This is a genomic window from Streptococcus timonensis (assembly GCF_047460355.1).
In the GTDB taxonomy this organism is placed as follows: Bacteria; Bacillota; Bacilli; order Lactobacillales; family Streptococcaceae; genus Streptococcus; species Streptococcus timonensis_A.
Genome location: NZ_JASHGL010000002.1, coordinates 1 through 230,686, shown reverse-complemented (window position 1 = coordinate 230,686; position 230,686 = coordinate 1). Strand labels below are relative to the sequence as shown.

Here is a 230,686-nt window from a genome sequence, read left to right as displayed (position 1 = left end):
CAAGTTGTTTTTGAGCTTCTTTTCGGATGCGAGGAGTGTCTTTTTCCATAAGTACTGAAACTCTAGCCCATTTTTCGGTGTAAGGATTTTTATACCTCTCAATAAAATTTACTTTTCCACTTTTATGTTGTTCTACCCACATTGCGTTTACCTCACTTTTTTGATAAAATGGGTATAGTAAAGAGGGCTTTTTAATGCCTTTTACTATCCAGAATATCCTCACACTCAAAGTTTGGCGATGGCGAGTGTGGGGATTTTTTGAGTTGTTTCCATTTTAGAAACAGTTGTCAGCTCGTCAGATAATAAAATAAGGTGTACCTCTTAGAAGTACACCAGACGATTTTATCCTTGACGAACAAGGCTTTTTTACATTCTTAGTGTATTTCTTTTTTTAATTTCTGTCAAGCAACTGTTTCTAACTTGGAGACAATTTCAATTTCAATGTTTTAAATAGTTTCAAAAAAAGCCTCCTCCAAGTAAATGGAGAAGACTTCTTCCGCATCAGACCCCGTAGAGTTACTGACACTTTTTCTTTAATTATCTCCATTTTACTGTATTATTTAATTTCTGTCAAACGTCAACTTATTCTAAAGACTTATGTTTACTAGAATATAAAAAGAAAAGTAGCCGTATCAAATACGGCTACCATCACGTTATGGATCTAAAATCCAAATGTAAACTTTATGGAGCTAAACTCCTGATAGCTGTATTGTAATATAATTATAAAAAAAAGTCAAGAGATTAGAAAAGGTATAATTCTTTTAACTTCTCGTTAATTTTGTCCAATGTGTTATCAGATACTTTCATTTTTCCGATTGGATCTAATCTATTTTTCTTTAAAATTCTATCTTTGCTGATTGTTTGAAGGTTATTACACTTAGCATAAGAACGCTTAATGTATTTTTTATAGTATTGAGTTAATTCAATAACGTCAGCCATTTCTGATTGTGTTCGTTTAAGGTTGTCGTCATCTATTATCTTAGGTTGAATTATTTCGTTTGAAAATTGCTCTGTGTAAGCTTGGTAGACATCCGATAAGGCAGCTTCGGTAATTGCATTATTGGAATCTAAATATTTTAGGTAGGCAAATAATTCTTTGTGTAATTTTTCAATATATTCATCAAGTAAAATAGTAGGATATTCCGCAATAATTTCGTCTATGAGTACAGTATCTATTTGATTTTTAGATGTTAGAGGAATTACTGTGAGTGTTTTTTTATAAGGACTATCTACTTTGTCTAAGACAATCGCCCAATGATTATTCGATAATTCTCCGCCTATATTCACACCAAACTCTACGAACACTAGAGAGCCACGGCTGAATTTCCAATATTTTCTTTTTTGAGTTTTGGCTTCAAATAAGAATTGTTCGGATTGTCTTTTAACTGCTGGTGCCAGAAATCTGTATTTAGAAGATGTATGTTTTGCTTTACCAAGTTTATAGAGTTTTTCAACTTCTATGTAGTTTTGTTTGGTTTGTTCAAAATATGGATTTTCTTTATTCATTTTATTTCTCTCTATACACACTCAGAGTCGCCAAAGTTTGAGAGCGTGGGGATTTTTTTATTTGAACTTTTTCCATTTTGGAAACAGCTGTTTTTGCTTGTTTATGTTATAATTATTTAAAAAGAGAGAGGAGAAAAATATGTTAAAAACAAAATTAAAAGATTTTATAGTATCAATATTTCTATTTCTCTTAATTTTCAAGATTTTTTTCTCTATAACTACGATTTACATCACAAATAGCTATCTTTCAATAGCAATAACTGTACTTGTCACATTTTTATTAAAAAAATTTATTTCTTTCGAGTCTAACTGATGTTAGACTTTTTTTATTCTCCAGACTCCCCTGGTGGATTACTAGAAGCCTGTTTTACAATTTGTTGGTTTTCAATAGCAGTTGTTAGTTTTCTTGGGATGCGAATTCCTAGTTCAGATATTGGTACACCAAGTTCGTCAGCTAGTTCTTTTGCTTGCTTAATCCGTTCGAGTTTATTTTTTTGATACCCTTGATATGTATTTATTAATCCCGGAACTTCTAGTTCTAATCCCATAAACTTTAATTTTCCCCCACTTGTCAGAACAATTGCTCCACTAAGTATCGCTGAAATTATAAGTCCGTAATTTACAGTGTGTGTAATAAGTTCTATTATACCATCGGATTGTACGTTTATTTTTGAATCTACTCGTGTTTCAGGGAAAAGTAACCTTGTTAATAGAGAATATTGATAAACAAATTGACCTAAATATACCCCTTGAATATCTTTTTCTTCTGTTACATGGTAGCTAATATATAGTTTTTCGTCTTCAATATAACAAGGGAAAAGTGCGCGGTTAATGAACGGTTTATAATCATTTATATTTGATAGTGTTGCATGAGAATAGATCATTTTATACAATGCGCTGTCTGCATCAGAACGATTAAACCATCCTAACCAATGGACTTTCCACCTTTTTGCAAAGTCAGATCGACTATGCGTCAACTCTTCGCTTTTATATTGTTCGAGTTGGAATTGATCAAGTTCATAGAGTGGTCCAGTAACTTTACCGACTAAAAATCGTTCAGATCCTTCAGATGGGACAACAACGATATCATTCCTTTTGATGTTATTTACAAAACGAAGTAGTTGTCCTGCAGTGATACCATACTTGTTTTCGGACGGTTCTAAGTCATCTTGAAATGTTAGTTTTTCTTTTAAAATTTCTTTTAATACATTTGAGTTATTATCTGCTCGTCTAATATCTGTAAGGGTAATCTCATTCCATCCAATACCTATATAACCATTTAGATTAAAATCCGTATAATATTCTCCAGAGTTAGCACGCACTAGCCAATAATCAGTAGAAGAATCTAAAACAGGGATTTCTTTTTTTATATTTTCTATAATTTCTTTTAATTCTATTGTATTTTCCATCAGTGTACCTCGTTTAATTCCTATACAAATCCACGACTTCGCCGATAATTCGGAAGTCGGTCTCTGGTGTAATTGGCATATCCTTGTAGGCTGGATTTAGGCTATGTAGGTATGCTTGGTCTTTATCGATAACAAGCTGTTTGATATAAGCATCACCGTTGTAGTTGAATACGCCGATAACACCGTTATTCAATTCTACGCTGGTCTGAATGAATACCAAGTCACCATCGTGATAGTCTGGCTCCATGGAGTCACCTTTGATGGGGATGACAAAGTCAGCATCAATATCTACTGGTAACTCAATCCGTTCCACTCGTACATCGTTCAAATACTGGCCTGTGCCTGCGAAAGCTGGGTGGTCGTAGTAGTCGTAACTATAGAGTTGAATAGCCTCCGACACTTCGTTTACCTTCGTTTTTTCTTCGTTTCTCTGCTCATCCCGTAGCCTCTCTGCATAGGTTAAGACTTTGACTTGTCTTGGAGGTTTTAGTTCATCGTAGATGGTTTGGATGGAGGAAGTGTTAGAAGAGGAGTCATCGACCATAGAATTATTAGTTACAAATCTAGGATCTAATACAGATTTAGGTACTCCAAAAAAATCTGCAATTTTTTGAACATTACCAGGGATTGGCAAAGAAGTTCCTTTTACATACCCTGTCAATGTGCTAGGTGGTATTCCTGTCGCTCTAGATAGCTCAGCTTGTTTACAATTTCTATCAGATAAAATTGAGTTAAGATTTGCGGAAAAGACTTTCATATCCTCTTTATCTTGAGGAGTTAATTTCCCTCGTCCTCTTGCCATGTTTTTTCCTCCTATCTTCTTTACTATATAATACCGTTTATTTTCGATTTTGTAAATAAAAAATTCGAAAAAATTACGAAAAAATCGAAAAAACCATTGACATACGATTTAAATCGTAGTATAATATAATCAAGCTTAAGGAAATAACAAAAACAAGCAGGAGAAAAACAATGACTAAAGGACTTACAACACAGGAACAAATTGCACTAGCGAAAGAAATCTTACAAGTTAAGAATCGCAGAGAACGCTCTCTTAAACTTGGAGAAATCCTAGATTGTGAAAAACTATCATCAGATGATATGCACGCATTGTACAATACACTACTAACAGCCATGAGAGTTTACGGCGACGTCATCGGATTTGACGACAAAGACTTTCAAGAAATGGCTCTTACAATCTTAGTTCTTGAAAAGGTTACAGAGACTAAACAAGCTAGGGTAGCGTAGAGAGGTGCGATTCCTCTCCTGGCTATTGCTCATAGAGCGAGTAAAAGGAGAAAGGAGAAGAAAGATGAATGAACTAGAAAGAACAGCCCTCAACGAAATATTGAGGACCGTGACGTATACTGCTGAGAAGTTGGATGAATTGGAATCTAAACTTACTAAATCTGATCTACAAGATTTTGAGCGTCCAGAATAGTTAGTTGATATTCAATAAAGCGGATGGTAGCATTTAAAAATTTTTTCAAATCTTGTAAATCTTTGTCTGTATGTTTTCGTACGTAGTGAGTTTCATCATTTCCTATCCACGAAGTGGCCTGAGCGAGTTTTTGTAAAATCTGATCATCGATATAATCTTTAATGACAGCTCCCAACAGTTTTGCCTTAATCTCATCAGCTTTTTCGGGGAATTTGTATATTAAAAAATCTTTGATGATGAACTCTAGAGACTTTCTGAGACCAATCCCTACTAAAGTGTCGTAACCGTCTGCCTCTGCTTGTAAAGACTGAACATATGTCTTAACACCTTGAGGAGAAAGTTTAGAAATTTCTTTAGGAAACTTAGATGGGACCTCTTTGTAATAGTGTAAATTTCTTGGAAAAACATCCCCATAATCGTAAATATAATCATAAGAATCTACCCAAGCATATTTACAAGAATTGCAAAATAAAGTTAGAAACAAGATGTGACTATTTTCATCTTTGTAAAATGATGAATCTTTTAATACAGGCTCTATTCCTCTACCACAATTAGGACAAATATCTGTTACAGTAACATTTACTTCAGCATTGCTCCAGTTACCATATTTCGCTTTCATCAACATAATAGCTTCTCCAATCGTTTTTATTTTATTATACCAAATTTAGAAAGGAATACTATGAACGAAGAAGAAGCAACAAATTATAAAGGCAATAAGCAGCAGAAGGTTATTTTAGAAGACTTGTTGATTTATTCTAAAGCTCTTAAAAATAGTGATTTTCATTCAAAGATTATTATCTCAGCGGATGGAGTTTATTTAGAGCAGACAAAAGAGTTTCACCCACTTGATGAAACTCTACTGGATTAGCTTACTCGTGTGTAAGGATGGCGTTTAGACAGTCTATGAATATTAGAGCCTACAGATCCAATCAAGACAGAGCTGTACTCTGATTCACTAACATTATGGTAGTGATAAATACTACCGTTATTAAATTCAACTTCTAAGATTCCGCCCTGCCAGCCAACACTACGAACATTAGTAGATGCAACATATTTTCTCTGCATATTCCTCTCCTTTCTGTTGAAATTTTGACTAAAACGGTGAGAGGTCCTAGTCAATAATGATTATAGCATAGATAGCAGAAAGGTACAACATATTGTGATTAAATATATTTGTTTAACAACATATAGTGTTTTTGGAGGTATAACATGTGGGAACAATTAAACCGAATAATGCAGGAAAGAAATTTGAATGTTAATCAATTATCTAAGATGTCTGGAGTAAACCGTAGTTTCTTTTCTGATTTGAAAAGCGGAAAGGTAAAGTACCTTTCTTGGCCGAATATATCCAAAATTGCTGATGCGTTAGAAATCAGCATAGATGAATTAAGATAAGGAGGTAAATCATGAAAGAAGCAGTTAAATAATAATGTTTCAAAAGCCTATTGTATCAAGCTTTATAGCTTGGTCGATAGGCTTTTTTTGTTTCAGTTTATGATATATATTTTCTAAAAGTGTGAAAAAGAGAAGATTTGTAGTCTTTTCTTTTTATATGAGTAGTGATAGCGTTCGGCTATAAAAATACTTAATAAAAATATAGGAAGCCTTACTATCAAGCTAAACTGAAGGCTAAAGGAGAGCCATAATATGATTATTTCAACTACGGAATTGAAGGAAAGATAATCCTAGGATACAAAGGAATTGTCTTGGGCAAAGTGCTTGCAGGGGTTAATATGAAAAATACATGGCGATTCAATTTATAACGTTTATGGAGAACCTTCAAATTATTATCAGAGAGAGTTTATACAAGTTCCAGTGGAAGTCTTAGTAGAAATGCTGGATAGAGCCAGAGTTCTTGTTGATGGAGTAAAGATAATCTATAAATCTCTGATAGTAGAGAATTGTATGCTGATAGTCACCTGTAGTGGAACAGCAGTGGTAGTTGATTCCTCATTTGAAGTAACAAAAAAGAACAGTCGAAGCTGTTCTTTTTATGATTATTTGAGACCGTATTTTTTGTTGAAACGATCCACGCGTCCATCTGCTTGAGTGAACTTTTGACGTCCAGTGTAGAATGGGTGTGAGTCTGATGAAATTTCCACACGGATCAATGGGTAAGTTTCACCTTCGAACTCAACAGTTTCGTTAGTGCGCTTAGTTGAACCGCTAAGGAATTGGTAACCAGTAGTTGTGTCCATGAAGACAACTGGGCGATATTCTGGATGGATATCTTTTTTCATTTTGCAATATTTCCTTTCTGCCATGGTCTCTTTGCGAGCCATAGATTGTTACCTTAATAGTCTATCAGATTCTGATAAGTTTGGCAAGTCTTTTATTTGTTTTTCAATAAGTTTTTTAACTTCTGATAGATGACTTCATTTTCTTCTAAGCTGTAGGAATTAGCACCGCTAGCTAGTGGATGCCCCCCGCCGTCATGTTCTTTGGCTACTTCATTGATAGGGACTGATTTACTGCGTAGACGAACACGATAATGTCCATCAGCTTGTTCTACAAAGATTCCCCATAGGCTGACGTCTTCTATGCGGCCTGGTGCACCAACAATAGCAGCTGTTTCAGCATCCGTTATCTGATAATGTTGGAGAATATCATGAGTTAGTAGGATACGGGCAGCTCCATTTTCATCCACTTCCAGATGATCATAGATATAACCTTGAAGTCTGGCGATTTTATAGCTGATTGTATCCATATGACGTGTAAGTTTAGCATAATCAAAATCATACTCCCTCAGTTGACTCGCTATACGAAGCGTACGAGCAGAAGTTGAAGGATAGAGGAAGCGACCAGTATCACCAATGATTCCAGCAGACAAGAGGTAAGCGGCCTGGTCAGATAATTTAAGGTTGGTTTCCTCTGCAAAGATAGCTACCATCTCACTGGCACTACTAGAAGTCGTATCTACCCAAACCAGATCTCCATATTCTTCATCGTTTGGATGGTGGTCAATCTTGATAATTGTCTCAGCATTAAGATAACGTTTATCATCGATTCGAGCAGTATTTGCTGTATCACAAATGATAGCAAGTGCTCCTTCAAATTCATGATCCTCTACCTCATCCATCTTGGCTAACCATGTTAGGGTAGGTAAATCATAGCCAACAACTTTAATCTTTTTATCAGGAAAATTATACTGGAGCAGTTCTTTGAGACCAACTTGACTTCCCAAGGCATCGGGATCTGCTCTCATGTGACGGTGAATAATAATTGTATCGTATTTTTTAATTTGTTCTAAAATCTGATGGCAAATTTCCATGAATAACCTCAATTCTTTCTCATATCATTGTAGCACAAGAGTTTTTATTTTTAAAATGAAAAATCTGTGATATAATGGAGGAAGATAAATTGAGGAGGACCTTATGGCATTAGCAAAAATTGTATTTGCCAGTATGACAGGAAATACTGAAGAAATCGCTGATATTGTAGCAGATAAATTACGAGAATTAGGTTTAGATGTCGATGTTGATGAGTGTACAACTGTTGATGCTTCTGACTTTTTAGAAGCAGATCTTGCAATCGTTGCAACCTACACATACGGTGATGGTGAGCTTCCAGATGAGATGATGGACTTCTACGAAGATCTAGCAGACCTCAACTTGAGCGGTAAAATCTATGGTGTAGTCGGATCAGGTGATACTTTCTACGATGAATTCTGTAAAGCTGTTGATGACTTCGACCGAGTATTTATCGCTACTGGAGCTGAAAAGGGTTCAGAGTGCGTTAAAGTTGACCTTTCTGCCGAGGAAGAAGATATTGAACGCTTGGAGCAATTCGCAGAAGAATTAGCTGCTAAAGTAGGATAAGCATGAAGTGCACTGATGAAAATTGTCAGTGCAGTTTTTATTAAACAGGATTAGGACTTTACTAGCCTATTTAGGTCTTTTTTGGTACAATAGTTCAATTAAAAAGGAGACTCTATGGATTTAGATAATATTCGACAAGAAATCGATAAAATCGATGACCAGATCGTTCAACTTTTAGAAGAGAGGATGCATTTAGTTGAAGGAGTAGTTGCCTATAAAAAAGCTTCAGGAAAACCTATTCTAGATACTAAAAGAGAAGAAGTTATCTTTGAGAAAGTCAAAAGTCGTGTCAGCAATAAAAAATACCAAGATACAATTGTTGCGACTTTTTCAGATATTCTCAAACGTTCACGTGATTATCAGGATAAAACGATCAAATGAAAAACGAAAAATTTTACCCTCTAGGAATCTTTCTAGCTGGTATGCTGGGAGGAATTGTGCGTTTTCAGATTTCGAGATGGTTGCCATCTAGTCCAGACTTCCCTTGGGGAACACTAGTAGTCAACTATTTAGGAATCTTTTGCCTTGTCTACCTTGTAAAAGGTTATCTGGTTTATAAGGGAAGTAGTAAAGGCACTATTCTAGCGCTTGGAACAGGATTCTGTGGTGGCTTAACGACATTTTCTAGTCTCCTATTAGATGCAGTGAAATTGCTGGACACAGGGCGGTACCTTAGTTTGGTGACCTATTTGCTTTTGAGCATCGGCGGTGGGATTCTATTTGCTTATTGCTTAGGGAGGAAGAAATGGTAGTATTTTATCTAGCACTTGCTTGTGGACTGGGTGCTCTTGTTCGTTATTTCTTTTCCCGTTATAATCAGGGTTCAGTACTGCCTCTAGGAACTCTCATAGCCAATCTTCTAGGTTGTTTTTTGATTGGATTATGCTATAACTATGTAGAGTCAAAAGAAGTCTATCTTATTCTTGCAACTGGTTTTTGTGGTGGTTTGACTACTTTCTCAACCTTGAATGATGAACTCCAAAGACTGATCAATGACAAGAAGGCATTTTATAGTTATTTATTATTAACCTACTTGCTTGGTTTTCTTGCAATTTTTTTGGGAATTTTGCTTTAAATTTCTTTACTTTTTCTAGGAATTTTGATAAACTGTATCTTGTGTGTAATGGACGCACAAAAATACAGTTTATCCGCTGAGGAAGTTTCCTCAAGATTGACAAAGATAGGAGAATAAAATGAATCCATTAATCCAAAGCTTGACTGAAGGTCAACTTCGTACAGATATCCCTTCATTCCGTCCTGGTGACACTGTTCGTGTACACGCGAAAGTTGTCGAAGGAAACCGTGAACGTGTTCAGATCTTTGAAGGTGTTGTTATTGCACGTAAAGGTGCTGGCATCTCAGAAAACTACACAGTTCGTAAAATCTCTAACGGTGTAGGTGTTGAACGTATCTTCCCAATCCACACTCCACGTGTTGAAAAAATCGAAGTTGTTCGTTACGGTAAAGTACGTCGTGCGAAATTGTACTACTTGCGTGCTCTTCAAGGTAAGGCAGCTCGTATCAAAGAAATCCGTCGTTAATTCGATGAAAAAACTCTGCTGCAAGGCAGGGTTTTTCTCTAGCTCCCTTAGTTCAATGGATATAACAACTCCCTCCTAAGGAGTAGTTGCAGGTTCGATTCCTGCAGGGGGCATTTTGAGAAGCGTAAAGAAACATAAAGAATATTCAAAGTGTTTATTTATAGGCAATCATCACAATTTAGTTTTTTAAAATAGGATAGTATATTTTGTTTTTTTGACCAAACGTTGACCAAAATTTGACCAAAAATTTGTTTTGATTTTTATGAATATAGAATAAAGTAGATCAGGAAGCTGGTCTATTTTATTTTGTATTTAATATGTATAAAAATTTGAATTGTCTGTCTAAAATAACTTAGTATTTTTGGAATTTTTGACCAAAGTGTGACCAAAATTTGACTAAATATTTGTTTTGATTTTGATGATTATGAGGTTAAGTAGATCATAGGAGTAAGTCTTTATAGGTATAAGTTATTTATGCTCGCTATGTTAGTTAAATAATTAATTTTTGACTGATTTATCTCTGTTTAATGTAAATTAGTTATGAGGAATATTGTCTTATTTATATACGAATATATAAAATAATGATACAATAATATTATATAGAAAATTGTAGATATTAGACTGACTATAAAAAATGGAGGTAATTTATGAATAGCAAGGAATGGATTATGGAATTTGAATCTTTAAATGTATGATTACTATAACCGTTATAAAATCAATAAGAAACGTTGTGGTCGGAATTTTTGATATCTTCTAAGAGTAGTCAGAGGATTATTGATTTAATAACAGAAGTACACGAAGACATATATTTAACATCTATTATTTTACCCATCCCGAAGATTTTAGCTCAATCTTTAGCATTTTGGTAAAGTATGGAAAAAGTACAAGTAAATATATTTTATCGAAAGGAGAGATATATGAGTGAAATAGTTATTAATGCTCAGAATTTATCTAAAAATTTTTATAATTTTGATTCAAGACTCCCATTTATCAAGAGATTTTTGAAACGTAATCAAATAACGATTCGAGCTGTTCAAGATATTAGTTTTACGATTAAGAGAGGGAGTATAGTTGGCTTTATTGGGAGTAATGGAGCTGGTAAATCCACAACGATTAAAATGTTGACTGGGACTCTTTATCCTAGTTCCGGAAAATTAGAAGTGAATGGAGAAATTCCATTTAAAAGAAGTATAAATTTTAGAAAAAAAATTTCAATAGTAGTAGGAAATAAATTACAGTTATTTCAAGATGTTTCGGCTATGGATTATTTTCAATTGATTGGTACTTTATATGAGGTAGAACCGGCGATTTTACAAGAACGAATTCAGGAATTAAGCAATTTGTTGAATGTAAAAGATCAGCTTTACCAGCAGGTCCGGACCCTCTCTCTTGGACAAAAAATGAAAATGGAGTTTATCGCGGCATCTTTAACAAGTCCGGAAATATTATTTTTAGACGAGCCTACTATAGGGTTGGATATACAGTCTAAAAAAGATATCAGAACATTTTTAAAGAAAATGAATGAAGAATGTCATACTACTATTATTTTAACGAGTCATGATATGGATGATATTTCGTCTGTTTGTGACGAATTAATCGTCATTGACAAAGGAAAAATTATTTTGCAGGAGTCAATGGATGTTATTTTATCTAAATTTTCTGATTTTAAATATTTAAAGATAAAAATGACATTAGATTTGGTACCAGAGTTATGCTCTGTTAAAGGAGTAGTAGTCATTTCTCAAACAAAATCGGAATGTATACTAAAAATACCTAGAGATTTTGTCTTTGAGACATTAGAATCAATCAATAAGCTTGTAGATATAGAAGATTTTGAAATATCAAATCTTTCTTTAGAAGAAATTATTTTACAAAACTATTTTACAAAAAAGGAGCACAATTGAAAAAAGAAATGTCTATTATTCTGATATCATTTCGATCTATTTTGAACTATAAATCAAGTGTACTATTGTTAATGTTACAGGCAAGTATACAAATTATGATATCAGTATTTTTATGGACGTATATATATCAGAGTAACCAGATAAATATAGCAGGATATGATTTTACCTCAATGGTTCAATACTATTTGGGGACTATAATTTTTTCATATTTTGTTTTTTATCCAGTTGATTGGGAAATCAATGACGATGTTCATTCAGGAAATTTTTTTAGCATATTAATAAAACCTGTTACTTTTTATAAGTATTATTTTTGTAAAATGCTTGGAGATAGGCTTGCTCATTTATTATTTATCATCATTCCTGTCATTTTATTCTCCAGTGTTTATTACAAGAATGAGTTATTAACCATTGAAATTCTTATTTTAGGAAGTATTGCAATTATTCTATCTATGGTTCTATGGTTTTTAATATCATGTTGTGTAGGTATGCTTTCTTTTTGGTTAGAAAATATATTTTTTGTCCTTACTGTTAAAGAAATAGTAATTCAGTTTTTATCAGGAATATTATTGCCTTTAAGTTTTTTTTCAAATAATTTTCGTCTGTTTTTAGATGTATTACCTTTTAAATACTTAGTATATGAACCGCTTCAGATGTTTAGTAATGATACATATAAATTAATAGACTATTTGAGAATTATTTGTATTCAATTGATTTGGTGCATCATTTTTTATATTATATCAAGATTCATATTGAGAAAAGGAGTGGAGCACTTCTCAAATGTGGGAGGATAAAATGTTTAGAATAAAAGTAATTTTTAGGCTACTTCATTTTGGTTTTAAATCTGATATGAATTTTCATTTTGACTTCTTTTGTGGTCTATTTTCGTCGATACTGTGGATTGGTTTACCTATTGTATTTTTTAGATTGATTTTCTTAAACATAGACTCTTTTAATGGTTGGGACTATTATCAAATTTTATTTTTGGTAGGTTCCTACACTATTGTAGATGGAGTTATGATGGGATTGTTAATTAGAAGTATGGGAATTTTAGAATCAGATATTTTGAGTGGTAACTTGGATCAAATTTTATTGAGGCCGTTTGATACTCAGTTGTTCTATATTTTTAGATCATTTAATTTAGTTCAATTCGTGAATACTTTTTTTGGTCTTGCGATCATTTTTATAAGTTATGGAAATTTAAATGTACATTTAAATTCATTAAAAATATTATTTTATATCCTTTCTTTAATGTGTGGTTGTATTATATATTATTCAATTTGGTTTCTAATAACGATTAGTTCATTTTGGTTCCCAACTAAATTTTCAAAAGTAGATGTATTTTTGAATTATATTGGAATTTCTAAGTATCCATATAATATTTTTACAGGTATTAACAGATTGATCACTATGTTATTTGTTCCCAATTTATTAATTGCCAATCCTGCAGTATTAATATTTTTAGGGAAAGATACATTGAACCTATTTTTCTATCAAATAGTTTTTACAGTTTTTTTGATTATTATCAGTCGTACAATTTTTAGAAAAGGATTGAAAAAATATGAAAGTGCAGGAAGATAAACAATGTTGTTCAGTTATATGTTTGACTAAAGGAAGTGATTCGCTGTACTTTCGGATATGAGCTTGAAGGTGGAATTGCCGGAGTGAGTTTGAAAAAAAGTAAGCGAAATTTTTGACCAAAAATTGACCAAGTAAGTTAGAAAAGCCTTTAAATCAAGGGTTTGAGTCCTGTTTTTCGATTCCTGCAGGGGAGCGAAACTAGCCACAAAAACACTGGATAACCAGTGTTTTTTCTTTGACCAAATTTTGAACCATTCATAAGATATCCATGGTGTGGTATAATGGGCATAGAATGTTTAGGAGAGAGTGATGAAAAAAGGCTTATTAATCGGCTGCTTATCCATGGTTATACTATTCGCAATATTCATAATCCTTAGTCCTATTTTTGCAATGATGGACATGTGGGGGGTATTTGCGTATGTAAGTAAGACAGAAATCAAACAAGCTGTACATCGTTCTTATAAGAACTACGGTCTTACAGGTCAGTTTGAGTTAGAAAAATACGAAAAAAACTATACAAGTGTAGGAGGATTTGTAATCCATGGTACTTACACTGAAAATATAGATGGTAAAACCTATCAGGCTAATTCTCGTTTTGAATACTATACTCGACCTTCAGAAAACAAAAATTATAAAAAGACGGATGCAGAAGTAGATTATGAACAAAACAAAAAAATTTATCAGGCTTTTCCAGAATTAGCTTATTTAGGAATTGAGATTAGTCCAGGTAACAGCGAATTTTTAAAAAATTTGGATAGTTCAATAACAGATCCTAAAATGACTGCTTTGAAGTACGAAGGGATTGATTTTCAATTTAATAGTAAATCTGGCAACATGTATCTTTATGATGAAATATTAGAGGAAAATCAAAGAAAAGGACAAGCATTACAAGGGATGTATCCTATGGATGCTCAATATCTTTTCCAAAAAGATATCTTTATACCAGAATTTCAATTTCGATACTACACTCCAGAAGACAAGAAGGATCAGTTATATGATGCCTATCTTGAAGACCTTGAATCGCAAACGAAGGAATTCTTTTACAATCAACCCCTTCCAAGCGGTCTTTATGCTGTAAAGATTGATAAATATGAAGGGGATAAACTTGTCAATAATAGCGGTGGCTATTATGTGAAGATTGAGAATCGTCAAGTTTTGGAGTTTATCAAAGATTTATACTAAAGGTTGCGTTCAACTATTCAAAATATCAGATAAAGATGAAATTGATTAAATGACCCAAGAAGAATATTTGCAACTAAAAAAAGAATATAAAATTCACTTAGTCTTAGTAATAGTTCTATTCGTATTATTCTCTATCATAAGTATCTTGCTCATCATAAATCTCAATAGACTTATTCCATTAGGCGCGACAGCCATGGCTACAGTTGTGCCATTTAACCAATTTTCACACGTTCCACTTTGGGAAGAGAAAAAAGTGACTGAAGCTGAAAGAGAAGAATTAGCTGCACTTATGTTTGATGAGAAAGAGTAATCTGTATTCTAAAAAATACCCCAGGAGTTAGACTTTTATCTCTAACTTCTGGGGTGCTTTTATTATATTCTATTCAGTTTACAATACCCAAGTACGAATAGCGTGGGCGACACCTGATTCATCATTTGTTTTGGTAATGTATTTAGCAATTTTCTTGAGTTCAGGATTCCCGTTTTCCATAACAACCGGATTACCAACGACTTCGAGCATGGCACGGTCATTTTCCTCATCCCCGATTGCCATGGTTTTATCTTTGGTTAATCCGAGTTTTTCAGCTAAGTGAGTTATGGCTGAACCCTTGTCTACATTCTTTTTAAGGAGTTCAAGGTAGAAAGGAGCTGATTTGTTGATAGAGTAGCGTTCGTAAAATTCTGCTGGGATTTTTTCAATCGCAGCATCAAGAATCTCAGGTTCGTCAATAAACATACATTTAACGATTTCTTTGTCAGCCATTTCTTCAGGAGTACGGTAGAAGATGGGCATGCTGACGAGAGTTGACTCGTGTACGGTGTATTTTCCGATATTGCGATTGGCAGTGTAGATGCCGTCCTTGGTAATAGCATGCATATGGACTCCCAGTTTACGGCTGAGAAATTCCATATCCAGATAGTCCTCGTAAGTCAAAGATTCGCTGATAATCTCATGACCATTAGCGGTTTCTTGGACAAGGGCACCGTTGAAGGTCACAACATAGTCACCTTCATCTCTCAACTGCAAGTCGTCAAGGAGTTTGGCAACACCAGCGATGGGGCGTCCTGTTGCAATGACAACCTTGACTCCAGCTGCTTTAGCATCTTGGATAGCAGCAAAGACTTCAGGTGTGATTTCCTTTTGGCTAGTGAGCAGGGTACCGTCGATATCGACAGCTATTAGTTTAATAGACATATTAATCCTCTTTTAGTGCTTATTTGGTGTAAAATGATCATTTTCAATCAAATTTGAAAATTGTTGAATAATTGCCGTAAAGATACTATCTTTGTTTAGCATTTCTTTAGGGAAGTAGAAGCGGTTGTCACCATGACGGCTCCCTGAAAGAGATTGAACGATAGGAGATAGGCTAGAAAGTTCTGCCAGCTCGCCATTCTTTTGGACAATCTCAATTTGTGTTCTAGGATTTTCAGACTCTGGTCGATAAATATCGTAAGGAAGGTCGAAATTCTTATGAATGGCAGTATAATAGTCAGGATCAAAACCAATTTCTTCTACGAAATTTCGCATGATTTCAAGTTGGTCTTGATCAACCTGTGAAAAAGTAATAGACTTGAAGACCTTACGATTGATAAAACGTTGGGACAAATCAGCCAAAATCTTATCAGAACTAGACATCCAAAGTTGGAAATAAGTATTCATGACACCATCGTCCAGGGCTAAATAATCAGCTAAGGTAACAGTTTTTTCAAAAAATGGAACCAGGTGAGGAGAAGTACGTGCGAAAAATTCTTTATTGTCTGGATAGAGTTCTTTGGCACGTTTCAAAAGATTTTGCAGAAGAACCTCCATGGCGCGTGTGGCTGGGTGGAAATAAACCTGCATATACATCTGGTAACGACTGAGTACATAATCCTCGATGGCATGCATCCCATTACGCTGAAAGGCAATGCCATTTTCAACAGGACGAATGACACGAAGAATACGTGTCAGATCAAACTGGCCATAAAAAGCACCGGTGAAGTAGGAGTCGCGAAGGAGATAGTCCATACGGTCCGCATCAATCTGACTAGAAATGAGCTGAACCACTTGTTTGTTTGGATAAGTGTGATCGATAACGCTGGCTACTTTTTTGGGAAAGTCCGGTGCTACCTGCAAAAGGACCTGATGAATCTCTGTTTCAGGGTTTTGGATAATTTCTTGGGTAATTGCCTCATGGTCGGTGTCAAAGAGATTTTCAAAAGTATGTGAGTAGGCACCGTGTCCGAGATCATGTAGAAGAGCAGCAGTCATGGTTAGTAGAGACTCGTTAGAATCCCATTCCTCAGGATATTTCTCCTCAAAAATCTCAGTGATTTGACGGGCAATTTCGTAGACACCCAAACAGTGAGAAAAACGACTATGCTCTCCACCGTGGAAAGTATAGCTAGATGTCCCAAGCTGTTTGATACGACGGAGCCGCTGAAATTCTTTAGTATTGATCAGGTCATAAATGACTTGATTATTAACGTGGATATAGTTGTGAACTGGGTCACGAAATACTTTTTCATTCATAAGACCATTATAGCAAATTCCTTGCCTTTTTGGTAAAATAGTAGGGGTAAGTGAGAAGAAAGAGGAATAGTTGTGAAGATTAGAATGAGAAATAAAATTCAATTTGACGATCAGTTGGAAGTAATTGATCAAGTCTATGATGTTGAATTACGTGAAAAGGGAGATTTTTCCTATCTCCTTTTTTACAATGAAGACCAAGAAAAAGTGGTTTTGAAATTTAATGGGGAGGAACTGGTCATGTCACGTTTCTCAAATCCCAAGACCATTATGCGTTTTCTGAAGGATTCTGATAGTTTAGCCTATATTCCAACACCTATAGGCATGCAGGAGTTTATCATCCAAACAAGCCACTATGAAGTTGGTGAAGAGAAGATTGAACTAGCCTATCAACTACAAAACAAAGAAGGAGTTCCATTTGCCAACTACAGTTTAGAAATTACTTGGGGATAAGAAAAGAGGCTGGGACAAAAGTCCTAGTCTCTCAATTGTCTTTGGATTGTCGAGCAAGACGCAGTGGTTGAGTGGGTTCTACTACGCTGATTTCATCAGCTTTTACAGCCCTACTCAACTGTGCGGAGGTGGGACGACGAAATCGAATTCTAACGAATTACCGATTTCTGTCCCACTCTCATTTGATATACAGTTCCTGATTTTTCAAGACAATTTCACGTACACTTGCAAATTTCTTAAGTTTTTTTAGCTCTTCTGGATGTGTCACAAGAGTGATGACATAGCCTTCTTTACCCATGCGTCCTGTACGACCCGCACGGTGAGTGTAAGTTTCTGTGTCTCTAGGGACGTCAAAGTTAATCACGCATTCCAAGCTATCAATGTCGATACCACGAGCGAGAAGGTCTGTCGCAAGAAGTAGTGTCAGTTGATTATCTTTGAATTTTTCTAGAATAACTTTTCTAAATTTAACGTTGACATCGCTAGCTAGCGAAACTGCTAAAACATCACGATATTGTAATTTTTCCTCTGCACTTCCAAGGTCTGACAAGCTATTAAAGAATACAAGACCACGGAAATCTTCAACCTGTGCCAGTTTACGAAGCATATCTACTCTGTGACGTTGGTCTACTTGCATATAGAAGTGTTGAATATTGTCTAACTTTTGGTCTGAGAGGTCAATGATGCGCGTGTTAGGTGCAATCTTATCTTGGTCAAATTTGGTAGTGGCACTCATGTAAATAAGTTGATGGTCACGAGGTGCATAGTGGGTAATCTTTTCAACAAAATGAATTTGAGAATCATCAAGGAGTTGGTCGAATTCATCAAGAATGATTGTTTCCACATTCATCATCTTGATTTTTTTCAATTTAATGAGTTCAAAGATACGACCAGGTGTTCCAATCAGAATTTCTGGTCCTTTTTTAAGTCGTTCAATTTGGCGTTTCTGGCTCGAACCGGATAGAAATAGCTGAGCTGTTAATCCGATGGCCTCAGCCCAGGTTTTAGTGACTTCAAAAATTTGTCCAGCAAGCTCGGTATTAGGTGCTAAAATCAATAATTGTTGGGCTTTTTTCTTTTGCAGTTTGAGAAGACTAGGTAGGAGATAGGCTAAAGTCTTCCCTGTACCAGTTGGACTGACTCCAAGAAGATTTTCACCTTCTGTTATAGGTTGAAAAAGTTGAATTTGAATGGGAGTAAATTCTTGGAATCCCAGTTGATCAATCAATTCTTGCCATTCGGTAGGTAGTTTGGTTTTCATTTTTCTGCCTCAAATCTAATGCCAGCATTCTGGCGCATGGTGTAAAGTAGGTTGTGGACGTGTGTCGCATCATCAATCCAAGATTGGTAGAGAGTCAGATCTGCTTGCTTGATCATGTTTGCAAAAGCAGCAACTTCCTCAGTCATGGTGTGAGGAGCCCGCTGGATAGGAAGTTGAACTTCATTTCCTTGATGGTCTGTGAAAATAGCTGAACTAACATGTTCGATCGTATTAAGTGTCAGTGTCCCATCTGTCGTATAAATTTCGCAAGGAAGATTAGAAGTGATATTCTTTCCTGCTTTGATGTGTACTTGATAGTTAGGATATGAGAGAATACCATCCCCATTTAAATCAATGCTATTATCTAGTTTCTGAGCTTGATAAGTTGCATGAGTCGGTATTCCAAATAAGCAAACAGCAGCGTAGATAGGATAAATACCAAGATCCATAAGTGCACCACCTGCAAAACGGTCTGAGAAAACATTAGGAGTATCGCCAGCAAGTAGGTCAGGCATCTTAGAAGAATATTTAGCGTAGTTAAAGTCTGCACCAAGAATTTGTTTGTTCGCAAGAAAGTCTTTAATTGTAGCAAAAGCATCTTCGTGATAGTTACGTGCTGCTTCAAAGATAAAACATTTATTATCTTTAGTCGTTTGAACTAATTCCTGCCATTCTTGTGGTTGAGTGACAGCTGGTTTTTCAAGGATGACGTGTTTATCAGATGATAAAGCAGCCTTAGCTTGAGAGTAGTGCAAAGAATTTGGACTTGCGATATAAACGACATCAAAGGAGCTCATTAAAAAAGCATCCATCTGATCAAATAACTGAACATTGCTAAACCGACTAGCGAATTGTTCTGCAGTTTCTATATTTCTAGAATAGACGGCAACTAACTGATATTGTCCACTAGCATGAGCGGCCTCTATAAAATGATGACTAATAGCTCCTGTTCCTATAATCCCAAGTTTTAGCATAGACTCTCCTTATTCCTAGAATTGATTGATTTCATTATATCATAGAAAAGAAGAAGTAGCCAAAGCAAGATAATTCTAAATTGTGATGCTTCGACATTTTATAAAAAAATGGTACAATAGTTTTCAGTATAAAATAGGAGTGTTTTATGAGATTATTACCTATGAGAAAAATTTCTCGTCATTCAAAAAGATTGGCGCTTTTTTTGACTTTTTGTGCAGGATATGTAGACGCCTATACCTTTATCGAAAGAGGGAATACCCTAGTCGCGGGACAGACAGGTAACGTTGTCTTTTTATCTGTAGGGTTAGTGCAACAGAATGTAGCAGATGCTGAAGCTAAGATTTTGACTTTGTTATCCTTTATGCTAGGTGTCTTTTTACTGACAATCTACAAAGAAAAGTTTAAAATCGTTAAAAAACCAATCTTATCCCTTTTTCCTCTGGGAATCCTCTCTATAATAATTGGTTTTGTTCCTCTGTCGGTGGACAATATTTTCATTGTTCCCCCTCTAGCCTTTTGTATGGGGCTTGTAACGACTGCTTTTGGAGAAGTTTCAGGAATTGCTTATAACAATGCCTTTATGACAGGAAATATTAAACGGACCATGCTGGCTTTCGGAGATTATATCCGAACCAAGCATAGACCATTTTTAAGAGAAGGAATCATTTTTGTCAGTTTACTGTCAAGTTTTGTACTTGGAGTAGTAGTATCAGCCTATCTCACAATTTTCTATCAAGAAAAAACGATTTTAGGAATCCCTATTATGATGAGTGTTTTTTACCTCAGTATGTTTTTTACAAAGTTACAAGAAAAAAGTAAAGAAAAACCTTAATTTCGATGATAAATACTTGTCAAATAGCAGGAATCATGCTATACTTGTAGAGTTGACTATGCACAATCCTGTGCAACCGCACGAACATCGTTGCTTGTCGTATAACAAATTTAAACTTCGTCATTATCGCCTTACCTAACATAAGTTATGTCTTCGGCTTAATTCCTAGTTTATTCTTTGTTATACTAAGAGCTCTTCTTTTAAGTGGTTCGTCCCACGATGCTAGGCGAGTCTTCACAAAAATTCGGGGAAACCCAAAAATTCATAGGAGGTGCATAATGAGCACATACGCAATTATCAAAACTGGCGGAAAACAAGTTAAAGTTGAAGTTGGTCAAGCAGTTTACGTTGAAAAATTGAACGTTGAAGCTGGTCAAGAAGTTACTTTTAACGAAGTTGTTCTTGTTGGTGGTGAAAACACTGTTGTCGGAACTCCACTTGTTGCTGGAGCTACTGTAGTTGGAACTGTTGAAAAACAAGGAAAACAAAAGAAGGTTGTTACATACAAGTACAAACCTAAAAAAGGTAGCCACCGCAAACAAGGTCATCGTCAACCATATACTAAAGTTGTCATCAACGCAATCAACGCTTAATTTTAAGGAGAACGCATGATACAAGCAGTCTTTGAGAGAGCCGAAGATGGCGAGCTGAGGAGTGCGGAGATTACTGGACACGCCGAGAGTGGCGAATACGGCTTAGATGTCGTGTGTGCATCGGTTTCTACGCTTGCCATTAACTTTATCAATTCCATTGAAAAATTTGCAGGCTATGAACCTATCTTAGAATTAAACGAAGATGAAGGTGGCTATCTGATGGTTGAAATTCCAAAAGATCTTCCTTCTCACCAGAGAGAAATGACACAATTATTCTTTGAATCATTTTTCTTAGGTATGGCAAACTTATCGGAGAACTCTTCTGAGTTCGTCCAAACCAGAGTTATCACAGAAAACTAACACGGAGGAAAACATTATGTTAAAAATGACTCTTAACAACTTGCAACTTTTCGCCCACAAAAAAGGTGGAGGTTCTACATCAAACGGACGTGATTCACAAGCTAAACGTCTTGGAGCTAAAGCAGCTGACGGACAAACTGTCTCAGGTGGATCAATCCTTTACCGTCAACGTGGTACACACATCTATCCAGGTGTAAACGTTGGACGTGGTGGAGACGATACTTTGTACGCTAAAGTTGAAGGCGTAGTACGTTTTGAACGTAAAGGTCGCGATAGAAAACAAGTTTCTGTTTACCCAATCGCTAAATAAGAAGGTTTTTAAACTTTTCCCGAGCCTGATAAAAAAAAGGCGAGGATGCTACAATCAGCATTACATAAAGCTTTTCGATTTTTCGAAGAGCTTTTTTCTATGATAAAATTAGTCAGCATAAAACGGTTAGAAGTAGCCTTGTTCTTTTAAGTTTGCGAGGAAATTTCTCCTCTTGCCATGGCTAATATAGAAGAATTATGGTATAATATAGGGTGAGACCTTGTTAATAATTTGTGAAAGAGTATATTGAAAGAGTATATAATGAAAAAAATTATCATTAATGGAGGACGTCCACTAAAAGGAGAAATTAACATTAGCGGAGCTAAGAATAGTGTGGTTGCTTTAATACCAGCAATCATCTTAGCCGATGATGTTGTTATCTTGGATTGTGTCCCAGACATTTCAGATGTAGCTAGCCTTGTTGAAATCATGGAAATCATGGGAGCTAGTGTCAAACGTTATGACGATGTATTAGAGATTGATCCACGTGGCGTTGAAAACAAACCAATGCCTTATGGTAAAATTAACAGTTTACGTGCTTCTTACTACTTTTATGGTAGCCTTTTGGGACGTTTTGGTCAAGCAACAGTGGGCTTGCCTGGTGGTTGTGATCTTGGACCTCGTCCTATTGATTTACACCTTAAAGCTTTTGAAGCTATGGGTTCTGAGACTACTTATGAAGGCGATAATATGAAATTGTCCACTCAGGGACAAACTTTGCATGGAGCTCATATTTACATGGATACTGTTAGTGTTGGTGCAACTATCAACACAATGTTAGCAGCTGTTAAGGCTAAGGGACGTACAGTGATTGAAAATGCTGCTCGTGAGCCTGAAATTATTGATGTAGCAACCTTGTTGAATAACATGGGAGCCCATATTCGAGGTGCGGGTACTGATATGATTACTATCGATGGTGTTGAGAGTCTTCATGGAACTCGCCATCAAGTAATTCCTGACCGAATTGAAGCTGGAACTTATATTTCCATGGCAGCTGCCGTCGGGCAAGGAATCCGAATTAATAATGTTCTTTATGAACACTTAGAAGGATTTATTGCTAAGCTAGAAGAAATGGGCGTTCATATGACTGTTTCAGAAGATAGTATTTTTGTTGAAGAACAAAAAGACCTAAAGGCGGTAAATATAAAAACAGCTCCTTATCCTGGTTTTGCAACGGATCTCCAACAGCCAATTACACCTTTGTTATTAAAAGCAGAAGGTCGTGGGACATTGATTGATACCATTTATGAAAAACGTGTCAACCATGTCTTTGAGTTGGCGAAAATGAATGCTGATATTTCAACAACAAATGATCATATCCTTTATAAAGGTGGCAAACAATTACACGGAGCAAGTGTAAAAGCAACTGATTTACGTGCAGGAGCATGCTTGGTCATTGCTGCTTTGATGGCTAAGGGTAGAACTGAAATTACAAATGTTGAGTTTATTCTCCGTGGCTATTCAAATATTATCGAAAAATTACGCAATCTTGGAGCGGATATTGAACTTATTGAAGACTAGTTCTAGAGGATAGATATGAATATCTGGACGAAATTAGCAATGTATTCTTTTTGTGAGACGGAACGACTAGCTCTCCGTCCCTTCTTTTTTACTGATGTTTATGACTTCCATCAAATAGCTTCAGATGCAGAGAATCTTCGGTTTATTTTTCCTGCTCAAGCAAGCATAGAAGAAAGTCAATATGCCTTGGCCAACTACTTCATGAAATCTCCGCTTGGAATTTGGGCTATCTGTCATAAAAAAGATGGTAACATGATTGGGTCCATTAAGTTCGAGAAAATTGATGAGATAAAAAGAGAAGCGGAACTTGGTTATTTTTTGAAAAAAGACTACTGGGGTCAGGGTTATATGACTGAGGTTGTTAAGAGCTTGTGTGATTTATCTATGGCTGAACTAGGTTTAAAGCAATTATCTATCATAACGCATTTAGAAAATCTTGCTAGCCAAAAAGTTGCTGAAAATTCAGGTTTCAATCTCTACCGCCGTTTTAAAGGGAGTGACAGATATAGTCGTAAGATGAGAGATTATCTCGAATTTCGTTATACAAAAGGAGAACTAAGTGAGTAAACATCAGGAAATATTATCTTATTTAGAAGAATTACCGGTCGGAAAACGTGTCAGTGTTCGGAGTATTTCCAATCACTTAGGTGTTAGTGACGGTACTGCCTATCGCGCTATTAAAGAGGCCGAAAATAGAGGTTTGGTAGAGACACGTCCTAGAAGTGGAACTGTTCGGATAAAAAGTCAAAAAGTTTCTATTGAAAAACTGACTTTTGCTGAAATCGCTGAAGTTACTGGATCGGAAGTTCTTGCTGGTCAAGATGGCTTGGATCGTGAATTTAGTAAATTTTCGATTGGAGCTATGACAGAAAATAACATTCTTTCTTACCTTCATGATGGTGGCCTTTTAATCGTAGGGGATAGAACAGAGATTCAAGTACTAGCACTTGAAAATGAAAATGCTGTTCTGGTCACTGGTGGCTTCGAAATTGCTGAAGACGTCCTTAAACTGGCTAACAAAAAGAATATTCCGGTGTTACGTACCAAGCACGACACCTTTACCATTGCAACTATGATTAACCGTGCCCTGTCAAATGTTCAGATCAAGACAGATATTTTAACGGTAGAAAAAATATTCCGTACCAGTCATGAATATGGTTACCTACGTGATACTGATACCATAAAAGACTACTTGGATTTGGTTCGAAAGAATAGAAGCAGTCGCTTTCCTGTTATTAACAAGGATCAAGTTGTAGTTGGAGTTATGACTATGCGTGATGCAGCTGATAAGTCACCTGGGACTACTTTGGATAAGGCAATGACACGGACAGTATATATGACAGGTCTGTCTACCAATATCGCCAATATCAGTCAGAGAATGATCGCCGAAGACTTTGAAATGGTTCCAGTTGTTCGAAGCAATCATACCTTGCTTGGAGTTGTGACCCGAAGAGATGTTATGGAAAAGATGAGTCGTTCCCAAATCTCTGCTTTACCAACTTTCTCTGAACAAATTGCACAAAAATTGTCATATCATCACGATGAAGTTGTGATTACCGTAGAACCATTCATGCTTGATAAAAATGGGGTTCTGGCCAATGGTGTGTTATCAGAGATTTTAACCTTGATGACTCAAAATTTGGTGGTTAATAGTGGGAGAAACCTCATTATCGAACAGATGTTGATTTATTTCTTACAGGCTGTTCAGATTGATGATGTTTTACAAATTCAAGCTCGTATTATCCATCATACCAGACGCTCAGCCATTATTGATTACGATATTTATTTGAATCAACAGATTGTATCAAAGGCAAGTGTAACTGTAAAAATTAACTAGAATTTAGGAGAAAACATGATTACTTTAAAATCAGCAAGAGAAATTGAAGCAATGGATAAGGCTGGTGATTTTCTTGCTAGTATCCATATCGGCTTACGTGATATTATTAAGCCAGGTGTAGATATGTGGGAAGTAGAAGAATATGTTCGTCGTCGTTGTAAAGAAGAAAACTATCTTCCTTTGCAGATTGGAGTAGATGGTGCTATTATGGATTATCCGTATGCTACTTGTTGCTCCCTTAACGACGAAGTGGCTCACGCTTTTCCACGTCATTACATCTTGAAAGATGGTGACTTGCTCAAGGTAGATATGGTTTTGGGAGGTCCAATTGCCAAATCTGACCTTAATGTCTCTAAGTTAAACTTTAATAATGTTGAGCACATGAAAAAATACACCCAAAGTTATACTGGCGGTTTAGCTGACTCATGTTGGGCTTATGCGGTCGGTACACCGTCTGAAAAAGTGAAAAACTTGATGGACGTGACCAAGGAAGCTATGTATAAAGGGATTGAGCAAGCAGTAGTAGGCAATCGTATAGGAGATATCGGTGCTGCTATTCAAGACTATGCTGAAAGTCGTGGTTACGGAGTAGTTAGGGACCTCGTTGGGCATGGTGTTGGACCAACCATGCACGAAGAACCAATGGTACCTAACTATGGTATTGCAGGACGTGGACTTCGTCTTCGTGAAGGAATGGTCTTGACTATTGAACCCATGATCAATACAGGCGATTGGGAAATCGATACTGATATGAAAACTGGTTGGGCCCATAAAACCATTGATGGTGGTCTTTCTTGTCAGTATGAACACCAATTTGTCATTACCAAAGATGGCCCGCTTATCTTGACTAGCCAGGGCGAAGAAGGTACTTATTAATAAAGCAGACAAGGAGTTTAGCTCCTTGTCTTTTTCTTCACCATAAAGTAGCGTAGCAAATTTACGACTTATTATGTTATTTGTAGTAAAATATAAAGTGATTTAGAAAGAAGGTAGTTTAATGGAAAGTCTTTTATTTTTCGTATCAGTTTTTTTAGCGGGTGTTTTATCATTCTTTTCACCCTGTATTTTTCCTTTGTTGCCGGTCTATACTGGTATTTTGTTGGATAGTGATCCAAAAGCGAAAAGCTTTCGATTGTTTGGAAGAGATGTGCCTTGGTCAGGCTTAATTTCAACTCTTTGTTTTATTGCAGGCATCTCTCTCATCTTTTTTATACTTGGATTTGGGGCTGGATTCCTCGGTAACTTACTCTACACTAACTGGTTTCGATATGCTATGGGAGCTATCATTATCATTTTAGGCTTACATCAGATGGAGATTTTTCACTTTAAAAAGCTTGAAGTGCAAAAAAGTTTTAATCTAAAAAGTAAGCAATCCAATCGTTATTTGTCAGCTTTCTTACTTGGTATCACTTTTAGCTTTGGTTGGACTCCATGTATCGGTCCTGTTCTAAGCTCTGTACTAGCTCTGGCTGCATCAGGTGGCAATGGTGCTTTGCAAGGTGCGCTCTTGACCCTTGTCTATACGTTAGGAATGGCTCTCCCATTTTTATTGTTAGCCTTAGCTTCTGGCTTTATTATGCCTTATTTTAGCAAGATCAAGCCACGAATTATTTTATTAAAGAAAATCGGAGGATTCTTAATTATTCTTATGGGACTTTTACTCATGTTTGGTCAGTTAAATATCTTATCAGGAATTTTTGGATAAAGGAGAAAATATGAAAAAAATAATCTATCTAGGACTTAGTTTCTTATCAGTTTTTCTTTTAACAGCTTGTGCTAATGAAGAAACCAAGGAAAGTCAAAGTCAATCACAAACTCAGCATGAAACAAGTGTTCAGCAAATCGCAGTAGGAAAAGAAGCCCCTGATTTTACCTTACAATCAATGGATGGTAAAGAGGTCAAATTGTCCGACTACAAGGGGAAAAAAGTTTATCTGAAATTCTGGGCTTCTTGGTGCGGTCCGTGCCGTAAAAGTATGCCTGAATTGATGGAATTAGCTGCAAAGCAAGATCGTGATTTTGAAATTTTAACTGTAATTGCCCCAGGTCTTCAAGGAGAGAAATCCACTGAGCAATTTCCAAAGTGGTATCAAGAACAAGGCTATAAAGACATCCCTGTTCTTTATGATGTGACCGGAGCTACATTTCAAGCCTATCAGATCCGTAGTATTCCAACAGAAATTCTAATTGATTCAGAAGGAAAAGTTGGAAATATTCATCTTGGTGTTATCAGTAATGATGATGCTGAAGCTGCTTTCGCAAAGATGAAATAAAAATCTTTATGTAGAAAAAGAAAAAGGTCTAGACTTAAGTCTAGACCTTTCTTTATTTAATTAGTTTTTAGAAGCTGCTTGGAATTCTGGGTTTTTCCATGCTTCGTCAATAATCTCTTGCAATTCACGAGCAGAAAGTTGCATTTTTTGAGTTTCAGCGTCGTTCAATGGGATGTTAACTGGGCGAACGATACCGTGCGCACCAACGATAGCTGGTTGACCGATAAAGACGTTTTCAACTCCGTATTGTCCTTCTTGGAAGACTGAAAGTGGAAGAACCGCATTTTCATCATCAAGGATAGCTTTTGTGATACGAGCAAGAGCAACTGCTATACCGTAGTATGTAGCACCTTTTTTGTTGATGATTGAGTAAGCAGCGTCACGAACTGAGATGAAGAGTTCAACAAGGTCAGCTTCATTCAAGTCACGGTTAGCTTGTAACCATTGTTCCAATTTAACACCGGCAACGTTAGCGTGTGACCAAACTGCAAATTCAGAGTCACCGTGCTCACCCATGATGTAGGCGTGAACTGAACGAGCATCAACACCGATAGTTTCAGCAAGTGCTTGACGGAAACGAGCTGAGTCAAGGGAAGTACCTGAACCGATAACACGTTCTTTAGGGAATCCTGAGAATTTCCAAGTTGAGTAAGTTAAAATGTCAACTGGGTTAGCAGCAACAAGGAAGATACCGTCAAAACCAGACGCAACAACTTGTTCAACGATTGATTTGTTGATAGCAAGGTTTTTACCAACAAGATCAAGACGAGTTTCACCTGGTTTTTGTGGAGCACCAGCAGTGATAACTACAAGGTCTGCATCCGCACAGTCTTCGTACTTAGCTGCATAGATTTTTTTAGGTGAAGTAAAAGCAAGCGCGTGGCTAAGGTCTTCTGCATCACCAACTGCTTTTTCAAACAATTGAGGAATTTCAATGATACCAAGTTCTTGTGCAATTCCTTGTGTAACGAGGGCAAAAGCGTAAGATGAACCTACGGCACCGTCACCAACGAGGATAACTTTTTTGTGTTGTTTAGTTGCTGTCATTAGTCTAAACATCTCCTTTGTTTTTTTAAGGGTAATACCCTGTCTGATTTCATTCTATCACTTTTAAATTGCTTTGTCACGGATAGACCCTTCAGTTATTCATGTAAACGTTTTAGAGGTGTCAGAAGCCTGAAATCTAGGCTAAACTATGGTATAATATTACTAATTACTAATAGTGAAATGAGGCATTTGTTAATGCAAGATAAAAATTTAGTGAATGTCAATCTGACAAAGGAAATGAAGACCAGTTTTATCGACTACGCCATGAGTGTTATCGTGTCACGGGCTCTTCCTGATGTCCGAGATGGGTTGAAGCCAGTTCATCGCCGTATCCTCTACGGGATGAATGAATTGGGTGTAACACCAGATAAACCTCATAAAAAATCTGCTCGTATTACCGGGGATGTTATGGGTAAATATCACCCACATGGAGACTCTTCTATCTACGAGGCTATGGTACGTATGGCGCAATGGTGGAGCTACCGTAACATGCTTGTGGATGGTCATGGAAATTTTGGTTCTATGGACGGTGATGGAGCCGCTGCTCAGCGTTATACAGAAGCACGTATGAGTAAAATTGCTCTTGAGATGCTACGTGATATTAACAAAAATACAGTTGATTTTGTAGATAACTATGATGCAAACGAACGTGAACCTGTGGTCTTGCCGGCACGTTTCCCAAATCTTTTAGTTAATGGAGCTACTGGTATCGCTGTTGGTATGGCAACTAATATTCCACCTCACAATTTAGGTGAGACTATTGATGCTGTTAAACTAGTTATGGACAATCCAGAAGTTACCACCAAAGATTTGATGGAAGTTTTACCTGGTCCCGATTTTCCAACAGGTGCCCTTGTTATGGGGAAATCAGGTATCCATAAAGCTTATGAAACCGGTAAAGGTTCGATTGTCCTTCGCTCACGTACTGAAATCGAGGAAACTAAAACTGGTCGCGAACGTATTGTTGTTACTGAATTCCCATATATGGTTAATAAGACTAAAGTGCATGAACATATTGTGCGCTTAGTTCAAGAAAAACGCATCGATGGAATTACAGCTGTTCGTGATGAGTCTAACCGTGAAGGGGTTCGCTTTGTTATTGAAGTTAGACGCGATGCCTCTGCCAATGTTATCTTGAACAATCTCTTTAAGATGACACAAATGCAGACCAGCTTTGGCTTTAACATGCTGGCTATCCAAAATGGTGTTCCTAAGATTTTATCTCTTCGCCAGATTTTAGATGCCTATATCGAGCATCAAAAAGAAGTAGTAACACGTCGTACTCAATTTGATAAAGAAAAAGCTGAAGCGCGTGCACATATTTTAGAAGGTCTCTTGATTGCACTAGATCATATTGATGAAGTCATTCGTATTATCCGTGCCAGTGAGACTGATGAAGAAGCTCAAGCAGAATTGATGAGCAAGTTCAAGTTATCTGAACGCCAAAGTCAAGCAATTCTCGATATGCGTCTTCGTCGTTTGACAGGTTTGGAACGTGACAAGATTCAGTCAGAATATGATGAACTTATTGCTTTGATTGCTGATTTAACTGATATTCTTGCAAAACCAGAACGTGTTGCGCAAATTATTAAAGAAGAACTTGATGAAGTCAAGCGCAAATTTAGTGATAAACGTCGTACTGAATTGATGGTCGGAGAAGTTTTAACACTCGAAGATGAAGACTTGATTGAAGAATCTGATGTTCTCATCACTCTATCAAACAAAGGCTACATCAAACGTTTGGACCAAGACGAGTTCACAGCCCAAAAGCGTGGTGGACGTGGTGTCCAAGGAACTGGTGTTAAGGATGATGACTTTGTCCGTGAGTTAGTTTCAACAAGTACCCATGATCACTTACTCTTCTTTACCAATAAGGGACGTGTCTATCGTCTAAAAGGTTATGAAATCCCTGAATACGGTCGTACAGCTAAAGGATTGCCAGTCGTCAATCTTTTGAAACTAGACGAAGGTGAAAGTATTCAAACCATCATTAATGTCGAATCAGATCGTAGTGATGATGCCTATCTCTTCTTTACGACACGAGGTGGTATTGTTAAGAGAACCAGTGTTAAAGAATTTGCCAATATCCGACAAAATGGTCTGAAAGCCTTGAATCTGAAGGATGAGGACGAATTGATTAATGTCTTACTAACTGAGAAAGACACAGACATCATCATTGGTACTAAATTAGGATATGCAGTTCGTTTCAACCAGTCCTCAGTCCGTGGCATGAGTCGTAGCGCTACAGGTGTTAAAGGGGTAAATCTTCGTGAAGGAGATGCTGTAGTTGGCGCTAGAGTGATTACTGACCACGATGAAGTTCTCATCATCACAGAAAAAGGATATGGGAAACGTACAATTGCGACAGAGTATCCTACCAAGGGTCGTGCTGGTAAAGGAATGAAAACAGCAAATGTAACTGAGAAAAATGGTCCATTAGCAGGTCTTTTAACGGTTAAAGGTGATGAAGATTTGATGGTCATCACAGATACTGGCGTTATGATTCGAACAAATGTTGCCAATATATCGCAAACTGGTCGTTCAACCATGGGAGTAAAGGTTATGCGGCTAGATGAAAATGCTAAAATTGTGACATTTACAAGTGTTGCAGCTGCAGAAAAAGAAGAAGTTGGGACTGAAACTGAAACAGAAGGTGTAGAATAATGTCTCAAAAGAATACTAAAAGAAAAAAAAATAAGCGCAGGAATCTGCTATTAAATATTCTAGCTGGATTTCTGATCCTCTTATCTATTGCTCTGATTTTTAATTCAAAAATCCGTGATATGTTTATAGTTTGGAATACTAATAAGTATCAAGTGAGTCAAGTAACCAAGGAAAAGATTGAAGAAAATGAAGAAACTGTAGGAAATTTTGATTTTGAATCTGTCAAATCGTTATCTTCGGAGGCAGTATTGTCAGCTCAATGGAACTCACAACAACTTCCTGTTATCGGGGGAATTGCAATTCCAGAACTTGAAATGAATTTACCAATTTTTAAGGGACTTGACAACATTAACCTTTTCTATGGTGCAGGTACAATGAAACCTAACCAGGAAATGGGAAAAGGAAACTATTCTTTAGCTAGTCACCGGATATTTTTGGGTGAAAAAGCCGATCAGAAATTATTTTCTCCTCTAGCTAATGCTGAAAAAGGAATGAAAATTTATCTTACTGATAAAGAAAAAGTTTATACTTACGAAATTGTTGAAGTTAAAATAGTGACTCCAGATCGTGTAGACGTAATTGAGGACAGGGAAGGTATTGATGAACTTACTCTAGTTACATGTGAAGATTCTAATGCTACTGAACGGATTATCGTCAAAGGAAATTTGAAGGAGATAAAATCTTATACAGAAACTCCTTCAGATGTTTTGGAGGCATTTAATAAACCGTACAAACAATTTTATGAATAGTAGAAGAGGTTGGGACAAAAGAGCCCGACCTCATTTTTTATTAGTAATCAAACTTTGATGCGGTAGCTGATTGAACTTTTTGTTCGTCTTTTAGACTCCAAAAAGCTCCTAATCATCCTCGCGGGGCTGGGACTACGAAATCGAGATTTTGTCTATCGATTTCTGTCCCACCTCCTTTTCTTGTCAATTTCAGAAAATAGAAAGGAAAAAGACTTTTCATTTTTCTTAAAAAGTAGTATAATAATCATATTATAGAAATTTTTAGAAAATTCCGAAAGAGGTTCATTATGGGATATGCAGTTGCTGTAGTTGGTGCAACAGGTGCCGTTGGTGCTCAAATGATTAAGATGTTGGAAGAATCTTCACTTCCAATTGATAAGATTCGTTTCCTTGCTTCTGCTCGTTCTGCGGGTAAGGTTTTGAAATTTAAAGACCAAGATATTACGATTGAGGAAACAACAGAAACTGCTTTTGAAGGAGTTGATATTGCTCTCTTCTCAGCTGGTGGGTCAACTTCTGCAAAATACGCACCCTATGCTGTTAAAGCAGGGGCAGTAGTAGTAGATAACACTTCTTATTTCCGTCAAAATCCAGATGTGCCATTGGTTGTTCCTGAAGTAAACGCCCATGCTCTTGATGCTCATAACGGGATCATTGCATGTCCTAACTGTTCAACTATCCAAATGATGGTTGCTCTTGAACCAATTCGTCAAAAATGGGGCTTAGATCGTATCATCGTTTCAACTTATCAAGCTGTTTCAGGTGCAGGTATGGGAGCCATTCTTGAGACACAACGTGAATTGCGTGAAGTATTGAATGATGGTGTAAATCCACGTGATTTGCATGCGGAAATCTTGCCTTCAGGTGGCGATAAGAAACATTATCCAATCGCTTTTAATGCTCTTCCTCAAATTGACGTCTTCACAGAAAATGATTACACATACGAAGAGATGAAGATGACCAAGGAAACTAAGAAGATCATGGAAGACGATAGCATTGCTGTTTCAGCAACTTGCGTGCGTATTCCTGTTTTGTCAGCTCACTCTGAGTCTGTTTACATTGAAACAAAAGAAGTGGCTCCTATCGATGAAGTAAAAGCTGCTATCGCAAGCTTCCCAGGTGCCGTTTTAGAGGATGATGTTGCAAATCAAATTTATCCTCAAGCTATTAATGCTGTTGGTTCAAAAGATACCTTTGTCGGACGTATCCGTAAAGACTTGGATGCTGAAAAAGGTATCCACATGTGGGTGGTATCTGATAACCTTCTCAAGGGTGCTGCTTGGAACTCAGTTCAAATTGCAGAAACCCTTCATGAACGTGGCTTAGTTCGTCCAACAGCCGAATTAAAATTTGAATTGAAATAATATTTAGGAGTTCGTAAGAACTCCTTCTTTAAAATAGTGAGGTGTCTCTTATGTCTTATCAAGATTTAAAAGATTGTAAAATTATCACAGCTTTCATTACTCCCTTTCACGAGGATGGTTCCATAAACTTTGATGCTATTCCTGACCTAATCGAGCATTTATTGGCACATCATACGGATGGAATTCTATTGGCAGGTACGACTGCAGAAAGTCCGACTTTAACACACGATGAAGAGCTAGAGCTTTTTGCTGCTGTTCAAAAAGTTGTCAATGGTCGTGTTCCTCTGATTGCTGGTATCGGTACCAATGACACGCGCGACTCTATTGAGTTCGTTAAAGAAGTCGCTGAGTTTGGTGGATTTGCCGCAGGACTTGCGATTGTACCATACTACAATAAACCTTCTCAGGAGGGAATGTACCAACACTTTAAAGCTATAGCTGATGCATCTGATTTACCAATTATCCTCTATAATATACCAGGGCGTGTGGTAGTTGAGTTGACGCCAGAAACAATGCTCCGTCTAGCTGACCATCCAAATATCATTGGGGTTAAAGAATGTACCAGTCTTGCCAATATGGCTTACTTGATCGAACATAAGCCGCAAGAGTTTTTAATCTATACAGGAGAAGACGGGGATGCCTTTCACGCTATGAACCTAGGTGCCGATGGAGTTATCTCGGTCGCCTCTCATACAAATGGAGATGAGATGTATGAGATGTTTAAAGCAATTTCTGAGAGTGATATTAAGAAGGCTGCAGCCATTCAACGTCAGTTCATCCCTAAAGTCAACGCATTATTCTCTTACCCAAGTCCTGCACCTGTTAAAGCAGTTCTTAATTATATGGGATTTGCCGCAGGACCAACACGTCTACCTCTGGTTCCTGCACCAGAAGAAGATGCCAAACGTATCATCAAGGTTGTGATTGATGGTGACTACGAAGCGACCAAGGCGACAGTCACTGGTGTTCTCCGTCCTGATTACTAATTATTATAACTACGAACTTCCTCACAAGTTTTACTTTAGAGGAAGTTTTTTTCTTTTTTACGAATAAGTATATATAGAGAATAATCAAGGAGTAATTGATGAAGATAAAAATTGATAATTTTGAGATTTTTAAATTGAAACAGGCAGGCTTAAGCAATCAGCAGGTACTTAAGGTTCTTCAATATGGGGAAATCTATGATCAGGAACTGAGTTTAGAAACTATTGCAGAGGCGTCTGAATGTCGAAATCCTATTCTGTTTATGGAGCGTTACCATAAGTTGACATTTGAGAGTATGAAACGTTTAAAAGAAGATTTTGAGAAATTTCCATCCTTTTCAATCTTAGATGATGACTATCCTTTTGCCCTTAGTGAAATCTATGATGCGCCAGTTTTACTATTTTATAAGGGAGATCTGAATCTCTTAAAGTTACCAAAGATAGCAGTAGTGGGAAGTCGTTCCTGTAGTCAACTAGGAACTAAGTCAGTAAAAAAGATCATCCAAGGATTGGAAAATGAACTAGTTATTGTAAGCGGACTAGCGAGAGGAATTGATACGGCAGCTCACATGTCTATTCTCCAGGCTGGAGGAAGAACCATTGCAGTAATCGGGACAGGCTTAGATGTATACTATCCTAAGTCAAATAAGAGCCTTCAAGATTATATCGGGGAGCATCATTTGCTTCTAAGTGAGTACGGTTCAGGTGAAGAACCTTTGAAATTCCATTTTCCTGCAAGGAATAGAATTATTGCAGGATTATGTAGAGGAGTCATCGTGGCAGAAGCAAAAATGAGATCTGGTAGCTTAATCACTTGTGAGCGAGCAATGGAAGAAGGAAGGGATGTTTTTGCTATACCGGGTAGTATCTTAGATGGAAGGTCGGACGGTTGCCATCATCTAATCCAAGAGGGAGCAAAATTGGCAACATGTGGTCAGGATATATTAGCAGAATTTGAATTTTAATGAACGAAATGATTTCATTTAGCAAACTTTTCTTCTATTATATGGGTGTTATGTCTTGACAGGTTTTTAAAAATGGTTTACACTTTATAAAGTTTATTACTTTGAAAAGGTGTGATACTGTGGCTACGGCAACAAAAAAGAAAAAATCAACAACTAAAAAGAATCTAGTAATCGTGGAGTCTCCTGCTAAGGCAAAAACAATTGAAAAATATCTTGGCAGAAACTATAAGGTTTTAGCCAGCGTTGGACATATTCGTGATTTGAAAAAGTCAAGTATGTCAGTCGACGTGGAGAATAATTATGAACCGCAATATATCAATATTCGTGGTAAAGGTCCTCTCATCAATGACTTGAAAAAAGAAGCTAAAAAAGCCAATAAAGTCTTTCTAGCGAGTGACCCGGACCGGGAAGGGGAGGCTATTTCATGGCACTTAGCGCATATTTTAGATCTAGACGAGAATGATACCAACCGTGTTGTTTTCAACGAGATTACCAAAGATGCAGTAAAAAACGCCTTTAAAGAACCTCGTAAAATCAATATGGATTTGGTCGATGCCCAACAAGCCCGTCGTGTTTTGGACCGTTTAGTGGGATATTCAATTTCACCAATTCTTTGGAAAAAGGTTAAAAAAGGCTTATCAGCAGGACGTGTTCAGTCTGTTGCTCTTAAGCTAATCATTGATCGTGAAAATGAAATCAATGCCTTCCAACCAGAAGAATATTGGACGATTGATGCTGTCTTTAAAAAAGGTACCAAGCAATTCCAAGCTTCTTTTTATGGAATGAATGGCAAGAAGATGAAGTTGACTACCAATGATGAAGTCAAAAAAGTTTTATCTCATTTGAACAGCAAGGATTTTACTGTTGATCAAGTAGATAAAAAGGAAAGAAAGCGCAATGCTCCTCTTCCATATACAACGTCTTCTATGCAGATGGATGCTGCTAACAAGATTAACTTCCGTACTCGAAAGACTATGATGGTTGCTCAGCAACTCTATGAAGGAATCAATATTGGTACAGGTGTCCAAGGTTTGATAACCTATATGCGTACGGATTCTACTCGTATCAGTCCAGTTGCTCAGAATGAAGCCGCTAGCTACATCAATGAACGTTTTGGTAGTAAGTATTCTAGACATAGTAGCAAGGTGAAAAATGCCTCTGGCGCTCAAGACGCCCACGAAGCTATTCGTCCTTCAAGTGTCTTTAATACACCTGAGAAAATTGCTAAGTATTTGGATAGAGACCAGCTAAAACTTTATACACTTATTTGGAACCGCTTTGTAGCGAGTCAAATGACTGGTGCAATTTTTGATACCATGGCTGTTAAACTTTCGCAAAATGGTGTTCAATTCGCGGCGAATGGTAGTCAGGTTAAGTTTGATGGTTATTTAGCCATTTACAACGATTCTGATAAAAATAAGATGCTGCCTGATATGGAAGTAGGAGATGTGGTCAAACAGGTTAATAGCAAACCTGAACAACATTTCACACAACCACCGGCACGATATTCTGAGGCTACTTTGATTAAGACCTTGGAAGAAAACGGAGTTGGACGTCCATCTACTTATGCTCCAACCATTGAAACAATCCAAAAACGCTACTATGTAAGACTTGCGTCTAAACGCTTTGAACCAACTGATCTAGGTCAAGTCGTAAACAAGCTGATTGTCGAATACTTTCCAGATATTGTTAACGTGAAGTTTACCGCTGAAATGGAAGGTAAACTGGATGATGTCGAGGTCGGAAAAGAAGAGTGGCAACGGGTTATTGATGAATTTTACAAACCATTCTCTAAAGAGGTCGAAAAAGCTGAAGCAGAGATGGAAAAAATTCAAATCAAGGATGAGCCAGCTGGATTTGATTGTGAAGTTTGTGGTAGTCCTATGGTGATTAAGTTAGGTCGTTTTGGTAAATTCTACGCATGTAGTAATTTCCCAGATTGCCGCCATACACAAGCAATTGTAAAAGAAATTGGGGTAACTTGTCCTAACTGTCATCAAGGACAAGTCATCGAACGTAAAACCAAACGTAATCGTCTCTTCTATGGATGCAATCGATATCCAGAATGTGAATTTACTTCTTGGGACAAGCCTGTAGGGCGTGATTGTCCAAAATGTGGTAATTTCCTCATGGAGAAAAAAATCCGTGGTGGTGGTAAACAAGTAGTATGTAGTAACGGGGATTACGAAGAAGAAAAAATTAAATAATAATAAGGACTGAAATGATGATTTCAGTCCTTTTGAGTTAAAACTTGACAGATCACAACTCTTTATGGGAAACTAGAATAATAAAATTTTTAAAAAGGAAAAGATATGCGTATTATTTATCTCTGTATAGGATTTATCTCTTTAGCCTTGGCTATAGTTGGTGTAGCCTTGCCCTTATTACCGACAACTCCTTTTCTCTTATTGTCGATTGCTTGTTTTTCAAAATCTTCTAAACGTTTTGAAGACTGGCTCTATCATACCAAGCTCTATCAAACTTATGTTGCGGATTTTAGAGAAACCAAGTCCATTGCTCGTGAACGAAAGAAGAAAATTATCATTTCGATTTATATCTTGATGGGAATCTCCATCTATTTTGCTCCGCTTTTGCTTGTAAAAGTCGCTTTAGGTTGCTTAACAGTATTTATAACCTATTACCTCTTTAAGGTAATTCCAGATAAAGAATAATATAAAAAGTAATCATTTCCCTTGATAAAAAGCAGGGGTTACTCAGATTAATATGATATAATAAATTCAAAGAAATCTTCAAGGAGAAACAAATGATTTACGAATTTTGTGCTGAAAATTTTACTTTAATTGAAAAAGCTATGGAAGCCGGAGCTCGTCGTATTGAACTCTGTGACAATTTAGCGGTAGGTGGAACAACCCCAAGTTATGGAGTGACCAAGGCTGCAGTAGAACTTGCAGCTAACTATGAAACTACCATTATGACCATGATTCGTCCACGAGGTGGTGACTTTATCTACACTAACCAAGAAATAGCTATCATGCTTGATGATATTCGTTTGACAGCTCAAGCAGGAAGTCAGGGGGTTGTATTTGGGGCATTAACAGCTGACAACAAGTTAGATAAATTTAATCTTGAAAAGCTAATTGCTGCATCTAAAGGTATGGAGATTGTCTTCCATATGGCTTTTGACGACTTAAGTGACCAAGATCAACTAGAAGCTATTGATTGGCTCAGCCAGGCTGGTGTAACACGCATCCTCACTCGAGCTGGTGTATCTGGCGATTCGTTAGAGAAACGTTTTGCTCACTATCGCAGAATTTTAGAACACGCAGCAGGAAAAATTGAAATTTTACCTGGTGGGGGGATTGACATGGACAACCGTCAAACCTTTATTGACGAACTGGGCGTGACACAATTACATGGAACTAAGGTTGTCTTTTAAAAAATAGAAAGGAACTGCTAGCTTTTGGTAGCAGTTTTCGCTTATGTTTGAAATTTTTAAGGCCTATCAGTTTAATAGTAAAAAGGCTAAAGAGTATGGATTTTTAGAAAAACAAGGTGTATGGACCTATAGTTCGACTATCTTGCAGGGTGATTTTCTTATGAAGATTACAGTTGAGGATAGTGATTTAACTTTTCAGGTTTTTGATCAGGAAACTGGCGAACTCTATCCTCAAGTTCATATGGAAAGTATGAGAGGTACTTTTGTTGGAACTGTTCGAGAGGCTTGTTTAGAAGTTCTTTATGGCATTCGAAAGGCTTGTTTTGAGGTACAGGAATTTCTCTGTCCACAGACCAAGAGAATCATGGCGCTTGTTCAAGAAAAGTATGGCAATCAGCTGGAATATCTATGGGAGAAATCACCTGATACGGCGGTTTTGCGCCATGAAGATAATCAGAAGTGGTATGCTATTTTAATGAGAATTCCTTGGGATAGGCTAGATAAGGGTAGAGAAGGGCTAGTGGAAGCAGTCAACCTCAAACACGACCAAGTAGCTGACTTGCTTTCACAAAAGGGAATTTATCCAGCCTTTCATATGAACAAAAGCTACTGGATTAGTGTCCCTTTGGATGACAAATTATCAGATCAGCAAATCCTTGACTTGATAGAGACAAGCTGGGGCTTAACTAGAAAAAAATAGACAAAAAATAGAGTAAAGGAGATTTTTTATATATGACGGCTTTAAAGGAAGTAGCAACGATTGCCCTTTTGGTGTGGAATATCTTTATCTTTGTCCTTTACGGGATTGACAAATATAAGGCTAAACGAGGTTACTGGAGAATTCCAGAAAAATTTTTACTTTTAGTTGCCTTAATCTTCGGAGGTTTCGGTGCATGGTTATCGGGTATAGTTTTTCATCATAAAACTCGAAAATGGTACTTTAAAACAGTCTGGATTTTGGGGATGGTAGTGACAGTATTGCTAATATATTTTCTTTTCAAATCTTAAAAAAGCAGATATAAAATCACTAAAACCGAACTATATTTTATAAAATACTTAATTATTGACAAAAACAGGAATATATTGTAAACTATTCAGAGTGATTGTCTGGAAAAGACAAGGCTATTCCTAACGATAGGGAAGCCGAAACTAGAAATGAGAGAAATATGTTGAACGAATTTCCAATCTTTGACTACGAAGATATTCAGCTTATCCCTAACAAATGTGTCCTTCAAAGTCGAGCAGAAGCTGATACGCATGTAACTTTGGGGAATCATACCTTCAAGTTACCAGTTGTTCCTTCTAATATGCAAACTATCTTGGATGAAGATGTTGCAGAACAACTTGCAAAAGGTGGTTATTTCTATATCATGCATCGCTTTGATGAAGATGGGCGCATTCCTTTCGTGAAACGCATGCATGAAAAAGGGTTGATTGCTTCTATCTCTGTTGGTGTTAAAGATTACGAATATGATTTTGTTAGTCAATTAAAGGAAGATGCTCCAGAGTACATCACTATTGATATCGCTCATGGACATGCCGACAGTGTCATTTCAATGATTCAGCACATTAAGAAAGAATTGCCAGATACCTTTGTCATCGCCGGTAACGTTGGTACTCCAGAAGCTGTACGCGAATTAGAGAATGCTGGAGCAGACGCTACTAAGGTCGGAATCGGTCCAGGTAAAGTATGTATTACTAAGGTTAAAACTGGTTTTGGTACTGGTGGTTGGCAGTTAGCAGCTCTTCGCTGGTGTGCTAAAGCTGCGCGTAAACCGATTATTGCCGATGGTGGTATCCGTACACACGGAGATATTGCCAAGTCAATCCGCTTTGGTGCAAGTATGGTTATGATTGGTTCTTTATTTGCAGGCCATATCGAAAGCCCTGGTAAAACTGTCGAAGTCGATGGTAAACAATTTAAAGAATACTATGGTTCTGCTTCAGAATACCAAAAAGGTGCCTATAAGAATGTCGAAGGTAAGAAAATTCTTCTTCCTGCCAAAGGACATTTACAAGATACCCTAACTGAAATGGAACAAGATTTACAAAGTTCGATTTCTTATGCTGGAGGTCGAAAGGTAGCTGATCTTAGACATGTAGATTATGTGATTGTGAAGAACTCTATCTGGAATGGAGATGCTCACTAAAAATATGATTACTTATTTATGCCGCGAATTGGCGTGGCGTTTCTACAAGGTACCGTAAATACCTAACAATGAGTAAGTCGAAGAGAGATAAAAGAAGCAGTACTATTTGTTTCTATGTTTCCGAGGGACTTGCTTTGTGAGTCCCTTTTTATTTCGGAGGTTATTGTGAAATTACTAGAGGAACGTATTTTAAAAGATGGGAATATTCTAGGTGAGAATATTCTTAAGGTGGATTCTTTCTTGACTCACCAAGTTGATTATAAATTAATGCGCGAGATTGGTCGTACCTTTGCAGAACATTTTAAAAATGCTGGCATTACCAAAGTCGTAACCATTGAAGCATCTGGAATTGCTCCAGCTCTATATGTTGCAGAACAGTTAGATCTACCTATGATTTTTGCTAAAAAGGCAAAAAATATCACTATGAATGAAGGAATTTTAACCGCTGAAGTTTATTCTTTCACTAAACAAGTTACTAGTACCGTATCCATTGCAGGGAAGTTCTTATCTCCAGGAGATAAATTATTAATTATTGATGATTTCTTGGCTAATGGTCAAGCAGCTAAAGGTTTGATTCAGATTATCGAGCAAGCTGGTGCTACAGTTGAGGCCGTCGGAATTGTGATTGAAAAATCCTTCCAAGATGGTCGTGAGCTGTTAGAAAAATCAGGTCATCAGGTAGTATCACTTGCTCGTTTAGAGCGTTTTGAAAATGGAAAAGTTATCTTCAAGGAGGCAGACATCTAATGAAGCAACAGGAAAACCACTCAAAAGCGGCCGTATTGGGCTTGCAACACTTACTTGCTATGTACTCAGGTTCAATCCTAGTACCAATCATGATTGCTGGAGCCTTAGGTTACTCGCCTCAACAACTGACATACCTTATCTCTACAGATATCTTTATGTGCGGGGTTGCAACTCTATTGCAGTTACAGTTAAATAAATATTTCGGTGTCGGTTTACCGGTTGTTCTGGGTGTGGCCTTTCAGTCTGTTGCTCCACTTATTATGATTGGACAAAGTCACGGTAGTGGTGCTATGTTTGGTGCCTTGATTGCTTCTGGTATTTATGTCGTTCTTGTAGCAGGTGTATTTTCTAAGATTGCTAATCTGTTCCCTTCAATCGTAACGGGTTCTGTCATTACAACAATCGGATTGACCTTGATTCCAGTAGCTATTGGGAATATGGGAAATAACGTCGAAAAACCAACGGGACAAAGTTTGGCATTAGCAACAATCACCATTCTTATCATTCTCTTAGTTAATATCTTTACAAAAGGATTTATTAAGTCAATTTCTATTTTGATTGGTCTAATTGCAGGTACCATCATCGCTGCGACTATGGGCTTGGTTGATTTCTCTCCAGTAGCAGAAGCTCCACTTGTTCATATCCCAACTCCATTCTACTTTGGTGCTCCACAATTTGAGATTTCTTCTATTGTCATGATGTGTATTATCGCTACTGTATCAATGGTAGAATCAACTGGGGTTTACCTTGCCCTTTCTGATATTACTAAAGATCCAATCGATAGCACTCGTCTCCGTAATGGTTATCGTGCTGAAGGTCTTGCTGTTTTACTTGGTGGACTTTTCAATACTTTCCCTTATACAGGGTTTTCACAAAACGTAGGTTTGGTTAAATTATCAGGTATTCGTACACGTTTACCGATCTACTACGCTGGTGGTTTCCTCATCTTACTTGGTCTCTTGCCTAAGTTTGGTGCCTTAGCACAGATTATCCCTAGCCCTGTTCTAGGTGGAGCCATGCTTGTCATGTTCGGTTTTGTTTCTCTACAAGGGATGCAAATCTTGGCACGTGTTGATTTTGAACACAATGAGCATAACTTCCTCATTGCAGCAGTTTCTATAGCTGCAGGGGTTGGATTAAACGGAAGCAACCTCTTCAATACTTTACCAACAGAATTACAGATGTTCTTCTCAAATGGTATCGTCATTGCAAGTACAGTGGCCATCATTTTGAACGCTATTTTGAATCGTAAAAAATAAAAATAAATGAGAAGTGATAGAAATATCCTTCTCATTTTCTTTTTTAGAACTTGAGTATTGTTTCTATAGTCCTTTTTATGGTAAAATGGTTTTATGAATGAAAGAATGAAAGAGCTCGTTGAGTTGCTCAATCGCTATGCGACAGAGTATTATACAAGTGATAACCCATCTGTATCTGATAGTGAGTATGATTGTCTCTATCGTGAACTGGTAGAGTTAGAAAAAGCTCACCCGGAGCAAGTCTTGCCAGATAGTCCAACCCACCGTGTTGGCGGTAAGATTCTAGATGGTTTTGAAAAATATAGTCATCAGTATCCTCTCTATAGTTTGCAGGATGCTTTTTCTCGTGAAGAGCTCGATGCCTTTGATGCACGTGTTCGTAAAGAATTGGATGATGTTACTTATATCTGTGAGTTAAAAATTGATGGTTTATCGATTTCCTTGACTTATGAGCAAGGAATTTTTGTTGCTGGAGCAACTCGAGGTGATGGTTCAGTCGGTGAGAATATCACAGAAAATCTCAAACGTGTCAAGGACATTCCTTTATCCTTACCAGAGAAATTAGATATCACTGTTCGTGGTGAATGCTATATGCCAAGAGCTTCTTTCAATCAAGTCAATCTTGCTCGTCAAGAAAACGGGGAGCCGGAGTTTGCTAATCCACGAAATGCTGCTGCAGGAACCCTTCGCCAGTTAGACACAGGAGTAGTAGCTAAGCGTAATCTTGCAACTTTCCTTTATCAAGAAGCAAGTCCTTCAACTAGAGACAGCCAAGAGAAGGTTTTAAATCATCTAGAACAGTTGGGCTTTGTTGTCAATCCAAGACGACTATTAGCGCACAGCATGGATGAGGTTTGGGACTTTATCCAAGAAGTAGGTCAAGAAAGAGACCAATTGCCTTATGATATCGACGGTGTCGTGATTAAGGTCAACGACCTAGCTGGTCAAGAGCAACTTGGTTTTACAGTTAAAGCACCTAAGTGGGCAGTCGCTTATAAGTTCCCTGCAGAAGAAAAAGAAGCAAAACTGCTTTCTGTTGATTGGACAGTTGGTCGTACAGGAGTTGTAACTCCGACTGCTAATCTTACTCCGGTGCAATTGGCAGGTACAACAGTTAGTCGTGCAACCCTTCACAATGTAGACTATATCGCTGAAAAGGATATTCGCAAGGATGATACAGTCATTGTCTACAAGGCAGGCGATATTATTCCTGCTGTCTTACGAGTGGTTGAGTCTAAGCGTGTGTCTGAGGAGAAACTAGATATTCCAACAAACTGTCCAAGTTGTGAGAGCAAACTGTTACACTTTGAAGATGAGGTGGCTCTTCGTTGTATAAACCCACGTTGTCCAGCTCAAATCAAGGAAGGTCTAATTCACTTCGCATCCCGTGACGCCATGAATATTTCTGGCCTTGGTCCATCAATCGTAGAAAAATTATTTGCCGTCAATTTAGTTAAAGATGTAGCAGATATATATCGTTTGACAGTTGAAGATTTTCTCTTGTTAGACGGCATCAAGGAAAAGTCAGCTCAAAAACTTTACCAAGCTATTCAGGCTTCTAAAGAAAATTCTGCTGAAAAACTTTTGTTTGGTTTAGGTATTCGTCATGTTGGAAGCAAGGCAAGTCAGTTACTCTTACAACATTTCCATTCAATCGAGTCACTTGCTCAAGCAAATCCTGAAGAAGTAGCAAGCATCGAAAGTCTCGGAAGTGTTATTGCTCAAAGTCTACAGACTTATTTTGCTACAGAAGGTTCTAAAATTCTTTTAAGAGAATTAAAAGAATCAGGTGTTAATTTAGACTATAAAGGACAGGTCGTTGCAGCAGATGCTGTCTTATCAGGTCTAACTGTCGTTTTGACAGGTAAGCTGGAGCGTTTAAACCGCTCAGAAGCTAAAAATAAACTAGAAAGTCTCGGAGCCAAGGTTACTGGTAGTGTCTCGAAAAAAACAGACCTTGTTGTGGCAGGAGTAGATGCAGGCAGCAAACTCCAAAAAGCACAAGAGTTGGGAATTGAGATTCGTGATGAAGCTTGGCTTGAGAGCTTGTAAGGAATACACAGTTTAGAATAATCACCTATCATTTCTTGGTTCTATTCGTATAAGTTAATCAAGAAATATTACTATATAAATTTAATAATTAGAAATTAGAAATTAGGGAGAAACATGTACAACTATCCTGTACTTATTCATTATCATCGTAAGGATGAGGCTTATAAAGATTGTAGTTTTAGTAAAAAGCCGCTCGATACAGTTGAATTAGTAAAAGAAGAAGAGTATTTTGGAGAAAAATTCTCTTTCACTCAATCTAGTGAAAAAGCTATTGAAACAATGACTTTTGTGGTTACAAAAGACGGAGTTTCAAAAGAGTATCCAATTCGTTTCAACTATTATCCACTCTTAACAGAAGTTTGGATTTTAGATGGAGATGACACCGTTTATTATTCTGAAAATCCAGCCATTGCAAGTCCACACTATAAAGATCAAAATCCATTTGCTTTTGACAAAGCTATTAACAGTGCTAGTTTTGATCACCACTGGGGTTACCAAGGAGTGTTGGGTTGCCAGGTTTCCGAAGATGAAACAAGCTTTAAACTTTGGTCGCCAACAGCAACAACTGTACAAGTTATAGTTTATGAATCAGCAAGTAATGATGCGGCTATCCTAAAGACTTATGAAATGAAACGTGGTAACAGTTATTCATATAGTCACAAGGATAATACAATTGGCGTTTGGAATTTAACAGTTCCTGAAAGTCTTGCTGGTCGTGCCTATCAATATCAGATTAATTTTCCGCATCATCAATCATTGACACGAGATCCATATACCATTGCGACAAGTCCAGATGGCAAACGTTCAGCGATTCTTTCAGAAAAAGAACGTCAGGTTGAAGGTTTTGAAGTCAAGCATGGTAGGGAAGCAACTTGGCGTTTAGAAAACCCTTGTCAAGCTGTAGTATATGAAATGCATATTCGTGATTTGACCCAGTCGGAAACCTCAGGTGTTGACCCAGAACTGAGAGGAACTTTTTTGGGAGCTGCTCAAACGGGAACGGTCAATCAGTATGGTCAGTCTACAGCATTTGACTATATTAAAGAACTTGGTGTTAACTACGTCCAACTACAGCCGATTGCAGACAGACATAAAGAGTATGATGCAGATGGGAATGTCACCTACAACTGGGGTTATGATCCACAAAACTATAATGCTCCAGAAACTAGTATGTCAACGAATCCTAATGATCCAGGCCAGGTTATTCGTGATTTAAAAACAATGGTTCAGGCTTATCATGATGCTGGTATCGGTGTCATCATGGATGTTGTTTATAATCACACTTTCTCAGTAGTCGATGCACCATTTCAAACAACCGTACCAGACTATTATTATCGAATGAATCGTGATGGAACCTATCAAAATGGTACCGGTGTGGGCAATGAAACTGCTAGTGAACATGAAATGTTCCGTAAGTATATGATTGATTCGCTCCTTTATTGGGTCAAAGAATTTAATATTGATGGTTTCCGATTTGATTTGATGGGAATCCATGATGTTAAAACGATGCAGATGATCCGTTGGGCTATGGATGAAGTCGATCCTAAAATTATCCTTTATGGAGAAGGATGGGATATGGGAACTGGTCTCGCTCCTTATGATAAGGCTAAGAAAGACAATGCTTATCAGTTACCTAATATTGGATTTTTCAATGATGATCAACGTAATGCGGTTAAGGGTGCTGAAGTTTATGGAGATATTAAATCAGGATTTGTAAGTGGAGCTGGTACTGAGCCAATCGTAGCTAAGTCAATTCTAGGAAGTCGAGAACTAGGATCATACCTTAGTCCTAACCAAGTCTTGAACTATGTGGAAGCTCACGATAACTATAATTTACATGACTTGCTAGCAACTCTTCATCCAATGGAGAGTAAAGACCGAATCATGAAAAAAGTGGAAACTGCAACAGCTATGAACCTTCTCATGCAAGGAATGGCTTTCATGGAACTTGGACAGGAGTTTGGGCGTACCAAACTTGTAGCAACTGGTGAGAATGGTGAATTGACTCATGACGATCGTGAGAGAGCTATGAACAGTTACAATGCTCCTGATAGTGTTAACCAAGTTAACTGGGACCTAATCAATGAACGTCAAGAAAGTATTGAGTTTATTCGTCAGATTATTAAACTTAAAACACAAACCAGTGCTTTTTCATATCCTACTTACGAGGAAGTTTATCGTCATGTATTTGTGCACACAGCTGTAGAAAATAGTGGCTGGATTGTTTACGAAATTCATGGTGGAAGAGAACATCTCTTGGTTGTATTCAATGCCAAAGGTGCATCTTTCTATTATGAAAACGCAGGAAACCTTGAAATGCTTGTAACCAATAGTCGTTCAAACCAAGAAAATGCTATTGATGATGTCAGTGTAGCTGTCATGAAAGTTTTATCATAAACATTAAACTCAAGATTAATCTTGAGTTTTTTTGTAAGTGAAATTTTTGGAAATATATCCTATATTTAAAATTGTAAAAATAACACTAAATTTTATTGAAAATTTCAGAAAATTTGATAAAATAAACTATAAAAGATATAAAATTAACGAAAGTCATTGAATTTTTAAAAATGTTCAGATTTTAGCCTGAATAGTCTTGAATTCTTTCACTCGTAATCAATAAATATAGAAAAATATCGATTTTTCTTTATTTTTAGAGAAGTTTTTCTTAGTGTTTTTGAAAATTTTAGAAATAGTAAGATAATACTTTGAAGATTTTCAAAGAAATTTTTATAAGAATTCGGAAATTGCTTGAAAGTTATCTTAAAAGGTAGTATAATAGAAATATAGAAAACGCTTACAATATAAAGGGGGATTTATGGATACATTAGAAGCTTTAAGAACTTTTACAACAGGCGAAAATTTCCATCTTCAACACTATTTGGGCGCACATCGTGAGGAGAAAGACGGGGAATGGGGTTACACATTTCGAGTTTGGGCTCCAAATGCGCAGGCTGTTCATCTAGTCGGTGATTTCACTAATTGGGTTGAAAATCAAATCCCTATGGTTCGAAATGAATCTGGAGTTTGGGAAGTTTTTACAACTTTGCCCCAAGAGGGTCAGATTTATAAATATCATATCACACGGGCTAACGGTCATCAGCTTATGAAGATTGATCCTTTAGCTGTTCGGTATGAAGCACGTCCAGGAACAGGGGCTGTTCTAACAGAAATTCCAGAAAAGAAATGGAGGGATGGACTTTGGTTAGCTCGTAGAAAACGTTTGGGATTCTTCGAAAGGCCAGTTAATATTTACGAAGCACACGCTGGTTCGTGGAAACGAAATCCAGATGGAACTCCATATAGTTTTGCTCAATTAAAAAAAGAGTTGATTCCTTACTTAGTTGAAATGAACTACACTCATATTGAGTTTATGCCTTTGATGGCTCACCCGCTAGGTTTGAGTTGGGGCTATCAACTGATGGGTTATTTTGGATTAGAGCATGCCTACGGACGACCAGAAGAATTCCAAGACTTTGTTGAAGAGTGTCACTTAAACAATATTGGGGTTATTGTAGACTGGGTACCAGGTCACTTCACGATTAACGATGATGCTTTAGCCTATTATGATGGTACTCCGACTTTTGAATATCAAGATCATAACAAAGCTCATAACTATGGTTGGGGTGCGCTTAACTTTGACTTGGGTAAAAATGAAGTTCAATCCTTTTTGATTTCAAGCATTAAATTCTGGATTGATTTTTATCATTTAGATGGGATTCGGGTTGATGCCGTAAGTAATATTCTCTATCTAGATTATGATAATGCTCCATGGACCCCAAATAAAGACGGTGGCAATCTCAACTATGAAGGATATTATTTCCTTCAACGTTTGAACGATGTTATTAAGCTAGCTCATCCGGATGTTATGATGATTGCAGAGGAGTCTTCTTCAGGTACCAAGATTACTGGCATGAAGGAAATGGGTGGTCTTGGATTTGACTACAAGTGGAACATGGGCTGGATGAATGATATCTTACGTTTCTACGAAGAAGATCCAATTTACCGTAAGTATGATTTTAACCTTGTAACCTTCAGTTTTATGTATGTCTTTAATGAAAATTACCTCCTACCTTTCTCACATGATGAAGTAGTGCATGGTAAGAAGAGCATGATGCATAAGATGTGGGGTGATCGCTACAATCAGTTTGCTGGTTTGAGAAACCTCTACACTTATCAAATTTGTCACCCTGGTAAGAAATTGCTCTTCATGGGTAGTGAGTTTGGGCAATTCTTAGAATGGAAATCTGAAGAGCAACTAGAGTGGTCTAACCTAGAAGATCCGATGAATGCCAAGATGAAATACTTTACATCACAGTTGAATCAGCTTTATAAAGACCACCGTTGTCTTTGGGAAATTGATACAAGCTATGACGGTATTGAAATTATTGATGCGGATAATAGAGATCAGAGTGTTCTTTCCTTCATTCGTAAGGGTAAAAAGGATGATATGTTAGTCTGTGTCTTTAATATGGCACCAGTTGAACGTCCTGATTTCACAATTGGTCTTCCTGTTGCAGGTATTTATGAAGAAATTTGGAATACAGAGTTAGAACAATGGGGTGGTGTGTGGAAAGAGCATAACCAAACTGTTCAAACTCAAGAAGGATTGTGGAAGGATTATGAACAGACCTTGACCTTTACTCTACCAGCAATGGGAGCAAGTATTTGGAAAATCAAACGTCGTATAAAACCAACTAAAAAAGTCACTAATAACACTCAAAAAGGAGTAGAAAATGAAGAATGAAATGCTAGCTTTAATCCTTGCTGGTGGGCAAGGAACTCGTCTCGGTAAACTCACTCAAAGTATTGCAAAACCAGCGGTACAATTTGGTGGGCGCTACCGTATCATTGACTTTGCGCTTTCAAACTGTGCTAACTCTGGTATTCACAATGTGGGTGTGATTACACAATACCAACCTTTAGCACTTAATAACCATATTGGAAATGGTTCAAGTTGGGGTCTGGATGGTATTGATTCAGGTGTTTCTATTCTTCAACCATACTCAGCAAGTGAAGGGAACCGTTGGTTCGAAGGGACAAGCCACGCTATCTACCAAAATATTGACTACATCGATAGTGTCAATCCAGAATATGTATTAATCCTTTCAGGTGACCACATTTATAAAATGGACTATGATAACATGCTCCAGTCTCACAAGGACAATAATGCTAGCTTGACAGTTGCTGTTTTGGACGTACCACTAAAAGAAGCTAGCCGTTTTGGTATCATGAACACAGATGCTAACAACCGTATTGTCGAATTCGAAGAAAAACCAGCTGTTCCAAAGTCTACAAAGGCTTCAATGGGGATCTATATCTTTGACTGGAAACGTCTCCGCAATATGCTTGTTGCTGCTGAAAAGAGCAATGTTGACATGTCTGACTTTGGTAAAAATGTTATTCCTAACTACTTAGAATCTGGAGAAAGTGTTTATGCCTATGAGTTCAGTGGATACTGGAAAGACGTAGGTACGATCGAGTCTCTTTGGGAAGCAAACATGGAATACATATCTCCAGAAAATGCTCTGGATAGCCGTAACCGTCAGTGGAAGATTTACTCACGCAACCTTATTTCACCACCAAACTTCTTTGGAGAGCATGCACACGTAGAAGACTCTCTTGTAGTGGACGGCTGTTTCGTTAATGGAACTGTAAAACATTCTATCCTTTCAACAGCTGCTCAGGTACGTGAGGGAGCAGAGGTTGTTGATTCAGTGATTATGAGTGGTGCTGTAGTCGGAAAAGGTGCTAAGATTACACGTGCCATCATTGGAGAAGGTGCTGTCATTGCGGATGGTGTTGAAATTGATGGAACTGAAGAAGTACAAGTAGTCGGATATAACGAAGTAGTGGGGGTAGCAACAGATGAAGATTGATAAATATTCAGCGATTTTAGGAAACACAGTTGGTTTTCACGATATGTCAACCTTGACAAATAACCGTCCGGTGGCTAGTTTACCATTTGGAGGGAAATATCGTTTGATTGACTTCCCGCTCTCAAGTCTCGCTAATGCTGGTGTTCGTAGTATCTTTGGTATCTTCCAACAAGACAATATCAGTTCAGTATTTGACCACATCCGTTCTGGGCGTGAGTGGGGCTTGTCAACACTTCTTAGTCACTACTATCTAGGTATCTACAACACTCGTGTTGAAAGTAGTACGGTAGGTAAAGAATACTACCAACAATTACTCACTTACTTAAAACGTTCAGGCTCCAACCAAACAGTATCACTTAACTGTGATGTCTTGACAAATATTGATCTTAATCAAGTATTCCATTTACACAACACTACAAAATCTCCGATTACAGTTGTTTATAAGAAACTTCCTCAAAAAGATATTTCTGATGTAAATGCGATTTTAGATATTGATGAGACTGACCACGTTCTATCTCATAAATTATTTGATAAAAATTCTAATCAAGACTTATACAATATGTCTACAGATATTTTTGTAGTTGACACTCCATGGTTAATTGAACGTCTTGAGGAAGAAGCTAAAAAAGAAAATCCTGAAAAATTACGTTATGTTCTCCGTGATTTAGCAGCAGAAGCTGGTGCCTTTGCTTATGAATATACTGGTTACTTAGCAAATATTCACTCAGTAAATTCTTACTATGAAGCTAACAAAGATATGTTAGATTTACATAAGTTCTATTCACTATTTACTCCAAATCAAAAGATTTATACAAAAGTTAAAAATGAAGAGCCAACTTACTATGCATCAAGATCTAAAGTAGCTAAGTCTCAGTTTGCGTCTGGTTCTATTATCGAAGGTGAAGTAGTCAACTCTGTATTATCTCGTAATGTCCGCGTACATGAAGAAAGCTCAGTGAAAGACAGTCTCCTATTTACCCGTGTTGTAGTTGGTAAGGGAGCGACAGTAGAATATGCTATCTTGGATAAGGGTGTTGAAGTTGCTGAAGGTGTCGTTATTCGAGGAACAGCAGAACATCCAGTAGTTGTCAAGAAGGGCGAAAAAGTAACAGAGGATATTCTTTCATGAAAATTTTATTTGTAGCAGCAGAGGGAGCTCCTTTTTCCAAAACTGGTGGATTGGGAGACGTGATAGGAGCTCTTCCAAAATCATTAGTAAAAGCAGGTCATGAAGTTGCTGTTTTCCTTCCATACTACGATATGGTGGAAGCTAAGTTTGGTGATCAAATTGAAGATGTTCTTCAATTTGAGGTATATGTTGGTTGGCGTAGACAATTTTGTGGAATTAAGAAAACAATTTTAAATGGTGTTACTTTCTACTTTATTGACAATCAGTATTACTTCTTCAGAGGTCATGTATACGGTGACTTTGATGATGGGGAACGCTTTGCTTTCTTCCAGCTTGCAACCCTTGAAGCACTGGAGAGAGTTGGCTTTATTCCTGATGTTCTTCATGCACATGATTATCATACAGCCATGATTCCTTTCTTGTTGAAAGAAAAATACAGATGGATTCAAGCCTACCAAGGGATTAAGACAGTTTTAACCATTCACAATCTAGAGTTTCAGGGTCAATTCTCAGAAGGGATGCTTTGGGACTTGTTCCGAGTAGGTTTTGAGCGTTATGCGGATGGAACTGTTCGTTGGAACGACTGTCTCAACTGGATGAAGGCAGGTATTCTTTATGCGGATCGTGTCTCGACAGTGTCACCAAGCTATGCTTATGAAATCATGACGACAGAGTTCGGTTGTGGTATTGACCAGATTCTCCGTATGGAATCAGGTAAGCTTTCAGGAATTGTGAACGGAATCGATACAGACCTCTACAATCCTGAAACAGATCCCCTCTTGGATTATCATTTCTCGATGTCTGATTTGACAGGTAAAGATCGAAATAAGGCAAAATTACAGGAAAAAGTTGGTTTACCTGTAAGAGATGATGTACCTTTGATTGGTATCGTATCACGTTTGACTCGTCAAAAAGGTTTTGATTTAGTAGTGGAAAGCTTGCATCGTATGTTGCAAGAAGATATTCAAATCGTTCTTTTAGGAACTGGTGATCCAGGGTTTGAACAAGCCTTCTCTTGGTTTGGTCAGGTCTTCCCAGACAAGCTCTCGGCTAACATCACTTTTGACGTGAAACTAGCGCAAGAAATCTACGCTGCATGTGATTTGTTCTTGATGCCAAGTCGATTTGAACCATGTGGATTGTCACAGATGATGGCAATGCGTTATGGAACTCTTCCTTTGGTTCATGAAGTTGGCGGACTTAGAGACACCGTTCAAGCTTATAATCCAGTTGATGGAAGTGGTACAGGATTTAGTTTTGATAACTTGACTCCTTACTGGCTTAATTGGGCTCTTCAAACTGCTTTGGACGTTTATCAAAATCATCCTGCTGTTTGGAAGAAACTTCAAGTCCAAGCTATGGAAAGTGATTGCTCTTGGGATACTGCTTGTCAGTCATATTTGCAGTTGTATCAAAGTCTTACAAACTAACTATAAAATCGTATGAAATTTTCATACGATTTTTGAGATTAAAAGATGTAAAGGATTTGTATGTCAAGAGTAAGAGGACTATGTGTATTAGACGTCGATGGTACCCTGATAGAAGAAGAAGTTATTGATTTGTTAGGTCGACAAGCAGCTTGTGAGCAGGAGGTAGCGAAGCTTACAGCTCAAGCCATGCAAGGGAAACTAGACTTCGAATCAAGTTTGAGAAAACGTGTTTCACTGTTACAAGGATTATCTGTTTCAGTATTTAATCAGGTATACTCTCAAATTCATTTTAGTAAGAATGTCCAAGATTTTATCAAAATCCTGCAAGAACATGGGATTGTTTGTGGTCTAGTTTCAGGTGGCTTTACTCAAATCGTAGGGAAATTGGCCCATGATCTAGGGATTAACTATTTTGTAGCTAACCAGTTGGAAGTCAAGGACGGAATCTTAACTGGAAATCTAGTTGGGGATGTCGTAACAGCTCAAGTAAAAGAGGAAACTCTGAAAAGTTGGGCTCGTCAATTAGAGGTTCCACTGGACAAGACAATCGTTGTTGGAGATGGAGCAAATGATCTATACATGCTTAAAAGTGCTGGGATCGGGATAGCCTTTTGTGCTAAGGATATTCTAAAGAAGGAAATTCCTCTACAAATAGAGGAAAGAGATTTTACAAAAGTTTTGGAATTAATTGACTTCTTTTAACAAGAAAGAGGAGAAACTATGAAAATCGTTATTGCACCGGATTCATTTAAAGAAAGTTTAACTGCCCGACAAGTAGCAGAGGCTATTAGAGATGGATTTCAAAGGGCCTTACCTCATGCAGATTGTCTCATACTGCCCGTTGGTGACGGAGGCGAAGGTACGGTAGAAACCATCAGGCATTCCTCAAGATATGTAAAAAAGACAGCTCTCATAAATGGTCCTTTTGGAGATGAAGTAGAGATGCCCTATATCCAAAAAGACAGTCTTGCCTTGTTTGAGGTTGCTGATTTGGTGGGGCTTGCTAAAATTCCTCCTGAAAAAAGAAATCCACTAAAGATTCAAACTAAGGGTATCGGGCAGCTAATCTTGTATCTTGTGGATCAAGGTATAAAAGACATCTATGTAGGGGTTGGTGGAACAGCAAGCAATGATGGAGGACTTGGAATTGCAATGGGGCTGGGTTATCAATTTTATGATACCAAGGGCACTGAGCTTCTAGCCTGTGGCCAGTCCTTATTTGAGATTGCTAGTATGTCAAAAGATAAAGTGGAGCCCCTGCCTGCTAATCTTAAGATAAAAATCTTATCTGATGTCATAAATCCTTTGTGTGGCCCACAAGGTGCTACTTACATCTTTGGACAACAGAAAGGACTGCAACCAGACCAATTTCAAGAAGTTGATCAGGCGATAGAAACATTCTATGGTAATTATTCTCCTTCGATTTTAGAGTTAGACGGGGCTGGAGCAGGTGGAGGTATTGCTGCAGGTTTGTGTGCTTTTGCGGGTGCAGAAGTCGTTTCAGGAATCGAAACTTGTTTAGACTTGATTGGCTTTGATCAAAAAGTAGTTGATGCTGATCTAGTCATTGTAGGAGAAGGTCGATTTGATAGGCAAAGTTTGGCAGGTAAAGCCCCAATCGGTGTAGCAAAAAGAACACCTTCAGGTGTTCCAGTTATTGCTATTTGTGGTAGTTTATCAGAAGATCTTCCTCAACTACCCTTTGGAAATATAGTTGCTGCATTTTCCATTTTAGAAAAAAGTGAGTCCTTGTCAGATAGCCTAAAAAATGCTTCCCTTTATCTCGAGCATACAGCTGCTAATATCGGACAAATACTGGCCTTGTCAAACCATTATCCAAACCATTTTTTCCAAAGTGAAGGTTTTTTATGATTTTCCTTTACTTGCCATAAGTCAGGAAAGGCCTTTTTAAGGTCTTTTTCCTTTCTGTCAACAGGAGCATCACTATGGATAACCATTCCAAATGGAGAGGAGTTGTGATCTTCTGAAACAATGGTCGCTTGGCAATTGGCATCTTTAGCTTGTTTAAGATAGAAAACTTGTTTTTCGAACTTAATCTGAGGTGAAATTTTTACAAAAAGAGGTTCTGCTTCCTTCTTTAAATCCTCTAAAATAGTTAGGAATCCTTTTTGGAATTTATCGTCGTTTGCTGTTGCAAGGTCAGCATAACCGAGGACGCGTTCTTCAAAGGTATCGAGAAAGCGTCTTTGTTCATCGGGATTTAATTTAAGCCCACCATGAGCTTTTTCTAAGATTTGTTTTGATAGTTCTGTCATATAAATAGTATATCATAAAATAGAGTAAGAATGAAGAAAGGGGAAAGCGATTACTTGAGAAAGTTAAGGAAAAATTGCACAAAGATAACGTTTTTCCTTGAAAAAGGAGTTTAATTAAGGTATCATAGAGGTGTAAAATAAATAAACTCAAAGGAGAGTAAAAAATGTCAATTATTACTGATGTTTACGCTCGCGAAGTCCTAGACTCACGCGGTAACCCAACACTTGAAGTAGAAGTTTATACTGAATCAGGTGCTTTCGGACGTGGTATGGTTCCATCAGGAGCTTCTACTGGTGAACACGAAGCAGTTGAACTTCGCGACGGTGACAAATCTCGTTACCTTGGTCTTGGTACACAAAAAGCTGTTGACAATGTAAACAACATCATTGCTGAAGCTATCATCGGCTACGATGTACGTGATCAACAAGCTATCGACCGTGCTATGATCGCACTTGACGGTACTCCTAACAAAGGTAAATTGGGTGCGAACGCAATCCTTGGTGTGTCTATCGCTGTAGCTCGTGCTGCTGCTGACTACCTTGAAATCCCACTTTACAGCTACCTTGGTGGATTCAACACTAAAGTTCTTCCAACTCCAATGATGAACATCATCAACGGTGGTTCTCACTCTGACGCTCCAATCGCTTTCCAAGAATTCATGATCGTACCTGCTGGTGCACCAACATTTAAAGAAGCTCTTCGTTGGGGTGCTGAAATCTTCCACGCTCTTAAGAAAATCCTTAAAGGTCGCGGACTTGAAACAGCTGTAGGTGATGAAGGTGGATTTGCTCCTCGTTTCGAAGGAACTGAAGACGGAGTTGAAACTATCCTTGCTGCTATCGAAGCTGCTGGTTATGTTCCAGGTAAAGACGTATTCATCGGATTTGACTGTGCATCATCAGAATTCTACGATAAAGAACGTAAAGTATACGACTACACTAAATTCGAAGGCGAAGGAGCTGCTGTTCGTACTTCTGCAGAACAGATCGACTACCTTGAAGAATTGGTAAACAAATACCCAATCATTACTATCGAAGATGGTATGGACGAAAACGACTGGGATGGTTGGAAAGCTCTTACTGAACGTCTTGGTGGTAAAGTTCAATTGGTTGGTGACGACTTCTTCGTAACAAACACAGCTTACCTTGAAAGAGGTATCGCTGAAGGCGCTGCTAACTCAATCCTTATCAAAGTTAACCAAATCGGTACTCTTACTGAAACATTCGATGCTATCGAAATGGCTAAAGAAGCTGGTTACACTGCAGTTGTATCACACCGTTCAGGTGAAACTGAAGATTCAACAATTGCTGACATCGCAGTTGCAACTAACGCTGGACAAATCAAGACTGGTTCTCTTTCACGTACAGACCGTATCGCTAAATACAACCAATTGCTTCGTATCGAAGACCAACTTGGTGAAGTAGCTGAATACCGTGGATTGAAATCATTCTACAACCTTAAAAAATAAAATAGTTCACTGAACTATTTTATCCCGAACCTTGAAACTCAAAAGTTCGGCCGTTGATTTAACAACGTTTAAAGCCCCTCGGATTTTATCCGAAGGGCTTTTTTTCTGTTCAGGGGCAAAAAATGAGCAAGCTTATTTCCTCTATCAAAAAAGAATATTACTTTAGAATTCTCCAAGATATGTTTTTAGTTTTGAAAGTCAAAAAAAGAGAATTTTAAAAATTCTCTTTCTTGTAGATAGTGAGGTTTCCATTTTAGAATAAAATTGGATAAATTCAAATAATTTATTATTTTTCTTCTGTGCCAAAATAAAGATAAGTATATTTCTTATCTAACTCGTTATTTTTTTTATCTGATAAGATAAAATCTAAACGATAATCTCCAGATTGAACTAAAGAAAGTACAAAGTCAAAATTTATACTTGTTTTACCATATCCATCGTTTGTTTCAATCAAAGTTGAATCCTCAATTGTGATTGTTGAAGATAAAATTTTATCACTGTATTGATTTGGTCGAACCAGATAAAGTTCCAGGTGATACGGGTAGTTTTCTTTAACATTAAACAAATCAAGATTACAATGAAGTGTAATCTTACCTGGGAATTTTGTAATGTAGTTTACAGTACCAATTTGTCTCCCATATAAAGTGCTCAGTGATTGAATATTGATTTTTTCTTGAAAATCAGCCTGTTTAAATGTCATAAATGCTCCCTTTCCTTTTTTGACACCTATGGTTTTTTTAAGTGTAAATCTTAATTTTTAATATTATCGAAGATTAATAGTAATTGCAACAAAAAACTTAATTATAAAGTGAAACAGCGATTAAATATTTCTACATCCAAAAATTTAATCCTTGTAAAGTTATTATATCAGTATTTTCATAAAAAGTAAAAAATAGTATGCAAAAACTTGTATTATTACGTCTAAATTTAAATTTTAGAATAGTTGAAATGAAAATTATATTTTTTTCAGTTAAAATCTGTTTAAAAAGGCAAATAAATACTGATGATATTGTAGTATTAAATTAATGGTTGCAAACAAAAAGACTTTATATAATTCATTATAAGTGATATGATTTAAGATTTTTAAGCATATTTTTGGTATAATAATACCCAGGATAAGCAAGAAATAGAGTAGAAGGTAGAGATGGAAAAGTATTTATCGGTATCAACTTTGACCAAATATTTGAAAATGAAATTCGATAAAGACCCTTATCTGGAACGGGTCTATTTAACTGGTCAAGTTTCTAACTTCCGTAAGCGTCCAAGCCATCAATATTTCTCTCTCAAAGATGACCGTTCAGTCATACAAGCAACTATTTGGTCAGGTATCTATCAACGTTTAGGTTTTGATTTGGAAGAAGGTATGAAGATAAATGTTATTGGTCGTGTCCAAATCTATGAACCAAGTGGAAGCTATTCGATTATCATTGAAAAGGCAGAACCAGATGGTGTCGGAGCTCTAGCTATAAAATTTGAACAGTTGAAGAAGAAACTAGCTGAGGAAGGTTTATTTCAAGACCGTTTCAAACAGTCCCTTCCCCAATTTGCTAAGCGTATTGGTGTTGTGACTAGTCCTAGTGGCGCAGTTATTCAGGATATTATCACTACAGTAAGTAGACGTTTCCCTGGTGTAGAAATTGTTTTATACCCTACTAAGGTTCAGGGGGAAGGCGCGGCAGAAGAAGTCGCTAAAAATATTGCGAGAGCCAATCAAAGGGATGACTTAGATGTGCTCATTATAGGTCGTGGTGGTGGCTCGATTGAAGATTTGTGGGCCTTTAACGAGGAGATAGTTGTTCGTGCCATTTTTGAATCTCGTTTACCAATCATTTCAAGTGTTGGTCACGAAACGGATATCACCTTGGCAGACTTTGTCGCTGATAAAAGAGCAGCGACACCAACAGCAGCTGCAGAACTGGCTACACCAGTTACAAAATTGGATCTATTGACCCATCTTCAAAACCAAGAGAAAAGAATGGTCACAGCTGTTCAGCATGTATTAAACAAGAAAAAAGAAGCCTTAAAAGTTTTTAGCCAATCTGTTATCTTTAGACAACCAGAACGACTCTATGATGGTTACTTGCAACGACTAGATCAACTCCAAGTTCGTCTTAAACAAGGATTGAAGTCTGAGATTGTTAAAAATTATCAAAATGTTCAAGGTCAACGTCACCGTTTAGAACAGTTGTCGCCACTGGTTAAAGTTCAGCGCTATATAGATCGACTAGAACAGTTACAAAAGCTCTTACGCAGTCAAATGGCAGTGACTTATGATGCAAAGGTAGCAGAAGCCAAACGGCTCTCAGAAGCCCTTGTGATGCTAGATACCAGTCGTATCGTAGCAAGAGGCTACGCTATTGTCAAAAAAGAGGATAGGGTAGTGGCTTCGATTAGTGAATTAAAAGAAAAGGACCATGTAACGCTTGAGATGCGTGACGGTCAAGTAGAATTAGAGGTTAAAGATGTCAAAACAAAAGAAATTTGAGGAAAATTTAGCAGAGCTTGAAACCATTGTCCAAAGTTTGGAAAATGGTGAAATTGCTTTAGAAGATGCTATTGCCGCCTTCCAAGAAGGTATGCTCCTTTCAAAGGAATTACAAGCAACTCTTGATAAGGCTGAGAAGACCTTGGTTAAAGTCATGCAAGAAGATGGAACAGAAAGTGAATTAGCATGAATAAGCAAGAAAAACTAGCTCTTGTCGAATCAGCATTAGAAGATTTCTACGGAGATCAACAGTTTGCTACTAGTTTAAGGGAATCTGTTCTTTACTCCATTCATGCTGGTGGTAAACGTATCCGTCCATTTCTCCTCTTAGAAGTTTTAGAGGCTTTGCAGATTACTATTTGTCCAGCTCATGCCCAGGTTGCTGCAGCGCTTGAAATGATTCATACAGGAAGCTTGATACATGATGACCTTCCTGCTATGGATGATGATGACTTTCGTCGTGGGCGTTTAACCAACCATAAAAAGTTTGGTGAAGCCTTAGCTATTTTAGCTGGCGATGCTCTCTTTTTAGATCCCTATGCCTTGATAGCCCAGGTAGATTTACCAAGTCAGGTCAAGGTTGATTTGATTGCTAATTTGTCGCTAGCTTCAGGTAGTTTGGGTATGGTTGCAGGCCAGGTTTTGGACATGGAAGGTGAGCGCCAAGAGCTTTCTTTAGAAGAGTTACAGACCATTCATGCAAATAAAACAGGTAAACTTCTTGCCTTTCCATTTCAAGCTGCAGCCATCCTTGCTAGTTTGGATGAAAAAATGCAACTGCAATTGAAAACCGTTGGAGAGTTAATAGGACTTGCCTTTCAAGTGAGAGATGATGTATTGGATGTGACAGCAAGTTTCGAAGAAATTGGTAAAACCCCTCAAAAGGATTTACAGGCCGAAAAGTCAACCTATCCTGCTTTGTTAGGCTTGCCAAAGGCGATTGAATTTTGCAACCAGACCTTGGACCAAGCCAATGAGAAACTAGAGGAGATTAGTCAACTAGTGGCTTTTGATAAAGATCCAATTGTAAAAATAGTAGAAAGTTTGAGAATTAATGGCTAAGGAAAGAGTAGATGTACTTGCCTATAAACAAGGGTTATTTGAAACCAGAGAGCAAGCCAAACGCGGGGTTATGGCAGGACTAGTTGTTGCTATCCTCAATGGAGAACGCTATGACAAGCCTGGAGAAAAAATTCCCGATGATACTGAGTTAAAACTCAAGGGTGAAAAACTTAAGTACGTTAGTCGTGGTGGTTTGAAACTCGAGAAAGCACTAGAAATCTTTGGCTTGTCAGTTGATGGCAAAACTACGATTGATATTGGAGCTTCTACGGGAGGCTTCACAGATGTCATGTTGCAAAATGGTGCTAAGCTTGTTTTTGCAGTTGATGTAGGTACCAACCAGCTAGCTTGGAAATTGCGCCAAGATGATCGTGTTGTTAGTATGGAGCAGTTTAATTTCCGTTATGCAGAAAAAGCTGATTTTGTAGAGGAGCCAAGTTTTGCCAGTATTGATGTAAGCTTCATTTCCTTAGGCTTAATTTTACCAGCTCTTCATCGCATTTTAGCAAATCAAGGACAGGTTGTTGCTTTAATTAAACCCCAGTTCGAAGCTGGACGTGAACAAATTGGTAAGAATGGTATCATTCGAGACGCTAAGGTTCACCAACATGTACTAGAAACAGTGATCGATATGGCTGTCAGAGAAGGGTTTTCGGTATTAGGATTAGATTTTTCTCCAATCCAAGGTGGCCATGGAAATATCGAATTTTTAGCTTATTTACGTAAAGAAGAGGAGGCAACTAATCAAGTTCTTTCTCAAATAAATCAAGTAGTAGAAGAAGCACATAGAGAATTTAAAAATGAATAAAAAAATTAGACTTGAAAAAATAAGAAAATTTGTGACCGATTACCAGATCGGAACTCAAGAAGAAATCGTTGAACACTTAAAAGAAGCAGGAATCTCTGCTACACAAGCAACTGTATCACGGGACATTAAAGAACTGGGGATTGTAAAAATTCCGTTGAAGAACAATACTTATATCTACGAACTACCCAAATCAGTAGTTAAAAGTTTACAATTAGCGGAAAACAACATTATCCATTCTGAATGCTTGGGTCAAATGATTAATCTTCAAATTATCCCAGGAAATACGCTTTTTGTTAAAAGTCAGTTGTTAGAAATGTATGCAGATAAGCTCTTTAGTTGCATCTCTGATGACAATTCTATTTTGATGGTTTTGAGAAGTGAAGAAGAAGCCAAGGACGTTTTTGAACAAGTTAAAAATTGGTAGGTTTATATGTTACTGGAAATTTCGATTAAAAATTTTGCCATTATTGAATCTATCTCTTTGAATTTTGAAAAAGGGATGACAGTTCTAACAGGTGAAACAGGGGCAGGAAAATCAATTATTATTGATGCCATGAATATGATGTTGGGAGCTAGAGCTACCACTGACGTCATTCGTCATGGAGCTCCAAAGGCAGAAATCGAAGGACTTTTTTCTTTTGAGAATAGTCGAGCATTGACAGAAATTTTTGCTGAACAAGGCTTAGAGCTTGGGGATGAAATCATCATTCGCCGTGAAATTTTACGAAATGGTCGTAGTATCAGCCGTGTTAATGGTCAACTAGTCAATCTTTCAGTTTTAAAGCTTATTGGACAGCACTTAGTGGATATTCATGGTCAGCATGACCAAGAAGAATTAATGCGTCCCCAGCTTCATATCCAGATGTTGGATGAGTTTGGAGATGCTAATTTCTTAAACCTTAAAGAAGCTTATCAGAATAGCTTTGACACCTATCGTCGTATGCGTAAGCAAGTCCTTGACCTTAAAAAGAATCAGCAGGAACATAAAGCTCGTATCGAGATGTTGGAATTTCAAATCGCTGAGATTGAGGCGGTTAATCTAAAAGCTGGTGAAGACATCAGTCTTAACCAAGAAAGGGACAAACTGCTTAATCATAAAAATATAGCTGACACTCTAACCAACGCCTATAGTATGCTAGATAATGAAGAATTTTCAAGTCTTGCAAATGTTAGATCAGCTATGAATGATATGGAAAGCATCGAGGAGTTTGACACGGACTATCGTGAGATTTCTTCTACTTTATCTGAAAGCTACTTCGCTTTAGAAGATGTCACCAAACGATTAGAAAGTATTATTGATGACCTGGATTTTGATGGGAATCGTTTATTACAAGTTGAAAGTCGCCTAGATTTGATTTACACAATCACACGTAAGTACGGTGGTAATGTAGATGATGTCTTACTTTATTTTGCAAAAATAACAGATGAATATAATCTTTTAACAGGTAACAATTTATCTTCTGAAGATATGGAGATAGAGCTTAAGAAACTTGAAAAACAACTTGTCGAATTAGCTAATGAAGTCGCTAAAGCTCGACATGAGATTGCAATTGGCCTAGAAGCAGAAATTAAGCGAGAGTTACAAGACCTTTATATGGAAAAGGCTCAGTTCCAAGTTCGCTTTACAAAGGGAAAATTTAGCCGTGAAGGAAACGAATTGGTAGAATTTTTCATTTCAACCAACCCTGGAGAAGACTTTAAACCTCTAGTAAAAGTTGCCTCTGGTGGAGAATTATCCCGCTTGATGTTGGCTATTAAATCAGCCTTTTCTCGTAAGGAAGGAAAGACGAGCATTGTCTTTGATGAGGTAGATACAGGAGTTTCAGGCCGTGTCGCTCAAGCTATCGCTCAGAAGATTCATAAGATTGGACAACATGGTCAGGTTTTAGCTATCTCTCACCTTCCTCAAGTGATCGCCATTGCAGACTACCAGTTCTTTATTGAAAAGATTAGTGATGAGCATACGACAGTTTCTACTGTCCGTCTCTTAACGAGGGAAGAGCGTGTGCAAGAAGTTGCCAAAATGTTAGCAGGAGATGATGTTACAGAAGCAGCTCTTACCCAGGCAAGAGAATTGTTGAAAGCTAAGGAGAAATAGATGACAGACTATTATGTAATTGGAGATGTTCATGGAAAAGCAGGTATGCTGGAAGAACTTCTCAAAACATGGGATGGTCACACCCAGTTGCTTTTTCTTGGAGACCTTATTGACCGAGGTGAAGATAGTCGCCGTGTTCTAGAGATGGTCAAGGACTTGGTTGACAATCAGGGGGCTGTCTGTATCTCTGGTAATCACGAGTATATGTTTTTGACTTGGTTGGATAATCCTCAGGAAAGTTATGACCATTATCGAAGAAATGGTGGAGATACCACGATTAATTCTATACTAGGACGTCCTTTGGATGCTCCGGTAGATCCGATAGAAGATGCTAAACGTGTAGAAACCGAAGCAGCAGACTTGGTAGCTTTTATACGACAAATGCCATTCGTGATTGAAACAGACCACTATATCTTTGTTCATGCGGGAATTGATTTAACCCTAGATGATTGGCACGAGACTACAGACTATAAGAAAGTCTGGCTCAGAAAGCCGTTCCATGAAGCGGAAAATCATACTGGAAAAACAATTGTCTTTGGACATACTCCTGTTTACGGTTTGTTGGATCAAAAACCTGGTACATCTGAACTATGGATAACAGAGGATGGCAAAATCGGTATGGATGGAGGAGCTGTATACGGCGGTGTCCTTCATGGTATAGTCTTTACTGACCATGGAATGACCAACCGATATTTTATCGAAAACGACGGCTTTATTGCGGAAGATTAATACTCCAAACAGGGTATGGTCTTGTCAAAAACATAAAAACAATTTATAATTAATAGATACCCTGAAAGGAAGAGAATCTTGAACTTAGAAGAATTAAAAAAACGTCAGGAGAAGATTCGTAATTTCTCCATCATAGCCCATATTGACCATGGAAAGTCTACTTTAGCCGATCGTATTTTGGAAAAGACAGAGACAGTTTCTAGTCGTGAAATGCAGGCTCAATTGTTAGACAGTATGGATCTTGAGAGAGAGCGTGGGATTACCATCAAACTGAACGCGATTGAGCTTAACTATACAGCAAAAGATGGGGAAACTTATATTTTCCACTTGATTGATACGCCAGGGCACGTAGACTTCACCTATGAAGTTTCGCGTTCACTTGCTGCCTGTGAGGGAGCCATTTTGGTTGTCGATGCTGCACAAGGGATTGAAGCGCAAACACTTGCTAATGTTTATTTAGCCTTGGATAATGATTTGGAAATCATGCCGGTCATTAACAAGATTGACCTTCCTGCTGCGGATCCAGAGCGTGTCCGTACGGAAATCGAAGATGTTATCGGTTTAGATGCTAGTGAAGCAGTATTAGCTTCTGCCAAGGCTGGTATCGGTATCGAGGAAATTCTCGAGCAAATCGTTGAAAAAGTTCCAGCACCAACTGGTGATGTGACTGCTCCTCTTAAAGCTCTGATTTTTGACTCAGTTTATGATTCTTATCGTGGTGTTATTCTGCAAGTCCGTGTCATGGATGGGGTAGTTAAACCAGGCGATAAGATTCAGCTTATGAGTAATGGCAAGACTTTTGATGTGACAGAAGTAGGTATTTTTACGCCAAAAGCTGTTGGACGTGATTTCCTAGCAACAGGTGACGTTGGTTACATTGCAGCTTCTATTAAGACTGTTCAGGATACACGCGTTGGTGATACGGTAACTTTGGCAAACAATCCTGCTACTGAGCCACTTGATGGCTACAAGCAGATGAATCCAATGGTCTTTGCAGGTCTTTACCCAATCGAATCAAATAAATACAATGACTTACGTGAAGCTCTTGAAAAACTACAACTCAATGATGCCAGTCTTCAATTTGAACCAGAAACTTCGCAAGCACTTGGTTTTGGTTTCCGATGTGGTTTCCTTGGATTGCTTCATATGGATGTTATCCAAGAACGTCTTGAACGCGAATTTAATATTGATCTAATTATGACGGCGCCGTCTGTAATTTACAAAGTTAATTTAACAGACGGTGAAGCAATTGATGTATCGAATCCTTCAGAGTTTCCAGACCCGACTAAGATTGCTTCTATTGAAGAACCTTATGTTAAAGCTCAAATCATGGTGCCACAAGAATTTGTCGGTGCCGTTATGGAGCTTGCCCAACGTAAACGTGGTGATTTTGTAACCATGGACTACATTGATGAAAATCGTGTCAATGTCATTTATCAAATTCCTTTGGCTGAGATTGTTTTTGATTTCTTTGATAAACTCAAGTCATCAACTCGTGGTTACGCAAGTTTTGATTATGAATTGTCTGAATACAGATCATCTAAGCTGGTTAAAATGGACATTCTCTTGAATGGAGATAAGGTTGATGCTCTCAGCTTTATTGTTCACAAGGAATTTGCCTATGAACGTGGAAAATTGATTGTTGATAAACTCAAAAAAATCATTCCTCGTCAACAGTTTGAGGTTCCAATTCAAGCAGCTATCGGACATAAAATTGTGGCTCGTACAGATATCAAGGCTCTACGTAAGAACGTGCTTGCTAAGTGTTATGGTGGTGACGTATCACGTAAACGTAAGCTTCTTGAAAAACAAAAAGCTGGTAAGAAACGGATGAAGTCTATTGGTTCGGTTGAAGTTCCACAGGAAGCCTTCTTGTCTGTTCTTTCTATGGATGAGGAGTAAAACTCTCCCAAGATTATCAATTATTAAAACGCTCTATTTAGGGCGTTTTTTACAACTTAAATAAGAAGAATAAGTAATAGTAGATTGAAACTTTTATTCGAAATACTCACATTTTACAGTTTATCTTTGACACTTTGATGTTCTTACTTTAGAATAGAAGTGAAAGGAGAATAACTATGAAAAAAGTAATTACTTTATCTTCAATTCTTTTATGCTCTCTATGTCTTGCTGCATGTAATACAACAAAAAATACTAGTGCGGAAAAAACTGAAACTACTAGTGTTCAAGAAACAACAGTTGCAACAACCACAGCTCCTATAAAAGACACGCAATGGATTGGATCGGATGATTATGGATACGTGAAAGTACCACAATCATGGATTCAATTTAAAGATGTTAATGGTGGAGATGATATTCAATATTCTGACGGTACAGATATCAATATCGTTACCTTAAATACATTTAAAGCAGAGCAGTTTGGTATTTCTGAAAGCGAACTTGAAAAGGTAGATCCTATTCAAATTTCAAATAGTATTTATCAATCTAAATCAGAAAGTCCTGATTTCTCTAAGGTTTGGGGCTCTAAGTCAACAATCGGAGGCTATGATGCTTATCAAGTTAACTGTATTGCCAAAACTGGTAAATATTTAGTTATTTGGATTTTCAAGTCGGATGATGGTAAGTTCAGATATGTCTCACTTGAAGGTGATTTAGATACTATTAAAGAACTAGCACCGACTATCGAAGAAAGTTGGACAAATAAAAAACCATAAATATATAAGTAGGATTTAATCCTGCTTTTTAATTTGCTATTCTAACTCTAGAAATGAATACTAGATATTTGTTTAAAATCAGTAAATTTAAAGATGTCAAACAAAAAAGATATTTTTCAAACAAAATAAAACATCGCTAATTGACAACGGTTTCACATCCTGTTATACTTATATTAAAATAGTTAAGTTGAGATGGGAGAATCTTATGGGGTTAGATCATTTCTTTGAAAAGGATTTGGTATTTTGTCTAGAATCTGATAATCAAGAACAACTCTTTGAAGAGGTAGCAGCTATTCTGAGAAAACGTAACGTTGTTACAGATACTTATCAATCGGCTCTGATTGAACGTGAAAAATTATTTCCAACTGGTTTAGATATGAATTTTTGGGGGAATAATTTGCCAAATGTTGCAATTCCTCATACCGATGTTGACCATAGTTTAGACAAAAAGATAGTGGTGGTTAGACTTGTCAAGCCAGTTACTTTTTATAATATGATATCTCCTAATAAAGAAGTAATAGTATCCTGGGTTTTCTTTATTATCAATAATTCAAATTCAAGTCAAATCGACATACTATCTCAGCTAATGGATTTTTTTACTGGAAATGGTCATCTGGAAGATTTATCTAAACTTACAACACCAGAAGGTATTTATAAATATATTACTGAAGCTACTAGTTAAAACAAAATTTATAAATTCTAACTATAGGAAATCTAAATTGTAAAAACTAGGTTGTCAGTTACCTGATGTGGACTTGGCAATCTAGTTTTTTATAAGAAACTTAAATGGAGGTAATTCTAATGATTGAATTAAAAACAGAACAGTTAAGTGTACAGTTTCAAACTTTTGGTGGTGCACTTTCTTCAATAAAAGACAAAGATGGAATTGAGTATTTGTGGCAGGGGGATCCAACTTACTGGAGCGGCCAAGCACCTGTTCTATTTCCAATTTGTGGATCAGTTAGAAATGATACTGTCCTATATGATCAAGAAGATGGTAGTCAAGTAAAAGGTAAAATTCCACGCCATGGTCTTGTGCGGAAAAAAGATTTTGAATTAGTGGATCAAACGGATAACTCGGTTACTTTTGCTATTGAAGATGACCAAGAAATGTATGAAAGTTATCCTTATCATTTTCGCTTAGAAATAACTTATACAGTTACTGGAAAGACAATCCGTACTCAGTATCAAGTTACCAATAAAGAAACAGATAAGAAAATGCCATATTTTATTGGTGGACATCCAGGCTTTAACTGTCCTTTATTTGATGATGAAGGTTATGAAGACTACTATCTTGAATTTGAAAAGCCAGAAACTTGTACAGTTCCTAAACCATTTCCAGAAATAGGGATGTTAGATTTTCAAGATAGAAGCAGCTGGTTAAAAGACCAAAAAGAATTAGATCTAAACTTTGATTTCTTTAGCTATGATGCTGTGACTTTAGATGAGTTAGCCTCTCGCTCTGTTTCCTTACGGTCACGTAAGTATGATAAGGGATTAAAACTAGACTTTGAAGAGTTTCCAAATTTAATCGTTTGGTCAACCCTTAATAAAAGTCCCTTCCTTGCCTTGGAACCTTGGTCAGGTTTGTCAACTTCACTCGAAGAGGGCGATCATCTAGAAGATAAGAAAAATGTTCGTATCTTAAATCCAGGTCAAAGTGATCAAATTGGTTTTGATATAGAAATTTTCTAAAAAATAAACAAAAACAAACATAAACTGTTGACTTTTCTAAACAATAGTAGTATATTATGTTTAGAAAGAACAGTTTATGTTTGTTTAAACAAGTTGTTCTTCCAATTTCTCTAAGGAGAAGTTACTAAGAGTGAATAGATGATTCATTCTTAATCTAAAATAGTCAACAAAACTACTAGTAACTATTTGGTGATGGTCATTTTCTTTCCAGAACCAAAATAATTTTACTGGTCTATTATAAAAAAGGAGTATACAATATGTCTATTGTTATTGGTGCAGATGCTGCAGGTTTGAGATTGAAAGAAGTCGTTAAAGATTTCTTGGAAAAAGAAAACTTCCACGTTGTGGATGTTACAGCTGAAGGTCAAGACTTCGTTGATGTAACTCTTGCGGTTGCGGAAGAAGTTAAGAAAGAAGAACAAAACCTTGGTATCGTCATTGATGCTTATGGTGCAGGTCCATTTATGGTTGCTACTAAAATCAAAGGAATGGTTGCTGCAGAAGTATCTGATGAACGTTCAGCTTATATGACTCGCGGTCACAACAACTCACGTATGATTACTATGGGTGCTCAACTTGTTGGTGATGAATTGGCTAAAAACATTGCTAAAGGCTTTGTAAATGGTAAATACGACGGTGGTCGTCACCAAATCAGGGTCGACATGTTGAACAAAATGTGCTAATACTCTTCAAAAATCAAGATAATCTGTCGTCAGCTCACTTTAGCTAACCTCAGTTATGCTCGCAGCTCGCTTCCTAAGCTAATCTTGATTTTTCTTGAGTAAGGATAAATGATATTAGATTTATATAATTAATCGGAGGGAATAACTAATGAGAATTGCAATTGGATGTGACCACATCGTAACAAATGAAAAAATGGCGGTTTCAGAATTTTTGAAATCAAAAGGACATGAAGTCATCGACTTTGGTACTTACGACCACGCTCGTACACACTACCCAATTTTTGGTAAAAAAGTTGGTGAAGCAGTCGTTAGTGGCCAAGCTGATCTTGGTGTATGTATCTGTGGTACTGGTGTAGGTATCAATAACGCTGTTAACAAAGTTCCTGGTGTTCGTTCTGCTTTGGTTCGCGATATGACAACAGCTCTGTATGCAAAAGAACAATTGAATGCTAATGTTATCGGATTTGGTGGTAAAATCACTGGCGAATTGCTCATGTGTGATATCATTGAAGCTTTCATCAACGCTGAATACAAACCATCAGAAGAAAACAAAAAATTGATCGCTAAAATCCAACACGTTGAAACTCATAACGATCATCAAACTGATGCCAACTTCTTTACAGAGTTCCTTGAAAAATGGGATCGTGGTGAATACCACGACTAAGAGGTGACTTATGATTTTAACAGTTACAATGAACCCATCCATTGATATTTCCTATCCTTTGGATGAATTAAAAATTGACACTGTCAACCGTGTTGTAGATGTTACGAAAACGGCTGGTGGTAAAGGTCTTAACGTTACTCGTGTCCTATCAGAATTTGGTGACTCCGTAGTCGCAACAGGACTTGTCGGTGGTAAACTTGGTGATTTTTTAGTAGAAAATATTGATGATAAAGTAAGCAAACATTTCTTTTCTATTCAAGGTGAAACCCGTAACTGTATCGCAATTCTACATGGAGAAAACCAAACAGAAATCCTAGAAAAAGGTCCTGAAGTTCAAGAAAAAGAAGGTCAAGATTTCTTGGCTCATTTCAAAGAACTTTTAGAGACTGTAGAGGTAGTGGCCATTTCAGGTAGTCTACCAGCAGGACTTCCAGTGGATTATTATGCTAGTCTGGTTGAACTTGCTAACCAAGCTGGTAAACCTGTTGTCTTGGATTGTTCAGGAGCTTCACTTCAGGCGGTTCTTGAATCTCCACATAAGCCAACAGTTATCAAACCAAATGACGAAGAATTGTCCCAACTTTTAGGAAGAGAAATTTCTAAAGACTTGGATGAATTAAAAGAAGTCCTTCAAGAACCACTATTTGATGGAATCGAGTGGATTATCGTTTCCTTAGGTGCTAACGGAGCATTCGCTAAACACGGTAACACTTTCTATAAAGTAGATATTCCAAGAATTCAAGTAGTAAATCCAGTCGGTTCTGGCGATTCTACAGTGGCAGGTATTGCTTCAGGATTGTTCCATAAAGAATCTGATCAAGAACTGTTGACCAAGGCAAATGTCCTTGGTATGCTAAATGCTCAAGAAAAAATGACCGGTCATGTCAATATGGCCAACTATCAAGGTCTATATGACCAATTAATTGTAAAAGAGGTATAAAATGGTTTTAACAGAAAATAAACGTACATGTTTGGAAAAACTTTCAGATGAAAATGGTATCATCTCAGCTCTTGCCTTTGACCAACGTGGTGCTTTGAAACGCCTTATGGCTCAATACCAAACAGAAGAGCCAACAGTAGCTCAAATGGAAGAATTAAAAGTCTTGGTAGCAGATGAATTGACGAAATACGCTTCATCTATGCTTCTTGACCCTGAGTATGGACTTCCTGCTACTAAAGCTCTTGATCCAAATGCTGGTCTTCTCCTTGCTTATGAGAAAACTGGATACGATACAACAAGTACAAAACGCTTGCCAGACTGCTTGAATGTTTGGTCTGCAAAACGTATCAAAGAACAAGGTGCAGATGCCGTTAAATTCTTGCTTTACTATGACGTTGATAGCTCTGACGAACTCAACCAAAAAAAACAAGCCTACATTGAACGTATTGGTTCTGAGTGTGTAGCAGAGGATATTCCATTCTTCCTTGAAATCCTTGCTTACGATGAAAAGATTGCGGACGCAGGTTCTGCTGAATACGCGAAAGTAAAACCACACAAGGTTATCGGCGCTATGAAAGTCTTCTCAGATCCACGCTTTAACATTGATGTCTTGAAGGTGGAAGTTCCAGTTAACGTTAAATACGTTGAAGGATTTGGCGATGGCGAAATCGTTCATACACGCGAAGAAGCAGCTACTTTCTTCAAAGCTCAAGACGAAGCAACTAACCTTCCATACATCTACTTGAGTGCAGGTGTATCAGCTAAACTTTTCCAAGAAACTCTTGTCTTTGCCCACGAATCAGGCGCAAACTTCAATGGAGTTCTTTGTGGACGTGCAACATGGGCTGGATCAGTTGAAGCTTATATCAAAGACGGTGAAGCAGCTGCTCGCGAATGGCTTCGTACAACTGGATTTGAAAACATTGATGAACTCAACAAGGTTCTTAAAACAACAGCAACTTCATGGACCGAACGTGTCTAAATTTTCCCCCCTTTTATGTCCTAAAACCTAGCTAAAAAACTTTTAAAAAAAGTTGTATGTAAAGGTTTACAAAATAAAAATCTTGTGCTATACTTAAGTTACAAGTTAATACAAAGTGAGTGTTACTAAGTAATATTAGGCATGATCACAGATGACTCAGAGGTATATTTTCTGAACTCATTTGTGGTCATTTTTTATGCTCACAAAACTTAAATAATAGGGCAAGGAGGTTGCCATGTATCGGATATTAAATCCAATGAATAACAATGTTTCTCTCGTGCGGAATAGCAAAGGAGAGGAGTTGATCGTAATTGGTAAGGGTATTTCGTTTGGTAAGAAGAAGGGAGATTTGATTTCTGAGGATCAGGTTGAAAAAGTTTTTCGGATGAAAACAGAAGAGTCGCGAGAAAATTTTATGGCTCTTCTCAAAGATGTACCGCTTGATTTTATTACGGTCACTTATGAGATTATTGATAATCTTTCTAAAAAATATCAATATCCTGTCCAAGAGTATCTATACGTCACTCTAACAGACCATATCTATTGTTCTTATCAGGCTATTAGCCAAGGACGTTATAAGGATAGTAACTTGCCTGACATTTCTGCCAAATATCCTATCGCTTTTCAAATTGCACAAGAAGCTTTTGAAATTTATCGTCAAAAACTGACAGAAAATTTTCCTGAAGACGAAATCATTCGTATCGCTTATCATTTCATCAACGCCGAAGGTGAGAATGAAGTCGAAGTTGTTGAATCAATTGATAAGAGAAAGGAAATTTTAAAGAGTGTTGAAAGCGTTTTGAAGAGTTATAAAATCCAGCGAACACCTGAAAATAATAATTTCTACGACCGCTTTATGATTCATCTAAATTATTTTTTGGATTATCTGGATCGTAGTCGCGATGATAATCAATCCTTGCTTGATATGGAAGAACATATAAAGAATACCTATCCAGAAGCATTCGAGATTGGTAGTAAAATTTATGAAGTTATTGCACAGGAAACGGGTGTTGACCTTTATAAGAGTGAACGAGTTTACCTTGTTCTACATATTCAACGTTTATTGTCATAATATTTACTAAAAATTATATAAGGAGAAATCTATCATGAATAGAGAAGAAGTAACATTGTTAGGTTTTGAGATTGTTGCCTATGCTGGCGATGCTCGTTCAAAACTATTGGAAGCCTTGAAGGCTGCTGAAGCTGGTGATTTTGCAAAAGCGGACGCTCTGGTAGAGGAAGCTGGTAGCTGTATTGCTGAGGCTCACCACGCCCAAACAAGCTTGTTAACCAAGGAAGCTGCAGGTGAAGATTTAGCCTATAGCGTGACCATGATGCATGGCCAAGATCACCTGATGACAACAATCTTGCTAAAAGATTTGATGCATCATTTAATTGAACTTTATAAAAGAGGAGCTAAATAATGAATAAGTTAATTGCCTATATCGAGAAAGGAAAGCCTTTCTTTGAAAAACTATCTCGAAATATCTATCTTCGTGCTATTCGTGATGGATTTATCGCTGGAATGCCTGTCATTCTATTCTCAAGTATTTTTATCTTAATTGCCTTTGTACCTAATTCATGGGGCTTCCAATGGTCTGATGAAGTTGTGGCTTTTTTGATGAAACCTTATAGCTATTCAATGGGTATTCTCGCCCTCTTGGTCGCGGGTACAACAGCTAAATCATTAACAGACTCTGTTAACCGTAGCATGGAAAAAACCAACCAAATCAACTATATGTCAACTCTATTAGCTGCTATTGTTGGTTTATTGATGTTGGCAGCTGACCCAATTGAAGGGGGCTTTGCAACAGGTTTCCTCGGAACAAAAGGTTTGCTTTCAGCTTTTCTAGCAGCCTTTGTGACTGTAGCAATCTATAAGGTTTGTGTGAAGAATAATGTTACTATTCGAATGCCTGATGAAGTTCCACCAAATATCTCACAGGTCTTTAAAGATGTTATTCCATTTACGCTTTCTGTCGTTTCCCTTTACGGTCTTGACTTACTTGCTCGTCATTTTGTTGGTGCAAGCGTAGCAGAATCAATCGGTAAATTCTTTGCGCCTCTATTCTCAGCAGCAGACGGTTATGTTGGTATTACGATTATTTTCGGTGCTTTTGCTTTCTTCTGGTTTATTGGTATTCATGGACCTTCTATCGTTGAGCCTGCAATTGCTGCTATTACATATGCCAATGCTGAAGTAAATATGAACCTTCTCCAACAAGGTATGCACGCTGATAAGATCCTTACATCTGGTACACAAATGTTCATCGTCACTATGGGTGGTACAGGAGCAACTCTTGTAGTTCCATTCATGTTTATGTGGTTGTGTAAATCGAAACGAAATCGTGCTATTGGACGTGCTTCAGTAGTTCCTACATTCTTCGGTGTAAACGAACCAATCTTGTTTGGTGCACCACTTGTTTTGAATCCAATCTTCTTTATTCCATTTATCTTTGCACCTATTGCAAACGTATGGATCTTTAAGTTCTTTATTGAAACACTTGGCATGAACTCATTTACTGCCAACCTTCCATGGACTACACCAGGACCTCTTGGTATTGTTCTTGGTACAAACTTCCAGTTCTTATCATTCGCTCTTGCAGCATTGTTAATTATAGTAGATATTGCAATCTACTATCCATTCCTCAAGGTTTATGATGAACAAATTCTCGAAGAAGAACGTTCAGGTAAAGCTAATGATGAATTAAAAGAAAAAGTTGCTGCAAACTTTAACACTGCAAAAGCAGATGCTATTCTTGAAAAAGCTGGAGTAGAATCAGCACAAAATACAATTACTGAAGAAACAAACGTCCTCGTTCTTTGTGCGGGTGGAGGAACAAGTGGTCTCCTTGCCAATGCTTTGAATAAAGCCGCAGAAGAGTATAAAGTTCCAGTTAAAGCTGCAGCAGGTGGCTATGGAGCCCACCGTGAAATGTTACCAGAATTTGATTTGGTTATCTTAGCACCACAAGTTGCTTCAAACTTTGAGGATATGAAAGCTGAAACAGATAAACTAGGCATCAAATTGGCGAAGACAGAAGGTGCTCAGTACATTAAATTGACACGCGATGGACAAGGTGCTCTAGCCTTCGTTCAGGCGCAATTCGATTAACGATAGGGACTGTGAAACAGTCTCCTATCGTAACGGAAATCGCTATGGCGATTTTCCTAATCGACTTGTTAATTCGTCGGTAAAAATATATCGTTTTTACCTCCTCATGTCACAATTCGGTGGCTTGGAACAAGAAGTGAGATGGAGATGGATGGCTCACTGACTCCTCTCCCCTCATTTTTCATTTTATACAATCAAGAAATAGGTGAAAAAATGACAAAAACACTTCCTAAAGATTTTATTTTCGGTGGCGCAACGGCTGCCTATCAAGCAGAAGGAGCTACCCATACAGATGGTAAAGGTCCTGTTGCCTGGGACAAATACTTAGCTGATAACTATTGGTATACAGCAGAACCAGCAAGCGATTTCTACCATAAATATCCAGTAGACTTACAGTTGGCTGAAGAATATGGCGTAAACGGAATTCGTATTTCTATTGCTTGGTCACGTATTTTCCCAACTGGCTATGGTGAAGTAAATCCAAAAGGGGTAGAATTCTATCACAATCTATTTGCGGAATGCCACAAACGCCATGTGGAGCCTTTTGTAACCCTTCACCACTTTGATACACCAGAAGCTCTTCATTCAAATGGAGACTTCTTAAATCGTGAAAATATCGAACACTTTGTGGACTATGCCGCATTCTGTTTTGAAGAGTTTCCTGAAGTGAACTACTGGACAACTTTCAATGAAATTGGACCAATTGGTGACGGTCAATACTTAGTTGGTAAATTCCCACCAGGAATTCAATACGATTTAGCAAAAGTATTCCAATCTCACCACAATATGATGGTTGCTCATGCCCGCGCTGTGAAATTATATAAAGATAAAGGATATAAAGGAGAAATTGGTGTCGTTCACGCGTTACCAACTAAATATCCGTTAGATCCTAAGAACCCTGCCGATGTTCGAGCATCTGAGTTAGAAGATATCATCCATAACAAATTTATTTTGGATGCCACTTACCTTGGACACTATTCAAAAGAAACGATGGATGGCGTTAACCACATCTTATCTGTTAACGGAGGAAGCTTAGACCTTCGTGATGAAGATTTTGCAGTACTAGAAGCAGCAAAAGACTTGAACGACTTCCTTGGAATTAACTACTACATGAGTGACTGGATGGAAGCCTTTGATGGAGAAACTGAGATTATCCATAACGGTAAAGGTGAAAAAGGAAGCTCTAAGTACCAAATTAAAGGTGTTGGTCGAAGAGTCGCTCCTGATTATGTCCCTCGTACTGACTGGGACTGGATTATCTATCCTCAAGGATTGTATGACCAAATCATGCGTGTGAAGAAAGATTATCCAAACTATAAGAAAATCTATATCACAGAAAACGGTCTTGGATATAAAGACGAGTTTGTGGATAACACTGTTTACGATGATGGTCGTATTGATTACGTGAAGCAACATTTGGAAGTTATTTCAGATGCGATTGCAGATGGTGCAGTTGTGAAAGGATACTTCATCTGGTCATTAATGGACGTTTTCTCATGGTCTAATGGTTATGAAAAACGTTACGGACTCTTCTACGTTGATTTCGATACACAAGAACGCTATCCTAAGAAATCAGCTCATTGGTACAAGAAATTAGCTGAAACTCAAGTGATTGAATAGTACTAATAGTCATTAGGTATAGAATTAAAGTGAGGAAAGTTCATGCTGAAAGATTTTATCAAATCAGTCTATGAAAAAGTTTATATTATTAACTTTGAACAGTGTTCGCATATACCATCCTTGACCAAGGACCAACTTGCAAGTCTTGGAAAATGGTATGTCTCAACAGGCAAGGAGTGGCTTTGTCATTCAGACTATGAACTTGAAGAGTTTCAAAAATTATTTTTAAGTTTTGTCAATGCTGATGATAATGATAACATTTCCTTTGATTCGGATTTTATGCCATTTCAACACTAATATAATAAGCTCATCAAGATGATGGGCTTATTTTTTTGTGAGAGTGTTAAATTATTTTGGATTAAAAATAAAGCATTCGTTAGTCGAATGCTTTATTGAGGTTTGATGATATTAGTTTGTTTTGATAAATCTTGCAGGGTTTCTTGGCTAAGTTTTGAATCTGAAATAATCGTATCAATATCAGAGATATTATAGAAAGTATAAAAATCAAACTTATTAAATTTACTGTGGTCAGCAAGAAGAATCTTTTTATTAGCATTATTTAATGCTAGCTTTTGGACCTCACCTTCATCTTCGCTAAAAGTAGCGATAGCATGATCTTTTATACCATTGCAACTAACAAAAGCTTTAGAGAATTGAAGACTTTCAATATCTTGGAGCGTTAAGGTTCCAACAAAGGCACCAGTAATTTCTCGATAATTTCCACCAATCAAAATTAAATCAGTCAGTTTTCGTTCATTCAAGATAATGAAAACAGGAAGGCTATTTGTTACCACACGAATATTATCTATCGGAAGTTCACGCGCAAAGAACTCAAGAGTAGTACCTGGACCGATAAAAATCGTTTCTCTTTCTTCAACTAAATGACCAGCAAATTTTGCAATTTCTTGTTTCTCAGCAATTTGAAGAGCTTGTTTTTCGATATTCGAGCGTTCATTTGCAAATAGAGAACCAGAACGAAGTTTTTCAGCACCTCCGTGCACTCGAACAAGTAGATCCTTGTCAGCTAACTCTTGCAGATAACGTCGAGCAGTCATATCAGAAATATCTAAACGATTCATTATTTCTTTGACTGTGATGGTTCCTCTTGTATTGATAATCTCTAAAATCACATCTAGTTTTTCTTGTTTTAGCATTGGATCACCTCCATCTCATCTACTATCATACCACAAACTATACAATCAATCAATTTAAAGAACAGAAATAAACAAAAACAAAAAACATCTGTGTTTGTTTTTAACTCAGATGTTTTTATATATTTTATTTAGTCTAAACCGTAGTTATAATCATCGTCCTGCATAGCTTCAACTTCACCAAGGAGATAACCATTACCAACTTGAGAGAAGAAGTCGTGGTTTGATGTACCAGTTGAAATTCCGTTCATAACGATTGGGTTAACATCATCTGCTGAATCTGGGAAGAGTGGATCTTGTCCCAAGTTCATGAGAGCCTTGTTAGCATTGTAACGAAGGAATGTCTTAACTTCCTCGGTCCAACCAACGCTATCGTAGAGACTTTCAGTGTAACCTTCTTCGTTTTCATAGAGGGTGTAGAGAAGGTCGTACATCCAATCTTTGAGTTTATCTTGCTCTTCTTCTGGAAGTTCATTGAAACCAAGTTGAAACTTGTATCCGATGTAGGTACCGTGAACTGACTCATCACGAATGATGAGTTTAATGATTTCTGCTACGTTAGCTAGCTTGTTATTACCAAGGTAGTAGAGAGGTGTGAAGAAACCGGAGTAGAAGAGGAAAGTTTCAAGGAACACACTGGCTACCTTCTTTTCAAGTGGCGTACCATTTAGGTAAATTTCGTTGATGATTTCTGCTTTTCTTTGAAGATAAGGATTTGTATTTGTCCATTCAAAAATATCTTCAATTTCAGACTTAGTATTCAAGGTTGAGAAGATAGAAGAGTAAGATTTGGCATGGACAGATTCCATAAATTGGATATTGTTAAAAACAGCTTCCTCATGAGGTGTACGGATATCTGCACGTAGAGCTTGAACCCCAGTTTCAGATTGCATAGTATCAAGAAGGGTTAGTCCACCAAAGACTTTACCTACCAAGTCTTTTTCCTTGTTTGATAATTTTCTCCAGTCATCAAGGTCATTTGACAAGGGAATACGTGTATCGAGCCAGAACTGCTCAGTCAGCTTTTCCCAGGTTGATTTATCAATGACATCCTCGATGGCATTCCAGTTAATGGCTTTGTAGTAAGTTTCCATTACATTTCTCTTTCTGTTGGTATTAGTTAAATTAAATAATGCTTGTCTATCACAATACTATAGAAATACTGCACAAAAAGTCGGGAAACCGTCTTTTTAGTTGCAAAATCATTGTATAAACAAATCTAAAAGTCTTGAAAGATTGATTAGATTGTTATTTCAAATAAGAGTTAAATTACACAGCTTTCACATTGGTTAGCGCCGACTTCTCCACCATCATCTGTAAAGGTACGGACGTAGTAGATAGACTTGATGCCCTTGTTGAAGGCATAGTTACGTAGGATAGATAGGTCACGTGTCGTTTGCTTGTTTTCTTTCTTCCATTCGTAAAGACCTTTTGGAATGTCACTACGCATGAAGAGAGTGAGTGAAAGCCCTTGATCTACGTGCTCAGTAGCCGCAGCGTATACATCGATAACCTTACGCATATCCATATCGTAGGCAGAAGTGTAGTAAGGAATAGTATCTGTTGACAATCCTGCAGCAGGATAGTAAATCTTACCAATTTTTTTCTCTTGACGTTCTTCGATACGTTGTGTGATTGGGTGGATAGAAGCAGAAACATCATTAATGTAACTGATTGACCCATTTGGTGCTACAGCTAAACGGTTTTGGTGATAAAGACCATCTGCCTGAACCTTTTCACGAAGCTCAGCCCAGTCTGCACCAGTTGGGATAAAGACATCTTTAAAGAGTTCTTTTACGCGTTCTGATTTTGGAACAAATTGACCAGATGTATACTTATCGAAATAAGTTCCGTTTGCGTAGTCTGATTTCTCAAAGTTGTGGAAGGTAATGCCACGTTCACGCGCGATGTTATTTGATTCAACCAGAGTCCAATAGTTCATGAGCATGAAATAAATACTTGTAAATTCGATAGACTCTTCTGATCCATATTCAATCAATTGTTGAGCAAGGTAACTATGTAGTCCCATTGCACCAAGACCGAATGTATGGGCCAAGCTATTTCCATGGTCAATTGTTGGGACAGCTTTAATATGAGAATTATCAGTAACAAAGGTAAGAGCACGAACCATGGCACGAATAGAGCGTCCAAAGTCTGGCGATGTCATCATGTTGACAACGTTGGTTGAACCAAGGTTACATGAAATGTCGGTTCCCATCTCAAGAAATTCTTGTGCATCATTAATCAAGCTTGGTTCTTGGACTTGAAGAATCTCAGAACACAAGTTACTCATGATAATCTTGCCATCGATTGGGTTGGCACGGTTTGCTGTATCGATATTAACGACATAAGGATAGCCAGACTCTTGTTGCAATTTAGAGATTTCAGTTTCTAAATCACGAGCCTTGATTTTTGTCTTGCGAATGTTAGGATTTGCTACTAGTTCCTCATACTTCTCAGTAATGTCGATATAGTTAAATGCTACACCGTACTCTTTCTCAACAGAGTATGGGCTAAAGAGGTACATATCCTCATTTTTGCGAGCCAGTTCGTAGAATTTATCTGGTACTACAACACCAAGTGACAAAGTCTTTACACGAACTTTTTCATCGGCATTTTCTTTTTTAGTCGAAAGAAATGCGATGATATCAGGGTGAAAGACGTTGAGGTAAACAACTCCAGCCCCCTGACGTTGTCCCAATTGGTTTGAGTAAGAGAAGCTATCTTCAAAGAGCTTCATAACTGGAACGACACCAGACGCAGCTCCTTCGTAACCCTTGATAGGCGCGCCAGCTTCACGAAGGTTGCTAAGAGTAATCCCGACTCCACCACCAATACGTGAAAGTTGAAGAGCAGAGTTGATAGAACGGCCAATAGAGTTCATATCATCTGTAACCTGAATCAAGAAACATGATACTAACTCACCACGACGTGCACGACCAGCATTCAAGAAAGATGGAGTTGCTGGTTGATAGCGTTGATGGATGATCTCGTTAGCAATATCAGTTGCGATCGCTTCATCACCATCCGCAAAGTAGACAGCATTAAAGAATACGCGATCCTCCATGTTTTCAAGGTAGTAGTCACCATCATTTGTCTTAAGTGCATACTGATTATAGAACTTGTAGGCAGCCATAAACGATTTAAACTGGAAGTTTTGATCTTTTATAAACTGATAAAGCTCTTCAAAAAATTCTGGACGATATTTCTCAATAAAAGCTGTTTCAATGTAGTCATGCTTAATAAGGTAGTTAATCTTATCTAAGACTGAATTAAAGACCATAGAGTTTGGAAAAACATTTTCTTTAAAAAATGCATCCAAGGCTTCTTTATCTTTATGAAGCATAATTTGACCATTAACTGGACGGTTGATTTCATTATTAAGACGGAAGTAGGTAACGTCTTCGAGTTTTTTTAATCCCATAAATTTCCCTTATCTAATTACAAAATAAAGGCTTCTAAAAGTAAATAGAAGCTTTTTAATCCTGACTTTTAAGCAAGTTGTTTGAGTTTTGCTGGTTGGAAACCAGAGAAAACCTCAGTCGGTGTTTGAATGATAGGAGCAGCACTAAAGCCAAGCTCTTTAACTTGATCAATGTATTCAGGTTGTTCATCGAGATTAATCTCTTGATAGGCAATATTATTGCTATCCAAGAAGCGTTTTGTCATCTTACATTGAACACAATTATTTTTTGAATATACTGTTACCATTTATGGTACTCCTCTTTGAATTAATAATACCTTTCCTAGTATATCAGAAAAAAAAACTTTGTCAACGAATAGAAACTAAATATTGTATAATTTTTTCTAATTATATTTCAAAAAACACAATATATAGGGGTTTCAGAAAACGGAATCGCTTTAAATATAGGATTTCTGATAATAAAAAAAATTTCAAAACTATATAAGGTATAACTATTTAATGAGTGAAATCTTTTCTGGAAGTTATCTGAAAGTAAATAGGATTAAGTCCATTAAACACTTGAAAAAGGAATGTGAAAGTGATATAATACTAAACTGTAAGGGTTATCAGACATAACCCAACAAGAAAACATTTAAAGGAGAGTCAAACTATGGCTTCTAAAGATTTCCACGTAGTGGCAGAAACAGGTATTCACGCACGTCCAGCTACTTTGTTAGTACAAACTGCTAGCAAATTTGCTTCAGATATCACTCTTGAGTACAAAGGTAAATCAGTTAACCTTAAATCTATCATGGGTGTTATGAGCCTTGGTGTTGGTCAAGGTGCTGACGTTACAATCACTGCTGAAGGTGCAGACGCTGATGACGCTATCGCTGCTATCTCAGAAACAATGGAAAAAGAAGGATTGGCATAAGAATATGACAGAAATGCTTAAAGGAATTGCAGCATCTGATGGTGTTGCCGTTGCAAAAGCATATCTACTTGTTCAACCGGATTTATCATTCGAGACTGTTTCAGTCGAAGATACAAATGCTGAAGAAGCTCGTTTAGATGTTGCTCTTGAAGCTTCTCAAAACGAGCTTTCTCTTATCCGTGAAAAAGCAGTAGGTACGCTTGGTGAAGAAGCAGCGCAAGTTTTTGACGCTCATTTAATGGTTCTTTCTGACCCTGAATTAATCGGTCAAATTAAAGAAACTATCCGTGCTAAAAAAGTGAATGCTGAAGCAGGTCTTAAAGAGGTTACAGACATGTTCATCACAATCTTTGAAGGCATGGAAGATAATCCATACATGCAAGAACGTGCAGCTGATATTCGAGACGTTACTAAACGTGTTCTGGCAAATCTTCTTGGTAAGAAATTGCCAAACCCAGCTTCTATTAATGAAGAAGTAATCGTCATTGCACACGACTTGACTCCATCTGATACTGCCCAATTGGACAAAAACTTTGTAAAAGCTTTTGTAACTAATATTGGTGGACGTACAAGCCACTCAGCTATTATGGCTCGTACACTTGAGATCGCAGCTGTTTTGGGTACAAACAACATTACTGAACTTGTAAAAGATGGTGATATTTTGGCTGTTTCTGGTATTTCAGGTGAAGTGGTTATTAACCCAAGCGAAGAACAAATCGCAGAATTCAAAGCAGCTGGTGAAGCTTATGCTCAACAAAAAGCTGAATGGGCTCTTTTAAAAGATGCTAAAACAGTTACCGCTGATGGTAAACACTTTGAGTTGGCTGCTAACATCGGTACACCTAAAGACGTTGAAGGTGTGAACGAAAACGGTGCAGAAGCAGTTGGTCTCTACCGAACTGAATTCTTGTACATGGATTCTCAAGACTTCCCAACTGAAGACGACCAATACGAAGCATACAAAGCAGTTCTTGAAGGAATGAACGGTAAACCTGTTGTTGTTCGTACAATGGATATCGGTGGGGATAAAGAGCTTCCTTACTTCGATCTTCCTAAAGAAATGAACCCATTCTTGGGCTACCGTGCTTTACGTATCTCTATCTCTGAAACTGGTAACCAAATGTTCCGTACACAATTGCGTGCATTGCTTCGTGCATCTGTTCATGGTAAATTGCGTATCATGTTCCCAATGGTTGCTTTGTTGAAAGAGTTCCGTACTGCTAAAGCTATTCTTGAAGAAGAAAAAGCAAAATTGGTTACTGAAGGTGTTGCAGTTGCGGATGACATCCAAGTTGGTATCATGATTGAAATTCCTGCAGCAGCAATGCTTGCAGACCAATTTGCAAAAGAAGTTGACTTCTTCTCAATCGGTACTAACGACTTGATCCAATACACAATGGCAGCAGACCGTATGAACGAGCAAGTTTCATACCTTTACCAACCGTATAACCCATCAATCCTTCGCTTGATCAACAATGTTATCAAAGCAGCTCACGCTGAAGGTAAATGGGCTGGTATGTGTGGTGAAATGGCCGGTGACCAAACAGCTGTTCCACTTCTTGTTGGTATGGGCTTGGATGAGTTCTCAATGTCAGCGACATCTGTACTTCGTACACGTAGCTTGATGAAGAAACTTGACACTGCTAAAATGCAAGAATACGCTAACCGTGCTCTTACTGAATGTTCAACAATGGAAGAAGTTCTTGAACTTTCTAAAGAATACGTTAACTTTGATTAAGAAATTATTTATCCTCGTAGCTATTTAGTTACGGGGATTTTTAGTTTGCTTTATAAAGAATTACTGCTGTAAAATTTCCTAAAAATATGGTAGAATAGACCCAGGAAAAAAACGGAGGCAACTATGCAAAATAGACCAATTATTATAGGTGTTACAGGCGGATCTGGTGGAGGAAAAACTAGTGTTTCCAAAGCTATCTTATCCCATTTTCCCAATGAAAAGATTTCCATGATTGAGCACGACTCTTATTACAAGGATCAATCCCATTTGACCTTCGAAGAGCGGATTAAGACTAACTATGACCATCCTTTTGCCTTTGATACTGACTTAATGATTGAGCAGATTAAGGAGTTATTGGCTGGTCGTCCAGTGGATATTCCTACCTATGACTATACAAAACATACACGTAGCTCCAAAACTTACCGTCAGGAGCCTCAGGATGTCTTTATAGTTGAAGGAATCTTAGTTTTAGAGGATCAGCGCCTTCGTGATTTGATGGATATCAAGATTTTCGTGGATACCGATGATGATGTTCGTATCATCCGTCGTATTAAGCGTGATATGGAAGAGCGTGGACGTAGCCTTGATAGTGTTATTGAGCAATACCTTGGTGTGGTTAAACCCATGTACCACCAGTTTATCGAGCCGACCAAGCGTTATGCTGATATTATTATCCCTGAAGGTGTTACCAATACTGTAGCTATTGATTTACTTACAACAAAGATTGAAAAAATCTTAGAAGAAGCACGATTAACACATTGACAATAAAAAAACCTGTATCAATAGGATACAGGTTTTCTTTTATTGTTTAATTTTTTCTAATCTTGGAACAATGAGAGCAGTTAAAACAGCCGAGATAACTAATTCTGCAATTGAGTTTGTTGAGATAACAGTAGCCAATAGTTTTTGAATATTTCCATCGAAAACACTTCCGAAAAGGAAGAAGATTCCACCTAAGACAAATACAGTATTTGTTAGAGAACCAAGAGCACCAGCAAAGATAAGACCAGCTTTGTTTTTAAAAAGTTTATAAACAAAGTAAGGAGTCAAACCGATGAGGATACGAGGAACAATGGCGATGATTAATGAATAGATATTGCCATTAGGTACAAATGGAGAGAAGAGATAGCTAGTTGGTAAGATAGTAATTGTATTAACAGTTAAACTAATCATACCCATTAAAAATCCAAGGATAGCACCGATTCTTGGACCGTAAATGATACTAGCAATAATAACTGGGATATGAACGATTGTTGGTTTGATTGGGAATGGTAATACATTAAATAAGATTGAGGTCAGCAGATGGATGACAATCATACTAGCAAAAAATATAGCAACAGGTGCGATGTTAGAGCGTTTGTTCATTGAGAGTTTCCTTTATTCTTTCTATAATAATTTCCAAATCGGCTAAAGCGCCGCTTCCGAAGTCGCCACAAGCTAAGAGGGATTCTTTAGGAGAGATAATCTCGTATCCATAGCTTTCTAGAGTTTTAAGATTTGTCTGTGTGGCAGGGTGGGTAAACATTTTTGTATTCATGGCAGGTGCTAATAATTTAGGGATATTATCTGGTAATGCCAGAGCAGTACTAGTCACCATATTATCCGCAAAGCCATGTGCAAGCTTGGCAATAGTGTTAGCAGTTGCAGGAGAAACGATAAATAAGTCAGTTTCTTTTCCTCTTTCGATGTGATTGACTTGGTCTGGATAAGGTTCTTGCATGACATCGAGATGAACCAGATTTTGGGACAAAACTTGCAGTGTTAATGGTTGTATAAAATCAGTAGCTGCTTTTGTCATCAAGACCGATACACTATGTCCTTGCTTTTTTAAAGAACTGACTAAATCGGCAGCCTTGTAGGAAGCAATTGAACCAGTAATTGCAAGAGTAATGTGAGCCATAACTTTCCTTTCTAAAAAGTAAATCCTTGAATTTTTTTAATTATTAGCTCAGCGATTTCTTGTTTGCTGTATGCTGTTTGATAATCATTTTTTTCAACTAAGTAAGCCAGGTGTTGTTCAGAGTTTATTTGAGTCAAATCGTTAGCAACAATAATGTCTGCTTGATTCTTTTTAAGACTTTCTCTAGCAACATCTATCAAATGATCCTTTGTAACATCAACCAGGAGTTTAAAACCTATTAGATGAATTTTAGGATTCCATTCTTTGACCAGAGAAATAATCTTAGGATTTTTCTTAAGAAAAAGAATCTGAGCATCTTCCTTTGAAGAAATTTTGGTCTCAGTATTATGCTTAGTTAGAAATTCCGATAAATCTTGACTAGCTTGAACCTCATCTATATTTGTCATGTAGACCGGGGTATAGTCAGATACAGCCATAGAATGAATTAAAACTTGGTAATCTTTAACAAGATTTCGCATCTCCTCAAGTAAATCCAAAGTATTCTTAATTTCTATAATTTTAAGATTTGGATGACTAGCTGGTTTAATTGCATGAGAAGTTGTAATCAAGCAAACTTCATGACCTGCTTTTATTAAAGCTTCTGTTATAACCAAGCCAAGACGACCTGTAGAGTGATTAGTGATAGAGCGAACACGGTCTATAGCCTCACTAGTACCACCAGAAGTTACTAAAATTTTCATAGCATCATTTTACACAAAAAATATTTGCATGTCAAAAAAAGCGGTTCAGTATTTGATTCAATTCCTATAGTTTATCGTTATAAACACATATAAAAAATAAATAAGAATGAATTTAAACTAGAAAACTAAAGAAAAATACGAACATTAAAAAACTACTTGGATGAAATAAATCTTGTTTTGTGTTATAATGATTTCAAACATTAAAGGGCAGAGGAGCTTCCTATGAAAACAGATATTGAAATTGCACAGAGTATTGAATTGAAACCGATTGTTGATGTTGTCGAGAAACTTGGTATTTCTTATGATGATTTGGAGTTGTATGGAAAATACAAGGCTAAACTTAGCTTTGATAAGATTCGTGAGGTTGAGGCAAATCCAATTGGCAAGTTGATTTTGGTGACAGCCATCAACCCAACGCCAGCAGGTGAAGGGAAGTCAACTATTACAATCGGTCTTGCTGATGCTTTGAATAAGATTGGTAAGAAAACCATGATTGCTATCCGAGAACCATCTCTTGGTCCTGTGATGGGAATCAAAGGTGGTGCAGCTGGTGGTGGTTATGCTCAAGTGTTACCAATGGAAGATATCAACCTTCATTTTACTGGTGATATGCATGCTATCACAACTGCCAACAATGCTCTTTCTGCCTTGATCGACAATCACTTGCACCAAGGAAATGAGCTAGGAATTGACCAACGTCGTATTCTTTGGAAACGTGTTGTTGACTTAAACGACCGTGCTCTTCGTCATGTAACTGTTGGACTCGGTGGTCCTCTTAATGGTATTCCTCGCGAAGATGGATTTGATATCACTGTTGCTTCAGAAATCATGGCTATCCTTTGCTTGGCAACTGACATTGAAGATTTGAAACGTCGTTTGGCAAATATCGTTATTGGTTACCGTTATGACCGTACACCTGTTTCAGTGGGTGATCTACAGGTTGAAGGTGCCTTGGCATTGATTTTGAAAGATGCTATCAAACCAAACTTAGTTCAAACAATCTATGGTACACCAGCATTCGTACACGGTGGTCCTTTTGCCAACATCGCCCATGGCTGTAACTCAGTTTTGGCAACGAAAACGGCTCTACGTTTAGCAGATTACACAGTGACAGAAGCTGGTTTTGGTGCAGACCTTGGTGCTGAGAAATTCCTGGATATCAAGACTCCAAACTTGCCAACAGCTCCAAGTGCAGTAGTCATTGTAGCGACTCTTCGTGCTCTTAAGATGAATGGTGGAGTTGCTAAGGATGCTCTGACAGAGGAAAATGTGGAAGCAGTACGTGCTGGATTTGCAAACTTGAAACGCCACGTTGAGAATATCCGTAAGTTTGGTATTCCAGCAGTTGTTGCTATCAATGAATTTGTATCTGATACAGAAGCTGAAATTGCTGCCTTGAAAGAACTCTGTGCTTCAATTGACGTTCCAGTCGAGTTAGCAAGTGTTTGGGCTAATGGTGCAGAAGGTGGAGTAGCGCTTGCTGAAACTGTGGTCAAAACGATTGCTGAAACTCCTGCAAACTATACTCGTTTATATGACAATGAACTCTCTGTTCAAGAAAAAATTGAAAAGATTGTTACTGAAATCTACCGTGGTAGCAAAGTAAACTTCGAGAAGAAAGCTCAAACCCAAATTGCTCAAATCGTACAAAATGGTTGGGATAAACTGCCAATCTGTATGGCTAAAACTCAATACAGTTTCTCAGATAACCCTAACGCTCTTGGAGCACCTGAAAACTTTGAAATTACTATTCGTGAATTGGTACCAAAACTTGGTGCAGGCTTTATCGTCGCTCTTACTGGTGATGTCATGACCATGCCTGGACTTCCAAAACGACCTGCCGCTCTCAACATGGATGTTGAAAGTGATGGAACTGTTCTTGGATTATTCTAGTTCAATAATAAAAAGACAACCTCTTTGATAAGGTTGTCTTTTTAACTACAAAAAACTCCTAGAAAAATTCTAGGAGTTTAATGTTTATTTCATAGTTGGGAAAAGAAGTACGTCACGGATAGTTGTTGTATCAGTGAGGAGCATGCAGAGACGGTCGATACCGATTCCCAAACCACCTGTTGGCGGCATACCATATTCAAGTGCTTCAATGTAGTCATAGTCGATACCAGTCGCTTCATCGTCACCAAGCTCTTTTGCTTTAGCTTGGGCTTCAAAACGGCTAAGCTGATCGATTGGATCGTTGAGCTCAGTGAAGGCATTTCCGTATTCTTTAGTCATAATGAAGAGCTCGAAACGGTCAGTAAAGCGTTCGTCTTCAGGGTTCTTCTTAGCAAGTGGAGATACAGCTACTGGATGTCCATAGACAAAGGTAGGTTGAATCAACGTTTCTTCAACAAATTCTTCAAAGAAGGCATTGATGATGTGGCCAACCTCAGTGTAGTGTTTCTCAACTGGAACTTTCTTCTCAGCAGCTATAGCTTTAGCTTCTTCGAAGGTCATGTTTTGCCAGAAATCTACACCTGTAATTTCTTTAATAGCATCAACCATGTGAACACGTTTGAATGGTTCGTTAATTTTGATTTCAGTACCTTGGTAGTTAACTGGGCCATCGCCTTTAACAGCTTTTGCAGTGTGTTGGATAATACCTTCAGTCAAGTCCATGATATCTTGGAAGTCTGCATAAGCTTGGTAAACTTCGATAGAAGTGAACTCAGGGTTGTGTGTAGCGTCCATACCTTCGTTACGGAAGATACGACCAATCTCATAGACACGTTCCATACCACCAACGATGAGACGTTTCAAGTGGAGTTCAGTCGCGATACGAAGTACCATATCAATGTTTTGAGCATTGTGGTGAGTGATAAATGGACGAGCAGCAGCACCTCCAGCTTCGTTGTGAAGAACAGGAGTTTCAACTTCAAGGAAGCCTTTTTGGTCAAGGTAACGACGGATTTCAGAGATGATTTTTGAACGAGTGACAAAACGTTCAAAGCTCTCGCGGTTAGAAATTAAATCTAAGTAACGTTTACGGTAAATGGTTTCAACGTCAGTCAAACCGTGGAACTTTTCTGGAAGCGGACGAAGAGCCTTAGACAAGTGAGTAATATGAGTGGCTTTGATAGAGAGTTCTCCCATATCGGTACGCATGACTTCACCTTCGACACCAAGGAAGTCACCGAGGTCAGCTTTTTTAAAGATTTCGTAGTTTTCTTCACCAACCTCGTCTTTACGCACGTAGATTTGGATTTGACCTTCACGGTCTTGAAGATGGGCAAAGCCGACTTTACCTTTACCACGTTTGGTTACCAAACGCCCTGCAATCGTAGCAGTTTCATTTAATTCATGTAGTTGTTCTTTATCGAGGTCAGCAAATTTATCTTTTAATTCTTGAGAGTTAGCAGTACGGTCAAATCGTTTCCCGAATGGGTCTATTCCTTGTTCACGGAGCGCAGCCATTTTTTCACGGCGAACGATCTGTTGGTCATTTAGTTCTTCCATATGTTCAGTTGACATGGGTTCCTCCTAGGTTTACTCAATACTTGTTACAATGAGTCTATTTTGCGATACTCCCATTTTATCATAAATATCAAATAAATTCACGGATATTCTATGAAAACTAAAAAGAACTTAACACTAAGGTGTAAGTTCTGAATAGTGGCTGTTTTTGTTTTTGTGACTAGGCTAAACTTCGAGGATATCTGCGAATTCTGCTTTGACAAAGCTAGCTAGATCTTTAGGTTCGATGATAATACTGTGACCAACTTCACCAGCAGAAACAATCAGTTCATTAAGCGAAAGGGCAGTGTTATCAATGAAAATGGGATAGTTATGTTTTTGACGAATACCGACAGGATTGTTGGCTCCGTGGATATAGCCCGTTGTTTTTTCCAAATCTTTTTGAGGTATCATGTTTACTTTTTTATTGCCTGAAATTTTAGCTAGTTTCTTTTCAGAGAGGTGTTCAGTAATGGGAATAATACCGATAATTGGACCTGTCTTATCTCCAAGAAGAGCTAGGGTTTTAAAGATTTGATGTTTCTCATAACCTGAAGGTATTTGACCTTCGAGAGCATTTACCTGAATCCCCTTATGTTTAATACCAGCCTTTGTTAAGATTTGTTCAACTAAGGTTTTCTTAATTCTAACTTTTTTAGTCATTATTTGTATTTATCCTCTAATTGACTCATCCAAATTCCCAACCAGATACCAAGAGCAAAGAAGAAGGCGATAATCACATAAGATACAATGGATAAACCTGCATAACTAATGCTTTCAGAACTACCTGCGTTTGGGATAAGAATCAAGAGCGTACTTGAAAGTACAATCCCGATGATAAAGTGATAGACACGGGAGTGATAGACACGGAGTGCATAGTCCATAAATTTTGAAAATGCAACAAAAGTGAGGACAGCTCCGATGCCGATTGGTAGGAAAGTACCAAAGAGATCAAAAGTTTTGAATCCTGTTAGCATTGGACTATAGAGGCCAAGAATCAATAGAAGATTTGATGGGCTGAGTCCAGGAACTAAGATTCCAAGTGCCAAAAGTGCACCTGCCAGAATAAAGTTCAAGAAAGTTGCAGATAGGGAACCAACAACAAAATTGAGGCTATAAAGAGAAATCCCAGAAATAATAAAGGTTGCCCAAAACCAAATCAAATCAACCTTATCTCTTTCTGATTCGCGATTAGCTTCTTTAACTAAACTCGGGACTGTACCGATAATGGCACCGGCAAAACTCCACAAAACATATACTTGATAATGTTCTAATAGATATTCAATGGGATAAGAAAAAAGTCCAATTCCAAGTAGCATACCAATGGCAACAGGTAAGAAATACAGGATATCTTCTTTTAACTGTTTAAAAGGATGTGCTAAAAAACGAATCATTCGTTCGTAAATTCCCAAGATAGCAGCTAGAACACCGCCAGAGATACCGGGTAAGATGAATCCTAGTGCAATAATGATACCTTTAATAATTTTTGAAATCCAAGATAACATAAAGGTCCTCCGTTTACTTCTAAATCACATATTATATTATAACACAAAGTGTTAAAATAAAGAAAAGCAAGTTGAATAAATCAATCAACTTGCTTATTAAAATCTAGTTTAGGGTTTTAAAAATAGTTTTCTAAATGTTTCTTCCTTATCCTTTTTCAATGAAATGAGATTTAAATCTAGATGATGCTCAAATCCTACAAGTTTTCCTTTGGAAGTATATTGATGAAGGTCGTAATCGATATCAGTTACAGGTGCACTATCAAAATATCCAGTATCAGAACCATAAGAAGGAATCCAAATAGCTGTATAGTTATCGGTGCTGATACTGTGTTCTTTCATGAAGTAAACACCGATGTAAATGCCGATATTCTTAGCTCCTAGCGAAGCTAGTTTGGCTCTAAAGGCTTCTACACCTTTATTCATATCTGACATCGTTTTTTCTTCGACATCAAGCCAGTAATAACTAGGATTGTATGGAGAAGCAGCGTTATAAAAAGCTTCAGCAGCCTTCTCCATATCTTCAACACTCTTAGCAGAAACATATGCATAGACAGCTACAGGAATGTTACGTTTTTGTAATTCTATAATATGACTTTTATAGGCTTTATCGGTTCCGTTGGTAAAAGAAGCATCATTCTCCTTTGTAATTTGGTTTCCTCCATGAACTCGAACGATAGCACCAGAAATATTTTTTGATAAAATATCGTAATTTATTTCTGATGGTCTTTGCCAACCGGATAAATCAATTATAGGTTTATCTAAATTATGTAAAGCTTGATTTTCTACCTGAACTGGATTTGGTTTGGTTTTAACGGGGTGGTCTTCAAAGCGAGGCCGATTCATAATTAAAATCCCAATAAAAACAGCTATAATAGTAAAAACAAAAGCTGGGCGAATTCTTTTTCTCATACCATATTAGTTTATCGTAAAAAATTAAAAAAATCAAAGGAAACATATTAAATTGGCTCTAGAAAGCAAGAAGAATCAAGTGATTTTTACCTCATTTGTGTCTCCATGCCTAAAATATGATATAATGTAGAAGAAATTCTATAGAAAAGAGAAAAATATGGCAAATTATGCAATTATTTTAGCAGCGGGTAAAGGGACCCGGATGAAATCAGATCTCCCAAAAGTCATGCACAAGGTTGCTGGGATTTCTATGCTTGAGCATGTTTTCCGTAGCGTGGGAGCAATTAATCCTGAAAAAACAGTTACAGTAGTTGGACATAAGGCAGAGTTAGTAGAACAGGTATTGGCTGGTCAAACTGATTTTGTAAGACAATCTGAGCAATTGGGAACTGGACACGCAGTTATGATGGCTGAGCCAATCCTTGAAAACTTATCTGGACAAACATTAGTTATTGCAGGTGATACTCCTTTGATTACTGGGGATAGTCTTAAAAATTTGATTGATTTTCATGTGAACCATAAGAATGTTGCAACTATCCTAACAGCTGAAGCATCTAATCCTTTTGGATATGGACGTATTGTGCGTAATGAAAATGCAGAAGTTCTTAGAATTGTTGAGCAAAAAGATGCTACGGATTTTGAAAAACAAATCAAGGAAATCAATACAGGAACATACGTTTTTGATAATGCTCGTCTCTTTGAAGCTCTAAAAAATATCAATACGAATAATGCACAGGGAGAGTATTATATTACGGACGTAATTGGTATTTTCCGTGAAGCTGGAGAAAAAGTCGGCGCTTATACATTAAAAGACTTTGATGAAAGTCTCGGCGTCAATGATCGTGTAGCTCTTGCAATTGCTGAAGCTGTAATGCGTCGTCGTATTAACCAAGCCCATATGGTCAATGGTGTTAGTTTTGTAAATCCTGAAGCTACTTATATTGATATTGATGTCGAGATTGCCCCAGAAGTTCATATTGATGCAAATGTAACCCTTAAGGGTAATAGCAAGATAGGTGCAGAGACTGTCTTGACCAATGGGACTTATATAGTAGATAGTACTATTGGTTCTGGAGCAGTGATTACGAACTCTATGATTGAGGAAAGTGATGTTGCTGATGGTGTTACCGTAGGACCTTATGCTCATATTCGCCCAGGTTCAAGTCTTGCTAAGAATGTTCACATCGGAAACTTTGTTGAAGTCAAAGGTTCAAGCATCGGTGAAAACACTAAATCAGGTCATCTAACTTACATTGGAAACAGTGAAATTGGTAAAGATGTAAACATTGGTGCTGGTACCATCACTGTCAATTATGATGGTCAAAAGAAATATAAGACTATCATTGGAGACAATGTATTTGTAGGTTCTAATTCAACTATCATTGCACCTGTAGAACTTGGAGACAATTCACTTGTGGGTGCTGGTTCAACTATTACCAAGGATGTGCCAATAGATGCGGTAGCTATTGGACGTGGACGTCAAGCCAATAAAGAAAACCTTGCTACTCGCTTGCCACACCATCCTAAGAATAAATAGGAGTTTCTAATGGAATTCGAAGAAAAAACACTTAGTCGAAAAGAGATTTACAAAGGACCGATTTTTCAGTTAGTTCAGGATCAAGTAGAATTACCTGCCGGTAAAGGAAATGCCCAACGAGACTTGATTTTTCATAATGGAGCAGTCTGTGTTTTAGCAGTTACGCCAGAAAATAAAATTGTTCTTGTTAAGCAATACCGTAAGGCTATCGAAAGGATTTCTTATGAGATTCCTGCTGGTAAACTTGAAGTTGGTGAAAGTTCAGATCCTGAAGCAGCAGCTCTTCGAGAGTTAGAAGAAGAAGCAGCTTATACTGGAACTTTAAGTCTTTTGTATGATTTTTATTCTGCAATTGGCTTTTGTAACGAAAGATTGAAATTATACTTGGCAAGTAACTTGAAAAAGGTAGAGAATCCTCGTCCCCAAGATGAAGATGAGACCTTGGAACTACTAGAAGTCAGTCTTGAACAAGCAAAATCACTTATCCAGTCAGGGGACATTTGTGATGCGAAAACCATCATGGCTATCCAGTACTGGGAATTACAAGAAAAATAGAGGAGCAACCAATGGGAAAACCTTTATTAACAGATGAGATTATTGAACGTGCTAATTGTGGAGAGGATATTTCTGGTCCTCCTTTACAAGATGATGAGGAAACAAAGATCTTATCATTTTCTTCTCAAAATAATAGATATTCACATTCAAGAGACCATGGTTTTAGTCAAGATACATTGACAATCGAGGTCGAGCCGTCTATTCATAAGAGTCGTCGCATCGAGAACACAAAGAGAAATGTCTTTAATTCTAAATTGAACAAGATTTTATTTGCAGTCATTTTTCTCTTAATTCTATTAGTACTTGCTATGAGATTTATCTAAGGAGAAATGATATGAAAATTGGAATTATTGCAGCTATGCCTGAAGAGTTAGTTTATCTAATTCAACATTTAGAAAACGCTCAAGAAGAGACGGTATTAGGAAATAAGTATCATACAGGTAACATTGGTTCAGTCGAGCTTGTCTTGGTCGAGAGTGGAATTGGTAAAGTCATGTCTGCTATGAGTGTCGCAATCTTAGCTGATCACTTTAAAGTAGATGCTGTCATCAACACTGGTTCAGCTGGAGCTTTGGCTGGAGGCATTGAAGTCGGTGATGTAGTGATTGCTGAAAAGCTAGCTTATCATGATGTTGATGTGACTGCTTTTGGTTATAAATACGGTCAGATGGCTCAACAACCACTCTACTTTGAGACAGATAAAAAGTTTGTTAGCTTGATTCAAGAAAGCTTGTCTAAACTAGACCAAAATTGGCACTTAGGTTTAATTGTAACAGGAGACAGCTTTGTAGCTGGTGAAGACAAGATAGCCACTATTAGAAAACATTTCCCTCAAGTTCTTGCTGTGGAGATGGAAGGGGCAGCGATTGCTCAGGCAGCTCACGCGCTTAATTTACCTTTCTTGGTCATTCGTGCCATGAGTGATAATGCCAACCATGAAGCTTCTATTTCATTTGATGAATTTATTTTAGAAGCTGGCCGTTGTTCTGCACAGGCTTTAATACACCTTCTAGAGTCAATGTAGAAAAATAATGGAACACTTTAAATAGTGTTCTTTTTTCTTTTTAGAGTAGCAACTCCTAGTAGAGTTATTTTTCTCAATTTTTGTTATAATATAAAGACTGATTTGAAGTATGAGGAAGAAAAGATGAATGAATTATTAAAGGGAATGAATGACCGTCAAGCCGAGGCTGTTCAAACCACAGAAGGACCTTTGCTGATCATGGCGGGGGCGGGGTCTGGTAAGACTCGTGTTTTAACCCACCGTATTGCCTACTTAATTGATGAAAAGATGGTCAATCCATGGAATATCTTAGCGATTACCTTTACTAACAAGGCTGCTCGTGAAATGAAAGAACGTGCCTACGGGCTCAATCCAGCTACGCAGGACTGTTTGATAGCGACCTTTCACTCTATGTGCGTTCGTATCTTACGTCGTGATGCGGATCATATTGGTTACAATCGTAACTTTACCATTATCGATCCAGGTGAGCAGCGTACACTAATGAAACGCATTCTCAAGCAGTTGAATTTGGATCCAAAAAAATGGAATGAACGGACTATATTGGGAACCATTTCCAATGCTAAGAATGATCTGATTGACGATGTTGCTTATGCTGCTCAAGCAGGAGATTTATATACAAACATTGTCGCTAAGTGTTATGAGTCCTATCAAAAGGAACTCCGTCAATCTGAGTCAGTTGACTTTGATGATTTGATTATGTTGACCTTGCGTCTCTTTGATCAAAATCCCGATGTCTTGACTTACTATCAGCAAAAGTTCCAATATATCCATGTCGATGAGTACCAAGATACTAACCATGCCCAGTACCAACTGGTCAAACTGTTGGCTTCTCGTTTTAAAAATATCTGTGTTGTTGGGGATGCGGACCAGTCTATCTACGGATGGCGTGGTGCTGATATGCAGAATATCTTGGATTTTGAGAAGGATTATCCTCAAGCCAAGGTTGTTTTATTGGAGGAAAACTATCGCTCAACCAAAACCATTCTCCAAGCAGCTAATGACGTTATTAAAAACAATAAAAATCGCCGTCCTAAGAATCTATGGACTCAAAATACGGATGGGGAACAAATTGTCTACTATCGTGCCAATGACGAACAAGACGAGGCTGTTTTTGTAGCAAAAACCATTGATGAACTTAGTCGAAGCCAAAACTTCCTACACAAAGACTTTGCAGTCCTTTACCGTACCAATGCCCAGTCACGTACTATTGAGGAAGCCCTTCTCAAGTCCAATATTCCTTATACCATGGTTGGTGGTACCAAGTTCTACAGCCGTAAGGAAATCCGTGATATCATTGCTTACCTTAATCTCATTGCCAACCTAAGTGATAATATCAGTTTTGAGCGTATCATCAATGAACCAAAGCGTGGAATTGGCCCAGGTACTGTTGAGAAGATTCGTGACTTTGCGAATATGCAAGAAATGTCCATGCTGGATGCTTCTGCCAATATCATGTTATCAGGAATCAAAGGTAAGGCAGCTCAGTCGATATGGGATTTTGCCAATATGATTCTTGATTTGCGGGAGCAACTGGACCAATTAACCATTACAGAGTTGGTTGAGTCGGTTCTTGAAAAAACAGGTTATGTCGATATTCTTAATGCTCAGGCAACCTTGGAAAGCAAGGCGCGGGTTGAAAATATTGAGGAGTTCCTTTCTGTTACTAAGAACTTTGACGACAATCCTGATAGTCAAGAAGAAGAAACAGGTTTGGACAAACTGAGTCGTTTCTTAAATGACCTTGCCTTGATTGCAGATACGGACTCTGGTAGTCAGGAGACATCGGAAGTTACCTTGATGACCTTACACGCTGCCAAAGGACTCGAGTTTCCAGTTGTCTTTATTATCGGTATGGAGGAGAATGTCTTTCCTCTTAGTCGTGCCTCTGAGGATCCTGATGAATTAGAAGAGGAACGTCGTTTGGCCTACGTAGGAATCACACGCGCCGAGAAAATTCTTTATCTGACCAATGCAAACTCTCGCTTACTATTCGGTAAGACTAACTATAACCGCCCAACTCGTTTTATCAATGAAATCAGTTCAGATTTGCTTGAATACCAAGGTTTGGCGCGTCCAGCTAATAGTAGCTTCAAAGCATCCTATAGTAGTGGAGGCGTCGCCTTTGGTCAAGGCATGAGCCTAGCTCAAGCTCTACAAGATCGCAAACGCAACGCAGCACCAAGATCAATTGAATCAAAAGGACTACCTTTTGGACAATTTGCTACTGGATCAAAATCAACTTCAAGTGAAACCAGATGGTCTATTGGTGATATTGCCCTTCATAAGAAGTGGGGCGAAGGGACTGTTCTAGAAGTTTCAGGAAGTGGATCTACTCAGGAATTGAAAATCAATTTCCCAGAAGTCGGCCTCAAAAAACTTTTGGCAAGTGTAGCACCGATTGAGAAAAAAGCTTAAGTCAAATATGTTAAAAAGATATAGTTAGACAGAAAAAGGAGAATAAATGTCTGAAAAACAAATGAAAATCGTGGGTTGGATTGCAACCTTTATGTCCATTATGATGTATGTTTCTTATATTCCACAAATTTTAGATAATCTAGCAGGTCATAAGGGGAATTTTATCCAACCAGCAGTTGCAGCTTTAAACTGTTGCCTCTGGTGTTACTATGGCCTCTTTAAGGAAGAGAGAGATATTCCTATTGTTGCAGCTAATATCCCTGGGATAATTTTAGGGATTATAACTGCATTGACTGCTTTAATTTAATACATAGAATGAACTCTTTTTCGTATTTAACTATGAAGGAGAGTTTTTCTTTATCCGAAATTCCTAAAAAAACATGATATAATACTATTAGAAAGGTTGGTGTTTATGGCTAGAATACTTATCGTTGAAGATAATAATGAGATTCAAGAAATTTTGAGAACTCTTCTTTCTGAGGAGCATGAGGTGATTCAAGCTTTTTCTGGTACTGAAGGAATGATACGATTTGAACAAGGTGACATTGATCTAATCTTGTTAGATATTATGCTTCCAGGAAAAAATGGCGATCAGGTTTTAAAAGCCATTAGACAAGATAGTTCAGTTCCTGTCATCATGCTAACTGCCTTAAGCGATAAAAAGCTCATCAGCCAATATCTCTTAGATGGTGCTAATGATTATATCGTAAAACCTTTTGATTTGGATGAAGTTTTTGCCAGGGTTACGGTACAATTACGTCAAAATAGTGATAAGCAAGCAGCTGAAATAGAATATCCTGACAAGTTGATTCAACAGTTAAAAAATATTCAATTTGATGCAGATAGTTTTGAAATCAAAAATAGCCAGGAAACTATTCGCCTAGCTAAGAAAGAATGCTTGATTCTCCAAACCTTGTTGGGACATCCTAAGAAAATTTTCACGAAAGAAGAACTCTATGAATTAGTCTGGGAGGATACTTATTTACCAGGCGACAATACTCTCAACACTCATTTAAGTAATCTCCGTAAAAAATTAAGCCAACTAGATCCAGAGCAAGAGTATATTGAGACTATCTGGGGAGTTGGTGTTCGGTTAAAAGGAGATGAGCAATGATCTATATTTTACTTTCTTTGCTACTGCTGGTTATTATCCTATTGACGATAGGATTGATTCGCTATCATCTAGCACTCGTAAACTTGAGCCAAGAAATCGAAGACAAGATTCATACTGGAAGTATGAAGAGAATTGGAGTATCAACATTTTCAAAGGATTTTTTACATCTTTACCAGCAAATCAATCATCTCTTTCAAGAAGTTGAGCAGTCACGCTTGATTATGAAGCGAGAGAAGCAGACTTTAGACATGGCTATTAGCAATATTGCACACGATATTCGAACCCCTTTAACGATTGCGTCAGGTTATACTCAGCAATTGCTTAAAACAGAAAATCCTGAGTCTGAGAGTTTGAGAAAAATTGCTCATCATCTCAATCAAGTTTCAAAACGTCTAGAGGCTCTTTTGGACTATCGTCGATTAATGGAAGGAGCAGTTAAAGCTGACTTATCTGAGTTAGAAATCTCAACATTTATAACACAAAAATTACTGACCTATTATGATTCTTTTCAAACGGCAAAGATTAACTTTGATTTTCAAGTAGAACCTGGTCTTTATTTATTAACAGATCCAGATTTATTAGATCGTATGTTACAAAATCTCATTGGCAATATTCTAAAACATGGTAAGGATGAAGCGAGATTTTCTCTGAAGGAAGTGGACAATCATATCTGTTTGGAAATTGCTAATCTTGTCAAACAACCCATTCGTAAAATTGAAAATCTCAGTCAACGATTTTACTCTGAAAACCTCTCAGATACTGAAGAATCATCAGGTTTAGGTCTTTATATTACAGAAGAATTATCCCATCTACTTAGTGCAGAACTACAACTAAGTACAGATGGTTCTTGGTTTACAGTTAAAGTTCTCTTTTAAAGCAAAGAACCTCCTCTTTTTGAATAGAGGAGGTTGTTTTTATAGGCTTTTCTTCTTGAAAATTATCAGTCCACTGAAAGAGAAGAAAAGTATGACCGTTACGCAAACCGTTATGGTATAGAGAATAGCTTGACTATTAGTAGTCATGGCATAGGCAACATTCAAGGATAAATAGCGTAAAATCTCGATATCTGGAAAGATAAGCATCGGCGTTGAAAGCAAGGTAGAGCTGATTAAATAGCCAATGAAAACAGCCAAATAAGAATGAGTCACATAGAGAATGAAGGAAACAATAGATAGCCAAGCTAGAAGGCAGAGAAATTGAAGAGAAATTGTTAGAAGGAGATTGCCAATAAATCCTTCTGGCATCGTACCAAGACCGTTTAGGATAGTCGCTGGTACGAAAGCAATAACTAGGCTAACAAGAATTTGCATTAGAGCGATACTTGCTAATACTACAAATTTAGCTAGGAAGAATTCTGTGCGAGAAACACCCACTGTCAAACTGTTTTTATAGAGTTTTCCGATAAGATCAACTCCTAGAACTAAGCAAGCAAGGATAATACAGAGGAAAACTAGGTTTGAGCTATTGCTAGAGGTGTTAATAAGGGCTTGTATACCATCCCATCCCTTGCTAGGTAGTTCGCTTTCCACGTTTGTTCTTGTACTGACCGATATGAACTTGCCTGTAGCTCCGAAAGTAGCTCCCATTAACATGAGTGCAAAGAGAACGAGCTCTGTAATCCAAAAACCTTTGGAACGGAAAAGACGGTAAAAGTCTGCTTGAATTGTATGTATCATGGTTTTCCTCCTATTTTACTAATTGTGTGAAGTATTCTTCAAGATTTTGACGAGCATAGTAAATCTCATCCACAGCGACATCTGCTAGAGTAAGTTCTTTGAGAATGCGTTTAACATCTTGTTCATGACTAAAAATATGAATTTCATTATCTGAATTAACAACTTTAAATTCAAGATGCACTTTGTCTTTTAAGATTTGACTAGCTTTTTCTTTGTTACTTGTTTTTAGAACAATATAGTCTTCATTCAATGTCTCAAATTCGGCCTTACTGATTTCTCGAATGATTCTTCCTTGATCCAGAATACCAAAGCGATTGGCAACCAGATAGAGTTCTGACAAGATATGACTAGAGATGAGAATTGTTATGTCTAGTTCTTGATTCAGACGTTGGATCATTTGACGAAACTCTTTGATACCGATTGGATCAAGTCCATTGATAGGTTCATCAAGGATGAGAAAGTCTGGTTTTGATAGTAGGGCAATAGCAATGCCTAAGCGTTGTTTCATCCCAAGAGAAAAATCTCGAAAAACTTTTCTACCTGTATCTGTTAACCCCACATACTTTAATGTTTCCTGAATGACTTGGTCAGCATTTGGGATATGTCGAATCGTACAATAGTACCTTAGATTTTGATAGGCTGTTAAATGATTGTGAGCTACTGGGGATTCAATGACTGAACCTACTCGAGATAGGGCTTTCGTGCACTCCTTATACCCTTGACTAGAAAAAAGGGAAATCGTTCCATTGTCAGCAGATAATAATTGGGTAATGATTTTAATCAGAGTTGTTTTACCAGCACCATTTTTTCCGATAAGTCCATAGACATCTCCTTCTTTAACTGAGAGACTAAGATCTTGTAGAATAGGTTGTTTGCCAAATTGTTTGGACAAGCCATGGATTTCGAGGACTGTTTTCATAGTTTTCTCCTTTAACCTTTAATACTCAATGAAAAACAAAGAGCAAACTAGGAAGCGAGCCGCAGGCTGTACTTGAGTACGGCAAGGCGAAGCTGACGTGGTTTGAATTTGATTTTCGAAGAGTATAAGATGTTTTATTTTTATAACTCTAGTATAAATCATAGATATCAAAGAATCGTCAAGCATTTCTAAAGAGTTTCTAAAGTTTTTAAATTGCTAAAAAAATAAAAGCCCAGTTGGCTAGAAATACTAGTTGACTGGGCTTATTTTCTACAAAATATATTTCTCAATAGCGCGTGCAACACCATCTTCTTCATTGCTAGCAGTTACGGCATCAGCGAGAGATTTGACGTGGTCGCTGGCATTTCCCATGGCAATACCAAGCCCAGCAAACTCTAACATCTCAATGTCGTTATTGGCATCACCCATAGCCATGATTTCAGAAGGTTGGATATCTAAAATCTCAGCCAAACGAGAAAGAGCAGAAGCCTTGGTTGTACCGAGTGGCATTGCCTCATAGATCACTGGTTGTGAACGAACACCGCTAAATCTCTGACAAAGTTCATCAGCAAATCGTTGTTCAAAGTCATCTGTCTGTTCTTTTGTCCCTAAAAACATTCCCTGGAACATACGATATTTACCGCTGGTAGCCTCCTCAAGTGTGATTTCAGTCAGGTCAGCAAAGACAAGTGTGGCATCATATTGAACAATAGGATTTGGTTTGCCTCCGAGAACGAAGTAGTGTTCCTCATCAAAGAGAGTCAACTGAACCTCACTCTTTTCAGCAAGGTCATTGAGGTATTCGATGTCAGATTTGCTAAGTTCTCGCCAGTCAACAAGGCTCCAGTCACTGGTTTGGTGGGTAGAACAACCATTATTGACAATAACGTATTCATTTTGCAAATCAAGACCGAGTTTCTTGTAGTAGGGAAGAACCCCAAAGAGAGGTCGTCCAGTGCAGAGAACCAGTTTGACGCCTTTGTCGATAGCTTTATGAATAGCATCAATATGAGCTTGAGGGATTTCTTTGGCTTCGTTGAGCAGAGTACCATCCATATCCAGAGCAAGTAGTTTAATCATAGTATTTCCTTTTCACGTGTTTTGCCTATATTATAGCATATTTTGAGGCAAATAAGTCTAAAGCTAAGTGAAATGCCATTTCTATTTAGGTTTTTAGTAGATAGATAACAAAAATATGATATACTAAATTAGTAATATATTTAATATTATACTGATAATGGATAAAAAATCAGAGGACTTGGCATGAAAAAAAGAACAGTACAGATTTTACTAGCCTTGTTAGTAATTATTTATAGGAAGACATGGTTTTGGTGGATTTTTAATCATTTTGCAGGTAGGCTTGTACCTGCTAGTAGAGAATTTTTTCAAATTTTTGCTTTTTTAGAGCTCATCGTTACTTTTATAGCTATTCTTTATTTACTAGTATTCGAAGGTAGGAAAATTCTTGAGTTGAAGTGGAAATGGAGATATCCAGTTTATTTGCTTCTTGCTTATGGAGTCAATCATCTTTCAGGTATTGTGTTTTCCTTTTTAACCCCAGCAACGTCCAATCAAATGGCTTTAAATGAATTAGTTGAGATGACAGGGCGACAAGAGTTACTATATTTATTGCTTATTACTTGTCTGCTAGGACCAATTACAGAAGAATTGGTTTATCGAGGAGTTCTGATGAATACATTTTTGAAAGATTCACCTTGGTATGGAGATGTTTTACTATCAGCCTGTGTCTTTGGCTATGTGCATGTTTCTGATGGTATAACACCACTTGCCTTTTTCACCTATGCAAGCGGAGGAGCGATTGTAGCATTCCTCTACCGAAAAACTCATTCTCTCTATTATCCCATTTTGCTCCATATCATGATTAACATTTTAGCATTTTGGGAATTATGGGTACTCTTGTTTTCTGGTAGTTAATAACTATAAAAGGTCGGATTTTATTCCGACTTTTTTGATATGGGACAGGTTAAAATTAGGACTTTATATCAATCTGTTTTGACTTAAAAAATGATATAATAAAAGGTAATGACAAAAACAAACGAGGCAGAGATGAAACTACTTTATACCGATATTCGGACTTCTTTGACAGAAATCCTAACTAAGGAGGCTCAAGGACTAGTTGCCCAAGGCAAACGAGTCTTTTATATCGCTCCTAACTCTCTTTCTTTTGAAAAGGAACGTGCCGTGCTGGAATGCTTGTGTCAGCAGGCTTCTTTTGCTATCACAGTCACGCGCTTCGCTCAAATGGCTCGTTATCTGGTTTTAAATGATATTCCTGAGAGGTCAAGTCTCGATGATATCGGTCTTGGTATGGCTTTTTATAAATGTCTGTCCGAGATTGATCCGAAGGATTTACGTGTTTACGGAGCTATTAAGCAAGATCCGCAATTCATCCAGCAACTCATTGAAATTTATCATGAAATGACAACGGCAAAGATGAGTTTTTTGGACTTGGAAAGTCTTTCAGATGCTGATAAACGCTCTGACTTACTATTGATTTTTGAAAAAGTAACAGCTTATCTAAATCAAGGTCAAGTTTCGCAAGGAAGTCCATTATCCTATCTGATTGGTGCTATCGAAGAAAACAAGGTAAGTAGTGATTTTAGTAAGATTGCCCTAGTCATTGATGGTTTTACCCGATTTTCTGCAGAAGAGGAACACCTAGTGGATTTGCTTCATCGTAAGGGTGTTGAAATTATCATTGGTGTATATGCGACTAAGAAAGCCTATAATAGCTCCTTTAGTGAAGGGAACCTCTATCAAGCCAGTGTTGAATTTCTACGTCATTTAGCTTTTAAATATCAGACCAAGACAGAAGATGCATGTCAGGAACATGATAACCTTGATGTTTTTTCCAAAGCCTCAAGACTTCTGGAAAGTGCTTATGATTATTCTGAAATCAATATAGAAGTGGATGCTAAGGATAGAGAAGACTTGCAAATTTGGTCTTGTCTGACACAAAAAGAAGAGCTGGAGCTCGTTGCTCGTAGTATTCGCCAGAAATTGCACCAAGAACCAGAACTGAGCTATAAGAATTTTCGTATCTTACTTGGTGACGTAGAGTCTTATAAATTGTCCTTGCAGACAATTTTTAATCAATATCAGATTCCCTTCTATCTGGGTAAAAGTGAGTCTATGGCTCATCATCCTTTGACTCAATTTGTAGAATCCGTGGGACGTCTCAAACGGTACTATTTCCGTCAAGAAGATTTGATTAATCTCCTACGCACTGGATTGTATACCGACCTTAGTCAAGAAGAAATCGATAGCTTTGAACAATATATCCGCTATTTAGGTATTGATGGTCTTTCAAACTTTAAACAAGAATTTACAAAAAATCATCATGGAAAATTTGATTTAGAGAAATTAAATGAGCTGCGTGTCCGTGTCCTAAATCCACTAGAAACTTTATTATCCAGTCGTAAGCAAAAGACTGAAAATATCCTTACAAAATGGAACAACTTTTTGAAGGATTCATCTGTGACCAAGCAATTACAATCCTTATCTGAAACGATGGATGCGACAGAGCAAGAAAGACAAGAAGAGGTCTGGAAAGCATTTTGCCACGTAATGGAGCAATTTGCGACCGTATTTGAGGGGACTCAGGTTGCTTTAGATGATTTCTTAGCTCTTCTTCATTCAGGGATGTCCTTATCAAATTATCGTACAATCCCTGCAACTGTAGATACGGTTCTGGTGCAAAGTTATGATTTGATTTCGCCTTTAACTTCTGATTACATCTATGCACTTGGCTTAACCCAGGATCATCTACCTAAAATCACCCAAAATACGAGTCTTTTGAGTGATGAAGAAAGAGAAGTTTTAAACCAAGGTACTGAAGATGGCTCTCAATTATTGATTGCTAGCCATGAAAATCTTAAGAAGAATCGCTATACCATGCTTTCTTTGGTAAATTCTGCCAAGAAGCAATTGGTCTTATCGGCGCCAAGTTTACTCAATGAAAACGAGAGTAAAGAGTCAGTTTATCTGAAAGAATTGCAGGATTTTGGTTTTAGCAAGATTGAAAAGAGAATCGATCGAAAAAACCTATCAAAGGATGATATTGGTTCTTATCACAGTCTTTTGTCTAGTCTTGTTGCTTATCACCAGCAAGATGATACGGAGATAAGTGAGCAAGACTTAACCTTTATTAAGGTTCTAGCTCGTGTCATGGGGAGAAAATTAGAAGATCAAGGTCTTGATAATCCTGTCCTATCGACAAGTCCAAAAAGTAAGACCTTAGCTACTGAAACTTTGGAAGCCTTGTATCCTCAAAATCAAGATTTTTATCTATCAACTTCTGGATTAACAGAGTTTTATAGAAACGAATACAGTTATTTCCTTCGATATGTCTTAGGCTTGCAGGAAGAATTGCGTCTACGACCTGATGCACGAAGTCATGGAAATTTCTTGCATCGTATTTTTGAACGAGCTATGAAACTTCCTGCTGATACACCTTTTGATCGTCGTTTAGAACAAGCAATCTCTGAAACCAGTCAAGAACGTGAGTTTCAAGCGATTTATCAAGAAAGTTTGGAAGCCCAATTAACCAAGGAAGTTCTTTTAGACGTTGCGCGTGCAACTGGGCACATTCTTCATCACAATTCTGAAATTGAAACAATTCAGGAAGAAGCAGTCTTTGGTGGCAAGGAACAAGCTTTTGTTCAGTTAGAAAACGGTAGAAATGTCTATGTCCGTGGTAAAGTTGACCGTATAGATCGCTTAAAGACAAGTGAAGCTATTGGTGTTGTCGATTACAAATCTTCTCTAACTCAGTTTAACTTCCCTCTCTTTTATAACGGCCTTAATTCACAATTACCGACCTATCTAGCTGCTCTTAAGAAAGAAGGAAATACTGACTTCTTTGGTGCTATGTATTTAGAGATGGCTGAGCCAGTTCAGTACTTACAAACTGTTAAAACTCTTTCAAAGGCTTTGGCAGAAACGACTAAGAGTATGAAATACCAAGGGCTATTTCTCGAAAAAGAGATAAAAAACCTTGGAGAGTTTTACAATAAAAACAAGACTTATCAGTTGTCTGATGAGGAGTTCCAGTTATTGCTGGACTATAACGCCCTTATCTATAAGAAAGCTGCTGAGAAGATTTTATCTGGTAGATTTGCTATCAATCCTTACACAGAAGACGGCAGAAGTATTGCTCCATATGTCCAACAATATCAGTCGATAACTGGTTTTGAAGCTAATTACCATTTAGGTCAGGCAAGATTGTTAGACAAGGTCGCTAAGAGCAATGATAAGGAAACATGGTTTAATAAAATTAGAGAGGAGTTGGAGCGATGAATTTTTTATCCCAAGAAGAGATTGAAAAGTTGCAAATAGAAGAAGCTCATTCTGACAAGAAACCCAAGAAAACTGCTGAGCAAATTCAAGCTATCTACAGTTCTGGTCAAAACATTCTGGTCTCAGCATCAGCTGGCTCAGGAAAAACCTTTGTCATGGCTGAACGAATTCTTGATCAACTAGCGCGTGGAGTAGAAATTCGCCAACTCTTTATCTCAACCTTTACGGTAAAAGCAGCAACCGAGTTAAAAGAACGCTTGGAAAAGAAAATCAGCCAACAAATCCAAGAGACTCAAGATTTGGAGCTAAAAAAACATCTTGGAAGACAATTAGCTGATTTACCAAACGCTGCCATCGGAACTATGGACTCTTTTACTCAGAAGTTCCTGGCTAAACATGGTTATCTGATTGACCTCGCCCCAAACTTTCGGATTCTTGAGAATGAAAGCGAGCAACTCCTCTTAAAGAATGATGTATTTCGACAAGTTTTCGAAAGTCACTACCAAGGTAAGAGACAAGAACAGTTTAGTCAGCTGGTCAAGAACTTTGCGGGTAAAAGTAAGGATGCACGTGGTTTGCGTAAACAGGTCTATATGATTTATGACTTTTTGCAATCTACAAGTAATCCTCAGATCTGGCTACAGGAATCTTTCTTAAAAGGATTCGAAAAGGCCGATTTTACAAGTTCTAAAGAAAAGCTGGCTCAAGACATTCAGCAAAGACTCTGGGATTTAGAAAGTTTCTTCAGTTACCATCTAGAGAATGATGCCAAGGAATTTGGGAAAGCTGCCTACTTAGAAGCTGTCCAACAAGTTCTTGATGAAATTGGAGCTTTAACAAACGAATCTACTTTTCATCAATATCAAGAAGTTCTAGAACGAGTTGTGAGTATTTCTAAGGATAAGGGTGGCCGTGCTCTCACAAATGCTAGTCGCAAGGCTGAACTCCTAGAACTGAAAGAAGCTTACAACCAAGAGAGAAAAGACAAGTTTGAAAAACTAATTGCACTAAATGACCAAATTACTTTATTGAAATTCCAGGAAAAATATCATCAAGAGTCTTGGGACTTAGCAAAGACCTTTCAAGTTTTCATGAGTGATTTTGTTGCTGCCTATCGAAAGCGTAAACGCGAAGAAAATGCCTTCGAATTTACGGATATCAGCCACTATACCATTGAGATATTAGAAAACTTTCCTCAGGTGCGTCAAGAGTATCAGGAACGTTTCCACGAAGTCATGGTCGATGAGTACCAAGATACCAACCACATCCAGGAAAGAATGTTAGAACTTCTCTCTAACGGGCGTAATCGTTTTATGGTGGGAGATATCAAGCAGTCTATTTATCGTTTTAGACAGGCAGATCCCCAAATCTTCAATGAAAAATTCCATAGTTTTACTCAGGATAGCAAAGAAGGTCAATTAATACTGCTCAAGGAAAACTTCCGTAGTAGTTCAGAAGTACTAAATGCTACCAATGACGTCTTTAAGCATCTCATGGATGAGGAAGTTGGAGAGATTTCTTATGACGGCATGCATCAACTTGTTTTCGGAAATACTGATTTACACCCAGATCCAGAAAACAAGGCAGAAGTCCTCTTGTATGATAAGGATGTTGATGGTGATTCTAAGGAAGAGGAAGAGTTTTCGTCCAACAAACTGACTGGTGAAATGCGAATGGTCATTAAGGAGATATTGCATCTTCATAATGATAAAGGGGTTCCTTTTAATGACATTGCTCTCTTGACTGCCAGCAGAAGTCGGAATGACCAGGTTTTACTTGCTTTGTCGGAATATGGGATACCAGCTAAAACTGATGGCGCTATAAACAATTATTTGCAATCTTTAGAAGTGCAGGTTATGTTGGATACTCTTCGTGTCATCCATAATCCTCTGCAAGACTTTGCTTTAGTAGCTCTCATGAAGTCTCCTATGTTTAGCTTTGATGAAGATGAATTGGCTCGTCTAGCTCTTCAAAATTCTGAGGATAAGGTTCAAGAGAATTTTTATGAAAAACTAGTCAATGCTCAAACAAAAACTAGTATTCAAAAGGATTTAATTAAGTCTGAACTCCATAAAAAGCTTAACCTTTTCTTGGAAACTGTTAATGCTTGGCGTTTGTTCTCAAAAACTCATTCGCTTTATGACCTTATTTGGAAAATCTATAGCGAACGTTTCTACTATGATTATGTTGGTGCTTTACCAAATGGTCAGGCTAGACAGGCCAACCTCTATGCCCTAGCACTACGAGCTGACCAGTTTGAAAAGAGTAATTTTAAAGGCTTATCACGTTTCATAACTATGATTGATCAAGTCTTGGAAGCCAAGCACGACCTTGCCAGTGTGACTGTAGCTCCACCTAAGGATGCTGTGGAGCTTATGAGTATTCATAAGAGTAAGGGGCTTGAGTTCCCTTATGTCTTTATTCTCAATATTGATCAGCAATTTAACAAGCAAGATTCCATGTCTGAAGTTATCCTAAGTCGTAAAAATGGCCTTGGTCTTAAGTACGTAGCTAGAGTAGCTACAAATGCAAAAGAGGAATATCTTCCCTCTACGATTAAGTTATCCATTCCAAGCTTGACTTATAGTCAAAATGAGGAGGAGCTCCAATTAGCAAGCTATTCTGAGTTGATGCGTTTACTGTATGTAGCCATGACTCGTGCTGAGAAAAAACTCTATCTAGTCGGAAAGGGATCACGAGAAAAGTTGGAGTCTAAAGAATATCCGACAAATGGGCAAGGTCTTTTGACTCGTGAAACAAGACTTGACGCTCAAAATTTCCAGGACTGGATTTGGGCCATCTATCAAGAGTTTTCTAAAGAGGACTTACACTTTAGTGTGCGCTTTGAAGGTGAAGAAGACCTAACCAAGGAAGCTATCGGAGAATTGGAAAATAAAAGCCAGCTCCAAGATCTTTCTCAGGCAAGCAACCGTCAGTCTGATACCATTAAGGAAGCTTTAGAAATGCTGAAAGAAGTGGAAGTGTATAATGAAATCCACAGAGCTGCGATTAATCTTCCGAGTGTTCAGACCCCAAGCCAGATTAAGAAGTTTTATGAACCAGTCATGGATATGGAAGGTGTAGTAGTAGCTGGTCAATCTAAACCAAAAGAAAATACTATTCTGTTTGAACTTCCAGACTTCTCCAAGACAGAAAAAGTCACTGGAGCTGAAATTGGTAGTGCTACCCATGAACTCATGCAACGAATCAATCTCGCTAAGAAACCTACTTTGGGAACCTTGACAGAAGCCTTGGAGCAAGTTCAGGCAACTTCAGCTGTTAAAGATAAAGTTAATTTAGAAAAAATCTTGTCCTTCTTTGATACAGCTCTTGGTAAAGAGATTCTTGCAAATCAAGATAAACTTTATCGAGAACAACCCTTCTCTATGTTAAAACGGGATGATAAGAGTCAGGAAGACTTTGTTGTCCGTGGAATTTTAGATGGTTATCTCCTTTACGATGATAAGATTGTTCTATTTGACTACAAGACAGATCATTATGAATATCCAAGTCAACTGATTGAACGTTATAGAGGTCAATTATCTCTATATGCAGAAGCCTTGTCTCGTTCTTACCAAATAGATCAAGTTGAAAAATATTTAATCTTACTTGGCAAAGATATGGTTGAGGTGATCGAAGTCAACTAATATTGTAAAAACTATTGCCTTAATGGCAGTAGTTTTTATTTATTTTCAGTTATGGTATACTAGTTTCAGAAAAGGATGTTAAAGAATATATGTCAAAAGAAATCGATATCGAATACTATCACCAATTAGCTTTACAAAAGCAAAAAGAGCATCGTAAATTCCTTGGAAATCTGAAAAAGAAAGCTCCAAAAAACCTAGATAAGATTGCGCTGGAGATTCACAAAGAAGTGTTTGAAGAAATTGATTGTACAGCTTGTGCTAACTGTTGCAAGAGCCTTGGACCGGATTTTAAGGAAGCAGATATCACACGCATTGCCAAGTACTTTAAAATGAAATTACCAGCCTTCGAAGATGAATTTCTACAGGTAGATGAAGATGGTGATAAGATCTTTAAGTCAATGCCATGTCCATTTCTTGGCAGTGACAATCTCTGTTCCATCTATGATGTCCGTCCCAAGGCTTGTAGAGAATTTCCGCATACCGACCGTAAAAAGATTTATCAAATCAATAATCTGACTATCAAAAACACTTTAACCTGTCCAGCGGCCTATCTTTTTGTCGAGAAATTAAGAGAAAAAATAGAGTAAATAGTTTATTTTATAATAAATACCATCCTCAAATTCATTTGCTATTTGAGCATTTTTGTATATTTATTAATATTGTTTGTTTTTGATTTCTAAAGGAAATGAGTTCCATTCTTAAAGTTTCTTAAACTTTTTCTTAAAGAAAACTGATATAAGGTATCTTTAAGCGATGTTCTGTATAGTTATACCATCACTAAGAAAGGAGTGCCGGTATGAACTATATAGTAATTCCAGCTTATCAACCTGATAATAAACTTATCAAACTCATCGAAAAAATCCACGAAAAGAGTGATTTTCATATTCTAATTATCGACGACGGTAGTTCATCAAAGTGTCAAAATATCTTTGATAAAGCAGAACAATATGCTACGGTGCTCCGTCACCAAGTGAATCAAGGTAAAGGCCAAGCGCTTAAAACTGCCTTTGCTTATATCCAACAACAAAATAGCTATGGAACGGTTGTAACGGCAGATGCAGATGGACAGCATAAGATTTGGGATATTTTCCGTACGGCTAACAAAGCTTCTGAAAATCCTAATAAGCTAATCTTGGGTGTGCGGGCCTTCACCGGTAAAGTACCCCTTCGTAGCCGTTTCGGAAATAGCTTAACAAAAGCACTTTTTAAGATTCAAACTGGGGTAGAAGTAGTAGATACTCAGACAGGACTTCGAGCTTTTACAACAAATCTTATTCCTTTTATGCTAAAAATTGAAGGACAACGTTATGAATATGAAATGAATATGCTACTTGAAGCTACTAAAGAATATCAAATTTTAGAAGTTCCCATTGAAACTGTCTATATCAATGATAATGAGGATTCACACTTCCGACCAATAAAAGATGGGCTCATGATTTATAAAAATATCTTTAAATTTGCCTTATCATCTCTCAGTAGTTTTGTTGTAGACTACTTTGTTTACGCTATTGCAATCTTGTTTTTACCAACAGCGCCGACGAATTTCCGTATCTTCCTAGCTAATGGACTAGCTCGTGTGACAAGCTCTATTTTTAACTACTCTACAAATAAAAAACTAGTCTTTAAAAACGACGATAGCCTTGTGAAAACAGGGATGGGGTACTTTGGTCTAGCAGTCGGACTCTTTGTCTTAGACACGCTACTGATTCGTCTCTTCTTTACAGTCTTTGGTATCAACCTTCTGATTGCCAAAATTATCGTCGGCATCCTTCTCTTCGCTGTCTCTTGGACAGTGCAAAAGAAATTGATCTTTAAGGAAAGGACATCAACTGTATTATGAAATTTTTAAAGAAACCATATGCTTATGCCTCGGTTCTCGGTTTACTCTTGACAGGATCCTTTAGTTACTCAATGTTGAAAACTTTTGTACTCGCTGAAACTATTTCGACAGTAGCAACAACTAATACAAGTTTCAATACAGCTCAAGCTAGTCAAGCAGCTAAAACAGCAACAGTAACTAACTCAAGTTATAAGGACGAGAATATCTCTATCAATTTGACTGAAACGACGGTTAATCATACTCAAGTATATGTTGCAGATGTTACAGTAAGTTCATCAGAATATCTAAAAACAGCATTTGCTCAAAACTCATTTGGAACAAACGTAACAGCTAAAACATCTGTCACTGCTGCAGAAAATGGTGCAATTTTAGCAGTCAATGGCGACTATTACGGTGCCAACTCTTCGGGTTATGTTATCCGTAATGGAGTTGTCTATCGTGATACTGTCCGTGAAAATTCTAATAATGGTGATTTAGCCATTTATAAAGATGGTACTTTCAAGATTATTTACGAGGATCAGATTTCAGCTGACCAACTAGTCAAAGACGGAGTTGTTAATCTCTTAGCTTTTGGTCCTGCCTTGGTCGAAAATGGTGAAATAGCAGTAGGAAAAAACCAAGAAGTTGGACAAGCTATGGCTTCGAATCCACGTACAGCTATTGGTATTATCGACGAAAACCACTACATTATTGTAGTTTCTGACGGACGTACTTCTGAAAGTGAAGGTCTCTCTTTGTACCAGCTAGCTGAAGTTATGAAATCCTATGGTGCAAAAACTGCCTACAATCTTGATGGTGGGGGATCCTCTACACTTTACTTCAACGGTCAGGTTATCAATAAACCAACGACTGGAGGAAACAAAATTTCAGAAAGGGCGGTGAGTGATATTGCCTACATCGGTTATTAATCCTAACAAAAAACGTTTTAAGAAAGTAGTCATTTCTTATACACTAATTACGATTTTCTTCTTTGCCTTCTCTAGAATTTATGAAGCATTCAGTTTTGGTGAGACATCTGTTCATATGCATTACTTGTTCGCCGTACCTCTTATTGGAGGAATTCTACTAGCAATCTTGCTCAAAGTTCTTCCACATTTCTCTCGTATCAGTCTAAATCTATGGAATTCGGCAATAGCGATTATTACAGCGGGTACACTTTTCCGCGGGATTGTCAATCTTTCTGGTCGTTCAACCACACTAGACGCCCCCTACTGGTACGTAGGAATTGTTTTTGCAGTACTAGCCATCATCTCTATTTTTATACAAACTAAATCTTTGAATGATACAAAAAGAGTTACTAAAACCAATTGTAAAGAAGTCTATGGACAGGCATAAATAGCATTAAGAAAAACAGTCGTACATAAACTGTACGACTGTTTTTTTACGTTTATTTCTAAAATATTTTAAATAGATTACAAGTTTTTATCTTTCCCATAAAACGCTTTTATATTTAAAATAATAATGTATAATATAATGGATAACCCTATTAAAATAATATCTAGGAAAAATATATACAGAAAGACTGTATTTATTAGGAGTTTAGAATGAAAAAAGTAATGCTGATATGTGCGCTTTCCCTGTCGGTATCAAGTATTTCGCAATCTACTATTTTTGCTGATGAGTCTAAAGCAGCAAATAAAGATGAACAAGTTACAACATCAGTCATTAGTAGTGAACCTGCAGAGCACAAAGAAGAAAATAAAAGTGAGAAGGAAGCTTCACAAACTACTGTAAAACCTGGGCAAGCAAAAGAAGAGAAAAAAGATTCCAAAAAAGAAACTGAGAAAACTCAACCAAAAGAAAAAGTAACTGAAGTAAAAAAAGAAGGATGGCAACAAGAAAATAGCCAGTGGCTTTTCTACGAAAACAATCAACCTGTGATCAATTGGAAAAAGATTGGTGGAGTCTGGTACTATTTCAATCAAAATGGGGTCATGCTTAGTAATACAGTCTTTGATGATTATATTTTTAGCAAAAGTGGTGCACTAGTTGAGAATTCTTGGATAAAACTAGGTGACAACTGGTTTTATGCTTCTGAAGAAGGTAAAATAGCTAAAAATAAATGGAAGAAGATTTCTGGTGTTTGGTATTATTTCAATCAAGATGGAATCATGCTGAATAACACCATTTACAATAACTATTTATTGAATGCTAGTGGTGCTTTAGTAGAAAATGGTTGGGTAAAACTTTCTGATAAATGGTACTATGGAGATGCTTCTGGTAAAGTAACTAAAAATAAATGGGATAAAATTAAGGGTGTCTGGTATCATTTTGATGCTGATGGCATCATGGAAAGTAGTATCTGGAAAAATAAATATTACCTAAAAAATAGTGGGGCTATGGCCTCAGCTGAATGGGTCTTTGATCAGAAATACAATAGCTGGTTTTATATAAAACCTGATGGAACATATGCTGAAAATGACTGGCAAGAAGCCTACTATCTTAAGTCTGGTGGTTACATGGCCATAAATGAATGGATTTATGATAAAAACTACAATGCTTGGTACTATTTGAAAGAAAATGGTGCGTATGTAACTGGTACTTATAATATAAAAGGTAAAGATTACACTTTCCATAGTAATGGAAAATGGATTTCTGACCAATCGTCACATTATAAAGTGAAACCAATTACGGCTTATATTTATAGTGCATCAGGTACTCGTCTGAGCTATATTAACCAAGGTAGTATTGTTACTGTCACTGGTTCTGAAACTCAAAGTGGTAGAATACCAGTTCAAGTTTCAGGTTTGTCAGGGTTTATGAATAAAAGTGATCTAACAGCAGTAAGCGCTAGCAACGAATTCATACCGCATTATACTAGTGATGGTCGCTATGTATATCATGAATTATCACCATATACTAGTATTCGAGTTGCGCCTCATCATTCTTCAATGTCAGTTGGTAAAAAATATTATTCAGCAGATGGAATTAACTTTGACAACTTCTCAATTAATAATCCTTTCCAATTTAGAGATATAAGTAAACCGACTAATTATACTGCGGAAGAGTTAGATAAAGTATATTCTCTAATGAATATCAAAGGAAGTCGTTTAGCTGGTAAAGGTGCTATCTTCAAAGAAGCAGAAAAACGGTATGGAATCAATGCTCTTTATCTTATGGCTCATAGTGCTTTAGAAAGTTCATGGGGGCGTAGTCAGATTGCTAGGGATAAGAATAACTTCTTTGGGATTGCTGCTTACGATACCACACCTTATGAATCAGCCAAAAGCTTTGATAATGTCGATAAGGGAATTTTAGGAGCTGCTAAATGGATTAGACAGAACTATTATGATCAAGGTAGAACCCACCTTGGAAATAAGGCTTCTGGAATGAATGTCCTTTATGCATCAGATCCTTATTGGGGAGAAAAAATTGCCAGCATCATGATGACAATCAATAGTAAACTAGGTGAAAAAGACTAAGATAAAAGAAGACGATAGCTAATAGAAATAGGTTATCGTTTTTTTAATTCCTAATTGAAGTCTTGGTAAATAATGTTTAACTTTGAAAGTTATAAAGAGGATTTATTTTTGATTCGAAGAGATTAAGCTCTTACTAAGATTTAGAAATTATAAAATTATTATGCTATACTGAGATTAATTAACAATTGACACCAGTAAAGACTAGTTTTATTTTAATTTAAGGGAGTATCACAAATGAGCTACAAATTTTTACTTTTCGACCTTGACCATACCCTGCTTGACTTTGATAAGGCAGAAGGTATTGCCTTGACTCAGTTTCTGTCACAAGAAGGGGTAGAAGATATTCAAGCCTACAAGAATTATTATGTTCCCATGAATAAGGCACTTTGGAAAGACTTAGAACAAAAGAAGATTAGTAAAGAACAATTGATCAACACACGCTTTGCACGTTTGTTTTCTCATTTTGGAATCGAAAAAGATGGTACTGTCCTTGCCCAATCTTATCAATCATATATTGCCCAACAGGGACAAGTGTTTCCAGGAGTAAACGAACTCTTAGATAGTTTAATCTCTCGAGGTTATGAGCTCTATGCTGCTACAAATGGCGTAACGGCTATCCAAAATGGACGTTTGAAAAAATCAGGTCTACTTCCTTATTTTAAGCAAGTTTTTATCTCAGAACAAATGCAGACACAAAAGCCCGATTCTCTATTTTTTGAAAAAATAGGAAAGCAGATAGAAGGTTTTACTAAAGAAAAAGCTGTCATAATTGGCGATTCTTTGACAGCTGACATTCAGGGGGGAAATAATACTGGCATAGATACAATCTGGTACAATCCTCATCATCTTGAAAATAAGTCTCAAGCCCAGCCAACTTATGAAGTTCATTCTTATAAATATTTGCTGAATTGTTTGGGGAAAATTTAAAGATGCTAAAATAAAAAGGGGATAAAATTATGGGAGCATGGGATGAAACGATTTTTGGAAATGATACCTCCTTAGATATTAAAGAAGAATTTTTTGAGAGATACAATCAAGGAGAAGATGCAAATACAATTAAAAATGACTTGACGTCGGATTTATACGATGACGATATGTATGATGTCTTGTTCGCCTTAGCACACTGTTTATGGGAAGTTGGGCAATTAGATGACGAATTCTTGCTTGAAATTAAAGAAATCATTCTCAACAAAGAGGATTTAGAACTTGCCCAAGAATTGGGTGCAGATAGTGAATTTTTAGAACAAAGAAGTGAGAATCTAGAAAAGTTTTTAGAAAAGATAAGTGTAAAAAAAGAAAATCTCAAAAAGAGAATTGCTCCGCTTGTTCCTGTAAAAAGCAAATATAGGAACGGTGCTGTGATGGTGTTTCAGTATGAAGATGGTATGTATGGTGCTTTGATAGCGGTAGATGGAGCTTTCTTTGATAAGGAAACCTATTATGCTTATCTGCAGACTGATATTAAAATGACCACAAAACCCACCATGAAAGATGTGCGAACAGCACGAATTCTCGATCCAAGTTTTCATAGTGCAGAATACAATTCATTTCGTGACTCTAAGTATTACTACTCTTTTGTAAATTGTATTTCAGGTTATTTAAAAAGTACAGCAACTAAAAAATTTGAAAAATACAATGATAGTGTTTTTGAAATTATCGGCTATCTTTCTGATTGGGGTGACTGTTGTAGTGGAACCTATAATACTTTTGATTATTATAGACAAAAAACAAGTGATGAATTTAAAAGGATTGTTACAAAAGAATTGACCAAAAGATTTAATGAAAATCCTAATGTAAGTACAGAGATGATTATTAATGAAATTAACCAGGAATTTATCCTTTCTAATACTGTACAGGAGATTGAATAAAGGCTCTTTAGTATAAATTCTTTACAAAATTTCTCGAAATCTCAATAGATACTTTTAAAAGTGGTTTAGATAGCCACTTTTTGCTATAATAGAGGCAGTATAAACGAAGGAGAAAGCAATGGAACACTCATCTTGGCATGCTTTGATTAAAGAGCAATTACCTAAAGGTTATTTTACTCAAATCAATCACTTTATGGAGCAGGTTTATGCTCATGGAACTGTGTACCCGCCCAAGGAAAAGGTTTTTCAGGCACTTTTGACCACACCTCTAGAAGAGGTTAAGGTGGTCATTCTTGGTCAGGATCCTTATCACGGACCAGGTCAGGCTCAAGGTTTGAGTTTTTCAGTTCCAGATAGTATTCCAGCACCTCCTTCTTTACAAAATATCTTAAAAGAACTTGCGGATGATATTGGAGTTAAGGAATCCCATGATTTGACTTCTTGGGCTGAGCAGGGGGTCTTGCTCCTCAATACTTGTTTGACAGTTCCTGCTAGTCAAGCAAATGGTCATGCTGGCCAAATATGGGAGCCTTTCACGGATGCTGTGATTAAGGTCGTCAATAATCTAGATAGACCAGTGGTTTTTGTACTTTGGGGTGCTTATGCACGCAAGAAGAAGACATTGGTAACTAATCCTCAACATTTGATTATCGAATCAGCCCATCCAAGTCCTTTATCGGTTTACAGAGGATTTTGGGGTTCTAAGCCTTTTTCCAAGGCCAATGTATTCTTAGAAGAAAGTGGGCAAGAGCCAATCAATTGGCTTAGATAAGGAGAGAATATGCCTCAGTTAGCGACGATTTGTTACATTGATAACGGAAAAGAACTGCTTATGCTTCATCGCAACAAAAAGCCAAATGACGTCCATGAAGGTAAATGGATTGGTGTTGGTGGAAAGATTGAGCGCGGAGAAACTCCACAAGAATGTGCAGCTCGTGAGATTTTAGAAGAAACAGGATTAAAAGCAAAACCCGTTCTAAAGGGAGTTATCACCTTTCCAGAGTTTACACCAGACTTGGACTGGTACACCTATGTATTTAAAGTAACTGAGTTCGAAGGTAAGTTGATTGACTGTAATGAAGGGACCTTAGAATGGGTTCCTTATGATGAAGTTTTGAGTAAGCCGACTTGGGAAGGGGATCACACCTTTGTCGAGTGGCTTTTAGAAGATAAACCATTCTTTTCAGCTAAGTTTGTCTATGATGGTGATAAATTATTGGATACCCAAGTGGATTTCTACGAATAAAGGAGAAAACAGATGCTACTAATTAAAAATGGTCGAGTAATGGATCCTAAGTCTGGTTTAGATCAAGTGTGCGATGTCTTGATTAAGGATGATAAGATTCACGAAATTGCTCCTGAAATTAAGAAAGAAGGAGTAGAAATTATTGACGCAACAGGTCTTGTTGTTGCGCCTGGCTTGGTTGATATCCACGTTCATTTCCGTGAACCAGGTCAAACCCACAAGGAAGATATTCATACAGGTGCTCTTGCAGCTGCTGCAGGTGGATTTACAACTGTCGTTATGATGGCTAATACCAACCCAACCATTTCAGACGTGGAGACTTTGCAAGAAGTTCTTCAATCTGCGGCAAAGGAAAAAATTAACGTTAAATCTGTAGCAACTATAACCAAGAACTTTAATGGCCAAGATTTGACAGATTTCAAGGCGCTTTTAGAAGCTGGAGCTGTAGGTTTTTCTGATGACGGGATTCCTCTTGAAAGCAGTAAAGTGGTCAAGGAAGCTATGGAAGAGGCTAAAAAACTCAATACCTTTATCAGCCTGCACGAAGAGGATCCTGGCTTGAATGGTACGCTTGGTTTTAACGAAAATATCGCTAAAGAACATTTTCATATTTGTGGTGCTACTGGGGTTGCAGAGTATGCAATGATTGCACGTGATGTCATGATCGCCTATGCAACAAAAGCCCATGTTCATATCCAGCACTTATCTAAGGAAGAAAGTGTTAAGGTTGTAGAGTTCGCTCAAGGTTTGGGAGCAAACGTAACTGCAGAAGTAGCACCCCAGCATTTTTCTAAGACCGAAGCGCTTCTTCTGACTAAAGGAAGTAACGCTAAGATGAATCCACCACTTCGCTTGGAGTCAGACCGCCTTGCCGTTATCGAAGGACTTAAGTCAGGAGTTATTTCAGTGATCGCAACTGACCACGCGCCCCATCACGCTGATGAAAAGAATGTCGAAGATATTACTAAAGCACCGTCCGGTATGACTGGCTTAGAAACCTCTCTCTCTCTTGGCTTGACCTACTTGGTTGAAGCAGGTGAGTTGACTTTGATGCAGTTACTAGAGAAAATGACTGTTAATCCTGCAGAATTGTATCATTTTGAGGCAGGTTATTTGGGTGAAAATGGTCCAGCTGACATTACCATTTTCGATGATAAAGCTGACCGAATTGTAGACACACATTTTGCTTCTAAAGCAGCTAATTCCCCATTTATCGGTGAAGAGTTAAAAGGTCAAGTCAAATATACTATCTGTAGGGGACAAATCGTTTACCAAGCAGATTAAAACTTTATATAGATATTCTTACTGTTTACCATTAATATTCTATTGATAACTAGAAAGAGTAGGTATGTATTCAACACAAAATAAAAAAGAAAAAATTCTCTTATTTTTAAAAATCTTTTTTCCAATCTTGATTTATCAATTTGCTAACTATTCTGCATCCTTCATAGATACAACCATGACTGGGCAATATGATACGCTTAATTTAGCTGGTGTCTCTATGGCGACAAGTCTTTGGAATCCCTTTTTTACATTTTTAACTGGGATTGTCTCTGCTTTGGTGCCAATTATTGGACAGCATCTTGGTCAGGGTAAAAAGAATGAAGTTGCGTCAGATTACTATCAATTTATGTATTTGTCCCTTGGCTTGTCTCTCATCCTTTTTGCTTTGGTATTTTTAGCAGCTCCAGTCGTTCTCCAAAGTATGAGTTTAGAGTTTGCTGTGAAAGATATAGCAATTCGTTATTTACGCTTGTTAGCCATTGGTATCATTCCACTTTTATTATTCAGTGTAGTACGTTCGCTTTTAGATTCCTTAGGATTGACAAATCTTTCCATGTATTTGATGCTTCTCTTACTACCTCTAAACAGTGGTTTTAATTATTTATTGATTTATGGTAAATTAGGATTTCCAGAGTTAGGTGGAGCAGGGGCAGGATTAGGAACTTCACTAGCTTACTGGTGTGTCCTATTCATTTCTCTTTACGTTTTACAAAAACAAGAGAGGCTAAAGGAATTTAAACTGAATCAATTATCTCCTTTAAATCTAGAAAAGATAAAGGAAGGGATTGTCTTAGGATTACCAATCGGTGGTACTGTCTTTGCAGAAGTGGCTGTCTTTTCAGCTGTTGGCTTAATAATGTCAAAATTTTCCTCTTTCATTATTGCCAGTCACCAATCAGCGATGAACTTTTCTAGTTTAATGTACGCATTTCCTATGAGTATTTCTACAGCTATGGCAATCGTAGTCTCTTACGAAGTTGGTGCAAAACGATTTAACGATGCTAAACAATACATACGCATAGGTCGCTTACTAGCATTCGTTTTTGCTGGTTTAACTCTTTCTTTTCTTTATTTGTATAGAGAAGCAGTAGCAGGACTTTATGGTCAAGATCCAGATTTTATCGCCCTAACAGCAAATTTTTTAACCTATAGTTTATTCTTCCAACTAGCCGATACATTTGCAGCTCCTCTTCAAGGTATTTTACGTGGGTACAAGGATACTGTAATTCCATTCTATCTTGGTATTCTAGGATACTGGGGAGTAGCAATCCCCCTTGGATTAGCTTTAGATTTTTATACCTTATTAGGAGCCTATGCTTATTGGATCAGTTTGATTGTAAGCCTAATTATAAGCGGTATTCTGTATCAATGGCGTTTGAAATACATTCTAAAGATTATTTCTCAACAAAATGATTTCAATCAAATAGACAAATATAAACTAAAAACCCTAAACTAAGTTTAGGGTTTTCGTAATTTAAATTATGTAAAATTTATAAACTGTCTAAAGCATTTTTTTGTTCATCATTTACGATATGGGTATATAAATCCGTTACTTGCGTGCTTGCATGTCCAAGTTGATGGCTGACCAAAACCTGTGATTTGGTTGCATCATATAGTCGAGTTGCGAGTGTATGGCGAAGTTTATGAGGAGTTACACGGACTTTGAAGTCTTCAGAATACTTGGCCACCATTTTTTCCACGCTAGAAGCATCAATTCGATTAGGAACACCACGATAAAGGGTTAGAAAGAGGGCTGTATCCTTTTTTTCTGTTTTATACCTTTTATCTCGAATAGCAAGATATTGTTCAAGATATGGTTTCGCAAAGGCAGCAATATTAACAGAGTCTCGTTTTCCACCTTTTCTTGTTACATCAATAACCATCATCTTAAGGTTCAAATCTCTGATATCAAGATTAACTGCTTCAGATAAACGAACTCCTGAAGCCAATAGTAGGGCAATAATAGCTAAATCACGTTCTTTGTTCTTATTAAAAGAAGATAATGCTCGATTTGAGAGATTTTTAGGATATTCCAGGTCTATATAATTTAAAAATCCTTCAGTTTCATCCCCAAGAAAGAGTTTTTGCTTAATATTCTCAGCTCTAGCAGCTAAAGTTTCTTTCTTTTTCTTGGTAGCAACCTTTTTCATGACATTTCGGTAGAAATAAGGTTCCCCTTGTTCATTTTCAACCTCTTCAGTCAAGTACTTATAGAGACTAGAAAGGGCAGAAAGGGTACGGTTAATCGTTGTTTGAGATACACCTTGTTTAGTTGTATTAGCATTAAGTAAGGGACGTTCACGTAAATATAGGATAAAAGACTCTAAATCTTTTTTGGTTAAATTCTCCAAAACTGATAAAGGAATATCAGCAATAGAATCAGCGTCCGAAATACCAGACTCCAAGACCCAGGTAAAAAATCGATCATATTCTTTTAAGTATTCATATAAGGTTGTAAAGCTATAAGGAACAGCTAGTTTAGATTGATAATATTCCAACACGTACCAAGGCATGAGTTGTTTAAGTTTATCAATTCGTTCCAGTAAAATCTCACGTTTCATGTTTTTCTCCAAATCTTTCTATACGAGTAGTATAGCATATCCAGATATATTTTTCAAGAAAATTATAGTTTTTCGGAAAGATGTCATAGGGGATAATTCGTGTTAACAAAAATTTTTTTTTGAGCAAAAAATGTACTTTATTCCCGCGAAAACTAAATCTTTCGCATACTTAAATTCTGTACATTATCTACTTGAAAACTAAAAATACAATTTTTTAAAATACTGTACTTTATAAAAATCTATGATAAAAAAACAAGTTCAAATTTGAACTTGTTTTTAAATTTTCCTATAAGGGACAAAATGTTCTCTTTTTCGTCTACGCCCTTTACAAAACATGCATGGCTCGATAGATCGTTTTATATTTGTAATCTTATCTACGATAGCCATTCTATAACGATGCTCTGGATTGTTCTTACAAATCCACCAAAATCTTAATTTCGTACTATTTGTGATTCTTTCTGGATCTCCTAGAATAAGATTATTAAGGTAGTCCCACTCATTCATTAAATCTTCAAAAGAGATATTATCTTGTCTTTCTTTTAATTCTGCACAAAATGGACACATTTCTTTAAGATCTTTTGTCTCGGAACTTAAATACTTATTTAATATAATGCTGAAGCGCTCATGAAATTCAAAGTTACATTCTTTGCAGCGCCATAAATAGAACCTTTTTTCAGTTAATAATGGAACAAAACTATCTATAGGGACTTTATTATTTGGTGCCCACAATTTTGCTAGTTCAGGGTATAAGTAATCAAATGTATTAAACCCCTTCAGGGGCTTATCATTGTTGCAGTAAGGACAACACTGAGAAACTTCTCTTCGAATTGGGATAGAACATAAATATGTCCCATGACACTTTGAACAATCCCACCAATATTTTTTGGTCTCAATTGTTGTCTGAGCTAAATGAATAGGAATATTATTTTTATCACTCCATTCTTTAATCAGCTTTGGCTCTTTAAGGAAAATATTATTTTTAAATACCTCAGTCCTCCAGTCACATTGATTAGGACATGTTTGAAAGTTTTGATTTTCTAAATCAGTTCGACTGATCATTTCGGCTGGGCTACATTGAAAGTTGATTTTACAACAAGGACAAACCCAACTAACTACATTATTTGACTTAAACCAATATTCGGAAAAATCCCTTTCATTACTGAGGTCCCAAAATTCCCTCAAATAGGGATGTGTTTCGTTTAGTGTATTAAAATCCTGAAGTTTTTCTCTATTTGAACAAAATGGACAAGACCTATCTGTTTTTTCAAATAGAGAACATGAATACTCTCCGTGACAATTCGTACATTCCCATAACACATGAACATTAGATAATACATCAACTTGATTAGGTGTAATATTGTTCCTTTTAGACCACTCCTTGAGCATGGAAGAATTTAAAAAAGATAGAGGAGAAACATCAAAATCTTTATCCAATAACTCTTCAAATGAAGAATGACACTCCGAACAGTAATGACCGCTTCTTTTAATTCGGTTCAATAATCTATCAATAGATAATTCAAATTTGCAATGACACTTATCACATTCCCAATGAATAGGTACTGTTATATTGTAACTCAGCTTCAGTTCGTTAAATTTAAATTTGTTTAAATGATCACTATAGATTTTAGCTAAATTTGGATAGACAGATTTGTAATCGCAATGATAGGTAGTTTCATTGCAACCAAAATGAAATAAATCCCCACTTGTTAGTTGGAATAACCTTTTATTTGTCGCAGAATCTTTCCAACTTAATTGACAAGTCGGACATTTAAAATTGAACTTTCTTTTACTATTGAACGGCAAAGTAAGAAGTTTCTCATCTAATTCTTCATCTTGCTCAATGCTGTAGTTTATATAATTTCTGAAATTGGGATAAACCTGAAGAACACTCTCATTTTCATCAATGGAACGTTCACCTAATCCACAATGGGGGCAACACCTAAGATATTCATAACTGTCAAGCTGCACATCAATGATTTTCGCTTCCCAATGGTGTTGACAATAAGGGCAAGACCAATAGGCATATTTTAAACTATTTGACGACAATTTTTTGGGGTCAAGCACATTTCGTTTTTGATCCCAGTACATGTAAATAGCTGGATTATCTTTAACTTTCTTGTTCATTTCTTTCCTCATTTATAATTAGTTTTGCTGTCCAGTAAGTTTTTAATAGAAACCACTTTAGTTGATTTTTGAGGATTTTCTTGTTCAATAAAACCACCAGAATGAAAATCTATTTCTGATTCAGCAGTAATGATATTGTCTACTAGGAAATCCTCACTGATAACCTTTTGAGAATATTTTAGCAATCCCTCTTCTTTTAAAAGCTCATTCGCAATTTCTGGATAGACACTTGTTTTGATTATTTGTAATAGTTTTTGATTCTCATCACTTAACTCATTTTCTCTTTGTAGCTTCTGTTTTAAATCTTCATTAGTTGACTGTAGTTCAGAATTTAAAGCACGTAATTTATCTGCTTCTTGTTTATAGCTAGCCGCAATATTTGCTATTTTCTTATAGTATTGGCTAATTTCCACCAATGCTCTTTTCATAGAACCTGGAGTACGATTTTTTGCTATAAAATTGTCAGGATCTATGGTCTTGTAAGTAATCACAGTCTCATAATTTTCATCTTGATATTTAATTTCACTTTCTTTTAAAAAATCCCTGAATCTTTTATTACGTCTAATGGTTGTATCCGCAACATTTTGATAGCCATGATTCCTCACATAGTCACCGAACCGAGGAATTTTTACCAAGCTTAAATCGCAGGAACACTGGGAAATTAAATACTGTTCAAACAAATGAATCAATTCATCATCAGAAATTGATTTCTTTCTAGCCATTAGACTTATTCTCCTCTAAAGATAGTTGTTTAGCATTTAAGTAATCTTGATAGGTATTGCTAACTATTTTTAATTTCAACAAAGCTTCTCCAATATCTTCAATATGACCCTTCCCTTGTCTAACTTTTCTAATCGCTTCATTTACAACCATAGCTTTTTCATCAACTGACTTTTTAAATGATTTATCCATTGAAAAATAATCTTTACCTGCTTTACGGTAAAAAGGACAGCTCGTACAAGCACCTAGTTCTGCATGCTCACTAATAACTTTCAGACAATCTGAATAATCACCTTTCGCAAAGCGGGGTGAGTAACACCGTCCTTTATTTTCTAAAGTGATGTATTGTCCTTGTGCTGTATAAAATGGCTGCCTCTTACTTATGGCGTAATTCGTGTTTTTACTCGTTAGTTTACGATACATTTGATAACTACGACATTCAATAAATTGGCTTAAATTTGAAAAATAGTGAGATGAAGTTGTCACACTTTCATGACCAGCCAAAAGCATAGCTGTAACAGGACTAGCCCCTTCTGCAATTAAATTGATCATTGCAATATGTCTCGTATCACCAATATGAATCAAATTAATCTCGTTTTCATCTAATCTAACTGGAAAACTAAAATAATTAACTTGATAACCGTATTTTTGAGAAATTATCTCATTAAAAAAATACCTCAAAATAGTATTGAGATTAGTGTAAGTTAAAAATCGGTTATTAACACCTGTTCGACGACCCCAACGATTATAATGGGGATCGGTCACAAATAATGTATCTAATTTAGTAGAACGATCATTTTCCGTAAGTTTGAGATAAGTCTTTATTTCAGAAGCTAATGAATTAGTAATTTCATAAGTATTCAAAATATAATCTTCAGAAATTTTATGTTCAACAAGTCGATCCCTTCCTTTGATTATATTTCTCCTTAATGTAAGAAAATATTTTCCATCTTTCTCGGTCAAACAGTTTCTTTGAATTAAAAGAAATTCTCTTGGCCTTAAGGGTAAAATCGCTGTAATCTGCCACCAGAGATACAATGGATAATAAAATAGACGTTCTTTCTTAGATAATGTTTGAGACCAATAATCATTTAAAATGTCATTAAAAGTAAAATAGGATTGAAATTGCGCTAATTGTCTTTGCTGTTTTGACTTCTGCCTTTTTTGAAGGTTGAGAGTTAATTTATTATCCAATTGCTCCAATAGTTGACTTAGTTGAATATCATCTGAACAGGGAAGATTTGAGAAAAAGTCAATACATAAACCAGGAAATATTACAGAGATATTTTCTAAATCTAAAAACGTATCTTTGGTTGTATTTTTGATAATACGTTTAATATCTCTTAGAAATAGCTGCAAAGTTTCTAAAACATGTTGTTTCATTGAGAAAACAATAAAACTTTTTAAGTAATCGATAAATTCCTTATAAGGCAACTGAAAAATTGATTGATAAAATCTCCTATATTGAAACTCAGGAATGTTAAAAAACAGGCTAATATTGGCATATTCATTTGTAGTTTCCCATTTCTTATGATCAAAATCGTAACTTAGAATAATTCCTTTTTCAAAATAATCATCGAAAACTTCTTTTGCTCGCAGAACACAATCACAGTTAAATGGTTCAAAATAATTTTCAGTTTTAAAAAGTTTAGCTTGATTGTTCAATTTATTAACTCCTTTATTATTTCTTCGTAATCATGCAACACGTCATCCCCATATTGCTCGCATAAAGCTTGCAACATTTCAGTTAAACAAGGTTTTATTTGTTCTTCTAAAATACTCCGAATTTTACCTTTTTCTAAATCAGTTCGAACTCTAGAGTATTGTTTGTTCAAACGATTGAATTCTCCTACTAATAACAATAAAGTAGATTTAGTTTGTAGTTCATAATGACAACCGATGCAATGTTGTCTATCGTCATATGGACAAATCTTTCCAAGTGCAGACAAAAGACACATGCTTTCACCTTGTTTTGAGAAGGCTTCACCGTTTCCTATACGATGACAAATAGTAAGAAGTTGATTAGGCTCTGCTTCTTCTTCTACCAAAATCTTTAATGCCTTTTGCGATTTCACTTCTGCCTGAATACTTAAAGCCAATGTTTTTTCGATCTCATTTGGTGTCAAATCTAACTGTTTAATCATCTGAGTTTGTTGACTAGGACTTAATTCTTTATACTTTCCTCTGGTAACAATCGTCAGGAGCATTGATGGAATCATAGATAAAACACCTCGTTCAAATAGTTCTCTCGCAACCATTTCTGGTTTAAGCTGACTTAGTTGGGCATCTTTTAGGTACGTTGTTGTGGTTTGAGCAAATTCATCGAATGAACCTTTATGGCTACGGGCTAATGCAGCTAAAAAATAGCCTTTAATATTTAACTCAGATTTTTCTTGCAAAACATCATCTGCTAACATGGCAACAGTTTGAAGATAGGATTTATTTGCAGATCTAGAACTAAAATTCCTTTCAAGAAATAAGTCTCCAATTTCTTTCCCCATATATCGGCTAATTCGTTTATATTCTTTTATTTGTCGAATTAAAGGTTCATTATTATTATCTTTATTCAACTGATAATGAGCTTCACAGATAGCCAACAACGTTCCAATCAATACCTGACAGCTCTCAGGGACCTGAAATTTAATCTGACTAATATTTTTAGTTCCCTTTGTTTTGTTTGGAGTAATATTTAAATAAGTTAAACGAGTTGTAATACTTAAAAGAGTTCTTCTTGCCTCACTGCTACTCCAATCCCCACTTCTAACTGATTTTAGAACTTCTTTTGGTGTTCTAGGAAGTTGTGGATGCCCAAGTTGTTCTAAATCTGTTCCACGTAGCGCACATATAAAATGAAGTGCTAGAAATAGCCATGTATCTGCGTAGTCTTTTGAGATTGCTGCTTTATAAAGCATATCTTCTTTTCTAATGTAATCGTCATTAAAAAGAAAATACAGTAATTCTAAATATTCGTCTAACTCATAAGCGTTAGTCTCCTGTTCTAATGTGTATCGAGGTGTAAATTCATATCTTTTGTGATAGTTACATCTCGTTTTATTCATTAACCACTTTAAAAAATCAATAAAAACTTCGCCTTTTTGCTTTTCAAGTGCATATACTGCTTCTTCAACCAACAATTCAATTTCATTATCATTACAGAGGAATAAATCTCTTTTTAGATAATAAGCAAGAAAATCTTGAACATAAAAGATGTTTTCTTTAGATAAGTTGCTATCTTCTGAGTATTGCTGAAAATATTTGTAAGTTAATGGGAATTTTTGTTTAAATAGAGGCTGAATTCCTGCTAAACCAGTTGGTCCAAGAAGATAATTGGTTATTTTTTCTATTAATAATTGAGCCTCTTTATCTGAGATAGAATAGTTATCCAAATCAATTTCTATGTTAAACCAATTGTTATCAACTAAAAACTTACTAATTTTGCCTTTATACTGTATATCGTTTTTTCCGAGTTCACTTAACAGATTTTCAATCAAAGATTTAATTGAATAAGTCATACATTACCTTTCTAACTTATCACCAAAAAGTTCATTTGCTTGCCAATTCATATAGTCAAAAACGCCATTGTTAACTTGACCATATTGTTTTGCGATTTCACCTTTATTTTGCAGGTAAACCCAAGCACTCTCAGGAGATTTATCACCTCTTGCAGACATGAGTTCACTAATCTCAGAAACCCCAGATAAGACTAACTGTGTCGTGTACCAGTGTCTGAAAATATGTGGGGAAATATTATGTTCCTGTAAAAGTTGACCGAAGAAAACAACCTCTGCATCATCGGACTTTAAGAAGATTGGGATCATCTCTTCACGAATAATCTTACGAAAACGTTGATAGTATACATCGTATGATAATGCTTTTCCTCGTCTGTTAAGATTTAATGGCCCATAGTCCTTCTCATACTTCTTACCTTCCAGATAACTCATATAGTCGTTATAAGTGTCTAAAAAGACCTCCAAGAAGATATAAGGTACTGCTTGAAGTCTTTCCTTTTTAATCCGTCCAGTCGGCTTTAAATCGCTTCTAAGAGGTATTTCTTTTCGTAGATCGATCTCAATCTTAAATACTTGACCATCACTTTGGTGAAATAAAATACCTGGTCCTAGAGGACTATCTTCACGTCTTACGTTACATGCTTCTGATGGTCTTAAGCCAACAAAGGCCCCCAAGGCCACAACCATGAGTAAATCCTTATGATAGTGTGCAATGTGAGAAAACAACATCTCAAAAGCACTATTTGGCATATCGCGAAAAATAGCTTTCTCAGTGTTGCTATCATCCACGTAGATTTCAAAATTTGGTTCTTTACGCTTTATAACCCGTCCTCTACTATTCGTAAAAGTTGTCGTAGTATACAATTCTTCTGCTTTTAACTTAGCCTTTCCCTCTCGCTCACTTAAATAAAGAGTTAAGAAGTCGAGAATTGCATTTACGCATTTTTCAACAGTGCTTTTCTTTCTTTTCCCGCTATCTTCAGGTAACTGAGATAATCCATAAAGCGTAAAAAACTCTCTGACCATCTCAAGTGTAAGTTGATCTACACTTTTAAGTCCAAGAGTACCAAATATGAAATTAAGAAACTTAACAACGTAAGAAAAGCGTTTATTCCCATCATCTGAAATCGACTTGATTCTTGAAGTAGATTTAACATAACGATGAAAATCAGTAAATTGTAAGTTGCCGTCATCGTGTTTCAGAACGATAAATTGCTTTGTCACGATGTTGTTATCACCTAAAACCAGCGAATGTTTATAAACTACAAATTTCATTAATTCTCCTTGTTTATCATGACTGAAGGTTCTGACTGGCTTTTAGGATGTCAATACGCAAAAAAACGACCAAATCAGTACTGTTCTCCTTTGAGCTCTAAACTGCAAAAAGGAAATATCGATGAGTACTTTCATTGATCGTTATTATTATTTAAATTAATTCAATAATAAAAGTAACTTCATCTAAGTAATAAGAGCAATTAACTAGCTCAGCAACAACGATAACCACAGCAACTCCTTCTAAACGATGAAAGGAATATCCGCCGTGGCTATCTATATACTTTTTTTCTTTTACTTTGGTAAGTTACTTTTGTTATTTTTACTTTTTCTGTATTATATCATATTTTGATTAAATTGTCATCTGAGATAGTGATTTTAAAAAAGCTGGAAATTTTTTCAATTGTATATTTTGACAATAAAAAACACTTTAATATCAATTTAATGATTTTAGAGCGTTTTTAGCTTATTTGATTTTAAAGTTGTCGTCTATTCCTCAGAATTACTTGAAGAACAGGAAAAATTCGACAACAAAGTAAGTCGATCTATTCAGTTATAAAACCTATGAAGGTCTTTCTGCTGGAACTAGCCACTCCTACTTTGGAGATGTAGATTATACTCTTACTTATTCAACTGATAATATCCCTCATGATTTCTCCTCATGATGCGTCTGTGGGACTCAAAAGTTTTGGGAAACCTTTTGAGGATTAATTTCGTTTCACTAACAAACTCACACACTCCACATGTAGTGTTAGCTTTTTTCTATACTAATAGACGAAAGAGAAAAAAAGTGATTTTAGAATTATACTGTAGAAATAAATATTAACTTTGGTAATGACTAACTTTCTAAAATATCTTCAATAAGCGGTTCTATCCTCTGGATAATAAATCAGAAATTCTAAACTGCATGTAAACTCTATACAATTCAAGGTACTTCAGAAATCAAACATCTTCAACACTATTTTCAACTTATCTAAATAAATAAAATAAGGAGGAAAGTTTATTAACCTTCCCCCTTATGACTTTTTGAAAACCTCTTTCAAGGATTTCACGCCGTCGTGGCACTAAAATATAACTATATTATTCTATCATAACCAGCAACTTTTTGCAACACTTACTTGCCAATTCTATTAAAAAAATTTTTATTAATATCAAACTTCAATAGTAACATATTTTTTAAATAATATGATTGAATAGCTCGATCAATCCTTTTAAGAGAGAATCTATTAAAAGAATTTAAAATTTTTAAACCTTGATAAAACTTTAAAACTCTATTATTCCTTTTAGGAGTAAGTAACAAATCAGAGATAAAAAGTCTATTGATTAGAATACTATTTCCCGTCCTATATCTGGTTATGAGACCAAAGTGTGCCAATTGGTTTCTCAACTCACGCAGTATTTCACAAGCGTTAATGAATTTTTCTCGACTCCCACTAATAGAGGAATCAAATCCCATCTCACTCATAATTTTATTTTGTATAGCAATGTCTAATCCTTGGAATAAAACCAGCAAGTCATTCAACATTAGTGTATCAATAATAACCCAAAGCGGAGGATTTTTATAGCTAGAAATATATGGATATTTAATTTTACAGAAGTCTGAATAAGATAATTCAAAAAATCTTCCCTCTATGTTATTAATTTGAATCGTCACATTCATAGAACCGTTTAATGAAGAAATATTACTAGGAGTATTAGAAGCTTTTATTGAAAATCTCCCTCGATATTGATTTATTTTAAGGTCATCAACTATTCCATCAAAATCACCTTCTAGGTTGTAATATACATCTCCGTTACGAGTATGAGAGGTACTAATTTTACCTGTAAACATTACATCTTTAATCTTGGCAGAAATAGTATGCACTCTAAAAAAAGAATGCGTTTTTTTATTATCTCCATGAGTATAAAAATACTCTGTAAAAGAATTTCGATTGTGTGCTATCGGTAGCACATAACAATTGATATCTAAATACTTTAAGTTAGAAGCAATACCATTATTGCAATGAACTTTTGAAAATTCGTATGCAATTCTCGACTTCAGTTCAACCTCAATCTTTTCGATTTCTTGAAATAGGTACTTAGCTATATTTCTATCTAATGTGTATATTCTCTCAAAATATTTAAAAGAGACTCTTTTCATATATTTTTTAGGGTTAGAGGTCTCCAAAAAAATAGTTTCAAAACCATTTATAGAATTAAAATAATTTTTCTGCTGAATAAAACTTACCATCCCTGGCTCATCGGTAATCTTCAAATTCCTGCCCCGTTGAATCAAAATCTGCTCTTCAATAGTTTTAAACGCTTTTTCTCTAGTCATATTTTATTATCCATCTGCAATATCTTTGATTATATTATATTTTCGAAAATATAACTATCAAATATAAAAGCCTTAATAGTTATTTTTCTTGTTTACTTTCAAAGTCATTCAACAATTTCAGTATACCACAAAAACGCAAATTAGGCTGTAACGAAAATGTTTTCCAGCTGTTATTACAGCCTTTCTTTTTCTATAACTGTACCTCAGTTCCCTCTGTGAAGGGTACTCTAATTTTCCTATCCTCTTAAATGCTGATGTGGTCTAGAAGTTGATTCATCATAACTCATTCAAATTTATCTAAATCTAGTATCTGATACATCTGCTTAGCATAGTCCTTATGAAGAAGATTTGTTGCTTGCTCTAGCAAAATAAAAATTACTTGATACCTCTAATCACGTACCTCTCATCATAGATTTTATAAATTACAAATAATCGTAATCCACCTACTTGTCGTCACGATGCAAACCGCTATATATTATCAGCTACTGATCCTTTTTAAACGTTGGATAGAATTTGTTTATATAGGAGGTGAAAGTTTTGACATCAATGCTACAGCCCCGTTATAATGCATCTGTGGGACTCAAAAGGTTTGGGAGTTCAAAGCTCCACTGGAGCTTTGAAATAAAAAAGCGAGAGATTTAGCTACGTTTCACTAACAAACTTACACACTCAACATGTGCTGAGAGCTTTCTTCTATACTAATAGACGAAAGGGTGTGAAAATGATTTTTAAATGATACTGTGGAACGGAACAGTAGCCCTAGTATTGACTACTGTCGTTTCTATTCATATTGGCTATTCTAGGACTGAGATGAAAAAATCTATAAATGCTCAGAATAAAATTGAACCCGCAAATCTCCCCAAAACAATGGTGAGTCATGTACTTGTATTATTCCGAAAAAATACACCTCTGGTGCAGTGAGACAAATTGGTGTATCTTATAGTGGCTTCGTAGATGAAAGCTATACTCTACTATCACTCTTTGATGATGTAGAACAAATTGAAAAAGATAATAGACTTCAGACAGCTATTGATGTTGTCAGAGAACAGTTTGGTTTTTTAGCCATACAAAAAGGAACCGTCCTAACTGAAGGTTCCAGAAATATTGAACGCAGTAAACTTATCGGTGGTCATTCCGCGGGTGGATTGGAGGGATTAAAATGAAACAAGAAAAAAATACAGTACAATTTTCAGAAATCCGTAGCAAAGGATGTAATGATATTGAAATGCTTGAAAGATTTTTACATGGAATCGTTGAAACAGCAACTTCAAAACTTCGTCAGAGAAAACTCAAAACAACTGAAATATCGATACGACTAGTACATGCTAAATCTGAAAACCGATTACCATTGGAATTTACATTTAGCATTAAGCCAACAAGCTCATCTGTGATAATCTATACTGAGGTAATCAATCGCTTTAAAGAATGTTACACAGGTGGGGGAATTCAAGGTTTTACGATTCAATTTGATAAAAATACCCTTGCCTCTGCATAGAAAGGATTTGATATGATTGACCGTTCATATTTACCATTTCAATCAGCAAGAGAGTACCAGGATACAAAGATGCAAAAATGGATGGGCTTTTTCCTATCTGAACATGCATCAGCACTCTCTGATGATACAAACAAAGTAACGTACATGTCTGACTTATCACTAGAGAAGAAATTATTACTCCTCAGTCAAGTATACGCCGGGCAGCTACGCACACGCATTCAAGTGATTGAAAAAAACAAGCGTGTTTCCTACACTGGAACAATACCAAGTCTGACCAAAGATTTCATTTTGATAAAAACTACAACAGGTCACATCAATTTGAAATTAAAAGACATTATTAGTATTGAACTTGTCGAGGAGGTGCTCTATGAATCAGCTTGAGTTTCAGCGTAATCACCTACAAATGGACTATTATAGCGAGAGCTACCAAGATTTTGAACGTGACTTCTACCGCTACTCTAACATGAATATTCCATTGACCTTCCTAACTGATGATATCCTAAAAACAATGGCGACTTCACGTAAGAATTACTTTGTCCTCAATAAGGAAAAGTCCAGAGATAACCGCGATCACTTCTTCATATTTGAAGTAAGTACCGTAGATGAGAATCCGCTAATCTATCATTATACATATAAGAAAACTACAATATATTTAGCAGAAAAATAGGAGCAGTTCAATTGACTGTTCCTATTTTTAATATTCATAAAATCTAAAGTCTTTATACTCTTTAACAATGGAGTCGCCAACCAGAACAGACTATACTGACCAGCGACTACCTTAAATTTAATGTTTCAGATTTATTTTCTTATCTCTAATTTCATAAACTACATCTGCTACATTTTCGAGTAATCGTTTATCGTGGGTGATAAACACGATAGTTCCGGTGTACTCCTTCATTAGTATTTCCAAAGCCTCTAAACTTGGTATGTCAAGGAAGTTACTGGGTTCATCCATTATTAGGATGTTATATCTACCCATGAGCATTTTAGCAAGCAACAATTTTATAATTTCTCCACCGCTTAAAACAGATAAACTTTTTCCAATATCGTTCTGTTTGAACCCCATAGATGCTAGCACTGAACGAATTTCTGATATATTGTAGTCACAATCCTTCTGCATAAACTCCATAACATTCTGATTACTGTTGTACTTGTAACCATTCTGTGCAAAGTAACCTATTTTTGCCTTAGGCGAAATAGAAATTCCTTCTTCATGGTTTAAGATCATTTGGATTAAAGTTGTTTTTCCGATTCCATTACCACCAGTTAACGCCACTTTTGCTCCTAACGGAATTTGAAAAGATGCATTTTCAAACAGAGCCTTATCCCCAAATACTTTATTAATTTCTGCACCGACTATAGGGTATGGATTATGGAGCTCCAATGCTTTACTTTGCCTGAAACGAATTCTGCGAATGCCTTCCGGAGCTTCTACTTTTCCTAAGGCCGCAATCCTGTGCTCTAGGGTTTTAGCAGCATTATACATCTTTTTTTCCTTACTTCCTATTGATTTTTGATGAGCTAAACGCCCTCCGTCTTCAGTACTTTTTTTCTTTGAAGAACCTTTTGCCTTCTGTTCTATTTTACGAGCCTGTTTTCGCTTTTCCTCCGCAGCCCTTTCCAATCGGGCACGTTCCGCAATAAATTGTTCGTATTCTGCAGCTTGGCTCTTACGTTCTTCCTCTTTCTGACGAAGATAATCAGAATAGTTTCCCCAATACTCAGTGATTTTGCCATCTTTCAGTTCCCATATTTTATCTACTATTTCATCAAGAAAATAGCGGTCATGGCTAATAACTAACAGTGCACCTGTAAAATATTTTAGCTGTCCTATTAGAAAATCAATTCCTTCACGGTCTAAATGGCTCGTAGGTTCATCCGCTAAAATACCATGAACCTGTGCCGATAAGGCCTGTGCTATTTTAAGCCTTGTTTCTTCACCACCGCTCATAGTCTGTATATTTAATTGCTCAACACCTAGCTTGCCTACAAGTGCAAAATCTTTTTCCTCCTGCAGAGTTACTTCGTCCAACTGGGGAATATAGGCAAGTTCACCCAGACGATTCATTTTACATCCTGGGGGAGTTAATTCTCCTAAAAGTACCCTGAGTAAAGTGCTTTTTCCAGCACCATTTGCTCCTACTAAACCAATACGGTCATAATCATATACTTCTAATTCATTTATATCTAAAACATCGCGTCCTTTGAATTCCACACGAATGTCTTTTGCTTTTAATATTAATTCCATAACATTTCCTCCTGTCTATAATCGCATGCTTTCATTTGCTTGTATGCAGGGAAAACCCTGCGATTTTAGCAGGAAGAGTTACATGAAAATAAGATACATAAATATTCCTCCAATATTGTTTATTTTAAATCTAATTTTCTAACCTCAGTTATCATTTGGCAAACTATAGCAATGCCAATAATTAAAATACCTGATAGTAAAAACCAATGATTTACACCGATTTTATCAGCAAAGAATCCAGAAAGAATTAACCCAATTGGCATAGCAAGTGACATGATACTTCCGATCAAAGAAAATACACGTCCTAAATATTCAGGCTTAATTTTCTCCTGAAAAAGAGCTGTTTGCACACCGCTATAAAATGGCACCGAAAGCCCCATTATTGCACAGCAAACTACGAATATTACAAATCCATTTGGAGGAAGTATTCCCGAAACGGCTAAACTGGTCCCCATTATAAAAAATGAACTTGTTATTAGTAATACATGCTTTTCGAAGCCCCCTAATCTTCCTAATAATAAGCCTCCTGCTAGCATCCCAAATGCAAAGGAAATTTCCGTAATAGAAATATGCACAGGCGTTCCATTAAAGTGTTCCATGCTTATTAAAGGAAATAGTGCATTGATTGGCATATAAACAAAAGTATATAGTGTTCCTAAGAGTAATAAGGCAAACAATCCTTTGTTTTGTCTCAGAACCACAACTCCTTCTTTCATCTCCCTTATGAAATTTGGTTCTAAACTTTGCACTTGATTACCCAGCTTAGGTATACGTACAATTGCTACCGTAATAGATGCAATCACAGCACCCAATACGTCGATGGCAATAATAGCATTTAAATCCCAAACGGAGTATAAGAGTGCTGCAACTGCCGGACTAACAATATAGCTTATAGACTGCAAAGACTGACTATAGCCTGCGCATTTCGTTAGCTGTTCTTCTGGTACTAAAAGTGGTGTAACCGCATTGAGTGCTGGGGTATGAAAAGCTGTTCCAATGCTACGGATAAACAATACTATCATAATCATCCAGACAGGTAGCTCCATACAGAATGCAACAATAGCAAGCACTGCACCAGCTGCTGCGATAATTAAATCGGCACCAATCATTATCTTCTTCCTATCATGACGATCCACTAGCACACCAATGGCAGGTCCCAAAATCGCATAGGGTAAAAAACCTACTAATGAAGCCATAGACAAGACCATCGCAGATCCTGTTTTTTCTGTAAGGTAAAAAATAATCGCCATTTGCAGGATGGCACTAGTGATTAATGATACTGCTTGCCCTGCCCATATTGCATAAAATTTTCGTTTCCAATTGTTGTATTTTTCCATTTATATTATCTCCTGCATATTATTTTGCTTGAATTTCTATTTTGAATAGCATTCTAGGCAATAAAAAATGCAGGCCAAACCCCACAATGTGGCTTTTGGTCTGCATACATACAATTTGGAAACATTCATATTAAAGACATAGTTAAATAAAGGTATAGTTAAATAACCAATATCCTCACCGTAACTAATGAATGCTCAATATCGTATAAATAAGCACAACAAAAAAGCCTATCATCGGGTATAGATTCTGCTTTTTTTATTGCCAGCTTATCTTAAACGCATTGAGGCTGTCATAGTTTCGGTTCCTCCTACATCTTTGTTTATATCAATTTATAGTATAACACAACAAGATGATATGTTCAATATAAAAGTTATGGAATGAGACTCATACTTCCAATTCGATGCCAGATTTAAAGGATATGACGAAGTTTTCTTCATAGACTGTAACGCTCTGGATTATCTTCCTTAGTAGCAAGCGATTAGCTTTCACAAAATCTTCTGTTTGTAGTTTTAAAAATTCATCAGGATTTTCTAACTCAACCTCAAAATATTTCATTTTACATTCCCTCATTTCATTTATTGATAAATTGAGTTTGCAAAAAAGAGTGGACAATTTTTGTCTACTCTTAACCTTTAAAATAGTTTTTTTTAATCGATTTGAAGTTGCCTAAATTATTACTTATTCGGTAAAATGAAGTATTGCTTTCAACAGATTTCCTTCAACTACACTTCACTTGATTCAAACAAGGTGGGTACATTTCTATTCCCACAAACTCCTTGTCAATGGAAACAAACACGTACCCACAGGGTAAATGGAAATAGAAACTGATAATTTCTAGCTATCACTTCTACTCATTCCAAAAATTTTCTCACTCTGATACTTACCCACCATAAAGCAAAAAGCCTTGCAATCAAGGCTTTCATTATCCCTTTCGTTCAAAGGTTTCTAAGCTTTTACGAGCAGAGCGACACACTCAGCGGTTCGCTATCTCCGTTCTGTCTGCGTGCTAGCACTTGTCAATCACGGACAGCTATCGCATGGGCGGAAGTAAATGCTAATCTTCGTCGTTTTACTCCTTGACTAGCAAACTTACCGCCTCAACATGTGGTGCTAGTATACTCCTATATTAAAGAACGAAAGTAACTGAGTTGTTGTTTAAAATTAAAATGTAGAATGAAACTATTTTATAGTTACCATTTTTCAACTTTATAGCTGATAATTGTCACTTAAAAAATTTACTTGCTAACTTGTAAACTTGTTGAGTCTCTTTACTTTTAACGTCCCAACTACCAAATTCTTCTTTAATCAACTCTTTTATTATTCAGCTTTTTTCTCAATCAAATACCAACTAGGAATGATTTGCTTCATATCATCATACCATTCTAAAATTTCCTTAGCTTGATTTTGCATTACTGATATTTCTTCAACTCCGTAAGGAACAGACCATGGAAGAGCACCAACTATGTTATTTAGAATATAGATAGCAAGAAGTTTCCAAAATAAATCTGGAACCTTATGATCAAAATATCCATCTATCATACCAGAGGCAAAAGAAGGTGAAACTTGAGCAGACCATACAATACGATTGAATTCCTCCCAAGGATCTCCAAGGTCAAATCGATCAAAGTCAATGACATAAATATTACGATCTTCACCAATCATGAAATTCCCGATATGATAATCTCCATGTTGGAAAACCTGAGGTCTATCTTTTAATAATTCTCTATTTGCATTTAAAAAATCAATAAAAATCTGACCATTCTCGTATTGAACGGGGCATTCTTTGTATTTTTTGATTTTGTCATCAATTTTACGATTAAAAAAGGGTTCCCAATCTTCACGAACTTCTGTAACAGGAAGTGAATGAATTTTTCGAAGTATACTTCCTGCTTCTACTCCGTAAGTGTATTGTTGTTCTTTCGAAACAGTTAAAATGGTTTCTCTTGCATCTTTCCCGTCTATCCATTCGTGTAAAGAATGCACTTCATCATCACAGAGTTCTATACTAATCGGTTTACACATCGGAATTCCAAGAGAAGCTACTTTCTCCATCATATCATATTCAGATTTTTTAGAATCTAACTTCTCCTTATCAGAAACACGCAAGAAATATTTTTGCTGATTTTGATCTGTCACACAATATTTTTTATCATCTGACCAGCCTTTATTTATGGCTATCTTACTAATAAAATTCATCAAGCACTCTCCGATTCACTTTCCAACACTTCTTGCAGTTTTCACTAGTAACCCATCCAGTTCGTCTACACTTTAGTTTCCAATATGTAAAAATATCTTAATAATACGCTATCTAGTTGCTTTCCCTAATAATAAAGTTAAAATGTGTCTCACCGTATCTGAAAGCTGATAAACTAAATCGATATAAAATTCAGTTGATGATTTAATAATCATATCAATTGTTTTCATACTTTCTACTTCCTAATCAACTTTCAAATATATAGCGTTTTCATTATTTTCTTATCCTATTATATCATTATTCAAAATAAAAAACTGCAACTTACTAGTTGCAGTTAAACACAGATTTTCTTCCGTTCCTACTAGAAATTTATAAGTTAACATTTAGAATTTGTTCAGTTATCAAAGTTCATTTAGCTTTCTACTATGTAAGATTCTTGCTTGATAGCGGAGTAAATTTTCTATTCTACACCAAAAGCAAAAAGGATATATTTTTAATAAATTCCATTTGAAAACAATTCCTGTTCTATTATAGTAATGGTAATTCTAACTTTACACTTGCACCATGTTTATCCGAGTTGTTTTCTAATATGATGCGTCCATTATGTAATAACATTATTTTCCAAGAATTATATAAACCTAAACCATAGTTTGTAGCTGAATGTCTACTCTTATCTCCACGGTAAAATTGCTCCGTTCCTCGTTTTAAATCCTCATTAGAAAATCCTGGGCCTTCGTCTATCACAGATATTGAAAGTATCTTATCTGTAGTCATTATTAGTAATTCAATGTTGGATTTGTCTGGTGAATATTGAATAGCATTACTAAATATATTTTGAATGACTCTTTCAAATAATTGTATATCTATCATTACATCTGAATCTTCACAATTAATAGATTTAGATATAGTACGGTCATGTATTAGTGTAATCTCTCTCGCTATTTCACTAACTCTTTCGATTATTTCTGACACCTTTACTTTTTGTAAATTCAACGAGTTTAATTTAATTGACTGATTCATCTCCATCAGAGCTTTTGTATAATCTGATATACGTGTTGAATTTTTTATAATGTACGCTACATAATCTTTTTGTTCATCAGTTAGATCAGTTACCTTTAACAATTCAGCATTACCTTGGACAATAGAAACCGGAGTTTTTAAGTCATGCATTAATGCCGATATCTGACTTCTCTTATTCTCTTCTTTAATCCAATTCTCTCTTAATGAATCACTTAAGGCTTTTTTCATTATATCAAGGCTATTTAAGACATCATTAAATTCTTTGATATTTGAACTTCCTATTTCAAAGTCTAATTCATGGTTGGCGATTTTATCTGATGCATCTAGCATTGGAGATAATTGCCTTGTTATTCGTTTTGCCCAGATTAGAGTAGCCACAAATGCACTCATTAAAAAGAAAATGATTAATAAAAATATTAATAGTAAATCTATGCTAGGGAAATATTTTTCCATCCAATCATTATTGTAGCGTGGCTCTAGTGAATAATGGATTAATACATATCCATCATTCCTTTTAAATTCTATAAATGAAGAAGATGGAGTTGAAAATCCCTCATGATTGTGAAAATTCTTAGCTTTCAGTTGAATAGCTTCATCCATATTAGTTTTTATCACTTCACCATCTGGCGATAAAAACATATAGCTAGCTCCTTTAGGTATCAATGCTTCATCAAAGTCAATTTTATTTAAAATTTTATATTTATCTTTTTGTAATAAATTTTCTGTATGGTTAGCCGGAACAATCAAACCAACACTATAAAACGCTGTAAAAGTTAATAAAGCTAGTACGATGGCACATCCTAAACCAACTCCAACAGTCATTAAGTATTTAAGAAATACTATTTTGAGCGACTGTCCTTTTCTAATTAATTCCATTTATAACCAATCCCCCAAACTGTAGAAATTGGATTTTCACCAAATTTTAAGAACTTTGCTCTAATATTTTTTACATGTTCTGATATGGCAGAAGAATCACCAATCCCATCAAATCCAAAAATCATTTCATATATTTGTTCTCTTGAAAAAACTTGTCCCTTTCTCTTTGCTAAAAGTTTAGAAATTTGATACTCAGACTTTGTCAGATGAATTTCTTCTTCCTTCACAAATACTTGATTGGAGGATAAATCAAATCTTATATTCCCTAGGTTTAAACTCGAATGTTTTTCTCTTTGTTCTCTTCTCAGATGAGCTTCTACCCTTGCTAACAATTCACCAACACCAAATGGTTTGGTAATATAGTCATCTCCTCCACTTAATAAGCCATCTACTATATCCGTTTCCATTGCTTTTGCAGTTAAAAAGATAATCGGACAATCCACTTTGCTACGTATATTTTTACAATAGCTGATTCCATCAACCTCTGGCATCATTACATCAAGTAATATTAAGTCATATTTCCCCAAACTATTTTCATCAATATCTACCGTGGTTTGGTAAATATCAACAATATGATCTCCTTTTATTAAAATATTCTTGATTAGAGTCAGCATATATAATTCATCATCTATAGCAAGAATTCTTGCCATACCAAACCACCTCCATATTTATAAATATTTTATTATTATTATACCATATTCCATTTACAAATACATTTAGAGCTATTATTCACTGATTGACTTTCCACCCCACCTATTGAACCATAATAAAGAGCCAGTAAAAATGACTACTGTAATAGGTATTGCTACATAGCCCCACATGGTAAACTCTTTAATTAAATATGAGCTATCAGCCAATTCACTTCCAACAATATATGTTGCAGATAATCTCGATGCCCAAGTACAAGGTAAATAATACCAGATATTTTCACCTAAATTGGTTATTGAAAGTAAAGCAATCAACGTTTCCACAAATCCCAATCCAATAGATGCACCACCACCTAACATAAGTGATACGCATAAATGAATCATATATGTAGATAAACATCCTATAAAAACTAATAATAATTCAATTAACCAAGCCATAGTCGCTTGATTACCAAATAGCATTGCAAATATAAAAACTGCTAAACTTATAGAAAATAGAAAACTCAATAAGAGCATTATAAGTTTTCCGCCATAAGCCTTGCTTCTGGATTTTGTAGTTGATAGAATCACTTGAAATCGTCCAGCACTTGCTTCCATGTCAACAACCTTAGATGTGATAGCACCAAATATTATTGGTAAGATAGCACCTAAAAGCACAAAATAATTCAGTATGATATCCATATCAGAAAAATTTTTTAGACTTGTAAATGTTGCTGCTCCATAAAATATTAGTGCATATAAAACAGGTAAGATAAAGTGAGCCCAGGGAATCCATGTATGCTTCAATTTATAAAACTCTGATTTTAATATTTTCATCATTACTTCACCTCTTGCTTAGAAAACCATTTTGCAGTAATGAAAGTCAATAATGTAAACAAACATATTGATAAAATACAAGGAACAAGTAAGGATGTGTTTAAAATCATTGGATCTGATACTTCTGTTGGGATACCGTTCGGTAAAATACGCATAACGGGTACCATCAATCTAATCCCCCAAGAATAAGGGCAATAAATCCACATAGAACCGTCAGCTAACAAAATTCCTAACACAAGACCTAATACAGCGTTTACTACAATGCTTGCTATAAACCCAAACTTTTTAGCCAGGAAAAAACAAAATGGAACTTGCCATATGTTAGTTATAACCAATAATACACTTGCGAATAATAATGTCGTGAATGCATAGTTTCCTGTTAATTGTTCTCCAATGAAAAATTGAAAAACAAATACTCCTAGCATATGCAAAATAGCAGTTATACTTAGATAAATTGAAGCTGTTAATATTTTTGAAATCCATATCGTTTTTAAATCAATATTGAGTGGAAAAATTGCTCGGTAGTTTAATTTTCTCTCTTCTTTTCTATGCATCATTGCTGGTATTAAAGCGAAAGTTGCTGGCATAATCATCACATACCACCAATTATATGCATTTACACTAAAATATAATGGCATTAATACAAACGCAACAAGTAAAGATATAATTGGTGCAATAAATAATATCTTCAACAAAAAACTGTGTTTGTGTTTCAAAGTTTCTGCAAAAATATAATTTTTCATTAATCTATACTCTCTTTCCATTCTTTACAACATCCATAAAAAGTTCTTCTAAATTTTCATTATGATCAATGATGTTTTGATATTTTAATTCTCCATCATGAATAATTCCTATGTGATCTGCAGTATGTTCTACTTCTGCCAGAATATGGCTTGATAAAATCACTGTTATCCCTTTTTCAGGAAAACTACGTATCAAATCACGTAATTCTTGAATTCCTAATGGATCTAATCCGTTTGTCGGTTCATCTAGTATCAATAGTTTAGGATTATTTAATAAAGCAATTGCAATACCTAATCTTTGTTTCATCCCCAAAGAAAATTGACCGCTTTTCTTTTTTCCGGTATTTTTTAAATCTACAATTTCTAAAACTTCATAAATTCTTGCATCAGGTAATCCAAGTAATAATGTTCTAACTTTTAGATTTTCTCTTGCACTTAAATTTTCGTATAAGGGTGGCATCTCGATTAAAGCACCAATATCTGATAAATCATTTCTACTCCATTCATGTCCTTCAAACATAATTTCACCTGACGTCTTGTGTAACATACCTGTAATCATCTTTAATGTCGTAGATTTACCTGCACCATTAGGTCCTAGTAATCCATATACTGAATTTTCCTCAATTTTTAATGACACATTATTTACAGCTTTTTGTTTTCCAAAAACTTTTGTTAGCTCATTTGTTTCCAAAATATATTTGCTCATATTTTGTTCCTCCTTTAATCTTGTAAATAGTATAAAAAATATTTTTAAGGATTCTGTAAGGAAAAAATATTTTTCAAAAAGTAGCAAGAAAATTCTAATTTATTAAACGTTTTGCATTTTTTCTTTAGTCTTTTATGCCATATTTCATATACTTCATAAATAAAAAAGGCAGAACCAGAGTTCTACCATAAATAATCATTATTTATCTTACAACTTCAATATCCACCTTTGCTCTAAATAAAATTTTAAGGAATTGAAATATTCTCTTTCTAATCCTATAGATATGCCTATTCTGTTCGAGTTTCAGCTAAATATATTCCCCATTCAGCTAATTCTTCAGGCAAATCATAAACAGTTTTTCCATTACTTTCATAGGTTTCAGATATTCCTGGTGAGGTCTTAGAAAAAGTTTTCCAAGCTGTCACTAGTTCTTCTACAAATTGAATATTATGAGGTTCAAAAAAGTCATTAAATTTCGATAGTTCTTTACTATAAATTGTCACAACATTATAGCTATCAAGCATGATCTCATCATGACTTTTATGCCTACCAAATCCAAACTTACTTAGTCCATCATTAACAAGTAAATCACCGTATCTAATCAACAGTGCTAGGCATTCCTCTCTTGAACAACCATCAATATAATAAACATCCTTATGGGATTCCTTGATAATATTCTTTGCTATCACTTTTTCTCTATCAATACTGACAGGCAATTCCAAAATAAAAAACAAGGGCTCGTCATGAATCGCAATAAAATGTTGAAAAACCTCTAATATTTTTTCTGCGTGTACATTCGCCATCAAATGATGTTCAGTTAACTTTGTAAATGATTCAAACAGGTTTTCTACCAAGCTAACTTGGTGTCCTTTTACTAAATTCAACATTATGCGTCCTCCAGAGAATTTAAACAATATCCACATTTATAATTTCATTATATCATTAAACCCCTAAAAAGACTGCAACTTCCCAGTCACAGTCTCTTATAAATCTACCTCAATTCCTTCAAGGAAAGTTATTACAATTTGTCCAGCTTCTGAAATAGATTGATAGCATGTCAGACTATAGTATCCAGAAGCCATACTTGAACTATTACTCTGATTCTTACCCTCTATTCGATTAGAGAAGCTACCTTCACGCTTTTCATTCTCCCTTTCGTTTAAAGGTTTCTAATTTTTTACAAGCAGTGATACCGCCTCAACGTGGGTTTTAGAGGACTAAATGGAGTCTGAATTGCCTGATAGAGATGTAGTATTGATTAAGCAATCAACAAATTATGTACAAAACAAAAATAAAGTACACTGCTTAATGAGTGTACTTTATCCTTCTAATTCAGTTTTATCAATGGTTTAGCTCTAGTTAAGTCGATTAGTTAAATGAATTTAGACTATTGCTTTTTATAACGACTATAAATTGTATGCTCAATGTTATAATTTATCTTCCGAATCTACTTCTTCATAATTTATCGGAATTAAAGCAACTTCACTGCTTAGAGTAGATTGTTTTTCATTTTCACTTATTTGAATGGCATTTTTGAGTGAAAAAATAACTTCTCTTACAAGATTTAATAAATCTAATGTACACTCTTGAAGTTCAAATTCAGTTAGATACAGTCTAGTTTCATTATTTTCTTCACTTCCATCAATAAAATTCAATGTAATATTAGTAAACCTATGCTCTAAATAATTTCTAATAGTTTTTAATAGCTTTGCGTGTGGATTTGCTGTCAAAGAATTATTACCATTATCAAAATCTTTCGATATCCAAAATATAGATGATAGACCAATATTCTTATCCAACAACTTACCTAAATTGCTATCTGTTCTCCAAATTGAATGAAAATTTACTTGTCGAGTCTTAATTTTTAAAGAATAATATTCATTTATAAACATTCCTACTTTATCTAATAATGAATATAGTGTTTTAAAAGCTGCTTTTAATCCTTCTACTCGGATAGAATATTGTACGTATTCTAGACAATCAATAAGATCAACATTCTCATCAGCATAATGAACCGAATCAATTTCAATGCTATTAAAACAGAGGTAACGCGCATAAACATATTCTTGCTTAATTTGATTAAACATAGAAATATATTTGTTTAAATCTTTATCCGATTGAAATAATAAACTTGGTAGTAAAAGATTATCATCATATCTATTTATATCGTCAGCTTGTAAGTCATTAAGTGGATTAAGATACAGCCCGTTATTCCAACACCATTCGCGATACTTTTGTGAATTAGGATTATAATCGATGGTTTTACAAGAGCATTCATCTAAGTCTTTATAATTAAGATATTGTTCGTAAAGTTCAATAAATCGCTTTTCTGCATAATCAACTCTGTTTGGATCTGAAACAGTTATGCTTGTTTCTATTAAATTTTTAATTTTTTTAATAAAGTGGAGGTGTTCGTTATCATTCAAAAAATTACGATAATGATCTAGACAAATAGCCAAGTTACCACTAGCCATTGTGAATCTTGGATTGATTTGTATACATTTACAATACATCTTAATAGCTAACTGCTTTCTACCACAAGCATCTAATAAATTTGCGTAATTAGTGTAAAGTGAACATAATAATGGGAAAACAAACCTACTGTTCTCAGAATTTATATCAACGTTATTTGAAATTTCTATAGCTTTTCTTAAGTAATAAATTTGTTGAACTGTAAAATCGGTATCTATGTTGAAAACTAAGTTATCACTTAGTTCAAATATATCAGCGTATGCTGTCCCAATAGAATAAAATAATTGAATTTTGGAAATATCATCAATAGTGTTTTCCATATTTTTTCCAAATTCTATTAGTCTATAGATTTCCTCTATATTTTTATGTTTAAAAGCATTATCGAAATCCATTGACAATTTAAGTACACTATGATTAATTGGATTATTTGTTAACATCTTCACCCCAAACTAAATATCTCGATTTTAAATTTGATTTTCCTTTATTTTCCTGTTCTTCAACTAACATATCAGATAAAAACTCTTTTATCATGTCCCAATTAAAATTCTCTTTAAATCCTCTACTACCATCAGAAGGAACATTTAATGAAAATGTTGCAAATACGGTTTCACAAGTTCTTCTTGGAAATTTTGCTAAGTAAGAATCAAAAAATGAATTTGAATACCTATAATGATGGCTATGAATAAAGTCTTTCCATGTATTTAGCATAGTCGCTTCGTCTACAATATCTATTACGGAAACTTCTTCAAGTGGTCTGTCTTCAATATTTCCCCATGCTTTTTTCATTAAATTAACAGCATCTACATCACTTTTAGGAGCACTGTATCCAAAAATAGTTAACATATATGAATGATCAACAAAGTAATCTAATGCTTTCCAACACCAATTTATGTATCCATCGGAAGAATAGTCTTTGTTTTTTACGGGATACAATAATTTTGTTGGATTTAATTTTTTATAACATGTTGGGCAATAGTAATCTACTGTTCCAAACTCAGTATGTTCTTCACAAAAACCGACAGCTACATTCCCATGTAAACAAAGAATTTGTGGCAGGTTCAGAGTAATTTTTGAACAGCGAACATAAGCTTGTATAAGTAAAGGGTCCCAATTAAACGTAGCTATGCAATCTTTATTATTTAAACTTAATATTAAAAGATCATAAATTGTTGGTTCATCAGGTAACTCCAACGAAGCAAAATAATCATAGAGTCTTTCTTCTAGCTTCCTAACTATTTCAGAGCACTCTTCTCTCTCAAATAATTCTGAATAGATATCTTCCAAATTTTCGCTCTTTGTCTGTAATTCAACACCGGCAAGAATTTCTTCTAAATTAAGTTTTTTTAGCAATCCATTCATAACTGAAGAGCTTTTCCCATTTTTATCACCATCTGGAATTGCTGCAATAGTAGCACCAGCGCCTAGAATAACTGTATGCGATCTCATCTCATTTCTCCTGAAAGTCTTTTGACACTATTATACCACTGTATCTACTTTATCTATGCTTCAAATACTATTATTATAGCCATAAATATTTTAAATAAAATGTACAATTGAACCGTCACTCCTTCTACTGTTACTTGAGTAAAAAATGTACAAATCAATTTCTTAGATTTGATTATATGATGCACTAGAAAACATACAAAATACCACTCTAGAATAATGTACAAAACAAAAATAAAGTACACTTTTTAAAGAATGTACTTTATGCTTCTAATTCAGTTGTATCAATGGTTTAGCTCTAGTTAAGTCAATTGTACATAAACTTTTAGTTTATTCGTGAATAAGAAAACCGTCATAACAGTAACCAAAAATTTTTTTAGAGTTAATTATCCTTAATTATGTACTTTATTTAAGTGAAAACTAAAAATTTTTCAATTATCCATAATCCAAAAAGGATAAATTATTTTCAGCTCCAAAATACACTTTAATCAAAAACCGACGTAAAAAATCCCTAGAGGACTGTTGTCTTCTAGGGATTTAGTGTATCCTTGAGCTGTTTATTAGACAATTTGATTATATTACGTGGGAGTTTATGTGTCAAAAATATCTCTTTATTTATTTTTAAAACATGTTGTATATAAAAATTGAAACAATAGAAAAGATTAATAAGAGAATTAAGAGGATTAACAAGATAAAAATAATTACTTTTTTCATGATTTATTAATAATACTGACCCTTAGGATACAGCATACTCCTTTCTAGGAAGAATTCTTATTATCCCTATCTTTATTATAGGCCTACAGCAATTTATATTCAATTATTTATATGTGAAAGTAGTTTCAGAGTTTGAGCTTTAAATTTTTTATTATACATTGATTATCATTGAAAATAATGTACAAATTAATTTCTCAGATTAGAGGATATTATGTACTAGAAAATATACAAAATACCACTCCAGAATAATGTACAAAACAAAAATAAAGTACACTCCTTAAAGAATGTACTTTATGCTTCTAATTCAGTTGTATCAATTGTTTAGCTCATGTTAAGTCAATTTTACATAACCTTTTAGTTTTATTATCTATAGGATAGATATCTAACTTCTAAAGCAGATATCTTGATACACTTTGCATTTAACAATTAATAAATTTTTACTTATTGATTAGATTTAAACCCAAAAATTGTTTTGAGTCATTTTTAATTTATTTTCTTAGGTATTGCTTGATGAAATTCATTTAACTAATAAGACATAAAATAAATTATGTAACATAGCCTTGTTACAATAACAAATCTTTTACATTTCCAATTTCATTTTTTGGAATTACTAAGTAAATCATATCTCCCAGATACATTCTTGTTGAACCATTAACAGTTTGGCTTTTTCCGTTGTGAATTTGAGTTGTGATGAGGACATTTTGTGGGAGGTTCAATTCATGAACTTGCTTGCCAGCAATTTTGTCAGAGACTGGGATTTCAATCAAGGTCACTTCTCCATGATGATCCACTTCTTCTGGTAGCATCTTTTCTAGCATGGCTTCATAGACAGGTGCTCCCTTAAGCAAGTCCATAACAATGTAGGCTACTAGGGTTACAAGACCAAGTGGCATAAGACTACGAATATCTCCGACCATCTCAGTTACTAGAATCATAGCTGTGAGAGGAGCTTTAGAAATAGCTCCAAAGTAACCACTCATCCCTAAAATAATGAAAATCGGGAATTGGTCTTGACTGATTAGTCCAAGCTGGAGGCAGATTGTTCCCATTAAGGCTCCCAAGAGAGAGCCTAAGGCTAAGATTGGCAGGAAAATACCTCCAGGAAGTCCACTACCAAAACTAATCATTGACCATACAAAGCGGATGATAAAGAAAGCCAGTAAAACTTGGAAAGTGTAGCTTTGCTCCGTCAAAGAGAGGATTAACTGATTTCCTCCTCCGAGAATATGGGGTAAATAAAGACCGATTGGAATAATAAGGATAAAGGCTAGGATTGGATAATAAGCACGATCTAGATGAAGATGTTTTCCAATCCAATCGTAGACTTGACCAACATTGAGAACAGTTTTCTGATAAAGATAGCCCGAAATCCCGAGGACAAGGCCCATAACCAAGTAGATCCAGTACTGATCCAAACGCATCTGAGGAATATGGTCAGGCATATCTAAAACCGGTGTTAAACCAAACATTAAGAGTGAAACAAAGTTTGCTACAAGGCTTGCAGCGAGTGTAGAAACCCAGAAAAATCTTGAAAAATGATGATAGACTTCTTCAACGACAAACAGAAGACCTGCTATCGGAGCATTGAAGGCTGCTGCAAGTCCAGCTGCAGCCCCACTTGCTATGAGTGAACGTTCTTCGACAGGGCTAGCTTTTAACCATTTGGCAATACCTTTACCGCCTACAGCTCCCAGTTGGATACTTGGTCCCTCACGACCCAGCATAAGTCCACTTGCAATGGCTAAAGTTCCAAGAATATATTTTTTCCAAATAATACTCCACCAATTGAGGTTCATGAGGCCTTTTAATTCAGCTTCTACCTGAGGAATACCAGAACCTTTAATATCCTTATCCGAACGGGTCAATCTTGCACTTAGAAAGACTATAAGAATATACATAATTAAAATTATGAAAACATTGATGAACCAGTTCGACTGGTCTTGGTATAAGTGTTGAAAAAAATGAAAAGCTTCTTCGATTAAAAAACGAAAGGAGCCGACAGTTATACCTACGATAAGCCCGACAAGAATTCCCCGAGCCACTTGTGATAAAATTGAGCTCGAAGCAAAGTCAAATTCCTTTTTAGAGCTTAATTTGTGTGATTCTTCCTCCATAATTTCTTCCTTTTCTTAATTTTCTTTTGAGGTAGCAACCATTGACTTAATGGGCTCAAAGCTTGTTCTGTGAATGGCTGTTAAGCCAAGTTTAGCTAAACCTTCCAAATGTTTTGCTGTCCCGTAACCTGCATTTTGAGCAAAATCATAACCTGGAAATTCTTGGTCGTAATGAGCCATCAACTCATCCCTTGTCACCTTAGCGATAATGGAAGCAGCTGCTATTGACAAGGAATTAGCATCTCCCTTGATAATAGATGTCTGTGAAATAGGTAAGTCCAATTTCATGGCATCAATTAAGAGATGTTGAGGCTGAGGCTCCAATTTAGAAATGGCTTCTTTCATTGCTAACTTAGTGGATTCATAGATATTGACTTGGTCAATGACATGATTGTCCATAATCCCAATCCCGATTGCTAAAGCCTGATTTTTAACAGCTTGAAAAATTTCCATGTGCTTCTTTTTAGGAATCTTTTTACTGTCATTTAGGCCCTTTATTTTGCAATCTTTGGGGAGAATAACCGCGGCAGCCACAACAGGTCCTGCTAGAGGACCACGTCCAACTTCGTCAACACCTGCAATCAAGTTGATACCCTCGGCATAGAGTTCCTTCTCATATCTGAGCATAGTTTCTAAGCGATTAATTTCTTCAAGTTCAGCTTGTATTTCTCTTTTTCTTTTTTGAATTTCCTTTTGAACTCCGGCCCTGGGGTCTTTTCCTAATTCTTCAAAAAGTGAACTTTCTAGGTCTGTAATGGTTGTTAATAGTTCTTTTATTTCTTTAATCGTTGCCATTGAGATCATCCAAGGTATCTAAGGTGTAGTTTCCAAGTTTTCCATCACGAACCTCTTTAACAAAAAGACTATAAAAACGGTCATAATCATCACGGAAACCAAGTAGACGAGTCATATCCATAATAATTTCTGGCGCTTCATCATCCAGATTCATCTGTTTAAAACGCTCTTGCAGTCTTTCTGGATAATGGTTTTTAAAGTAACTAATACCAAAGATTGTAACCTCATCCATTGGCAGTAATTGATCCTTGATTGCTCCCGTAAGCGCAAGTTTGAGTGCAACAGTTTCATCTTCAAATTTTGGCCAGAGAATCCCTGGAGTATCCAAAATTTCTAAATCCTTATTGGTTTTAAGCCATTGTTGACCTTTTGTCACACCTGGTTTATTACCAACTACAGCAATTTTCTTACCAGCCAAACGATTCATCAGAGTTGATTTTCCTGCGTTTGGAATCCCGATAATCATGGTGCGCAAGGTTTCGATTTGAATACCACGTTCTTTTTGACGAGCAATCTTATCTGCCATGAGTTTCTTAGCAGCATCAGTCACGACTTTAACTGTAATTTGCTCTTTAGAATTGATAGCAAGTGTTTGAATTCCTTGTGATTCAAAGTGCTGACGCCATTCTTTAGTAAGGATTGGATCAGCAAGGTCAGCCTTGTTTAATATTAAGAGCTTCGGTTTATCTCCAACAATTTTAGTAAGCATGGGATTCTGACTAGATAAAGGTAGTCTTGCATCCACCAAAATCGTCACAAAATCAACAAATTTTAAATTTTCCTGGACCTGTCTTCTGGCTTTAGACATATGCCCTGGAAACCATTGAATAGTTGCCATTATTATTCCTTCTCTTCAAATAAACTTCTTCTATTTTCATAAATCAACACTGTCTATTTTATCATATTTTGGCCTTTTTTGCAGATGCTTTGGATTTGAACCAGCAAAAAGCCCCTATTAATGAGATAGGAGCTTTAAAAATTTTATTGATGAATAGCTTGTGCTGCAGTAATCAATGTAAGGTTGTATACGTCGTCTGAGCTACATCCGCGAGAAAGGTCGTTAACTGGCTTATTCAAACCTTGCAAAACAGGACCTACGGCAGAGAATCCACCAAGACGTTCTGCAATCTTGTAGCCGATGTTACCAGCTTCGATACTTGGGAAGATGAATACTGTTGCTTGTCCAGCAACCTTACTTCCAGGAGCTTTCAAAGCGGCAGTTTGTGGATGGAAGGCAGCATCAAATTGCAATTCTCCATCAATTTCAAGGTCTGGGCGTAATTCGTGTGCACGTTGTGTAGCTGCTACTACCTTATCAACGTTTTCACCAAAACCAGAACCTTTACTTGAATAACTCAACATTGCAATTTTTGGTTCGATACCAAACATTTTTGCTGTAATTGCAGAGTTGATAGCAATTTCAGCTAATGCGTCAGCGTCTGGATTGATGTTAATTGCACAATCACCAAATAGGTAACGTTCATTTCCGCGTACCATTAGGAAGGCACCTGATGTACGAGTTACATTTGGACGAGTTTTGATAATTTGAAGAGCTGGACGAACTGTTGCAGCAGTTGAGTGAAGTGCACCTGAAACCATACCATCAACCAAGCCCATATACACCAACATTACACCGAAGTAGTTAACGTCTTCTCGTAAAGTTTTACGAGCTTCTTCTTCAGTCATTTTACCACCGCGGCGCTCTACCAATGCAGCAACCATTTCATCAAATTTAGCGTAGTGGTCAGGGTCAATGACTTCGTAACCTTCTGTAATCCCTTCGATTTCAAGGTAAATTTTAATTTTTTCTGGTTTACCTAGTAAGACAGGAATTACATCTGTTTCATTTACTAGACGTTTAGTTGCTTGAAGAATACGAGGTTCTTTCCCTTCAGGGAGAACAATACGTACGTTTTTGCCAACTAGGTTGGCTTTTAGATTCTCAAAAACTTCCATGAGTTTTACTCCTTTAATTTTATATAATTGATAACTTAGTAATAAGGTTCTTAAAATCATCCGGTAGAGGACTAGAAATTTCTAACTGTTCTTCTAGAAAAGGATGATAAAAGGACAAGAAATGACAATGTAGCGCCTGGCGCTCAATGCCATGCTCAAGACTTCCACCATAAAGGTCGTCTCCAAGCAAAGGAAAACCAATATGAGAGAAATGAACACGAATCTGGTGGGTTCTACCAGTATGCAAACGAATATCTACTAAATGAATATCCCCAAAAGATTCAACGATTTTATATTCGGTATGGGCATATTTGCCACCCTTGGCAACACGTCTGGTGATAATTGAGTCGATATCTCTTGCGATGGGAGCAATAATATTACCTTGTGGTTCTAACACTCCTGCTCCTTTAACTAATGCAAAATATCGTTTTTCAATAGCTTTTTTCTGGAGTTGTTTGTCCAACCGAGCGTGGGCATATCCATGTTTTGCAAATAGCATTAAACCAGATGTATCACGGTCGAGCCTTGTTACAATATGAACTTGCTGATTCTCATAGGCCTGTTTTACGTAATATCCTTTGATATAATTTGCAATGGTATTAGAGTGATTGACACTCGGAATAGAGGCAATTCCAAAAGGTTTATTTAATATGAGGAAATGGTCATCTTCAAAGAGGAATTCCAAGGGATAATCAATAGCTTCCAAAGTTTCGAACCCCTCTTCAGCCGGAATATCAATGACAACTAGGTCACCGATATCTAAAAGATAGGTTGCGTTTTGCGGTTGCCCATTCACAAGAATTTGGCCACCTCTAAACTTTATTTTAGCAAGTAGACCTTTAGAAACTTCGTGTTTTTTGAGGAAGATTTTTACCTTGACGTGTTCATCAGCAGTAAAATCAAACCTCATAACTCATCAACCTCACCAATAAAGGCATCTTTGACACGATTCCAAAAACTTGTATGGCTTGGTGTTGCTACGAAATGAATCTTATGATGATCAATTTGATACTCAATTCGTTCAATGTTTCGGAAGGAATAGATACTGTTATCAACAGAAATCGTATGATAGTCATTTCGAGTTGGAAAGACTTCAATCTTATCCTTCTTCGGTACGATAACTGAAGAACCAAGTGTTCGATAGATCCGATTGTTTAAACTGGCAATTTCCGTTAATTGAATAGCTTCAATAGTTGGATGTAAAACAGCACCACCGAGAGATTTATTATAGGCGGTACTACCAGTTGGTGTGGAAACAGTTAAGCCGTCCCCACGGAAGCGTTCAAAATGTACATGGTTAATGACTACGTCAGCTACCATGGTACGGTCTGCACGACGAATACTAGCTTCATTAAGAGCCCGGTAAGTTTTAACTTCACCATTTTCCAGATGGACTTTTACATTTAACAATGGATATGAGACCTTGGCCCCAGTATCCAGTTGTAAATTTGTAACTAGTTGCTCCAATTCAAAGTCTCTATAATCTGTAAAAAAACCTAAATGACCGGTGTGAACACCAACGAAACGGACCTTGTCCAACTGGTCTTCATACTTGTGAAAAGCAGAAAGAAGCATTCCGTCACCTCCAATAGAGACAACGATATCTGGATTTTTATCATTAAGTATGAAATGATGCTTTTTTAAAAGATCTTTCAACTCATATAAAACTTTTCTACTCTGTGGTTTTCGGTTTGCGATCAGATCAACCCTTTTACCTGTATTCTTCATCTGTATCGTCACTATTTCCTACCCCGTCATTTAATTTGCGATGCAAAGGATCAAAGAGTGCTTGTGCCTCTTGGATATCATCCCGAATCTTACTCATTTCCTCATCTAGCTGGTGAGAAATCCGAGCTGTGATTTCCAGGCGTTCCTTGATTTCTTTCGGAAAATCTCCCTGATACTTATAATTAAGAGAGTGTTCAATCGTCGCCCAAAAATTCATTGCTAAGGTACGGATTTGAATTTCAGCTAATATGGTTTTAGAACCATTAATAGTGTCAACCGTATATTCAATGATAATATGATAAGAACGATAACCTGATGCTTTGCGATGGTTGATGTAGTCTCGCTCTTGGATAATTCTCATATCCTGTCTTTTATGCAGAATAGATACTACTTCTTTAACGTCATCTACAAACTGGACCATTACACGCAAACCAGCGATATCTTGCAAGTCATTTTCAAGAGTTGCATAGGTAATCCCTCTGCGTTCCATCTTTTCCTTGATACTTTCGATAGGTTTGACACGACCTGTAACAAATTCAATCGGTGAATGTCGATTTTGTTTGCGATACTGTTTTCGAATTCCACGCAATTTAATTTTCAACTCGCCAACAGCTTGAATGTAAGGATCTAAAAATTCTTCCCATTCAGTAATCATAAATCTTATTGACTCACCTCTCTTAGCTTTTGGACTTATTTACTCTTTGATTTTAAGCAAAAAATCATATACAATAAATACAGTAAATATTATACCATAAATCGCTTTCAAAGATAAAGAAAAGGTTCCGAAAATGAAACATTTAGAAATCGAATTAAAAACCCTTCTCAAGAGGGAAGACTACCTCAACTTAAAAGAATTATTTTCTGATGTGAAGCCTGTCACCCAAAAAAACTATTATATAGATAGCCCTGATTTTATCCTTCGTAAGAATAAAATCGCTATGAGAATTCGTACTTTTGAGGATAGAGCTGAATTAACTATTAAAATTCCTCAAACCGTTGGTAACATGGAATATAATCAAACACTTAGTTTTGAAGATGCAAATATTTGTATAGATCAAGCAGTGATTCCTGCTGGACTCGTTCTAGAAGAATTAAGAAACAGAGGTATCCAAATTACAAACTGGCTTGTTCTAGGATGTCTAACCACTATTCGTTATGAAAAAGAGACTGATATCGGGCTTATGGCTCTGGATGAAAGTCACTACTTTGATGTTACAGACTTTGAACTAGAATTAGAGGTAACTAATCAGGAAAAAGGAACAGCAGATTTTCTAGCTTTTTTAGAAAAATACGATATTGAATATCAGAAGGCAGCATCAAAATTAGTTCGATTTATAGAAAAAAGAAAAAAAGACTGAAATTATCTACTTTTTTTGGTAAAATAGAAGGGATAAAAAATAATTGAAATCAATTTCATAAAAGTCTTAAAGGTTATCCTCAATCTTTAGAATCTAAGGATTTTATTAAAGATTTTATGTTTGAGATTCATATAATTATAGAGGACGGTTTATCAATGTCAGATACAAAAAATATGAAGCTTTTTGCTCTTAATTCCAATAAGGAAATTGCTCAAAAAATTGCAGAAACAGTTGGTGTTCCACTCGGGAAAGTATCTTCTAGACAGTTTTCTGATGGTGAAATTCAAGTAAATATCGAAGAAAGTGTTCGTGGATATGATGTCTATATCATCCAGTCTACTTCTTATCCTGTCAGCAACCATTTGATGGAACTTTTGATTACGGTAGATGCTTGTGTTCGCGCCAGTGCAAGCACAATTAACGTTGTTATGCCTTATTTTGGTTATGCTCGTCAAGACCGTATCGCTTCTTCTCGCGAACCTCTAACAGCTAAGCTAGTTGCCAATATGCTGGTCAAAGCTGGTGTTAATCGCGTCCTTACTCTCGACTTGCATGCTGTCCAAGTCCAAGGTTTCTTTGATATTCCAGTTGATAACCTTTATACTGTCCCTCTATTTGCAAAGCATTACTGTGACAAAGGTCTATTAGGACCTGATGTGGTTGTTGTTAGCCCTAAAAACTCTGGGGTTAAACGTGCACGTAGTCTAGCAGAATACCTAGATGCACCAATTGCCATCATTGACTACGCTCAAGATGATTCAGAGCGTAACCAAGGCTACATTATTGGAGATGTGGAAGGTAAGAAAGCCATCTTGATCGATGATATTCTAAATACTGGTCGTACCTTTGCTGAAGCTGCGAAAATCGTTGAACGTGAAGGCGCTACAGAAATTTATGCTGTCTCAAGTCACGGTCTCTTCGTTGAAGGTGCTGCTGAATTATTGGATGCAACCAAAATTAAAGAAATCCTTGTGTCCGATTCAGTAGCAACTCAAGGTAAGACTCCAAAAAATGTCAAATATATCACAGCAAGCGAATTAATCGGTGATGGTATCGTTCGTATTCACGAGAGAAAACCACTCAGTCCACTCTTTAAATAAGAAGGTGCTCCTTTGATTTATTTAGATAACGCTGCTACTACTCCCATGTCTCTACTTGCTATTTCAACAATGACAAAAGTCATGCAGGATATTTATGGCAATCCTTCAAGTATTCATAGTCATGGTCGGCTAGCTAACAAATTACTTAGAGAAGCTCGCCAGGATCTTGCAAAACTTTTGGGAACTAAACCTGATAAGCTATTTTTCACAGCAGGGGGTACAGAGAGTAATAATACAGCTATCATTGGCTACTGTTTGAGAAATCAGCATCGAGGAAAACATATTATCACGACGGCTATTGAACATCATTCTGTACTAGAACCAATCGAGTATCTAGTCAAGCAATTTGGGTTTGAAGTAACCATCATCCAACCAGATAGGCAGGTAATCACTGCCCAACAAATCCAAGAAGCTCTACGCAATGACACTATTCTAGTTTCAACTATGTTCGTCAATAACGAAACTGGTACCCTCCTTCCCATTGCTGAGATTGGAGAACTCTTAAAAAATCATCCTGCCGCTTATCATGTGGATGCAGTTCAAGCAATTGGAAAAATCCCTATTATCCCTAATGAGTTAGGAATTGACTTTTTAAGTGCCTCTGCCCATAAGTTCCATGGTCCAAAAGGTGTCGGTTTTCTATATGCCTCAGATGCTAACTTCGATTCTTACCTTCATGGTGGGGATCAGGAAAGGAAAAAACGGGCTGGAACCGAAAATCTACCTGGAATTGTGGCTATGGTCGCTGCTTTAAAGGAAGAACTGGCAAATCATGACCAAAACTATCAAGCTGTAGATGATTTACAAAAGGTATTTCTAAGAGAGATTGAAGGCTGTTCCTACTATCTCAATCAAGGAAAAAAACAGCTTCCTTATGTCTTAAATATTGGATTTCCAGGTCAAAAAAATGATCTACTACTACTTCGGCTAGACTTGGCTGGAATCTCTATCTCCACAGGCTCTGCTTGTACTGCTGGGGTTGTTCAACCAAGTCATGTCCTTAAAGCTTTCTATGGAGAAGATTCTCATCGTTTATCAGAATCGGTACGAATCAGTCTCTCCTCTCAAAACACAAAGGAAGAAATCATTCAGCTCGCAAATACATTAAAAGAAATAATTGGAGAAAAGTAAATGGCTTTTGAACAAACTATTCGTCTATCAAATTGTTTGTATGACTACACTATTAGTCCTTCTGTAAAAAAATTCACTCTTAAAGATAATACTTTCTTTGAAACTAAAGTTGGTAATTATGAATTAACTCGTCTACTCGAAAAAGTTCCAAACAGTGGTGAAGGATTTAAACTTAAGATTGTTATTAATAAAGAATTGACAGGTGCTAAGATCAATATTACTGACAAATCTGGTTTACGTTTAGTTGATATTTTTAAATCTGAAGACCATGAGATTCATCAGCAAAAATTCTATTTCTTAATGGATAGCTTAGTTGAACGTGGCGTATTCACTAAAACCACTACTAGATAGAAGGTCTTAACATGTTTCAACTAACCTATCTAGATGCATATCAGGTTGAGCGCACACTAAATTATGCAGATTATGATGAACTAATGCTATCCTTATCAGGATGTGTTACTCTTCCAGATTCCTACCGTGTAACTTCTCTCACTTTTCAAGATAAGCTTATTTATCAGGGATTTGTTGGAGATTTATACCGTTTTCTTAAAACAATTGATTTAACAAAGATAAACTAAGATTTTTCTTAGTTTTTTCTTGTTTTTGTTGATTTTTTCACAAACTTGCTATACAATAGAATTAGAAAGGTTGTGATATTGTGAAAGAAAAACAATTTGATATTCCTAAAGCCACAGCAAAAAGACTTTCTCTATACTATAGAATTTTTAAACGCTTTAATGGGGAAAAAATTGAAAGAGTAAATTCCAAGCAAATTGCAGAAGCTATCGGGATTGATTCAGCTACTGTCAGACGTGACTTTTCATATTTTGGTGAACTTGGTCGTCGTGGATTTGGTTATGATGTCAACAAATTAATGACATTTTTTGCTGACCTCTTAAACGATAATTCTATTACCAATGTTATGTTAGTTGGTATTGGGAATATGGGACATGCACTCCTCCACTATCGTTTCCATGAACGCAATAAAATGAAAATTATCATGGCATTTGATTTGGATGATCATCCAGAGGTTGGAACCGTTACAGAAGATGGTATCCCTATTTACGGTATTTCTCAAATTAAAGATAAAATCAAAGATGCTGATGTAAAAACTGCTATCTTGACTGTCCCTAGTGTAAAATCACAAGAAGTTGCTAATCTCCTGGTTGATGCGGGTATTAAAGGAATTCTTAGTTTTTCTCCTGTTCACCTTCACCTTCCTAAAGATGTAGTGGTCCAATATGTCGACTTGACTAGCGAACTACAAACTCTTCTCTACTTTATGCGCAAAGCAGATTAGAGAAAGACCTTTTTAAGAAGATACTATACAAGAAAAAAACCTGTATCATATACAGGTTTTTTATATCATATCCGTCTTCTCGCGGTAACTAAAATAATCAGAATGAGAGACAATTAAATGGTCCAATAAGACCAATCCCATTAATTCGCAGGCTTCTTTAACAAGCTTCGTAACATGGTCATCATTGGGGCTAGGAACTACTGCTCCTGATGGATGATTATGAACCAGAATCACAGATGTTGCCATATGCTTCAAAGCATAGTGGAGAATTTCTCTCGGTTCAGCAATGCTTCTCGTGGCAGACCCGATAAAAATGGTCTGCTGGTGAATGATTTGATTTTGAGTATTCAGATAGAGCGCCACTAGGTGCTCTTGTTTTTTATCTCCAAGCTCAGACTGCATCTTTTTAGCTAATTTACGACTGCTAAGAATACTCTCCATTTCCACTGTTTCCCTTTTATGGATACGGTAGCCTAATTCAATAACGGCTTGTAATTCGATAGCCTTAACACGTCCAATACCCGATAGAGTCTGCAGTTCCTGTAGACTCATTTTTTTTAGGTCAGTTAAACATGTCAGCTGATTTAAGATCTTCTGTGCTATTTCAAAAACATTGGCCTGTTTTGTGCCTGTCCTTAGTAATATTGCCAGTAATTCTTGGTTGCTGAGTGCTTCTACTCCTTCTCTGACTAGTCTCTCTCTTGGTAAAAGTGAATCTTCTTGAAATGAAATACTATACATAAAAATCCTCCTCACTTTATTATTCGTGAGAAGGATGCTTAATTTGATAAATATAAGTTATTTTTAGATTTTTTCAAGTGCAAGACGCAAATCTTCAATCAAATCATCGACATTTTCAAGACCAATGGATAAACGGATTTGATTTTTAGTTACTCCTGCTGCTTCTAAGTCAGAATCAGACAACTGAGCATGGGTTGTAGTTGCCGGATGAACGACTAATGATTTGGCATCTGCCACATTGGCTAGGTTTGAAAAGATTTCTAAGCTGTCAATCACTTTACGAGCTTCTGCTTCTCCACCTTTAACATGGAAGGTAAAAATTGAACCAACACCTTTTGGTAAATATTTCTCCGCCAAGGCATAATAAGGGCTATCAGCTAATTTTGGATAATTAACTTTTTCAACTTTAGGATGGTTCACTAGGAAATCAACAATTTTTTCAGCATTTTGAACATGACGTTCAACACGGAGAGATAGTGTTTCAAGACCTTGTAGGAGCAAGAATGAGTTAAATGGTGAAAGGGCAGCTCCCATATCGCGAAGCAATTGAACACGAGCAGCAACGATGAAGGCTGCAGCACCTACATCACGAGTATAGCTTAAATTATGGTAGCTCGGATCTTCATTGACGAATTGAGGGAATTTCCCTGAAGCTGCCCAATCAAACTTGCCGCTATCAACAATGACACCACCGATAGTTGTACCGTGTCCTCCGATAAACTTAGTAGCTGAGTGAACTGCGATATCTACACCGTGAGAAAATACATTGATGAGATAAGGTGTTGCGAAAGTATTGTCAGTAACCAATGGAATCTGGTGTTTATGAGCAATTTCAGCAATCTTTTCAATATCAGGAATGTTGATGACTGGATTACCCAAAGTCTCAATCAAAACAAGTTTTGTATTGTCTTTAATCGCTGCCTCTACTTCTTCTGGATTATCAATATCAACAAAAGTTGTGGTGATTCCATAGCGGGGAAGGGTTTCTTTCAAAAGGTTAAAGGTACCACCGTAGATAGTTGAAGCTGCAACCACGTGATCACCTGCGTGAGCAAGTCCAAGGATAGTATAAGTAAGAGCTGCCATCCCAGAAGCTGTGGCAAGTGCACCTACTCCGCCTTCTAGCGCTGCAATACGCTCTTCAAAGGCTGAAGTTGTTGGGTTAGTGATACGAGTATAGATATTTCCAGCTTTTTGAAGGGCAAAAAGGTCTGCACCCTCTTGTGTATCTTCAAATACAAAAGATGTTGTTTGATAAATTGGTACAGCACGAGACTTGGTAGTAGCATCTACCACTTGTCCTGCATGCAATTGAAGAGTTTCAAATTTAAATTCACGAGTCATCATCAGACCTCCAAAGATTTTATTAAATTAATTGTATCATCTATGGCAGTCAGTTACAAATAAAACTTTATTATATATAGGATAAGAAATAGCTATGGCTTTTATTAGAATTGTAGAACTTTTTTCAGATAGTTTAAAAAGTTTGTATTCGCTATTCCTATACTTTATAATGGATAAAAAGGAGAAGACTATGTCAGAAATTACACATGAAATTGATTCAAACTTTGCCGGTCGTTTAAATATTTTACGTGCTGGCGTGCTCGGAGCCAATGACGGAATCATTTCCATCGCTGGAGTTGTTATCGGGGTTGCCAGTGCAACCAGTAATATCTGGATAATCTTTCTCTCAGGATTGGCCGCAATCCTTGCAGGAGCCTTCTCTATGGCTGGAGGTGAATATGTCTCTGTATCAACTCAAAAAGACACTGAAGAAGCCGCTGTTGCCCGTGAACAACTTCTTTTAGATAAAGATATGGATGCTGCTAAAAAATCCCTCTATGCAGCTTATCTTCAAAATGGTGAGTGTGAAACATCTGCTCAACTACTAACCAACAAAGCCTTTTTGAAAAATCCACTCAAGGCTTTGGTTGAGGAAAAATACGGAATCGAGTACGAAGAGTTTACAAATCCTTGGCATGCTGCTGCATCTAGCTTTATTGCCTTCGTACTTGGTAGCCTACCACCAATGCTTTCAATTATTATTTTCCCAAGCGAATACAGAATTCCTGCAACTGTCTTTATCGTAGCAATTTCTCTCTTAGTTACCGGTTACACCAGTGCTAAACTCGAGAAAGCACCAACAAAAACAGCTATGATTCGAAACCTTTGTATCGGTCTTTTAACCATGGGAGTTACCTACCTATTTGGACAAATGTTTAGTATTTAAGAGACAAAATGATACTGGGCAAAAACTAGCTTTAATACTCTTCAAAAATCTCTTCAAACCACGTCAGCTTCGCCTTGCCGTACGCGAGTACAGCCTTCGGCTAGCTTCCTAGTTTGCTCTTTGATTTTCATTGAGTATAAAATAAAACCACACAATGATTTCAGTCTTGAATTCTATCAAGAAGAAAGAATCACTGTGTGGTTTTTGAATAATAGATATTTTAGAGGCTAAATTTTTGACTAATTTTGTGAGATTCGTAGTCACGAAGGTGAATCTTATCTCTGTTTCGACGATTTGTTTGTTCCTAACACGCACTCTTCTAAAGCAACAAATAAACTATGCTCTACCATTTTCAGGGTTCATTTGAACGATTTTATGTCCATAGAACACTTAAAGAGCATAGGCGAACAGTGCATCTTCATAAGCATAGTTGGATGAAATTTAGGGTAACCAGTATGAGAATTTTCCTATAGAAACATTTGACTTGGGATACTGTCAACAAATAAACGAATCATTTAATATTCATGAGTTGTTAGAATATCACAGAACAGAATTACTTCCAAACTTAACTGATTTATGTTATAATCTGTAACCATTACCAACTTAAAGACGCAATCATCAAGATAAGATACTAGGATTAAAAATTGACTTTTTTTCTATCAAAACAGGCAAATAAATCGCAATCACTTACTTTTTTCTTTAAAAGATTCATATATTTTTTTATATAAGTCTTTTATATCTTTTTTCTGAGAATTCAACTCTTCTTTACCATAGTCAAAATTTGCTACTACAAATCCCTCGTCATCATTAGAAAAAGTAAAAAATTCTATTTCAATGAGTTTATTATGCTTAGAGTCCTCTATAGTGTCTCCTAAATTATTATTAAATCGCTTCACTTCTTCTTCACGAACTCCGAACCCCGTAGCAGCTCCATTTGCAATGATGTTTGAAAATACTTCTTCTGAAGACGCTACTTCTTTCACAGTTATGAAGTATATGGCCTCTTCTGTTTCTACTTCTTTCACTTTATTCCATTTTTCTGTATCACTAGAAGAAACCGTATAAACTGTTAACTCCAGTGTTGGTTTATTGGTATTTTCTTTTATGATCATTTGTTTTCCAAAGAAGAAAATAGCAAGTAGCCCAGCTACAAAGATCAAAGCAATATAAATTATCTTTTTCATACATTATCCCCTATATCTTTCATATCAATGATCACATCAACTTTGTTATAAACAGCTGGATCGTGAGTCGCAATAATAACATATTTGTCTTCATCTCTTTCATTTAATAATAAACGAATGATTTCTTTTCCAATCTCACCATCTAAAGCTCCTGTGGGTTCATCTGCTAAGATAATTTTACGTGGTTTCATTAACATTCTGGCAATAGCTACACGTTGAGCCTGCCCTCCAGACAATTCATATATTTTTTGATGTAAATAGTCGCTCGACAGTCCTACTTTTTCAAGTACATCAGTTATTATTTTTTTGTCTTTAGTGATAAGTTTCAGATTATCATATACTGTTTTGTTTTCGATTAAAGAATAATTCTGAAATACATATCCAACAGTATTTTTAAAGAAGGTTCTTTCTTTTATCTTCCAAATATCCTGTTTATCAACTAAAACGTTCCCACTATCAATTTTTTCTAATCTTCCTATAATATTAAGAAGAGTACTTTTACCAGAGCCAGAACCTCCAATCAATGCATAGCTTTTTCCAGATTCAAATCTTAAATTTAAGTCTGTAAAGATCTTTTTTGAGCCGAAACTTTTTGAAACGTTCAAAAGGTCAATTGTCATGTTTCATCTCCTTTTAAAATTTTAGTATAGCTTTCAGATAATTTTTTAAAACTCATGATTATTGACAACATCAAAACTAGTATAGAAGCAAGACCAATATATAGCAGCTCTATTTGTCCTGTCATAAGAAATGTAAATAGGATAACCATTGTAATAATCATCATAAAATACTTGAGACTTGAAATTGCTATATATGTTTTTGACAGACCCAAAATGATTTTTTTCACATATTCATTCTGTTTTAGGGCAATATAAAGTTGGACATATTGATAAATGAGTATAAAGACAATACTGTAAATTATCTTCTGCAAAATTTGTGACAGTAGAATTTGGTGCTCTAAGGATTGGATCTTCAACTTCACAATTTGGTAAACATCTACTGGATTCATTGAAAAATTCAACTGGGTAGCCATCTCATTTATTTTCTTTACCGCCTCAGGACTAAAAAGAGACTTACTTGTTATATTACTAGCCAAAGAAAACTTGTTATTTTCAATCATTTTGTCCGTATCTAACACAACAACTATATTATCTTTGCTATCTGCTACACTTGACATTGGTAAATGCTCTTTCATTTTATAATTATCATCAGCATCCTCATTGAAATAAAAAATTTTATCACCATCAGGAATTATTTGTACTGCAAGCTCTTCTTTGGTATAGTGTGTTCCAATAAATTGTTCTGCTACAACTGTATTCTCGATAGATTTCTGGTTTTCTTTCCATTTCTCAGGAATATAAATGGTTGCTATCTTATTATCTAAAAGATGATAGTTTGTTCCATTCACTTTATTTTCTAGGTTAGCACCTGTTTGATTGATATAAATCAACTCTTTATTTATTTCTGGATTCGTTATTCCGTCATTTTCTAATTGTTTAGAAAAGTCTTCGAAAGCATGAGATGTTTTCATAAAATCTGGAACATATGCTGAGGATCGTTCTATATATAAATAATCTAAGTTTTTTAAGGAAGCAGCTATCTGTAGATACTGATCATCCGAATCACTTACTTCTCCATTTTTAGCAAAGTTATTTTCTATTCCAAGGAACTCAATTCTTCTCCAGTCTTTTACTGTGTCCCATGGTGCTAAATTCTGTATTTGTATATTAATACTGGATTGACTACTCTTTGTTTCTTGTAAAAAAATTCCTGATACAACGATAATAATCGAAATAATGGCAAGCCATACGACAAAAATAAGCTTGTTTTTTGCCTTGTTTTTGATAATTTCAATGGGCTTTTCAATCTGAATCGTCAACCAAAATAAAACAAAGGTAATGAGATCAATGATTTGAAATAGTATAAAATTCGTTAAAAGCAGAGAGAAAAATAACTTAGAACTATAAGTGAAGAAACCATTTCCCAAAAAAGAACTGTAAAAAATCATCAATAAAGCCATCATAATCAGTTCAAAAATAAGAGAAATGCCATACTCTCTTCTTAGATCGTATACAGGCAATCCCAAAGAACGTCGTATCACTCCTTCTTTAATCTGCCTCGTTCTAACAACAAATAACACAACTAATAAGGTTAAGTAAATTGACCCCATTAACAGTATTCTTAAAGTTCCAGTAAATTGTAAGATTCCTCCTATATACCAAGGATAAGCAATATAGACTGTTTGTAGTCCAGTCATCGTAAGTGGTTTCAAACTGTCTATATTTATTTTTCCAAGGGTGTAATACATCCCTATTATTGGTGCTGACTTTAATTGTTCATTATTTACATCATCGAAATTTACATACTTCAACTGACCAGAACTCTGAACGATTGGTTTGTAAATGGTAACTTTTTCCGTTTTTGATAAGTCACGAAGCATTTCGTATATTTCGTTATTTGAAAGATTGCTTTTTCCTTGAATAGAAAAAGCACCATCAATTGGTAAAGGTATGGGCGTTTCGGTATCGCTAATAGTGACCAGACCAATTGCAGCAATCAAACAAAAGAAGAATCCAATAGTACATAATTTTAATTTCATAAGCATTTACCATATTACAAAAGACCCTAACTTATAATCGGCTCTCTTGTTTTCATAAATTATTTTTAAAATCTATAATAATCTCAATATGCATTTAAGCGAAAATTGTTTCAAGATTTTTTCTTGAAATGTCTATCTATAATCTTTTTTATCGTGAACTTTAACGTTCCCAAAATATTCGTTTGGGTTAATACTATGATTCCTTGACAAACATTTTTTATTATATTTGAACAATCTTGCGATAACTTCTTGAAGTAATCATAAAGATTAGGACATAGACTAAAGCAAAGATACCACAAATGGAAAGTGTTACGCTTAACATCATAGCTGTATCCACACCACCAATAACCTTGATAATCAAACTCAACATGTGATAGGCAAAGGCTAGATGTAGGAAGGCGAAGATTACAGGGAGGAAGAATACAGTCAAGACTTGCTTGTTAATGGTTTGCTTGATTTGTTTTTGATCCAAACCAACCTTTTGCAAAATCACGAAGCGTTCACGATCCTCATAACCTTCTGAGATTTGTTTATAGTAGATAACCAGTACAGTTCCTATCATAAAGATGATAGAGAGGAAAATACCAATAAAGAGAACTCCTCCAAAGAGAGCATTCATTTGGGCAATTGCGTCACTTGCAGTGCCTCCACCATAAACCATACCGTCTTCATTTTTGAGATTATGGTTAAAATTATTTACATACGCATCAAAATCATCAGATAGCTTTAATTGTTCCTCTAGACTTGCGGTGACATCCATACCACCGTAGAACTGAGTGTAGACAGCAGAATCTTGGTACTGATCCAAAAAGCTTTGAAGATCTGGTACAACTAGGTAGTTAAAATCTGAAACTAAAAGGATATAGAGATTGGAAACATGGTTAGCTAAAAAATCTTGCTGGATTTCTTGCTTGATACTATACTCCTGACTGTTAAGACTAAATGATTTCTGACCTTTTAGTTGGTTATTTTTAGCCCAAAGACCTACTTCATTACCAGTAAGATTTAGCTTTTGTCCAGTCATTTTTTCATAGTCTTTTTGATCAAATACTAGAAAAACTGTCTTAGGTAATTCCGTGATTTGTTCTTTAGTCATGATGGTTAATTTAGTTCCATCTTGACTAGAAAGGCCAAAGCTAGCATAGCTAAGAACGTCTTTATTGCTAATCGTCAAGTTCTTTTCACTGGCATATTGAGTCAATAGTTGGTCTAAATTCTCAACTTCAATATTATTTCCCTTAGCCTTAACATCGAAATCATGAGGATACATGATATTTTTTATATTTTCAGAACCGTTGTAGATACTGGTTGCTGCTGACATAGTAACCAAAACCATGGTGGAAAGGATGGTAATGGTTGCTAAACCGACAGCGTTTTTCTTCATACGGAAGATAAGGTTAGAAACAGAGATGAGGTTATTTGGTTGGTAGTAATAACGCTTGTTTTTCTTGAGTAAGTGTAAGAAAACTGTAATACCCGCATTGAATAAGAGGTAGGTCGCAACAATTACCAACAGGACGGCTATAAAGAAAGTAACAGTCGCTGAAACTGGATCTTTTACGCTTTGTGCTAGATAGTAGCCACTACCTAGTGCAATTAGCCCTAGTAAAGTTTGAAGGACTAAGAAACGTCCCTTCTTCTCCCCTTTTACTTTTTCACGAGATAGTTGCAGAGCATCCATACGGATGATACGTAGGGTATTTAGAAACACAAGGACTAAAAAGATAAGACCAAATACTAGAAGAATTGAAAGGACTACGGACCATTGAAAGGTTGCGACTAGCTCTACCTTCATCTTTGCAAGCTTAAGCAATATAGCAAAGATGAGATTGTCAAAGAGGGCACCAATGCCAATCCCAGAAGTCACTGTTACTAAACCAAATATTAGGAGTTCCTTAAAGGTCATACCAATTAAATGGCGCTTTTCTAGTCCCAACATACCATAGACACCCAGTTCTTTTGAGCGATTTTTCATGACAAAACTGTTGGCATAAAGAACGATAATGGCAGATGCAAGTGTCACAACGACAAGCCCTAGTTGTAGGGTAAATTGAATAGCAGATGCACCACGTAAATCCACAATTTTAGGATTAAAGGCTAGAGAGTAAAAGAGATAGCTGATAGTGACTGCCAAAATGACAGACAAAGCAAACGGATAATAGAGTTTGCGGTTTTTAATTAAGTTGGATATGGCCAACTTATTGGTTAATCGAAACATACTAGTTCACCTCACTTGCCATAACAGTCAAGGTGTCAGAGATTTCTTGGAACATCTGACGATCCGTCTTTTCACCACGATAGATTTGATTATAGAGAATACCGTCCTTGATGAAAAGAACACGTTTTGCACGGCTGGCCGCAGCTGTTGAGTGGGTCACCATGAGAATGGTTTGCCCTTGCTCGTTAATCTGATCAAAGATATCAAGGAGGGCTGCAGACGATTTAGAGTCTAGGGCGCCTGTTGGCTCGTCCGCAAGAAGAATTTCTGGTTCTGTGATGATAGCCCGTGCAACTGCTACCCGTTGTTTTTGCCCTCCAGAGATTTCATAAGGGTACTTCTCCTGCAATTGATTGATGCCAAGATTTTCGGCCGTCACGACCAATTTTTTCATCATTTCTGTAATAGGCTTTCTAGACAATACCAAAGGGAGTAAGATATTGTCTTTAACAGAAAGCGTATCTAACAAATTGAAGTCTTGGAAGACAAAGCCTAACTTTTCACGACGGAAGCTTGATGCTTCAGAATTTTTAATGGTAGCTGTGTCAGTTCCGTTTAGGAAGACCTGGCCACGCGTTGGCTTGTCAAGCATAGCAAGAATATTGAGTAAAGTAGATTTACCAGATCCAGACTCACCCATGATAGCGACGTAGTCGCCTTTTTCAACGGTAAAGTGAATATCTTTCAGGGCTTCTACTTGGCTGCCTTGGAAACGTGTTTTATAAATCTTTTGAACGTGTCTTACATCTAATAATGTCATGATAATCTCCTTTTTAATATCCCATTAATTGAAACTGAGCCTGCATAATAGCGCAACCGAGCTGAACTCGCTCGATATCCTTTTGACTTGGTTTACTTGTTTGTTTCTTTTGTAGAATATTTTTCATAGTTTTGCTACTTTATCTTTCTGATATAAGTGTACTCCAAATAAAGATGGCTTGCCATAACATAACCTTACAAAAGAGGTCTGTAATCTTACATTTTTGTAAGATTGGATTATTTTTTTGATATGAACTACTATTAGTTTACCACAAATTTTTAAGCAAAAGAAAAACCCTTGATACTACAAGGGTTTAATACTTCAAATGAATGGTAATATGGTTACCAAAACCAACCTTCGTCATCTTTGATTGGTTCAGCTTCTTTGATTTTGCGTGGTCCTGTTCCGTACATTTCAGCTTCGATATCTTCTTTTGTTGGTAGGATAGAAGCTAGTATAACGTAGATAATAATTCCGAGTCCAAAGTTTGCGATTGTAAAAATTGCAAAAAGGAAACGAACTAGGGTTACATCAAGATTCCACTTATCAGATAGACCAGCTAGAACACCTGATATCATACGATTTCTTCTCATTTTATAAAATTTTGTATTCATGATTTGTTCCTCTTTCGTTTTTCTTAATATTAGTATATCACTAAGCTAAACTGTCTACATCAGTCCTTAGGCCGATTTAACAAGAGGAGCTTTCCACGGCAGAGACCACAACGATAACGCTTGGTATCGATTTTTCGCTTTCTTTGATAGATTTGCTGACAAGACTGACAAGTATAGACTAAGTTTGGCTTTTTATTAGCACTTGATAAGGGAGGAACAAAGCGGAGACCGTCTACCTCTTTTAAAAGTTGCTTAAAGGCTAAATCCTTATGCTGATAGCCTCTACCTTCAAAGTAAAGATGGTAATGGCAGAGCTCATGACGAACAATTTTACGAAAAACCTCTAAACCAAGTTCTTGATAGACTTTGGGATTGAAATCCAAATGACCATCCTTAGAGAAAAATCGCCCACCTGTCGACCGTAGACGAGTATTCCATTGAGCTTTGTGTTTGAAAGGTTTCCCAAAATCTTCTAAAGAAACTTGTTTAACGTAATCAGTTAGATTCATTCGGTGCAAGAAGCGACAGATTTACTTTTTCACGGTCAGCATCGATTTTCTTAACCCAAACGGTTACCAAATCGCCGACAGAAACTACCTGACTAGGATGTTTGATAAACTTTTTACTCATGTGAGAGATATGAATCAGGCCATCCTCATGGATACCGATATCAACAAAGGCACCGAAGTCAACGACGTTACGCACAACTCCTTCAAGCTTTTGTCCAACTTTTAAATCATTGATATCCAAAACATCCTGACGAAGGACTGGGGCATCAAAAGAATCACGGAAATCACGACCAGGTTTTAGAAGGTCTGCAATAATATCTTTAAGAGTTTCTTGACCGAGGTCTAGTTCTTGGGCCATTTCCTTAATTGAAATCGATTTGAGTTTGGCTTGCGCTTCTTCATTTAGCTCATTAATGTCTAAACGTTTGAAGAGTTCTTTTACAGCAGCATAGTTTTCAGGGTGAACACCTGTGTTATCAAGGATATTGCTACTTTCAGGGATACGGAGGAAACCTGCAGCCTGCTCAAAAGCTTTAGCACCTAAACGAGGAACTTTCTTGATTTGGGCGCGTGAAGTGATTTTACCTTCTTCTTCACGATACTTAACGATATTTTCAGAGATAGTTTTGTTAAGCCCTGCGACATGAGAAAGCAAGGCTGGACTAGCTGTATTGACATTGACACCGACTTGGTTCACTACTGTATCAACAACAAAGTCTAGACTTTCAGACAGTTTCTTTTGACTAACATCGTGCTGATATTGACCGACACCAATGGATTTGGGATCGATTTTAACCAACTCAGCAAGTGGGTCTTGCAAGCGACGAGCAATCGAAATAGCAGAGCGTTTCTCAACGGTTAAATCAGGAAACTCTTGACGAGCAATTTCACTAGCTGAGTAAACAGATGCACCGCTCTCATTGACAATGACATAGCTGACCTCAGGAAAATCTTTAAGTACTTCAGCTACAAAGGCTTCGCTCTCACGACTAGCAGTACCATTGCCGATAGCAATGATTTCCACACCATATTGGCCAATCAAATCTGCCAAGTCTCTTTTTGCTTCTTCAATCTGACGACCTGAAGCCGGTTTGACAGGATAAATGACTTGCGTTGTCAGCATTTTCCCGGTCGCATCCACGACTGCAAGCTTGGCACCTGTACGAAAGGCAGGGTCAAATCCAAGGACCACGCGCCCTTTAAGAGGTGCTACAAGAAGGAGATTTCGTAGATTTTCGGAGAAGAGTTGAATCGCTCCTTCTTCTGCCTTCTCTGTTAATTCAGTACGAATACGGCGCTCAATAGCTGGCAAGACTTTTTTCTTAACAGATTGCTGAATAACTTCGTCAATATAAGCATTCTTAACTTTAAAACGACCACTAAAGAAAGATAGAATACGATCAGTCGCATGCTCAAAGCCAATTTTCAAAATGCCTAACTTCTCACCACGATTAAGTGCAAGCGTACGGTAACCTTGCATGTTTGCAACTGTTTCTGAGAAATCGTAATAAATCTGAAAAACTTGTTTTTCATCAAGACTCTCATCTTTGACTTGAGAAGTAATCTTAGAGCGTCTAAGTACCTCTTGATATGTCATTGAACGTAAATGAACATCCTCGGATAGTGCTTCAACCAAGATGTCTACAGCTCCAGCCAAAGCTTCTTGAGGAGTTTCGAAACCTTCACAGATAAATGCTTCTGCTTCTTTTTCTAGGTTAGAAACATTTTGTAAAATTAAACGAGCAAGTGGAAAAAGTCCAGCCTCACGGGCGACAGTTGCCTTTGTCCGACGTTTTTCTTTATAGGGAAGATAGAGTTCTTCTACATCTGCTAGTTTTTCAGCTGCTAGAATCGCTTCTTCCAATTCCTTGGTCAGCTTGCCTTGCTCTTTGATTTTTGCTAAAACTGCTTCCTTACGGTCATTGAGGTTGGTTAGACTTTTATCAAGGTCAATAATTGCCTTAATAGCCACCTCGTCTAAGCTTCCAGTCATGTCTTTCCGATAACGTGCAATAAAGGGAATGGTCGCACCCTCTGCTGTCAAAGACAAAACCGTATCAATCTGCTTTAAAGTTACACCCAAATCTTGGGAAATTTTTTCATATTTTTTATCCATGAAACTATTATACCATAAGGAAGAAAGCTTGTTTTCATTAATTTGTTGCTTTATTTCAACTTCATAAAGATAAAAGCCATGTTTATTTTAAAATCCAACTATTTCTTAGAAATAATAGTATAATAGTGTTAACTAAAAGAATCGAGGTATGCCTTATGGCTGTTAAATTTACAAAAACTGATGACTTAGATAAGATGTTCGAAGAATTCGCTAAACTACCTGATTTAAAGCAAGTAACATTTCCAGACGACAAAGAAAAGAAAGATAAGGTAGAAAAGAAAAAATAGATGACACTCTTTCAAAGTTTACCTTCTAGTGTGTTACAAGCTGGCGCCATTTTTCTTTCAATTATCATTGAAGCTTTACCCTTTGTCTTAATTGGTAGTATCATCTCTGGTGCCATTGAAGTCTATGTCACACCTGAGAAGGTCTATAAGTTTCTCCCTAAAAATCGCTTGGGGAGAATCTTTTTTGGTACATTTATAGGGTTTCTCTTCCCATCTTGTGAGTGTGGAATTGTTCCGATCATCAACCGCTTTTTAGAAAAGAAGGTTCCTAGCTATACAGCTGTTCCCTTTCTAGTAACGGCTCCTATCATCAATCCTATCGTACTTTTTGCGACCTATTCGGCCTTTGGTAATTCAATTCAAATGGTGTTACTACGTGCTTTGGGCTCTATTCTCGTTGCTACTATATTGGGTATCTTTCTTGGTTTTGTCTGGGAAGGACCTATCCAAAAAGAAAACAGATTGGCTTGTCACGAGCATGATTTTTCTCACCTGAGTAAAAGTCAAAAAATTCTTCAGGTATTCATTCAAGCTATTGATGAATTCTTTGATATGGGGCGTTATTTGGTCTTTGGCTGTCTTTTTGCAAGCATGGTCCAAGTCTATGTACCAACTCGGATCCTGACATCTATCAGCGCAACACCACTACTTGCGATTGTTCTTCTGATGGTCTTATCTTTCCTACTATCCCTCTGTAGTGAAGCGGATGCCTTTATCGGATCTTCTCTACTCTCTAGTTTTGGCTTTGCTCCAGTGCTTGCCTTTCTGGTTATAGGTCCCATGCTTGATGTCAAGAACTTACTCATGATGAAGAATTATCTTAAAACGCAATTTATTTGGCAATTCATGACCATCGTAACTCTTGTTGTTCTTGTCTATTCTTATCTAGTCGGGGTGATGCTATGATTCGATTTTTTATCTTATTTGGCTATTTTATCTTAACTCTTTATCTGCACCTGTCAGGTAAGCTCAATCAGTATCTAAACCTCCATTACTCTTATCTGGCTTATATTACTATGTTTTTATCTTTGTTACTAGCCATTGTTCAAGCCTATATTTGCTTCAAGCGTTTGAAAGAACATAGTCACTTACATAGTTTTTCAGCCAAGCTTGCTAGTTTTTCCCTCTTAAGTTTACCCTTGTTAGTTGGATTTACCTTTCCAACAGTCACTCTGGATTCACAAACAGTATCGGCAAAAGGATATTATTTCCCTTTGTCGGAAGGAACTGACAAAGCAATCCAAGCAAATGAAGGAACGAGCAGTCAGTATCTTAAGCCGGATACTAGCAGGTTTTATTCAAAGTCCTCTTATGAAAATTTTGTTAGGAAAACTGCTGATAAATACTTAGCTCAATCTAGTATAGTTATCAATGATGAAAATTACCTGGAGGTCATGGAAGCTATCTATGATTATCCAAATGAATTTGAAGATAAGGAAATCGAGTTTACTGGCTTTGTCTACAACGATCCAAATCATACCAATAGTCAATTTGTTTTTCGTTTTGGTATTATGCACTGTATCGCTGATTCAGGAGTTTTTGGACTTTTGACTACAGGAAACACCAATCAGTACGAAAATAATACTTGGGTGAGAGTCAAAGGTAAGATTAGCAATCGCTATCACAAGGAACTCAACCAATTTCTCCCAACCCTTGAAGTTCAATCCTTTGTAAAAGTCGATAAACCAGAGAATCCTTATGTTTATAAAGAATTTTAAAAAGTAGCCTGAGGGGGCTACTTTTTCTTGTTTAGTAAGTTTTTAACTTCTCGGGCTCCGACCTGATCGCCTGCTTTTTCAAAAAGTTCGATAGCATGCAGAAGATTCTCTTGCGATTTTTCTGAACTTTCAGCAGAATAAATCTCTCCCAATCCCCTATAGGCACAGGCTTGAGCGATAAGATCATCTGTTTGTAAAGCTTGCTTTAAGGACTGCTTCATATACATGATTGCTTTTGCTATTTCCCCTAGTTTTAATCGTAAATAACCTTGCTCATAATTATTGACAGAAGATTTGAGTGCATCCTCTGGAAAAAATTTTTCAATGATTTCTCGCTCTTTATCGATATAGTTTAGAGCCGTTTGATAGTCATTCATTTCACGATAAACCATAGCTAACTGGTGATAGCCTATATGTTCATTTTCTTTATCTTGACTTGAGATAGCGACTTCAAGATAGTTTTGATAAGTCAGCAAAGCTTCTTTATAGTCTTTTTCAAAGAGCTTGATATAGCCCGTCAAATTGAGAAGGCTATAATCCTTACAAGTTTCTAACGAGAAGGTTTCTGGGACTAATTTCTTGGCCTCATCAATCTTCCCTTCAAACAATAATTCCCAGGCTTGATTCATGCTTATTCTCCTCTAGCTTATGTTGTATAGAAAAATATTGACAAATCGCTATCAGACTCGTATTTCTTCCAAGCTAAACTGAAGCCATAATAGTCTTCGAACTCAGTATGCCAGTCATAATAAAGTGGGATACGGCTAAATTTTCTTGCAACTACTTCATCTTCAAATTCTGGGGACTCTCCTGCAGTAATTCCAAATTGAAGGCCATTCAATTCCCAGGTGTTTCCCCAAACATTTTCGTCTGATAGAACATCAATCCAACGAGAGGCGTCAATATCAAAATCTGCACATAATTCAAGTTCTAACAATTTTCTGTAGTTTACCTTGGTGGGTTTAATGAAGAAGGCACCCTCTACCTGATACCTTTTATCTTTAACTTGAATTTGTGTGATTTTCATCGGAATTGGAATTCTATTTAACTCCAACCAAAAATAGCCTAGAGGAGTTTTGATTGCATGGTAAATTTGTTTAGACTCTATATTTACTTTGTTCGAGCAAGCATTTAGAATTCTTCCATGTTCAAGTATATTTTTACAAACTATTTTTGAAGTCTCAGGATCAAAAATAGAATACCTACGGATGACACGTTTTATCTTTTCAACGGGAAAAGTAATATCCTTTGGTAGGGCATGATACTTCTGGACAACTAAAGCAGTTTTTTCAGTATTTTCCTTTCCTACTGGGACAATAACAGAATGTCCAATATGGATATTTGGCTCGTCACATATATAAGTATAACCATTTCCACCTTCTTGAAACTCAACGACAACGAGATTTAACTCTTGATCAGGATCGAAAAGTGGTTCTGATTTTGCACAGGTCTGGCGCTCATAAAAAGTGAAACAATTTGGATTATCCTCTTCGCCAAAGACCATAAAACTACCACAATTTGGGCACTTCCACATATAAAAGGAAGCCTCCGCAATGTCTTCATAGGAAATTGTATCATTACCATCTTTTTTATTCATGATTTCTACTAATAACTCATCCGAATAAACCGAATAAGCATTTGGATCAGGCGCTTGGTGGTCGTTCATTGCTTGACCACATCTACATGTCCATTTTCCCATATCTAACCTCAGTCACGACTTAATTCTTCAAGGAAAAAATGATTGAGAGCTTTCCAGTCTTTCTTTTCCTCTGTAACACTTTGGACGTAGTCATACAGCTCTTGGATATTTTTGATGATAAAGTCCTGAATTGGCTCTATCGGCTCAATTTCCATACCTTCACGTCCCTTTACCTTTATATCAAGCAATCTATACACATGCTCTTTCATTTCATCAGGGAGAAGTTCTTTGACCAAATCATCAAATAAAATCGGTGGAACAGAGTGATGTTTTTCAATCCAACGACAAGCTAAAATAGGATGAAGTACATAGAAATACTTTTTAGGTTTGACCTTATCTCCTAAAAGATACTTATTCATTTGAGTTCTAGCAGTATTCAAGTAATGGTGGAGCATCTTTTTCTCAGAAAAATACTGACTGACAAGAGAACGAATACAGTCAATAAAGTCTGAGTCTTGCTGGTAAACGATTGGCGACTGTAACCACTCAAAGAGGGTTGGATTTGACTTATAAAGCAACTTTAAAGCCTTGTCCAGATCCCAACCACTCACATCCCAAGTATCGTCAATTGGTAGTTCGATGACATCGCGATGATCATTCAAGCTAAGATAAAAATCTTGCTTGTGCTTGTATACGAAACGCACATCAAAGTCACTATCAGGAGACTCAAAGCCCCAAGCTCGACTGCCAGACTCAATTGCCCACAAAACTGTAACATCATAATCACGCTCAATTTCTGCAAGTTTTTCAGGTACCAGAACATTCATTTCTTCTTGTGTTTGCATGGTGGTTCTCTCTCTATTTTCAAGCTACTTCTTCGGCGCGATTATTGATTAAGTCAATTGTTTGGACAATATTCCTCAATACTGGTATTTGATGTTGAAATAGTACTTGTACGGATCCATAAGATTTAAACGGTTCTTGTGTCAGCATCGACTTATCCATATAACCATTTTCAACGACATAATCGACAATCAATTTCACAAAAGAAATTTGCTTAGCATTAAGGCTTTCATCTGATAAGAACTTAGAAAATACTTGATTAGCAGCCTCTCTATTCAAACCTATAATCTCACGAACTAATCTAGGAATAGCCTTGTTCTCATAGTGCTGCTGATAGTCAGATCTACTTCCTAATTTTTCCCACAATAGAGTTTCTAATGCTAATAAATCTTTTTCAGTCAACTTCTTGTTATGATACAATTTAGAAATTGCTTCCTCATCCAAATGAGCTTTCAAATAATGCTCAACTTTTTCGTTATAGGATCGAAGATCATTTACCTGCAAATAAGGAGTGGTTTCATAAACAGTAGAAAGAATTCGATCTTCAAAATTGACATAATATACTATTCGGCTCGTTTTATCTAAGAATTGCAATAAATCCCTTAGAGAAAGGCGTATTTTTTCAAGTTCAGACAAGCTTACTTCCTCCCAAAATTCAGGTTCTTGCACTTTCCTTATAATTTCAGCCTGTGCAAAGACCTGAGGGATATTGCCAACAGAAGCAAGGGCCTGAGCAGTTTTCATAACTTGAGATATATGGACAGTTGCTTGCTTAGTGGTTAGTTGTCCTACTTGAATTTCTAACATCCACAAATCAAATCGTCTCGCCATTTCATTTTCTTTATCTTCGTCAAACATGAGAGGAGATATATGAGTATGAAGATTTTCACATGAAATCGTTGTAAGATTTTGCCAATTTTCTAATTTCTTATAGGTATACACTGTATCTAAGACCATACGAACCCTAAAGTCCAACTCATTCAAGTCTTCTACATGTCTATGAAGTTCTGAGACCAGTTGCTGACGATACTCTCTTGCAAATGGATCCTCTTGATAGTGAAGATCCTGCAGTTCATGAATCAAGTCCACCTTGATATTAAACAAACGCTGTGCCAAGGGAACAATATGACGTCCATTTCCTTCTCTCGGATCTGCTTTGAAGTATTCAAAGTTGTCACCATAATCAAATACCAAGAAGTTTTCCTTATCCTGATCAGGTCCAAACAAATCTTTACAGAGACGCGTTCCACGACCAATCATCTGCCAAAATTTTGTTTTTGAGCGAACTTTCTTGAAAAAGACTAAATTGACAACCTCTGGAACATCAATACCTGTATCAAGCATATCAACTGAAATTGCAATTTGAGGGTATTTCTCTTTGATTTTAAAATCATCAATCAAGGTCTGATAATGTTTAATACTATAATCAATCACCTGAGCATAGTCGCTCCCCTTTTCAGGATATCGTTTATTAAAAATCTCTCTAATAAATTCAGCATGGTGATGATTCTTGGCAAAGATGATAGTTTTTCCAATCTCATTACCCGAAGCCGTCTGAATCCCTCTCGTCATTAGTTCATCTAGAACAATCTCTACTGTACCTTTATTAAAAATAAAGGAATTAAAAGCTCCAGCATCAATGTCTTTTTCTAGACTATCATCTTCAAATTGGCTATCAAAATATTCTTTATCTTCTTGGGATAGATCATCGTAATGAAGCCCTTCTGTAGGTAATTCTAACTTGGTTTCAATAGAATGATAGGATACCAAGTAGCCATCCTCAACAGCCTTTTCAAGATCATAAGCATAGGTAGGAACACCATTTTCCAAGTTAAAAAATCCATAAGTGTTTTTATCAAGATCCTGACGAGGTGTGGCCGTTAAGCCTACGATTCTAGCATCAAAATAATCAAAAATTGTCTTGTATTTTTGATAAATAGAGCGGTGGGACTCGTCAATAATGATAAGATCAAAATGACCAACAGTGAAAGGGCGTTGAATGACTTCTTCCTGATCACTAATAGCTCCAATCATGGTCGGATAAGTAGAAAACACCATACGACTTGATCGTGCTCCAACTTTATCCTCTAAAAAGTTACAAACCGAAATATCTGGAAGTAATTTCCTAAATGAATCATAGGCTTGTTTTACAAGAGATGTTCGGTCAGCTAGAAAGAGAACATTTTTGACCCAATTGTGACGTGATAGAATATCAACAAGAGAGACTGCTGTTCGAGTTTTGCCAGAACCAGTTGCCATTACCAAAAGAGCTTGTCTTCGATTGTTAGAAAAAGCCTCACAAACACTTGCAATCGCATGTTTCTGGTAATATCGTCCAGAGATATCGTCTCTGATTTTACTAGAAATATCCTCAAGTGGTTTTTGCAAATGTCGTCTGTCCATCAATAATTGCAATTCTTCTTGAGAATAGAAACCTGCGACCTGGCGACGATTTACACCATCAAGAATATAGTGCTTGAGGCCATTTGTAATAAAACAAATCGGTTGATACCCTATTTTTTCCTCTAGCGCATTAGCATATTCCTTGACTTGTACTTCACCGACTTCTGGATTAACTGCGGCCTTTTTAGCTTCAATAATTGCTAAAATCTTTCCATTTTTACCATAAAGTACATAATCACAATAACCTGTTCCTGAGCCGTGTTTCAGTCCATTAACAGCGACTTCAACTCGACAATTTTCTTCAAATGTCCAACCCGCTAATCGTAAATCAATATCAATAAAGAGTTTTCTCGTCTCAGCCTCAGATAACTGATCGATATGAAAGGAAACCTCTTGCCGTTGAGCAGCAGTTTCACGTTTTTCTGTATAATTCTCTTGAACTTCCAAGGACTGGACAGCCATTTGTTCATGAAAGTCAGGCATAACAGGTAAACTTTCTTGCAGTTCCACCATGGCTTGTGGTGTTTCTCTTTTCTTGACATTCTCTGAAATTGGCAATAACTTCTCGTCAAAAAAACGTTCCACAAACTCATTGCTGTAGCAGTAATCAATAAAGTTTACGAACTGGTACAAATGATGTAAGGCTAAAATGGCTTCACGTTCCTTGATCTCCCCACCATGAGCAGCATGATTGCCCCAGCGTATCAAGAGAACCATCTGACTATGAAGCTCTGGATCTACGATTTCTCTAAAGTCATCATCCCACACCAATGAAGACAAGGTAGCACGATAAGGGGCTTCCAAATAAGAATCATGGCTATAAATCCAATGAACAGCCTGCTCCAAGGCACGACGCGCCATGAAAGCTGTCGCTACAGTGGATGTCCCAATCATATTCTCAGCTTCTATACAGGACCTCGAAAAAGATTCATACTCCTCGTTATTTAAAAGAAAATCAAAATTTCCCATTTTTCTCTCACTTTGATTAAATAGATAGCTATATTATACTAGATTTTAAGCTATTTCTCCACAGTTTTATAGCCATCTGACAAGCAAATTGTGATTTGTCAACCTGAGCCACAAAGTCTGCGAACTCGTTTTGTAGGGAAAGAGGAGGGAGGGGGCACTTAAATTTAGAAATTTGAGATTTATTAACTTTAGGCAAATTAGTTCTACTTGAAAACGATAAAATAAAGTTCAAAAAATAATCACTTCTTAACACATGAGCTAGAAATATCCTATTCATTTTTTCTTCAACTGTTAGAATTGGATAGGCGTCTGCTGAACAAACTCCCATAAAATCAGGAAGAGCTACTTTATTTAAATTTGGCCTAATCTTACTATAAATAATGTGTTTCTTAGTAAATAAATACTTTCCACTACTGATTTGATCTTCTCCTACTGTTCTATAACCTATAAGTTTTCCGGTGTTTTTTTCAATACTATCTATTCCAATGTGTGGTAAATCTATGAAATTCGTAAAATCGTAAATCATTTTTGTATCAAATTTTGCAAACTCATTAAACGAAGCATAATCCCACTTAAATTCATTTAAAAATAAGTCACCAAACAATTCGTTAAATCGGGATTTTGCACTTAAGAGATGAATTTTTGGTGTGAATGTTTGACATTACTTTGGTTGACCATAGCATAGGCTAAGGTTGTGTCAATTTTACTATGACCTAGCAGTTTTTGGACTTGTTCGATAGGCATACCCTTATCAATTGCCTTTGTTGCTAGTGTTCTTCTGAATTTATGAGGGTGAACCTTTTGAATTCCAAGCTTTTGACCTAATTTTCTTAATCGAATCTCAACACCAGCTATTCCGAGTCTTTGGGCTTTTCCAAGCAAGGTGACAAAAAGAGCTGGATGATTATCTTCTCTGCTATTGATATAGTTCCTTAAATGGATTTTCGTCCGAGCATCAAAGTAAACAGGTCTCTCCTTTTTACCTTTTCCAAATACAACACATTCACGATTTTCAAAGTCAATATCTGAGCGATTCAGTTGAACAAGTTCTCCCACGCGCATTCCTGTTGAAGCTAGTAGATCGATCATTGCTAAATCCCTTAAGTTTTCACAATTGTCTCGCATGATTTCAAGATGTTCATCAGTATAAGTTTCTTTCACAGTTTGTTCGGTCTTAATCTTTTTAATTCGTCGAATAGGATTTTTGATGATATATTCCTCCTGCTCAAGCCAAGCAAAAAACGAAGACAGGATGCGTCGGATATTGTCCAAATTTGCTTTACTGCAATCTTTTTCTGACTGATACTGTGCTAGATAACTTCTCAAATCATCTGTTGTCAGTTGTGTTACAGACTGCTTTATGCTTGTAAATAAATTTTCAATGGTCCTTTGATAATAACGAATGGTTTTTGCACTACAACCCTCCACCTGTTTAGCAGTAATAAACAAGGCTAACAAGGAATTATTCGTATACTTCTGTTGATTTACACCACTCACTAAATGACGCTCTAAACTCTCCCGTAATGCTAGTAATTGTGCATTGTTTAAAAGGGGTAGCATTTCTTGAATGATGATTGTCACTTTTGTTTCCATATTTTCTCACTTTCATTTTTTCAATAAAAACAGACAATATTAGCTTTCTGCATTACAGAATTCTAATACTGTCTGTTTATCTATTTTTTACTTATAGGATTTAAACATCCAAGCTTAAATTTGACCATTAGCTCTAAATGAATGTTCAGAGATCCATTTGGTGTAGCTAGATAACCTTTCATCTGTTAAGGATTCTACTGCGATAGTTACACACATATCGACCGCTTCTTCAACTGTTACAGAAAAACGATAACCATTTAACTGTAGAAATTTCACCAAAACGAAGAAAGCAGTTCGTTTATTAGCATTGGCAAAAACATGCTTTTTAATCAATTGGACAAATAGTATCGTTGCCTTATCAAAAATTGTTGGATAAAGAGGTTTACCGAAGACAAATTGTTCTGGTAAATTGACAATCATATTTAAGGCAGAAGGACTAACTGTTTGAATTTTTTCATTAGGTGAATACCGTTGAATTGCTAAAGCATTGATTTTTTCAATTTGCCTTTCTGTTAGATAGACTGTCATTTTTCCACCAAAGCTTTGAAAACATCATCGTATTCGTCAAAAATTTTGTCCAAATTTAAGTCAAAGGCATCATCAGATACATAAGAAATCTGATGTCCAGACTCTTCGGGAGTAAAGATAATTTCACCACTTGGTAACAATTTCGCTTCGTATTTTACACCACTTGGAATATTGAATTCACTTGGGATGGTAATGGTGATTGAATTTCCTTGTTTTCTTGTTTTTACTACCATCTGATTTCCTCCTTTGAAGTATTATAACAAATAATTACCGTAATTACAATGACAGAATATCAGCCAAAATACTCCTGCATAAGAGATTTCTTCAAAGTTTCAAGTTCTTCTAGTGATTTTTGAATTGCCAATTGTGATTTGTCAACCTGAGCCACAAAGTCTGCGAACTCGTTTTGGAGGGAAAGAGGGGGGAGGGGGATGGAAATATCTTGTAATTCCTTCGCATTTATATTGGCTTGATTAACAGCACCTTTCGCGATGTTCCTTAGAAACTTCTTTGTACTTGGAAAGTTTAAAAATTCGGATAGATATCTAGGATTTAAAATATTTTTCTTTGTTCTAATACGAATAATGTAACCTGCTATAACCATATCAAAATCTAATTCATAAATACATGTTTTCCCGACTAATTCCATACTATTTGTACGATTAAATAATACATCCCCGTTGCTTACAACGTACTTTGCTAAGTCTTTCTCTGGAACATCTATATGTTTTAAATTCTGTATATTCAATCGACCATCTTCAGTTATATTATTCATTCTTAAATATCCATATTTACCATTAAGAGTGGCTGGTAAACTAGTTCCATATCGGACTTCTTCAACTAATTCTCCAAGTCTTTTTAATGGAAAATCCCTTAGTATAAACATCTCGTTAAATCGGGATTTTACAAGGTTAGAAAGTTCACTAAGTTGTTTATTTCTAATTATAATTTCATTGTCTAACTTTTCTAATATTCTAATAATTTTATCTTGTTCAATAGTACTTCTCATTGGAATCTGTGCATCTGATAAATTATTGAGCTTAATATACTTTATAACTCCTCCAATTGATTGATATCGTAAAACTTCAATGTACTTATCAAGAAAGTAGTATAAATATTTCATTCTTACATTAGAATTACTAGTCAAAATATAGGTTCTCTGATAAGCATTAAATTTACCTTTATAATACTTAACATTTAAATCCCCATTTCCTGCTACTAAAACGACTTCATCGTCATAAGCGTATTCATTAATACAAGAAATTTCTTTTGCTGTTGTAAAAAATGGATACTTACCTCCAGGAATTGCCTCATTAGCATCCAATTTACCAGTTTGAATAGAAACCAATTGCCCTAACTTCACTTTCTTCATGCTAGCACCTCCTCGAAATATCGGGATTTGACGAGCAGATTAAGCTCTTCAAGTTGTTCTTGTCTCATTGAAATTAGCTTGCTCAACAAATCTAGTTTCCTTGAGATCTTCTGTTGCTCTTTTAAACTTGTATAAGAAACTATAATATTATCAAAATATTTTTTAGTTAAATGCTTCATAGTAGAACCATGAGTATTTTTGACAGCATCTTGTAACCCTTTTTCAACAACATATTTGAAATAAGATTTATTAATATCTAGCTTATCAAAAACAGCTTTAAAAATATGTTGATTTAATACAGCTGTCTTACCGTACCACTGAAAAACACCTAGAGTTCCCGACCAAGAAATAAGAATATCACCAGTTTCAACAATATACTTTTTATCAATCTTACCAGAATAATAATTAATTTCCTTTGAAGTTTTTGTAAGATTCTGAATCCTTATTATCTCTTTTCCTTCAGTTGACCAATCTTGTGGTTTAAAAGCATAACCATTAATAAAAGTTGCCACTTCCCCCAACTTCACTTTTTTCATACATGCATCTCCCTACTTTAGTAATTCTTCTAACTCTGCTAAGCCAGCTTGAATTTCTTTTTCTAGATCATTGATTTTCTTTAAAATGACTTCTGTTGGTTCATACTCAACTTTTTCATACTCGATTTCTTTGTATTTATTGATGGACAGATCAAAATCATTTTCCTTAATCTCATCAACTGGAACAAAGAAGGACTGGTCTGTTCTCTTACGATCTGTTTCTTTCTCTAATTGATGGTATCGTTGAATAATATCTGGAATATCATTTTCGTTGATAGGCTGGCGTTTATCATCTAAACTCAGACCGTCTGCTTTCATATCGTAAAACCAAACCTTATCCGTCCCACCATTTCCAGTCTTAGTGAAGATAAGGATAGCGGTTGAAACCCCTGCATAAGGCTTAAAAACACCACTTGGCATCGAAATAACTGCATCTAGTTTATGGTGCTCAACGATTTCCTGACGAATCCCTTTATGAGCTTTAGAGGAACCAAAGAGGACACCGTCCGGTACAATAACAGCTGCACGTCCACCTGGCTTCAAAGTGCGTAAGAAAAGGGCAAGGAAAAGCAACTCTGTCTTCTTAGTCTTTATCGTAGCCAACAAATCACCAGAGGTTGAATCATAATCAAGAGATCCTTTGAAAGGTGGATTGGCTAAAACTAGAGTATATTTATCAGCTTCTTCGTTATCTTGAGAAAGCGAGTCTAGATAGCTAATTTGTGGATTCTCAACCCCATGGAGCATCATGTTCATAGCACCAAGTCTCAACATTGTCGTATCCGTATCATTCCCATGAAACATAGTATTGTGGAAATGCTTTACACTGTCAATATTTGTTTGCCACTCCTCTTTTCTTCGGTCTAGGTAGCGACTTGCAGAAACTAAAAATCCTGCAGACCCCATGGCAGGATCTGAAATAATATCCTTAATTGTCGGTTGCATTAGCTCAACCATCATATCAATGATATGACGAGGAGTACGAAATTGACCATTTGCCCCTGCCTGAGATAATTTTGACAATAGATACTCGTAAATGTCTCCAATATCTTTTATATCCGTAGGTAACTCATCCAGAGCTGCTATCGCCTTTTGTAAGGTAGCAGGTTTATTGATTTGAAAAATAGCATCCCTCATATAACGTGAAAAAGCTGTATCGTCAGTATCCCCCTTTAGATTCTTAATAAATGGAAAAATCTCTTGTGACATCAGACGATAAACTTCTTGCGAATCTCCTAAGTTCTTAAAGGTTGACCAACGATATTCGGGTTTATCTTTTGGGAAAATTCCCTCATAGGGAATACCTAGAAATTCAGCATCATTTTCTCGTCCAAGTTCAACTCTGTCCAAATCCTTCATAAATAAAAGATAAGTCAATTGCTCAATGTTGGTCAAAGGATTCGCATTCCCCTCTGTCCATAGCATTTCCCACAATTGATCAATCTTATTCTTTAATTCGCCTGTAATCATATTTTACCTCTCAAAATATTTCAATTTTAAAAATCTGACATACAAAATTTTAAAACTTCTTATAGCTCATTTTATCAGAATCCTAGGACATTATCAAAAAATTATTATAGTATCTACAGAAAAAAGCCTCTTGGAGGCTTTTTGTCATTTCACGATATCTTTATACATATCTGGTCTTCTATCTCTAAACAAGCCCCAGTTTAGGCGTTCATTTGCCCCCTTGTCCAGGTCATAAGTAGTTAACAAGACAGCTTCATCTTGTCGTTCGGCTTGACTTAAAATAGCTCCTGTTTCATCGGTCATAAAGGATGAACCGTAGAAGTTAAGACTGGAACTTTGTCCTCCATTTTCTTCACAAGGAGTGACTTCTTCCAAACCATAACGATTAGCCGCAATAACTGGCACAATATTTGCTGCTGAGTGTCCTTGCATGGTACGTTGCCAATGACCACAACTATCAGTATCCAAAATTGGCTCCGAACCAATGGCTGTTGGATAAAAGAGTAATTCTGCACCATTTAACGCAAGACAACGGGCAGTTTCAGGGAACCATTGATCCCAACAGATCCCGATACCAATCTTGGCGTAGCGAGTGTCCCAGACCTTGAAACCAGTATTTCCAGGAGTAAAGAAGAATTTCTCCTGATAATAATGGTCATCTGGTATATGAGTTTTACGATAAACTCCTAGTACTTCTCCATCCGCATCAATGACAGCAATAGAATTGTATAAGACATTACCATCTTTTTCATAGAAACTAATCGGTAAAACCACCTTTAGCTCTTTGGCAATTCCTTTAAAATGCTGAATAGCCGTATTTTCTGATACCGACTGGGCATACTGGTAGTAGTCATACTGACGTTCCTGACAGAAATAGGGACGTTCAAATAATTCAGGCAAGAGAATAATTTGGGCTCCCTGCTCAGCAGCTTGACGGACTAAACGTTCAGCTGTTTGGATATTCGTTTCCACATTCTTAGTGCATTGCATCTGAATGGCTGCAACCGTTACATTTCTCATCTTTTTCTCCTATTCTGGGATTTGTTGGGTAATACAGTGGATATTTCCACCACCTAAAAGAATATCTCTTGCAGGAATTCCGACAACTTCACGGTCTGGAAAACACTGGCTCAGAATATCCAAGGCCACTTGGTCATTTACATCTTGAAATTGTGGCACTAATACAGACTTATTAGCAATGTAAAAATTCACATAGGAAGCTGCTAGTCTTTCACCTGCATAACGCTTCTCTTCGCCTTCTTCATAAGTATAGCCCGGCAAATTTTCTTCTGTAACTACTTGATGAATAGCTGGGATTGGAAGTTTATGAATAGTGAAACTCCGGCCTTTTGCATCAGTTTCCTTCTCTAAGAGAGCTAAATTAGCTGCAGACATGGCATACTGAGGATCTTCTTGGTCGTCCGTCCAAGCTAAAACAAGCTCTGCAGGACCAACAAAGGCTGCAACATTGTCGACGTGTTCATTTGTCTCGTCTTGATAAATACCGTAAGGCAACCAAATGACTTTTTCGGCACCAAGGCTCTCTAGTAAGATCTTTTCAATCTCCTCTTTAGTCAGGTGAGGATTACGACCCGGACTGAGCAAGCAACTTTCAGTTACGAGAATAGTTCCTTGACCGTCACTATGAATAGCTCCACCTTCCAGTACAAATGGTTTGGCATCGTAAACAGGTATATCTAAGACTTCTGCAAAGCAACTGGCTACTTGGTCATCTGCTTCATAGTCTTGGTAAAGACCGTCAACAGCACCACCCCATGCATTGAAAGACCAATCTACCGCCAACTTTTCCCTTTTATCATTAAGAAGAATGGTCGGACCTGTATCACGAGCCCAGGCATCATTTGTCTGAATATCTAGATAAACAACATTGTCTCCAAGATAGGATTGTGCTTCAGATAGATAGTCCTCCTCAACCAAAAGGTAGACTGTTTCCCCCTGAGCAATCGTTTTGATAATCTGGCTAAAAGCTTTTTTTGCAGCCTTTCCTTGAAAAGGCCAAGATCCGGGTCGAGTCGGCCATATCATGAGAGTTCCATGATGGTGTTCATATTCTGCTGGCATACGATAGCCTAATTTCTTTGGACTGTTCATCATGATAATCTCTCCTTAAAGTCTTGGTATCCAAATGCTTTGACTAGACTGCACTCACCCTCTTTATCCATGAGATACAAACTTGGAAGTCCAATCCCGTTAAAGGTATTGTTTTTGACAAATGAGTAAATAGCCATGTCTTCAAAATAGAGGCGATCGCCAATTTCAATCTGTTTTTCAAAGCTGTAATCCCCAATGATATCACCTGTCAGGCAAGTATTTGAAGAGAGTCTATAAGTATAAGGTTTTTCTTGCGCTTCAAATCCATCTCTCAATGGGGGACGATAAGGCATCTCAAGAACATCTGGCATATGGCAGCTTGCCGAGGCGTCTAGCACCAAGGTCTCAATCCCGTTTTCAACAATATCCAAGACTTCTGTCGCTAGATAGCCCGCATTAAGGGCAATAGCTTCTCCAGGTTCAATGTAGACGTCTACGTTATAAGTTTCTCGAATTCGTTTAATCTCAGAAACCAGTAAGTCCACATCATAATCATCTCTCGTAATATGATGACCACCACCCATATTGAGCCATTTAACTTGGTGCAAATAGGCACCAAACTGGTCTTCTACTGCTTTCAAAGTCGTTTGTAAATCATCTGCCCCTTGCTCACAGAGGGTATGAAAATGAAGTCCGTCAACCAACTCCAATAAATCACTTGGTATCTTGTCTGAAGTCACTCCAAAACGAGAGCCAGGAGCACAAGGATCATAAAGCGCGTGGTCACCCTGCGTTGAACATTGAGGATTGATGCGAAGACCCACACTGATACCAGCCTCACGACAACGTTGACCATACTTTCGAAGTTGTCTCTCTGAGTTAAAATCAATATGATCCGATATTTGCAGTAGCTCTTCCATGTCTGATTCCTTGAAAGCAGGTGCAAATACATGAACTTCCCCCGGAAACTCTTCTCTAGCTAACTTCGCTTCATAGAGTCCACTAGCTGTCGTACCTGATAGATACTTGCTAATCAAAGGGTAGGTTTTATAGAGAGAATAAGCCTTTTGAGCTAGCAAAACCTTACAACCAGCTTTTTCCTCAACCTCTTGTAAAATGCTACAATTTTCTTCTAGTTTTGCTAAATCAATGACATAGGCTGGTGTTGGTACTTGTTCTAACTTCATTAGTCCACCATTTGTGGATTTTCAACCACAACCCATGGCAAACCGTATTTATTTAAAGCTTCCATGAATGGGTCTGGATCCAACTCTTCAAGGTTATAAACTCCAGGCTGTTTCCATGTACCATCCATCACTAATTTTGTCCCAATCATGGCAGGAACACCTGTTGTGTAAGAAATGGCTTGTGATCCAACCTCTGCATAGCACTCCTGATGGTCGCAAACATTGTAAATGTAGATGGTCTTTTCAACGCCATCTTTGATACCTGTAAAGATACAACCGATATTAGTTTTTCCAACAGTACGTGGTCCAAGGCTTGCAGGATCTGGAAGCAAGGCTTTCAAGAATTGAATCGGTACGATTTCTTGTCCGTTAAAATTAATAGCATCTGTACGAAGGAGACCAACGTTTTCCAAGCATTTCATGTGAGTTAGATAAGATTGACCAAAAGTCATAAAGAAGCGAATCCGTTTAACTCCTGGAATATTCTTTGCTAATGATTCGATTTCTTCGTGGTGGAGGAGATACATGTCTTTTTGACCAACTTGAGGGAAATCATACTCACGTTTGATAGACATGGCTTCGACTTCTACCCATTTTCCATCTTCCCAGTAAGAACCTGGTGCAGAAACCTCACGTAGATTGATTTCTGGGTTAAAGTTTGTCGCAAATGGATAACCGTGGTCACCACCATTACAGTCTAAAATATCAATATAGTGGATTTCGTCAAAGTAATGTTTGAGTGCATAAGCTGAAAAGACGCTGGTTACACCTGGGTCAAAACCAGATCCAAGTAGAGCAGTCAGACCTGCTTCTTTAAATTTCTCCTGATAAGCCCATTGCCATGAGTAGTCAAAGTAAGCTGTAAAACCAAGTTCCTTACAACGTTTCTCATAAATAGCACGCCATTCAGGGTCTTCTGTGTCCTCAGCCTCATAGTTGGCAGTATCGATATAGTGGACACCTGTTGCCAAACAAGCATCCATGATAGTCAAATCTTGGTATGGTAGAGCTACGTTCAAAACAGCTTCTGGTTTGTAGCTTTCAATCAAGGCAATCACTTCTTCTACCTTGTCTGCATCAAGAGCAGCTGTCTCAATCTTAGTTTTTGTTTTGCCTTCTAATTTAGCCTTCAAGTCATCACATTTTGACTTGGTACGGCTAGCAATCATAATTTCTTTAAAAGTTTCGCTATCTTGGCAAATCTTTGAAATAGCAACTTGGGCAACGCCCCCACATCCAATCACTAATAAACGACTCATTTTTTTCCTTCCTCTTCTTCTAAAATGTCCTCAACATACTTGGGCAACATAAAGGCCCCCACATGTAAGTTTGCGGTGTAGTATTCTGTGAAAAGCTGGCGTTTTTTCCAGCCTTCCTTGTCAAAATCTTTGACAGGGTGGTATTTTTTCGATGCAAATCCAAATAGCCAATAGCCAGCTGGACTGGTTGGGATGTGCGCCTGATAAACCCGACTGATTGGAAAGGCTTGATTGACCTTGCGGTGCATGCTTCGGCAAGCTGACTCATCCTCGTCAAAGAAGGGACTCCCATGCTGATAGATCATGATTCCGTCCTCTTTCAAGGCTCTATAGCTATTGCCGTAAAATTCCTTGGTAAAGAGCCCTTCCGTATGGCCAAATGGATCTGTCGCATCGTTGATGATAATATCGTAGTCATCTTCACAGTTTCGTAAAAAGCGTAGTCCATTTTGGTAGTAAATGGTAACACGGGGATCATCTAGCCCTGCAGCAAAATCTGGGAAATACTCACGACAGACTTCAACCAGCATCTCATCCGGTTCCACAATATCGATTTGTTCCAGTTCAGGATAGAGGGTTAATACTTGGGCAACACCACCGTCACCACCCCCAATAACCAAGACTTTCTTGGGATTTGGGTGGACAGCCATGGGAACGTGTACGGTCATCTCATTGTAAACAAAATCATCTGCATCTGAAAACAAGACGTGCCCATTTAAAATCAGTATTTTCCCAAAAGCTGGGGTGTCAAGAACCTCGATATCCTGCCATTCACTTTGACCAGAATACAGCTGTTTGGCTGTTCTCATCGTTAACTTGACATCTGGAGTATGAACTTCAGAAAACCATAAATCCATCTAGTTCTCCTTTCTTTCAATAACATTGATGTGATTGACCTCAGGATCTTCCGTCCCTTGGAGAGAACAACCACGTTCTTTGGCAAATTGGATATAATCGACAATTTCTCGTGTAATGCGTTCACCTGGAGCTAGGATTGGGATCCCAGGAGGGTAACACATGACAAATTCACCACAGACCTGGCCAACGGACTCGTCCAAGGTTAAACTTCTTCTATCTGAGTAAAAGGCTTCCTGAGGAGACAGAACCAACTCTGGTTGGATATATTCTCCAGCAATCAAGTCCTTCCCATCTCGTGAGTATAGTCTCTTGATATCAGCTAAAGCACCGACCAAGCGTTCAATGTCTTGGATACGGTCACCAATCGAAATATAAGCTAAGATATTGCCGATATCACCAAACTCAATCTGAATGTCATATTCATCTCGTAAGAGATCATAAACTTCAATCCCTGTTAAACCAATCCCCTGAGTGTAGACTGACAACTTAGTCACGTCAAAATCACAAACCGAGACACCGTCTATTAACTCTTTTGAGTAGGCGTAGTAGCCACCGATGGCATTGATTTCACGACGAGCATACTCAGATAACTCAATAACTTTCTCAAAGGACTCTTTGCCACGAAGGGCTAGGTTTCTACGAGAAACATCTAGACTAGACATTAGCAAGTAGGATGCTGATGTTGACTGTGTTAGGTTAATAATCTGACGTACGTACTCAGGATTCATCTGATCGCCAACTAAAAGAAGGGAACTTTGAGTCAAGCTACCACCGGACTTATGCATAGATACAGCTGACATATCTGCTCCTGCATCCATAGCTGATAGAGGGAGTTTATCTGTAAAGTGTAGATGAGCACCGTGAGCCTCGTCTACTAAGACTTTCATTCCTGCGGCGTGTGCCATCTCTGTTAATCCCTTAAGGTCTGAACAAATCCCATAATAGGTTGGATTGTTAATTAGGATAGCCTTGGCATCCGGATGTTCCTTGATTGCTTGGGCAACACGGTCATTCTCAAGCCCCAAAGCAATACCGATTTTGGGATCCACACTCATCTCGATATAGATGGGAATAGCTCCGCATAAAACGAGTGCATTAATAGCTGATTTATGGACATTTCGAGGAAGGATGATTTTATCACCGGATTTACAGGTGGAAAGAATCATGGTTTGCACGGATGAGGTTGTCCCGCCAATCATTAAAAAGGCATGAGCAGCACCAAATGCTTCTGCTGCTAGTTCTTCTGCATCTCTGATAATCGAAATGGGATGTCCTAGATTATCCAAAGGTTTCATAGAATTGACATCGATACCAACACATTTTTCCCCTAAGAGTTCCACTAATTCTGGGTTACCACGTCCACGCTTATGACCTGGTACATCGAAAGGAACAATTCTTTTTTTTCGTAACTTGACCAGTCCCTCATAAATTGGAGCTTGGTTTTGATTTAACATTATAGAGACATACTCCTTTATCATAGTTTTTTCACCTTGTATAAGTCTCTAAAGGATACTTATGAAAAAAGAGCAGGTTTTCACCTGCTCTACAATCTTCTGACGTTTTTATTTTGGTTTCTGTTGAGTATGTCTGTTCCTGATGTTTCCTAACTCTCTAGTAGCAAATATTACGTACTTTATTGATCGTTTCACAAGATGACGTGTGCTTTCACCACACTAACAAATTATACGAATTAGGACTTTTGTCCTAACATCAACTTATAAAAGTAGGCTTTTAACCCTATCAATAATGTGGCTCTTCAACCACGCTTCGGCATTCAACCCTGCCTGTCCGTAGGCATTTTTTACTCGGGTTTATATTTACCAGAAAACATCTATCTCATTTTCTAAGCTTAACTACTATATCACATTTTATCAAAGATGTAAATAGATATAGTAACGATTTTTAAAAGATATCTTCATTGGTCGTAAAATGCCAAAGTTATGGAATTTTGAACTACTATTTTGTAAAAATACAAAAAAGACAAGGAACTAAAATCCTTTAGTTCCTTGTCTTTTATTTTCATTTTATTAAACGAAGAGAAGTCTGCAAGCAGCTAGCATTGTTGTAACAATTACATCTATTGGTCCCTTGCTATCTGGGCTGCAAATTCAAAGTCAATCATCTGATAATCTTCATCCAATCTAATGATACTATAATACTCATTCCAAAAGAGATGATCACTATTAGTGGACCAGTTCAAGCCATACCACAGTTGACTTGTATCAGATGGACTAGTAGGCGGACTTGACCATAAATGCTTTTCAAAGTTTGATGTAACAGTATCTAAATCAAGTTTCCCAAGTAAGTCTAGTTCATTTAACCTAAGAGAAATAGAATGGGACTTGGCTGCCTCAATGCTCTCTTTATTAAAATGTATCTGAATGACCTTGCTATCTTCTAGAACTAGACTCTGTTCCTCTGAACTGTAAAAAGTAACACTTCCTAGAACGATCCCATCTTTTGCTAGTAAATAGGGAGCGTAGGGAACAGCATTGCTATCAAGTCTGAAGCCTTTTTCGATAGTAACTGATTTATCTCCTGAATACTTTTTGAAATTGCCGTCTGTCAGGAGGTCTTCGTAGTCGCTACCACCATCACCTTGTCTTACATAGATATCAAATCCAGCTTCCATCAAATCACTTGCTTTTGTTTCTGCTAACGTGATTTTACTTTCATTAATTTGCAAAATCGGTGCTTGAGGTGGGAGTCCAATCGTGAGATTAAACATGACTCCTACTAGAAAGACCATAAAGGTTATAAGGAGGGCAAGTAAAGACTTTCCAGTCCTTTTTCTTGCATTGAAAAGGGCCATTAGAGCTGGTAAGAGGATCATTTTGGCTAAAATAGAATTCCCAACTCCACCTCTATTTAAGGTCTGAAAGGCAAACATCCCTGCGATTGCAATAAGTGTCAGGTAGACCAAAATCTCGCCTAGGCCCAGTTTTTCTGTTCGAGTTTGTTGATTTACAGGGGTTTCGTACAATGACTGCCCATTCTCTTTCCTTTTCTTAAGAAAAAGATAAAAGCCCAGACCTAGTAGCAGATTAAAGATTGCAAAAACCATTAAAGTACCTATTATCACCGTTCTACCCATGGCTCTCTACTCCTTTATCTTCTCTCTCAAATCTTATCTTTCTCTTTAATGTCCAATTCCCAATCAATAAGACCAGCAAGAAGAAGGGGCCGCCTTCTATCAGTACAATCGGTAAAGCCAGTATAGCAATCATTAAAAAACTAGCTTTCTTTTGTCGCCAACTACCGTGCCATTCTCTGTTTATCAGTCCCCCAAAATAGTCGATGTAGTCAGTAAACCAAGTCAATAAGGGATTTTGAAAATCATTGAGTCTTAGGTAAATGAACATAGCAGAATTTAGCAAAACATAAAGAATTCCAAGGACTAGAATAATCTTTTGACTAGTTCGAGTAGCCTCTAGAACGATTTTTCTCTCTTCTCTGGTTTTATTTCCTTGAGACTTTGGTTCTTACAAGAAAGTTTTTCAAATCTATAGACCAAAAATCGGTAGAGATAATACTTTTTTATATCACGCTTCATAAAAACCTCAATCTAGGAAGTGCACTCAATTCTAAATCATAGTCTAATACTCTTCGATAATCTCTTCAAACCACGTCAGCTTTCATCTGCAACCTCAAAATAGTATTTTGAGCTGACTTCGTCAGTCTTATCTACAACCTCAAAGCAGTGCTTTGACCAACCTGCGGCTAGCTTCCTGGTTTACTCTTTGATTTTCATTGAGTCTAAACATCTAATTTCAAGGAATTGCCTTCCAAAAAGACTGCTTTTGATTCAGTGATTTTGATTTTTTGATCTTCTGAAAAGCCAATGGTTTCACCGTCCTTTAAGGTGACATCACTACCTAAAACATACTGAAGAATAGACAAGAGGAAATAATATAAGTCATCGCTATTCATAGGAGACTCGATAATCTCAATCTCAGTTTTTCCAAACTCTTTCAAACCATAAGTGTAAATACTAGTTTTATCTCCCTGGTTGATAATTCCTATATAAATCCAGAGTTGAAGGGGAAGCATTTCTTCTTTCAAAAGGTCAGCCAGGTCTAGATAAAGATCTTTGGGCAAGAGCAAGGTGGTAGAACCCTGATAAATACCAATAGCTGATTGACTAGTTTTTAGGATAGAGGAATTAACTTTAGTCAATAGGGAATAGGTTTCTACTGGCGAAAGATTGTCAGACAGGATAGAAACAATAGCGTGTTGTGTGTGCTCCTGTGTTTCCTTCTCAACATCCTGCCAGAGGTAAGAATAGGCATACAATTCTTCAAATTCTTGACTTGGGATAGGCAAATCCATTAAAGCCAGCGCAACGAGAGCACCATCAATCACAAAGGTTGCACTAGAATCATCCCCAGAAACTTCAGAAATTTCAAGTCCCCAGTGAGATTTCAATTCCTGAACGACCTGTTCTAAAGAATAGTCCTGCTTGCCTTTGAAGAGGGGCATGGACAAGATCAGTTGTTTTTTCTTCTCTGACTTTTCTTTCTTACTAGTAAATAGATTTTTTAAAAAATTCATAGGACTTCTCCTTTTTTTCATATCAGTTGGGAAGCAAAGCTATCTTGGTCAAAGTGAGTCGAGATACCAAGTTTCCTCATCCTCAAAACCGTAGAATTTCTCATCAAGTAGCCAATTTCCATCCACCAATCTAAGTACAAACTGATGCTTCATTTCTAAAGCTTCTTGATAATGGGTGATGACTCTTGCTTCTTCAGCTTTTGTCATGATAAAATCTACAGAAAAATCATTCGTTTGAACATAGTTATACTCACTTGGGGAGCCATAAGAATTTCGAACTCCTCCTTCCAAGCATTTTTGAGTCACTCGTCCAGTTAGAAGTTGCATTTGCCTCTGAAAATAGTCATCCATAAGTTCATTCCACTTAGGATGAACTTGATTGGCTGGGATGCCAAGGGCTTCTTTTTCCTTATCCAGTGCTCTGTTACGCTCAAAAATTTCCTCTTCTAACAAGGTTAAACTTTTGAGTAAATCAAGCAAGGGTGGGATGATTATTTCCGCCAGAGTTTGATATTTTTCAGGGGTATTTTTATAGTTCACTCTCATAATAAGCCTCTTAATCATCTTGGATTAATTGCTTTAATTCTAGGTCTGAAAGAAAGCCTTTCATGTAGAGTTTCCTAAGTAAATCTTTATCTACGGTAATTTCATAATAGTCAGTCACAAACTCTTGAAATCTCTCAAAGTTATCAAAAAGGTAAGAAAGCAACCATTCTCCACCATCCTGATCTTGGTAAGTGTATTGATGCGCATGACCGTCATACCAGATAAAGAAGGTTGTTTCATCTTTTTGATCTTCTGAATAAAGTGAGACATACTTTTCATCCAGTCCTTTATAAAAACTATCGATGATATCTTGATTCCACTCGTCAGCAGCAAACTGGCTTAAACTGCTTTCATGATCAAAACCTTTTATGAGGATCATTTTATCAGTCAAAATCACATCTAAAGAATCACCAGAGCCATTGTCAATAAGGTAGCGGAGTCCATAGTCTTCCTCAGTTTTAATCACGAGTCTGAGCCAATCCTCACTCGGATCTGTTAGATACTCATCAATGACCAGCAAGGCATCTAAGCGAGTCTTTATCTTGTCCCAATCTATCTTTCTCATCTCTAAAAACCTCCATCTTATTTTTGCTATTTATCAAGATCACAAGCCCTATAACGAGCTGTTAGATAGCCTGAAAAGCTAATCTGAGGGATATTCCACTCATTAGGCAAATAAATCGAACAAGCTACCTGATCACCTAGAGGGGAACTTGCTGAGAAGACATATCTTCCCAAATCCTCATTATTAGGATTTCTTTCAACTTGACCCAATCTGCTAGTGTTGAACCAGTCTTTAAACAGTAACCAGATTTGCTCGGCATCTTCGTTTAATAGGGAGACTTTCAAGTTGTAGCTGATTCCGACCCTACATCTTTTTTTGAATCCTGACTCATCAGCCTTACAAACCTTTATCGATCCCTTATCATACTGCCAGTTATCACTATCTAATAGCGTCAATTGGGCAGATAGATTGTCTTTAAATCCCTGCATAGTATCTAATAAATCTTTGGAGGCAGCTTCGAATACTTCTAGTTCTTCCATAGTCTTCACTTTAATTTTTATAGCTAATCACATTTCGATTTAATCCGCATCAACCCAAATCTGGTATTTTTGACAGTGAAGACATCTGAAAAGGTAGCCGCAAAGAGAGCCATCCTTAACCAAGTATTCTTCAATATCTTGATATTCTCCACGCGCTTCATAGTCTGCCAAAACTTGCTCGGCAATTCCCATGGCCTTTAATTCTCGAGTGCCAACTGTACCCAAATAAGCACAATAATCTTGGCAACAAGAAAGCCAATTTTCTCCCTGCCAACTAGAGTAGCCAGGAGTCTGGCAAAAAAGCAGCTGGTCTTTTTCTGGATCCAATTCACCCTGCCCCTCAGCATCTTGAACAAATTCTGCATCAAATTTTTCTGCTGCTAGCCCGTTTGCGATGCAAAATGGACAAAGATTTTCTATGTTGTCGATACAATAAGGGAGCAAGTTATAATAAACATTGCTTTTTTTCCCACAAGATGGACAAACCTTGGCTTCTCCCTCTACAAAAGCTCCCGTTGCTAGAGGATCTGGATGGTAGATAAAATGTGGCAAAGACTGTGATAGCTCTGTTCTCTGCTTCTTCTCTTCTTTTCTTAGAGGACGAGGAAGGGCAAAACGATCGCCATGACTCTGACTCATTTCTTGTAAACGGATCAGTTTCTTTATCTGTTTTCGATCAGGTTTGTCTAAGATTTCGATAAATAAGCTATAGGCACTAGTGTAGAGACCCAATTGCTCATAGAGATCCACTAAGACCTTCTTCGATTCTAAATCATCAGACTTAGCTAATTCATCAGCTAAGTCATAAAGAGCTGAGACACTTGATGGATTGCCCTCTTGGGCTATATATTGCTTCTTTATAGTAATGTATTTTTGTAAATATGGATTCATAGGATTACCTTTCTAATGGATTATAAAAACCTTAACAAATAGTCACTAAGACATTCCCCTTGTGGTTTAAGATTTCCTTGTAAAAGTCTTTCATTTTGACAAAGCAGGTTAAAATGAAAGACTTGATTTCTTCCTCATCCTCAAGATAATCCCAAATATCAGGATACAAGTCGGCTTTCTTGCATGCTTCCATGCTAAAGTCCGCCAAGGCTCTGTGCATGTCAAAACTTTCTAGAGCTTCTACGATCTCGGCTATCTTGTTTTTTTCAGTATAGGCTATGTACTCAGACACTTCTTCTAAAGGAGTCACTCCTAAAACCGCTTCTCTCAAGGGGTTGTCATCCAAAAATTCTGAACTACTAAATCCTGTCATGACAAAGAGAAGAGCATCCCACATTTTGTCGATATCTATTAAGATATCATGACTATCAGCGGAATCCTCAGCAAAGTCTAACAAGTCATCTTCTTGATTGGAAAGACCTTTTATTTGTTCTAATTCATTATCTGCTAAATATTGATAATTGGCAATCATTCCCATGATTTTACTCCTTTGAATCAGTTAGTATCATACGGATATTTCTAGCTCTATTTCCCTAGAAAGTGCTATAATGGAGCTAACAAAATTGTTCTCTAGCAATTGAAAAACGGGGGAAGTAGTCATGCTCACCACTATTGTTTTAGGATTTTATGCTCTTTTCTTTCTATCCTTGTGCTTTATTATCTATCTCTATATTAGACTTGTAGTTGCGGTTAAAAAAGGCAAAGACATTCCCAAATGGATTTATAAACTTGGCCATGCTGTTCAAGGAAGAATTCACGTTGACTATGAAGAAATCACTGATACCAATGCCCTTAAAGAGATTCATTGGTTCTTGCTAATCTATTTAATCGTAAATCTACTCGTATTGGCTGTCTTCTACTATCATGGTAATAGCTTTCCTCAAGCCATTTATGAATGTTTGAAAAAACAATTTTTTATCGTACTTGTTAGTATGGTTTTAAAAAGTATTGGTAAATTTGTTGTACTGGCTATAAGCAAAAACTTTCAAAACAGTCATGCCTATGCATCAACCAACGCTTTTGTCGGGACAGCTTTTTTAACGAGCTATGTGTTTATGTTTTGCATGATGATGAGTGGTCTTCCGGCTCAACCTGTTCCAGTAAGCATTCAAGATACCACTGTCATTATCGGAGAAACCAAGGCTTCCGAGCTTTTGGACCAAGGCTTTACCTTTGGAGATAAAGGCGCAGAGAGCTCCATCACCAATCCCAAAAACGACCACTTCTACTACGGTCAGCTTCTCGAAGTCAAGCGGGATGATCAGTCCTATGGCTTTATGAGCCTTACTCCTACGGGAAGAGATACCGATCAGCTCAAAAACTGCGTCATCACCTATTACAGAACACCTAAGGATAACAATCAACTAGAAGAAATTTCCATTAATCATGTCAAGCTAGCAAATCTCAAGCTCCAAGACTTTCAAACACGAAAATTAATCGATATCTTTCAACTAAATCCTACTGATTATGAAGAAAGTAAAAATCCCAACAACTTTACCTTGACCATTCAAACAGCAGATTACGATCTCTGGAAAAGATACAGGATTGAATCCAAGTTCAATTCAGATGGTTCGATTGATAGCTATGGAGTCAGAGCCCAACATAGCATGTGGGAATGATTCACCCTTATTTTCCTCTTATCAGATAGACATTAGACTGAAAAAATATCATCGACAAGTTTATAGGTTTCGATGAACCGTAGGCCAGAAGAGCCTTTATCTCTAGTGATTTCTTCATAAACATCTTCTAAATTATGGGCAGGTGCCAGCATCCAAAGACTAAATGGGCTGAGTTTCACCTGTCCAATTTTTTCAATATTTTCTAATAATCGCCCTAAATCTTTGTGATTGAACCAGCAATCTGTATCCAGAGCAAACTTCGTATTGTCCATCTTACAGGAGATTTGACTGGTCAAAAAATCATCGATGGTGGGCTTTTTTGTTTGTAAGAGGCGCGTGCAAGCTAGATGGTACTCAAGTTTTCTAGGACTCTGCTCAATCATAGATACAAATACAAGACCATACTCATCTTCAAACTTAACAGCAAGGATATCTCCTTCTTCAAAGTAAGATTTGCGTTTAGCCTTTGCTTTAGGAACCTTTAGAGGTCTAGGATTTTCAGTTTGCAATTGAACTGCAAGTTTTTCCAAGACCTTTTGCCTTTGCTTCAATGCCTTTGAATCTATTTCCAACCAAAATGGATCTGGACCTTTTTTAATAATCTCTAAGGTTTTATCTCTGATATCGTCAGTCAGGTGACCAATCTTCCACAGTGAGTAGGCAAATGCAGTCCAATAAATTTCTGTAAAAAAGTCTGTTTGACAGTCATCTTTCTCCGTATCAAGGATATCCTTGATAATATTCGCCACATGATCACCATCTCTATAGCGACCGACTACTTCATTGTAAATGTCATAAGCTTGATCACTGTCAATGATTTTAACGCCATCAATAGCCATTCTCAACTCCTATTTAATCTTATGCTTGTTCATTTTCTCTTGGAAAATATCTGTAAGTATTTGGCGCAATTCTTGAGCTTCCTTTTCAGGAAGTTGTCCTTCTTGTTCAGCAACAGCGTACAATTCCGGATACTCAAGAGAGATTCTCTTAATCGTACGCGTAATAGCATGTTTTCTAACAAAAAACGGGATACGCTTAATCATCTCTTGAGGAATTAGAGCGATTATCTTATCGGCTGTTTCCTTATCGCTAAGTTTAGAAAAAGTTAATCCCTTTTTAATCATTTCTTGTTCTTGTTTCGTAAAATCTTGTAATTCCATATGTCTAGTCCTCATCTTCTGTCACTTCCCAAACTTCAGCTTGGTAGGGTTCTCCATCTTCATCGTATTGATTGATATAACCAATAAACCTTTCATTTTTTCTTGGTTTCTGCTGATTTCCTTTGATAACCCAAATAGCCCATACTCCGCCTAAGACAATCATTATGAATGTCAGTGCTTCTTCCAATTCAATGCCTTCCTTTAAAATTGAACCCACTTATCATTATCCATAATAAATGGTTTAGCTAGACCTTCTCCTGTATAGTTTTCGTATTTTGTATCTAGATATTTGTAACAATCTTCCTTGGTCGCAAATTTGATGGCTTGATAAGGCTCTTCAAAGGTCAGCTTTTCGACAAAGAGATAGCCGTCTTCGCTTGGCACAAGTATTCCGACATGACCAATAAAGAGCGATTGACCATCCAAGTCATCATGGACTACTACAGAGAGCATTCTTGCATTTTCATTAAACTTGAATTGAGAAAGGAATTGTTCCATCTTTGCAGCATGAACCTTCACATCTGTCGTTGCTTCAGTCTTGACTCTTGAAAATAAAGTATCAAAAGCATCCTTGTCTTTCGCACCAAAAACTTTTCCTTTGTCAATGGCATCGTTATCGACAAACAAGAGGGAATCGTCTTTCTCTAACTTAGGGATTTCGATAGAATTTTTTAATAAACAATAGCTGTTAATGCGACAGTTGGTACCAACAAAATCACCTTTTTTGGGTGCCCAAAGATTGCTTATCTTTTCAACATCATAGTCTGTTTTGGTAAATGTAGAAAAATCCCCAGTTAAGCCTACTGAACCAACAGTGGCGTTGTAATCATTTACTAGGTTGAAAAATGCATCAATACTTTCTTTATCCAAATGTGCAGCCAAGGCTTTTCGAACTTCTTCTACACTTTCCTTGCTATTGAGATTGCTATAGGTTCCCTTGTAGTTCTCTTTATCTGAGCTGGCCAACGTAGTAGTTGAACTGTTCTGTTTTTCCATAGATTGGTTTTGGTTTGTACCACAGGCAGCTAAAGTAAAGATAGCTAAACCACAACAGCTCATTAATCTGATTTTTTTAGATACTTTCATAAAATGTTTCCTTTTTACTAAGATTTTTTCAAGTCGATCATCCTCTCTTATATTATAGTTCAAATTCATTTCAAGTCCAAATATTTCTCACTAAATGTAAATTATTTTAAAACCAAAAAAGAAGCTGACACATGGCTCGCTCCTTCTTGTTTGTTTTTGAAAATAGCTGAAATATAAACAAAATTTTTAACTTCATTCACCTTTTAGCTGTAGCTGTGTATGAGCTAGAAGGTCACCTAAATGTCGCTTATCTTTCCTAAAAATAGACATTGCTAGTAAGACTACCAAAAATAAAATAGATGTATAGCAGAGGATAAAATATAATAGATCAAAACCACTATAAACACTATGAATGGCAGACATATGACCTATTTGCCAAGGTAAAAATTTGATAGCATTTCTAATTAGGCTAGCTTGTACTGTTTTTTTCTCGTAAACCAGTTGAAGCTCTGCTTTTTTCTTGCCAATGCTACCATTTTTTGTATAATCCAAATATGTAAAAATGAGCGTGATTGGCAAAACAGAAGTGAAAAATGTAATGGACTGCGACTCAAATTCTGTTGGTTGCTGCATGCCATTTTGAAAAATAAGATAATAAACAAAGGAACCTAGAGCCAATAGAATTAAATAAGCTAGAATGAAAAGATAATCAAATAGTAATTCAATCATTCTTTTTTTAACTGGAATAGGATTAATTGCTAAAAACTTCATCATTATCGCCTCCTTTATTATCTATTATTCTTTTCAAAAGTTTCTTATTCTTTCGGTTGAGAATAGACTTCGATATGCTGTCCTAGTACCTTGATTTCTACTGGTAGGTCATCAGATTTGTCACCATCAACATCCGTTTCTAAGGCAGTATCTGAAGAAATTTTTATATGACGAGCTTTGATATACTCGATATTCTCATTCATGACAACATCCCCTTTTAATAAATCAGGGATGACTGACAATTTAGTAAGGATTGAGGCATCTTTAAGAATCAGAACGTTTGCATATCCGTCCTTGTCTTCATCAAAAATCTTCTTATCAGCAAAATAATTGGTTAGGAGAACTAAAACGTGACTTGCTTCTCCAATATAGTTTCCATTTTCTGTTTCAACTTGAATGTTAAATGCTTGATCTGTCACGACAGACTTTACAGTATTAACCGCATATGCCAGCATACCAAACTTTGTTTTATCTTCTATCCCAACGTTATGGATGGCTTCTGGTAGTGAGCCAATACTAAAGATATAACCAAAATAATTTCCATTTGATTTTCCGATATCAATCTTATTCGTAGAACTAAAATCAAGCTCGTCAATGGCTCCATCAATATCCTGATTGATTTCTAATAGTTTCGTGATGAGATTTCCAGTTCCTCCTGGGATAATCGCGAGTTTCGGAATGTAGTCTTTCTCAGCAATACCTGAGATGACTTCATTGACAGTCCCGTCTCCACCGAAAACAAGGACAGCATCATACTTCTCTTTAGAAGCTTCTGTTGCAAAGTTTGTCGCATCAAGAGCTTTCTCAGTGATTCTGGTTTCCACATGCTCAAAGTAATCTAAGGCTTTATTCTCCAGTTTCACCTTATAATCCAAGGCCTTTTCGCCACCAGAGGTTGGATTGATGATTACCATTATTTTATTCATTTATAATTCTCCTTAAAGATATCGCAAAATGTCTAGTAACTGATTATATCATTTGTGCTATTGTAACTCCATCTATAAGCTTGCAGGGTCACATTCAATAACTCATTAAAAACATTAAAGCGACAATAGTTTAATTCCTACACATCCTTCTTAGATAAAGTCACATAGTCTGTCAGGTACAAAACCCCTGAGACTAAAGCTAATATACTAGAAAAATAGGAAAAAAAGGGAACAAATCCTAGAATGGATGCAGTAAACAGAAACTGATAGGTTTTATTATTGACTTTTGAGTTCTCATCATGGAGAAAAAATGCCAGAAAAGCCAAAATTAGCAATATAAAACAGGTGAAATAGACCATATTTCTCAAATCAGGAACTTCAACAAACCGAGAGATTAAATAGAAAATTTTTCCCCCCTCTCTACCAGAAGAGGCATAAACTATCACATAAAATCCAATTATGGCACTGATTCCGTTTATAAGTAATAATTTTTTTGATTTCACTATTTATTAAACCTTTCTATTATGTCTAAAATGGAAGTACACCAGCCATCAAACCTTGAGCAATAAAACAGCTATTATTTTGGAAGTCTGAAAAATAGGTATTACTGATAAAATTGTATAGTTTATCAACCGGTCTTTTGTACCAATCCTTGTATACATATTCCATCTTATAAATCAGCAAGGGTTTTCCATCTTGGCTATAGCCCTTAAAAGTTATCGAAAATACATCTCTATAACCAATAATTTTATCCTTCTTATTTGAATTGTTCCCCGTTCTATATTGTTCAAAATCAATAAGATGCGTATAGAGCATGAGTTTTGACAGAGCTTTTTCTGACAGTTTTTGACTATGTTCAAAGGAGATTATTCCACGATTACTAGATTCTTGGTAAGACAGTTCAGAGGTCATCAAATTACACTTAAAATAACCAATAATTTCACATCCACAATAGATAATAAATTCAAATTTTGAAAAATATTCTTTATCCCAAATCATCTTATTTCTCCAACCCTACAGCTTGATAGAAATTATATTTAAACTAACCAATCTACATTAAGACGTAAAAGATTTTCTTCTTTAAAAGGTTTTTACTCTTTTACCAGCAAAGCTACTCACTCACGAGGAATTTAATTTGACTATTGCATTTCTTCTATCGCTTCTTCCACATATTCCTCTACATCTTCAAACTCTACAAATATTGGATCTAAGTGACATAAGAAGTGCCAATCTTTGGCGTCTTTCTTTCTGTAGAGAATTGCTTCGCCGTCTTCGCTTCCGAAAAAGCTTCTGTCGACTTCATAACCTTTGCTTTCTAAGAAAGTTTTTACCTTTCGGAAGTTTGCTTCTCTTGCTTCGATATAGGCTTTGACTTCATCGTTATTAACGACATAGGCATCGACTTTTGTAGCTCCTTCTATCACTTTATCGTTTTTAACGGATAAATTCGAAATTTCTTTCAAAATAATCTCGACATTTTCTTCGGGTTCAAACGAAAATCTAGATAAAGGGACAATATTTCCATTGAAGACAATTTCCATATAATCCGGCAATTGTTTAGGATTAACATACTCTACTTCAAAACCATCTTCATTTTCTTGAGTATATCCAGGGATTTGAGCTACAAAGTCTTTCCCTTCTTCTAAAGTCTCAAATACGACTAAATCCTTTGAATAATTGTTTTGGTACAATTCTAATAGATACATCATTAATCCTTCCAATATTTGAAAAACCAACCAAGATTTAAGCGACTTACAACCTAATTATCTATCCTTAGTCTACGCATATATTTCATAACGAAAATATTTAACTAAAGTTTATCCAGGATCTACATCTATAGAAGTTAATTTGAAACCATCCTCATTGTATAAAAATTCTAATTGTAGGGTTAAATCTACTAATTCAGAATCGGAGGTCATCTGATATTCAACAGCAAATCCTGTTTGATCATTAAATTCATAAACTTGTAGTTGAGAATACTCATAGTTCGGATGGAAATTACATTCTACACCATATTCATCAATTTTATCAAAATCATTTAATTGTAATGAATCGTCAATATATTCAAGCAACTCTCTTACATCATCAACTTCTGAACCATCAACACAATCCATAATATCTCTATAATTATTTAGATGAATTGCTCTTAAAATCTTTTTAAGTACTTCAATTACTTTTTCTTCATTTTGGTAGTTTTCTTTGTACTCAAAATCATCGAATATTCCCATGACAATACTTCCTTTTCTAAAATTTAAAATCCTTTTCTTTACTAATTCTATTACTAGCCAATATAGTATAAATTAAAATAAGCAATAAAAATGATAATAAAAATAACATGACAACCAGTCTTACAACTTACTACTTTTCATATGATAATTTACAAATGTCTTTCCAGCCACTCGATCTTTTTAAAATCCTTATTGTTATTGTGATCATTTCGATAGGAGTCTTGAGAAGAAGCTTTGTAAATACTTAGATACTGCTCCAGACTTGGAAGACGAAAAGTGATGCCTTCAATGTGAATAAGCTCTATATCCGATTCCGAAACTCCTGCAAAATCAGGTAAGGAATCGATACTTCCAAATTCAACACTCACTCGATCCTTTTTGAATTCATGCTCATGAATATCTATTAAGACGTAGCCTAAGTCTTTCATCACTTTCATTATCTTGTCCCAGTCATAAATTCTGAGATGATCAGGTGCTTCCCAACCTCTAGGGTCACCAGGCACATGAATGTCAATGTCAGACGGCTCCCAATTTTCTTTCGTTCTAAACTCCAATCCCAAAGATCCCATCAGTGTCGGTGTAATTCCGACTCGATTTAAATGGAAACAAATGGTTTTAAATTCTTCAAATAAGAGACTCATGTTTACTCTAAACCTTTCATCTAAATGTTCGTTATTTCTACTTTATTCCCTTGAACAAAATCATCTTCATTTTCTAGAGTATATCCAGTTATTTTGGATACAAATTCTTTTCCTTCTTTTAAGGACCCAAATGCAACTAGATCTTCATAGGAAGGATTTTGATACAATTCCAATATATGCATCGATACCCCTCCTAAACTTTCCTTAGCGTGATTGTTCAATCATGCTCTCTAAATCATTCTTTTCCACACTCATGTATTCGACTTCTTTTGTTTCTTCATTGTATTGATAGCATCTAAATATCAATTGATTGCTTGTCTGAAACAGTGTGTCTACCCCAGAGTATTCTCCATGGCATTTTTCTAGTATCATTTCATCAACGAGCTCTAATGTCTCTAAATGAAACACAAACCATCTTTCTTCTGTTGTAGAGAATACACCGTAAGAATTGTTAATCTTCCAAACGTTTGATAACCCATCCTGTTCAAATATAGGAAATTGTTGACTAGATTTTATTTGGAAATCATGATTCGATATTTTATAAAATTCTGTCGTGTAAAAATTCACCAGCAACGAACTTTCCTTGTCAATCGTAAAAACAAACGCCAAATTTCGTGGAAATTTATGTCTCACATTTAGCTCATGATTCAAAAATTCAAGGCAAAAGTCCTGTGAACCATCCTGTCCCGCTGTCAATGAAACGATGATTCTATTATCGGAGAAGCCCTTAAAAGTTATTTCAGAATCAAGAAAGTTATCTTCCAAATCTAAATAGTAACTTTGAAAATTCTGTTCGTCTCTCACTTCAATCCGAATTTCATGGCTACTTTTTCGATAAGCAAGCCAAGTTAAGTTATTTTTCTGAGATTGATAGCTGCCGATTAAAGTGCCTACATTAGTATCTATATTTTCAAAACGCTTATAGGATTGTTTATGATTGTTAATTAAACAATTTTCATTTACTTTTTTAAAACGGTTAAGTTGAATCACTCGGTTCACCTCCATCTGATCTGGGAAATTTAACTATTATCGAGCAATAGCCTTATTTTTATAAATTCAGCCAACTTTCCTTCCCATCGTCTGAGCACCTCTTTCAAAGGCTCATCGAGATAGCTATAGGCCTTGTCCTTAATCCACTCAGGAATCCCATAAGCTGCTTCGGCGATACTCCCTGTGATTGCAGCGAGAGTGTCGCTGTCCCCACCAAGAGAAATCGCATTTCGAATCGCATCTTCAAAATCTGTACTTTCTAGAAAGGCAACGATGGCCTGAGGAACGGTATCCTGACAGGTTTCATTAAAACGGTACGTAGGACGAATTTCATCTAACGTTTTCGAAAGGTCATATCCATACTCTTTCTCGATATGTTCCTTAATACGTCTTTTAATCTCCGCAGGGTTATCGCTACCATCACCACCAAAGAAATAACGGCACATATAGATTGTATCCGCTGTAGCCATTGCTCCTTTGATTCCTTCTGGATGGTTATGCGTCACTTCTGCAGAAAGTTGCGCCAGACGTTTCACCTCGGACGGCAACTCGTCTGTTGTGGCATCCATCACCCAAGCGCACGGAGAAACACGCATCGCAGAACCATTTCCAAAACTATTGTAAGGCTCACGGTTGTCGGTCATCAGCCACTGGTTAAATCGAGCACCGTAACTTGCATCGGGATACATCCTACCATATTTTTTCATGGTATCAATAAAGTCATCCTTCCGACCGCCATTCATAATGGCTTCTGCAACAGCACAGGTCATAACCGTATCATCAGTGAAAAAACAATCATCACGAAATAATGGAAAGTCTTTCGTTTTAATGTTGTCCCATTCGTAAACAGAACCAACAATGTCTCCAACTATTGCTCCTAGCATCAGATTCCTCCTTATGATATATCAGATTCATTACACATTGCTCTTTAAAAATGGCACTACCAAATTAATCCACTCTTGAGGCAGGTAAGCTGATAAATAGCCGTGGTTATAGCCCTTTGCTTCATACAGGATCGTATTGGAATGTAGCTGCTGAAACAATCTAGCTGACTCTTTCACATAGTTCAATTCTTTTTCACCATAGATATACAGAATCTGCGACTTGCTTGCAGAAATCGTGTCCTTCAGCTTGTAATGCCCCATATAGGTTTTGTAAATGGTCACCAATGTTTTGATAGGCGTCCTTGGCAGATCCTCCAAATAATAATCTTTTATTTCCTCTGGATAAGCGAGTTTAGGATATATTTTGTTCATCATGCTTAACTGAAGTTTACAAGAGAATTTACTAAACATCAGTTTGCCAAATAGACATACCAGAAAAATGCTGATTTTAGCCAACCTTGGTTGAGGAATACAGAGGGTTCCATCTATGATGGCTTTCTCAGCTATATCTCTGTCTAATGACAAAAGCTCCATAGCAATTTGACCACCAAGTGAAACACCACCGATTGCAAACAATTTCCCACCACAGTTTGCTTTGATATAGTCTAGAATCTCCAAAGCAGAATCTTCCGTAGAAACATAATCAAGTTGATATTCCTCTCCGTGGCCATTCAAAGTGGGTAGAATAATACGGTATTCTTTTGACAAGATTCGTGCTTGACTAAGATAATTCCACCAAGAACTGCCACCGCCATGTATCAGCAAGATAGAAGGCAAATTCTTATCACCAAATTCATGGAATTTCATATTTAAACTCCTTAATGTAAGACTTTCCTAGCTACATCTTTGTTTAATCTGTTTAAACAAGCAGTGATACCACTTCAAACAGAAAATCTCTAACATTAATTATCTAGATAGACCACTCGTTACTTTCAATAAAGGATATGCTGATTTAAATTTTAAAATATTATTCCTTACTAATTCTATTACTAGCCAATATCGTGTAAATCAAATAAGCAATAAAAATGATAATAAAAATAAGATTAATTTTTAACACAAAATAGAGATTTAACAAATTTGCGAACGCATGAAATAATATACAGTATCCCACAGATTTCGTTTGACGATAAAGAAGTCCTAAAACAAAACTTAAAAATAATGTATATACAAAAAATAAAATAAAAGGAAATCCTTGATGACTTTCTCCAACTATAAACCATAAAGGCAGATGCCAAATTCCCCAGATTGAACCTACAATCAAATTAGATTGCCAATAAGTATATTTTTTATCAAGTAACGGTTGTAATACACCTCTCCATCCTAATTCTTCATGTCCACCACCAAAAAAAATTAGTTGTATAAAGAATAATGGAATCAGATAAATTGATACTTCATTTAATTCTAAGGAAGATACAGAAAATAGTATCAAAATTGCTAACAAATGAATAATGAAATAAATACTACTATTTCCTTTCTTACTAAATAGAAAATGTTGAAATTTTATATTATTCCTTTTCAAATAAAAGCCACTTGCAATAGCTGGACCAAGTGCCCCTACTATATGTAACATTCTCCCTATAATTGTTTCTAATCCCAAAATATGAGATTGCGTAAAGATGGCAAGAATCCCCCAAGCTATATAAGTAATTCCAAAAGTAAAATAAAGATAATTTTTTAAATTCTTTTTGTCAATTTCTGTCATTTTATCTTCCTTATCTTGATTATTTAATGAATAATATTTTTACTGTTTCTTATTTGCTCTCGATTTATAACTAACTATATTCTATCACAAAAATGCAAAAAAAGCCTTACAATCAAGGCTTTTCATTATTGATTCATACCAAGCTTTCTAGGCTTTTACGGCAAAGATACACACTCGGCGGTTCGGACTTACCGTATCATTTCGTCGGTGCCCCTCCTCTTTCTACGAGTCCTATCGCATGTGCCGAAAATCTACTTCTACTTCGCTAAAGTATCAGCTCGTACAAGCAGTGATACTGCCTCAACATGTGGTGCTAGTAAACTTCTATATTATAGAACGAAAGGGATAGAGTTAATGTTTAAACTTAAACTTTAGAATGAAAATATTTTTTCTTTTCTTACCCTACAGTATCCGTACAAATTTTATAGGCTTCATCTCATAAAAACTTGTACCTTGCTAAATTCAACAAACTGAAGCTTGTTTGTCTCATTTAGCTTTCTTAGGTTTCTTTTCTGGCAGTTCCGCATACATACCTTTCAGTAGTTCATTAATCAAATCCATATCCTCAAATCTGTCGAATGCATACATCAATGTCTTTGAACCCTCATACGGATAACGCAATTCTGAGTCTGCAAGAAGTTTGTCCGATGTCGGCGTTCTCTTTAAAAATAGTTCATTATCGCAAATGTCACCTATCAGCTTACCGTTAAAATATATAAGGTAGCCGCCCATCATGGATCTTATGACAATATCACCTGCTGCAGAAAAAATCTCACGAACAAATTCATTAAATTCATTCACTATGGTTACCTCCTTCAAAATCAAATATTCCTTACTTTATGGCAAACTCTTTCCCTATTTATCCTCAATATTTCAGCAATCCATTTTCATCAAATTGAAAATTCGGTCCCCATGAAACTTCCCAATAGTATCCATCTAAATCCGAAAAATATGCGTGATTATTCACCCCAAAATACTTCCTTTGGCTCTTTTACAATTTTTCCACCTGCTTTTCTTACTAATGCAATTACAGTCTCTACATCTTCTTTATGTTCAACATTGTAGGCTAATGTAATTCCTGAAAATCCATTCCCTTTTGGTGGATTATTTTCATCAATATCTTTTGCTAATTGTTCCAAAGGAAATAGTTCAAACTTTGTTCCCGGAGTATCAAAAAAGCATACTGACGGATTATTTTCTCTGCAATCAGTCTTATATCCTTAACCATCTCTATAAAACTTTATTGACCTTTCCATATCTTTCACACCTAAACAAAACAAATAAAAGATTAGTTACTCAACTTGCCATTAATTGTTTGATATTAAGTATTGATAAAGAAAAATTTCATAATTGCACATTTCTTATTGCAGAGATTACAAAACTATTAGATAACGAATTAAATTACTATGAACAAACTGTTTTCCTTTATGCTAAGGGCTACTTTGAATTTAAAAAGAATTTAGATACTGGTGTTGAAAAAATGAAACAGCCTATCCAAGTCTTTGATATTTTAGAAGAGCAAAATATGAAATCTCAGTATATAGATCATTTCTCTCAAAATGTGGAAATAAGATAGAATACTAACTTTAAAGACTTAGTGAAAAGCAGAAACTAGTAATGATACTAGTTTTTGCTTTTCTCCATAATAATTAATTTCCCCCTTTTTCCTTCTAAATCTTTTTTCACAACAAAAAAACCTGAATTTCTATATGCTTTTTGAGCCAATATATTTTTTTCATTTACAGCCAATATAATATGGTTAATTTCTAATTTTAAAGTTGAATCTATGAATTCAAATATTCCATTCAGAGCATTAGAACCATATCCTTGATTTCTGAAATTATCATCAATAGAAAATCCTCTAATAAGCGCATAATCATTTTGATAATAGCCGTACTCTTTAGGACCAGTGTTTAGGTGTAGGCAAAAAAAACCAATTACTTTATGGTCTTTATTAAGTATTACTATTGGGTATCTATCCTTATCTTTTTTAGACTTTTCAATAATATTTTTTGGGGTATCAGTATGTGTAATATCATTTAAAGAATAAGAACTTAAAGAATGGTAATGTTCAACTTCACTATACAAAGATAATTTCATGATAATTAATTCCTTTCTCTTTATGTAAGATACATAACTAAATCAGTTGATGATTTAATAATCATATCAATTGTTTTCATACTTTCTACTTTCCTATTCAACTTTCAAATATATAGCGTTTTCATTATTTTCTTATCCTATTATATCATTATTCAAAATAAAAAACTGCAACTTACTAGTTGCAGTTAAACACAGATTTACTTCTGTTCCTTTAGAGACTTATATTTTCATTTTCAGGCATATTAAAAACATCGTTTTTTTCAAAATAAGGTTTTACCATTTCTTTCCATCTAGCTTTATGAAAATTGATCGAATTTAAAGGAGATAGGCCATAATTTCCCAATGCATAACCATCATTTACTTCAACAACAAGTGTCCTGCCATCACTAGTAACACCGATATCTAGTCCATAAGCTATTGGCGCATCTTTCCAACATGATATGGCTTCATCAATTACACTAGGATCAAATTGTGCATGATAATCACCTGTATAGGGTCGAACATCTAATACGCGACCATCTAACACAAAACAACGCCATTCTGCTATGAATTCTACAACCTCACTAATCCATATAGGATAGTCAAAAGGTAAACCAATACCTATCAAATCACGGGTTCCGTTAACAACTCTTCCAGTAAAGACTTTTGAACCAGCTTTAGGCTTAATAAATTTTCCCCAATTATCAGGTATATTTACAATCTCTCCCAAAACGCCTTCATAAATCTTTCGACCATAAAACTCTTTGAGCTCAATAGGATAGTCATAAACCGGAACGTTTAACCCCATCATTTTTAGTAATGCTCTAGTCTCCATTATATAATCTACAACTATATCTTCACTTGTTAACTGTTCTATTTCAGAAAAAGATTGATATAAAATAACTTCTTCTCCTTGTAAGTATGCACCTACTTGAGCATTGTACTTATTAATTGAAACTTCACTTGGTAGTTTGCTTTGTCTAATATAAACAACCATTTTATCACTCCTATATCACTAGTGTTGCACCTGTTGGTAAAAAAATAATAGCATTTTTGCTGTTATTTTTTTGAGTAAATAGCTCCCATAATATCATCGAAATAATCAACAGTATTTAGGAGCAATTCTATAACTTGGGACTTTGTTAGTCGCATTCCTCTTCTATCTCTAGCATCTTCTACTAAATTTTCAAGTTTCTCTAGATTTTTATCATCCAAGCTAATCATTATTCTATTTTTATCAGTTGCCATTTTCTTCACCTCAAGTCAATTCTATCACAGGTGTTACACTTGTGTCAATTATTTTCTTTTTAAAATATAAATATTTAAATTAGGATACTTTTATACCTTTTTAATATTTTGTATTCAGTATTTAGTAATAAAGACTTAACTATAAAAAGCCTTACAATCAAGGCTTTCGATTATCCCTTTCGTTCAAGGTTTTCTAGGCTTTTACCAGCAAAGCTACACACTCAACATGATGCGTTTGCGGAAAAAGGTCCACCGGCTGGACTTTCTTCAACTCGTAGCCCAACTCTTGATAGAGTTTGATATCACGCGCCATGGTGGCGACATTACAGGAGATATAGGCGATACGGTCTGCTCCTGTTTGGGCGCTTGCTTTGATAAAGCTTTCGGTCAAGCCCTTGCGTGGTGGATCGACTAGGATTGCAGTTGGTTGGATGCCTTCCTTGAGCCAATTCTTCATGGCATTTTCAGCTGTGTCACAGACATAATGGGCATTGGTGATGCCGTTTAAGCTAGCATTCTTCTGGCTATTCTCTACTGCTTCTCGTATGACTTCGACACCATAAACTTCTTTAACATGCTTAGCGACAGATAATCCAATAGTTCCGATTCCTGAATAGGCATCAATGACCACATCATCTTCTTTTAACTCCGCAAAATCAATAGCTGTCTGATAAAGCTTCTCTGCCATTTCTGTATTGACCTGATAAAAGGCTGGTCCAGAGATTTGGAAGCTATTCCCCAACATTTGGTCCGTAATGTAATCTTGACCATAGAGAACCCGCCATTCTTTCCCAAAAATGGCATTGGTATTCTGGTCATTGATATTTTGCATAACAGACACAATCTCTGGGAACTGCTTGATGACTTGTTCAATCAACTGTTCAACTCGGAAAATTTTAGGACGAGTGGTCACCAAAATAACCATGATTTGTCCGGAATGATGTCCACGACGAACAACAAGATTACGAATCAAGCCAGACTGTTCCTTCTCATCATAGGGTTTTAAGTCATAGCGACGAAGCAAATCACGTAAAGCCACAATAACTTGGTCTATCACTGGATCTTGGATATAAAAATCTTCTAGAGGCATCAGATCATGAGAATTCTTACGGAAGAAACCAGTCTCCAGAACACCATTAACGCGACGAACAGGAACCTGAGCCTTGTTACGATACTTGACAGGATTTTCCATACCAAGAGTATCTGCTACCTCTATATCCGTGATTCCAGCAATCTTATAAAGACTGTCTTTTACTTGCTTGGTTTTAAACTTGAGTTGCTCTGGATAAGCTATATGTCCCAAGTCGGCAATGCCTGAACGCAGGTAAGCCAAATCTAAGTCTTGGTTACGATGTGGAGATTGCGTAAGGTATTCCTCGACTTTACCAAAGCCAATCTTCTTGTTGACTTTAAGTACACGCATAAGGATTTTTTCAGTCGGTAGAGCATTCTCTACAAAAAAGACCAAGCCATCTACCTTGGCAACACCTGCTCCTTCATGAGTTAAATCGACAATCTCAACTTCTACAATATAATTTTTCTTTAACATAATTTTCACTTTCTATAAACCGACAAAAAAAGACGGCAACAATCCTGTTACCATCTATTATACCATGAATTGACCTAAGCACCAAAACTCTTGAAGAAATCAAGGATAGCTTGCCAAATTGAGCTAAGGATGTTTCCACCGTCTTGAATAGCTTTATTGGCATCAAAGTTTAGATCGATATTGCTGAAACTATCACCTGCTTGTGCAACGATACTTTGTTTCAGATCTTTTAGCGTCTTAGTAAAGTCTTCGTTATTTAAAATATCACTCTTTGAAAGATTGAAGGCAAAGTTAATGATGACATTGATCTGATTTCCTGTTATAACCTGATCTAGTTTATAATTTTTTAATGTGTCTTCGACAATCTTACGAACATCATCCTCTGTGAGCTCACCTTTAGACTCTTTAGCTTTAGCAATAGCAGACTTGATATCAGCAAGGGCTACGTTGAGTTTATTGGCATCATAGCCAGATTTGTCCTTGTTTTCATCATTGATGTCTGACAAGGCTTTTAACTCCTCCTGAGCCAAGTTTTTATTCTCCTGAGGTAACTGAACACCATTAGACTCAAGGGAATAGTAAATACCTGCTAAGGCACTTTCACCAGTAACTGGAATTGGTGCCGCAACGATGATACGCGCGTGCTCCACACCCAAGGTAACAGCCGCATTACGGTACATATCTTGCGTCACTTTAGTGATATTTTCAGGTGTCTCAATCTTGACCTCAAGTGGTGATTTTTCTCCTAATTTTTGAATTTTTGCTGATGAATAAAGCTGAAGACTTGAATCATTTGCTACATTCATAATCTTTGAGTAGACATCCGGTGTCATAGTTTTCAACTGTTTTGTATCTTTAGAGGCATCATAGCCAAGTTTTTTTAGTGTTTGATTTTTTTGATCTTCCGTTAATGAAGAACCTAAGACATACTCAGGTTGAACATAGGTTTCATCAATGACTTTTTGAACATTAGTTGCTGCTTGAACGCTTTGCAGTGTTGCAACCGCCAAAAGAACAGCAGCGCTCGTCAGAAAGAATTTCTTTCGCATGAGACGTTCCTCCTTTTCTTCTCTAGCATATTAAACTATTCTTAAAGAAAACTTATAAAAGCACCTAGAAATTCTAGGTGCTTAAAATAGATTAAAAATTTTCATAATATAGAGATTTAGCTGAACCTGTCTAGAGTAATAATAGTTTCCCCCGTCCACATAAAGTTCTCCACCCTGAAAAATAGAAATGGGATTGATGTAGCGATAGGTTTTCCCTGTTGTATTTCCTAATATAGGTGCGACTGTATCTCTGGAGTATTGTTTAGCTAGTACAAGAGTATTCTTTTTCCCATTCTGGGCGATAAAATCGATATAAGCAGGTCCAAAGTTATAAGCTTGAATGGCTGTCCAGACATCCACTCCTTTTTCTTGAGCTAGATAGAGATTTTCTGTCAAGGTTTGAACCCCTTGCCGAATACTACTTTCATTATCGTTTATGGTATCAGTAGAGCCACTAGCAGATTCACTTGACTGCATCACGTCTCCTTCTTTACCCTTAGTTTCTGTATAAATCATGGCGAGCACAAGCTCTTCGTTTGCTGGGGTATCTCTTTCATTCAAGATTTCGCGAACCAAGGGTTGATAGGTCATGACTTGTTTGACATCCTGACGAATCAGATAAGCTTTATATCCAGCGAAAAGGAAGACTGCTAGTACCAGCATTCTTCGTATAAATTTAAACATTATTTACTTTGTATATCCTCGATATTTTTGATTAAGATAGAGTATGTTCCATTGTCGTTTTGAATAAATTCAACCGACTCAGCATCTTGATAAATACTATTTGGCACAATTAATTCAATCCCATTTGATAGAGAAAGTTTTTGGTTTTCAAAGCGTTTCAGTTGACGACTAGCATCTATTTCATCAAATTGCACAGGTTCCGGTACTGCTTCTTTCACTTGATCAACAAAGCTTAAACGAGCCGTCAGATTGTTATCAAATAAATCGTTAGCTAATTTTTCAGGAGAAAGTTCATTATTTTCTTCTAGATGATTGAAAATTGCAGACTTGACCTTAGATTGAAATTGGAAATCATCTGAGTTAAAAGTTTCGGCAATCTTTTGAGCTGTTTTTTCTAGTTCCTTGATAGATTTCTTTGGAGAAATTTTAGGATTTACAGCTAGGAGATTTTCTGAAAAATAATTGAGAAAGGCTCCGTTGTACTTGATGCGCTTTTCAATGAGGTGGTATTTACGAGTCTGTAGATTAACGACTAAAGCTTCATCAGCACCTGTTCCAAAACCAGGTAAGTTATTCTGAGTCAGCCTGATTGGATTATCGACCTCTCCACCAAGGTGAGTTAAAGTCTCGCGTAAAGCAATACGTAAAAAAGCAAAATGCTCTACGCCATCTTTGGAGAACTGAATGAAAATTAAATCATTAGTCTTGAGATTCTCAGAAATGCTGAACTCTTCTTTCCAGAGATTGGCTAGTGTTACTGAAGTCTCCAACAAATCGTCTGTGATGTGATTGAAGAAGGGATTTTCTTCTTCGAAAATCCCAGTCTTAGCTTCATCTGAATACACACGCTCAACCTTTTTGCGTAGGTATTCTTCGATTTTTGGAGTAATATTGAGAAACTTATCCGCTAGAAACAACTCCGTGTCATTAGGGCTGAACTGATGGATAATGGCTTTCTTAATATAAATGTCCATAAAAGTATTAGTCCTCGTATAATGGGAAGGCATCTGTCAAAGCTTTGACTACACTTCTTACTTCTTCTAATACAGCTTCATTATCTGCATTCTTGAGTGCTTTAATGATGAGCTCTGCCACTTTTCGGCTTTCTTCTTCACCAAACCCACGTGCAGTTATTGCGGCTGCTCCGATACGAATACCACTTGTCTTGAATGGAGACAAAGTTTCGTATGGGATAGAGTTTTTATTTAGCGTGATATTTACTTCATCCAACAAGTTTTGAGCAACTTTTCCATTCTCTACAACCTTGGTTACATCAACAAGGAAGAGATGGTTTTCAGTACCACCAGAGATAATACGGAAATCAGAATCTTGCAAAAAGACAGCTGCCATAGCCTTGCTGTTCTTGATGACATTAGCAGCATATTCTTTAAAAGCAGGATCCAATACTTCTTTGAATGAAACAGCTTTTGCTGCGATAACATGCTCTAATGGTCCACCTTGAATACCAGGGAAAATAGCTGAGTTAATTTTCTTAGCAAGTTCTTCATCGTTAGTCAATATCAAACCACCACGAGGTCCACGAAGGGTTTTGTGGGTCGTTGTCGTTGTGATATGTGCATATGGAACTGGATTTGGGTGAAGACCAGCTGCCACCAAACCAGCAATATGAGCCATATCAACCATGAGTTTTGCCCCCACAGCATCCGCAATTTCACGAAATTTTGAGAAATCAATGATGTGAGAATAGGCTGAGGCACCAGCAACGATAAGTTTTGGTTGCACTTCTTGAGCTTGTTTCAAGATGGCATCAAAGTCCAATAGCTCTGTCTCTGGATCAACGCTATATGAAACAAAGTTATAGGTTTGACCTGAGAAGCTAACAGGAGCTCCGTGAGTCAAGTGCCCACCTGCAGCCAAATCCATTCCCATAACAGTATCACCTGGTTCGATCAAGGCCATGTATGCTGCACAGTTAGCTTGACTTCCTGAGTGAGGTTGGACATTGGCAAATTTAGCACCAAAGATTTCTTTCGCACGTTCAATAGCTAGACTTTCGATAACATCCACTACATCAGTACCACCATAGTAACGACGTCCTGGATAGCCTTCGGCGTATTTATTAGTCAAGATAGACCCTTGAGCAGCCATAACAGCTTTAGAAACTACGTTCTCTGAAGCAATTAATTCAATATTATTTTGTTGGCGTTCCTCTTCTTTGGCAATAGCATTCCAAAGATCAGCATCATAAGCTTTAAAATCTTCTTTGTCAAAAATCATAGTTTTTCTCCTTTAATTAACTTAATAAATCGTTTTTGCACTTTATCACAAGTATAACCAACTCTCTCATAAAATGCATGCGCACCAAGACGATGGTCTGCAGAGTTTAATCGAATAAACTCATAACTCCGTCTTTTCGTTTCTTTCTCCAACCCTTCAAGTAAATCTCTACCAATACCTCTACCCTGGCTTTGTGGCAACACTGCCAAGGCTAAGATATTGAATCCTGCTTTAGAATAAAGGGATTCATAAACCTCAGCGTGGATATAACCAACTAGTTCGTGACTAGTATCATCCTCATAACCAAGTAGGAAATGATGTGAGTCTTGGGATAATTTGGTTAGTTGACTAGCCGTTTCCTCAGGGCTAAAATCATAACCTAAAGCTTCTTTGTTAATCTCATGAATCGATGCAACATCTGTTGCTTTCAAAGCACGTAGCATATCATACCTCCTCAAAAGGAATTTCAGGTATCTTGGCAAGGATATCTTCTCGAGTTATCGAACCTTGACGTAGAATTCTTGCCTTAGAAGCAGTCAAATCTAAAATAGTCGAATCTTGACCTGTTAAAAAAGCATCATCTTCTATTCCCAGAACCTCTTGTCCAAATTCTTTTAAAATTTCTTCAAAGCTAACACCGCTTGTATGCCCTGAAATATTTGCAGACGGGCCGATTAAGGGACCAAACTCACGAATCAATTCTAGAGTTATAGGGTGACTGGGCATCCGAAATCCAACAGTCGTCAAGTCTGAATTAACCCAGTAAGGGACCTTGTCATTAGCTTCTAGGATAATGGTCAATGGACCAGGAAGAAAACAATCAACAAGTTTTTGTAAATAAGGTGGCTGATTCTTTGAAAAGTTCAAGATATCATCTAAACTAGCAACATTGAGATTGAGAGCCTTATCTCTTGGACGACGTTTAAGCTGGTAGACATGGTCAACAGCCTTTTTATCCAATGCTTTTGCAAAAAGTCCATAAACCGTCTCAGTTGGCAAAACTACTGCTCCACCTTTTTCCAACTCTTGCTTAATTTTCTCCATCATCAATGACTACCATCCTATCTTGGCCAAATTGGTCTTTCAGAGTACGAACTCGTTTATCTGGAAGATTTTCCATAAAGAGAGCGGGCACACTTTGACCTTGTTTGTAGCCAATTTCAAGATAAATCTTACCACCATCATTTAGATAGTCCTTGGAGTCTTCCGCGATTCTACGGTAGATAGCTAGGCCATCCTCGTCAGCAAAAAGTGCCAAGTGTGGTTCTGAATGCAAAACATTCAAGCCAACTTCTTCTTGATCCTCACGAGAAATGTATGGTGGATTGGATACAATTATATCATATTTTGAAGAAATTTCGGAGAAACAGTCAGATTTGATAAAAGAGAGATTTAGATTTTGAGCGTTAGCATTCTCCAACGATAAGTCTAAAGCATCCTGTGAAATGTCAGCAGCTGTGAGCGACCAATCTGGTCTATTTTTAGCTAAAGCAAGGGCTATTGCACCGCTTCCTGTTCCGATATCTAGTACTTTAAGATTTTTCTCAGGATTTTCAGTCAAGATGAGGTCTACTAGCTCTTCTGTCTCTGGGCGGGGAATCAAAACCCGCTCATCTACTTTTAACTGCATCCCAAAGAATTCAGCATGACCGATAATGTACTGGGCAGGTATATGTGCTGCTAATTTCTTGTAAATTTCCTCCACAAATTGCTTCTCTTCCTCTGTTGCTTCTTGCTGGAGGGCAAAGACGAAGTCTGTAAAAGATAGATTTTTTAGGCTACGATAGACAAAGGAGAGGCTTTCTGCTTCCTCTCCTTGTACTATCAACTTTTCCTCAAAATCTTTAAAAATTTGAGCTAATTTCATTATTTGTTTAATTCTTCCAATTTTTGTGTTTGGTCATAAAGAACCAAAGCATCTACAACTTCATCTAGTTTACCAGACAAGATAGTATCAAGTTTTTGAAGTGTTAAGCCAATACGGTGGTCTGTGACACGGTTTTGCGGGAAATTGTAAGTACGGATACGCTCTGAACGATCACCAGTACCGATTGTAGACTTACGCTCAGCATCTTGCTCATCTTGAGCAATCTGAGCAAAGTGGTCAGCAACACGCGCACGAATAATCTTCATAGCCTTCTCACGGTTTTTCTGCTGGGTACGTTCTTCCTGCATCTCAACCTTGATATTGGTTGGTAAGTGGACGATACGAACGGCAGTCGCAACCTTGTTGACGTTCTGTCCACCAGCACCTGATGCATGGTAGATATCGACACGTAGGTCTTTTGGATCAATATCGTACTCTACTTCTTCTACCTCAGGCATGACAAGAACTGTTGCTGTTGAGGTATGAACACGGCCTTGACTTTCTGTCACGGGGACACGTTGCACACGGTGAGCACCAGACTCATACTTGAGTTTAGAATAAACTGACTGACCAGAAACCATGGCAACCACTTCTTTGAAACCACCAACCCCATTCATTGAGGCTTCCATAACTTCAAAGCGCCAGCCTTGAGCTTCAGCATACTTTTGATACATGGTTAGAAGGTCTCCAGCAAAAAGTGCTGCTTCGTCTCCACCAGCTGCCCCACGGATTTCAAGGATGATGTTCTTGTCATCGTTTGGATCCTTTGGAAGAAGCAATATTTTTAGTTTTTCTTCGTACTCTTCTTTTTCAGCCTTAGCGTCCTTGAGTTCTTGCTTGGCCATTTCTTCCAAGTCAGCATCTCCGCCTGATTCTTTAATCATTTCCTCAGCGTCGACAATATTTTGAAGGACTTGTTTGTATTCACGGTAGGCTGTTACTGTGTCACGAGTTGAAGCTTCTTCTTTTGAAAGCTCCATGAAACGCTTGGTGTCTGAAACGACATCAGGGTCACTGAGCAATTCTCCTAATTCTTCATAACGGTCTTCTACAGCTTGTAGTTGATCATAGATGTTCATTTTTTCTCCTTATTTTTCAATTGTTAAATCGTATATGGCTACTACTTCATTCTCAAATATTTCCCCAGTTTCTTTAAATCCATAACTGAGGTAACAAGATCTTGCATGTTCATTTTCTGATTCATAAGACAACCAAAGTTTATTGGATAAACCTGCTGGCGCTGTCCGAACATAGTCTATCACCTTATCCATAATTGGTTTAAAATAACCTTGATCTTGAAAATGCTTATCAATCATGAAACGAAATAGTAAATAATTTTCATTACTAATTCCGATTTTTTTATCATAAGCTAACATCACAAAACCTATGATTGCATCATTATCGTAAACTGCCAATGGAGCTACAAAATCTCCATTTTTTGTGTAGACATATGCTTCAGCTAAACTAATTGCGTTGGTAGCAATAAATTGTTTTTGATATTCCTTAACATCCAAATTCAGAACATCAAAATAATTTTTCATCGTAACATCTCTTAGTTCAATTGTCATAGTCTTGTTCCTTTTTAGATGTTATCAGTGGGGCAAAATAATGTTTACGGCAAACCGAGATATAGGTTTCATTGCCACCTATCTGTATTTGTTCACCTTCATAAGTAGGTTTTCCATCTAGCGTACGTAGTACCATGGTCGCCTTTTTCTTACAATACTGACAAATGGTTTTGATCTCATCAATTTTATCTGCTAATAACAATAGATGTTTAGATCCTTCAAACAGTTCATTACGAAAGTCATTCTTTAAACCAAAGGCCATAACAGGTATGTCTAACTCATCGACGACACGAGCTAAATCGTAAACATGATGACGCTTCAGAAACTGAGCTTCATCGACCAAAACACAGTAGGGTTTAACTTCCAAATCTCGAATCAAACCATAAATATCTGTATCATTTTCGATAGCTATGGCTGGTCGCTTCATGCCAATCCGACTCGACACATAGCCTATACCGTCTCTTGTATCCAGAGCCGAAGTCATGATAACAACTCCCTTTCCTTGCTCTTCATAGTTATAGGCTACCTTGAGAATCTCGATGGTCTTTCCTGAATTCATGGTCCCATAACGATAATACAACTGTGCCATGTTTCTATTTCACGTCCATTTCTATTTTTCTGCTACATTCTAGTATATCATATTTTCCAAAAGCTTTAAACGGCAAAATGTGGTAAAATAAAAGAAATCAAAAACTAGTGGAGGAAGCTATTATGCCATTTGTACGTATCGATTTATTTGAAGGTCGCACGCTCGAGCAAAAGAAAGCCCTAGCAAAGGAAGTAACCGAAGCTGTGGTTCGTAACACTGGTGCACCACAATCTGCTGTTCATGTCATCATCAATGATATGCCTGAAGGAACTTACTTCCCGCAAGGGGAAATGCGCACTAAGTAAAGCTTAAGCGATATGCTTAGGCTTTTCTTTATAAGTGGCATTCGTTGAATAAATAACTTTAATTTGTTACAATTTTAAGAGATATTTGTATATAAATTGTTAAAAGGAAATGAAATGATTACACGTGAATTTGATACCATTGCTGCAATCTCCACACCTCTTGGAGAAGGAGCTATTGGTATTGTCCGCTTGAGCGGAACAGACAGTTTTGCCATTGCGCAGAAAATCTTTAAAGGCAAGGACTTGAGCAAGGTTGCTAGCCACACTCTTAACTACGGCCACATTGTTGATCCTTTGACTGGTAAAGTTATGGATGAGGTCATGGTAGGAGCTATGAGGTCTCCAAAGACCTTTACTCGTGAAGATATTATCGAGATTAACACTCACGGTGGAATCGCCGTAACCAATGAAATTCTCCAACTGGCTATCCGTGAAGGGGCTCGCATGGCAGAACCTGGTGAATTTACCAAGCGTGCCTTCCTTAATGGTCGTGTGGACTTGACTCAGGCTGAGGCTGTTATGGATATCATTCGTGCTAAGACTGACAAGGCTATGAATATAGCAGTCAAACAACTTGATGGATCCCTGTCTGACCTCATTAACAATACTCGTCAGGAAATTCTCAATACCTTGGCTCAGGTTGAGGTTAATATCGATTACCCTGAGTATGACGATGTGGAAGAAGCCACTACTGCTGTTGTCCGTGAAAAAACTATGGAGTTTGAACAACTCTTGACCAATCTCCTAAAAACTGCACGTCGTGGGAAAATCCTCCGCGAAGGAATTGCAACGGCCATCATCGGTCGCCCTAACGTTGGGAAATCAAGTCTCCTCAACAACCTCCTCCGTGAAGATAAAGCCATTGTAACGGATATTGCAGGGACTACTCGAGATGTCATCGAAGAATACGTCAATATTAACGGTGTTCCACTGAAGTTGATTGATACTGCTGGTATTCGTGAAACAGATGATGTCGTGGAACAGATCGGGGTTGAACGCTCCAAAAAAGCCCTCAAGGAAGCTGACTTAGTTCTACTAGTCCTAAACGCTAGCGAACCTCTAACTGCCCAAGACCGACAACTTCTTGAAATTAGTCAAGATACTAATCGAATCATTCTTCTCAACAAAACTGACCTGCCAGAAGCTATTGAAACAGAGGAACTTCCAGAAGATATCATCCGCATTTCAGTCCTGAAAAATCAAAACATTGATAAGATTGAAGAACGCATCAATAACCTCTTCTTTGAAAATGCTGGCTTGGTCGAGCAAGATGCTACTTATCTATCTAACGCCCGTCATATTTCATTAATCGAAAAGGCTGTTGAAAGCTTACAAGCAGTTAACGAAGGTCTTGAACTGGGTATGCCAGTTGACCTGCTTCAGGTTGATTTAACTCGAACCTGGGAAATCCTCGGAGAAATTACAGGTGATGCAGCGCCAGATGAACTTATTACTCAATTGTTTAGCCAATTTTGTTTAGGTAAATAATATAAAAACTAGGTCATAAAAATACTAGTCACCTAAAAAGAGGTTGGGACAAAAAGATCCCGACCTCACTTTTTATTATCAATCATAATTTGACGCGGTAGCTGATTGGACTTTTTGTTCGTCTTTTAGACTCCAAAAAATTCCTAATCATCCTCGCGGGGCTGAGACTACGAAATCAAGACTTTGTCTATCGATTTCTGTCCCACCGCCTTTTCTTTCACCTTCTAAGTATATCCTGCCTTAGCAGATATTTGAAACAAAATTTACCAGTTCTTTTCTATTTTCACTTAGTCTTTAGGTAATTTGCCAGCTTTTTCAAGCATTTTTTTGATTAAATAAGGCATCTTGACATTTTCACGACCTTTTTTCTCAATTAATTTTTTAACAAATTCTGGCATTTGTAAGTCTTGTGATTCATCTAAAATATTCTTAGTTTCATCCGAAGGGACTAATTCATCAAAGGTTTCTTCTTCGGGGAGGAATTCTCTAAATTCTTTATGTTCATTAGCTCCGATAATATTGATCAAGGCATCAATCAAACGAGAATCTGTATTTGGCATTGGTGGACGATGGTAGTTCACCTCCAATTCCTGACACAAGTCTTGACATTCCACATCGTTGTCAAACAAGACTTCAATATGCTCACTGATAAAACTAATAGGCACAAAAATATAATGCTCTGGATGTTCTTCCTGTTCTCTAAGATATTCTAGAACATCTGGCTTAATCCAAGGAATACCAATATCACTTTCGCTCTGCCAAGTGTTGGTATATTGCTCTGGTTTCAAGCCTAATTTCTCAGCAATTAACTTGCTATTTTCGAAAATCTGGTCGATATAGGGATCACCAAAATCCAAGGCAAAAATGGGCACACTGTGGGCAGAAAAGATGACTTTAAAGCTATCCTGTTTCACCTTTTCTTTTAAAATCCTAGCAATTTCAGCCGTCCAATAGTTTAATAGTGCTTCTTCTTGATACCAGTTCTTAATAACTAAAAACTGAATTTGTTTGCTTTCCAGAAACTTTTCGTACCCCATGACAGAGTAAAAGGAATAGTGTGGCTCCAAAATCAAGCAAATACACTTTTCAATGCCATCTGCTTCCATTTGCCGAATTACATCTGGAATAAAAGGGGTTGAAAATTTATTGGCAAAATAGACACTATATTCATTTCCTAACCTAGCTTCTACCAAGGCAACTTCTTTACGGGTAATTTTTTGAAGCGGAGTGCCTCCAATTCGAACATAATTATCATAAAGGGTTTGAATCTCGTGGTCTTGAGGTCGAACTCCTCGACGAATGTTGGTAAAAAAGTCGGCTACTCCTTCAAAGGTAATCTCTTCTGGTGAACCAAATGTCATCATTAAAATTGCTTTTTTCATCTCTGCATCCTTGTGATATTTTTATCTTTTTTATTGTATCACTAAAGAAGCCATAAGTAAACGCTAACATAAGGATTTTATCTCCCTTCCGACTTTTGTTTTTCTCTTCTTTCTATGATACAATGGTTTTAAAAGAAGGAAAAAAGGAGTTTTTATGAAATATCCAACATTGTTGGAGCGTTTTTTGACTTATGTCAAAGTCAATACACGTTCTGACGAACATTCAACCACTACACCAAGTACCCAAAGTCAAGTAGACTTTGCGACCAACGTCCTCATCCCTGAGATGAAACGTATCGGTTTGCAAAATGTCTATTATTTGCGAAACGGTTTTGCTATCGGTACTCTTCCAGCTAATGATCCTAGTTTGACTCGTAAGATTGGTTTTATCTCCCACATGGATACGGCAGATTTTAATGCTGAAGGTGTCAATCCACAAGTAGTTGAAAACTACGACGGTGGCCTTATCGATCTTGGAGAATCTGGTTTCAAGCTCGATCCAGCAGATTTTAAGAGCTTAGAGAAATATCATGGACAAACATTGATTACTACTGATGGAACTACCCTTCTCGGTGCCGATGATAAATCAGGTATCGCCGAAATCATGACAGCTATCGAATACTTGACTGCTCATCCTGAAATTAAGCACTGCGAAATTCGTGTCGGCTTTGGACCTGATGAAGAAATCGGTGTTGGTGCCAATAAATTTGATGCAGAAGACTTCAATGTTGACTTTGCCTATACAGTTGACGGTGGGCCTCTTGGTGAACTTCAGTATGAAACCTTCTCTGCTGCAGGTGCCGAACTTCACTTCCAAGGTCGTAATGTTCACCCAGGAACGGCCAAAGGACAAATGGTTAACGCCCTTCAGTTGGCGATTGATTTCCACAACCAACTTCCAGCTGGTGACCGACCTGAATTTACTGATGGTTACCAAGGTTTCTACCATCTCATGGATATAACTGGAACTGTTGAGGAAGCGAGTGCTAGCTATATCATTCGTGACTTTGAAAAGGATGCCTTTGAAGCACGAAAAGCTGCCATGCAAGCTATTACTGATAAAATGAACCAAGAACTTGGTAGTGATCGTGTTACTTTAACATTGACAGACCAGTACTACAACATGAAAGAAGTCATTGAAAAGGATATGACACCAGTAACCATTGCCAAAGCGGTTATGGAAGACCTTGATATCACACCTATTATCGAACCAATTCGTGGAGGAACAGACGGTTCTAAAATTTCCTTTATGGGAATTCCAACGCCGAATATCTTCGCTGGTGGTGAAAATATGCACGGTCGTTTTGAATATGTCAGCCTTCAAACTATGGAACGTGCAGTTGACACTATTATTGGAATTGTAGCTTATAAAGACTAAAAAAGACGAGGTAGCTTAGCTACTTCGTCTTTTGCTTATTCTGCTACTTTTTCTCTCGTTTCTGGAGAGGTAGTTGCAGGAGTTAAGTTTGACTCAGCTTGTTTATCGTTTGTTTCTGTATTGGCTGTTTCTGTGCTAGCTTCAGCTGGCTTGACTTTAGATTGAAACTCTTGGTTTAATAAAACAATTTCTTGGGCAACAGCTAGAAGAGTCTGCTTATCCTTACTTGCTGCTGCTAGTTTATCAAACAGAGCATCTACTTTTTCAAAGTCAGCATCTGAACCATGATTCATCTCCAAATAGCTATGGAGGGCAATAATTCCGTTATAAAGCTGTTGATAAAGTGCCAAAAGTTGTGGATCTTGAGCCTCTTCCTGGCTTTCTTTCTGAATAGTTAATGAAATACGTTTCAGAAGATCTTGTACTTGCGTGTTTAATTCATCTAGGTCAGCACCCTCTTTGTCAAAGGCAGCTTTCAGATTCTTCACTTCGTCAACAAGTGAAGCTTTAACACCTTCTTCTTTCACTTGGCTTACCAATTCTACAGCTTTTGTTAAAAGTCCTGCTACCTGACCTTTTAAGACATGGTTACTTTGGTCCTCAGGTTGAATATCATCAAACAATCCTTTCAAGAACTCATAAACCGCAGTTTTAGCACTATGGCCATCAACTTTTTCTTTATCCAAGATTGTCTCAGAATGCTTACTTGAAACTGGTTCATTTTTAAGAGCTTCTTCAACTTCTAGTTTTGTTTGATAGATTTCTGGGAAGAGTTTATTTAAATCAGTTGCCTTAAGGAAGGATTGTGACTGATAAAGAGTCCAGGTTAAGTTAGCAACTTTATTACGGAGATTGTCATTTAAGCGACCATCAGATAGATGTTGATAGAAATATTTAATATACTCAACTGTTGTGACACCAGTACGGTCATTAAAATCTTGCAAAGCTTGTAACTTAGCTTCAACTGCATCTAAACCTGCTTCATCTTGGGCTAGTTTATTTTCTTGAAGCTGAGTCAATAAATCCTTCTTAGGAAGTCCATAAGCATCTGTGTCTAAGGTATTAATCTTATCTACTAAAGCTTGATATTTCTTGTCTAAAGGACTGATTTCTGTTGGTTTGACACTTGAGTCAATGTGAATATACTGCTTATCAAACAAATCCAAAGCTGCCAAATAACCTGCAGTAGAGTTGGTTGATAGCTTCTTCATATTCTCAGAGAATTGTCCCAAAGCAAGCTCAATTTGTCGTTGTAGACTTGGCTTATCTTTATAGACTTCACGACTCTCTGCCAAGAGTTGATCAACCTTATACTGGACTGCTTTTTCATCAAAAGCACCAGGTTGATAAGTTGACTGTAATGCAGGAATTTTGTTTTTCAAAGCAACTTCATAACCTTTAGTTTGAACCTTGATGTAGTGGTTGTGGTCGCCGTGAGGTATTACAAAGCTTCCATTTTCTACTTGTAAGCTATAAGGTGAAACACCGTCACGAAGAGCCGTTGTGTATAACTCATTTAGGAAATCAAGTTCTGGATCTCCAGTTACCAAAGGAATACGAACATGTTCCTTACGAACAGCGTAAGGGTGTATGTGAGTTGGATCATAAGCCTGGTCTGGATTACCAAATACAAAGAATCCATTTGAAATACGAATGGCTTCAAGTGGAACACCATAAGTCTTAGAAATATAAGCTATTTTTTCTTCATCACTTGCATCTCTAGAAAATGCTTCTACATCTTTTGCAAGTGGTTTAACAGGTTCTACCTGATGATGTTCCTTCAAGTGCTCTTGAGCAGCCTTAATCTGCTCTGCTGATAAATCCTTTTTAAAGAAATAATGATTGTGGTCCCCGTGAGAAACGACAAA

Annotated in this window: 230 protein-coding genes, 1 tRNA gene, 5 pseudogenes, 1 riboswitch and 1 other annotated feature (1 of these 238 cut by a window edge); of the genes and pseudogenes, 112 read left to right on the top strand and 124 right to left on the bottom strand. The window is 36.6% G+C overall.

The genetic code is table 11. The features are described 5' to 3' along the window. From QM941_RS04535 to QM941_RS04520, 4 genes and pseudogenes are all read right to left on the bottom strand, one after another. Nucleotides 1-142, bottom strand: a pseudogene (locus QM941_RS04535) (tyrosine-type recombinase/integrase) (it extends 1,001 nt beyond the left edge of the window). Nucleotides 143-741: 599 nt separating this feature from the next. Continuing rightward, a complete protein-coding gene (locus QM941_RS04530; RefSeq protein ID WP_414339279.1) occupies nucleotides 742-1,506 on the bottom strand; it encodes a hypothetical protein in 765 nt (254 codons plus the stop codon). A gap of 326 nt (nucleotides 1,507-1,832) precedes the next feature. Then, complete coding sequence (locus QM941_RS04525; protein WP_414339278.1) at nucleotides 1,833-2,915, bottom strand: hypothetical protein; 1,083 nt, start codon at nucleotides 2,913-2,915, stop codon at nucleotides 1,833-1,835. A gap of 13 nt (nucleotides 2,916-2,928) precedes the next feature. Then, a complete protein-coding gene (locus QM941_RS04520) occupies nucleotides 2,929-3,717 on the bottom strand; it encodes an XRE family transcriptional regulator (RefSeq protein ID WP_414339276.1) in 789 nt (262 codons plus the stop codon). Between the two features lie 170 nt (nucleotides 3,718-3,887). Between QM941_RS04520 and QM941_RS04515 the strand changes: the two genes are divergently transcribed. Next, nucleotides 3,888-4,163, top strand: coding sequence for a hypothetical protein (locus tag QM941_RS04515; RefSeq protein WP_414339274.1), 276 nt, complete (start codon nucleotides 3,888-3,890; stop codon nucleotides 4,161-4,163). A gap of 155 nt (nucleotides 4,164-4,318) precedes the next feature. Here the strand turns inward: QM941_RS04515 and QM941_RS04510 are convergent, their stop codons facing one another. Beyond that, nucleotides 4,319-4,975, bottom strand: a complete 657-nt coding sequence (locus tag QM941_RS04510) for a hypothetical protein (RefSeq protein WP_414339272.1) — start codon at nucleotides 4,973-4,975, stop codon at nucleotides 4,319-4,321. 60 nt (nucleotides 4,976-5,035) lie between these two features. Between QM941_RS04510 and QM941_RS04505 the strand changes: the two genes are divergently transcribed. Beyond that, nucleotides 5,036-5,224 carry a hypothetical protein gene (locus QM941_RS04505; RefSeq protein WP_414339271.1) on the top strand — a complete coding sequence of 63 codons (189 nt, stop codon included), beginning with the start codon at nucleotides 5,036-5,038 and terminating at the stop codon, nucleotides 5,222-5,224. On the opposite strand, the gene QM941_RS04500 is transcribed toward QM941_RS04505, so the two are convergent. Continuing rightward, nucleotides 5,221-5,421 (bottom strand): KTSC domain-containing protein, encoded by a 201-nt coding sequence (locus tag QM941_RS04500; protein WP_414339270.1) that lies wholly within the window; start codon nucleotides 5,419-5,421, stop codon nucleotides 5,221-5,223. The two genes, QM941_RS04505 and QM941_RS04500, sit on opposite strands and share 4 nt — an antisense overlap. A gap of 144 nt (nucleotides 5,422-5,565) precedes the next feature. On the opposite strand from QM941_RS04500, the gene QM941_RS04495 reads away from it, so the two are divergent. Next, nucleotides 5,566-5,751 carry a helix-turn-helix domain-containing protein gene (locus QM941_RS04495; protein ID WP_414339269.1) on the top strand — a complete coding sequence of 62 codons (186 nt, stop codon included), beginning with the start codon at nucleotides 5,566-5,568 and terminating at the stop codon, nucleotides 5,749-5,751. 602 nt (nucleotides 5,752-6,353) lie between these two features. On the opposite strand, the gene QM941_RS04490 is transcribed toward QM941_RS04495, so the two are convergent. Together QM941_RS04490 and QM941_RS04485 are read right to left on the bottom strand one after the other, a co-directional pair. Continuing rightward, nucleotides 6,354-6,596: a type B 50S ribosomal protein L31 gene (locus QM941_RS04490; RefSeq protein ID WP_096408869.1), complete on the bottom strand. Its 243-nt coding sequence runs from the start codon at nucleotides 6,594-6,596 to the stop codon at nucleotides 6,354-6,356. Between the two features lie 92 nt (nucleotides 6,597-6,688). Further along, on the bottom strand, nucleotides 6,689-7,627 hold the full coding sequence (locus tag QM941_RS04485) for a DHH family phosphoesterase (RefSeq protein ID WP_414339267.1): 939 nt from the start codon (nucleotides 7,625-7,627) through the stop codon (nucleotides 6,689-6,691). A 103-nt stretch (nucleotides 7,628-7,730) separates the two neighbouring features. Between QM941_RS04485 and QM941_RS04480 the strand changes: the two genes are divergently transcribed. The 11 genes from QM941_RS04480 (at nucleotide 7,731) to QM941_RS04430 (ending at nucleotide 14,689) form a co-directional block, all read left to right on the top strand. Continuing rightward, complete coding sequence (locus tag QM941_RS04480; RefSeq protein ID WP_414339266.1) at nucleotides 7,731-8,174, top strand: flavodoxin; 444 nt, start codon at nucleotides 7,731-7,733, stop codon at nucleotides 8,172-8,174. A gap of 114 nt (nucleotides 8,175-8,288) precedes the next feature. After that, nucleotides 8,289-8,555, top strand: coding sequence for a chorismate mutase (locus tag QM941_RS04475; RefSeq protein WP_414339265.1), 267 nt, complete (start codon nucleotides 8,289-8,291; stop codon nucleotides 8,553-8,555). Beyond that, nucleotides 8,552-8,926, top strand: a complete 375-nt coding sequence (crcB, locus tag QM941_RS04470; protein WP_414339263.1) for a fluoride efflux transporter CrcB — start codon at nucleotides 8,552-8,554, stop codon at nucleotides 8,924-8,926. Before QM941_RS04475 ends, crcB (QM941_RS04470) begins: the two co-directional genes overlap by 4 nt. After that, the gene (gene crcB / locus QM941_RS04465) at nucleotides 8,920-9,249 is read left to right on the top strand and encodes a fluoride efflux transporter CrcB (RefSeq protein WP_414339261.1); all 330 of its coding nucleotides are present in this window, start codon (nucleotides 8,920-8,922) and stop codon (nucleotides 9,247-9,249) included. The genes crcB (QM941_RS04470) and crcB (QM941_RS04465) overlap by 7 nt, the downstream gene beginning before the upstream one ends. 118 nt (nucleotides 9,250-9,367) lie before the next feature. Continuing rightward, on the top strand, nucleotides 9,368-9,715 hold the full coding sequence (rplS, locus tag QM941_RS04460) for a 50S ribosomal protein L19 (RefSeq protein WP_001068670.1): 348 nt from the start codon (nucleotides 9,368-9,370) through the stop codon (nucleotides 9,713-9,715). A gap of 41 nt (nucleotides 9,716-9,756) precedes the next feature. Then, nucleotides 9,757-9,828, top strand: a tRNA-Arg gene (locus QM941_RS04455). Nucleotides 9,829-10,632: 804 nt separating this feature from the next. Beyond that, the gene (locus tag QM941_RS04450; protein ID WP_003010129.1) at nucleotides 10,633-11,619 is read left to right on the top strand and encodes an ATP-binding cassette domain-containing protein; all 987 of its coding nucleotides are present in this window, start codon (nucleotides 10,633-10,635) and stop codon (nucleotides 11,617-11,619) included. Continuing rightward, the gene (locus QM941_RS04445) at nucleotides 11,616-12,410 is read left to right on the top strand and encodes an ABC transporter permease (protein WP_003013825.1); all 795 of its coding nucleotides are present in this window, start codon (nucleotides 11,616-11,618) and stop codon (nucleotides 12,408-12,410) included. Before QM941_RS04450 ends, QM941_RS04445 begins: the two co-directional genes overlap by 4 nt. 1 nt (nucleotide 12,411) lies before the next feature. After that, nucleotides 12,412-13,197, top strand: coding sequence for an ABC transporter permease (locus QM941_RS04440; RefSeq protein WP_003013947.1), 786 nt, complete (start codon nucleotides 12,412-12,414; stop codon nucleotides 13,195-13,197). A 309-nt stretch (nucleotides 13,198-13,506) separates the two neighbouring features. After that, nucleotides 13,507-14,379: a hypothetical protein gene (locus QM941_RS04435; protein ID WP_414339258.1), complete on the top strand. Its 873-nt coding sequence runs from the start codon at nucleotides 13,507-13,509 to the stop codon at nucleotides 14,377-14,379. Between the two features lie 49 nt (nucleotides 14,380-14,428). Beyond that, nucleotides 14,429-14,689 carry a hypothetical protein gene (locus QM941_RS04430; RefSeq protein ID WP_414339256.1) on the top strand — a complete coding sequence of 87 codons (261 nt, stop codon included), beginning with the start codon at nucleotides 14,429-14,431 and terminating at the stop codon, nucleotides 14,687-14,689. Nucleotides 14,690-14,767: 78 nt separating this feature from the next. On the opposite strand, the gene yidA is transcribed toward QM941_RS04430, so the two are convergent. Together yidA and QM941_RS04420 are read right to left on the bottom strand one after the other, a co-directional pair. Next, on the bottom strand, nucleotides 14,768-15,574 hold the full coding sequence (gene yidA / locus QM941_RS04425) for a sugar-phosphatase (protein WP_414339255.1): 807 nt from the start codon (nucleotides 15,572-15,574) through the stop codon (nucleotides 14,768-14,770). 12 nt (nucleotides 15,575-15,586) lie between these two features. After that, on the bottom strand, nucleotides 15,587-16,891 hold the full coding sequence (locus tag QM941_RS04420) for an HD domain-containing protein (protein ID WP_414339253.1): 1,305 nt from the start codon (nucleotides 16,889-16,891) through the stop codon (nucleotides 15,587-15,589). Nucleotides 16,892-16,963: 72 nt separating this feature from the next. Between QM941_RS04420 and QM941_RS04415 the strand changes: the two genes are divergently transcribed. Continuing rightward, entirely contained in the window at nucleotides 16,964-17,341 is a 378-nt protein-coding gene (locus tag QM941_RS04415) for a DUF1934 domain-containing protein (RefSeq protein WP_414339252.1), read from the top strand. A gap of 178 nt (nucleotides 17,342-17,519) precedes the next feature. On the opposite strand, the gene QM941_RS04410 is transcribed toward QM941_RS04415, so the two are convergent. Further along, nucleotides 17,520-18,602: a DEAD/DEAH box helicase gene (locus QM941_RS04410; RefSeq protein ID WP_414339251.1), complete on the bottom strand. Its 1,083-nt coding sequence runs from the start codon at nucleotides 18,600-18,602 to the stop codon at nucleotides 17,520-17,522. Beyond that, nucleotides 18,599-19,576 (bottom strand): Gfo/Idh/MocA family protein, encoded by a 978-nt coding sequence (locus QM941_RS04405; RefSeq protein ID WP_414339250.1) that lies wholly within the window; start codon nucleotides 19,574-19,576, stop codon nucleotides 18,599-18,601. Before QM941_RS04405 ends, QM941_RS04410 begins: the two co-directional genes overlap by 4 nt. Nucleotides 19,577-19,722: 146 nt before the next feature. On the opposite strand from QM941_RS04405, the gene QM941_RS04400 reads away from it, so the two are divergent. The 10 genes from QM941_RS04400 (at nucleotide 19,723) to sdbB (ending at nucleotide 27,303) form a co-directional block, all read left to right on the top strand. Then, complete coding sequence (locus tag QM941_RS04400; RefSeq protein WP_414339248.1) at nucleotides 19,723-20,409, top strand: YoaK family protein; 687 nt, start codon at nucleotides 19,723-19,725, stop codon at nucleotides 20,407-20,409. 64 nt (nucleotides 20,410-20,473) lie between these two features. Continuing rightward, nucleotides 20,474-20,653 (top strand) — a sequence feature (ribosomal protein L21 leader region). 34 nt (nucleotides 20,654-20,687) lie between these two features. Continuing rightward, nucleotides 20,688-21,002: a 50S ribosomal protein L21 gene (rplU, locus tag QM941_RS04395; protein ID WP_000109141.1), complete on the top strand. Its 315-nt coding sequence runs from the start codon at nucleotides 20,688-20,690 to the stop codon at nucleotides 21,000-21,002. Between the two features lie 15 nt (nucleotides 21,003-21,017). Further along, entirely contained in the window at nucleotides 21,018-21,362 is a 345-nt protein-coding gene (locus QM941_RS04390) for a ribosomal-processing cysteine protease Prp (RefSeq protein WP_000613699.1), read from the top strand. Nucleotides 21,363-21,378: 16 nt separating this feature from the next. After that, a complete protein-coding gene (rpmA, locus tag QM941_RS04385) occupies nucleotides 21,379-21,672 on the top strand; it encodes a 50S ribosomal protein L27 (RefSeq protein ID WP_414339235.1) in 294 nt (97 codons plus the stop codon). 261 nt (nucleotides 21,673-21,933) lie between these two features. Continuing rightward, nucleotides 21,934-23,193: a UDP-N-acetylglucosamine 1-carboxyvinyltransferase gene (locus tag QM941_RS04380; protein ID WP_414339233.1), complete on the top strand. Its 1,260-nt coding sequence runs from the start codon at nucleotides 21,934-21,936 to the stop codon at nucleotides 23,191-23,193. 15 nt (nucleotides 23,194-23,208) lie between these two features. Then, on the top strand, nucleotides 23,209-23,760 hold the full coding sequence (locus tag QM941_RS04375) for a GNAT family N-acetyltransferase (RefSeq protein WP_414339231.1): 552 nt from the start codon (nucleotides 23,209-23,211) through the stop codon (nucleotides 23,758-23,760). Continuing rightward, nucleotides 23,753-25,030 carry a CBS-HotDog domain-containing transcription factor SpxR gene (spxR, locus tag QM941_RS04370; protein ID WP_414339229.1) on the top strand — a complete coding sequence of 426 codons (1,278 nt, stop codon included), beginning with the start codon at nucleotides 23,753-23,755 and terminating at the stop codon, nucleotides 25,028-25,030. Before QM941_RS04375 ends, spxR begins: the two co-directional genes overlap by 8 nt. Nucleotides 25,031-25,045: 15 nt before the next feature. Then, nucleotides 25,046-25,906, top strand: a complete 861-nt coding sequence (locus QM941_RS04365; protein WP_414339228.1) for a methionyl aminopeptidase — start codon at nucleotides 25,046-25,048, stop codon at nucleotides 25,904-25,906. Between the two features lie 121 nt (nucleotides 25,907-26,027). After that, nucleotides 26,028-26,735, top strand: a complete 708-nt coding sequence (ccdA2, locus tag QM941_RS04360; protein ID WP_414339226.1) for a thiol-disulfide oxidoreductase-associated membrane protein CcdA2 — start codon at nucleotides 26,028-26,030, stop codon at nucleotides 26,733-26,735. A gap of 10 nt (nucleotides 26,736-26,745) precedes the next feature. Next, on the top strand, nucleotides 26,746-27,303 hold the full coding sequence (gene sdbB, locus QM941_RS04355) for a thiol-disulfide oxidoreductase-associated lipoprotein SdbB (RefSeq protein WP_414339225.1): 558 nt from the start codon (nucleotides 26,746-26,748) through the stop codon (nucleotides 27,301-27,303). Nucleotides 27,304-27,363: 60 nt separating this feature from the next. Here sdbB and QM941_RS04350 read toward each other — a convergent pair whose 3' ends face one another. Beyond that, nucleotides 27,364-28,350: an L-lactate dehydrogenase gene (locus tag QM941_RS04350; protein WP_004253416.1), complete on the bottom strand. Its 987-nt coding sequence runs from the start codon at nucleotides 28,348-28,350 to the stop codon at nucleotides 27,364-27,366. Between the two features lie 195 nt (nucleotides 28,351-28,545). Between QM941_RS04350 and gyrA the strand changes: the two genes are divergently transcribed. The 21 genes from gyrA (at nucleotide 28,546) to QM941_RS04245 (ending at nucleotide 54,987) form a co-directional block, all read left to right on the top strand. Beyond that, nucleotides 28,546-31,014, top strand: a complete 2,469-nt coding sequence (gyrA, locus tag QM941_RS04345) for a DNA gyrase subunit A (RefSeq protein WP_414339223.1) — start codon at nucleotides 28,546-28,548, stop codon at nucleotides 31,012-31,014. Further along, nucleotides 31,014-31,763 carry a class A sortase gene (locus QM941_RS04340; protein WP_414339221.1) on the top strand — a complete coding sequence of 250 codons (750 nt, stop codon included), beginning with the start codon at nucleotides 31,014-31,016 and terminating at the stop codon, nucleotides 31,761-31,763. The genes gyrA and QM941_RS04340 overlap by 1 nt, the downstream gene beginning before the upstream one ends. Nucleotides 31,764-32,050: 287 nt before the next feature. After that, nucleotides 32,051-33,127, top strand: coding sequence for an aspartate-semialdehyde dehydrogenase (locus tag QM941_RS04335; RefSeq protein ID WP_414339219.1), 1,077 nt, complete (start codon nucleotides 32,051-32,053; stop codon nucleotides 33,125-33,127). Between the two features lie 50 nt (nucleotides 33,128-33,177). After that, entirely contained in the window at nucleotides 33,178-34,113 is a 936-nt protein-coding gene (gene dapA, locus QM941_RS04330; RefSeq protein ID WP_414339217.1) for a 4-hydroxy-tetrahydrodipicolinate synthase, read from the top strand. Between the two features lie 98 nt (nucleotides 34,114-34,211). Continuing rightward, the gene (gene dprA / locus QM941_RS04325; protein ID WP_414339215.1) at nucleotides 34,212-35,075 is read left to right on the top strand and encodes a DNA-processing protein DprA; all 864 of its coding nucleotides are present in this window, start codon (nucleotides 34,212-34,214) and stop codon (nucleotides 35,073-35,075) included. 119 nt (nucleotides 35,076-35,194) lie between these two features. Then, complete coding sequence (topA, locus tag QM941_RS04320) at nucleotides 35,195-37,282, top strand: type I DNA topoisomerase (protein ID WP_414339214.1); 2,088 nt, start codon at nucleotides 35,195-35,197, stop codon at nucleotides 37,280-37,282. A gap of 105 nt (nucleotides 37,283-37,387) precedes the next feature. Beyond that, a complete protein-coding gene (locus QM941_RS04315; protein WP_250307295.1) occupies nucleotides 37,388-37,747 on the top strand; it encodes a YbaN family protein in 360 nt (119 codons plus the stop codon). Between the two features lie 92 nt (nucleotides 37,748-37,839). Continuing rightward, nucleotides 37,840-38,472 carry a copper homeostasis protein CutC gene (locus QM941_RS04310; RefSeq protein WP_414339212.1) on the top strand — a complete coding sequence of 211 codons (633 nt, stop codon included), beginning with the start codon at nucleotides 37,840-37,842 and terminating at the stop codon, nucleotides 38,470-38,472. 43 nt (nucleotides 38,473-38,515) lie between these two features. Continuing rightward, nucleotides 38,516-39,172 (top strand): MmcQ/YjbR family DNA-binding protein, encoded by a 657-nt coding sequence (locus QM941_RS04305; RefSeq protein WP_414339210.1) that lies wholly within the window; start codon nucleotides 38,516-38,518, stop codon nucleotides 39,170-39,172. A 32-nt stretch (nucleotides 39,173-39,204) separates the two neighbouring features. Further along, a complete protein-coding gene (locus QM941_RS04300) occupies nucleotides 39,205-39,480 on the top strand; it encodes a DUF1294 domain-containing protein (RefSeq protein ID WP_414339208.1) in 276 nt (91 codons plus the stop codon). A gap of 158 nt (nucleotides 39,481-39,638) precedes the next feature. Continuing rightward, a complete protein-coding gene (gene guaC / locus QM941_RS04295; protein WP_371499525.1) occupies nucleotides 39,639-40,622 on the top strand; it encodes a GMP reductase in 984 nt (327 codons plus the stop codon). After that, nucleotides 40,615-40,711, top strand: a riboswitch (purine riboswitch). Its footprint overlaps the gene before it by 8 nt. Nucleotides 40,712-40,787: 76 nt before the next feature. Beyond that, nucleotides 40,788-41,369, top strand: coding sequence for a xanthine phosphoribosyltransferase (locus QM941_RS04290; RefSeq protein WP_414339207.1), 582 nt, complete (start codon nucleotides 40,788-40,790; stop codon nucleotides 41,367-41,369). Beyond that, a complete protein-coding gene (locus QM941_RS04285) occupies nucleotides 41,369-42,628 on the top strand; it encodes a nucleobase:cation symporter-2 family protein (protein WP_414339205.1) in 1,260 nt (419 codons plus the stop codon). Before QM941_RS04290 ends, QM941_RS04285 begins: the two co-directional genes overlap by 1 nt. Before the next feature lie 93 nt (nucleotides 42,629-42,721). Beyond that, nucleotides 42,722-44,680 carry an NAD-dependent DNA ligase LigA gene (gene ligA, locus QM941_RS04280; RefSeq protein WP_414339203.1) on the top strand — a complete coding sequence of 653 codons (1,959 nt, stop codon included), beginning with the start codon at nucleotides 42,722-42,724 and terminating at the stop codon, nucleotides 44,678-44,680. A gap of 114 nt (nucleotides 44,681-44,794) precedes the next feature. Further along, the gene (pulA, locus tag QM941_RS04275) at nucleotides 44,795-47,077 is read left to right on the top strand and encodes a type I pullulanase (RefSeq protein WP_414339202.1); all 2,283 of its coding nucleotides are present in this window, start codon (nucleotides 44,795-44,797) and stop codon (nucleotides 47,075-47,077) included. A gap of 418 nt (nucleotides 47,078-47,495) precedes the next feature. Then, entirely contained in the window at nucleotides 47,496-49,424 is a 1,929-nt protein-coding gene (glgB, locus tag QM941_RS04270) for a 1,4-alpha-glucan branching protein GlgB (protein WP_414339201.1), read from the top strand. Further along, nucleotides 49,414-50,556, top strand: coding sequence for a glucose-1-phosphate adenylyltransferase (locus tag QM941_RS04265; RefSeq protein WP_414339199.1), 1,143 nt, complete (start codon nucleotides 49,414-49,416; stop codon nucleotides 50,554-50,556). Before glgB ends, QM941_RS04265 begins: the two co-directional genes overlap by 11 nt. Continuing rightward, complete coding sequence (glgD, locus tag QM941_RS04260; protein ID WP_414339197.1) at nucleotides 50,546-51,685, top strand: glucose-1-phosphate adenylyltransferase subunit GlgD; 1,140 nt, start codon at nucleotides 50,546-50,548, stop codon at nucleotides 51,683-51,685. The genes QM941_RS04265 and glgD overlap by 11 nt, the downstream gene beginning before the upstream one ends. Further along, nucleotides 51,682-53,115: a glycogen synthase GlgA gene (gene glgA, locus QM941_RS04255; protein ID WP_414339195.1), complete on the top strand. Its 1,434-nt coding sequence runs from the start codon at nucleotides 51,682-51,684 to the stop codon at nucleotides 53,113-53,115. The genes glgD and glgA overlap by 4 nt, the downstream gene beginning before the upstream one ends. A 60-nt stretch (nucleotides 53,116-53,175) precedes the next feature. Further along, nucleotides 53,176-53,817 (top strand): phosphoserine phosphatase SerB, encoded by a 642-nt coding sequence (gene serB, locus QM941_RS04250; RefSeq protein WP_414339193.1) that lies wholly within the window; start codon nucleotides 53,176-53,178, stop codon nucleotides 53,815-53,817. A gap of 18 nt (nucleotides 53,818-53,835) precedes the next feature. Next, nucleotides 53,836-54,987 carry a glycerate kinase gene (locus QM941_RS04245; protein WP_414339192.1) on the top strand — a complete coding sequence of 384 codons (1,152 nt, stop codon included), beginning with the start codon at nucleotides 53,836-53,838 and terminating at the stop codon, nucleotides 54,985-54,987. On the opposite strand, the gene QM941_RS04240 is transcribed toward QM941_RS04245, so the two are convergent. After that, nucleotides 54,948-55,391: a DUF1694 domain-containing protein gene (locus QM941_RS04240; RefSeq protein WP_414339190.1), complete on the bottom strand. Its 444-nt coding sequence runs from the start codon at nucleotides 55,389-55,391 to the stop codon at nucleotides 54,948-54,950. The genes QM941_RS04245 and QM941_RS04240 overlap by 40 nt on opposite strands. A gap of 164 nt (nucleotides 55,392-55,555) precedes the next feature. On the opposite strand from QM941_RS04240, the gene eno reads away from it, so the two are divergent. After that, nucleotides 55,556-56,860 (top strand): surface-displayed alpha-enolase, encoded by a 1,305-nt coding sequence (eno, locus tag QM941_RS04235; RefSeq protein WP_414339188.1) that lies wholly within the window; start codon nucleotides 55,556-55,558, stop codon nucleotides 56,858-56,860. A 286-nt stretch (nucleotides 56,861-57,146) separates the two neighbouring features. Here the strand turns inward: eno and QM941_RS04230 are convergent, their stop codons facing one another. Continuing rightward, entirely contained in the window at nucleotides 57,147-57,560 is a 414-nt protein-coding gene (locus QM941_RS04230) for a hypothetical protein (protein ID WP_414339186.1), read from the bottom strand. A gap of 444 nt (nucleotides 57,561-58,004) precedes the next feature. Between QM941_RS04230 and xseA the strand changes: the two genes are divergently transcribed. The 20 genes from xseA (at nucleotide 58,005) to QM941_RS04130 (ending at nucleotide 76,713) form a co-directional block, all read left to right on the top strand. Next, on the top strand, nucleotides 58,005-59,345 hold the full coding sequence (gene xseA / locus QM941_RS04225) for an exodeoxyribonuclease VII large subunit (protein ID WP_414339184.1): 1,341 nt from the start codon (nucleotides 58,005-58,007) through the stop codon (nucleotides 59,343-59,345). Beyond that, nucleotides 59,323-59,535 carry an exodeoxyribonuclease VII small subunit gene (locus QM941_RS04220; RefSeq protein WP_414339182.1) on the top strand — a complete coding sequence of 71 codons (213 nt, stop codon included), beginning with the start codon at nucleotides 59,323-59,325 and terminating at the stop codon, nucleotides 59,533-59,535. Before xseA ends, QM941_RS04220 begins: the two co-directional genes overlap by 23 nt. Beyond that, the gene (locus QM941_RS04215; protein ID WP_414339181.1) at nucleotides 59,532-60,407 is read left to right on the top strand and encodes a polyprenyl synthetase family protein; all 876 of its coding nucleotides are present in this window, start codon (nucleotides 59,532-59,534) and stop codon (nucleotides 60,405-60,407) included. The genes QM941_RS04220 and QM941_RS04215 overlap by 4 nt, the downstream gene beginning before the upstream one ends. Next, nucleotides 60,400-61,215: a TlyA family RNA methyltransferase gene (locus QM941_RS04210; RefSeq protein WP_414339179.1), complete on the top strand. Its 816-nt coding sequence runs from the start codon at nucleotides 60,400-60,402 to the stop codon at nucleotides 61,213-61,215. Before QM941_RS04215 ends, QM941_RS04210 begins: the two co-directional genes overlap by 8 nt. Beyond that, nucleotides 61,208-61,639: an arginine repressor gene (locus tag QM941_RS04205; protein ID WP_414339177.1), complete on the top strand. Its 432-nt coding sequence runs from the start codon at nucleotides 61,208-61,210 to the stop codon at nucleotides 61,637-61,639. The genes QM941_RS04210 and QM941_RS04205 overlap by 8 nt, the downstream gene beginning before the upstream one ends. A 6-nt stretch (nucleotides 61,640-61,645) precedes the next feature. Beyond that, a complete protein-coding gene (recN, locus tag QM941_RS04200; protein ID WP_414339176.1) occupies nucleotides 61,646-63,313 on the top strand; it encodes a DNA repair protein RecN in 1,668 nt (555 codons plus the stop codon). Next, on the top strand, nucleotides 63,314-64,042 hold the full coding sequence (locus QM941_RS04195) for a metallophosphoesterase family protein (protein ID WP_414339175.1): 729 nt from the start codon (nucleotides 63,314-63,316) through the stop codon (nucleotides 64,040-64,042). Between the two features lie 78 nt (nucleotides 64,043-64,120). Continuing rightward, nucleotides 64,121-65,944 (top strand): translation elongation factor 4, encoded by a 1,824-nt coding sequence (gene lepA, locus QM941_RS04190; RefSeq protein WP_414339173.1) that lies wholly within the window; start codon nucleotides 64,121-64,123, stop codon nucleotides 65,942-65,944. Between the two features lie 176 nt (nucleotides 65,945-66,120). Beyond that, nucleotides 66,121-66,717 (top strand): hypothetical protein, encoded by a 597-nt coding sequence (locus tag QM941_RS04185; RefSeq protein ID WP_414339171.1) that lies wholly within the window; start codon nucleotides 66,121-66,123, stop codon nucleotides 66,715-66,717. A 205-nt stretch (nucleotides 66,718-66,922) separates the two neighbouring features. Next, nucleotides 66,923-67,399, top strand: a complete 477-nt coding sequence (locus tag QM941_RS04180) for a PTS sugar transporter subunit IIA (RefSeq protein WP_414339169.1) — start codon at nucleotides 66,923-66,925, stop codon at nucleotides 67,397-67,399. A 119-nt stretch (nucleotides 67,400-67,518) separates the two neighbouring features. Further along, nucleotides 67,519-68,412 (top strand): aldose 1-epimerase family protein, encoded by an 894-nt coding sequence (locus tag QM941_RS04175; RefSeq protein WP_414339167.1) that lies wholly within the window; start codon nucleotides 67,519-67,521, stop codon nucleotides 68,410-68,412. A gap of 257 nt (nucleotides 68,413-68,669) precedes the next feature. Then, nucleotides 68,670-69,095 (top strand): galactose-6-phosphate isomerase subunit LacA, encoded by a 426-nt coding sequence (lacA, locus tag QM941_RS04170; protein ID WP_000029280.1) that lies wholly within the window; start codon nucleotides 68,670-68,672, stop codon nucleotides 69,093-69,095. A gap of 148 nt (nucleotides 69,096-69,243) precedes the next feature. After that, the gene (lacB, locus tag QM941_RS04165; RefSeq protein WP_001216925.1) at nucleotides 69,244-69,759 is read left to right on the top strand and encodes a galactose-6-phosphate isomerase subunit LacB; all 516 of its coding nucleotides are present in this window, start codon (nucleotides 69,244-69,246) and stop codon (nucleotides 69,757-69,759) included. Between the two features lie 10 nt (nucleotides 69,760-69,769). Continuing rightward, a complete protein-coding gene (locus QM941_RS04160; protein ID WP_414339165.1) occupies nucleotides 69,770-70,699 on the top strand; it encodes a tagatose-6-phosphate kinase in 930 nt (309 codons plus the stop codon). 1 nt (nucleotide 70,700) lies between these two features. Further along, entirely contained in the window at nucleotides 70,701-71,681 is a 981-nt protein-coding gene (gene lacD / locus QM941_RS04155; protein WP_414339163.1) for a tagatose-bisphosphate aldolase, read from the top strand. Between the two features lie 235 nt (nucleotides 71,682-71,916). Beyond that, complete coding sequence (locus QM941_RS04150) at nucleotides 71,917-72,753, top strand: PRD domain-containing protein (RefSeq protein ID WP_414339161.1); 837 nt, start codon at nucleotides 71,917-71,919, stop codon at nucleotides 72,751-72,753. A 34-nt stretch (nucleotides 72,754-72,787) separates the two neighbouring features. Beyond that, the gene (locus QM941_RS04145; protein ID WP_006151126.1) at nucleotides 72,788-73,105 is read left to right on the top strand and encodes a PTS lactose/cellobiose transporter subunit IIA; all 318 of its coding nucleotides are present in this window, start codon (nucleotides 72,788-72,790) and stop codon (nucleotides 73,103-73,105) included. Then, nucleotides 73,105-74,796, top strand: coding sequence for a lactose-specific PTS transporter subunit EIIC (locus QM941_RS04140; protein WP_414339159.1), 1,692 nt, complete (start codon nucleotides 73,105-73,107; stop codon nucleotides 74,794-74,796). Before QM941_RS04145 ends, QM941_RS04140 begins: the two co-directional genes overlap by 1 nt. A gap of 213 nt (nucleotides 74,797-75,009) precedes the next feature. Next, the gene (gene lacG / locus QM941_RS04135) at nucleotides 75,010-76,416 is read left to right on the top strand and encodes a 6-phospho-beta-galactosidase (protein ID WP_414339157.1); all 1,407 of its coding nucleotides are present in this window, start codon (nucleotides 75,010-75,012) and stop codon (nucleotides 76,414-76,416) included. 42 nt (nucleotides 76,417-76,458) lie between these two features. Continuing rightward, the gene (locus QM941_RS04130) at nucleotides 76,459-76,713 is read left to right on the top strand and encodes a DUF3884 family protein (protein WP_414339156.1); all 255 of its coding nucleotides are present in this window, start codon (nucleotides 76,459-76,461) and stop codon (nucleotides 76,711-76,713) included. 92 nt (nucleotides 76,714-76,805) lie between these two features. Here QM941_RS04130 and QM941_RS04125 read toward each other — a convergent pair whose 3' ends face one another. The 4 genes from QM941_RS04125 to nrdH all read right to left on the bottom strand — a co-directional run bounded on the left by QM941_RS04125 (nucleotide 76,806) and on the right by nrdH (nucleotide 81,278). Next, on the bottom strand, nucleotides 76,806-77,570 hold the full coding sequence (locus QM941_RS04125) for a DeoR/GlpR family DNA-binding transcription regulator (protein ID WP_414339155.1): 765 nt from the start codon (nucleotides 77,568-77,570) through the stop codon (nucleotides 76,806-76,808). Between the two features lie 128 nt (nucleotides 77,571-77,698). After that, nucleotides 77,699-78,661, bottom strand: a complete 963-nt coding sequence (nrdF, locus tag QM941_RS04120) for a class 1b ribonucleoside-diphosphate reductase subunit beta (protein WP_414339153.1) — start codon at nucleotides 78,659-78,661, stop codon at nucleotides 77,699-77,701. Nucleotides 78,662-78,831: 170 nt separating this feature from the next. Beyond that, nucleotides 78,832-80,991, bottom strand: coding sequence for a class 1b ribonucleoside-diphosphate reductase subunit alpha (nrdE, locus tag QM941_RS04115; protein WP_414339152.1), 2,160 nt, complete (start codon nucleotides 80,989-80,991; stop codon nucleotides 78,832-78,834). Between the two features lie 68 nt (nucleotides 80,992-81,059). Beyond that, the gene (nrdH, locus tag QM941_RS04110; RefSeq protein ID WP_414339150.1) at nucleotides 81,060-81,278 is read right to left on the bottom strand and encodes a glutaredoxin-like protein NrdH; all 219 of its coding nucleotides are present in this window, start codon (nucleotides 81,276-81,278) and stop codon (nucleotides 81,060-81,062) included. Between the two features lie 362 nt (nucleotides 81,279-81,640). Here nrdH and QM941_RS04105 point away from each other — a divergent pair, with 362 nt between their 5' ends. From QM941_RS04105 to udk, 3 genes are all read left to right on the top strand, one after another. Beyond that, nucleotides 81,641-81,904, top strand: a complete 264-nt coding sequence (locus tag QM941_RS04105; protein ID WP_000146952.1) for a phosphocarrier protein HPr — start codon at nucleotides 81,641-81,643, stop codon at nucleotides 81,902-81,904. Nucleotides 81,905-81,908: 4 nt separating this feature from the next. After that, entirely contained in the window at nucleotides 81,909-83,642 is a 1,734-nt protein-coding gene (gene ptsP / locus QM941_RS04100) for a phosphoenolpyruvate--protein phosphotransferase (protein WP_414339149.1), read from the top strand. A 123-nt stretch (nucleotides 83,643-83,765) separates the two neighbouring features. Next, on the top strand, nucleotides 83,766-84,404 hold the full coding sequence (gene udk / locus QM941_RS04095) for a uridine kinase (protein WP_414339148.1): 639 nt from the start codon (nucleotides 83,766-83,768) through the stop codon (nucleotides 84,402-84,404). 39 nt (nucleotides 84,405-84,443) lie between these two features. Here the strand turns inward: udk and QM941_RS04090 are convergent, their stop codons facing one another. From QM941_RS04090 to QM941_RS04080, 3 genes are read right to left on the bottom strand one after another with little or no spacing between them, the layout of a single operon-like run. Beyond that, a complete protein-coding gene (locus QM941_RS04090) occupies nucleotides 84,444-85,007 on the bottom strand; it encodes an ECF transporter S component (RefSeq protein WP_414339146.1) in 564 nt (187 codons plus the stop codon). Continuing rightward, nucleotides 84,991-85,542 carry a phosphopantothenoylcysteine decarboxylase gene (coaC, locus tag QM941_RS04085; RefSeq protein ID WP_414339144.1) on the bottom strand — a complete coding sequence of 184 codons (552 nt, stop codon included), beginning with the start codon at nucleotides 85,540-85,542 and terminating at the stop codon, nucleotides 84,991-84,993. The genes QM941_RS04090 and coaC overlap by 17 nt, the downstream gene beginning before the upstream one ends. A gap of 11 nt (nucleotides 85,543-85,553) precedes the next feature. Then, a complete protein-coding gene (locus QM941_RS04080) occupies nucleotides 85,554-86,243 on the bottom strand; it encodes a phosphopantothenate--cysteine ligase (protein ID WP_414339142.1) in 690 nt (229 codons plus the stop codon). 222 nt (nucleotides 86,244-86,465) lie between these two features. On the opposite strand from QM941_RS04080, the gene QM941_RS04075 reads away from it, so the two are divergent. Then, nucleotides 86,466-88,136, top strand: a complete 1,671-nt coding sequence (locus QM941_RS04075) for a formate--tetrahydrofolate ligase (RefSeq protein WP_414339140.1) — start codon at nucleotides 86,466-86,468, stop codon at nucleotides 88,134-88,136. 84 nt (nucleotides 88,137-88,220) lie between these two features. On the opposite strand, the gene lysS is transcribed toward QM941_RS04075, so the two are convergent. From lysS to QM941_RS04055, 4 genes are all read right to left on the bottom strand, one after another. After that, nucleotides 88,221-89,711 carry a lysine--tRNA ligase gene (lysS, locus tag QM941_RS04070; RefSeq protein WP_414339139.1) on the bottom strand — a complete coding sequence of 497 codons (1,491 nt, stop codon included), beginning with the start codon at nucleotides 89,709-89,711 and terminating at the stop codon, nucleotides 88,221-88,223. 168 nt (nucleotides 89,712-89,879) lie between these two features. After that, a complete protein-coding gene (locus tag QM941_RS04065; protein ID WP_414339138.1) occupies nucleotides 89,880-90,356 on the bottom strand; it encodes a YbaK/EbsC family protein in 477 nt (158 codons plus the stop codon). Then, nucleotides 90,356-91,198 (bottom strand): DUF368 domain-containing protein, encoded by an 843-nt coding sequence (locus QM941_RS04060; RefSeq protein WP_414339136.1) that lies wholly within the window; start codon nucleotides 91,196-91,198, stop codon nucleotides 90,356-90,358. The genes QM941_RS04065 and QM941_RS04060 overlap by 1 nt, the downstream gene beginning before the upstream one ends. Before the next feature lie 108 nt (nucleotides 91,199-91,306). Beyond that, nucleotides 91,307-92,107: a glycoside hydrolase family 25 protein gene (locus QM941_RS04055; protein WP_414339134.1), complete on the bottom strand. Its 801-nt coding sequence runs from the start codon at nucleotides 92,105-92,107 to the stop codon at nucleotides 91,307-91,309. A 157-nt stretch (nucleotides 92,108-92,264) separates the two neighbouring features. On the opposite strand from QM941_RS04055, the gene glmU reads away from it, so the two are divergent. The 8 genes from glmU (at nucleotide 92,265) to QM941_RS04015 (ending at nucleotide 99,627) form a co-directional block, all read left to right on the top strand. Then, a complete protein-coding gene (glmU, locus tag QM941_RS04050) occupies nucleotides 92,265-93,644 on the top strand; it encodes a bifunctional UDP-N-acetylglucosamine diphosphorylase/glucosamine-1-phosphate N-acetyltransferase GlmU (protein WP_414339133.1) in 1,380 nt (459 codons plus the stop codon). Between the two features lie 9 nt (nucleotides 93,645-93,653). Continuing rightward, nucleotides 93,654-94,199: an NUDIX hydrolase gene (locus tag QM941_RS04045; protein WP_414339131.1), complete on the top strand. Its 546-nt coding sequence runs from the start codon at nucleotides 93,654-93,656 to the stop codon at nucleotides 94,197-94,199. Between the two features lie 11 nt (nucleotides 94,200-94,210). Further along, a complete protein-coding gene (macP, locus tag QM941_RS04040) occupies nucleotides 94,211-94,522 on the top strand; it encodes a cell wall synthase accessory phosphoprotein MacP (RefSeq protein WP_414339129.1) in 312 nt (103 codons plus the stop codon). A gap of 11 nt (nucleotides 94,523-94,533) precedes the next feature. After that, on the top strand, nucleotides 94,534-95,223 hold the full coding sequence (locus tag QM941_RS04035) for a 5'-methylthioadenosine/adenosylhomocysteine nucleosidase (protein WP_414339127.1): 690 nt from the start codon (nucleotides 94,534-94,536) through the stop codon (nucleotides 95,221-95,223). 123 nt (nucleotides 95,224-95,346) lie between these two features. After that, the gene (gene pcrA, locus QM941_RS04030) at nucleotides 95,347-97,638 is read left to right on the top strand and encodes a DNA helicase PcrA (RefSeq protein WP_414339126.1); all 2,292 of its coding nucleotides are present in this window, start codon (nucleotides 95,347-95,349) and stop codon (nucleotides 97,636-97,638) included. Between the two features lie 46 nt (nucleotides 97,639-97,684). After that, nucleotides 97,685-97,945 (top strand): SemiSWEET family transporter, encoded by a 261-nt coding sequence (locus tag QM941_RS04025; RefSeq protein WP_414339125.1) that lies wholly within the window; start codon nucleotides 97,685-97,687, stop codon nucleotides 97,943-97,945. Between the two features lie 105 nt (nucleotides 97,946-98,050). Beyond that, entirely contained in the window at nucleotides 98,051-98,752 is a 702-nt protein-coding gene (locus QM941_RS04020) for a response regulator transcription factor (RefSeq protein ID WP_414339123.1), read from the top strand. Then, the gene (locus QM941_RS04015) at nucleotides 98,749-99,627 is read left to right on the top strand and encodes a sensor histidine kinase (RefSeq protein ID WP_414339121.1); all 879 of its coding nucleotides are present in this window, start codon (nucleotides 98,749-98,751) and stop codon (nucleotides 99,625-99,627) included. Before QM941_RS04020 ends, QM941_RS04015 begins: the two co-directional genes overlap by 4 nt. 39 nt (nucleotides 99,628-99,666) lie before the next feature. Here QM941_RS04015 and QM941_RS04010 read toward each other — a convergent pair whose 3' ends face one another. The 3 genes from QM941_RS04010 to QM941_RS04000 form a co-directional block, all read right to left on the bottom strand. Then, nucleotides 99,667-100,428, bottom strand: coding sequence for an ABC transporter permease (locus QM941_RS04010; protein WP_414339120.1), 762 nt, complete (start codon nucleotides 100,426-100,428; stop codon nucleotides 99,667-99,669). Between the two features lie 10 nt (nucleotides 100,429-100,438). Beyond that, nucleotides 100,439-101,347, bottom strand: coding sequence for an ATP-binding cassette domain-containing protein (locus QM941_RS04005; RefSeq protein WP_414339119.1), 909 nt, complete (start codon nucleotides 101,345-101,347; stop codon nucleotides 100,439-100,441). A 270-nt stretch (nucleotides 101,348-101,617) separates the two neighbouring features. After that, nucleotides 101,618-102,427, bottom strand: a complete 810-nt coding sequence (locus QM941_RS04000) for a Cof-type HAD-IIB family hydrolase (RefSeq protein WP_414339117.1) — start codon at nucleotides 102,425-102,427, stop codon at nucleotides 101,618-101,620. A gap of 183 nt (nucleotides 102,428-102,610) precedes the next feature. Between QM941_RS04000 and QM941_RS03995 the strand changes: the two genes are divergently transcribed. From QM941_RS03995 to QM941_RS03930, 14 genes are all read left to right on the top strand, one after another. Further along, nucleotides 102,611-103,282: a lysostaphin resistance A-like protein gene (locus QM941_RS03995; protein ID WP_414339116.1), complete on the top strand. Its 672-nt coding sequence runs from the start codon at nucleotides 102,611-102,613 to the stop codon at nucleotides 103,280-103,282. Nucleotides 103,283-103,414: 132 nt separating this feature from the next. After that, nucleotides 103,415-106,666 carry an ATP-dependent nuclease subunit B gene (gene rexB, locus QM941_RS03990; RefSeq protein ID WP_414339114.1) on the top strand — a complete coding sequence of 1,084 codons (3,252 nt, stop codon included), beginning with the start codon at nucleotides 103,415-103,417 and terminating at the stop codon, nucleotides 106,664-106,666. Next, a complete protein-coding gene (gene addA / locus QM941_RS03985) occupies nucleotides 106,663-110,313 on the top strand; it encodes a helicase-exonuclease AddAB subunit AddA (protein WP_414339112.1) in 3,651 nt (1,216 codons plus the stop codon). Before rexB ends, addA begins: the two co-directional genes overlap by 4 nt. A gap of 89 nt (nucleotides 110,314-110,402) precedes the next feature. Further along, on the top strand, nucleotides 110,403-110,900 hold the full coding sequence (locus QM941_RS03980) for a YkgJ family cysteine cluster protein (RefSeq protein WP_075567585.1): 498 nt from the start codon (nucleotides 110,403-110,405) through the stop codon (nucleotides 110,898-110,900). A 209-nt stretch (nucleotides 110,901-111,109) separates the two neighbouring features. After that, on the top strand, nucleotides 111,110-112,153 hold the full coding sequence (locus QM941_RS03975) for a glycosyltransferase (protein ID WP_414339110.1): 1,044 nt from the start codon (nucleotides 111,110-111,112) through the stop codon (nucleotides 112,151-112,153). Beyond that, the gene (locus QM941_RS03970; protein WP_414339108.1) at nucleotides 112,150-113,061 is read left to right on the top strand and encodes a phosphodiester glycosidase family protein; all 912 of its coding nucleotides are present in this window, start codon (nucleotides 112,150-112,152) and stop codon (nucleotides 113,059-113,061) included. Before QM941_RS03975 ends, QM941_RS03970 begins: the two co-directional genes overlap by 4 nt. Continuing rightward, entirely contained in the window at nucleotides 113,042-113,488 is a 447-nt protein-coding gene (locus tag QM941_RS03965) for a hypothetical protein (protein WP_414339106.1), read from the top strand. Before QM941_RS03970 ends, QM941_RS03965 begins: the two co-directional genes overlap by 20 nt. A gap of 209 nt (nucleotides 113,489-113,697) precedes the next feature. Further along, a complete protein-coding gene (locus QM941_RS03960; protein ID WP_414339105.1) occupies nucleotides 113,698-115,575 on the top strand; it encodes a glucosaminidase domain-containing protein in 1,878 nt (625 codons plus the stop codon). Nucleotides 115,576-115,809: 234 nt separating this feature from the next. Further along, nucleotides 115,810-116,502, top strand: coding sequence for a YjjG family noncanonical pyrimidine nucleotidase (locus QM941_RS03955; RefSeq protein WP_414339103.1), 693 nt, complete (start codon nucleotides 115,810-115,812; stop codon nucleotides 116,500-116,502). A gap of 29 nt (nucleotides 116,503-116,531) precedes the next feature. After that, on the top strand, nucleotides 116,532-117,443 hold the full coding sequence (locus tag QM941_RS03950; RefSeq protein WP_414339102.1) for a hypothetical protein: 912 nt from the start codon (nucleotides 116,532-116,534) through the stop codon (nucleotides 117,441-117,443). A 118-nt stretch (nucleotides 117,444-117,561) separates the two neighbouring features. Next, on the top strand, nucleotides 117,562-118,215 hold the full coding sequence (locus tag QM941_RS03945) for a uracil-DNA glycosylase (protein WP_414339101.1): 654 nt from the start codon (nucleotides 117,562-117,564) through the stop codon (nucleotides 118,213-118,215). A gap of 9 nt (nucleotides 118,216-118,224) precedes the next feature. Continuing rightward, nucleotides 118,225-118,689 carry an NUDIX hydrolase gene (locus tag QM941_RS03940; RefSeq protein ID WP_414339099.1) on the top strand — a complete coding sequence of 155 codons (465 nt, stop codon included), beginning with the start codon at nucleotides 118,225-118,227 and terminating at the stop codon, nucleotides 118,687-118,689. Between the two features lie 12 nt (nucleotides 118,690-118,701). Beyond that, nucleotides 118,702-119,973, top strand: coding sequence for a dihydroorotase (locus tag QM941_RS03935; RefSeq protein ID WP_414339097.1), 1,272 nt, complete (start codon nucleotides 118,702-118,704; stop codon nucleotides 119,971-119,973). Between the two features lie 64 nt (nucleotides 119,974-120,037). Next, nucleotides 120,038-121,429, top strand: a complete 1,392-nt coding sequence (locus QM941_RS03930) for an MATE family efflux transporter (RefSeq protein ID WP_414339095.1) — start codon at nucleotides 120,038-120,040, stop codon at nucleotides 121,427-121,429. A gap of 34 nt (nucleotides 121,430-121,463) precedes the next feature. Here the strand turns inward: QM941_RS03930 and xerS are convergent, their stop codons facing one another. From xerS to QM941_RS03895, 7 genes are all read right to left on the bottom strand, one after another. Then, nucleotides 121,464-122,534, bottom strand: a complete 1,071-nt coding sequence (gene xerS, locus QM941_RS03925; RefSeq protein ID WP_414339093.1) for a tyrosine recombinase XerS — start codon at nucleotides 122,532-122,534, stop codon at nucleotides 121,464-121,466. A 276-nt stretch (nucleotides 122,535-122,810) separates the two neighbouring features. Beyond that, nucleotides 122,811-124,658 (bottom strand): zinc-ribbon domain-containing protein, encoded by a 1,848-nt coding sequence (locus QM941_RS03920; protein WP_414339092.1) that lies wholly within the window; start codon nucleotides 124,656-124,658, stop codon nucleotides 122,811-122,813. An 8-nt stretch (nucleotides 124,659-124,666) separates the two neighbouring features. After that, on the bottom strand, nucleotides 124,667-125,380 hold the full coding sequence (locus QM941_RS03915; protein ID WP_036757412.1) for a hypothetical protein: 714 nt from the start codon (nucleotides 125,378-125,380) through the stop codon (nucleotides 124,667-124,669). Next, on the bottom strand, nucleotides 125,373-127,043 hold the full coding sequence (locus QM941_RS03910; RefSeq protein ID WP_414339090.1) for a hypothetical protein: 1,671 nt from the start codon (nucleotides 127,041-127,043) through the stop codon (nucleotides 125,373-125,375). Before QM941_RS03910 ends, QM941_RS03915 begins: the two co-directional genes overlap by 8 nt. Further along, nucleotides 127,040-128,890: a hypothetical protein gene (locus QM941_RS03905; RefSeq protein ID WP_414339088.1), complete on the bottom strand. Its 1,851-nt coding sequence runs from the start codon at nucleotides 128,888-128,890 to the stop codon at nucleotides 127,040-127,042. Before QM941_RS03905 ends, QM941_RS03910 begins: the two co-directional genes overlap by 4 nt. Nucleotides 128,891-128,893: 3 nt before the next feature. Then, entirely contained in the window at nucleotides 128,894-130,162 is a 1,269-nt protein-coding gene (locus tag QM941_RS03900; RefSeq protein ID WP_414339086.1) for a site-specific integrase, read from the bottom strand. Between the two features lie 1,111 nt (nucleotides 130,163-131,273). Further along, a complete protein-coding gene (locus tag QM941_RS03895; protein ID WP_414339084.1) occupies nucleotides 131,274-132,476 on the bottom strand; it encodes an Abi family protein in 1,203 nt (400 codons plus the stop codon). A 917-nt stretch (nucleotides 132,477-133,393) separates the two neighbouring features. Between QM941_RS03895 and QM941_RS03890 the strand changes: the two genes are divergently transcribed. From QM941_RS03890 to QM941_RS03875, 4 genes are read left to right on the top strand one after another with little or no spacing between them, the layout of a single operon-like run. Further along, nucleotides 133,394-133,639: a hypothetical protein gene (locus tag QM941_RS03890; protein ID WP_001813542.1), complete on the top strand. Its 246-nt coding sequence runs from the start codon at nucleotides 133,394-133,396 to the stop codon at nucleotides 133,637-133,639. After that, the gene (locus QM941_RS03885) at nucleotides 133,636-133,971 is read left to right on the top strand and encodes a hypothetical protein (protein WP_000806926.1); all 336 of its coding nucleotides are present in this window, start codon (nucleotides 133,636-133,638) and stop codon (nucleotides 133,969-133,971) included. Before QM941_RS03890 ends, QM941_RS03885 begins: the two co-directional genes overlap by 4 nt. Nucleotides 133,972-133,983: 12 nt before the next feature. Continuing rightward, the gene (locus QM941_RS03880; RefSeq protein WP_000567222.1) at nucleotides 133,984-134,352 is read left to right on the top strand and encodes a hypothetical protein; all 369 of its coding nucleotides are present in this window, start codon (nucleotides 133,984-133,986) and stop codon (nucleotides 134,350-134,352) included. Further along, nucleotides 134,339-134,638 (top strand): DUF5960 family protein, encoded by a 300-nt coding sequence (locus QM941_RS03875; protein WP_001072467.1) that lies wholly within the window; start codon nucleotides 134,339-134,341, stop codon nucleotides 134,636-134,638. The genes QM941_RS03880 and QM941_RS03875 overlap by 14 nt, the downstream gene beginning before the upstream one ends. Before the next feature lie 117 nt (nucleotides 134,639-134,755). Here QM941_RS03875 and msr(D) read toward each other — a convergent pair whose 3' ends face one another. From msr(D) to QM941_RS03780, 19 genes are all read right to left on the bottom strand, one after another. Next, nucleotides 134,756-136,219 carry an ABC-F type ribosomal protection protein Msr(D) gene (gene msr(D), locus QM941_RS03870; RefSeq protein WP_000420313.1) on the bottom strand — a complete coding sequence of 488 codons (1,464 nt, stop codon included), beginning with the start codon at nucleotides 136,217-136,219 and terminating at the stop codon, nucleotides 134,756-134,758. 119 nt (nucleotides 136,220-136,338) lie between these two features. After that, entirely contained in the window at nucleotides 136,339-137,556 is a 1,218-nt protein-coding gene (gene mef(A), locus QM941_RS03865) for a macrolide efflux MFS transporter Mef(A) (protein ID WP_000417519.1), read from the bottom strand. A gap of 385 nt (nucleotides 137,557-137,941) precedes the next feature. Further along, entirely contained in the window at nucleotides 137,942-138,112 is a 171-nt protein-coding gene (locus QM941_RS03860) for a hypothetical protein (RefSeq protein ID WP_000873143.1), read from the bottom strand. A gap of 762 nt (nucleotides 138,113-138,874) precedes the next feature. Beyond that, nucleotides 138,875-139,753, bottom strand: a complete 879-nt coding sequence (locus tag QM941_RS03855; RefSeq protein WP_004252845.1) for an aminoglycoside phosphotransferase family protein — start codon at nucleotides 139,751-139,753, stop codon at nucleotides 138,875-138,877. A gap of 526 nt (nucleotides 139,754-140,279) precedes the next feature. Then, nucleotides 140,280-141,647, bottom strand: a complete 1,368-nt coding sequence (locus QM941_RS03850; RefSeq protein ID WP_023918143.1) for a sensor histidine kinase — start codon at nucleotides 141,645-141,647, stop codon at nucleotides 140,280-140,282. After that, the gene (locus QM941_RS03845; protein ID WP_414339081.1) at nucleotides 141,638-142,297 is read right to left on the bottom strand and encodes a response regulator transcription factor; all 660 of its coding nucleotides are present in this window, start codon (nucleotides 142,295-142,297) and stop codon (nucleotides 141,638-141,640) included. The genes QM941_RS03850 and QM941_RS03845 overlap by 10 nt, the downstream gene beginning before the upstream one ends. A 75-nt stretch (nucleotides 142,298-142,372) precedes the next feature. Further along, on the bottom strand, nucleotides 142,373-143,113 hold the full coding sequence (gene pcfG / locus QM941_RS03840) for a lantibiotic protection ABC transporter permease PcfG (RefSeq protein ID WP_049517878.1): 741 nt from the start codon (nucleotides 143,111-143,113) through the stop codon (nucleotides 142,373-142,375). Next, complete coding sequence (pcfE, locus tag QM941_RS03835; protein WP_004252835.1) at nucleotides 143,113-143,853, bottom strand: lantibiotic protection ABC transporter permease PcfE; 741 nt, start codon at nucleotides 143,851-143,853, stop codon at nucleotides 143,113-143,115. Before pcfE ends, pcfG begins: the two co-directional genes overlap by 1 nt. 4 nt (nucleotides 143,854-143,857) lie before the next feature. Further along, nucleotides 143,858-144,559, bottom strand: coding sequence for a lantibiotic protection ABC transporter ATP-binding protein PcfF (gene pcfF / locus QM941_RS03830; protein ID WP_414339079.1), 702 nt, complete (start codon nucleotides 144,557-144,559; stop codon nucleotides 143,858-143,860). Nucleotides 144,560-144,846: 287 nt separating this feature from the next. Then, nucleotides 144,847-145,446 carry a hypothetical protein gene (locus tag QM941_RS03825; protein ID WP_414339077.1) on the bottom strand — a complete coding sequence of 200 codons (600 nt, stop codon included), beginning with the start codon at nucleotides 145,444-145,446 and terminating at the stop codon, nucleotides 144,847-144,849. 540 nt (nucleotides 145,447-145,986) lie between these two features. Then, nucleotides 145,987-147,468 (bottom strand): LA2681 family HEPN domain-containing protein, encoded by a 1,482-nt coding sequence (locus tag QM941_RS03820; RefSeq protein ID WP_049492832.1) that lies wholly within the window; start codon nucleotides 147,466-147,468, stop codon nucleotides 145,987-145,989. Further along, complete coding sequence (locus QM941_RS03815; RefSeq protein WP_414339075.1) at nucleotides 147,455-148,477, bottom strand: hypothetical protein; 1,023 nt, start codon at nucleotides 148,475-148,477, stop codon at nucleotides 147,455-147,457. The genes QM941_RS03820 and QM941_RS03815 overlap by 14 nt, the downstream gene beginning before the upstream one ends. 1,274 nt (nucleotides 148,478-149,751) lie before the next feature. Then, nucleotides 149,752-151,302 carry a chloride channel protein gene (locus tag QM941_RS03810; protein WP_414339074.1) on the bottom strand — a complete coding sequence of 517 codons (1,551 nt, stop codon included), beginning with the start codon at nucleotides 151,300-151,302 and terminating at the stop codon, nucleotides 149,752-149,754. A 15-nt stretch (nucleotides 151,303-151,317) separates the two neighbouring features. After that, nucleotides 151,318-152,097, bottom strand: coding sequence for a ribonuclease HII (locus QM941_RS03805; protein WP_414339072.1), 780 nt, complete (start codon nucleotides 152,095-152,097; stop codon nucleotides 151,318-151,320). After that, on the bottom strand, nucleotides 152,084-152,935 hold the full coding sequence (gene ylqF, locus QM941_RS03800; RefSeq protein ID WP_414339071.1) for a ribosome biogenesis GTPase YlqF: 852 nt from the start codon (nucleotides 152,933-152,935) through the stop codon (nucleotides 152,084-152,086). Before ylqF ends, QM941_RS03805 begins: the two co-directional genes overlap by 14 nt. Nucleotides 152,936-153,078: 143 nt before the next feature. Then, nucleotides 153,079-154,053 carry a phosphate acetyltransferase gene (gene pta / locus QM941_RS03795; RefSeq protein WP_414339069.1) on the bottom strand — a complete coding sequence of 325 codons (975 nt, stop codon included), beginning with the start codon at nucleotides 154,051-154,053 and terminating at the stop codon, nucleotides 153,079-153,081. Between the two features lie 19 nt (nucleotides 154,054-154,072). Next, nucleotides 154,073-154,963 carry an RluA family pseudouridine synthase gene (locus QM941_RS03790; protein WP_414339068.1) on the bottom strand — a complete coding sequence of 297 codons (891 nt, stop codon included), beginning with the start codon at nucleotides 154,961-154,963 and terminating at the stop codon, nucleotides 154,073-154,075. After that, complete coding sequence (locus QM941_RS03785) at nucleotides 154,960-155,781, bottom strand: NAD kinase (protein ID WP_414339066.1); 822 nt, start codon at nucleotides 155,779-155,781, stop codon at nucleotides 154,960-154,962. The genes QM941_RS03790 and QM941_RS03785 overlap by 4 nt, the downstream gene beginning before the upstream one ends. Further along, a complete protein-coding gene (locus QM941_RS03780; protein ID WP_414339064.1) occupies nucleotides 155,765-156,436 on the bottom strand; it encodes a GTP pyrophosphokinase in 672 nt (223 codons plus the stop codon). Before QM941_RS03780 ends, QM941_RS03785 begins: the two co-directional genes overlap by 17 nt. A 133-nt stretch (nucleotides 156,437-156,569) precedes the next feature. On the opposite strand from QM941_RS03780, the gene QM941_RS03775 reads away from it, so the two are divergent. The 6 genes from QM941_RS03775 to QM941_RS03750 all read left to right on the top strand — a co-directional run bounded on the left by QM941_RS03775 (nucleotide 156,570) and on the right by QM941_RS03750 (nucleotide 160,670). Further along, the gene (locus QM941_RS03775) at nucleotides 156,570-157,139 is read left to right on the top strand and encodes a CYTH domain-containing protein (RefSeq protein ID WP_414339062.1); all 570 of its coding nucleotides are present in this window, start codon (nucleotides 156,570-156,572) and stop codon (nucleotides 157,137-157,139) included. A 155-nt stretch (nucleotides 157,140-157,294) separates the two neighbouring features. Further along, a complete protein-coding gene (locus QM941_RS03770; protein WP_414339060.1) occupies nucleotides 157,295-158,239 on the top strand; it encodes a ribose-phosphate diphosphokinase in 945 nt (314 codons plus the stop codon). 12 nt (nucleotides 158,240-158,251) lie between these two features. Further along, complete coding sequence (locus tag QM941_RS03765; RefSeq protein WP_414339058.1) at nucleotides 158,252-159,370, top strand: cysteine desulfurase family protein; 1,119 nt, start codon at nucleotides 158,252-158,254, stop codon at nucleotides 159,368-159,370. Further along, on the top strand, nucleotides 159,371-159,721 hold the full coding sequence (locus QM941_RS03760) for a DUF1831 domain-containing protein (protein WP_414339056.1): 351 nt from the start codon (nucleotides 159,371-159,373) through the stop codon (nucleotides 159,719-159,721). An 11-nt stretch (nucleotides 159,722-159,732) separates the two neighbouring features. Next, nucleotides 159,733-159,948, top strand: coding sequence for a DUF4649 family protein (locus tag QM941_RS03755; protein ID WP_414339054.1), 216 nt, complete (start codon nucleotides 159,733-159,735; stop codon nucleotides 159,946-159,948). Between the two features lie 80 nt (nucleotides 159,949-160,028). Then, nucleotides 160,029-160,670 carry a redox-sensing transcriptional repressor Rex gene (locus tag QM941_RS03750; RefSeq protein WP_414339052.1) on the top strand — a complete coding sequence of 214 codons (642 nt, stop codon included), beginning with the start codon at nucleotides 160,029-160,031 and terminating at the stop codon, nucleotides 160,668-160,670. 60 nt (nucleotides 160,671-160,730) lie between these two features. On the opposite strand, the gene radC is transcribed toward QM941_RS03750, so the two are convergent. Both radC and QM941_RS03740 read right to left on the bottom strand, forming a co-directional pair. After that, the gene (radC, locus tag QM941_RS03745; protein ID WP_414339050.1) at nucleotides 160,731-161,411 is read right to left on the bottom strand and encodes a RadC family protein; all 681 of its coding nucleotides are present in this window, start codon (nucleotides 161,409-161,411) and stop codon (nucleotides 160,731-160,733) included. A gap of 63 nt (nucleotides 161,412-161,474) precedes the next feature. Beyond that, the gene (locus QM941_RS03740; protein ID WP_414339456.1) at nucleotides 161,475-162,755 is read right to left on the bottom strand and encodes an O-acetylhomoserine aminocarboxypropyltransferase/cysteine synthase family protein; all 1,281 of its coding nucleotides are present in this window, start codon (nucleotides 162,753-162,755) and stop codon (nucleotides 161,475-161,477) included. Nucleotides 162,756-162,945: 190 nt separating this feature from the next. On the opposite strand from QM941_RS03740, the gene QM941_RS03735 reads away from it, so the two are divergent. Beyond that, nucleotides 162,946-163,641, top strand: coding sequence for a VIT family protein (locus QM941_RS03735; protein ID WP_414339048.1), 696 nt, complete (start codon nucleotides 162,946-162,948; stop codon nucleotides 163,639-163,641). A gap of 393 nt (nucleotides 163,642-164,034) precedes the next feature. On the opposite strand, the pseudogene QM941_RS03730 reads toward QM941_RS03735, so the two are convergent. From QM941_RS03730 to QM941_RS03690, 9 genes and pseudogenes are all read right to left on the bottom strand, one after another. Continuing rightward, nucleotides 164,035-164,237 (bottom strand): annotated as a pseudogene (locus QM941_RS03730) (IS5/IS1182 family transposase); the annotation flags it as partial. An 87-nt stretch (nucleotides 164,238-164,324) separates the two neighbouring features. Next, nucleotides 164,325-164,825 carry a hypothetical protein gene (locus QM941_RS03725; protein WP_414339046.1) on the bottom strand — a complete coding sequence of 167 codons (501 nt, stop codon included), beginning with the start codon at nucleotides 164,823-164,825 and terminating at the stop codon, nucleotides 164,325-164,327. Further along, nucleotides 164,822-165,445: an ATP-binding cassette domain-containing protein gene (locus tag QM941_RS03720; RefSeq protein ID WP_216730612.1), complete on the bottom strand. Its 624-nt coding sequence runs from the start codon at nucleotides 165,443-165,445 to the stop codon at nucleotides 164,822-164,824. The genes QM941_RS03725 and QM941_RS03720 overlap by 4 nt, the downstream gene beginning before the upstream one ends. Continuing rightward, on the bottom strand, nucleotides 165,442-167,424 hold the full coding sequence (locus tag QM941_RS03715; protein WP_414339044.1) for an ABC transporter permease: 1,983 nt from the start codon (nucleotides 167,422-167,424) through the stop codon (nucleotides 165,442-165,444). The genes QM941_RS03720 and QM941_RS03715 overlap by 4 nt, the downstream gene beginning before the upstream one ends. A 220-nt stretch (nucleotides 167,425-167,644) precedes the next feature. Next, entirely contained in the window at nucleotides 167,645-169,642 is a 1,998-nt protein-coding gene (locus tag QM941_RS03710) for an ABC transporter permease (RefSeq protein ID WP_414339043.1), read from the bottom strand. Between the two features lies 1 nt (nucleotide 169,643). After that, complete coding sequence (locus QM941_RS03705; RefSeq protein WP_414339042.1) at nucleotides 169,644-170,402, bottom strand: ABC transporter ATP-binding protein; 759 nt, start codon at nucleotides 170,400-170,402, stop codon at nucleotides 169,644-169,646. Between the two features lie 341 nt (nucleotides 170,403-170,743). Continuing rightward, on the bottom strand, nucleotides 170,744-171,016 hold the full coding sequence (locus tag QM941_RS03700) for a PspC domain-containing protein (protein WP_414339041.1): 273 nt from the start codon (nucleotides 171,014-171,016) through the stop codon (nucleotides 170,744-170,746). Between the two features lie 59 nt (nucleotides 171,017-171,075). Then, the gene (locus QM941_RS03695; RefSeq protein WP_414339040.1) at nucleotides 171,076-171,525 is read right to left on the bottom strand and encodes a SprT family protein; all 450 of its coding nucleotides are present in this window, start codon (nucleotides 171,523-171,525) and stop codon (nucleotides 171,076-171,078) included. Then, complete coding sequence (locus QM941_RS03690; RefSeq protein ID WP_414339039.1) at nucleotides 171,512-173,641, bottom strand: Tex family protein; 2,130 nt, start codon at nucleotides 173,639-173,641, stop codon at nucleotides 171,512-171,514. The genes QM941_RS03695 and QM941_RS03690 overlap by 14 nt, the downstream gene beginning before the upstream one ends. 155 nt (nucleotides 173,642-173,796) lie before the next feature. Between QM941_RS03690 and QM941_RS03685 the strand changes: the two genes are divergently transcribed. Genes QM941_RS03685 through QM941_RS03675 form a run of 3 tightly spaced genes read left to right on the top strand, consistent with a single transcriptional unit; the run spans nucleotide 173,797 to nucleotide 175,646 of the window. Next, on the top strand, nucleotides 173,797-173,928 hold the full coding sequence (locus QM941_RS03685) for an SPJ_0845 family protein (RefSeq protein ID WP_414339037.1): 132 nt from the start codon (nucleotides 173,797-173,799) through the stop codon (nucleotides 173,926-173,928). After that, nucleotides 173,929-174,834 carry a permease gene (locus QM941_RS03680; protein ID WP_414339035.1) on the top strand — a complete coding sequence of 302 codons (906 nt, stop codon included), beginning with the start codon at nucleotides 173,929-173,931 and terminating at the stop codon, nucleotides 174,832-174,834. Further along, the gene (locus QM941_RS03675) at nucleotides 174,831-175,646 is read left to right on the top strand and encodes a TIGR03943 family putative permease subunit (protein ID WP_414339033.1); all 816 of its coding nucleotides are present in this window, start codon (nucleotides 174,831-174,833) and stop codon (nucleotides 175,644-175,646) included. Before QM941_RS03680 ends, QM941_RS03675 begins: the two co-directional genes overlap by 4 nt. Nucleotides 175,647-175,663: 17 nt before the next feature. Here the strand turns inward: QM941_RS03675 and QM941_RS03670 are convergent, their stop codons facing one another. From QM941_RS03670 to QM941_RS03550, 25 genes and pseudogenes are all read right to left on the bottom strand, one after another. After that, nucleotides 175,664-176,275, bottom strand: coding sequence for a tetratricopeptide repeat protein (locus QM941_RS03670; protein WP_414339031.1), 612 nt, complete (start codon nucleotides 176,273-176,275; stop codon nucleotides 175,664-175,666). Nucleotides 176,276-176,292: 17 nt separating this feature from the next. Then, nucleotides 176,293-177,345, bottom strand: a complete 1,053-nt coding sequence (locus QM941_RS03665; RefSeq protein ID WP_414339029.1) for a hypothetical protein — start codon at nucleotides 177,343-177,345, stop codon at nucleotides 176,293-176,295. 8 nt (nucleotides 177,346-177,353) lie between these two features. Continuing rightward, a complete protein-coding gene (locus QM941_RS03660) occupies nucleotides 177,354-178,130 on the bottom strand; it encodes a DNA polymerase beta superfamily protein (protein ID WP_414339028.1) in 777 nt (258 codons plus the stop codon). Between the two features lie 19 nt (nucleotides 178,131-178,149). Further along, nucleotides 178,150-181,500, bottom strand: a complete 3,351-nt coding sequence (locus QM941_RS03655; protein ID WP_414339026.1) for a DEAD/DEAH box helicase family protein — start codon at nucleotides 181,498-181,500, stop codon at nucleotides 178,150-178,152. A 28-nt stretch (nucleotides 181,501-181,528) separates the two neighbouring features. Further along, a complete protein-coding gene (locus QM941_RS03650) occupies nucleotides 181,529-182,104 on the bottom strand; it encodes a restriction endonuclease subunit S (protein ID WP_414339025.1) in 576 nt (191 codons plus the stop codon). Between the two features lie 23 nt (nucleotides 182,105-182,127). After that, entirely contained in the window at nucleotides 182,128-183,093 is a 966-nt protein-coding gene (gene xerA / locus QM941_RS03645; RefSeq protein WP_049549514.1) for a site-specific tyrosine recombinase/integron integrase, read from the bottom strand. A 114-nt stretch (nucleotides 183,094-183,207) separates the two neighbouring features. Next, nucleotides 183,208-183,621 (bottom strand): type II toxin-antitoxin system death-on-curing family toxin, encoded by a 414-nt coding sequence (locus QM941_RS03640; protein WP_414339023.1) that lies wholly within the window; start codon nucleotides 183,619-183,621, stop codon nucleotides 183,208-183,210. Next, nucleotides 183,618-183,854 (bottom strand): AbrB family transcriptional regulator, encoded by a 237-nt coding sequence (locus QM941_RS03635; protein WP_000260607.1) that lies wholly within the window; start codon nucleotides 183,852-183,854, stop codon nucleotides 183,618-183,620. Before QM941_RS03635 ends, QM941_RS03640 begins: the two co-directional genes overlap by 4 nt. 59 nt (nucleotides 183,855-183,913) lie before the next feature. After that, nucleotides 183,914-184,993: a restriction endonuclease subunit S gene (locus QM941_RS03630; RefSeq protein WP_414339021.1), complete on the bottom strand. Its 1,080-nt coding sequence runs from the start codon at nucleotides 184,991-184,993 to the stop codon at nucleotides 183,914-183,916. A gap of 11 nt (nucleotides 184,994-185,004) precedes the next feature. Beyond that, nucleotides 185,005-185,529: pseudogene (locus tag QM941_RS03625) on the bottom strand (restriction endonuclease subunit S); the annotation flags it as partial. 12 nt (nucleotides 185,530-185,541) lie between these two features. Further along, nucleotides 185,542-186,999, bottom strand: coding sequence for a type I restriction-modification system subunit M (locus tag QM941_RS03620; RefSeq protein ID WP_414339019.1), 1,458 nt, complete (start codon nucleotides 186,997-186,999; stop codon nucleotides 185,542-185,544). A gap of 144 nt (nucleotides 187,000-187,143) precedes the next feature. Beyond that, nucleotides 187,144-188,019 carry an N-carbamoylputrescine amidase gene (gene aguB / locus QM941_RS03615; protein ID WP_414339017.1) on the bottom strand — a complete coding sequence of 292 codons (876 nt, stop codon included), beginning with the start codon at nucleotides 188,017-188,019 and terminating at the stop codon, nucleotides 187,144-187,146. 9 nt (nucleotides 188,020-188,028) lie between these two features. Further along, on the bottom strand, nucleotides 188,029-189,114 hold the full coding sequence (gene aguA / locus QM941_RS03610) for an agmatine deiminase (RefSeq protein WP_414339016.1): 1,086 nt from the start codon (nucleotides 189,112-189,114) through the stop codon (nucleotides 188,029-188,031). Beyond that, the gene (gene nspC, locus QM941_RS03605; protein ID WP_414339014.1) at nucleotides 189,111-190,238 is read right to left on the bottom strand and encodes a carboxynorspermidine decarboxylase; all 1,128 of its coding nucleotides are present in this window, start codon (nucleotides 190,236-190,238) and stop codon (nucleotides 189,111-189,113) included. Before nspC ends, aguA begins: the two co-directional genes overlap by 4 nt. Beyond that, nucleotides 190,238-191,497: a saccharopine dehydrogenase family protein gene (locus QM941_RS03600; protein ID WP_414339011.1), complete on the bottom strand. Its 1,260-nt coding sequence runs from the start codon at nucleotides 191,495-191,497 to the stop codon at nucleotides 190,238-190,240. Before QM941_RS03600 ends, nspC begins: the two co-directional genes overlap by 1 nt. After that, nucleotides 191,494-192,354, bottom strand: coding sequence for a polyamine aminopropyltransferase (speE, locus tag QM941_RS03595; RefSeq protein WP_223338447.1), 861 nt, complete (start codon nucleotides 192,352-192,354; stop codon nucleotides 191,494-191,496). Before speE ends, QM941_RS03600 begins: the two co-directional genes overlap by 4 nt. Next, entirely contained in the window at nucleotides 192,355-193,809 is a 1,455-nt protein-coding gene (locus tag QM941_RS03590) for an aminotransferase class I/II-fold pyridoxal phosphate-dependent enzyme (protein ID WP_414339008.1), read from the bottom strand. A gap of 623 nt (nucleotides 193,810-194,432) precedes the next feature. Further along, nucleotides 194,433-195,449 (bottom strand): hypothetical protein, encoded by a 1,017-nt coding sequence (locus QM941_RS03585; RefSeq protein WP_414339005.1) that lies wholly within the window; start codon nucleotides 195,447-195,449, stop codon nucleotides 194,433-194,435. Next, nucleotides 195,442-195,908: pseudogene (locus tag QM941_RS03580) on the bottom strand (hypothetical protein). The gene QM941_RS03585 and the pseudogene QM941_RS03580 overlap by 8 nt, the downstream one beginning before the upstream one ends. A gap of 203 nt (nucleotides 195,909-196,111) precedes the next feature. After that, nucleotides 196,112-196,906 carry a DUF4261 domain-containing protein gene (locus tag QM941_RS03575; RefSeq protein WP_414339002.1) on the bottom strand — a complete coding sequence of 265 codons (795 nt, stop codon included), beginning with the start codon at nucleotides 196,904-196,906 and terminating at the stop codon, nucleotides 196,112-196,114. Nucleotides 196,907-196,954: 48 nt separating this feature from the next. Next, nucleotides 196,955-197,452, bottom strand: a complete 498-nt coding sequence (locus QM941_RS03570; RefSeq protein WP_414338999.1) for a hypothetical protein — start codon at nucleotides 197,450-197,452, stop codon at nucleotides 196,955-196,957. Between the two features lie 10 nt (nucleotides 197,453-197,462). Further along, a complete protein-coding gene (locus QM941_RS03565) occupies nucleotides 197,463-198,017 on the bottom strand; it encodes a hypothetical protein (RefSeq protein ID WP_414338997.1) in 555 nt (184 codons plus the stop codon). Nucleotides 198,018-198,043: 26 nt separating this feature from the next. Beyond that, nucleotides 198,044-198,496: a hypothetical protein gene (locus tag QM941_RS03560; protein WP_414338994.1), complete on the bottom strand. Its 453-nt coding sequence runs from the start codon at nucleotides 198,494-198,496 to the stop codon at nucleotides 198,044-198,046. 39 nt (nucleotides 198,497-198,535) lie between these two features. Beyond that, nucleotides 198,536-199,387 (bottom strand): CbrC family protein, encoded by an 852-nt coding sequence (locus QM941_RS03555; protein WP_414338991.1) that lies wholly within the window; start codon nucleotides 199,385-199,387, stop codon nucleotides 198,536-198,538. A 31-nt stretch (nucleotides 199,388-199,418) separates the two neighbouring features. After that, a complete protein-coding gene (locus tag QM941_RS03550) occupies nucleotides 199,419-199,925 on the bottom strand; it encodes a YfbM family protein (RefSeq protein ID WP_414338988.1) in 507 nt (168 codons plus the stop codon). A 121-nt stretch (nucleotides 199,926-200,046) separates the two neighbouring features. Here QM941_RS03550 and QM941_RS03545 point away from each other — a divergent pair, with 121 nt between their 5' ends. Next, nucleotides 200,047-201,066, top strand: a complete 1,020-nt coding sequence (locus tag QM941_RS03545; RefSeq protein ID WP_414338985.1) for a hypothetical protein — start codon at nucleotides 200,047-200,049, stop codon at nucleotides 201,064-201,066. Nucleotides 201,067-201,098: 32 nt separating this feature from the next. On the opposite strand, the gene QM941_RS03540 is transcribed toward QM941_RS03545, so the two are convergent. From QM941_RS03540 to QM941_RS03460, 17 genes and pseudogenes are all read right to left on the bottom strand, one after another. Further along, nucleotides 201,099-201,905, bottom strand: a complete 807-nt coding sequence (locus tag QM941_RS03540) for a hypothetical protein (RefSeq protein WP_414338982.1) — start codon at nucleotides 201,903-201,905, stop codon at nucleotides 201,099-201,101. A 9-nt stretch (nucleotides 201,906-201,914) separates the two neighbouring features. Continuing rightward, complete coding sequence (locus tag QM941_RS03535; RefSeq protein WP_414338979.1) at nucleotides 201,915-202,226, bottom strand: hypothetical protein; 312 nt, start codon at nucleotides 202,224-202,226, stop codon at nucleotides 201,915-201,917. A 4-nt stretch (nucleotides 202,227-202,230) separates the two neighbouring features. Beyond that, complete coding sequence (locus QM941_RS03530; RefSeq protein ID WP_316598430.1) at nucleotides 202,231-202,443, bottom strand: hypothetical protein; 213 nt, start codon at nucleotides 202,441-202,443, stop codon at nucleotides 202,231-202,233. After that, entirely contained in the window at nucleotides 202,428-203,312 is an 885-nt protein-coding gene (locus QM941_RS03525; RefSeq protein ID WP_414338977.1) for a DUF4300 family protein, read from the bottom strand. The genes QM941_RS03530 and QM941_RS03525 overlap by 16 nt, the downstream gene beginning before the upstream one ends. A gap of 192 nt (nucleotides 203,313-203,504) precedes the next feature. Continuing rightward, nucleotides 203,505-204,026: an RDD family protein gene (locus tag QM941_RS03520; RefSeq protein ID WP_414338974.1), complete on the bottom strand. Its 522-nt coding sequence runs from the start codon at nucleotides 204,024-204,026 to the stop codon at nucleotides 203,505-203,507. Between the two features lie 41 nt (nucleotides 204,027-204,067). Next, the gene (locus QM941_RS03515; RefSeq protein WP_414338972.1) at nucleotides 204,068-204,949 is read right to left on the bottom strand and encodes a diacylglycerol/lipid kinase family protein; all 882 of its coding nucleotides are present in this window, start codon (nucleotides 204,947-204,949) and stop codon (nucleotides 204,068-204,070) included. 528 nt (nucleotides 204,950-205,477) lie between these two features. Beyond that, entirely contained in the window at nucleotides 205,478-205,948 is a 471-nt protein-coding gene (locus tag QM941_RS03510; protein WP_414338970.1) for a hypothetical protein, read from the bottom strand. Nucleotides 205,949-206,088: 140 nt separating this feature from the next. Continuing rightward, complete coding sequence (locus QM941_RS03505) at nucleotides 206,089-206,655, bottom strand: hypothetical protein (protein WP_414339455.1); 567 nt, start codon at nucleotides 206,653-206,655, stop codon at nucleotides 206,089-206,091. A 111-nt stretch (nucleotides 206,656-206,766) separates the two neighbouring features. Then, entirely contained in the window at nucleotides 206,767-207,177 is a 411-nt protein-coding gene (locus tag QM941_RS03500) for a hypothetical protein (RefSeq protein ID WP_414338967.1), read from the bottom strand. Between the two features lie 149 nt (nucleotides 207,178-207,326). After that, on the bottom strand, nucleotides 207,327-207,818 hold the full coding sequence (locus tag QM941_RS03495; RefSeq protein WP_414338965.1) for a nucleotidyltransferase: 492 nt from the start codon (nucleotides 207,816-207,818) through the stop codon (nucleotides 207,327-207,329). Nucleotides 207,819-207,838: 20 nt separating this feature from the next. Beyond that, nucleotides 207,839-208,000, bottom strand: a complete 162-nt coding sequence (locus tag QM941_RS03490; RefSeq protein ID WP_414338962.1) for a hypothetical protein — start codon at nucleotides 207,998-208,000, stop codon at nucleotides 207,839-207,841. 22 nt (nucleotides 208,001-208,022) lie between these two features. Next, nucleotides 208,023-208,808, bottom strand: coding sequence for a hypothetical protein (locus QM941_RS03485; protein WP_414338960.1), 786 nt, complete (start codon nucleotides 208,806-208,808; stop codon nucleotides 208,023-208,025). Nucleotides 208,809-208,837: 29 nt separating this feature from the next. Then, nucleotides 208,838-209,692 carry an ADP-ribosylglycohydrolase family protein gene (locus QM941_RS03480; protein WP_414338958.1) on the bottom strand — a complete coding sequence of 285 codons (855 nt, stop codon included), beginning with the start codon at nucleotides 209,690-209,692 and terminating at the stop codon, nucleotides 208,838-208,840. A gap of 30 nt (nucleotides 209,693-209,722) precedes the next feature. After that, nucleotides 209,723-210,499, bottom strand: a complete 777-nt coding sequence (locus tag QM941_RS03475) for an alpha/beta hydrolase (RefSeq protein WP_414338955.1) — start codon at nucleotides 210,497-210,499, stop codon at nucleotides 209,723-209,725. Nucleotides 210,500-210,659: 160 nt separating this feature from the next. Further along, nucleotides 210,660-211,394 carry a lysostaphin resistance A-like protein gene (locus tag QM941_RS03470; protein WP_414338953.1) on the bottom strand — a complete coding sequence of 245 codons (735 nt, stop codon included), beginning with the start codon at nucleotides 211,392-211,394 and terminating at the stop codon, nucleotides 210,660-210,662. A 486-nt stretch (nucleotides 211,395-211,880) separates the two neighbouring features. Next, on the bottom strand, nucleotides 211,881-212,195 hold the full coding sequence (locus QM941_RS03465; RefSeq protein WP_250307174.1) for a TfoX/Sxy family protein: 315 nt from the start codon (nucleotides 212,193-212,195) through the stop codon (nucleotides 211,881-211,883). Nucleotides 212,196-212,259: 64 nt separating this feature from the next. Continuing rightward, a pseudogene (locus tag QM941_RS03460) lies at nucleotides 212,260-212,650 on the bottom strand (VOC family protein). On the opposite strand from QM941_RS03460, the gene QM941_RS03455 reads away from it, so the two are divergent. Further along, nucleotides 212,638-212,970 carry a hypothetical protein gene (locus QM941_RS03455; RefSeq protein WP_414338950.1) on the top strand — a complete coding sequence of 111 codons (333 nt, stop codon included), beginning with the start codon at nucleotides 212,638-212,640 and terminating at the stop codon, nucleotides 212,968-212,970. The pseudogene QM941_RS03460 and the gene QM941_RS03455 sit on opposite strands and share 13 nt — an antisense overlap. Before the next feature lie 47 nt (nucleotides 212,971-213,017). Here the strand turns inward: QM941_RS03455 and QM941_RS03450 are convergent, their stop codons facing one another. From QM941_RS03450 to QM941_RS03385, 14 genes are all read right to left on the bottom strand, one after another. After that, nucleotides 213,018-213,494, bottom strand: a complete 477-nt coding sequence (locus QM941_RS03450) for a GNAT family N-acetyltransferase (protein ID WP_075567525.1) — start codon at nucleotides 213,492-213,494, stop codon at nucleotides 213,018-213,020. Between the two features lie 211 nt (nucleotides 213,495-213,705). Then, a complete protein-coding gene (locus tag QM941_RS03445; protein ID WP_074325022.1) occupies nucleotides 213,706-214,470 on the bottom strand; it encodes an ATP-grasp domain-containing protein in 765 nt (254 codons plus the stop codon). Nucleotides 214,471-214,532: 62 nt separating this feature from the next. Next, on the bottom strand, nucleotides 214,533-214,721 hold the full coding sequence (locus QM941_RS03440) for a hypothetical protein (protein WP_000179769.1): 189 nt from the start codon (nucleotides 214,719-214,721) through the stop codon (nucleotides 214,533-214,535). 193 nt (nucleotides 214,722-214,914) lie between these two features. After that, the gene (rlmD, locus tag QM941_RS03435) at nucleotides 214,915-216,270 is read right to left on the bottom strand and encodes a 23S rRNA (uracil(1939)-C(5))-methyltransferase RlmD (protein WP_414338939.1); all 1,356 of its coding nucleotides are present in this window, start codon (nucleotides 216,268-216,270) and stop codon (nucleotides 214,915-214,917) included. Between the two features lie 74 nt (nucleotides 216,271-216,344). Next, nucleotides 216,345-217,319, bottom strand: coding sequence for a DUF1002 domain-containing protein (locus QM941_RS03430; RefSeq protein WP_414338937.1), 975 nt, complete (start codon nucleotides 217,317-217,319; stop codon nucleotides 216,345-216,347). A gap of 81 nt (nucleotides 217,320-217,400) precedes the next feature. Beyond that, a complete protein-coding gene (locus QM941_RS03425) occupies nucleotides 217,401-218,003 on the bottom strand; it encodes a lysozyme family protein (RefSeq protein WP_075567521.1) in 603 nt (200 codons plus the stop codon). Further along, a complete protein-coding gene (locus tag QM941_RS03420; RefSeq protein ID WP_414338936.1) occupies nucleotides 218,003-218,977 on the bottom strand; it encodes a nucleoid-associated protein in 975 nt (324 codons plus the stop codon). Before QM941_RS03420 ends, QM941_RS03425 begins: the two co-directional genes overlap by 1 nt. Before the next feature lie 7 nt (nucleotides 218,978-218,984). Then, nucleotides 218,985-220,241 (bottom strand): serine hydroxymethyltransferase, encoded by a 1,257-nt coding sequence (gene glyA, locus QM941_RS03415; RefSeq protein WP_414338933.1) that lies wholly within the window; start codon nucleotides 220,239-220,241, stop codon nucleotides 218,985-218,987. Next, a complete protein-coding gene (locus QM941_RS03410) occupies nucleotides 220,238-220,684 on the bottom strand; it encodes a GNAT family N-acetyltransferase (protein WP_414338930.1) in 447 nt (148 codons plus the stop codon). The genes glyA and QM941_RS03410 overlap by 4 nt, the downstream gene beginning before the upstream one ends. Before the next feature lies 1 nt (nucleotide 220,685). Then, nucleotides 220,686-221,288 (bottom strand): L-threonylcarbamoyladenylate synthase, encoded by a 603-nt coding sequence (locus QM941_RS03405; protein WP_414338927.1) that lies wholly within the window; start codon nucleotides 221,286-221,288, stop codon nucleotides 220,686-220,688. Next, a complete protein-coding gene (prmC, locus tag QM941_RS03400; RefSeq protein ID WP_414338924.1) occupies nucleotides 221,272-222,108 on the bottom strand; it encodes a peptide chain release factor N(5)-glutamine methyltransferase in 837 nt (278 codons plus the stop codon). The genes QM941_RS03405 and prmC overlap by 17 nt, the downstream gene beginning before the upstream one ends. Then, nucleotides 222,108-223,187, bottom strand: coding sequence for a peptide chain release factor 1 (prfA, locus tag QM941_RS03395; protein WP_001028815.1), 1,080 nt, complete (start codon nucleotides 223,185-223,187; stop codon nucleotides 222,108-222,110). The genes prmC and prfA overlap by 1 nt, the downstream gene beginning before the upstream one ends. A 9-nt stretch (nucleotides 223,188-223,196) precedes the next feature. Beyond that, entirely contained in the window at nucleotides 223,197-223,676 is a 480-nt protein-coding gene (locus tag QM941_RS03390) for a GNAT family N-acetyltransferase (RefSeq protein ID WP_414338921.1), read from the bottom strand. Next, nucleotides 223,666-224,265: a thymidine kinase gene (locus QM941_RS03385; protein WP_414338918.1), complete on the bottom strand. Its 600-nt coding sequence runs from the start codon at nucleotides 224,263-224,265 to the stop codon at nucleotides 223,666-223,668. The genes QM941_RS03390 and QM941_RS03385 overlap by 11 nt, the downstream gene beginning before the upstream one ends. 122 nt (nucleotides 224,266-224,387) lie before the next feature. Here QM941_RS03385 and QM941_RS03380 point away from each other — a divergent pair, with 122 nt between their 5' ends. Further along, a complete protein-coding gene (locus tag QM941_RS03380; protein ID WP_001117401.1) occupies nucleotides 224,388-224,570 on the top strand; it encodes a 4-oxalocrotonate tautomerase in 183 nt (60 codons plus the stop codon). A 114-nt stretch (nucleotides 224,571-224,684) separates the two neighbouring features. Continuing rightward, nucleotides 224,685-226,058, top strand: a complete 1,374-nt coding sequence (gene mnmE, locus QM941_RS03375) for a tRNA uridine-5-carboxymethylaminomethyl(34) synthesis GTPase MnmE (protein WP_414338916.1) — start codon at nucleotides 224,685-224,687, stop codon at nucleotides 226,056-226,058. A 287-nt stretch (nucleotides 226,059-226,345) separates the two neighbouring features. Here the strand turns inward: mnmE and hemH are convergent, their stop codons facing one another. Beyond that, the gene (gene hemH, locus QM941_RS03370; RefSeq protein WP_414338914.1) at nucleotides 226,346-227,440 is read right to left on the bottom strand and encodes a ferrochelatase; all 1,095 of its coding nucleotides are present in this window, start codon (nucleotides 227,438-227,440) and stop codon (nucleotides 226,346-226,348) included. A 154-nt stretch (nucleotides 227,441-227,594) separates the two neighbouring features. Between hemH and pepT the strand changes: the two genes are divergently transcribed. Further along, on the top strand, nucleotides 227,595-228,818 hold the full coding sequence (pepT, locus tag QM941_RS03365; RefSeq protein ID WP_414338912.1) for a peptidase T: 1,224 nt from the start codon (nucleotides 227,595-227,597) through the stop codon (nucleotides 228,816-228,818). 35 nt (nucleotides 228,819-228,853) lie between these two features. On the opposite strand, the gene QM941_RS03360 is transcribed toward pepT, so the two are convergent. Beyond that, nucleotides 228,854-230,686 (bottom strand): pneumococcal-type histidine triad protein (locus tag QM941_RS03360; RefSeq protein WP_414338910.1); only part of this gene is annotated, 1,833 nt, incomplete at its 5' end.

What these genes read in the sequence shown, in the direction of transcription:
- QM941_RS03740 (WP_414339456.1), bottom strand. Translation starts at nt 162,755, where the DNA reads ATGACTCGTGAATTTAAATTTGAAACTCTTCAATTGCATGCAGGACAA.
- QM941_RS03855 (WP_004252845.1), bottom strand. Translation starts at nt 139,753, where the DNA reads ATGAATTTTATTAGTAAGATAGCCATAAATAAAGGCTGGTCAGATGAT.
- QM941_RS04310 (WP_414339212.1), top strand. Translation starts at nt 37,840, where the DNA reads ATGATTTACGAATTTTGTGCTGAAAATTTTACTTTAATTGAAAAAGCT.
- QM941_RS04090 (WP_414339146.1), bottom strand. Translation starts at nt 85,007, where the DNA reads ATGAACAAACGCTCTAACATCGCACCTGTTGCTATATTTTTTGCTAGT.
- lysS (WP_414339139.1), bottom strand. Translation starts at nt 89,711, where the DNA reads ATGTCAACTGAACATATGGAAGAACTAAATGACCAACAGATCGTTCGC.
- ligA (WP_414339203.1), top strand. Translation starts at nt 42,722, where the DNA reads ATGAATGAAAGAATGAAAGAGCTCGTTGAGTTGCTCAATCGCTATGCG.
- QM941_RS04020 (WP_414339123.1), top strand. Translation starts at nt 98,051, where the DNA reads ATGGCTAGAATACTTATCGTTGAAGATAATAATGAGATTCAAGAAATT.
- QM941_RS04335 (WP_414339219.1), top strand. Translation starts at nt 32,051, where the DNA reads ATGGGATATGCAGTTGCTGTAGTTGGTGCAACAGGTGCCGTTGGTGCT.
- xerA (WP_049549514.1), bottom strand. Translation starts at nt 183,093, where the DNA reads ATGGAAACAAAAGTGACAATCATCATTCAAGAAATGCTACCCCTTTTA.
- QM941_RS03540 (WP_414338982.1), bottom strand. Translation starts at nt 201,905, where the DNA reads ATGGCTATTGATGGCGTTAAAATCATTGACAGTGATCAAGCTTATGAC.
- QM941_RS03755 (WP_414339054.1), top strand. Translation starts at nt 159,733, where the DNA reads ATGTTTCAACTAACCTATCTAGATGCATATCAGGTTGAGCGCACACTA.
- glyA (WP_414338933.1), bottom strand. Translation starts at nt 220,241, where the DNA reads ATGATTTTTGACAAAGAAGATTTTAAAGCTTATGATGCTGATCTTTGG.
- QM941_RS03630 (WP_414339021.1), bottom strand. Translation starts at nt 184,993, where the DNA reads ATGAAGAAAGTGAAGTTAGGGCAATTGGTTTCTATTCAAACTGGTAAA.
- QM941_RS04300 (WP_414339208.1), top strand. Translation starts at nt 39,205, where the DNA reads ATGACGGCTTTAAAGGAAGTAGCAACGATTGCCCTTTTGGTGTGGAAT.
- QM941_RS04080 (WP_414339142.1), bottom strand. Translation starts at nt 86,243, where the DNA reads ATGAAAATTTTAGTAACTTCTGGTGGTACTAGTGAGGCTATAGACCGT.
- QM941_RS03770 (WP_414339060.1), top strand. Translation starts at nt 157,295, where the DNA reads ATGTCAGATACAAAAAATATGAAGCTTTTTGCTCTTAATTCCAATAAG.
- QM941_RS04145 (WP_006151126.1), top strand. Translation starts at nt 72,788, where the DNA reads ATGAATAGAGAAGAAGTAACATTGTTAGGTTTTGAGATTGTTGCCTAT.
- pepT (WP_414338912.1), top strand. Translation starts at nt 227,595, where the DNA reads ATGAAATATCCAACATTGTTGGAGCGTTTTTTGACTTATGTCAAAGTC.
- QM941_RS04420 (WP_414339253.1), bottom strand. Translation starts at nt 16,891, where the DNA reads ATGAATGAAAAAGTATTTCGTGACCCAGTTCACAACTATATCCACGTT.
- QM941_RS04230 (WP_414339186.1), bottom strand. Translation starts at nt 57,560, where the DNA reads ATGACATTTAAACAGGCTGATTTTCAAGAAAAAATCAATATTCAATCA.
- QM941_RS04010 (WP_414339120.1), bottom strand. Translation starts at nt 100,428, where the DNA reads ATGATACATACAATTCAAGCAGACTTTTACCGTCTTTTCCGTTCCAAA.
- ccdA2 (WP_414339226.1), top strand. Translation starts at nt 26,028, where the DNA reads ATGGAAAGTCTTTTATTTTTCGTATCAGTTTTTTTAGCGGGTGTTTTA.
- QM941_RS03505 (WP_414339455.1), bottom strand. Translation starts at nt 206,655, where the DNA reads ATGTATCTATTAGAATTGTACCAAAACAATTATTCAAAGGATTTAGTC.
- QM941_RS03790 (WP_414339068.1), bottom strand. Translation starts at nt 154,963, where the DNA reads ATGAGGTTTGATTTTACTGCTGATGAACACGTCAAGGTAAAAATCTTC.
- QM941_RS04065 (WP_414339138.1), bottom strand. Translation starts at nt 90,356, where the DNA reads ATGACTAAAAAAGTTAGAATTAAGAAAACCTTAGTTGAACAAATCTTA.
- QM941_RS03980 (WP_075567585.1), top strand. Translation starts at nt 110,403, where the DNA reads ATGTCAAAAGAAATCGATATCGAATACTATCACCAATTAGCTTTACAA.
- QM941_RS04150 (WP_414339161.1), top strand. Translation starts at nt 71,917, where the DNA reads ATGTATCGGATATTAAATCCAATGAATAACAATGTTTCTCTCGTGCGG.
- QM941_RS04035 (WP_414339127.1), top strand. Translation starts at nt 94,534, where the DNA reads ATGAAAATTGGAATTATTGCAGCTATGCCTGAAGAGTTAGTTTATCTA.
- QM941_RS03785 (WP_414339066.1), bottom strand. Translation starts at nt 155,781, where the DNA reads ATGAAGAATACAGGTAAAAGGGTTGATCTGATCGCAAACCGAAAACCA.
- QM941_RS03555 (WP_414338991.1), bottom strand. Translation starts at nt 199,387, where the DNA reads ATGAATCCATATTTACAAAAATACATTACTATAAAGAAGCAATATATA.
- QM941_RS04055 (WP_414339134.1), bottom strand. Translation starts at nt 92,107, where the DNA reads ATGAGAAAAAGAATTCGCCCAGCTTTTGTTTTTACTATTATAGCTGTT.
- QM941_RS03935 (WP_414339097.1), top strand. Translation starts at nt 118,702, where the DNA reads ATGCTACTAATTAAAAATGGTCGAGTAATGGATCCTAAGTCTGGTTTA.
- QM941_RS04195 (WP_414339175.1), top strand. Translation starts at nt 63,314, where the DNA reads ATGACAGACTATTATGTAATTGGAGATGTTCATGGAAAAGCAGGTATG.
- glgD (WP_414339197.1), top strand. Translation starts at nt 50,546, where the DNA reads ATGAAGATTGATAAATATTCAGCGATTTTAGGAAACACAGTTGGTTTT.
- pcrA (WP_414339126.1), top strand. Translation starts at nt 95,347, where the DNA reads ATGAATGAATTATTAAAGGGAATGAATGACCGTCAAGCCGAGGCTGTT.
- pta (WP_414339069.1), bottom strand. Translation starts at nt 154,053, where the DNA reads ATGGAAGTTTTTGAGAATCTAAAAGCCAACCTAGTTGGCAAAAACGTA.
- QM941_RS03930 (WP_414339095.1), top strand. Translation starts at nt 120,038, where the DNA reads ATGTATTCAACACAAAATAAAAAAGAAAAAATTCTCTTATTTTTAAAA.
- QM941_RS03475 (WP_414338955.1), bottom strand. Translation starts at nt 210,499, where the DNA reads ATGAAATTCCATGAATTTGGTGATAAGAATTTGCCTTCTATCTTGCTG.
- QM941_RS03535 (WP_414338979.1), bottom strand. Translation starts at nt 202,226, where the DNA reads ATGGAATTACAAGATTTTACGAAACAAGAACAAGAAATGATTAAAAAG.
- QM941_RS03960 (WP_414339105.1), top strand. Translation starts at nt 113,698, where the DNA reads ATGAAAAAAGTAATGCTGATATGTGCGCTTTCCCTGTCGGTATCAAGT.
- QM941_RS04140 (WP_414339159.1), top strand. Translation starts at nt 73,105, where the DNA reads ATGAATAAGTTAATTGCCTATATCGAGAAAGGAAAGCCTTTCTTTGAA.
- rplU (WP_000109141.1), top strand. Translation starts at nt 20,688, where the DNA reads ATGAGCACATACGCAATTATCAAAACTGGCGGAAAACAAGTTAAAGTT.
- QM941_RS04125 (WP_414339155.1), bottom strand. Translation starts at nt 77,570, where the DNA reads ATGCTAAAACAAGAAAAACTAGATGTGATTTTAGAGATTATCAATACA.
- nrdE (WP_414339152.1), bottom strand. Translation starts at nt 80,991, where the DNA reads ATGGGATTAAAAAAACTCGAAGACGTTACCTACTTCCGTCTTAATAAT.
- hemH (WP_414338914.1), bottom strand. Translation starts at nt 227,440, where the DNA reads ATGAAAAAAGCAATTTTAATGATGACATTTGGTTCACCAGAAGAGATT.
- sdbB (WP_414339225.1), top strand. Translation starts at nt 26,746, where the DNA reads ATGAAAAAAATAATCTATCTAGGACTTAGTTTCTTATCAGTTTTTCTT.
- ylqF (WP_414339071.1), bottom strand. Translation starts at nt 152,935, where the DNA reads ATGGCAACTATTCAATGGTTTCCAGGGCATATGTCTAAAGCCAGAAGA.
- QM941_RS03945 (WP_414339101.1), top strand. Translation starts at nt 117,562, where the DNA reads ATGGAACACTCATCTTGGCATGCTTTGATTAAAGAGCAATTACCTAAA.
- glmU (WP_414339133.1), top strand. Translation starts at nt 92,265, where the DNA reads ATGGCAAATTATGCAATTATTTTAGCAGCGGGTAAAGGGACCCGGATG.
- QM941_RS03520 (WP_414338974.1), bottom strand. Translation starts at nt 204,026, where the DNA reads ATGATGAAGTTTTTAGCAATTAATCCTATTCCAGTTAAAAAAAGAATG.
- QM941_RS03995 (WP_414339116.1), top strand. Translation starts at nt 102,611, where the DNA reads ATGAAAAAAAGAACAGTACAGATTTTACTAGCCTTGTTAGTAATTATT.
- QM941_RS04215 (WP_414339181.1), top strand. Translation starts at nt 59,532, where the DNA reads ATGAATAAGCAAGAAAAACTAGCTCTTGTCGAATCAGCATTAGAAGAT.
- rplS (WP_001068670.1), top strand. Translation starts at nt 9,368, where the DNA reads ATGAATCCATTAATCCAAAGCTTGACTGAAGGTCAACTTCGTACAGAT.
- QM941_RS04220 (WP_414339182.1), top strand. Translation starts at nt 59,323, where the DNA reads ATGTCAAAACAAAAGAAATTTGAGGAAAATTTAGCAGAGCTTGAAACC.
- QM941_RS03705 (WP_414339042.1), bottom strand. Translation starts at nt 170,402, where the DNA reads ATGACATTATTAGATGTAAGACACGTTCAAAAGATTTATAAAACACGT.
- QM941_RS03480 (WP_414338958.1), bottom strand. Translation starts at nt 209,692, where the DNA reads ATGCTAGGAGCAATAGTTGGAGACATTGTTGGTTCTGTTTACGAATGG.
- lacA (WP_000029280.1), top strand. Translation starts at nt 68,670, where the DNA reads ATGTCTATTGTTATTGGTGCAGATGCTGCAGGTTTGAGATTGAAAGAA.
- QM941_RS03550 (WP_414338988.1), bottom strand. Translation starts at nt 199,925, where the DNA reads ATGGGAATGATTGCCAATTATCAATATTTAGCAGATAATGAATTAGAA.
- addA (WP_414339112.1), top strand. Translation starts at nt 106,663, where the DNA reads ATGAATTTTTTATCCCAAGAAGAGATTGAAAAGTTGCAAATAGAAGAA.
- crcB (WP_414339261.1), top strand. Translation starts at nt 8,920, where the DNA reads ATGGTAGTATTTTATCTAGCACTTGCTTGTGGACTGGGTGCTCTTGTT.
- QM941_RS04350 (WP_004253416.1), bottom strand. Translation starts at nt 28,350, where the DNA reads ATGACAGCAACTAAACAACACAAAAAAGTTATCCTCGTTGGTGACGGT.
- QM941_RS03905 (WP_414339088.1), bottom strand. Translation starts at nt 128,890, where the DNA reads ATGACTTATTCAATTAAATCTTTGATTGAAAATCTGTTAAGTGAACTC.
- QM941_RS04265 (WP_414339199.1), top strand. Translation starts at nt 49,414, where the DNA reads ATGAAGAATGAAATGCTAGCTTTAATCCTTGCTGGTGGGCAAGGAACT.
- rlmD (WP_414338939.1), bottom strand. Translation starts at nt 216,270, where the DNA reads ATGTTAAAGAAAAATTATATTGTAGAAGTTGAGATTGTCGATTTAACT.
- QM941_RS03940 (WP_414339099.1), top strand. Translation starts at nt 118,225, where the DNA reads ATGCCTCAGTTAGCGACGATTTGTTACATTGATAACGGAAAAGAACTG.
- rpmA (WP_414339235.1), top strand. Translation starts at nt 21,379, where the DNA reads ATGTTAAAAATGACTCTTAACAACTTGCAACTTTTCGCCCACAAAAAA.
- gyrA (WP_414339223.1), top strand. Translation starts at nt 28,546, where the DNA reads ATGCAAGATAAAAATTTAGTGAATGTCAATCTGACAAAGGAAATGAAG.
- QM941_RS04180 (WP_414339169.1), top strand. Translation starts at nt 66,923, where the DNA reads ATGGGGTTAGATCATTTCTTTGAAAAGGATTTGGTATTTTGTCTAGAA.
- QM941_RS04410 (WP_414339251.1), bottom strand. Translation starts at nt 18,602, where the DNA reads ATGAAAACCAAACTACCTACCGAATGGCAAGAATTGATTGATCAACTG.
- QM941_RS04375 (WP_414339231.1), top strand. Translation starts at nt 23,209, where the DNA reads ATGAATATCTGGACGAAATTAGCAATGTATTCTTTTTGTGAGACGGAA.
- QM941_RS04240 (WP_414339190.1), bottom strand. Translation starts at nt 55,391, where the DNA reads ATGACAGAACTATCAAAACAAATCTTAGAAAAAGCTCATGGTGGGCTT.
- QM941_RS04245 (WP_414339192.1), top strand. Translation starts at nt 53,836, where the DNA reads ATGAAAATCGTTATTGCACCGGATTCATTTAAAGAAAGTTTAACTGCC.
- rexB (WP_414339114.1), top strand. Translation starts at nt 103,415, where the DNA reads ATGAAACTACTTTATACCGATATTCGGACTTCTTTGACAGAAATCCTA.
- QM941_RS04480 (WP_414339266.1), top strand. Translation starts at nt 7,731, where the DNA reads ATGGCATTAGCAAAAATTGTATTTGCCAGTATGACAGGAAATACTGAA.
- QM941_RS03920 (WP_414339092.1), bottom strand. Translation starts at nt 124,658, where the DNA reads ATGAACAAGAAAGTTAAAGATAATCCAGCTATTTACATGTACTGGGAT.
- QM941_RS04340 (WP_414339221.1), top strand. Translation starts at nt 31,014, where the DNA reads ATGTCTCAAAAGAATACTAAAAGAAAAAAAAATAAGCGCAGGAATCTG.
- QM941_RS04520 (WP_414339276.1), bottom strand. Translation starts at nt 3,717, where the DNA reads ATGGCAAGAGGACGAGGGAAATTAACTCCTCAAGATAAAGAGGATATG.
- QM941_RS04440 (WP_003013947.1), top strand. Translation starts at nt 12,412, where the DNA reads ATGTTTAGAATAAAAGTAATTTTTAGGCTACTTCATTTTGGTTTTAAA.
- QM941_RS03810 (WP_414339074.1), bottom strand. Translation starts at nt 151,302, where the DNA reads ATGGAGGAAGAATCACACAAATTAAGCTCTAAAAAGGAATTTGACTTT.
- QM941_RS04405 (WP_414339250.1), bottom strand. Translation starts at nt 19,576, where the DNA reads ATGCTAAAACTTGGGATTATAGGAACAGGAGCTATTAGTCATCATTTT.
- QM941_RS04175 (WP_414339167.1), top strand. Translation starts at nt 67,519, where the DNA reads ATGATTGAATTAAAAACAGAACAGTTAAGTGTACAGTTTCAAACTTTT.
- QM941_RS04390 (WP_000613699.1), top strand. Translation starts at nt 21,018, where the DNA reads ATGATACAAGCAGTCTTTGAGAGAGCCGAAGATGGCGAGCTGAGGAGT.
- radC (WP_414339050.1), bottom strand. Translation starts at nt 161,411, where the DNA reads ATGTATAGTATTTCATTTCAAGAAGATTCACTTTTACCAAGAGAGAGA.
- QM941_RS04505 (WP_414339271.1), top strand. Translation starts at nt 5,036, where the DNA reads ATGAACGAAGAAGAAGCAACAAATTATAAAGGCAATAAGCAGCAGAAG.
- prfA (WP_001028815.1), bottom strand. Translation starts at nt 223,187, where the DNA reads ATGAACATCTATGATCAACTACAAGCTGTAGAAGACCGTTATGAAGAA.
- prmC (WP_414338924.1), bottom strand. Translation starts at nt 222,108, where the DNA reads ATGAAATTAGCTCAAATTTTTAAAGATTTTGAGGAAAAGTTGATAGTA.
- QM941_RS04285 (WP_414339205.1), top strand. Translation starts at nt 41,369, where the DNA reads ATGAAGCAACAGGAAAACCACTCAAAAGCGGCCGTATTGGGCTTGCAA.
- xseA (WP_414339184.1), top strand. Translation starts at nt 58,005, where the DNA reads ATGGAAAAGTATTTATCGGTATCAACTTTGACCAAATATTTGAAAATG.
- QM941_RS04380 (WP_414339233.1), top strand. Translation starts at nt 21,934, where the DNA reads ATGAAAAAAATTATCATTAATGGAGGACGTCCACTAAAAGGAGAAATT.
- QM941_RS03565 (WP_414338997.1), bottom strand. Translation starts at nt 198,017, where the DNA reads ATGAGAAAGATAGATTGGGACAAGATAAAGACTCGCTTAGATGCCTTG.
- QM941_RS03850 (WP_023918143.1), bottom strand. Translation starts at nt 141,647, where the DNA reads ATGGAATTAATTAGAAAAGGACAGTCGCTCAAAATAGTATTTCTTAAA.
- QM941_RS03970 (WP_414339108.1), top strand. Translation starts at nt 112,150, where the DNA reads ATGAAATTTTTAAAGAAACCATATGCTTATGCCTCGGTTCTCGGTTTA.
- QM941_RS03950 (WP_414339102.1), top strand. Translation starts at nt 116,532, where the DNA reads ATGGGAGCATGGGATGAAACGATTTTTGGAAATGATACCTCCTTAGAT.
- QM941_RS04305 (WP_414339210.1), top strand. Translation starts at nt 38,516, where the DNA reads ATGTTTGAAATTTTTAAGGCCTATCAGTTTAATAGTAAAAAGGCTAAA.
- QM941_RS03420 (WP_414338936.1), bottom strand. Translation starts at nt 218,977, where the DNA reads ATGGACATTTATATTAAGAAAGCCATTATCCATCAGTTCAGCCCTAAT.
- pcfE (WP_004252835.1), bottom strand. Translation starts at nt 143,853, where the DNA reads ATGAAAAATTATATTTTTGCAGAAACTTTGAAACACAAACACAGTTTT.
- QM941_RS04365 (WP_414339228.1), top strand. Translation starts at nt 25,046, where the DNA reads ATGATTACTTTAAAATCAGCAAGAGAAATTGAAGCAATGGATAAGGCT.
- QM941_RS04400 (WP_414339248.1), top strand. Translation starts at nt 19,723, where the DNA reads ATGAGATTATTACCTATGAGAAAAATTTCTCGTCATTCAAAAAGATTG.
- QM941_RS03490 (WP_414338962.1), bottom strand. Translation starts at nt 208,000, where the DNA reads ATGCATATATTGGAATTGTATCAAAATCCTTCCTATGAAGATCTAGTT.
- QM941_RS03895 (WP_414339084.1), bottom strand. Translation starts at nt 132,476, where the DNA reads ATGACTAGAGAAAAAGCGTTTAAAACTATTGAAGAGCAGATTTTGATT.
- QM941_RS03900 (WP_414339086.1), bottom strand. Translation starts at nt 130,162, where the DNA reads ATGAAATTTGTAGTTTATAAACATTCGCTGGTTTTAGGTGATAACAAC.
- xerS (WP_414339093.1), bottom strand. Translation starts at nt 122,534, where the DNA reads ATGAAACGTGAGATTTTACTGGAACGAATTGATAAACTTAAACAACTC.
- QM941_RS03880 (WP_000567222.1), top strand. Translation starts at nt 133,984, where the DNA reads ATGATTGACCGTTCATATTTACCATTTCAATCAGCAAGAGAGTACCAG.
- QM941_RS03425 (WP_075567521.1), bottom strand. Translation starts at nt 218,003, where the DNA reads ATGTTTAAATTTATACGAAGAATGCTGGTACTAGCAGTCTTCCTTTTC.
- QM941_RS03515 (WP_414338972.1), bottom strand. Translation starts at nt 204,949, where the DNA reads ATGAATAAAATAATGGTAATCATCAATCCAACCTCTGGTGGCGAAAAG.
- recN (WP_414339176.1), top strand. Translation starts at nt 61,646, where the DNA reads ATGTTACTGGAAATTTCGATTAAAAATTTTGCCATTATTGAATCTATC.
- crcB (WP_414339263.1), top strand. Translation starts at nt 8,552, where the DNA reads ATGAAAAACGAAAAATTTTACCCTCTAGGAATCTTTCTAGCTGGTATG.
- QM941_RS04045 (WP_414339131.1), top strand. Translation starts at nt 93,654, where the DNA reads ATGGAATTCGAAGAAAAAACACTTAGTCGAAAAGAGATTTACAAAGGA.
- QM941_RS03775 (WP_414339062.1), top strand. Translation starts at nt 156,570, where the DNA reads ATGAAACATTTAGAAATCGAATTAAAAACCCTTCTCAAGAGGGAAGAC.
- QM941_RS03640 (WP_414339023.1), bottom strand. Translation starts at nt 183,621, where the DNA reads ATGACAGTCTATCTAACAGAAAGGCAAATTGAAAAAATCAATGCTTTA.
- lacB (WP_001216925.1), top strand. Translation starts at nt 69,244, where the DNA reads ATGAGAATTGCAATTGGATGTGACCACATCGTAACAAATGAAAAAATG.
- QM941_RS04075 (WP_414339140.1), top strand. Translation starts at nt 86,466, where the DNA reads ATGAAAACAGATATTGAAATTGCACAGAGTATTGAATTGAAACCGATT.
- guaC (WP_371499525.1), top strand. Translation starts at nt 39,639, where the DNA reads ATGTTGAACGAATTTCCAATCTTTGACTACGAAGATATTCAGCTTATC.
- QM941_RS03405 (WP_414338927.1), bottom strand. Translation starts at nt 221,288, where the DNA reads ATGATGGAGAAAATTAAGCAAGAGTTGGAAAAAGGTGGAGCAGTAGTT.
- QM941_RS04495 (WP_414339269.1), top strand. Translation starts at nt 5,566, where the DNA reads ATGTGGGAACAATTAAACCGAATAATGCAGGAAAGAAATTTGAATGTT.
- udk (WP_414339148.1), top strand. Translation starts at nt 83,766, where the DNA reads ATGCAAAATAGACCAATTATTATAGGTGTTACAGGCGGATCTGGTGGA.
- pcfG (WP_049517878.1), bottom strand. Translation starts at nt 143,113, where the DNA reads ATGATGAAAATATTAAAATCAGAGTTTTATAAATTGAAGCATACATGG.
- QM941_RS04005 (WP_414339119.1), bottom strand. Translation starts at nt 101,347, where the DNA reads ATGAAAACAGTCCTCGAAATCCATGGCTTGTCCAAACAATTTGGCAAA.
- QM941_RS03670 (WP_414339031.1), bottom strand. Translation starts at nt 176,275, where the DNA reads ATGAATCAAGCCTGGGAATTATTGTTTGAAGGGAAGATTGATGAGGCC.
- QM941_RS03680 (WP_414339035.1), top strand. Translation starts at nt 173,929, where the DNA reads ATGACACTCTTTCAAAGTTTACCTTCTAGTGTGTTACAAGCTGGCGCC.
- QM941_RS03635 (WP_000260607.1), bottom strand. Translation starts at nt 183,854, where the DNA reads ATGGTAGTAAAAACAAGAAAACAAGGAAATTCAATCACCATTACCATC.
- QM941_RS03560 (WP_414338994.1), bottom strand. Translation starts at nt 198,496, where the DNA reads ATGGAAGAACTAGAAGTATTCGAAGCTGCCTCCAAAGATTTATTAGAT.
- QM941_RS03720 (WP_216730612.1), bottom strand. Translation starts at nt 165,445, where the DNA reads ATGACAATTGACCTTTTGAACGTTTCAAAAAGTTTCGGCTCAAAAAAG.
- QM941_RS03875 (WP_001072467.1), top strand. Translation starts at nt 134,339, where the DNA reads ATGAATCAGCTTGAGTTTCAGCGTAATCACCTACAAATGGACTATTAT.
- QM941_RS03590 (WP_414339008.1), bottom strand. Translation starts at nt 193,809, where the DNA reads ATGTTAAATCAAAACCAAGCTCCAATTTATGAGGGACTGGTCAAGTTA.
- QM941_RS03915 (WP_036757412.1), bottom strand. Translation starts at nt 125,380, where the DNA reads ATGGCTAGAAAGAAATCAATTTCTGATGATGAATTGATTCATTTGTTT.
- QM941_RS03675 (WP_414339033.1), top strand. Translation starts at nt 174,831, where the DNA reads ATGATTCGATTTTTTATCTTATTTGGCTATTTTATCTTAACTCTTTAT.
- QM941_RS03600 (WP_414339011.1), bottom strand. Translation starts at nt 191,497, where the DNA reads ATGAGTCGTTTATTAGTGATTGGATGTGGGGGCGTTGCCCAAGTTGCT.
- QM941_RS03780 (WP_414339064.1), bottom strand. Translation starts at nt 156,436, where the DNA reads ATGATTACTGAATGGGAAGAATTTTTAGATCCTTACATTCAAGCTGTT.
- QM941_RS04185 (WP_414339171.1), top strand. Translation starts at nt 66,121, where the DNA reads ATGAAAAAAGTAATTACTTTATCTTCAATTCTTTTATGCTCTCTATGT.
- QM941_RS03845 (WP_414339081.1), bottom strand. Translation starts at nt 142,297, where the DNA reads ATGGCAAGAATTCTTGCTATAGATGATGAATTATATATGCTGACTCTA.
- QM941_RS03545 (WP_414338985.1), top strand. Translation starts at nt 200,047, where the DNA reads ATGCTCACCACTATTGTTTTAGGATTTTATGCTCTTTTCTTTCTATCC.
- nspC (WP_414339014.1), bottom strand. Translation starts at nt 190,238, where the DNA reads ATGAAGTTAGAACAAGTACCAACACCAGCCTATGTCATTGATTTAGCA.
- QM941_RS03510 (WP_414338970.1), bottom strand. Translation starts at nt 205,948, where the DNA reads ATGATTTGGGATAAAGAATATTTTTCAAAATTTGAATTTATTATCTAT.
- QM941_RS04490 (WP_096408869.1), bottom strand. Translation starts at nt 6,596, where the DNA reads ATGAAAAAAGATATCCATCCAGAATATCGCCCAGTTGTCTTCATGGAC.
- lacG (WP_414339157.1), top strand. Translation starts at nt 75,010, where the DNA reads ATGACAAAAACACTTCCTAAAGATTTTATTTTCGGTGGCGCAACGGCT.
- QM941_RS04315 (WP_250307295.1), top strand. Translation starts at nt 37,388, where the DNA reads ATGCGTATTATTTATCTCTGTATAGGATTTATCTCTTTAGCCTTGGCT.
- QM941_RS03825 (WP_414339077.1), bottom strand. Translation starts at nt 145,446, where the DNA reads ATGTTGAATTTAGTAAAAGGACACCAAGTTAGCTTGGTAGAAAACCTG.
- QM941_RS04105 (WP_000146952.1), top strand. Translation starts at nt 81,641, where the DNA reads ATGGCTTCTAAAGATTTCCACGTAGTGGCAGAAACAGGTATTCACGCA.
- QM941_RS04510 (WP_414339272.1), bottom strand. Translation starts at nt 4,975, where the DNA reads ATGAAAGCGAAATATGGTAACTGGAGCAATGCTGAAGTAAATGTTACT.
- QM941_RS03525 (WP_414338977.1), bottom strand. Translation starts at nt 203,312, where the DNA reads ATGAAAGTATCTAAAAAAATCAGATTAATGAGCTGTTGTGGTTTAGCT.
- QM941_RS04205 (WP_414339177.1), top strand. Translation starts at nt 61,208, where the DNA reads ATGAATAAAAAAATTAGACTTGAAAAAATAAGAAAATTTGTGACCGAT.
- QM941_RS03440 (WP_000179769.1), bottom strand. Translation starts at nt 214,721, where the DNA reads ATGGCAACTGATAAAAATAGAATAATGATTAGCTTGGATGATAAAAAT.
- mnmE (WP_414338916.1), top strand. Translation starts at nt 224,685, where the DNA reads ATGATTACACGTGAATTTGATACCATTGCTGCAATCTCCACACCTCTT.
- QM941_RS03725 (WP_414339046.1), bottom strand. Translation starts at nt 164,825, where the DNA reads ATGAAAAAGATAATTTATATTGCTTTGATCTTTGTAGCTGGGCTACTT.
- QM941_RS04500 (WP_414339270.1), bottom strand. Translation starts at nt 5,421, where the DNA reads ATGCAGAGAAAATATGTTGCATCTACTAATGTTCGTAGTGTTGGCTGG.
- QM941_RS04530 (WP_414339279.1), bottom strand. Translation starts at nt 1,506, where the DNA reads ATGAATAAAGAAAATCCATATTTTGAACAAACCAAACAAAACTACATA.
- QM941_RS03470 (WP_414338953.1), bottom strand. Translation starts at nt 211,394, where the DNA reads ATGACAGAAATTGACAAAAAGAATTTAAAAAATTATCTTTATTTTACT.
- QM941_RS03385 (WP_414338918.1), bottom strand. Translation starts at nt 224,265, where the DNA reads ATGGCACAGTTGTATTATCGTTATGGGACCATGAATTCAGGAAAGACC.
- QM941_RS03410 (WP_414338930.1), bottom strand. Translation starts at nt 220,684, where the DNA reads ATGCTACGTGCTTTGAAAGCAACAGATGTTGCATCGATTCATGAGATT.
- dprA (WP_414339215.1), top strand. Translation starts at nt 34,212, where the DNA reads ATGAAGATAAAAATTGATAATTTTGAGATTTTTAAATTGAAACAGGCA.
- QM941_RS03585 (WP_414339005.1), bottom strand. Translation starts at nt 195,449, where the DNA reads ATGGGTAGAACGGTGATAATAGGTACTTTAATGGTTTTTGCAATCTTT.
- QM941_RS04450 (WP_003010129.1), top strand. Translation starts at nt 10,633, where the DNA reads ATGAGTGAAATAGTTATTAATGCTCAGAATTTATCTAAAAATTTTTAT.
- dapA (WP_414339217.1), top strand. Translation starts at nt 33,178, where the DNA reads ATGTCTTATCAAGATTTAAAAGATTGTAAAATTATCACAGCTTTCATT.
- coaC (WP_414339144.1), bottom strand. Translation starts at nt 85,542, where the DNA reads ATGGCTCACATTACTCTTGCAATTACTGGTTCAATTGCTTCCTACAAG.
- QM941_RS03495 (WP_414338965.1), bottom strand. Translation starts at nt 207,818, where the DNA reads ATGAGTCTCTTATTTGAAGAATTTAAAACCATTTGTTTCCATTTAAAT.
- QM941_RS04130 (WP_414339156.1), top strand. Translation starts at nt 76,459, where the DNA reads ATGCTGAAAGATTTTATCAAATCAGTCTATGAAAAAGTTTATATTATT.
- QM941_RS03620 (WP_414339019.1), bottom strand. Translation starts at nt 186,999, where the DNA reads ATGATTACAGGCGAATTAAAGAATAAGATTGATCAATTGTGGGAAATG.
- QM941_RS03885 (WP_000806926.1), top strand. Translation starts at nt 133,636, where the DNA reads ATGAAACAAGAAAAAAATACAGTACAATTTTCAGAAATCCGTAGCAAA.
- QM941_RS03695 (WP_414339040.1), bottom strand. Translation starts at nt 171,525, where the DNA reads ATGAATCTAACTGATTACGTTAAACAAGTTTCTTTAGAAGATTTTGGG.
- QM941_RS04430 (WP_414339256.1), top strand. Translation starts at nt 14,429, where the DNA reads ATGACCCAAGAAGAATATTTGCAACTAAAAAAAGAATATAAAATTCAC.
- QM941_RS03570 (WP_414338999.1), bottom strand. Translation starts at nt 197,452, where the DNA reads ATGAGAGTGAACTATAAAAATACCCCTGAAAAATATCAAACTCTGGCG.
- QM941_RS04025 (WP_414339125.1), top strand. Translation starts at nt 97,685, where the DNA reads ATGTCTGAAAAACAAATGAAAATCGTGGGTTGGATTGCAACCTTTATG.
- QM941_RS04015 (WP_414339121.1), top strand. Translation starts at nt 98,749, where the DNA reads ATGATCTATATTTTACTTTCTTTGCTACTGCTGGTTATTATCCTATTG.
- QM941_RS04000 (WP_414339117.1), bottom strand. Translation starts at nt 102,427, where the DNA reads ATGATTAAACTACTTGCTCTGGATATGGATGGTACTCTGCTCAACGAA.
- QM941_RS04210 (WP_414339179.1), top strand. Translation starts at nt 60,400, where the DNA reads ATGGCTAAGGAAAGAGTAGATGTACTTGCCTATAAACAAGGGTTATTT.
- aguB (WP_414339017.1), bottom strand. Translation starts at nt 188,019, where the DNA reads ATGAGAAATGTAACGGTTGCAGCCATTCAGATGCAATGCACTAAGAAT.
- QM941_RS03665 (WP_414339029.1), bottom strand. Translation starts at nt 177,345, where the DNA reads ATGGGAAAATGGACATGTAGATGTGGTCAAGCAATGAACGACCACCAA.
- QM941_RS03860 (WP_000873143.1), bottom strand. Translation starts at nt 138,112, where the DNA reads ATGAAATATTTTGAGGTTGAGTTAGAAAATCCTGATGAATTTTTAAAA.
- QM941_RS03735 (WP_414339048.1), top strand. Translation starts at nt 162,946, where the DNA reads ATGTCAGAAATTACACATGAAATTGATTCAAACTTTGCCGGTCGTTTA.
- nrdH (WP_414339150.1), bottom strand. Translation starts at nt 81,278, where the DNA reads ATGGTAACAGTATATTCAAAAAATAATTGTGTTCAATGTAAGATGACA.
- QM941_RS03390 (WP_414338921.1), bottom strand. Translation starts at nt 223,676, where the DNA reads ATGACAATTGAACTAAGAGATGTTACGATGAAAAATTATTTTGATGTT.
- nrdF (WP_414339153.1), bottom strand. Translation starts at nt 78,661, where the DNA reads ATGGAAACTTACTACAAAGCCATTAACTGGAATGCCATCGAGGATGTC.
- QM941_RS03815 (WP_414339075.1), bottom strand. Translation starts at nt 148,477, where the DNA reads ATGAGATCGCATACAGTTATTCTAGGCGCTGGTGCTACTATTGCAGCA.
- QM941_RS03700 (WP_414339041.1), bottom strand. Translation starts at nt 171,016, where the DNA reads ATGAATACAAAATTTTATAAAATGAGAAGAAATCGTATGATATCAGGT.
- QM941_RS04160 (WP_414339165.1), top strand. Translation starts at nt 69,770, where the DNA reads ATGATTTTAACAGTTACAATGAACCCATCCATTGATATTTCCTATCCT.
- QM941_RS03760 (WP_414339056.1), top strand. Translation starts at nt 159,371, where the DNA reads ATGGCTTTTGAACAAACTATTCGTCTATCAAATTGTTTGTATGACTAC.
- QM941_RS03450 (WP_075567525.1), bottom strand. Translation starts at nt 213,494, where the DNA reads ATGAAATTATCTTTGTATAGTGAAGTTGAACATTACCATTCTTTAAGT.
- QM941_RS03655 (WP_414339026.1), bottom strand. Translation starts at nt 181,500, where the DNA reads ATGGGAAATTTTGATTTTCTTTTAAATAACGAGGAGTATGAATCTTTT.
- QM941_RS03445 (WP_074325022.1), bottom strand. Translation starts at nt 214,470, where the DNA reads ATGGTTGTTTATATTAGACAAAGCAAACTACCAAGTGAAGTTTCAATT.
- pcfF (WP_414339079.1), bottom strand. Translation starts at nt 144,559, where the DNA reads ATGAGCAAATATATTTTGGAAACAAATGAGCTAACAAAAGTTTTTGGA.
- QM941_RS04435 (WP_414339258.1), top strand. Translation starts at nt 13,507, where the DNA reads ATGAAAAAAGGCTTATTAATCGGCTGCTTATCCATGGTTATACTATTC.
- macP (WP_414339129.1), top strand. Translation starts at nt 94,211, where the DNA reads ATGGGAAAACCTTTATTAACAGATGAGATTATTGAACGTGCTAATTGT.
- speE (WP_223338447.1), bottom strand. Translation starts at nt 192,354, where the DNA reads ATGGATTTATGGTTTTCTGAAGTTCATACTCCAGATGTCAAGTTAACG.
- QM941_RS04060 (WP_414339136.1), bottom strand. Translation starts at nt 91,198, where the DNA reads ATGTTATCTTGGATTTCAAAAATTATTAAAGGTATCATTATTGCACTA.
- QM941_RS03380 (WP_001117401.1), top strand. Translation starts at nt 224,388, where the DNA reads ATGCCATTTGTACGTATCGATTTATTTGAAGGTCGCACGCTCGAGCAA.
- QM941_RS03430 (WP_414338937.1), bottom strand. Translation starts at nt 217,319, where the DNA reads ATGCGAAAGAAATTCTTTCTGACGAGCGCTGCTGTTCTTTTGGCGGTT.
- QM941_RS04485 (WP_414339267.1), bottom strand. Translation starts at nt 7,627, where the DNA reads ATGGAAATTTGCCATCAGATTTTAGAACAAATTAAAAAATACGATACA.
- QM941_RS03660 (WP_414339028.1), bottom strand. Translation starts at nt 178,130, where the DNA reads ATGCAAACACAAGAAGAAATGAATGTTCTGGTACCTGAAAAACTTGCA.
- QM941_RS03975 (WP_414339110.1), top strand. Translation starts at nt 111,110, where the DNA reads ATGAACTATATAGTAATTCCAGCTTATCAACCTGATAATAAACTTATC.
- QM941_RS03500 (WP_414338967.1), bottom strand. Translation starts at nt 207,177, where the DNA reads ATGGGAATATTCGATGATTTTGAGTACAAAGAAAACTACCAAAATGAA.
- QM941_RS03710 (WP_414339043.1), bottom strand. Translation starts at nt 169,642, where the DNA reads ATGTTTCGATTAACCAATAAGTTGGCCATATCCAACTTAATTAAAAAC.
- QM941_RS03805 (WP_414339072.1), bottom strand. Translation starts at nt 152,097, where the DNA reads ATGGCAACGATTAAAGAAATAAAAGAACTATTAACAACCATTACAGAC.
- QM941_RS04525 (WP_414339278.1), bottom strand. Translation starts at nt 2,915, where the DNA reads ATGGAAAATACAATAGAATTAAAAGAAATTATAGAAAATATAAAAAAA.
- QM941_RS03955 (WP_414339103.1), top strand. Translation starts at nt 115,810, where the DNA reads ATGAGCTACAAATTTTTACTTTTCGACCTTGACCATACCCTGCTTGAC.
- QM941_RS03715 (WP_414339044.1), bottom strand. Translation starts at nt 167,424, where the DNA reads ATGAAATTAAAATTATGTACTATTGGATTCTTCTTTTGTTTGATTGCT.
- eno (WP_414339188.1), top strand. Translation starts at nt 55,556, where the DNA reads ATGTCAATTATTACTGATGTTTACGCTCGCGAAGTCCTAGACTCACGC.
- QM941_RS03575 (WP_414339002.1), bottom strand. Translation starts at nt 196,906, where the DNA reads ATGAATTTTTTAAAAAATCTATTTACTAGTAAGAAAGAAAAGTCAGAG.
- serB (WP_414339193.1), top strand. Translation starts at nt 53,176, where the DNA reads ATGTCAAGAGTAAGAGGACTATGTGTATTAGACGTCGATGGTACCCTG.
- yidA (WP_414339255.1), bottom strand. Translation starts at nt 15,574, where the DNA reads ATGTCTATTAAACTAATAGCTGTCGATATCGACGGTACCCTGCTCACT.
- pulA (WP_414339202.1), top strand. Translation starts at nt 44,795, where the DNA reads ATGTACAACTATCCTGTACTTATTCATTATCATCGTAAGGATGAGGCT.
- QM941_RS04515 (WP_414339274.1), top strand. Translation starts at nt 3,888, where the DNA reads ATGACTAAAGGACTTACAACACAGGAACAAATTGCACTAGCGAAAGAA.
- glgB (WP_414339201.1), top strand. Translation starts at nt 47,496, where the DNA reads ATGGATACATTAGAAGCTTTAAGAACTTTTACAACAGGCGAAAATTTC.
- QM941_RS04475 (WP_414339265.1), top strand. Translation starts at nt 8,289, where the DNA reads ATGGATTTAGATAATATTCGACAAGAAATCGATAAAATCGATGACCAG.
- lacD (WP_414339163.1), top strand. Translation starts at nt 70,701, where the DNA reads ATGGTTTTAACAGAAAATAAACGTACATGTTTGGAAAAACTTTCAGAT.
- glgA (WP_414339195.1), top strand. Translation starts at nt 51,682, where the DNA reads ATGAAAATTTTATTTGTAGCAGCAGAGGGAGCTCCTTTTTCCAAAACT.
- QM941_RS03820 (WP_049492832.1), bottom strand. Translation starts at nt 147,468, where the DNA reads ATGTTAACAAATAATCCAATTAATCATAGTGTACTTAAATTGTCAATG.
- QM941_RS03690 (WP_414339039.1), bottom strand. Translation starts at nt 173,641, where the DNA reads ATGGATAAAAAATATGAAAAAATTTCCCAAGATTTGGGTGTAACTTTA.
- ptsP (WP_414339149.1), top strand. Translation starts at nt 81,909, where the DNA reads ATGACAGAAATGCTTAAAGGAATTGCAGCATCTGATGGTGTTGCCGTT.
- QM941_RS03685 (WP_414339037.1), top strand. Translation starts at nt 173,797, where the DNA reads ATGGCTGTTAAATTTACAAAAACTGATGACTTAGATAAGATGTTCGAA.
- aguA (WP_414339016.1), bottom strand. Translation starts at nt 189,114, where the DNA reads ATGATGAACAGTCCAAAGAAATTAGGCTATCGTATGCCAGCAGAATAT.